Below are 164855 nucleotides of genomic sequence, written 5' to 3' on the forward strand. Positions count from 1 at the left end.
ATCCTCGGGCAGGCCGTCACCGTCAAGCTCTTCCGTGACTTCCCCGACCTCGACGAAGGCGACCTGGCCAAGCGCCGGGCCAGTCTGGTGTCGACGGTCGCCCTCGCGGAGATCGCCCGTCTGAACGGACTCGGCGCCTGGCTCCGGCTCGGCAAGGGTGAAGAGCAGACCGGCGGCCGCGACAAGTCCTCGATCCTCGCGGACACCGTCGAGGCCATCATCGGCGCGACGTACCTCTCGGCCGGACCGGACCCCGCGACCGCGCTGGTGCTGCGACTCGTCGACCCGCTGCTCATCGACCCGGACCGCTTCGGCGCCGCGATGGACCCGAAGACCAGCCTGCAGGAGCTCGCCGCGTCCCTGACGCTCGGCAACCCGGCGTACCGGGTCACCGAAGAGGGCCCCGACCACGACAAGACCTTCCACGCGACGGTCGTGCTGCAGGGCGAGGACGTCGCCACCGGTTCGGGCTCGAGCAAGAAGGCGGCCGAGATGTCCGCTGCCCTCGAAGCCTGGACGCGCCTGTCCGGCCGGGCCGACGAGACGGCCGACCCGACGTCGACGTCGACGACGAGCGCCCCCGGAGCCTGACCAGGTGCCGGAACTCCCCGAGGTCGAGGTCGTCCGCGCCGGCCTCGAACCCGCGGTCAGCGGTGCCCGGGTCCTCGCCGTCCACGTCCTCGACGAACGGGCACTCACCAGGCACGACGGCCCCGGCGAGGACTTCGCCCACCGGCTGACCGGACGGACCATCGCCGCAGCTGTCCGGCGTGGCAAGTTCCTCTGGATGCCGCTCGAACCAGCACCGAACCCCGAAGCCGCCAGCACCGAGCACACCGAGCACGCCGAGCACGCCGAGCACGCCGGGCACCCTGAGGCCCTCGTCGCCCACCTCGGCATGAGCGGCCAGATCCTCCTCGGCCGCGGTGACCGACCCGCGGCGAAGCACCGCCGCATCCTGCTCGAGGTCCAGCCCGCCGGCACCGACCGTGACGGCACGCAGGAACCCCCGGTCGAGCTCGAGTTTGTCGACCAGCGCACGTTCGGCTCGATGGCGATCGACACGATGGTCCCGACGATCGACGGCGCCGCGGCCGGGTTCGCCGGGCACGTCGACGACGAGCACCCGGACGCGTCCTGGCGCCGGAGCATCCCGAGCCAGGTGTCGCACATCGCCCGCGACCCGCTCGACCCCGCGTTCGACGACGACCGCTTCATCGCGATGGCCCGGAAGCGCGCCAGCGGCATCAAGCGCGTCCTGCTCGACCAGGGCGTCGTCAGCGGCATCGGGAACATCTACGCCGACGAGTCGCTGTGGGGCGCGAAGCTCCACTACGACCGCCCAGCGGAGCGCTTGACCCGGGCTGACCTGCGCCTGCTCCTCGCCGAGGTCCGCGCGGTCCTCGGCCGCGCGCTCGAGGACGGCGGCACGAGCTTCGACGCCCAGTACGTCAACATCAACGGGCAGTCCGGCTACTTCTCCCAGCGCCTCGCGGTCTACGGACAGCAGGGCAAGCCGTGCCCCCGCTGCGGCACCCCGATCGTGCGCGAGGCCTTCATGAACCGGTCCAGCCACCGTTGCCCCGTGTGCCAACCGCGTCCGCGGGCCACCAGGCGTTAGCCTTCCGGCAACGAGGGAGCCCGGAGACCGCATGTACTTGAAGAGCCTGACCATCAAGGGGTTCAAGTCCTTCGCGCAGCCGACGACGTTCGCGTTCGAGCCCGGCGTCACGTGCATCGTCGGGCCGAACGGCTCGGGCAAGTCCAACGTCGTCGACGCCCTCGCCTGGGTGATGGGGGAGCAGGGGGCGAAGACCCTCCGCGGCGGCACCATGGAGGACGTCATCTTCGCCGGCACCTCGAGCCGCGGACCGCTCGGCCGCGCGCAGGTGCTGCTCACCATCGACAACGCCGACGGTGTGCTGCCGATCGACTACACCGAGGTCACGATCGCCCGCACGCTGTTCCGCAACGGCGGCAGCGAGTACGCCATCAACGGCGAGAACTGCCGGCTCCTCGACGTCCAGGAGCTCCTCAGCGACACCGGCCTCGGCCGCGAGATGCACGTGATCGTCGGGCAGGGCCAGCTCGACAAGGTCCTGCGCGCCACCCCGGAGGACCGGCGCGGCTTCATCGAGGAGGCCGCCGGGATCCTCAAGCACCGTCGCCGCAAGGAGAAGACCCTCCGCAAGCTCGCCGCGATGCAGACGAACCTGACGCGCCTGTCCGACCTGGCGGGGGAGATCCGTCGCCAGCTGAAGCCCCTGGGCCGCCAGGCGGAGGTCGCCCGCAAGGCCCAGTCCGTCGCCGCCGTCGCCCGGGACGCCAAGGCCCGCATCCTCGCGGACGACGTCGTGCGGCTGCGCCGTGAGCTGCACGAGCACCAGGAGGTCGAGGCCGGCCGGAAGTCCGAGCGGATCGTCCTGTCCGAACGCCTCGACCAGACCCGCACGCGCCAGCAGCAGGTCGAGCAGAGCATGGTCGGCGACGACGTGGACCGCGCCCGCACGGTCGTGCACCGGCTGGAGAGCGTGCAGGAGCGACTCCGCGGCCTGTCGAGCCTGGCGAACCAGCGCCTGATGCTCCTCGCGCAGCAGGCGGACACGCCGCAGCAGGGCCCGACGATCACGCCGGAACAGGTCGACGGGGTCCGCGCCGAGGCCACCCGGCTCGACGCCCAGGCAGCGGAGATGGCCGGCGGGATGGTCGCGACCGCCGAGACCGTCCGTGCCGCCAGGTCCACCCTCGACGCCCTCGACGAGCGGATCGCCGCGCAGGCGGCCCTCGTCACCCAGCACGACCTCGCCGCGCAGCGCCTCACGAGCGCCGTCGACGTCGCGCGGTCGAAGCGCGGGTCCGTCGTCGCCGACCGCGAGCGCCGTGAGCGTGCCCTCGCCGAGGCCGCCGAGCGCGCCCGCACCGCCGAGGCCGCGTTGGCCGAGGTCGGCACGGACCCGTCGGCCGACGCCGACCCCGACGCCCTCCAGACCGCGCTCGAGACCGCCAGGGCCGGTCTCGAGCAGGCGCAGACCGAGCGCGATGTCCTCCGTGACCGCCTGCACGGCCTCGAACGTGAACGCGACGCGCTCGACGCACGCGTCGTCGCCCTCGCCATGTCGATCGACGTCCGCGACGGCTCGCAGGCCCTCATCGACGCCGGTCGCGCCGGCATCGTCGGCCGCCTGGCCGACCGCCTCCACGTCACACCCGGCCACGAGGGCGCGATCGCTGCCGCCCTCGACGGCCTCGCCGACGCGGTCCTCGCGGAGGACCGCTCCGCCGCGCTCGACGCCGTCACCCACGCCAGGTCCGAGGACATCGGCCGCATCGACGTCGTCGTCGCCGACGCAGCCGGCACACGCTCCGCCGGCCCGGTCCCCGACGGCGTCCGTCCGGCCCTCGACCTCGTCACCGGCCCGCCCGCCCTCGCCGCGATCCTGGCCGACACGTTGGTCGTGGTGTCCGACGACGTCGACCTGGAGGCCGTGCTCACCGCCGCCCCGCAGGCCACGGTCGTGACACGGTCGGGTGACCTGGTCCGCGCGGTCCGTGTCACGGGTGGCGGTGCCCGCACCACGTCCCGCATCGAGCTCGCGGCCGAACGCGACGACGCCGTGGTCCGACGTGACGCGGTCGCGACCGACGCCGAGGACGCGGCCACGAGCCTCCAGGCCGCGCGCAGCGCCGTCGACGACGCGCGCCGCCAGCTGGACGACGCGGACCGGGCGAGCCGTGCGCACGCCGCCGCGGTGGCCGAGTACGACCGCACCAGTGCGTCGGTCCGGGCACGCGCGGAGAACGCCGCTGCCGAGGTCGAGCGCCTCCGGGCGGCTCTGGGGGAGACGGACGGGGCGGTGGCGGCAGCGGAGCAGGCCCTCGCCTACGCCGACCGCGCGCAGCAGGAGCACGCTGCGCAGCCGCGACCGCGCGTCGACGCCTCGGGGCGGCAGGGGCTGCTCGACGCGCTCGAGGCCGCTCGTGCGGCGGAGATCGAACAGCGCATCCAGGTCGAGACCGTGCGCGAGCGCGCCCGTTCCGAGCGGACGCGCGCCGACCAGCTCGACCGGCAGCTCGCGTCCGAGCGGGCCGCCGCCGCCGAGGCCGCACGGCTCGCCGTGATCCGGCGCGGGCAGATGGCCACCGCCGAGCGCGTGCTCGCCGACCTGCCCGAGGTGCTCGGCGCCGTGGACCGCTCGCTCGCCGAGGCCCGGGTGCGCCTGGCGACCGAGGAGTCGGAGCGGGCGAAGCGGAACACCGAGCTGCAGACGATCCGCACCGAGGAACGCGAGCTCCGCGACCGGCTGCAGCGGATCACCGACGGGGTGCACTCGCTCGAGATGGAGATCTACGAGAAGAAGCTGCACGTCTCGGGCGTGGTGGACCGGGCGCTCAGCGAACTCGGTCTGGTGGAGTCCGTCCTCGTGGCTGAGTACGGGCCGCACGTGCCGGTGCCCGTCGACGTGCTCATCGACCCCCGGGTGCTCGCGCGACGGCACCGGGACGCCGAACGGGCGGCAGCGGCTGCGGCCGGCGACGGCGACGTGGCGGACAGCGACGACGCGGACAGCACCGACACGGCCGGTACCGACGCGGACAGCACCGACACGCAGACCGACGAAGACACCGACGGGCTCCTGTCCGCCGAGTCCACGCTCCCCGGTGGCCCGGCGCTGCCCGAGTTCGACGCCTCGGACGAGGTCGACCCCGCCGACGTCGAGACGGTGCCCTACGTCCGCGCGGAGCAGGAGCGTCGACTCGCGGCAGCCGAACGCGACCTCGGGCAGCTCGGCCGGGTGAACCCCCTGGCGCTCGAGGAGTTCCAGGCGCTCGAGCAGCGGCACGCGTTCCTGACCGACCAGCTCGAGGACCTGCAGAAGACCCGCACGGACCTGATGACGATCATCGAGGAGCTCGACGCGAAGATGCAGACGATCTTCGAGTCGGCGTTCAACGACACGAAGGACGCCTTCGACGTCGTGTTCCCGATCCTGTTCCCCGGCGGCTCGGGGTCGATCACGCTGACGGACCCCACGGACATGCTCGCGACGGGCATCGAGGTGCAGGTGAAGCCCGCCGGCAAGAAGATCGACCGGTTGACCCTGCTGTCCGGCGGTGAGCGGTCCCTGGCGGCGGTGGCGCTCCTCGTGGCGATCTTCACCGCCCGGCCGTCGCCGTTCTACATCATGGACGAGGTCGAGGCGGCGCTCGACGACGCGAACCTCGGCCGGCTGCTCACCGTGTTCGAGCGGCTCCGCGACACCTCGCAGCTCATCGTGATCACGCACCAGAAGCGCACGATGGAGATCGCCGACGCGCTGTACGGGGTGTCGATGCGGCAGGACGGCGTCTCCGCCGTGGTGGGGCAGCGCGTGCAGCGCCGCGAGGCCGAGCCGGCCGACGCGGTCGCGGTCGCGTAGCCGCGGCCGCCGGTCGGCCGCCCGGCGGCCGCGCCGAGACTCGCTCCCGCGGACAGGTCCGCGCCGGAACCGGCCGCAGGGTGTCCGCATGGCCGAGACTCGGCGCCTGGCCGCCTGGCCGCCAGGGCGGGCGGGCGGACTCGCCCGGCCACAGACGAGCGGGAGGCGCGGTGCCAGCTGGCACCGCGCCTCCCGTCAGCTGGTCGCGTTACTTCGCGTCGGTCGTCTCGACGGTGCGCTGCGAGCCGGTCGGGGTGAGCCCGCGCTCCTGGCGCTTCTTCGAGACCACCAGGGAGGCAGCGGTGGCGACCGCGATCGTCAGCATGATGAACCCGAGCGAGAACCAGATCGGGATCTCCGGCGCCCACTCGATGTGCTCGCCGCCGTTGATGAAGGGCAGCTCGTTGACGTGCATGGCGTGGAAGACGAGCTTCACGCCGATGAAGCCGAGGATGACCGCGAGGCCCTGGCCCAGGTAGATGAGGCGCTCGAGCAGCCCGGCGATGAGGAAGTACAGCTGGCGGAGCCCGAGGAGCGAGAACGCGTTCGCGGTGAACACGATGAAGGCGTCCTGCGTCAGCCCGAAGATCGCGGGGATGGAGTCGAGCGCGAACAGCACGTCGGTCAGGCCGATCGCGACCATGACGAGCAGCATCGGGGTGAAGAGGCGCTTGCCGTCGACGCGGGTGGTCAGGCGGTCGCCGTCGTAGTGGTCCGCGGTCGGGATGACGCGCTTGAGGATGCGGATCAGGCGGGAGTCACCCTCGTCGGCGCCGTGGTCGTTGCCGCTGCGGGCCTGCGACCAGGCGAGCCAGAACAGCAGCGCGCCGAAGAGGTAGAACACCCACGAGAAGTTGTCGATGATCGTGACGCCGAGGGCGATGAACACACCGCGGGCAGCGAGGGCGATGGCGACACCGACCAGCAGGACCTTCTGCTGGAACTCCTTCGGCACCGCGAAGGAGGACATGATGATGAGGAACACGAAGAGGTTGTCGACCGACAGGGCCTTCTCGGTGAGCCACCCGGCGAAGTACTCACCGCCGGCCTGCCCGCCGCCGAAGACCAGGATGCCGATGCCGAACACGATCGCCAGCGCGATGTAGACGGCCGACCAGATCGCGGACTCGCGGATGTGTGGCACGTGCGGCGTGCGCACGTGCGAGTAGAAGTCGAAGACCAGCAGCGCCAGGATGCCGGCGATGGTGATGAGCCAGACTGAGGTGGGGACGTCCACGGATGGATCCTTCAGGTGCGTGGGCGAGTGGGTACGCCGAGGCCTGAAGGTCTCTTCCGCCGATGTCGCCCGAGTGGGCGTCACGCGACCGGCGCCCCGGGACCGGATCGTTCCGGCCCGTACTGACGGGGACACCGAGAGGGAATACTCCCCTTCGTGATGCCCATGGTAGCGGGGCACGGCCACATCCGCGGCGCTCTAAGCTGGGAGCATGGCGAGTACTTGGTCACTGTCCTCCCGTCTCCGGGGCCTCTTCCAGCGGAAGACCATCGACGACACGACGTGGGACGACCTCGAGACCGCCCTCATCGGCGCCGACTTCGGTCCCGACATCTCCGAGGAGATCATCGAGGACCTCCGCGCACGCGTGGAGCGGTACGCCACGACGGACCCCGCCGACCTGAACCGCATGCTCCGCGAGGTCCTCGAGGAACGGCTGTCGAAGCTCGACACCACGCTGAAGCTCAGCGCCCGGCCGGCCGTCGTGCTCGTCGTCGGGGTGAACGGCGTCGGCAAGACCACCACCATCGGCAAGTTCGCCAAGTTCCTGAAGACGTACGACCGCACCGTGGTCGTCGGCGCGGCCGACACCTTCCGCGCCGCAGCGGTCGAGCAGGTCGCGACGTGGGCCGCACGCGCCGGGGTCGAGGTCGTCCGGCCGTCGCAGCCCGGGCAGGACCCGGCCTCGGTCGCGTACCAGACCGTCGAGAAGGCCATGCGCGACGGCACTGAGATCGTCGTCATCGACACCGCGGGCCGGCTGCACACCAAGGCCGGCCTGATGGACGAGCTCGGCAAGATCAAGCGCGTCATCGAGAAGCAGACCGAGATCTCCGAGGTGCTGCTCGTCCTCGATGCCACCACCGGGCAGAACGGGCTCGCACAGGCCCAGGCCTTCATCGAGGGCGCCGGGGTCACCGGGCTCGTCATCACGAAGCTCGACGGCTCGGCCAAGGCGGGCTTCGTGCTGAGCGTGCAGGAGAAGACCGGCATCCCGATCAAGCTCATCGGGCAGGGCGAGGGCATCAACGACCTCACGGGCTTCACCCCGCACGTGTTCGTGCAGAACCTCGTGGGCTGAGCGCGGGTACCGTCTCGGCAGTACACGGATCGTCCAGGTACGTCGGAAGGGGTCCCCACATGCCCGCACTGCTCATCATCGCCATCATCATCGGCATCGTCCTGCTCGTGACCGGGATCGTCAGCGCCGCGCTGAAGTTCCTGCTGTTCATCGGCCTCGTGCTCATCGTCCTGGCCGTCATCGGCTGGATCGTGCGCCGCGTCCGCGGCGGCGCCTCGCGCGTCTGACGACTCGGCACCACGACCAACCGGAGGCTCCCCACCAGCTGGTGGGGAGCCTCCCGTTCGTCTTGGGCCCGGCCGACGTGCGGCGACGCCGCGGCTCGGCGGCGGGCCGCTTGCGCATGCTCTGACGGTCAGAGTATCTTCGTCACATGAGCACCACGGAGATGCGGGAACCGACCCTGCTCGTGCTGACGTCACTCGCCGGAGGGCGGAAGCACGGCTACGGCCTGATCGGGGACGCCGCCGACCTGTCCGACGGACGTGTCCGACTCAAGGTGGGCACGCTCTACGCGGTGCTCGACCGGCTCCTGGACCAGGGGCTCGTCGCCCCGGCCGGCGAGGAGGTCGTCGACGGACGACTCCGGCGGTACTTCGAGCTGACGGACGCTGGTGCCGGCGCGCTCGACGCCGAGGTCCGCCGCATCGAGGCGAACGCTGCCGCGGCACGGACGCGGCTCGCCGCATGGCGACCGGGAACCGCCACACGCAGCATCCACATCCGACTGGGGGGAGTGTCGTGACGAACACGAGGCTGGGACAGGGCACGCGGCTGGAACGCGAGTACGGGCGAGCCCTCGGGTGGTACCCGGCTCGCTGGCGGCGGACGCACGGGCCCGCGATGCTGGGCACGCTGCTCGACGTGGCGGAGGGGGAAGGCCGGACCCGACCGGTCATCGGCGAGTTGGCCGACCTCCGGTGGCAGGGCATCCGAGAGCGGGTGAACTCCGTCGTGCCGACCGACGTCCGGGCGCTCGCCGCCTCGATCGGGACCGGTTCGGCAGCCGGCTTCGCGCTCGTCTACCTCGTGTGGGTGTCGTGGGCTCCGTGGGACCCCAGGCCGCTGTCGGTCCCGGACGGTGTGGACACCTTCGGGCCGTTCTGGAACGCCGGCATGCTGTTCTGCATCCCGCTCCTGCTCAGTGCCCTCGCGGCCCTGACCGGGGCGCGGTGGCTCGCGCACCTCTTCGTCGTGGTGGGGCTCGTCGCGCTGCCCGTCACCGCCGTGTTCGTCCGTGCGACGGAGGCGTGGAACGGGCCGCGTTCCACCACGCTGGGCCTCGCAGCGCTCCTCTGCCTGGTCACGCTCGTCGGCGATCCGCGGCGACGGCGGGCGCTCGGGTGGAGCGCCGGTGTCGTCGGGGGCGCGCTGTCCCTCTTCGCCGTGTTCCAGCCAGGTGCCGGGCACGGCTTCGTGGTCCGGACGGTCGACGACGGCGGGTTCTGGCAGTTCGTGGCCTCGGCGTGGATGCTCGCGGCCGCGGCGTTCCTGGTGGTCGTGGTCGTAGTGGTCCTCGTCTCGCGGGGCCACGCCGTCGTCGGCGCGGCGGTGGCGCTGGCCTGGTTGCCGTGGGGCGGCGCCGGTACGGTCGCGCTGTGGTGGTTCGCGGGTGAGGAGGCGGACGCCGTCGTGATGGCGGCGGGCACCGGGGCGCTCGTGGTGCTCGCACTCACCGCTACCCGCTGGCAGGCTCAGCGCTCCCGGCGCGAGCAGGCATGACCGGCACCGCTCCGAGGGAGCAGGAACCGTCGAGTGCCGTCCGCGGGCCCGACGATTCCTGCTCCCTCGACGACCGCGGCCGCGCGGCCCTGTAGAATTCTCGGACTATGGCGCAATTCGGATCGCTTTCTGATCGGCTCACCGAGACCTTCCGCAACCTGCGGACCAAGGGACGGCTCACCCCGTCGGACGTGGACGGCACGGTCCGCGAGATCCGCCGGGCCCTGCTCGACGCGGACGTCGCCCTCGAGGTCGTCAAGGCCTTCACGGCGGCGGTGCGCGAGCGTGCCCTCTCCGACGAGGTCAACCGGGCGCTGAACCCCGCGCAGCAGGTCGTCCAGATCGTCAACGAGGAGCTCGTCAGCATCCTCGGCGGACAGCAGCGCCGGCTCGAGTTCGCCAAGCGTCCGCCGACGGTCATCATGCTCGCGGGCCTGCAGGGTGCCGGCAAGACGACCCTCGCGGGCAAGCTCGGCAAGTGGCTCAAGAAGGACGGCCACACCCCGATGCTCGTCGCGGCGGACCTCCAGCGTCCGAACGCCGTGCAGCAGCTCCAGGTCGTCGGCGAGCAGGCCGGTGTGCACGTCTTCGCCCCCGAGCCCGGCAACGGCGTCGGCGACCCGGTCAAGGTCGCCAAGAACGCGATCAAGGCCGCGGTCGACCAGCAGTACGACACCGTCATCGTGGACACCGCCGGTCGTCTCGGTGTGGACGCCGAGCTGATGAAGCAGGCCGCCAACATCCGCAAGGCCGTCGACCCGGACGAGGTCCTCTTCGTCATCGACGCGATGATCGGTCAGGACGCCGTCACGACGGCCCGTGCCTTCCAGGAGGGCGTCGACTTCACCGGTGTCGTCCTGTCGAAGCTCGACGGCGACGCCCGCGGTGGTGCGGCTCTGTCGGTCGCCAGCGTGACCGGCCGTCCGATCATGTTCGCGTCCACGGGCGAGGGACTCGACGACTTCGAGCCGTTCCACCCGGACCGCATGGCGAGCCGCATCCTCGACCTCGGCGACATCCTCTCCCTCATCGAGCAGGCCCAGGGCGCCTTCGACGAGGAACAGGCGATGAAGGTCGCCGAGAAGATCGCGTCCGACACCTTCACCCTGAACGACTTCCTCGAGCAGATGCAGCAGCTCCGCAAGGCGGGGTCCATCAAGGGCATGCTCGGGATGCTCCCCGGTGCGAAGGGCATGCGTGAGGCCCTCGACAACTTCGACGAGCGCGAGATCATCCGCACCGAGGCCATCATCCAGTCGATGACGCCGCAGGAGCGCGAGCTGCCCAAGCTCCTCAACGGCTCCCGTCGTCTCCGCATCGCGCGGGGTGCCGGGTCCACCGTGACCGAGGTCAACCAGCTCGTGAACCGCTTCGAGCAGGCGGCGAAGATGATGAAGACCGTCGCCCGCGGCGGCGTGCCGCAGATGCCGGGCATGGGTCCGATCCCGGGCATGCACGGCGGCAAGAAGGCCCAGCAGCAGGGCAGCAAGAAGAAGAAGGTCGGCAACCCGGCCAAGCGTGCGGCCCTCGCCGCCGGCACCGCTGCGCCGCAGCCGCAGGCGCCGAAGGGCTCCGGCCTCGGGCTCGGCGGCGGCAAGAACGGCAAAGCACCGACCGAGGAAGAGCTCGCGAGCCTCCAGAAGTTCCTGGGTCGCTGACGCGACCACCTGCACAGACGGGAGGCCCGTGGCGGATCCGCCACGGGCCTCCCGTCTGTCCGCGGTGCGGTCAGAGCGAGTCGCTCAGCTCCGCGACCAGGTGTCGGACGACCGCGCGCAGGTCGCCGCCGTGCTCCTGCGCCACCTTCAGCTGGCGCTGGTAGGACGCGCCCCGCTCGATCATCGTGTCGAGGTGGTGCAGTTCCTGCTGGCAGCCGAGGCGCTCCGCGACCGGGTCGAGCCGCGTGACGAGGTCGTGGACCTCGTCGGTGACCAGGCGCTCGTCGCCGGCGACGTTCGTGATGATCTCGGCGTCCATGCCGTAGCGGGCGGCACGCCACTTGTTCTCGCGCACGAACCAGGGCTGCATGGTCGGCAGGGTCTCGCCGGCGTCGAGCCGGTCTGAGGACGCGGTCACCAGGCACTGCACGAGCGCGGTGACGGCGCCCACCTCCTGCAGGGTCGAGATGCCGTCGGAGACCCGGTTCTCCAGCGTGCCCCACCCCGGCGAGGGGCGGATGTCCCAGCGGAGGTCCTTGACGCCCTCGATCACCCCGGTGTGGGTGAGGTCACCGACGACCTCCTCGAAGTTCGCCCACGCGCCGAGCTGCGGCGGGAGCCCGCCCGTGGGGAGCTGCTGGAACATCAGGGCACGGTTCGACGCGTACCCGGTGTCGGTGCCGGCCCAGAACGGGCTCGACGCGGTGAAGGCCTGCAGGTGCGGCACGTAGGCGAGCATGGCGTTCATGATCGGGACGGCCTTGTCGCGGTCGTCGATCCCGACGTGCACGTGCACGCCCCAGATGAGCATCTGGCGGCCCCACCAGCGCGTGCGGTCGATGAGCTCCGTGTAGTGCTCGCTGTCCGGCGTGATCTCCTGCTGGTCCCACACGGCGAACGGGTGCGTGCCGGAGCACATGACCTGGGCGCCGAGCGGTTCGGCGGCGTCGATGACCTCGCCGATCGTGGCCGACAGCTCCGACGTGGCCCCGTGGACCGTCTCGTGCACACCGGTGACGACCTCGACCGTGTTGGTCAGCAGCTCCTCGGTGACCTTGTCGTGGTCGCCGAGGCGCTCGTGCACGGCGGCGATGACGGCGGGGGCGCGGGGAGTCAGGTCGCCGGTTTCGCGATCGACCAGCGGGAGTTCCCACTCGACGCCGATGGTCGACGGGCGGGACTCGGTGAAGCGGATGTCCATGCTGTACATCCTGCCGGGGAGGTTGTCGGACACGCACAAGGAACCGTTGTCCTGATCGTGCTGATCAGTTTCCCAGGTGCTTCACACCAGGACTACCGTAGAAGCGCCGAACAGGGAAGAGGTACGCATGCAGCTGGTCGTCCGCGGTTCGTCCGCACCGCTCGTCGGAGAACTCGACATCCCGGTCTCGAAGTACCACGCGCACCGCGCCCTGGTGCTCGCCTCCCTGGCGAAGGGGACGAGCATCGTCTCCGGGATCAGCGCCACCCGCCAGGTCGAGTGGACCGTCGGAACGCTCCGTGCCCTCGGCGTCGACGTCAAGCGCCGCGGCAACGAGTACCACGTCACCGGGCTCGGCGGCCGGTACGAGGCCACCGACGTCGTCGACCACGGCTCCCGCGGGGCCGACGGCCTGCTGAACATGGGGTCCTCCGGCACCACGCTCTACTTCATGACCGGCCTGGCGTCCCTGGCCGACAAGCCGATGACGCTCTCCGGGATGAAGTACTTCCAGCGTCGTCCGATCAAGGCCCTGCTCACCTCGCTGACCCAGATGGGCATCCAGCTCGAGGCCACGCACGACTGCCCGCCCGTCACCGTGCAGCCGGGTCGCCCCCGCGGCGGCGACGTCTCGATCGCCGGCACCCTGTCGCAGTGGGTGTCCGGGCTGCTGCTCGTGGCGCCCTTCGCCGAACAGGAGACCCGCATCCACATCACCGGCGGGCGGCTCAACGAGCAGCCCTACGTCGAGCTGACGGTCCGGATGATGCGACAGTTCGGTCTCCGCGTCGAGGTCTCCGACGACTGGCTCGAGTACCGGATCCCGGCGAACCAGCAAGCCACCCCGCACGACTACGTCATCCCGCCGGACATCGGCTCCGCCGCGTTCGGCATCGCCGCCGCCGGCATCCGCGAGTCGAACGTGCTCCTGCGCGGCATGACCGCGTTCACCACGGCGGAGACCGACCACCCGGAGAGCGAGTTCCTCGACCTCGCCACCGCGATGGGCGTCCCGATGCGCATCGACGAGGAGACCGGCTTCGTGCGCATCGAGCACGACGGCTCCCCGCTGCGCCCCCTCGACATCGACTGCCAGCCGATCCCGGACCTGCTGCCGGTGCTGTCGACGATGGCGACCTTCGCCGAGGGCACGACCCGGCTCTGGAACGTGGCGCACATCCGCCTGAAGGAGTCCGACCGCGTCGCCGCGATGCTCCAGCTGAACCGCATGGGTGGCCGCGCCGAGCAGGGCGCCGACGAGCTCCGCGTCACCGGTGTCGGTGCCGGCACGCTGCAGGGCGCGTCGATGTCCTCGTTCAACGACCACCGCGTGCTGATGTCCCTGGCCGTCGCCGCGACCCGGGCCGAGGGCGTCTCCGCACTCACCTATCCCCGGGCCTACCGGATCTCCTACCCGACCTTCCTCGAGGCGATGAACTCCGTCGGCCTGGACATGCAGGTCGGCGACGCCGAGGCCGCGATGGCCGCGGCCGACGTCCGCGCCGACCGGGCCGAGGTCGTCGACCAGCGCACGGACCTCGGCGAGGACACCGCCGCCGTCGCCCGTGCCGAGGACCTGCCGGCGCTCGCCGGGGTCGACGCCGAACCCCTCGTCCTCAGCGAGAAGGTGCGCTCGCTCGCCGAGACGGACCCCGACGGCCTCGCGGTCATCGAGGTCGGCGGTCCGGAGCCGGTGAACACGACCTGGCGGGAACTGCAGGACGAGGCCGACCAGGTGTCCGCCCTGCTCCTCGAGCTCGGGGTGCGCCGCGGCGAGTCGGTCGCCATGCAGCTGCCGAACTGGCGCGAGTTCGTCTCGATCACCCTCGGGGCGATCCAGATCGGCGCCGTTGCCACGCCGATCATGCCGGTGTTCGGTCCACGCGAGACCACCATGACGCTCGCCCGGTCCCGCGCCCGCGTGGTCTTCCTGCCGAACGTCTTCCGCAAGCGCCGCCCGGCCCTGGAGCTCCTCGACGTCATCGACGAGGCCGCCGCCCAGAAGCGCCGGCTCGCCGTCGAGCACGTCATCGTCCTGCGCTCCGAGGCCCGCGGCCCGGGGGAGACCCCGACGAACCAGCCGCCGCTGCCGGCCGACGCGTCCGCGCGGGTCGCCGCGAGCGAGTGGAACTGGCGCTACTGGGACACCGCGCTCGGCTCCGTGCAGGTCGACGTCGAGCAGATCCGCTCGCACGCCCCGACCCCGGACGACGTCTGCCAGCTGCTCTTCACCTCCGGCACCACCGGCGAGCCGAAGGGCGTGCAGCACCCGCACCGCACCCTCGGCCTGGCCACCGCGATGCACGTCGCCCAGTCCGGGCTGACGAGCGAGGACCGGATCTACATCCCGTCGCCGCTCGCGCACCAGACCGGGTTCCTGTACGGCATGTTGCTGGCGTTCCGGCTCGGTGCACCGCAGGTGATCCAGCCGGTGTGGGACGGCCGCGCCGCACTCGAGCAGGCCTTCGGCGCAGCCGGTGCGACGTTCGTGCAGTGCGCGACGCCGTTCCTCACCGACCTCGTCGACCTGGTGGAGGCCGGTGCCCCCGCGCCCGAGAGCCTGCGCATCTTCGTGCCGACCGGCGCCGCGGTGCCCCGCGCGCTCGCGCAGCGCGCCGCCACGGTGCTCGGGACGGCGATCCTCGGCGCGTTCGGCACCAGCGAGACGTGCCTCGGCGCGCTCTCCAGCCCCAGCGACGACCCCGCCGCCGCGTACGGTCACGACGGCCGGGCGCTCCCCGGCATCAGCATCCGCATCGTCGACGACGAGGGCACCGAGCTGCCGGCGGACACCGAGGGCAACTTCGAGCTGTCCTCGCCGACGATGTTCGACGGCTACCTCGACCGCCCTGACCTGACCGACGACGTCTTCACCCCGGACGGCTGGTACCGCACCGGTGACCTGGCGAAGGTGGACGCCAACGGCTTCCTCTCGATCACCGGTCGTGTCAAGGACGTCATCAACCGCGGCGGTGAGAAGATCCCCGTCGTGGAGATCGAGAACCTGCTCTACCAGCACCCGCTCGTGACGGACGTCGCGATCGTGGCCATGCCCGACGAGCGCCTCGGTGAGCGGGCCTGCGCGTACGTGGTGTCGGCGCGCGCGGACGAGCCGCTCGACTTCGACGGCATGCAGCAGTACCTGGAGAACGCCGGCGTCAGCAAGTACTACTGGCCCGAGCGGCTCGAGTACATCGACGAACTGCCGCGCAACGCGGTCGGCAAGGTCCAGAAGAACGTCCTGCGCGAGCAGGTCGCCGCGCTCGTGAGCACGAAGGAGAACTGAGACGATGACGATGGTCATGGAACCCGCGACCGAGCAGGACCTCCAGGAGCTCAAGGCCGAGGTCACCGAGTGGGTCCGCACCCGCGGCGAGGACTGGGCGAACGAGATCGAGCGCACCGGCCAGGTCGCCCCCGAGCTGTTCCAGGAGCTCAAGGACCGCGGCTGGCTGAGCCTCGCGGCACCCGTCGAGCTCGGCGGCCGGGACATCCCGTTCTCCCGCTACCTCGAGGTGATGGAGATCGTCTCGCGCTCCCACGCGTCGATCCGGATGCTCGTGCACGTCATCAACGGCACCTGGCGGGCCATGGCCCCGTACGCCTCCCCGGAGCAGATCGAACAGGTCGTCAAGCCCTCGGTCGCCGGTGAGAAGCTCGTCGCCTTCACCCTGACCGAGGCCACGGCCGGCACCGGCGCGGACATCCGCACGACGGTGCGCCGCGAGGGCGACACGTACGTGATGAACGGCGAGAAGCACCTCATCACGTTCGGCGTGAAGTGCGACTACTGGCTCATCGCCGCCCGACTCGAGGGCACCACGGGCCAGGACGGCACCGTCGCGTTCCTCATGCCGAACACCGGGCTGCCCGGTGCCGAGGTGATCGACGACTCCGACACCATGGGCATCCGCGGCACCGACCACGCGATCCTCCGCTTCACCGACACCCCGATCCCGGCCAGCGCTCGTCTCGGCGAGGAGGGCCAGGGCCTCGAGGTCGCCCTCGGCGGCTTCCTGCTCCCGAGTCGCATCTCGGTCGCGATGAGCGCCGTCGGCCTGGCCGAACGGGCCAACGAGCTCGCGGTCGAGTACGCGAACGAGCGCGAGACCTTCGGCAAGAAGCTCTCCACGCGCCAGGCCATCCAGTTCTACCTCGCCGAGAACTACGCCGACATCGCCGCTGCCCGGGCCCTCGTGCTCGAGGCCGCGCGCGCCTACGAGGAGGGCCGTCCCGACGCCGGCACGCTCTCCAGCGCCTCGAAGATGATCGCGGTCGACATGCTCGCCCGCGTGACCGACAAGGCCCTGCAGGTGCACGGCGGGCAGGGCTACTGGAAGCGCAACGCGATCGAGCGGGTCTACCGCGATGCCCGCGCGCAGCGCTTCGAGGAGGGCACCAACGAGATCCAGAAGCTCATCGTCGGCCGTGCCGTCGTGACCGGCCAGGCCGGGTTCTGAGACACCACCGACAACCGGCCGGGAGGCCCGTGGCGGGCCCGCCACGAGCCTCCCGTCCGCCCCTGCACACGCAACAAGAGGACTGACGTGACCGACCCCACCACCGCACCCATCGCCCTGATCACCGGCGCGTCGCGCGGCATCGGCCGCCTGCTCGCGCAGAAGCTCGGCGCGCGCGGCGTGACCGTGGTCATCAACTACAAGAAGAACGCCGACCTGGCCGAGGAGTCGCTCGCCGACGTCCGGGCCGCGGGTGGCGACGGCATCACGGTGCAGGCCGACATCGAGGACCCGGCGTCGCTCGACGCCATGTTCGACCTGGTGCGGGACACCTACGGCCGCCTCGACATGTTCGTCGCGAACGCCGCGGCCAGCGCCTTCAAGCCCGTCGCGGACCTGAAGCTGCACCACCTGGACCGCAGCTACGCCACGAACGCCCGGTCGTTCGTGCTCGGCGCCCAGCGTGCCGCGGAGCTGATGGACCGCGGCGGCCGCATCGTCGTCGTCACCTCGTACGGGTCGCTGCGCGCGTTCCCGACGTACGCCGCCCTCGGTGCCGCCAAGGCGATGACCGAGTCGTACATGCAGTACATGGCGGTGGAGTTCGGTCCGCGACAGATCACCGTGAACGCGGTCAACGGCGGGCTCATCGACACCGACTCGCTCGACTACTTCTACAACGCGGTGCCGGGCATGGCGCCGATGGAGTCCGTGCTGTCGAAGGTGCCGCTGCAGCGCCCGGGCACCGCGGACGACATGGCCGACGCGGTCGACTTCCTGCTCTCCGACAAGGCGTCGTACATCACGGGGCAGATCCTGTCCGTCGACGGGGGCATCACCGTCGTCGCGCCGCCGTTCTGGTCGGACACGACCTCGCCGCTGCGGGACGCCGTCCTGCCCGGTGACGACGCTGACGGCGCCGACGGTCCCAAGGGCCCGTCCGTCATGGGCGACGTCGGGGAGTAGTCGTGACCCTCGCCGCTCCCGACACCGCCGTCGCCACGGTCGCGTCCGCCTGGACGCTCGGCCCCCTGCACCTGGGGAACCGGGTGGTCATGGGGTCGATGCACACCGGGCTCGAGGTCCACGACGACGGCGGTGTCGGCATGGCGGCGTTCTACCGTGAACGTGCCGCCGGGGGAGCGGCCTGCATCATCACCGGCGGCATCGCGGTCAGCGACGAAGCCCGCGGTGGCCCCGACTTCGCCGTGTTCGGCGTGGACGGTGCCGACGAGCGCTTCCGGGTCGCGGTCGACGCCGTGCACCAGGAGGGCGGCACGATCCTCGCGCAGCTCTTCCACGCCGGGCGGTACGCGCTCGTGGGCGGCATGGTCGACCGACACGGTGCCCCCCAGCGCGCGGTCGCGCCGTCCGGTCTACCCTGGGCGGCGGCACGCGGCGTGGTGCCGACCGAGCTCACCGCGGAGGAGATCGAGCGGACGATCGAGGACTTCGCCGCCGCGGCGCGGTCCGCCCGTGACATCGGCTTCGACGGCGTCGAGATCATGGCGTCCGAGGGCTACCTGATCAACCAGTTCCACTCGCCGCTGACGAACCTCCGTGACGACGCCTGGGGTGGCTCACCCGAGCGGCGTCGGCGGTTCCCGGTCGCCGTCGTCCGGGCCGTGCGTGCCGCTGTGCCCGACCTCGCCGTCACGATCCGGTTGTCCGGCGCGGACCTCATGCCCGGGTCCTCGACCCCGGAGGACGTGGACGCCCTGGTGCACGACCTGTTGCCGCTCGGCCTCGACGGCATCTCGGTCGGCATCGGCTGGCACGAGTCCCGCACCCCCACCGTCCAGGCCGCCGTGCCGCACGGAGCGTGGCTGGCCTACGCGCGGCGCATCGCCCGGGTGGTCCGCGACTCGTCGTACCCGGACGTCCGGGTCATCGCCTCGAACCGGATGACGGACCTGCGCGACGGCGAGGCCGTGCTCGCCGACGGACTCATCGACGCCGTGGCCCTGGCGCGCCCGTTCCTCGCCGACCCCGCCATCGTGTCCCGCTCGCTCGCGGGCCGCTTCGCCCTGGTCAACACCTGCATCGGCTGCAACCAGGCCTGCCTCGACCGCTCCATCGTCGGTCAGCCCGTCTCCTGCCTGGTCAACCCCCGCGCCGCACGCGAGGTCGCGTTCCCGCTCCGTCCGACGACCGAGCCGAAGCGCGTCGACGTCGTCGGTGGGGGACCGGCGGGACTCGCTGCCGCCGTGGACGCCGCCCGTCGTGGCCACCGGGTGACCCTGTGGGAGGCCGCCGACCAGCTCGGCGGCCAGTTCGGGCTCGCCGCCGTCATCCCGGGCAAGGAGGACTACGCCGGACCGGTCCGGGCCGCCCGCGCCGAGCTCGACGAGCGCGGTGCGACCGTGCACCTCGGCCGTCGGGCCACCGCCGCGGACCTCCTCGACAGCAACGCCGTCGTGCTCGCCCCCGGGGTCCTGCCCCGCGTGGTCGACGTCCCGGGCGCCGACCTGCCGCACGTCGTGTCCTACGAGCGGGCGCTCACCGAGGGTGTCCCCGCCGGCACGGTCGCCGTCATCGGTGGTGGCGGCATCGGCGTCGACACCGCCGCCTTCCTCACCGAGTCGCCGGACGAGGCCGTCCGTGCGGGGGAGTTCGCCGCCCGCTGGGACCTCTCCGTGGCGCGGGACGTCGTCGGGGACCTGCCGCAGCGAGAGCCCGCCGCCGCGCGCACCACCCGTCCCGGTCACCAGGTCACGGTGCTCCGACGCACGGGCAAGTTCGGTCAGGGCGTCGGCCTGACGTCCCGGTGGGTCGCACTCGGTCGTCTCCGCGACGCCGGCGTGCGCATGGTCGGCGGCGTCCAGGAGTACCTGCGCATCGAGCCGGGCACGCTGTGGATCCGTGACGAGGACGGCGAGGAACGGGCGATCCCGGCGGACCACGTCGTGATCTGCGCCGGGCAGGAGAGCGCGACCGGCGCGGACGGTGACGACCCCACCGGACTGGTGTCGGGCCTCCAGGACGCCGGCGTGCCGTTCGCCGTCGTCGGCGGCGCACGTGACGCCCGGAGCGTCGACGCCGTCCGTGCGACGACCGAGGCGCTGGAGGCCGTGCGGTCCCTCGCGCCGTGACGGCGCGCCCTGGCTCGCTTCTCGCTCGGAAACCTGCAAGAATGAACGGTCGAAACGTGTCCGCTCGACCCTCTATCCAGCGGATCACGTATCTCTCGAGCTTCCACCGTGTGTGCCCCCACGCCCGCGGTTCCGGTTCAACCACAACAACACGCAACAGGAGCATTTGTGGCTGTCAAGATCCGTCTCAAGCGTCTCGGTAAGATCCGGGCGCCGTACTACCGTGTCGTCGTCGCCGACTCGCGCACCAAGCGCGACGGCCGCGTCATCGAGGAGATCGGTCAGTACCACCCGACCGAGGAGCCCTCGGTCATCAAGATCGAGTCGGAGCGCGCGCTCTACTGGCTCGGCGTCGGCGCGCAGCCGACCGAGCAGGTCGCCGCACTCCTCAAGCTCACCGGTGACTGGGCCAAGTTCAAGGGCGAGGCCGACACCACCTCCAAGGTGAAGGTCGCCGAGCCGAAGCAGCCCTTCACGGTCGACTCGACCAAGAAGGCCGTCCTCAAGCCGAAGGCGGAGAAGAAGGCCCCGGCCGCTCCTGCCGAGTCGGCCGACGACGCCGAGACGACCGAGGCGTAACGACCTTGCTCGAATCTGCGCTGACGCACCTCGTCAAGGGGATCGTCGATCACCCTGACGACGTGCGCGTCGCCAGTTCCACCTCCGCGCGGGGCGAGGTCCTCGAGGTGCACGTGCACCCCGAGGACCTCGGCCGCGTGATCGGACGCGCCGGTCGGACCGCCAAGGCGCTCCGCACCCTCGTCACGGCTCTGGCCGATGGCAAGCGGGTGCGGGTCGACGTGGTCGACTCCGATTCCTGACGAGGCGACCCAGGTCCGGGTGGGTCGCATCACCAAGGCGCACGGGCTCAAGGGCGGTCTCAAGCTCGAGCTCTACACCGACGACCCGGATCGTCGGTTCACCCACGGAGCGGTCTTCACGCTCCAGGTCCCCGAGGACTCTCCCTGGTCGGGCAAGACGCTCGCCATCGACGAACTCCGCTGGTACAACGGCCACCCGGTCGCCTTCTTCGAGGGCATCACGGACCGGTCCGGCGCCGAGACCCTCGCACGGGCCATCCTCTGGGTCGACCAGGACCCCGACGAGGAGACGGGTGAGGACGACGCCTGGTACGACCACCAGCTGGTCGGCCTCCGTGTCCTCCGCGACAACGTGCAGGTCGGCACGGTCGCCCGCGTCGACCACATGCCGGCGCAGGACCTGCTCGCCGTCGACACCGCTGACCGCGGCGAGGTCCTCGTGCCCTTCGTCTCCGCGATCGTCCCGGCGGTCGACATCGCCGCCGGCACCGTCACGGTGACCCCGCCGACCGGGCTCTTCGAGGACCCGGTCGCCGAGATGGCGACGCCCGAGCCGCCGTCCGCCGTCGCGTCGAGTCCCGCTCCCGACGACGAGTCGTAGCGCCGTGCGCATCGACATCGTCACGATCTTCCCGGAGTTCTTCGGCGTCCTCGACGTCTCGCTGCTCGGGAAGGCACGGCAGGGCGGGCTCCTCGACCTGCACGTGCACGACCTCCGCAGCTGGACCACCGACCGGCACCGCACCGTCGACGACACCCCGTACGGCGGCGGTGCCGGCATGGTGATGAAGCCCGAGCCGTGGGCCCAGGCGCTGTCGTCGATCCTGCGGTCGGACGGGTCATCGACGCTGGTCGTCCCGACCCCGGCCGGCACGCCGTTCCGGCAGTCGATCGCCCGGTCCCTCGCGGACCACGAGCACCTCGTCTTCGCCTGCGGGCGGTACGAGGGCATCGACGCCCGCGTGTTCGAGTGGGCAGCGTCGCGCTGCTCGGTCGTCGAGCTGTCCCTCGGTGACTACGTGCTGAACGGCGGCGAGGTCGCGGCGATGGCCATGATCGAGGCCGTCGCACGCCTGGTCCCCGGCGTGGTCGGCAACCCCGAGTCACTCGTCGAGGAGTCCCACGAGGACGGCCTGCTCGAGTATCCCTCGTACACGAAGCCCGCTGCCTGGCGTGAGCACGACGTGCCCGAGGTCCTGCTCTCCGGGCACCACGGGCGCATCGCCGCGTGGCGGCACGAGCAGCAGGTGGAGCGGACGCGGCGCGTCCGCCCGGACCTGCTGCCCGACGCGTAGGGCGCGCCCTACCCTTTCGCTGTCCCCTTTCGCGTTCCCCGCGGCGGGTCGAATCGCGCGTGGGCGGTCGAATCGCGCGTAGGGGGTCGGATCTTCCGACCACCTACGCGCGTTCTCGTTTGCCATCGCAGGTGATGTGGGCGGAACCGTGCGCGGACTGGAGGCTCGGTGCCAGGCCGCGCCGAGCCTCCAGTCCGTCAGGTGCGCGCGTCCGCGCGCAGGGTGAGGACCTCGGGGCCGGTCTCGGTGACCGCGACCGTGTGCTCGACGTGGGCGGCGCGGGAACCGTCGACGCTCCTGAGCGTCCAGCCGTCGGCGTCCTGCACGAGCTCGTCCGTGCCCTGCATCAGCCACGGCTCGATCGCGACGACCAGGCCAGGGCGGAGCTTCAGGCCGCGCCCGGGCCGGCCGTCGTTCGGGACGTGCGGCTCCCCGTGCATCGTGCGTCCGACACCGTGACCACCGAACTGCAGGTTGACGTCGTAGCCCGCCCGGCGCTCGACGGCCCCGATCGCGGACGAGACGTCGCCGAGCTTGTTGCCCGGGCGCGCCTGCGCGATTCCCGCGGCGAGGGCACGTTCGACCGTGTCGATGAGGCGCTGGTCCCCCTCGCGGGGCGTGCCGACCTGCACCGTCACGGCGGAGTCGGCCACCCAGCCGTCGACGCTCGCGGCGAAGTCGAGGCTCACGAGGTCGCCGTCCGCCAGCACGCGGTCGTGGGGGAGCCCGTGGAGTGCGGCGTCGTTGACGCTCGTGCACAGGTTGCGGCCGAACGGCGAGTTGCCGAACGACGGGTGGTATTCGACGTAGCAGCTGACGGCACCACGGTCGGCGATCATCTGCGCGGCCACCCGGTCGAGGTCGAGCAGGTTCACGCCGACGTCGACCGTGCGGAGCAGCTCGTCGAGGACGTCGGCGACGAAGCGACCGGCCACGCGGAGTCCGTCGAGTTCGGTCGGGGTGCGGAGTTCGATCATGGGACCATCCTCCCCGGTCCGCCCGTTGTGCGGCCGACCGGAGCTGTGGCAGTATGGACAGCTGTGCCCTGGCTGGACTCTGCCACGGGGGAGTCGCCGACACCGGGCACACCACTTCGTTCCCACCACCGATCCGCGGCGACCCGTGCGCGTCCGCAGAGAGTGAACTGACTCATGAGCCAACTCCTCGACAACGTCGACGCAGCATCGCTGCGCACCGACGTCCCGGACTTCCGTGCGGGTGACACCGTCAAGGTCCACGTCAACATCATCGAAGGCACGCGCTCGCGTGTCCAGGTGTTCCAGGGCGTCGTCATCGGCCGCCAGGGCCACGGCATCGGCGAGACCTTCAAGGTCCGCAAGGTCAGCTTCCAGGTCGGCGTCGAGCGCTGGTTCCCGGTGCACTCGCCGATCATCGACCACATCGAGATCGTGACCCGCGGTGACGTCCGTCGCGCCAAGCTGTACTACCTGCGCGAACTGCGCGGCAAGGCGGCTCGTCGCAAGATCAAGGAGAAGCGCGACAACTGATCGCCTTCACAGTGAGCGTCGCGAGCCGACGCCACTGACGGCCCCTCGTCCATGTACGGTTGTGCATCGGACGGGGGGCTCTCCCGTTCCCCGGTGCTGTTCCCAGAGCGGTTCCGGACGCTGGTTCCTGACGACGAGGGTGGCATGACCGACACGACCGAGAACGACGGGCGTCGGCCTCGTGCCAGCAAGCAGCGGAACGGTGTGCTCACCTTCCTCCGTGACCTGCTCATCATCTTCGTCGCGGCACTCCTGGTCTCGTTCCTGGTCAAGACCTTCCTGATCCGCTCGTTCTACATCCCGTCCGCGTCGATGCAGAACACGCTGCAGATCGATGACCGTGTCATCGTGAACGAGCTCGTCCCCAAGACCGTTTCGCTCAAGCACGGCGACATCGTCGTGTTCAAGGACCCGGGCGGGTGGCTGACCGGGGCCGAGGTGCCGAGCGTCACGCCCACCTCGCAGCCCGCACGCTCGATCGACTGGCTGCTGACCCAGGTCGGCCTCGGCACCGGCGACAGCGACGACCACCTCATCAAGCGCGTCATCGGCCTGCCGGGCGACAAGGTCGCCTGCTGCAACGACCTCGGGCAGATGACGGTCAACGGGGTGCCGCTCAAGGAGCCGTACCTGAAGCTCCCCGCGGGGGAGACCCGCGCCTCCGGTACCGACTTCTCGGTGACCGTGCCCAAGGGCACCATCTGGGTGATGGGCGACAACCGCTACGACTCCAAGGACTCCCGCTACAACGGCGACACCCCGTCCAAGGGCTTCGTACCGCTCTCCGACGTGACCGGCCGGGCCTTCGTGATCTCCTGGCCGACCAGCCGGTGGACGTGGCTCGACGACTACCCGAACGTCTTCGCCGGCGTGGAGGAGAAGCGCCAGTGAGCCCGGTCCGTCCGTCCCTGCGCGTGGAGAAGTCGCTCTTCGCCGCCGGGAGCGTGACGGTCATCGGCGTCGACGAGGTCGGCCGCGGCGCCATCGCCGGTCCGGTCGCGGTCGGCGCCGCAGCGATCACGGTCGACGTCCGTCGCGTGCCGCAGGGGCTGGCGGACTCGAAGCTGCTCTCCGCTGCCCGACGGACCGAACTCGTGCCGGTGGTGACGAAGTGGGCCCGTACCGCCGTCGGGATGGCGTCGGCCGACTACGTCGACGAGCAGGGCATCGTGCCGGCGCTCGGACTGGCCGGGGCGCGGGCGCTCTCGGCGCTGCAGGACTCCGGTGTGTCGTTCGAGGGCGCCGTGGTCGTGCTGGACGGCTCCTTCGACTGGTTGTCCCGCGCGCTGCCGCCGACGCTGGTCGAGTCCTCGCCGCTCGAGGTCACGGTGCGGGTCAAGGCCGACCGGGACTGCGCCTCGGTGGCCGCGGCGTCCGTGGTGGCGAAGGTCGAGCGCGACATGCTCATGGTCGCCGCCCACGACGACGCTCCGCACTACGCATGGGCGTCGAACAAGGGCTACGGGTCGACGGCGCACTACGACGCCATCCGCGCGGTCGGACCGCACGCGCTGCACCGCACGAGCTGGTTGCACGCGGTGTCGAGCGTGGCGCTGGACGGCTTCGACGAGCTGGCCGCACCGGTCGCGTGATCCGTCGACGGGCATGGTTCGCTGTGCGCGTCGTCGCGGTGGCGTCTGCGCCGTAGACTGTGGGCGCAATGGATGATGACGAATTCGACGACTACGACCGCGAGGTCGAGCTCGCTCTCTACCGTGAGTACCGCGACGTCGTGTCGCAGTTCCGCTACGTGGTCGAGACCGAGCGCCGGTTCTACCTCGCCAACGAGGTGGAGCTCGCGCGCCGGGACACCGAGCACGACTTCTACTTCGAACTGACCATGACCGACGTGTGGGTCTGGGACGTCTACCGTTCCGATCGATTCGTGAAGTCGGTCCGCGTGCTGACGTTCAAGGACGTCAACGTCGAGGAACTCACCACGCGTGAACTCGAACTGCCGAAGGAACTCGCGCTCGACGAGTAGACGCATTCCAACGTGGTCATCGTGAACCGCCGGGTGAATTGTGCGCATTTCCGGTCCGCCGGATACTGTGGAGGGGATTTCCACCCCCACGCAAGGAGCACGCAATGGCACAGAAGGTCACCGTCCAGCTCGTCGACGACCTCGATGACTCGCCCATCACCGCAGGCGATGGCCGCACCGTCGAATTCGCATTCGACGGCTCCACGTACGAGATCGACCTGTCCAACGACAATGTCGACAAGTTCCGCGACGCGATCTCCGACTACATCGCCGCGGCGCGGAAGGTGAGCGGCCGTCGCACCACTGGTGGGACCGCCGCTCCGAAGTCGGCGCCGAAGCGCGGCAACTCCGAGGAACTCGCAAAGGTCCGGGAATGGGCCAAGGAGAACGGGTACGAGGTCTCCAGCCGTGGTCGCATCTCCACGCAGGTGCAGGAAGCGTACGCCGCAGCGCACTGATCCTCACGTTCTTGGAGAACCCGGTCGACCGAATGGTCGGCCGGGTTTCTTCGTTCCACCACAGGAACGAAATCGTTGTCGTTCTCCACAGATGACCATGGATTGCAGATCCGCGGTCGACGTTTCCCGAGCATCAACGGATGCGAACAGTCACTTTGGGAGCCCGCGGCGAAGCGATCGCCGCTGATTGGCTCGAACGGCACGGGTACGTGATCGTCGACCGGAACTGGCGATGTGCTCGGGGGGAGCTGGACATCGTCGCGCGCTGCGCCGACGACCTGGTCTTCGTCGAGGTCAAGACCCGGGCAGGGGCCTCGACCGGGCATCCGCTCGAAGCCGTCACGCCGCAGAAGCTCACGCGCCTCCGCCGACTCGTGCCGGCGTGGTTCGCCGCACACCCGGACCACTCAGCGCGCGGGATCCGCATCGACGCCATCGCCGTGCACGTGATGGGCGACCGATCGGTGGTCGAGCACGTGGAGGCGGTCGCATGACGGACATCGGACGTGCGTCGGCCGTCGCGCTCCTCGGGGTCAGCGGCCGGCTGGTGGAGGTCGAGGCCCACCTCACCAGCCAGCTGCCCGCCTTCAGCATCATCGGGCTACCGGACACGTCGCTCGGCGAAGCGCGCGAACGTGTGCGGTCAGCGGCGGCGAACGCGGGGTGCCCGCTGCCCACCCGACGGATCACGGTGAACCTGACGCCCGCTGCCATCCCCAAGCGCGGGTCGGGCTTCGACCTCGCGATCGCGATGGCGGTCCTCGCCGCTGCCGGCAGTGCGCCTCGTGCCTCTGCGCGGGTCGCCTACGTCGGCGAGCTCGGTCTCGACGGGCGGGTCCGTCCGGTGCCGGGGGTGATCCCGATGACGGTCGCCGCGCGCGATGCCGGCATCGAGCGGGTGGTCGTCCCCGTCGGCAACCTGGAGGAGGCCCGGGCGGTGCCCGGCGTCTCGGTGCAGGGTGTCGACTCGCTCCGTGGTGCCGCCATCGACGCCGGCGCCCTCCTGCCACCGGTCGACGTGCAGCCGGTGCTCACGGACCTGCCGGCCGAGCGGCCTCAGCGTGCGGTCGACCTCGCCGAGGTCGTGGGGAACGAGGTCGGGGTCCACGCGATGATCGTCGCGGCAGCCGGTGGGCACCACGCGCTGCTGCTCGGGCCGCCCGGCGCCGGCAAGACGATGCTCGCCGAACGGCTTCCCGGGCTGCTGCCGGACCTCGACTCCGAGGCCGCGCTCGAGGTCGCCGCGGTCCGGTCGGTCGCCGGACTCGGTGCCCGGTCGTGGACACCGCGGCCGCCGTGGGAGGCCCCGCACCACTCCGCGTCGGCGGTCGCCCTGATCGGCGGCGGCTCCGGGACGATCCGACCGGGCGCCGTGTCCCGCGCCACCCGCGGGGTGCTCTTCCTCGACGAGGCGCCGGAGTTCCCCCGGGCCGTGCTCGACGCACTGCGGCAGCCGCTCGAGTCCGGGCGCATCACGGTGCACCGCGCCGCCGGTGCTGCCGAGTTCCCGGCGCGGTGCCAGGTCGTCGTGCCTTTTGTCGCACCTGACGTGTGAGGGGCTACTATCGCGTCGTGCGAGCCTGGCCGACGTGGGAGCGATATCGAGTCGTGGATGGAAGAGGCAGTGGTGCGTGGCCCGTCCCCTTCCAGCAGCCGGCGGACGGTCGCTCTCTGTACGAGCGCGCGGATGTGCCGTTCGTGCTGGATCCGTGCGGTGCGTTTGACCCTGACCTCAACGCGTTCTGGACGTCAGGTTCGACCCTGCTTGCATCCTCAACGTTGAGGTTGTACGCACACCATCTCGCGCGGTTCCTCGACTTCGTGTGGCACGCACGATCGTTCCCACACGATCGGCGCAACTGGCGAGCAGTCCGACACGAAGATCGACTGGCGTACAACTATTGGCGCAACGAAGACCCCGATGGTCCGCGGATCGCGGCGAGCACCTGGAACAACGAAGTGACCGCCGTCGCGCAGTTCTACGCGTTCCAACATTCGGTCGGGAACCTTGCTGAGACGCCCATACGCATGATCCCACCAGCAAAGCGCCCTCGCATCGGTCAGCGTCTGCGTACCGCGGATCGGCCCGCGGAACTCCGCAGGACCAAACTTCCGACGGCACCATGGCTGACGCCCGCGGAGTATCGATCGTGGCGGGACGTCGGCGTAAGAGGCTACGGATCGAACGGCCACCGTGACCCCTCGTCGCGCAGCCAGCAGACCGCTCGAAACGCCGCCTTCACGGACCTCATGTTTGGTGTTGGGTTTCGGCTCACTGAACAGGCGTCCCTTCTCCTGTCGGAGATTCCCCGTCCGGACGCCTCCAGCATGTACTCGCGACTCGCGGTCCCGACGTCGGTAGCGAAGAACCGCTCCGGGCGCGAAGTTCTCATTGCGGAGCGTGCGCTGCGGGTCGTGGACCTGTACGTCCGAAGCGATCGATCGGACGCCGTGCAGTCGGCGCAAGAGACGTCTTCGTACAACACCGTTCGGGACAAGCTCATCTTGGATGGGGACGGAACCTTCCGCAGCGCTGCCGGTCGGCGAGTTCGCTCAACGGACGCGAGTCCTGACGAGCGATTGCGGCTGTACCGAGTCACTCCGCGTGGCCTCGAACCCGCAGCGCTCTGGTTGCGTGCCGACGGGTTGCCGATGCGCCCGCGAACCTGGCAAGGCGTCTTCATCGCCGCGAATACGCGGGTGAAACGGCTCGGCCTCGACATCGAGTGCAACCCCCACAAGCTCCGGCACTCATGGGCGACGATTACCCTCGCTCAGCTCCAGCGGCGTTACAACAGCTTGCGGGGCGAAGGTGCTCCTTCGGCCATGATCGGGGACCCCCTGAACTGGGTGAGCAGAAGACTGGGGCATCGAAGGATTGAAACCACCATGGTGTACATCCACAACCTTGCTGAGCTTGAAGCCGAGACGATACTGCGGCTGATCCCCGACACCGAGGACCTCGTCGCGACGCCACCCGGACGGGAGATCAGCTTTGACAGCATCGGGACCCGACTTGGATAGGCCGGAACAGGTGGGCGCATCGACCTTGTACGAGCTGCCGGCGAGAATCACCGCGGACGATGGCGGACTACGCGCGCGACTGGACGGTGGCGATGGCAGGACCGGTTGGCTGACGACCCGCGGTTGGGCGGCGCCGAACCTCCATCTACCCTTCCTTCGGGCGTTCGTCGCCACGACGGGTCTTGGAACGCGCCGGCGCTCAAGCCTCGTCGCACGCCAGTGCCAGCTGTCCTACCGAGGTTTCCTCCAATTCTTCTCGACCGAGCTCGGGGACGATGTCTCGCTCGGCGGGATTGGCCCCGAGCACATCAGGGCCTACAGAGAGCATCTCAAGGACTCGCCTACCCTGGCCATGCGGATGACCGACCTCCGCGTTCTCACCAAAGCGTTGCACGATCTCGGTCTGTGTGACCGTGACCTCTTTGAGGCTGCGAGCGACGCGATCCCGGCGCGACGGCACTCGCCGCAGCCGGGCTACGACCCCGAAACGTTTGCCTCGATCACCGCGGCTGCCACGCGCGATGTCGAAGCTATAACCCGGCGAATCGCCGATGGAGAGGAGCTGCTCCGACGGTTCAGGGACCGGAGTCAAGGCCTCTCGGAACACGAGCGCATCGTCGGACGGATGCTTGAGGAGATGGCAGACACCGGGCGTCCACCGCGCCTTCGAACGGCTCACATGAGGGCAGTCGTTCCGATGATCGATCTCGCGCGAATGCTCTTCCTCACCGTCCGCGACCTCGAGCCACTTCTGGTGCTGCTCGCTATACGAACGGGGCGGAACGTCGAGACTTTGAAGGAGCTGACGGGTGAACACCGCATACGGGAATCGAGTGTTCTCGAAACTCAGACGATCAAACGGCGACGCGGCTACGAGTCCGAAACGGTGCTCTGGGACATCGGGAGCGCAAAAAGACAGCTGAAGACCGCTGGCGGCATGTACCTGCTCCTCCACAGACTCGGCCGCCGAAGCCGCGACCTTGCGCGCTCCGACAAGTTGCTTTGCATCTTCCTGCAGCGCAACGGAGGCAGCCACCGATTCGTCTGGGAGAACCGCCTGAACAACGTTGCAGGTCCGGATTTAGGCGCTTGGGCGCGATCACACAACCTGACCGAGGGTGGCGCGGCGCTTCGCCTGACCTTCAACAGAATCAAGACGACCGTCGATCGGGAACGAGCTCAGGCGAACAACTTCCAGCTCGATCGCGCGGCCGTCACCAACACGCCTGAGGTCCTCTACCGGTCCTACATCGCCCCGGACCCGACAGCTCGCCGCGCATTGGAGTCGATTACGAACGGCGCTCTCCTCGACCTCGACGCCCGCCTCACCGCGGAGCGCAGCCCGGAAAAGACGGCGCCCATTTCCCAACGACCGGAGGCGCCCGACGTACCAGACGCGATCACTACAGCCTTCATGCGCTGCCGCGACGTCCTCGGCAACCCAGAGCAACCTGGAGTCGAATGCAATGCCGACATGCTTGCCTGCTTCGGATGCCCGTGTGCGGTCGTTGGGGACGAACACATTCCAACTATCCTCCGCCTATCCGCCGAGCTGATCGAGCACTTCGAACGGCTGCCGCTCGAGCAATGGATCGCACGGTTCGGTCAAGCATGGCTCGCCATACACAACGACATCCTTCCCTCCCGGACAACCGAGGAGATCGCACACTTTGCGACTCTGATGCCGACTCACACCGCTCTCAAGATTCTCGAGAAACCGGAGATGTTTTGACCAACTTGCCTGCGGAGGCGGTATCTCACCGTCGGACATGGAGCCCGCGCCGACACGTCCTGGCCGCGCGTGTCGCTCCAGAGCACCTGACAGGAACGTCGCGATTCGAGGATGACGCGTGGGTGCTCTCTCCAGCGGAACGCCTCGGCCACGCCCATGTCTACTCACTCAATTTCTTGCGCGTGCCGGCACCGTTTCGTCCGGCCGCAAAGGAGCTCTTCGCGCAGTTGCTCGACGACGACCTGATGCCGCGCGGCAAACCGTACGCGACGTCATCAATTCGCGTGCACTTCACTGGCGTCCTCGTGTTCCTTCAGTTCTTGACCTCGAAGCGGCTGACCCGGCTCTCGGAAGTCACTCCCCGACACTACGGCGAGTACGTCGGTTACCTCGGTGCCCTCGGCAAGCTCCGCGATTCCCATCTTCGAAGTGCGCGCCTTTTCTGGACATATCGTGACCGGTTGACGGACCCGCTCCCAGCCGATCCTGAGGCCATGGTGTTCTGGCGTGCCGCGCCGGAGGCGCAGCGTGGAGAGAACAAGACCCAGCGGATACCTGAAGAGATACTCAACCCTTTGATCTGGTGGAGCTCCCGCCTCGTCGACGAGCTGTCCGGCGACATCCTGAGCTTCGCGGAAGAACACCGCAACTTGCTCACGGCGCAAGCCAGTCGGCCGAGCATCTCGCGCGGCCGGGGTGACGCAAGCAGCAGAGTGACTGCCCTCCTGACCCGCTACCGCGCCAGCGGCGAACCATTGCCGGGCCACTACGAGAAGGCATGGCAGGGGCGACCGAACTACCGGGCACTCGATCGAGAAGCCGGCGTGCCAACAGGTCTGACTATCCGCATCGCCGATTACCAGGTGCGTGCCCTCGCGGAGGACAACGGTGTCGACTCCGACACCTTCCTCCGGTCGCGTCCTTCCGCGACGCTCCTCGACGTCCCTTGGTCGGGTCGAATTACCTACCGAGAGGTACCCGGCCTCTGCCGGACGCTGCAGACCGCAGCGTATGTGTTGATCGCGTTCTTCAGCGGAATGCGCGACAGCGAGGTGAAGCACATCAAGCGCGGATGCATCCGCACGGACAGCGATTCGACCGGTCGTCTCCAGGTGCACCGCCTACACGGCACGACGTTCAAGGGCAACGACGACCCGCACGGCAAAGCCGCGCACTGGATCGTGTCGCCCATTGTCAAACGGGCCGTCGAGGTTCTGGAACGATTGGCCGACCCGGGCGAGGAGTACCTGTTCCGTCCCTTACGCTTCGGCACATCACACAACCGGTCAGATACCAAGTCGCTCGTGTCCGGCTCGGAAACCAACACGAACCTGAACAAACTCGTCGACTGGGCGAACGGTCGCGCTGTCGGAATACCTGGAAGCCCGAAGATCGCGCGAGCGGACGGAACGCGATGGCAGCTGTCGACTCGGCAGTTCAGACGCACGCTCGCGTGGTTCATTGCGCGGCGACCCGGCGGTGTCGCAGCTGGCGCGCTGCAATACAAGCACCTGTCCCTGCAGATGTTCCGGGGCTATGCGGGGGAGTCCCGATCTGGCTTTGCCGATGAGGTGGCTGGAGAACAGGCCCTCGCCCGCGGCGAATGGCTCGGGGAGTTCGCGCAAGACGCGCACAGCGTCGTCGGTCGGGCCAAAGACGAGGTTGTTCGCCGACTCGACAGCATGGGGTCTGCGCTGGGGTTCGCCGGGCAGCTACCGGAGAGTCCTGCCCAGCTAACCCGTTTCCTCAAGCGCCACGACCCCTACATCTATCGAGGTGCGGCCGTGACCTGCGTCTTCGACCGAACCAAGGCACTCTGCATGCGGAAAGAGCCCAGCGCACCCGACCTACTGTCCTGCGAACCGCTTCGCTGCGCCAACGCAGTTTTCACTCCCGAGGACATCGCTGCATGGCGAGACCGCGCGAGTGGGCTCGCCGAAGTCGCCGCCGATGAGTCCCGAGCTCCCCGAGTTCGCGCCAGCGCTGCGGACCACTCTGCCCGGCTCATCGCCTTCTTTGATGCCCTCCAAGGATCGGCATGAGTGTTGAGCGATCGGAGGAAGCGACTCAGGCCGCACTAGATGCCCTGTTCGCGTCCGCTGCGCAAGAGGGGCGAACGCTAACCGCCACGGAGGTGATGCGCACTATAGGACTCAAGCGGACGAGCATCAACGTCACCTACCCACACATCAACGAGCGAAGAAAGGCACACAACCTCGCACTGAAGGAGCGGCCCGGTCCCGAGGCGCCACAGCGCCGCGTGATCGAGGAACAGGTCCGCGAGTTGCAGCAGACGATATCGGAGTTGAGAACCCAGCTTCGTGGTGAGTCGGAACGCTCCGAGCAGTACGCGCAAGTGATTCGTCAGCTCGCGCTCGATAACCACGAGTTCCGGCTCCTCCACCCAAATATCAGCGACGCCCGCGGTCGATTCAATCGCTCCGAGACTGCCGACGAGCGCTGACGGCTGGCGCGGCGGGGATCGTTCGGCCCATCACAGCGCCCTGTGTGGAGCCGAACCGACTACCTGGCCCCCTCTCCGCGGACGTGAATAGACGAACTCGGGCTTCGAAGCCAGCGCCGTCACCGTTAGGTTGCTGCGACGTGTCGTCGCACGGAATGTCCTCGGTGTCCCCGTCGGCACTCTACTGTTAATCCGTGAGCAGGAGTCCCCGCAAAACGCCGCGTGAACTCGCACCCGAACCCTGGCCGGAGGTGAAGTCGCCCGATCCGGTTGCTGAAGCGGCACGCGTGTTTGCTGCAACACTTCGAGCACAGGTCGGAGAGCGGAGCACCCGCTCAGTGGCCGCTGCGGCGGGAATCCACCACGTCACACTGCTCCGAGTCCTCGCCGGCGACTCCTGGCCAGACATCGCGACCCTCGCGCGACTCGAGATCGCGCTCGACGCGAACCTGTGGCATGGGCCGCGCCGCGACGAGACTCAGTAGCCAAGCAGTCTTTCGTAGGGATACCACGCGCCACCAGTGAGCCGCGCAAGCGGCCTAAGCGCACCTTCGCGCCCGAGTCGCGCTCCTGATGCTCGATCCACATGCCGGAGCCGACTGCCGAGGAGGCGAAGCAAGAGTTCTGCTGACGGGTCTCCAACGCCGAGCGGTTCGCTCGCCACGAACTCGCCCGAAATCAGATCGCACACAGCCGCGATGTCGTTCCCCCCGTGCGTCACGACGAAGTCACCACGAGACCCGACATCACGGTAGTCCACTCGAGCTGCCTGGGGCAGCCTCACTCGGTCGAGCCATCCAACGTTCAGTTCCCCAGCCGACTCCGCCTCGATAGTCACACGAGCCCGAACTGGCGTGTCCTCCGCATCAGATCGACCCATGTGGTGATTATAATCACCATGGCGAGGCGAGTGAGTTACAGAGAGGCGGGACCGTGTTGGATGATGTGGCTGGCGCGGCCCCGCCTTTACACCAGGGCCCCGATGCGCGGCAGCGCGCCACCGCCGCGCTCGAGGAATCGATCCAAGGTCTTGGCCTAGACGTCACGGTCATGATCGGACTGATGGCTGAAGCGTTGGCCGAGCTCGTCCCCGATGAATCACGACGAGCGGCCCAGCGGATGCTCGCGCTCGAATGGATCGGCGCAGTGGGCGACGAATGTACGTGGGAAGCGACCCTGTCCGATCGCCATCTGCGGTCTGTCCTCGCTCGGCGCGTCGCCATGGAACAGGTACGGCTCCTTCCTGCGCACGATGTGGCAGCGAGGACTGGAAACTCCGTCGACACGATTGTTGAACTCGTGCAGGAGCGAGCGCTCTACGGCTTCCATCTCCGAGGAGCATTTTTCCTCCCCAGCTGGCAGTTCGTTGATCCGCGTGCGGAAAGTCTCGTCGTGCTGTCCGAGTTCCTACCGACGGTGCTCATGTCCATCCCGATAGACGCGCTGCCGTCGATGGTGTCACGTGTCATGACGAGCGAGGACCCAAACCTCAGCCGTGGCGCAATGAGGTACTCACCCCGTGATTATCTCATCGCCGGGGGAGGCCCATGGCCCGTCGTGCGGACCCTCTTACTCGTTCTAGAGGGATCCGCGCAGGGGCTTGGCGACCTTCTTCTAGGCGGTCGAGCTTGATCCGCCGTTCTGTAGAAACGGGTACGTCGTGAGACGAGCGGAAAGCAGGCAAATCCCGAGTGTCAAGGTCATCTCACTCCTAGCCTTTGACAGGGCAGCTGCACCTTCAACCCTGCTTCAGAGCAGCATCTGACCGGACAGTGGATGTCAACGCATGAGCGACATCGTTCTGGACTTCTCTTCCCTCGATGGCGTAGTTGCTCACGGCTCCGACTATGGACCATCCGACCACCTGTCGTGGTTGGTGGCAGCCTTCGGTGATGCCTTGCACAGTGCATCGATCCTCGGCTTCATGACCACGCCGCACTCCGACACGCTCATCAGCGTCCAGCCGGAGACGCCCGTCGAATGGCTCACCGCGCGCCGGGATGTGCAGCCGCTGCTCGACCTGCTCGAGACACGGCGTTGGGAGTGACGGGCGTGCCATCGGACAGCCCATCAAACCCTGAGGCGTGGGACGGCGAAGTTGCTCGTCAGGTAGGGGTGCAGGTCACCGATCCGGTGTTGGTCGCCCTGATGGATGCGATCGCGTCCCAGTCGCTGCGTCCATCCGAAGCGATGGCGCTGACCCGGGACCACCTCGATAGCAGCCGCCCGAACAGAGCCGATGACGCATCTGCCATCCGGGCGATGGCGTTGGCGGACGCTGCTCACGGCGCTGAGGGAATCGCCGTCATTGACCCGTATGCCCGTGAACTCGCCCGCTGGGTCGCCGAGGGGCGAATGAGCGGTGACGAAGCGGTTGCCTTCATCACCGCCCTCACCGATGCCGGTGCAAACCTCGTGGATCCGGATAGGCCGCCGGATCAGGGCTACGAGGTCACGACCGTGCAACCGGGCGTCGATCCGTTGGGAGCGATCAAGCGCGGCGACGTGCGGAAGCCTGCGCCCTCAGCTCGCTCTTCCGAGGATCTCCAGTCGGTGGCCGGGAACCAAACGGACCCCATCGCTGGGGCACCCGGCGACCCGGGCGCCCCGCGGGTCCCCTCCGACTCCCGCACATACACGCTCTCTGACCGGATTGGGCCGTTTTATGACGCCGCCGGCTTGCGCGAATGGTTTCAGATCAGCAGCGAGGCAGTCAACGCGCATGTTCGAAGGGGAGAACTGCTCGCCGTTGTGACTGCGGACGGCTTCCGCCTCTTTCCCGCGTTTCAGTTCGAAACAGCCGGCCAACCCCTACTTCGACTGCGCGAGGTACTCGCGGAACTCGATCCGGCACAGGTCGACCCGTGGGGCGACGCCGTATGGCTGAACGCTCCAAGCGACGGCCTCGACGGCCTCACCCCCGCAGCGGCGCTCCGAACTGAGCGAGCTGACGACGTGGTTCGTCTCGCTCGTCAAGCGGGAGCGTTCCGATTTGGCTGACGCACGCCGGGCGGCGGTGTGCTCTTGCACTTCGTCGTCGCCCTGCCCGCCGGGATCTGGGTGCGGCGCGACGCGTTCCTCGTCGAGGGCGACCCTGTCGACCGCACACACGCCCTGGCTTCGACACTGCGATGTCGAAGATTCAGCGGACGACCTGTTGTGGCCTCCACCGCATGTGTGACGCCCGAGTGTCCAATGGTTGACCGGCACTGGCTTGTTGATGAGCGCATCGGGGTGCTTGGTGATCCCCACGCAGACTTGCAGTGGATGAAGCTCGCGATCCGGAACCTTCATCGTGCCGGCGTCCGGCAGGTTCACGTGCTTGGCGACTTCGGCTTCCTCTCAACTGGCAACCGGCACGAACGCGACCGGCTCCGGTTGCTCACGATGCAGCTCGAGTCCCGGGACATGTTCTTGTACGTCACTGGCGGGAACCACGAGGGGTACCCAGCACTGCACCGCTTGTTCCCGGTCGACGAATGGGGGTACCGGAGGCTCTCACGGCGGATCATCTGGCTCCCACGCGGATGGCGCGGAACAACCGCTGCCGGCGCAGCCGTCGCAAGCCTCGGCGGCGCCAACAGCATCAACCGCGGCCGCCGCGACCCGTCCGTTTCTGGTCATGTTGCAGCGTGGCATCCGGAGGAGCAGATCACCGAGGAGGACCTCAAAGCACTCGGCCCAGACCCGGTCGACGTGCTCCTCGGCCACGACGCACCAATCAGCAGAGCCCTCCAACGACATGTAGCACGGCAACGGCGGTTCTGGACGCCCGACGACATCGCGTACGCCTCGGCCGGCCAGGCGATGTTCCACCGCGGCGTCCTCCAGGTCCGGCCGAAGCTTGTCCTGTCCGGGCACTACCACCACTACCTCGACACGACTCTGCGCCTTCAACCTCGCGAGCAGGAGACAGCCACTGTCCGAAGCGTGATTCTCGATGGGAACCGCACCGCCCATAGCGTCGCCATCCTTCATGTCGACGCGATCCAGGTCGACGCGCACCCAAAGTTATCGCCCGGGCTCCGGCGCCAGCGCAACTAGACCGATACGCCAATTAGCTTGCCGGCGCCTCCGCGACGCCGTCCTACTCCTGGGTCCCGCCGCCCAAAGACCCGTCAGTCGTCGTAGACAAACGAGGTCGCAGCGGCCACGAGGTCGTCCCTCACCAGCGCAGGCCGATTTTCACGGAGCAACAGGGCTGGCGCCTCGTCACCCAGAATCGGATCTTTGCCGCGGAACCACGTTTGAACTGTGGGAGGCGAGTAGCGCTCGTTGAGCATTGCCGCGATCCTGTACGACAGCCTCAGCCGATCGATCTGTGTCGCCGGAGGCAGCGCAGAACCGTCAGCCCATTTAGACACGACGCTCGTAGCTTTCGCAGATGCGATGAAGGCCACAAGCTGCGCTCCGAGCAGCCCGCGAAGCCCCTCGACGAGTTCAGCAACGCCCAGCGTGAGGGAGTGCTCGTATGCGCCAAGACCTGGCCGCTGCGTGCCGCGCGTTCCCTTAGTCTCAGCCATGCCTCATCGTATGCCGCCGATGAGGTCAGGGAAGGGAAACAGTTGCCGGAACTACCGACGAACGGCCATGGCAGCGCCCTTCGCACGCACCTCCCGAAACGCCTACTTAAACGCGCGACCGGAACCAGTTAGGGGAGCCGAACCCGTCGGTACGTTGAGCGACCGCCTGGAGCATCCTCAGCTCTGTCGCTGCTCAGTGCCTCATGGGTTGGCTGCCGACCACGTCGAGCCGGACGCGATGGCTGTCGTGATCCGTGCTCTCGCCTCCAGCGACGCCAGTCATTTCAAGGCTTGGGTTCGATGCATCTGGGGAGCAGGCTGCACTCCGTGTCAGTGCTACTGATGCCTGTGACTCCGGCTCACAACCTTCGAATTTCGGTCTGATGTGTTCCGACGAGCAGCGCAATGCCGCCGATCGCCGCCACAGTCGCGCACAGCAGTGCGGTGATCGCGCCGTTGGTCGCCTGGAGGAGGGCGGCGCCGACTGCTGGTGCGATCGCGGTGGCGATGGTCACCGGGGCGGCGAAGATCCCGGTGAGGTGTCCAGTGTTCGCTGTGCCCCACCGGTCGACGACGACTGAGGCCTGGATCAGGGTGAGGGAGCCGCGGGCTGCACCAGCGAGGATCGCCAGGCCGATGGCCGACGGCAGAACACCGGCCCCTGCTGCGAAGCCGGCCAGGGCGATCACCGCGACTGTCGCGACCGCAGTGACCGCCGGAAGGGTCGTTGTGCCGCGTCCGAACGCGAAGAACGCGCGGCCGGCGACCTGTCCGACGCCGACGAGGCCGAAGGCGGTCGCGGCGGCCGCGGCGGCAAGTCCTGCGCTGGTCAGGAGGGGCACGAGGTTGATGGTGAGGGCGTACAGCGCGAGCGCGAGGCCGGTGACGCCGATCTGCAGGAGTAGGAACGGTCGCGATCGTGCGATCCGGCGGACTCTGAAGAAATTAGCGCGCGGACCTACCTCAGGTACGCCGTCGATGCGTGGCCACCGACGTGGAAGGAGGGTGGCGTGGATCGGGCCCACGGTGACGAGCAGGATTCCCGCGAGGATCAGGAAGCTTCCGCGCCATCCGAGGCCGTGTGTGAGGGCGACGGCGATGGGCGCGAAGATCGTCGAGGCGAGCCCGGCAGCGAGAGTCACAACGGTCAGAGCAGTGCCACGGCGGGCGCCGAACGTGGTGTTGATGACCGTGAACGCCGCCTGGTACAGGGTCGCGGACTGGCCGAGACCGACGACGCACCATGCTGCGATGAACAGTGGGAACGAGGGTGCGACGGCGACCGCCACGAGGCCGACTGCGCCGACGACTGTCCCGACCGTCATCGCCAGGCGCGGTCCGGCCCGATCGAGGAGCCGCCCGACTGGGACCCCGGCGGCGGCGGAGAGGATCAACCCGGCCGAGAACGCCGTGGTGATGAGAACCACGGACCATCCGGTGTCTCCGGCGATCGCGGTACTCGTGGCGGGGAGGGCGTAGTACAACGTTCCCCAGGAGATGACCTGCGACACGGACAAGCCGATCAGCAGGAGCGGGTGCCGGGGCTGGTCAGCCACGGTGTGCGCGGTGTGGTCCAGCTCCCGCCCGTACCGAGATCACTGCTGGAGGAGCTCGTGCTGGATGCGGTCCGCGACGGCGTCGCGCAGAGGGCGGACGTCCTCGGGTGACCGGGAGGTCGGGTCGGGGAAGGACCATTCCAGGACCGTGCCGCGCGGCGTGGCTTGTAGCTCCAGGCCGGGCTTCATCAGCACGACGATGTCGGCTGCCTCGAGGAGTTCCGCGGTGACCTTTCGGGGTGTCCGGTCGGTGATGTCGAGGCCGAGTTCACCGACGGTCGCGGCGATCGAGGGGTTCACTTCGTCGGCGGGGCTGATGCCGGCGGAGGTGGCTGTGTATCGGTCGGAGGCTGCGATTTCGAGGAGGGCGGCGCCGAGTTGTGAGCGTCCGGCGTTGTGCTTGCAGATGAACAGGACGGTCGGCTTGGTCGTCATGAGGGTTCCCGTCAGTTGGCGCAGCACGAGCTGCTGTCAGTGGTCGACGTGGGCTCGGGGGCTGCGCAGCACGACGCCGGCTCCGGAGCTGTCACGTCCACGCTCGGGGCAGCGGTGGTCGCGCTCTCGGCGCTGCTCGGGGTGGTGCAGCAGGAGGATCCACCGAGATCCGTGGAGCAGACACCGGTCTCGGGGAGGACGAGTTCGACCAGGCGCGCGGCGGCGTGGTCGCCGGCGAGCTCAGCGGCGATGGAGCGGACCTGCTCGTACCCGGTGAGGAGCAGGAACGTGGGTGCACGGCCGTAGGACTTCATCCCGGCGATGAAGAAGTTCGGCTCCGGGTGCGCCAACTCTGCGACTCCGTGCGGGGGCACGGACCCGCAGGAGTGCAGGTTCGGGTCGATCAGCGGTGCGAGGGCCCGGGGTGCCTCGACAATGTCGTCGAGGCCGAGCCGGATCTCGCGGAGCATGCCGAGGTCGGGCCGGAAACCGGTCGCGTTCACGATCACATCGACGGTCACCGCAAAGGGCTCTCCGGCGCGGCGGCCGGTGACGGTGACCTGGTCGCCGTCGGGTCGGACGTCGTCGATCTCGTACGAGGCGATCTGCTGCACCTGACCGGACTCGACGAGCCCGTGGACGGTGGAGCCGAGCTGGCCGCGGGCAGCGAGCCCGTCGGCGGCGTCCGCTCCGAGCCGGGCGGTGCCCGGGTTACGAATCGCCCAGAGCACGTCGGTGCCGGGTGTGTCCTTCGCAAGCGCGGCGAGCTTGATGAGCGTGTTTGCCGCGGAGTGGCCGGCGCCGACGACGAGGACCCGACGACCGGCGAACCGGGCCCGGTCTGCGCCGAGGACGTCGGGAAGTGCGTGGACGACCCGGTCGCCGAGATCCGCGGCAGGTGCGAGCCCGGCGGCAGTGAGGGGGTTCGGTGACGTGTAGGTGCCGGAGGTGTCGACGACCGCACGCGCGGTCACGTCCGTGACGCCGTCGGCGGTGTGGAGGCGGAGCAGGAACGGGGTGTCGGCGCGGCCGGTGGAGCGGGTGCGGTCCATGCCCTGCCGTGACACCGCCTCCACGCGGGTGCCGTACTGGATCACCGGTGCGAGCTGCGGTGTAGCAGCCAGGGGCGCCAGATAGGTGTCGATGAGGTCCTGGCCGGTGGGCAGCGACGACGCACGGGGTGCTTCCCAGCCGGTGGCTTCCAGGAGCCGCTGGGCGGCGGGGTCGATGACGTACTGCCACGGGGAGAACAGGCGCGTGTGCCCCCACGCGCGGACGCTGGTCCCAACGGTCGGGCCCGCTTCGTAGACCACGACGTCGAGACCCTGCTCGAGGAGGTGTGCGGCGGCAGCGAGTCCGACGGGGCCGGCACCGATGATCGCGACGGGCAGTCCGGTGAGGCGGTCCGCGTCAGTCCGGGGTGGGACGGTGAGGGTGAGCGTCATGATCCTGGTCCTGTCGGTTAGGCGGTTGCTTCGGCGGGGAGCAGCTCGGCGAGGAGCGTCTGGACGCGGTGCTTGATGTCGTCGCGGATGGGGCGAACGTCCTCGATGCCGCGCCCGGCGGGGTCGGTGAGGTCCCAGTCCTCGTACCGCTTGCCGGGGAAGATCGGGCACGCGTCGCCGCAGCCCATGGTGATGACGGCGTCGGATTCGCGGACGGCGTCGGTGGTGAGGATCTTCGGCTGGTTGCCGGCGATGTCGATGCCGTCTTCGGCCATCGCCTGGATCGCGATTGGGTTGATCTGGTCCTTCGGCTCTGAACCGGCGGAGAGGACCTCGACGCGGTCGCCGCCGAGGGCCTGGGCGTAGCCGGCGGCCATCTGGGAGCGTCCGGCGTTGTGGACGCAGACGAACAGGATCGTGGGCTTGTCACTCATGGGTGTGTGTCTTTCCGGGTTCAGTGGATGAGGGTGAGCCAGCCAGCGAGGGCGGCGAGGGTGACGGCGAGGACGGGGATGGTGAGGACGATGCCGGTGCGGAAGTACTGCCCCCACCCGATGTGGATGCCCTTCTTCTCCAGCACGTGCAGCCACAGCAGCGTTGCGAGGGAGCCGATGGGGGTGATCTTCGGGCCGAGGTCGGAGCCGATGACGTTGGCGTAGACCATCACCTCGTGCGTGAGCCCGGTCGCGCCGGCGCCGCCGATGGCGAGGGCGGCGATGAGGACGGTGGGCATGTTGTTCATCAGGGACGCGAGGATCGCGATGGTGAACCCGACGCCGAGCGCGGTGACGAGGACCCCGTGGTCACCGAACACGTCGAACAGCGTCGCGAGGTGGTCAGTGAGGCCCTGGTTCTGGAGGCCGTAGACGACGAGGTACATGCCGATCGAGAACAGGACAATCTGCCACGGCGCCTCCCGGATCGTCTTCCATACCGGTATCACCCGCCCCGACGGCGCACCCGACCCGCCGCCCCCAGCGTTGACGGTGGCTGTGCCCCCGGTGGTGACGAGGACCGGCGCGGCCTCGGCACGGGCGAAGAGGAACGCGGGCTGCCGGGCGGCGACGAGGACGATGACGACGGCTCCGACGCCGGCGACGGCTGCGAGGGGCACGCCGAGTGGGTCGGCGGCGAAGTAGCCGACGAGCAGTAGCGCGAGGACGACCCAGCCGGCGCGGAACGTCGCCCGGTCCTTCACGGCTGCGGCGGGGCTGGTGAGGGCGAGGACGTCGTACCGCTTCGGGATGCTCTTGCCGAAGTAGGCCAGCAGCATGCCGAGGGAGGCGAGGACGGAGACGATGCCGACGGGGATCATGACGGCGGCGTACTCGGCGAAGCCGAGGTGGAAGTAGTCGGCCGAGACAATGTTGACCAGGTTCGACACCACCAGCGGCAGGCTGCCGGTGTCGGCGATGAACCCGGTGGCGAGGATGAACCCCAGCGCCGCCTTCTGCGGCATGTTCAGTGCTCGGAGCATCCCGACGACGATCGGGGTGAGGATCAGCGCGGCACCGTCGTTGGCGAACACCGCGGCGATGACGGCGCCGAGACCGACGATGAGGACGAACAGCAGCCGGCCGTTGCCGCGGCCCCAGCGGGCAACGTGGAGGGCTGCCCACTCGAAGAACCCGGCCTCGTCGAGGATCAACGAGATCAGCACCACCGCGACGAACGTCAGCGTCGCGTTCCACACGATCCCGACCACGGTCGGGATGTCGGAAAGGCCGACGACGGTGGTGGCGAGGGCGATGACGGCGCCGATGAGCGCGGTGTAGCCGATCGGGAAGCCCTTGGGCTGCCAGATCACCACCACGAGCGTCGCGACGAAGATCGCCGCAGCGACCACAGCCAGCACCATCAGGCGCTCACCCCTCCCTGGTTCGTTGCGGCGGCGGCGCGTTCCCAGCCCTGCGCGGCGACCTGCACGGCGTCCCACGGGGACCCGAGCGGCGGCGTGTAGCTGAGGTCGAGATCGATCACGTCATCCACCGTGAGTTCCGCGTGGAGGGCAGTGGCGAACGTGTCGATGCGCTTGCTGATCTCCGCGGTCCGCTGCCCGACGATCTGCGCACCGAGGAGCCGACCGGTGGCCTGGTCGCCGGTGACGCTGATCGTCAGCGGGACGGCGCCCGGGTAGTACCGCTTGTGGTCATCCGCCACCGTCACCCGAGTCAACGGCGACACGTCGAGTGACTCGGTTTCGTGGTGGCGGAGGCCGGTGCGGGCGGCGACGAGGTCGAACACCTTCACCACCTGCGTCCCCACCGAACCGGCGAACGTCTTCGAGCCGCCGAGCATGTTCTCCCCGGCGACACGGCCCTGCTTGTGCGCGGTCGTCCCGAGCGGCAGCCAGGTGGTGCCGAGAAGCCGGTGGTGCGTCACGACGCAGTCGCCGGCGGCCCACACGTGCGGTACCCCGGTCCGCATGGACGCGTCGACGACGATCGCGCCGGCCTGCCCGAGCTGTGCTCCGGCGGCGACGGCGAGGTCCGTGACCGGGCGGACGCCGACGCAGACCACGACGAGCGCGAACGTGCCCTCCGCGTCACCGGACGTGGAGCTGGTGGCGACCCGCCACTGCCCACCGCCTGCCGGGGTGATCCCCGTGACGGTGGAACCGGTCAGGACGGTTGCGCCGTGGCGGCGGACCTCGGCGGTGACGAGGGAACCGAGTTCCGAGTCGAGGGTGGAGAGCACTTCCGGGCCGCGCTGGATCAGCGTCGTGTCGAACCCGCGGGCGACGAGGCCCTCGGTCATCTCCAGGCCGATGTACCCGGCACCGACGACCGCGACCCGGCTCCCCGCCGGCAGGAGCTCGAGGGCTGCGACGACCTGCTCGGCGTCGGTCATGGAGTGCAGCAGGTGGATGCCCGGCTCGCCGAACGGGACCCCGGCCGGGCGAACCGGCTCGGCGCCGGTGCCGATCAGCAGCTCGTCGTAGGCGACTTCCTCATCGCCGGCGGGGCCGGTGACGGTGAGCCGGCGCCGGTCGACGTCGACGGCGGAGGCCCACGTCGAAGAACGCACAGTCATGCCGGCGGCTTCGAGGTCGGCGCGGGTGCGGTGCGCGAGGGACGCTTCCGTGGCGACGTCGCCGGAGACCCAGTACGGGATGCCGCAGATGGAGAAGTTCGGGAACTCGTCCGCGAGCACTACCGTCACATCCGTCGACGGGTCGAGTTCACGGGCGCGGAGCGCTGCGGCGATGCCGGCGTCGCTGCCACCGACGGCGAGGAGGTGAGTCATCAGGCTGGTCCTTCACGGATCGAGCGGGAGCCGAGAGCCGGCGCGTACATCGAAGCACGTCGATATCGATGAATGCAAATATAGACGCGTGTCGAAGTCCGTGGGAGGATGAGCCCATGACGATCGAGCTGCTCCCCATTCAGGACGTCACCGCGTGCTGCTCACCCGTCACGACCGAGGCGATGGACCAGGCATCCGCGGAGGTCCTCGCGAAGTCACTCAAAGCGATCGCCGACCCGGCACGGCTCCGGCTCATCTCGATGGTCGCCGCGCACGACGGCGCCGAGGCGTGCGTCTGTGACCTGCAGGAACCGCTCGGCCTGTCCCAGCCGACCGTGTCGCACCACCTCAAGGTCCTCGTCGACGCCGGGATCCTGCACCGTGAGAAGCGCGGCACGTGGGCGTACTTCTCCCTCGTCTCTGGGGCCCTCGACACCCTCGCCGGCCTCATCACCGCACCGACGAAGTAGGCAATCAAGCCGTTCCGGTCGAGCATCGATCAGAGGTGGAGCCCTTTGAACTCGGGCAACTCTTCACCGAAATGGGGCGCCACGCTCAAAGACCGCCAGCAGGCGGGTACGTCAACGGGCCAGAGCAAGCCGAGGTTGGAGGGTTTGTAAACGGTCGGCGCACGTTGTCCGCTCTTGAAGCTCCGACTGCAGTGCCACGATGACATCGCGATCGTTGTGACCACCATCAGTGCCGCTCCGACCGCGCCGGCTCCGGTCGATTGGGCCGGCGCAGAGTAATGGGTCTGACTGTCTCGTTAGCGGATCTGTATCGGAAACGTCGGGCACTGCGCTCCGCGTCGCTCGGCGATGTTCGTTCTAGTCGTCATCGTCGTGTTCCACGAGTTCGCCTTCCCATGCTTCGCGTCCTTCGTGGATGGCGAAGAGAGCGATGACGAACCCTGCGACGGGATCGAGCCAGGCTGCGCCGGTGAGGGCGTAGAGGATGAGTCCGATGAGGGTCGAGACGCTGAGGAGGACGCAGATTCGGGTTTCTGCCGCGTCGGCGAGGATGAGCGGGTCGCCGAGCTTCTTTCCGACTCGGGTCTTGAGTGCGGCAAGGACCGGCATGACGATGATCGAGAGGATGAGAAGCACGACGCTGACCGGGGAGGTCTCGGGGGCTTCGTGGGTGATCAGGCTGCGGATGCCATCGATCACGACGTAGGCGGCGAGGAGGAAGAACGTCACGGCGACGAACTTCAACGTGCGTCGCTCCTTGGTCTCATCCGCTTTGCCGTGACGGAGCCGCGCGGCGAGGCGGATGCCCACCAGCACGGCAACGATTGATTCGATTCCGGAATCGATACCGAACCCGATGACGGACACGAGTCCCGCGGCGATCCCCGCGGTGATGGCAACGATTCCTTCGAGGACGTTGTACGCGACGGTGAACTGCGCAAGGCGGAGCCCTCGTCGGGTGAGCTGCTCCCTTTCAGTTTCGGTGAGCGTGCTCATTCGCCAGCCCTCGCGTCCGAGCCGTAGGTGCCGCAGAGATCGACCTGGTAGCCGGTGGCCTGCAGCAGTGCCTCCGCGGACTCGAGGAGGTCCATCAACTCGGGACGGGAGAGGCTGTAGAACACTTGCCGGCCCTGCGCCCGCCCCTCCACGAGCGCGCAGTCGCGCAGGCATGCGACGTGCTCGGAGAGGGTCGATTGAGCAAGACCGAGCTCCGCGACGAGGTCGCTCACGCGAGCTTCCCCTTGGCGGAGTCGGCGCAGGATGCGCAGACGGGTCGGGTCTGCGAGAGAGTGGAACAGCGATACCGCGGCAAGATCGCCCCGCGCTTCTACGATCGGCATATGCCGATGATATCGGCGTAGCGCGGTTCGTGCGTTCAAGGTGGGCTACCGGTTCTGGTCGGTGCTTGCTCGATCGTGCTCATGGGGATGCCACCGACGACCATGCGTTGTAGCGGGCTGCACGTGGGCGTTAGAGGAGCGTGACGTACTGGCCGATGTGTGCGCCGACCGTGTACATCAGCGATGACCACAGTCCGGTGACCATGAGGACACCGATGAGGATCAGCGTGCCACCACCGATCAGGTTCACGGTCCGTAGGTGCCGTTTGACGCGGCTGATCGCGGTGGTGGCCCAGGTGGTACCGAGGGCGAGGAGGAGGAAGGGGATGCCGAGTCCGAGGCAGTAGGCGACGCCGAGCAGGACGCCGTTCCAGGTGCTCGCGGCTTGCAGGCTCAGCAAATTGATCGCGGTGAGGGTCGGGCCAAGGCAGGGGGTCCATCCGAGCCCGAACACGATCCCGAGCAGGGGTGCGCCGGCGATGCCGGTGGCCGGTTTCCATCGTGGTTTGAGGGTGCGCTGCAGGATCCCGAAGCGGCCGATGAACACGAGTCCCATGATGATGACGAAGCCGCCGAGGATCTGCGTGAGCAGGTCGCGCCAGCGGATCAGCCAGAAGCCGGCGGCGCCGAATGCGGCGGCGTAGGCGACGAAGATGACGGTGAAGCCGAGGATGAACAGGAGCACGCCCAGGGTGAGCGTGCTGCGGCGGCGTTGTTCTGCGACACCGCCGATGAAGCCGAGGTACCCGGGGACGAGTGGGAGGACGCATGGTGAGAGGAAGGACACCAGCCCGGCCAGGAGTGCGACCGGCACGGCGATCAGGAGCTGTCCGCTGAGGATCGCTTCCGCGAAGGGGTTCCCGGTCACGCTGATCGCTCCGTGGGCGCGGGCTCGTCCTTGTGCCTGCCCGGCATCAGGAAGCGGATCGCGAATCCGGCGATCCCCAGGGTGGCGAAGATGTCGGCGACGTTGAAGATGGCGAACCAGTCGATGTTGATGAAGTCGACGACTTCGCCAGTGAGCGGTCCGGACTCGGCGCGGGTGATGCGGTCCCAGAGGTTGCCTGCGGCCCCGCCGACGGCGACGCTCATCAGCCCAGTGGCGAGCATGTCGGCGCCGCGCACGGCGCGCACGACTGCCCACGTTGCCAGGCACAACGTCAGGGCGATGATGCCGAGTGCGAGCGGCGGCCCCATCTCGTTGCCGAGGCTGAAAGCGACGCCGGGGTTGAACACGAGCTGGAGGGTCGCACCCGGAGCCAGCTCAATTGTGCGCGACGGGCCGAGGTCGGACAGTGCCCACGCTTTCGTGAGCTGGTCGATGGTGAGCGCGGCCCCGGCGATCAGCAGCACCACGACCACTCGGATACCCGCTCTCACGAGAGCACGTCGATGAGGCGCATGATCACACCGGACTCGATCAGGATGTAGAGGCCCAGGCCCGTGAACACGGCGGGCACGAGCCAGTGCTCGATCTTCTCGAGGGCTTCCGTGACGGTCTTGTTCGTCCCCACGAAGCGAGCCACGAGGCACCACACCGCGACGAGCACAAGGAACACCGCAATCGTGACCACGGTGTCCGGGATCGGGGTCGTCCGGAACACCGGCGTGTAGAGGGAGATGTTGTCGGCGCCGTTGGCGATGGTGATCCCCGCGACCCCGAGGACCCCACCCGCGCGCACCGCCGAGTCGTCGTCGTCGTCATCACCGCGTCGTCGCAGAGCACGGACCAACCCCACCAGACCAATACCCAGGGGGATGAGCCCCAGCAGTCCCACCCACTTGTCCGGAACGATGGTGAGTCCCGCGGCAGCGAGGACACTGATCGCGACGAGGGCAATGAAGCCGGCGTACTGACCGACGACGACCTTCCACCCCGGCAACGTTCCACGCGTCGATGCGAGGAACAGGACCGTCAGGACCACGACGTCATCGATGTTGGTGGCAGCAAAGAGCCCCACCGCCGCCGCAATCGTGCCGATCATCGGTTCGGCTCAGCAAGGGGCGGCCGCCGCGCAGCTGCCATCACCCAACAGGTAATCGCCATACGCCGATCATATCGCCTTGGACCGATGAAGGGCGACGTGCAACTGCCGTGCCTCCACCTCACTGCAGGACGCAAGCGATAGCCCGCCGCGAAAACGACGACACCGAGCCCTCGGTCTATATCGCCGGTTTCGCTGCGACGTTTGTGGTGATCGCTCTTCGCTAACCGCCGGCCCGGAGGCGATCGCCGGCGCGCGATTAGATTGTCGCCGCGGAGCGGGCTCGGTGGGCACCGCTCAAAGAGTGCGTCCGGCATTAGTGGTGAGCCAGGCGATGGGGTCGATCGGGGTGGTGCCGCCGAGCATGACCTGCAGGTGCAGGTGCGCGCCGGTGCTGGCGCCGGTGTTGCCGACGAGGCCGACGAGCTGCCCGACGGCGACGCTTTGCCCGGCGCGCAGCGGTGAGGAGCCGAAGATCATGTGCGCGTAGAGGGTGGAGATGGTCTGCCCGTCGATCTGGTGGTCGATGATGACGTACTGGCCGTACTCCGGGTGGGTGCCCGAGATCCGGACGGCGCCTGCGGCGACGGCGCCGATGGGGGTGCCAGCGCCGGGGGTGATGTCGGCGCCCTGGTGGATCGACGAGCACGCGCCGCACGGGGCGAGGCGGGGGCCGAATGGGGAGCTGACCCGGATGCTGCCGGCGATGGGCCAGCGGATATCGCCGGCGCCGGTGTTCACGATCGTCCCGGTCGCCGCGACCGCGGCCGTGCTGCCCGCTGCCGTGGCGCTGTTCGTGGTGGTCTTGGTGATCACCGGCTTCACGACGGGTTTGGTGACGGTGTAGCCGTCCCGGTCGACCGTCACGGTCAGCCCGGTCGCGGTGAAGCTCTGCCCGGCAGCGGCGGGGGCGCCGCCGGGCACGGTGACGGCGGGGCCGGTGGATGCTTGTGCGGGAAGCGCTGCGGCGGTGAACAGCGCCATCGCTGCCGCAGCTCCGGTCAGGGGGATTGCCGCCAGCGCCCGGGAACGGAGCGTCCGCGTCGGTGCCGGCGCGGTCACCGTCACGGCGGCCAACGGCGGCCGACTCACGGCTGGGCTGCGGCGGGTACGGAACGGTAGCGGGGCGGCGGGTACGGCGCGCTCGGCGGCGAGGGCTTCGCGGCGCGTCAGCGGCGTGACAGTGGGGGTGTGGGGGTGCTGCTGGGGCACAGGCAGGCTCCAAGAACGGCGGACGGGATCATCCCGCAAGAAGAAACAGGGCCGCTCGACGGGGTGCTCGAGCGGGAGAGGAGGAAGGCCGGTCGGGGGCCGCGGCAGGGAAGGGGGACTCCGCCGCGACCCGCGGCCGGGGTCACATCGACGCGAGCATGTCCTTCATCTGGTTGATCTGCTCGGTCTGGCTCGACACGATCGACTTCGCCATCGCGACCGCGTCAGTGTTCTTGCCCTTGTCGACTTCGGTCCCCGCCATGTCGACTGCGCTGGTGTGGTGCTCGACCATCTGCTGCAGGAACAGCTTCCCGGCGTCCGCCGGGGAGGCGCTGTCGAGGGCGTCCATGTCGGAGTCGGACATCATCCCCGACATCGAGGAGTGGTCCATCCCCGACATGCTGGAGGCTTCGGTGGGCTCACCCCACTGCTTCAGCCAGCTAGTCAGGGACGTGATCTCCGGGCCCTGCTCCGCCTTGATCTGCTGGGCGAGAGTGACGACGTCAGCGTCCACGTCGGAGCCCTTGGCCAGGAGCATGTCGCTCATCTCAACGGCCTGCTTGTGGTGCGGCAGCATCTGCTGCGCGAACATGACGTCCTGGTCGTTGTGCGCCGACGCCGCCGACGCCGCCGACGAGGAGGAGCTGTCCGAGGAGCCGGCGTTGTTGGTGGAGCAGCCGGCGAGGGTGAGGCCGATGGTGAGGGCGGCGGCGGCCGCGAGAGTGCGCGTGATGGTGGTGTTCATGGATCCGTTCCCGTGAATGCGTCAGGTGTTCCGGGCAGGCGAATACCTGCCCGTGTTCTGGGCATGCGGGAGTTTCCGAAGGGAGCGCTCCCGCCGGGGATGGATCAGATACGGATGATCTGCAGCGCCATCAGTGATGGCGGCTTTGGTGCCGCGACGCGGCGTGCGACACGGTCCCCGAGGGCGAGGAGGCGTGCGAGGACGTAGAGGACCCCGCCGTTCCGAGCGCGCAGCAGCGCCCACGCGAACAGGGCGATGGTCAGCGCGCACGCCATCCCCATCAGGGAGCACATCAGCGCGCACAGGCCGCCATCGCAGCCGGCATCACTGAGCACGCTCATCACCGCACCAGCCGGCGCGGCCGCATGACCATCGTGTCCGGTTGCGTCGCTGTGCGTGTGTTCGGCCGTCATGCTCGATGTGGCGGTCATGGCGTGCTCGCCGGTGGTCGCGTGGCCGAGCATGCTGTGCATCAGGACCGTGAACCCGACCAGCAGCAGCAACGCCAGCACCGCCGTGGCCTGCAGCAGCAGGCGGCGGCGCGTGGTGTTCGCGGTGGTGATCATGCGGATCCGTACTGATGGCTGGTCGGGGTGCGGTTTTCTATGGTGCAGGACGAGCGCTGAGAGGACAACCGCCCCGTCTGGTGGGCGGAGAGCTGGTTAGGCGCGCACGAGGCGGGCGATCGCGTCGGAGGCTTCCTTGAGCTTCACCGCGGCAGCGTCGCCGCCTTCGGCGACGGCGTCGGTGACGCAGTGCGCGAGGTGGTCATTCAGCAGGCCGAGCGCGACGGATTGCAGCGCCTTCGTCATCGCGGACACCTGGGTGAGGATGTCGATGCAGTACTGCTCCTCATCGACCATCCGCTGCAGGCCGCGGGCTTGCCCCTCGATGCGGCGCAACCGTTTGAGGTAGTCCTCCTTCGCGGTGATGTACCCGTGGTGGTGCTCTGCTGCGGGCGCGGTGGTGTCGGTCATGGACGCTCCTCGGGGTTCACCGTTTACGCTAGCGGCGCTCATGACGCCGTCGACCAATCGAACGGGGTCGGCGCGATCGGCGTACCGGACCCACGGGTGATGACGATGGCGATGTCCTGCTGGTCCTGCAGTTCCAGATCCGGCAGCGGCGTGGTGGTGCGGGTGCCGTTGACGAACACGGCGACGTGCCGGTCGTTCTTCCCGTCGACGTACCCGCCGACCTGCCCGTCTCGCAAGGTCACGTCCCACTCGGTGAAGAGCTGTCCGAGGGTGAACGGCTGCACCTTCGCGGATTCGACGTGCACGATGCCGGAGGTGTCGTGGGTGTGCAGTGCGGACATACCGCCCCGCTGCACGTCGACGCCGATGTTCGCCGGCACCGCCACCGGCTCCCCGTCCACCGATACGGACAGATGCTGATGGGTGTGCAGCGCCGCACCTTCCATCCCCGCCACCTCGAGCCCGGCAGCCTTCGCCCGCGCCGCCGGATCCGCGGGGGCCGGCCACGGCGGGGCCGCCGTCACCCCGGACGCTGTCGGTGCCGTGTCGTCGCCACGGGTGAGGGCGGCGACTGTGATCGTGGTGACCGCGGCGAGGACGACGACCACGGCGGCGCCCAGCAGCCACCACCGGCGGGTGCGACTGCGCTGCTGTTCCGCTCTGCGGTCAGCGGCTTTTCGCCGCGCCTCTTCGCGCCGATCAGTTCTGGTCACCATCACGTCCTCTTCCCGGGTGCCGGTTCGGCGGATTGGGAACACATCCGCTCATCCGGCGTTACACTCGCTACGGTACCCCCCTAGGGTACCTTATGAACGTGAACGACGAAGGGATCACCACGATGAGCGAGCAGCTGACGAACACCTACGGCATCACGGGCATGACGTGCGGGCACTGCGTGATGAGTGTCAACGAGGAACTCGTCGCCGTGCCGGGCGTCACGGACGTGACGATCGACCTCAACGTCGGCGGTGTCTCCACCGCTCGGGTGACCAGCACCCGCGACCTGCCGCAGGAGGAAGTCTCCGCCGCTGTGGAGGAGGCCGGCTACACGTTGGTCGCATCATGACCACGACCAGCACCCCGCCGGTTGAGCTGACGATCGAGGGGATGACCTGCGCGTCGTGCGCGAACCGGATCGAGCGGAAGCTGAACAAGCTGCCCGGCGTGACCGCGAGCGTGAACTACGCCACGGAAAGCGCCTCCGTCACGCTCCCCGCGGACCTCGCTGTCGACGACGCGATCCGGACCATTGAAGCGGCCGGGTACGGCGCGCGCCTGCCCGAACCGCCCGGTGCGGACACCGACGAGCTCGCGCCGCTCCGGCGGCGCCTGATCGTGTCCACGGTGCTCGCCGTCCCGGTGGTGGCGCTGTCGATGGTCCCGGTCCTGCAGTTCCCGGGATGGCAGTGGGCCGTTCTGGTGCTGGCGCTGCCGGTCGCTGTGTGGGGTGCGTGGCCGTTCCATCGTGCTGCCGCGATCAACGCCCGGCATGGGGCCGCGACGATGGACACCCTCGTCAGCGTCGGCGTCGCCGCCGCGACCGTGTGGTCCGTCTGGGCGCTCGTGTTCGGCGGCGCCGGGCACATCGGGATGCAGATGGCGTTCTCCTGGTTCCCGCACCCGGGCGCGGCTCCGGAGCCGTACTTCGAAGTCGCCGCCGCGGTGACGGTGTTCCTCCTCGCCGGCCGGTACTTCGAGGCCCGCGCGAAGGACCGCTCCGGCGCCGCCCTGCAGGCGCTCCTCGCCTTGGGTGCACCGACGGCGCGGGTGCTCCGAGACGGTGTCGAAACCGAGGTGCCGACCGCAGCACTGCAGGTCGGGGACCGGTTCGTGGTCCGTCCCGGTGAACGCATCGCCACCGACGGAACCATCACCGATGGCACGAGCGCGATCGACACCAGCGTGATGACCGGTGAAGCGGTCCCCGTCGAGGTTGGCACCGGCGACACTGTCACCGGTGCGACCGTGAACGTCGGCGGCCGACTCATCGTCGAAGCCACCCGCGTCGGCCAGGACACGGAGCTTGCCCGCATCGGCCGGCTCGTCGTGTCCGCGCAGACCGGCAAGGCCGAGGTGCAGCGCCTCGCCGACCGGGTCTCCGCCGTGTTCGTCCCAATCGTCATGGCCCTGGCGGTGCTGACCCTCATCGGGTGGCTGCTGCTCACCGGCGACGTGCAAGCCGCGTTCACCGCTGCCGTCGCGACCCTGGTGATCGCCTGCCCCTGCGCCCTGGGGCTGGCAACTCCCACCGCGCTGCTCGTCGGCACCGGACGTGGCTCCCAGCTCGGGATCCTCATCCGCGGACCCCAGGTCCTCGAGGCCACCCGCCGGATCGACACCGTCGTGCTCGACAAGACCGGCACCGTCACCACCGGCAAGATGAGCGTCCACCAGGTCACCGCCGTCGCCGAGGAAACCGACACCCGGGTGCTCGCCCTCGCCGCCGCCGCGGAAGCAGGATCAGAACACCCGATCGCCCGCGCCATCACCGCAGCCGCCACCGACCACCCCACCGCGGACACGTTCCAGTCCACCGCCGGGCTCGGCGTCCAAGCCGTCGTCGACGGCACCCTCGTGCTCGTCGGCCGACCCGCGTGGTTGACCGACCAGTGGGCCATCACCATCCCCGAAGCGGTCACGGACGCGGTCCGGACCGCGGAACAGGGCGGCGCGACCGCGGTCGTTGTCGCATGGAACGGCGCAGCCCGCGGCGTCATCAGCGTCGCGGATACCATCGCGCCGACCAGCCCGGACGCGATCCGTCGCCTGCACGACATGGGGCTGCGCACGATCATGCTCACCGGCGACGCCGAAGACGTAGCCCGGACCGTCGCCGCCGAGGTCGGCATCGACGACGTCGAAGCCGAGGTGCGCCCCGAAGACAAGTACCAGACCGTCACCCGGCTGCAGCAGCAGGGCCGATCCGTGGCGATGATCGGCGACGGCGTCAACGACGCCGCCGCTCTCGCCGCCGCGGACCTCGGGATCGCGATGGGTAGCGGCACCGACGCGGCCATGGAAGCCGCCGACATCACCCTCATCCGAGCGGACCTGAGCGCCGCCGCGGACGCGATCGCGCTCGCCCGCCGCACCCTCGGCACGATCAAGGTGAACCTGTTCTGGGCCTTCGCCTACAACGTCGCCGCGATCCCGCTCGCGATGGCCGGCCTGCTGAACCCGATGATCGCCGGCGCCGCGATGGCCCTGTCCTCGGTGTTCGTTGTCAGCAACAGCCTGCGCCTGCGCACGTTCCAGCCTCGCTGACCGGCGGACACCGGGCCCGCCGCCCGCCTACACTCACCCGCATTACCCCTCCGGGGTATAGCAGCTCGGGAAGGAGATCGAATGTCCGGGTACATCACCATCGGCATCGTGCTCGGCGTCGCACTGCTCGGCATCGCCGCCCTGATGCTGCTGTCTCGAGCGACAGCGGTCGCTCCGATTCGCAAAGACGTGCTGCCGTTCGGGTCCGGGTGGGATCTCCAGGAACACGCGCTCTCGCGCTTCCACACCCGCTGGTACCCAATGACGCTGGTGTTCCTCGCGTTCGACGTGGAAATGCTCTTCATGTACCCGTGGGCTGTCGTTGTCGCGCAGATGGGTGCAGAGGCGGTCATCGAGATGTTCGTCTTCCTCGGGGTTCTCCTGGCGGGTGTCGTCTGGGCCTGGCGGGAAGGAGCGTTCCGATGGGTGTGACCACGGATCGCCGCCGACCGCTGCATGTGCTCCTCGTCGAGGTGCCCGGCAACGGTGCAGCCCGGATTGCACTGGAAGCAGCGGCTGCGTCCGCCGGTCATGTCCTGGCCACCCACCCGGCCGAAAGCGACGTCCTGCTCGTGTGCGGAACCCCCGGACCAGAGATGCGGACGGTCATCGACCGCGTGTGGGATCAGATGCCCTACCCGAAGCACCGGGCGGCACTGACCAGCCCCGACGAAATCGGCACCGTCTTCACGACCGCGCAGGACTCACTCACGGACCGACGTGCACAGCGCTCCGCCGCTCGCGAGGATGGGATCGATGGCCGGCACCTCGCCGAGGACGGCCCCGACCACGAACATCCCAACGACGAGCACCCGGACGACACCGACGAATCGATGCATGAACACGACATGCCCATGGGCGGTCACGACCACATGTCGATGGATCACATGTCGATGAGCGGTCCGGGCGGCTACCCACTCGCCGACGGGGCGGATGATCGGGACGGGCTGGAGATGGACGTGCTGCACCGGCGACTCGGTCCGATCCTGCCGGTCTGGCCAGCTGGCGTGATCCTGGACGTGACGCTCACCGGCGACACCATCACCGACGCCTCCGCCTCGGTGATCGATGTCGACGACCACAAGCGGGGGGAGCCACAGAGCGGCGCGGCCTCCGCGCTCGACCAGGCCGCCCAGATACTCGCCGTCGCCGGATGGGATGCCGTGGCAGCCCGGACGCTCCGCGTACGGGATCTTGCCGTGACCGGCCGCCGGGACCAGGCGCGGGAACGCATTCGGCCGCTGCGCCGCCGGATCGAGCGGTCCGTGATGCTCCGCTGGTCCCTGCGCGGCCTCCAGGTTCGACCCGACATCGACGTCCGCACGGTCCTCCTCACTCGACTCGAGCGCGCAGACGCCGCACTCAACGGACGTCAGTTCGAGCCGGAACCGGCGACGCCGGTAGATGAGATCCCATCCCTGGTCAAAGGACGCGACATCGGCAGCGCCCGCCTCATCATTGCTGCGCTCACCGTGTTTCCCATGCCTCGCGCGGACTCGGCCGATGAGGTCGGCACGACGAGACGGCATCAGCATGGTTGATGTCGGAAACGCCCTCTGGGCACTCGTCCTGCCCGGCGTCGTCCTCGTCCTCGCCATCCTGGCCGCCAGCGGCAACGCCGCCCTGGCAGCACGAGACCGCGGGATACCGGTGCATGTTGGGGTCCTCTCGCCGTTCCGGGAAACCGGCCGGCTCCTCCGCCAACAACGTCGATCCGTGCTCGGCGCGGACTCCCTTCTGTGGCGGATCGGCGGGTCCGGGCTAGCCGTCGCCGCGTTCCTCGCCGCTCTCGCCATTCCCGTCGGAGCTCTGGTACCACTGGACATTCCGGTCGGCGTGGTGTGGTTCAACGCCGTCGACGTCTCCCTCTGGGCCTTGTGGTGGCTGCTCGGGTGGGGCGGCAACAGCGTGCACCCGCTGATCGGCGGGTACCGATTCCTGGCGCAGGCCCTGGCGTACGAGATCCCGCTGATGTTCGCCCTGACCGCCCCCGCCATCGGTGCGCAGAGCCTTCGGCTGACCGACGTGGTCGCCGCGCAGCAACCGATCTGGTTCGCCCTGACAATGCCAGTCGCGTTCATCGTCTACTGCGCCTCCGTCACCGCGTTCTCCGCCTGGGGTCCGTTCGCGCTTCCCGCCGGCACAGACATCGCCGGCGGTATCCTCGGGGAACTCTCCGGCGTCGACCGACTGCTCGTTCTCGCCGGCAGATGGTGTCTGCTCGTCGCGGGCGCCGCATTCGCGGTGCCGATGTTCCTCGGCGGCGGTGCCGGTCCGTTGCTTCCGCCGGCGCTATGGGTGCTGTTGAAGACGTGTGCGCTGCTCGCCGTGTTCCTCCTGCTCGGACACGCGATGCCCGCGATCCGGCCGCAGCGACTTGCGGAGCTGGGCTGGGTCCTCGTGCTGCCGCTGGTCCTGCTGCAACTGCTGATCACGTCGGTGCTCACCGTGATGGGGAAAGGATGACCGGGATGGCAACGATCGTGTTCTGGGTCGCGGCGGTCGTCGCGGTGCTCGCTGCCGCCGCGGTGTTCCGGGTGGACTCGATGGCGCGCGCGACGTACGCGCTGGCGGTGTCGTTCATCGCCGTCGGCGTCACCGTGCTGGTGCTGCACCTGGACTTCATCGGGGTCATCACGATCCTGATGATGGTGATGGAGATGGCCGTGATGGCGGTGTTCATGGTCTCCTATATGGGCATGAACCCGGCGCTGATGCCAATGGATATGACCCACAGCAAACGCCCCGCGGCAGTGATCGCGGCCGCCGTGTTCGTCGGCCTCGCCGCAGCCGCGCTCTTCATCCCGTGGCCAGCCCGTGCCGGGACCGCGGCGGCGGACACCACCCGTGCCCTTGGCGAGGCGATCATGAGCTCGAAAATGCTGGTGATGCTGACGATCAGCCCGATCCTGTTCGCCACGATCATCGCCGCCCTCGTCCTGGCGAACCCTCGTGGCCGGTACGACCGGCTCGGAGACGACCTCCAGGGCGACCCTGTGGACCCGGAACGGGGAGGTGTCGGACGATGACCCTGCAACTCGTTCTGCTCGTCGTGGCCGCGCTGTTCGCCATCGGACTGTACGGCGCGATCTCGCAGCAGGTGGTGGTGATGGTGATGATGGGCATCGAGGTGATGATCAACGCCGTCATCCTCGCCGCCGCCGCGTTCTGGTGGTACCTCGCACCGACCGTCGACGGGCAGGTGCTGCTGCTGGTGATCATCGCGGCGATGACGATCGAGATGGCGATGGGCTTCGCCGTCGCCACGATCCTGCACCGTTCCCGGAACTCCGACATGACCGATTCCGCGACGGACCTCAGCCAGTGAGCACCGCGCTGATCACCGCCATCATCCTGCCCGCCCTCGTCGGGGCAACACTGGCGACTGCTGGACGCTTCGCCGAACGGTTCGCCGTTCCCGTCAGCCTCGCCACGGCAGCGGTCATGGCGATTGCAGCGACCATCGCGGCCATCACGGGTGCGGAAGTGACCGGCGGAATGCCGACGATGCTTGGGGCCTCCGGCTCGGATCTCCGCGTCGACGCGCTGGCCGCTGTCGTCCTGCCGACCGTGGCATGGATCGGATTCCTCGTCCTCGTGTTCGCGACTGCGGACCGGACCCGACCGGCGGCGCGGTTCCACGGGCTGATGCTGCTCTTCCTCGCCGCCGTCGTCGTCACCGTGACCGCAACCGGCCTGCCACTACTCCTCGCCGCATGGGAGGTGATGGGCGCCACCTCCTACGCGCTCATCGGATTCCGCTGGCAAGACCGGAACCGCGTCGCCGGTGGATTCACCGCGTTCACCGTCACCCGCGCCGGGGACCTCGGCATCTACCTCGCCGCTGGCGCCGTCGTCGCCGGCGGCGGCGCCTGGTCACTCACCGCACTGCAGTCGCTGCCAGGCCCCTGGGTGCACGTCGCTGCCGCAGGATTGCTCGCTGCCGGCTTCGGGAAGGCAGCGCAGCTGCCGTTCTCCTTCTGGATCTCCCGCGCCATGGAGGGCCCGAGCGCGGTGAGTGCGCTGCTGCACTCCGCAGCGATGGTCGCCATGGGCGGGTACCTGCTCCTCCGCGTCGAACCGCTCCTGAACGTGACCGGCTGGGCAGGTCCGACGGCGGCGTGGGTGGGCGTCACGACCGCGATCGTCCTCGGCGTCATCGCACTGTCGCAGCGGGACCTGAAGCAGGTGCTCGCCGCGTCGACGGCATCCCAGCTGGGATTCGTCGTCCTCGCCGCTGGCGTCGGCTCGGTCAGCGGCGGCACCGCGCAGCTCGTCGCACACGCTGCCACCAAAGCACTGCTGTTCCTCACCGCGGGCGCATGGCTGACGGCTACCGGGACAAAACAGTTCACCGGTCTCCGTGGCATCGCCGCCCGCTGGCCCGCGGTCGGCGTCCTCGCCACGGTCGGTGCGCTGTCGCTGGCCGGCCTGCCGCCGCTGTCGCTCTGGTACGCCAAGGACGTCGTCCTCGCCGCAGCCCTGGAGGAACAACCCTGGTTGTACGCGGCGGGCCTGGCCGGAGCGGCACTTGCAGCGGCCTACTCCGCCCGGATCATCGCGCTGCTGTGGCGGCGTGCCGGCACACCGGAAGCGTCCTGGGACGACGAGGAACGGGGCACCCGGCGGGTGCCACGCCTCGCGGTCGTCCCGATGGTGGTGCTCGCTGTCGCGGCAGCCGGACTTGCGCTTCTCGGCACACCGCTGCTGCATCCGATGATCGCTCCGCTTTCCGGGACGGCGGTGTCGTGGCCGGAGCTCGCGGCGTCTGCGGCAATCGCGGTGGTCGTGGTCCTTTTGACCCTGTGGCGCACACCCACAGTCCGCATTGGGATGCACTGGTTCGGGCTGGAGCGGGCAGCCGTTGCAGTCATCGCCACGCCGACACTGCGACTCGCCGCCGTCCTCGCGCGTCTCGACGACCGCTACGGCGCGGCCGTCGATCGGTCGGGACGTGCGCTCGAGCAGACCGCCCGAGCCGTGCGCGCTCTTGATGAGCGTGGCCCCGCCGCCGTGACGGGGTGGATCGGTTCCGCCATCGCGGTCCTCGGTCGACTGGCTCGGCGACCGCAGACCGGCCAGGTGCACCACTACTACATCGGCGCGACCGTGACCGTCGCTGCCGCAGCTGTCCTGCTCTTGGTCGTGAGGTGATCGTGCTCAGTCTGATCGTGTTCCTTCCCGTTGTCGTCGCGGCGGTCCTCGCCCTGACGCGATCGATGTCCGGACGGGCAGCCGCGTGGGTGTGGCTGATGACGAGCATCGTGGAGCTCGTCCTCGGGATCCTCGTGTCCATTCCCGGATCCAACGCGTCGGGGCTGCGCTGGGAGGAGCGAATGGAGTGGATGCCGAGTGTCGGCACCAGCTACCACCTCGGCGTTGACGGTTTCTCCGCGCCGTTGCTGCTCCTGACCGACGTTGTGTTCCTCGTCTGCGCGCTTTGGGCCATGCGGGACACCGACCGGCCCCGCCCGCAGGCTGCACTCTTCCTGTTCCTTCAGACCACGTGTCTTGGGGTGTTCGCCGCGCAGGACCTGCTGGTGTTCTTCGTGTTCTTCGACCTGTCGATTGTCGGTATGTACTTCGTGATCGCCGGGTGGGGACATGGCGACCATCAGCGGTCCGCGCTGCGGTTCTTCCTCTACACGTTCCTCGGATCCCTGGCGCTGCTGCTCGGCTTCATCGGCCTCTACCTCGGCTCCTCACCGCACACGTTCGACATGGTCGAGCTCACCCGGAACGGCTTCACCGGCACACCCCTGGCCGCCGGCGCCGTTCTCGCCGCGCTCGTCGTGGGTTTCGCCGTCAAGACCCCCACGGTCCCGTTCCACTCCTGGCTGCCACCGGCACATACCGACGCGCCCGCGATTGGCTCTGTCGTCCTCGCGAGCGTCCTGCTGAAGATGGGCACGTACGGGTTCCTCCGCATCGCGATGCCGATGCTCCCGGACGCGTGGCGGTCCTGGTCTTGGGTGATTGTCATTGTCGGCCTCGTGTCCGTGCTGTACGGAGCGCTCGTCGCGCTCGCACAGACGAACGTGAAGCGGTTGATCGCGTACACCTCGGTCAACCACATGGGCTACGTCGTGCTCGCTGTCGGTGCCGCGGGTCTGACCGGGTCATCCTCTGCGCAGGCGCAGCAGTTGGCGATTACCGGCGCGACCGTGCAGATGGTGTCGCACGGGCTCATCACCGGGGCGCTGTTCCTCCTCGCCGGTGTGCTCCACGACCGGCGGGGCAGCTACGAGATCAGCGACTACAGCGGCCTCGCGAAGCCCGCCCCACGGTTCTCCGGACTCTTCGCCGTCGCCGCGTTCGCGTCCCTCGGCATCCCCGCCTTCAGCGGCTTCATCGCCGAATTCCAGATCTTCGCCGGCAGCATCGGTGCAACAGCAATCGCCGCGATCGCGCTGCCAGGGATCCTCATCACCGCAGCCCTGTTCCTCCGCACCGTGCAGAAACTGCTCACCGGACCCACGGAACGCCTCGCCGACGGATTCACCGACGTCACCGCTCGGGAGACCGTGACGGTCGGGGCGCTCCTACTGCTCTCCCTGGCGGTCGGTGTGGTGCCCGGACCGTTGCTGCAGCTCATCGCTCCCGCCGCCCGACAGCTCGCCGCGATGATCGGAGGTCCCGCGTGAACATGAACTACGGCGCGCTCCTGCCGGAGATCATCCTCATGGGCGGTGCCGTCGTCGCCCTCCTCAGCGGCAGCTTCTTGCCCCGACGCCGGCAGGCGCTCGTGACATGGTTCGCGATCGCCGTGGCGTGCGGCAGCGCCGTTACGGCCGCCGTGATCCAGGGACCACCGACCGTCTTCAGCGACAGCTACGCACTCGACAACGCGACAACGACGATCAGGATCCTCGTACCGTTGGCGACCGCGGTCGTGATGCTCATCGGACGCGAAGAATCCCGAGGCTCCGCTCGGGAGAGCGAAACCGCATCCCTACTGCTCCTCGCGGCACTCGGCACGATCGTCCTCGCCGGCGCCAACGACCTGCTCATCGTCGCCACCGGGTTCCTCCTAGCGACCGTGCCGCTCTACGCGTTGATCGGACTGTCCCGATCCCCGGCCGCAGCCGAGGCGACAATGAAGACGTACCTGCTGGGCGCGATCTTCGGCGTCGTGATGCTCTTCGGCATCGCCGTCCTCATCGGTGTCGCCGGCGGCAGCACCTACCCTGAGCTCCAACAGGCGCTGCCACACGTGCCGGCGGCAGCGATCGCGCTCGGATTCATCGGGGTCCTCGCTGGCCTGCTGTTCAAAGCCGGAGCGGTCCCAGGGCACTTCTGGGTTCCGGATGCAGCAGAGGGCGCCGGTCTCGGCATCGCCGCTTTCATCACCACCGTCCCGAAGCTCGGGGCACTGATCGCGCTGGCACGCCTCGTGGACGTCATACCCGGCACCGTGAACGCGTCGCTGCTGGTCGGTGTGCTCGCCGCCGCGAGCATGATCCTCGGCACCCTCGCGGCGTTCTGGCAGCGCAGCGCGCCGCGGCTGCTCGGCTGGTCCACGGTTGGCCAGGTTGGGTTCCTGCTGATGCCCGTCGCTGTGATCGGTGTCGAACCGTCGGCGCGCGCCGCCTTGCTGATGTACCTGGTGTTCTACGCCGTGACCAACCTGGCCCTGTTCGCCGCGATCGCCGCGGTACCAGACCGCAGGACAATTCCCTCATGGCGCGGAGCGGCACGGGAACATCCCGTCATAACCGGTGTCATCCTGGTCGGCCTGCTGAGCCTTGTCGGGACACCACCAACCGCCGTCTTCGTCGGCAAGCTCGCCGTGTTCACGGCCACCTGGCAGGGCGGCATGCCGTGGCTGGTGGTCATCGCCGCTGCCGTCTCAGTCGCGTCGCTGTTCTACACCCTCCGGTGGGTGTCAACGGCCTTCCATGCACCGGAAAAACCCCGGTCTCGCCCCGCCGCAGTTCCGCTGCAAGCGGTCACCGCCGTGACGCTCGGTGCGCTGATCATCGTCGCCGTCGCCAGCAGTCCAGCCCTCTTGCAGTTGTGACTTGGCCGGTTCATATGGGCATTGAGGCCTTCGACGCTGAGTCTCTCAGCACGGTGGCTGATGATGTTACTGCGGGATGATGTCGCAGACGCTGCGCTCCGTGCATGTGGTCGGATCTAAGGTCGAACTCGTTGTGATCATGGCGACGAGTTCCGTTTCGAGGCGAGCGAGTTCCTGTTGGCGGGCTCTGACCGCTCCGAGCCTGCTGGCGAGAAGCGAAAGCACGTGCGAGCACGGTGCCTGCCCTTCCTGTCGGAGGGCGAGAACGCCGGCGATGTCCGACAGTGTTAGCCCAGCTGCTTGAGCGGCACGGATGAACCCGACCCGTGTAGTGACCTCATCCTTGTAGACCCGGTATCCGTTGCTCCCTCGACTCGGCACCGGAAGCAGCCCCTCGCGTTCGTAGAAGCGGATGGTTTGCGTGCTTACGCCAGTGGCGGCAGCGAGGTCTCCGATGCGCATGCTTCCATCACACCACTTGACCTTGTACCTCGCTGCAACGTTTACGGTCGGCGTATGGAGATCACGTTGCAGTACTTCGATGGATGCCCGAATTGGGGAACGGTCGCGGAGCGCCTCGCCGCGATCACCGCGGAACGACCCGAGGTCACGGTAAAGCGGCACCGCATCGAAACGCAAGAGGAAGCGGAATCAGTCGACTTCCGCGGGTCTCCTACTCTTCTGGCTGACGGGGCAGCACTGTTCCCTGCGCCAGACGCTCCTCCTGGCCTGTCGTGCCGGGTGTATCTGACGCCCGAAGGCCTTGCCGGGTCCCCGACGACAGAGCAAATCCGGGATGCGATCGCGGACATCGAAGCAGGCACCCGATGAGCGACGTGTTCGACCTGCTGGTCATCGGCGCCGGAATGGCCGGCACGTCCGCAGCTAACAAGTGCGCGGCACAAGGGTGGCGGGTCGGCATCGTCGATGCTCTGCCCTACGGGGGCACGTGCGCTCTTCGCGGATGCGACCCGAAGAAGATCCTCCGCCGCGGAGCGGAAGTCATCGATGCCGCCCGATTGATGAACGGCACCGGTATTCAGGAAAACGGCCTCAGTGTCGACTGGGCAGCCTTGATGCAGAGAAAGCGCGGCTTCACGGATGGGGTACCGAAGGGCGTGGAAGACGAACTCACCGGCAACGGCGCCACCACCTTCCACGGCCATGCTGAGTTCACCGGTCCGAACACCCTGAGCATCGACGGCACGACCCATCAGGCGGAAAGGTTCCTCATCGCCTCCGGCGCCACACCAAAGCCGTTGACGTTCCCCGGGGCGGAGCACCTGATCGACAGCACGCAGTTCCTCGATCTGGAGGAACTGCCCAAGCGGATCGTGTTCATTGGCGGCGGGTTCATCTCGTTTGAGTTCGCCCACATCGCCGCCCGAGCTGGTGCGCAGTGCACGATCGTCGACCACGGTCCCCGGCCGCTGCGCGAATTCGATCCCGACTTGGTGGGGCTGTTGGTGTCACGGAGCGAGCAGGCGGGCATCCGCATCCTCCGCGGTACCCGCGTCTCCACGGTGGACGCCACTTCCACCGGACTGCAGATCGGCGTCGACAGTGACGGCATAGCAAAGCGCATCGATGCGGACCTCGTCGTCCACGGCGCCGGCCGCCTCCCGAATGTCGAGAGCCTGCGCCTGGACGCTGCCGGCATCGCCAGCGGTCCGCGTGGGGTCACGGTAGCTGGCCACCTGCAAAGCACCACCAACACCGCCGTGTACGCCGCCGGAGACGCCGCCGACACGGCCGGGCGCCCCCTGACCCCGGTGGCCGTGTTCGAAGGGAAAGTCGCCGCGTCGAACATGCTCAAGGGCACCACCACGGCACCTGACTACATCGGGGTCCCCACGACCATATTCACCATCCCGGAACTCAACCGCGTCGGCCTCCTCGAAGAAGAAGCGGCCCCGAGCCACGACATCGCCATCCGCTTCACCGACACCAGCGGCTGGTACTCCACCTACCGGGTGGCCGAAACCACCGCCGCGGCCAAGGTCATTATCGACATCCGCACCGACCAAATCCTCGGCGCACACCTCCTCGGCCCCGGCTACTCGGAACTGATCAACACTTTCGGCCTCGCCATCAAACTCGGGCTCACGACACGGCAACTCAGATCCGCCACCGCCACCTACCCCTCCCTCGGCTCCGACCTCGGGTCCCTGCTCTGAACTTGTCACATATACCTCCGATTCCGCTACAAATGAACTCGAGCACGCCGAATCATGGCTCAGAGCGGCATGTCTTGTCACGAAACTCAGTCCCAGAATCTACGTGCCGCTACTGTTCCTGTCGATCGAGTTTCGCTACATTCTGCTTATGGGCCACCTCCTCGGGTACGCGCGCGTGTCCACCACCGACCAGGACGCGTCATTGCAGATCGACGCACTCAACGCCGCGGGCTGCTACCGAGTGTTCGTCGACACCATGTCCGGCTCGCTCCAACACCGACCCGAGCTCGACAAGCTCCTCGACCAGCTCCGCCCCGGCGACACTCTCGTCGTCTGGCGACTCGACCGGCTCGGCCGGTCGATCCGGCACCTCATCGATCAGCTGCACGCCCTCGCTGAACGCGGCATCGGATTCCGGTCCTTGCAGGAGACCATCGACACCACCTCACCCGGTGGTCGCCTCGTATTCCACGTCTTCGCCGCACTGGCGGAGTTTGAACGGGACCTCATCAAGGAACGCACCAACGCCGGCCTCGCCGCCGCCCGAGCCCGCGGCCGAACCGGTGGCCGGCCCTCCCGGCTCTCCGCGGACCAGGTGCGCACCGCACGCCGGCTCTACGAACAGCAAGACATGACCGTCGCCCAGATCGGCAGCGTGCTCGGCGTGAGCCGCACCACCATCTACCGGGCCATCGCCCGCCAAGCTGAACCGGTCGCTGCCAGGCGGCCGAAGCCCTCACCGACGATGTAGCCAGTCATGGACGCGAGCGAGGGGTGAGGCATCCTTCGACTGCACGTCGAGGACGCCATCCCGCTCGCCACCCTGGCCCGCACCACGGGCGTCGCCGAGCGCACCCTGCAACGCTGGCTCACCCGCTACCGAACCGGCGGATACCCGGCTCTCGCCGACGGCACCCGGACTCGGATTCGCCCACCAGTACCGTCCCCTCGGCCACGACGAGCTGCTGTTCATCCTCGAACGCCAATGGCGCAAGCTCGGCAAGACATCCGACCCCGACGACTTCACAGACGCACAAGCCATCGCCGCCGTCGAACGAATTACCCGCGGTAACTTGCGCCTCCTCGAACGCCTGCTCCCTCAAATCCAACGCGTCCTGAAGATCAACAAGCTCGACGTCACCACCAACGACGTCGTCGAAGCCGCCCGCAGCGCCCTCGTCATCGGCACCATCTGACCCGACACCGATCACAGCGAAAACGACGACACAGAGCGAGGCTGCTCACAGCCGAGGGTCGCGACGGACCTGACCAGCAGCAGTTATCGGTCCCAATTGACGGAGTCATCGAACGCGCGGCTCGCTGCGTCTGTGAAGGCTGAAGCGCTGCCGCTGAGCCGCTCCTGAAGTGCTCGTTCCACGAATTCGCGGCGGAAATCCGCATGCAGGCCTTCGGACGCCCAGCCGAAGAACGGGTGCTGCTCAAACCCCGCATCGATACTGTCGACGCGCCTAAGCAGATTGGCGATTTGCTCCTCCGTCAACGAGGGGCGCAGGAGCATGTACTGATCCGTGAGCGCGTCCGTATCGATCGCAATCGACTCGTGGCCGGGCGCCCATTCCACCACCACGCCATCCTCGAAGCGGCCACCGCCGCCGTGGAGTAGCGGATTGCGGAACTCGCGCGCGAGGTCGCCCAGTTCCATCTTCAGCCGAGCAGTCCCCACGTCGTGAGGTTTCGGAAAAGCTATGTCGAACTGCTGAGCCCACTGCCCAGTCAGTAGATCTTCGAGGGAGAAACCCTCCTTCAGGACCGCAGGCGAGAACGACGAGAGAATTACGAGCAGGTGTTGTACCCAAGCGAAGTATCCCGCAATGAGCGCTGTTGCCCGATATGACTGATCCCGCTCCCGAAAGCTCGCGCCGAGCAGGCTCCCGAACAGCTGGGGGATGGCTTCCGAGATTTCAAGTTTTCCTGTAGCGAGACCTGACACGTGCAGCGGATTTGCGACTTTCGCGCGCTCGATCGTCTGGCGGTGAAAGTCGACCATCCCGCGGTAACGCGGTAACTGATTTAGGACGACGGCTCGACCGGCTCGGATGCTGGGGCTGAGTTGGGGCGTCACGATACGGCTGTAAAGCGATCTGGCGGCTTTCAACAGCCGCGTCGCGATGGCTGCGGCGTCCGCTGGCTCATCATGATCGTCTGATTGTGGACCAAACAAGTCGAGCCGTATGCCGGACTTCGTCCAGCGGAGTCGACAGCTTCTGCCGTTGAGACTGAACGAGTACAACCAACGGGTCTTGTCGAATGCTGGCTCCGAAAATGCACCCAGGCTCCGGAACAGCAAGTCGAACATCCCCTCATAGGCGACCGCTGCAATCGGTAGACGGTGGGTGTAGAAGGGGCCCGATTCATCGGGGGCGGCATCCGCCGGTTCGAACCCCCTTAGCTCCCGCTGTACGATGCCCACGACAGCGTCGGCGATATTCTGCGCAGTCTGATCTTCCACTCTATGAAGGTACCGCTCTTCGACAGCGCGTCCGCGGGGGTTCTGCTGCGTGACGACCGCCCTTTCGGCCGGATATTCGGGACCGTCGAGTCGCGCCACGCCGGATCTTGCGGGTGGGCTAGACCGTCCGGTGGATGGCAAGCGGACTAGTCTCCGCCGCTGTCCGGGAACTCGGCCGGATCGATGCCCTCGAGCAGGGCATCGTATGCACGCAGGTCAACCGCCATCGCAGTGCCAACAGACTGAAGCCTGCGGAACAGACGCAACGCGAAGAAGATCAGTTGAGTACCTGGTGAAGACACTTCTAGACCCGGCCGGAGGAGTTCCAAGTTCGCGCTGTCAAGAACGTGATCGAAAGCGTTGTGCTCTAGGGCGAGCCCCAGATCGAGATGAGCGTCGCCGTCGTGGCTGGCCAGTTGCGCTTTCGCCGCGGGCGAGTCAAACCCGTTCGTCCATCCGCTTCGGAGCCCGACGATGCCGCCAAGAATGGGTCGAGATTCAGGCGGAGGCCCATCATGCGTACCCGAGATGTCCACGATCGGTCCGGACCGGCGGACGAGGCGACGGACGCTCGCGACCTTCTCGGCCGCGTACCCTAGGGTCCCTGCCGCGACCTCGGGCTTCACCTCGAGGACCGCGTACACGCTCTCGACGGGCACGATGCGGCTGGATCCGGCCTCGAACCATAGTGGCGAGTACTGGCGGTCGTAGATTGCAAGATCGATCTGCTCGCTCTGATCGCCGTTCGAGTCCATGGCGAAGATAGGGCCGATCTCGTACCGCCCCGGAAGGAACGAGCGGAGCATTCGGCCCCAGTTCGCCTCCGACGCATCTCCAAGGGTGGTGGGGTGCTTGGTGAAGTCCAGCGGCAACTCGAGCTGAGCAGCCAAGAGGCGCTGTCGCTTGACGAACGCCTCTCTGATATCGACGCGATGTTGCTTGGCCATGCACCCCTCGTTTCGGTCCCGTGCTCACCCTATGCGCGGATGTCGGTGGTCGACGCTAGCGTGAGGATCACCCAAAACTTGGAATCTGTGGAGTGCCATGACCATCTTCGATTCGTTCGCGACCTTCCAGTCCGTCGTGAACGCGGACCCCGATCAGGTGGCCGAGGCCCGTCGCCGGAGGCGCTTGTTCGAGCGTGCGTTCAAGTCCGAACCCGACGTCGTCGAGGTCGTACCCTCCGGCTCATTGGCTCGAGGAACTCACAAAGATCCAATCCACGATGTCGACCTCATTGTTGTTTACGACGCCGATCAGCACGAGGCGTGGGGTGCGTCCGGTGCATCCGCCCACGAAGCCCTTGATCATGCGCGCGCCGCCGTCAACCGCCTTCTCGGGGTCGGGGCAGGCACGGTCGACCAGCTGGTTCGCCTCGCTCGACCTCGAAACCACGCGGTCAAGTGCTTCTTGGACGATCCCGAAGACGTGGATGCGTTCACCGTCGATGTCATGCCAGCGCTCAGGACCGATAGGGGCTTCCTGATCCCCGAAGCGCGTAGCGAACGATGGGTGGACGCGGATCCTGAGTACCTCATCGCGGAGGCTGCCCGAAAGCACTCAGAGTGGTCGCAGTACGCAGGCGCCGTCCGAATGCTGAAGTTCTGGGGCGCGGAGCAAGCTCCGCTCAAGGTCAAGTCGCTTGTGATGGAAGTGCTCGCACTCGAACACCTGTCCACTGACCTCAATCGACCTGCCGCGATTCGAAACTTCTTCACTGCGGCCGCGTTCCGGATCGACTCCGGGCTCGTCGTCGAAGACCCGGCAAACCTTTGTGGCCCAATCCAGAGCGATCTCGACATGGACGAGCTCGGCTCTCGACTCCGGACCGCGTCGAACATCGCCATCGACGCCGGCGCAGCGCAAGTCGCGCAAGATGACGCGCGTGCGAGCCGGCTGTGGCGAGAGATCTTCGGCGAACAGTTTCCGGAGATTCTCGCGGCCGCTGGCGCAGCCGTCGTGCCTGATGGGCCACGGACCGTGAAAGACAGTCCGCAAGGGTGACGGACGAAGCAGCCCTAACCCGGTGGTTCGACTGGGACCCGAGCCGGCTCCTCCGAGATGTCGATGAACTGGCTGTCATCGCGCCGGAACTGCTCCGTCGCACCCCGGACGGTGAGTTCCTCGCGAACGGTGGCTGGGTCGGCACACTGCCTCTATGGCCGTTTGATCGGCCCGCACCCCCGAACCTCGACGCGCTCCTTCCGAACCCGATGAGCGTCGTCATCACCTACCCCTCGGCGTACCCAATGCTGCCGCCTCGCGTCTACCCAACGGAGCCACAACCAGCGATCCTCGAGGTCTCGGACACTGTCTGGCATGTCTCGCCGGGAGGGTCGCTCTGCCTCTTTCAGTCCGACGGGATGTGGGACCCCTTGGCCAGCATCGGAGACATCGTCCTCAAAAGCGCCGGCTGGCGCATCGAATACGAGCTGATGCATCGAGGCGCGATTGATCGGATGACCGAACGGGGAATCGTCACCGACACGCACCTTGACGACCTCGTCATTGAGCAGGCGAAGCAGGCGGCCGAGGAATGACCAACTCTCCGTTCGTAATGGTGCCGCGCGATGCCCTTCGTCTGATGAATGCCTCGTCGCGTCGTCTCGGCAACCTCCGATTCAAGCTCTCTGAGGCAGACGGTCGCTTCGTCGTAGACGCTGTCGAGACGAGCGAGAACACATTCGTCGACGTGCGCCCCGATCGGGCGTTCGCATCGCTGACGTGGGGTGACCTGACTCGGTGGGGGCAATGGGCACGATCGGACAGCCCGGATCTCGCGGCAACCTACCTCTTGCTCACACGGCGACCAAACGGAGCCCTTCCCTTCGACGCCCTCCATCAAATGGTCCCCGGGACCGACGACCCCGGCGCCATCTCAGGACTGCTCATTGTGAGCCACGAAGACGTTCCTCCGGAACTGAGGGCAGCGGGCATGCCAGAATTCTCGGGATGGCTGATCGAACGAGACGGTGTCGTCCCATTCCCGGTTCATGCCGAGCCGGACGAATTTGGCGCTTCCCAACTCACTGGCGACTGGCCGCTCCGTCAACTGGCGCAAGAGTCGATAACCCTTGTCGGCACCGGTTCCATCGGCAGCGCGGCGGCTGACGCGCTCTCGCGAATTGGCGTGGGGGAACTTCACCTCGTGGATCCCGATCGGCTTCTGTGGCACAACCTAATCCGCCATCGTCTGGGGCCTGAATCGGTAGGTCGGTACAAAGTCGACGCCTTGGCTGCGTTGATAGCCGAGCGTGACGCGGAGACGAATCCGGCCACTCGGACAACGCTCATCCCACACCGACTGGACGTCGTCGAGCACGCCGAGCTCCTTCGTCCGATCATTCAGGCCTCGACAGTCGTGCTCTGTTGCGCAGATGGAATTGCCCCGCGACGCGTGGTCAATCATCTGGCCCGTCTCGCTCGGACGTCTGCGATCTTCGCATGCGTACTCAATGACGGGAGTATCGGCGAGATCTTCCGATCGCGCCCAGGCCGCGGCCGAGGATGTTTGCTCTGTCACCGCGCCTACCTGGAAGCCAACGGGTGGATCGACCCGGAAGCCGATCAGGAACTCGGGTACGGCACTGGAAGTTCGCACAAGCCAATGACGGCGATCCCGAGCGACCTGCAGTTGGTAGGGCAATTCGCGGCACAGGCGACTATCGCAACGCTCCTCGAGTCGCGACAGGGAATGCCGGGTTCGCGCCTTCCGAGCGATCACGCCGTCATCGGGCTACGGCCGGTGGCGGCGCTTGCGGGCCCGTTTGGCGTCTCGGCGCCGGGGGAGGTCCGGTGGTCGGAAGTGCCGCCGCCTCGAGCCGTGTGCGCGACATGTTCTCTGACGTAGCCCCGTCGACTCCCGGGCTCGTCAGGTTGAGTGCGGCAGCGCGCCGTGCCATCGAAACCGAGGTGGTCCGGACCGACGCCAATCTCGAAACGGGTGGAGTGCTCCTCGGACATGACCTTGAGGCCGAGATTTTGGTGAGCGTCGCGGGTGGGCCCGGACCTGGGGCAGTGCACCAGGCACGCAGGTTTGATCGAGACACGCACTATGCCTCCAAACTGGCGGACGAGGCGTGGGACCGAGATCGTTCTCAATGGATCGGTGAGTGGCACACACACCCCACTAGCTCCTTGATGCCAAGCCAAGTGGATCTGTCGACGTACCGAACTCATCTGCGCGAGGGCAACGTCGGCCCAGGCGCGTTCTTGTCGCTCCTTGTTCGGTCGCGAGGGCAGAACTGCACGATGGTCGGCTGGGCTGTGACGCAATCATCGTTGGAACGGATCATGATCCTGTCGTAGTCCAGAGTCGTCGTGCCTGCCAGAGGTGCCGCTCTGCGTCAGTTCAGATCGCATGCTGACCTGCGTCCCCGCAGAATACGTAGCCGGGCGCTCTTGGGACTAACAGATTGACGTGGGTTAGCCCCCTATAAAACCTCGCCGCGAACCCCTGCCCGTGCGGGAACGCCGGAGCCCGGCCCGGGTCCGGTGCGCCGCCCTGCGACTGCACGGCGATGACCCTCCGGCGGTACATGGGACGGCTGTCCGGGCCGTTGCTCGACCGGATCGACATCCGCGTGCAGGTCCAACGGGTCACCACCGGTGCGATCCGACGAGCCGCGGGCAGCACGCCGACGACCGCCGAGGCCCGGTCGCTCGTCACCGCGGCGCGGGCCCGGATGCACGCCCGGCTCGAGGGCACGGGATGGACCACGAACAGCGAGGTCGCGGGCAGCTGGTTGCGTGGAGCGGGGCGCGCGGAACCCGGGTCGACGAAGGACCTCGACCGGGCGCTCGACCTCGGCACACTCACCATGCGGGGCTGGGACCGGGTGATGCGGCTGGCGTGGACGTTGGCCGACCTCGGCGGGATCGACCTCCCCGGCGAGCCGCAGGTCCGCGCGGCCATCGGGCTCCGGAGCGCGCTGTGAGCGGCGTCGGCGGTGCGACGCGACCGGTGGACCTCGGTGCGGTGCACGAGGGCGCGCTCGACACCGAGGACGCCCTCGCCCGGATCGCGTGGGGCTCGCTCGTGGAACCGGGGGACTTCACCGCGGGCGTGCTCGTCGAGGCACTCGGGGCAGCCAGGGCGCTCGGTCTCGTGCTCGAGGCAGTCCAGCGCGACATGGCCGTGCTCGTGAGTGCGTGTCTGGACGCGGGCGTCGTCGGCCCCGGCGAGGGTGCGGCGTTCGAGACCGCGCTCGTGGCGGCGGTGGCCCGGTGGCGCCCGCGGACCCATGCCCTCGACGTCGCGGCGGTGGTGGCGTCCGCGCAGCGGGTCGGCGGTGCGTTGCTGCTGCCTGGGGACGCGGACTGGCCCGAGCGCCTGACCGACCTCGGTGCCCACGCCCCGCTCATGCTCTGGGGACGCGGACGCCTCCGTGGCCCGGCCGGAGCACTGCATCGCCCGTGCCTGTCGGTCGTCGGCAGCCGCGCGAACACGCTCGCCGGCGCTGAGGCCACGGCGGAGATCACGTCGGCGGCGGCCGATGCCGGGTGCACGGTGATCAGCGGCGGGGCGTACGGCATCGACGCCGTGGCACATCGGGTCGCGATCGCCGCCGGCACGCCCACGGTCGCGGTGCTCGCGGGCGGGATCGACCAGCTCTACCCCGCTGGACACGTCGAGCTCCTCCGGACCGTCGGGCACCAGGGGCTGCTGCTTGCGGAGTCACCACCCGGGACACGTCCCACGCGGTGGCGGTTCCTCGCCCGCAACCGCCTGATCGCGGCGCTCGGGCACGCGACGGTGGTGGTCGAGGCCGGGGCACGGTCCGGGGCGCTCAACACCGCGCACCACGCGGCGCAGCTGGGACGACCGGTGCTGGCCGTGCCTGGTGCGTTCTCCTCCCCGGCGTCCTTCGGGTGCCACCGGCTCGTCGCGCAGGGTCGGGCGCAGCTCGCGGTCCAGCCGGACGACCCGGTGCGCGCGGCGCTCGAGGCCGCCGGGGAACCGTCGGTGCAGCCGGAGGACGCCGTGCCGCTGCGGTCGGCGTCGGAGGACCCCGAGGTGGTCAGGGCCGTCGACGCCCTCGGGCGACGTCCCGCGCCGGTGACCGAGGTCGCTCGACGGTCCGGGCTCTCCGTCGCCGCGGCCACGGACGCCCTGGCGCTGGCCGAACTGCAGGGGCTCGTCGTCCGACGCCCGGACGGGTGGGCAGCGCGGTGATGCCCCGGTGCCTAGGGTTGGGGCATGGACGGTCGCGGCGGGTCACTCGGTGGCGCGGTCTCGGCGTTCCTCGGCGACGCGCTGCACGTGCGGGGGCTCAGCGAGCAGACGGTTCGCGCGTACCGGGGCGACCTCGAGGACCTCCTGCGGTTCACCGCGGCCCGCGGGTTCAGTGACGTGCAGGAGCTGTCACTCGAGGTGCTGCGGGACTGGCTCTGGGAGTCGAACGAGCGTGGCCTGGCGCGGTCGAGCATCGCGCGGCGGTCATCGTCGGTCCGGGCCTTCACGCGGTGGGGGAGCGAGAACGGCGTCCTGCCGAACGACCCCGGTGTGCGACTGCGGGCTCCGAAGGGCGCCTCGCACCTGCCGAGGGTGGTCTCGGCCGACCAGGTCCGGGAGCTGCTCGACGGGCTCGCTGGGCGCGCGAGCGGGGACGACCCCGTGGCGCTGCGCGACCTCGCGCTCGTCGAGCTCCTCTACGCCGCGGCGATCCGGGTCAGCGAACTGGTGGGCATCGACGTCGCCGCGCTGGATCGTGGACGCCTGACGGTGCGGGTGCTCGGGAAGGGCGGCAAGGAGCGGGTCGTGCCGTTCGGCGTGCCGGCACAGGACGCGATCGAGGCCTGGCTCGCGCGGGGTCGTCCCGTGCTCGCCGCCCGGGCAGCGGGGACGGCGTCGCCGGCGCTGTTCCTCGGCGACCGGGGTGGGCGCCTCGGGGTGCGCAGCGCCTACCGCGTGGTCGCGCGGCTGCTGCAGGACCTGCCGGGCGAGGGCCCGAGCGGCCCGCACACCTTCCGGCACACGGCAGCGACGCACCTGTTGGACGGGGGAGCGGACCTGCGGGCGGTGCAGGAGCTCCTCGGGCACGCGAGCCTCGGCACGACCCAGATCTACACGCACGTGTCCTCGGCGCGGCTCCGCGAGGTCTACCGAACGGCGCATCCTCGCGCCTGACGACGACTGCCCCGCGTCACCCGGGCCAGGCGGACTCGGGGAGCAAGACCGGCCACGCGGCCGCGGACAGGTACGGCATGGGATCGACGTAGCGGTCGTCGAGCCTGGCGCCGAGGTGGACGCACGGGTCGTCCGCGGGGCAGTGCCCGACGGCCACGAGTCCCACGGGGTCGCCCTGCTCGACGACGTCGCCCCGCGCGACCGAGGGCTGCACCGAGTCGAGCGTGCTCACCAGTCCGCCGCCGTGGTCGATCGTCACGAGGGGCCGGCCGCCGACGGCTCCGGCGAACGTCACGACGCCATCGTCGACCGCGACCGCCGTGGTGCCGAGCGGGGCAGCGACGTCGATGCCGCGATGCCCGGCCGCGTAGTCGTCCGCGGGCGGCTCCCACGGCCGCTCGACCACGCGTGACCCGGTCGGCCACACCCACGGGGGAGCTGCACCACCGGAAGCCGCACCACTGGGGCCCGCACCACCGAGATCAGTCCCGGCGGCGCCAGGAGCGCGTACCGGAGTCGGAGCGAGTGCCGGAGTCGGAGCGAGTGCCGTCGTGCAGACGAGCCCGAGCAGGGCGAGCACCAGGGTGAGGCGGTCCATGGGACCAGCGTGGCGGTCGTGCGGCGACCGGTGACGGGCGGTGGCGGATCTGTGGAGGGTGGGGCGAGCCTCCCGGCTGTGGTGGGACGGCGAAGGCGAGCCGAGCCCTTGCGCGACAAGATCGACGTCGTGCGACAGCGACAGTGTCGCTCCGAGTCAAGAACGGGACGGTCGCCCGCGCCACCCCCGGCCTGCCCGAGCTCGAACGACACCATCGACGTCGTACGACAGCGAGCGTGTCGTTCCGAGTCGAGAACCTCCGACACCCGCCCCACGAACCTGGTTATGACCACCAGCCGCTCGGGGAGTATCGTCGAGGCCGCTCCGGACCACGCAACGCCGCCCGGCCGGCGAACCAGTCGACCGCCGGGGCACCGTGCACGATCCCGCACGGCGGCAGAACCCAGGAGCATCGTGTCGAACACAGCAACCGGGCACGGAGAAGACCGTGCGTTCAAGGGGAAGGTGACCCTCTTCGCCATCGCGGCGGCCGTGGGTGGCTTCCTCTTCGGATTCGACTCGTCCGTCATCAACGGCGCCGTCGAGGCCATCAAGGGCGAGTTCGACCTGTCCGAGGGCGCCAGCGGCTTCGCGGTCGCCTCGGCCCTCATCGGGTGTGCGTTCGGCGCCTACTTCGCCGGCCGTCTCGCTGACCGCTGGGGTCGCACCCGGGTGATGTTCTGGGCAGCCGTGCTGTTCTTCGTCTCCTCGATCGGGTCCGGCTTCGCGTTCGCCACGTGGGACTTCGTCCTGTGGCGCCTCATCGGCGGTCTCGGCATCGGCACCGCGTCGGTCATCGCCCCCGCGTACATCTCCGAGGTCTCCCCGAAGGCGATCCGTGGGCGGCTGGCCTCGTTCCAGCAGCTCGCGATCACGCTCGGCATCTTCGCCGCCCTGCTCTCCGACCAGTTCTTCGCGGTCACGGCGGGCAGCGCCTCGGCCGAGGTCGCCGGGCTGCCGGCCTGGCGCTGGATGTTCCTGGTCGGCGTGATCCCGTCGATCGTCTACGGCATCCTGGCGATCACGCTGCCGGAGTCGCCGCGCTACCTGCTCACGAAGGGCCGGAAGGACGACGCCCGCGAGGTGATGACGAAGATCGTGCCCCGCGACACCGTCAACACCAGCCTGGAGGAGATCCAGGACGGCATCGAGAAGGAAGCCAACGAGAAGAAGGGCTCCATCCGCGGCAGCCGCTTCGGCCTGCAGCCCATCGTCTGGGTCGGCATCATCCTGGCCGTGCTGCAGCAGTTCGTCGGCATCAACGTGATCTTCTACTACTCGACCACCCTCTGGCAGGCCGTCGGGTTCAAGGAGAACGACTCGTTCCTCATCTCCACGATCACCTCGGTGGTCAACGTCGCGGTGACGTTCATCGCGATCTTCCTGGTGGACAAGGTCGGTCGGAAGCCGCTCCTGGTCGCCGGTTCCGCGGGCATGTTCGTCTCGCTCGCCATGGTCGCCATCGCGTTCTCGCAGTCCGTGATGGTCGACGGCGAGCCGAGCCTGCCGGGCGCGTGGGGCATCATCGCGCTGATCTTCGCGAACCTGTTCGTCGTGTCGTTCGGTGCCACCTGGGGTCCGCTCATGTGGGTGCTCCTCGGCGAGATGTTCCCGAACCGCATCCGTGCGACCGCGCTCGGCATCGGGTCGGCCGCCAACTGGGTCGCGAACTTCATCGTCACGATCTCGTTCCCGGTCCTGTCGGGCTTCAACCTCACCGTCACGTACGGCATCTATGCGCTGTTCGCCCTCATCTCGTTCTTCTTCGTCATCGCGAAGATCCCCGAGACCAAGGGCCGCTCGCTCGAGGAGATGGGCATCTCCGCCGAGGGGGAGACGAGCGCCGCCAAGGCCTAGTCACCACGGCCAGGAGGCACGGCGCGGGTCCGACCCGCACCGTGCCTCCTTTCTGTTAGCATTTCCCCAGCAGCGCGCCGTGGCGCGCTGACTTCGCGTGTCCACGCAACGCACCCGGTCATCGGTCCCCTCTCACGAGCGGGCGGTCGGGTGTCAGGGCACCAGGGACCTCGACCTCCGGTCGTGGTCGACACAACCGCACCAGGTGCACGGTCATGCCGTGCGCCGAGAACCAGAAGGAGGACGGCACATGGCCGTCGTCACCATCCGCCAGCTGCTCGACAGCGGCGTCCACTTCGGACACCAGACCCGTCGGTGGAACCCGAAGGTGAAGCGCTTCATCCTCGCCGAGCGCTCGGGCATCCACATCATCGACCTCCAGCAGTCGCTGGCGTTCATCGACCGCGCGTACGACTTCGTCAAGGAGACGGTCTCGCACGGTGGCACGATCCTCTTCGTGGGCACCAAGAAGCAGGCGCAGGGCTCCATCGCCGAGCAGGCGACCCGCGTCGGCCAGCCGTACGTCAACCAGCGTTGGCTCGGCGGTCTGCTCACGAACTTCCAGACGGTGTCCAAGCGCCTCGCGCGCATGAAGGAGCTCGAGGAGCTCGACTTCGACGACACGACGAAGGGCTTCACCAAGAAGGAGCTCCTCATCAAGAAGCGCGAGCTGGACAAGCTCCACAAGACCCTCGGCGGCATCCGCAACCTCACGCGGACCCCGAGCGCGCTCTGGATCGTCGACACCAAGAAGGAGCACCTCGCCGTCGACGAGGCGCAGAAGCTCGGGATCCCGGTCATCGGCATCCTCGACACCAACTGCGACCCCGACGAGATCACGTACCCGATCCCGGGCAACGACGACGCGATCCGCTCCGTCGGCCTGCTGACCCGCATCATCGCGGACGCCGCAGCCGAGGGCCTCAAGACCCGCCACAACGGTGGCGACGACGACGAGGCCACCGAGCCGCTCGCCGAGTGGGAGCAGGAGCTCCTCGGGGGCGACAGCGCGACGCCGGCCGCCGACGCCGCCCCCGAGGGCAGCACGGTCGAGGAGAACAACGCGGACGCGCAGGTCGCGGACAAGGAGATCGGCGAGCCGATCCCCGACGCGGCGAAGAACGCCGAGCCCACCGCCGAGGCCGCGGCCGCAGCGGAGACCACCCCCGCCGAGTGAGTGTCCGAGGGCGCCGGGCCACACGGCCCGGCGCCCTCGACTCCGCTCGATCCCCACACACGCACAGTCCAGAAAGGACGCCAGCCAATGGCAAACTTCACCGCACAGGACGTGAAGAAGCTCCGCGAGGACCTCGGGGCCGGCATGATGGACGCGAAGAACGCGCTCGTCGAGGCCGACGGCGACTACGACAAGGCCGTCGAGCTGCTCCGCATCAAGGGTGCCAAGGCCGTCGCCAAGCGCGATGACCGCGCCACCTCCGAGGGCGTCGTCGTCGCGACCGCCGACAACGGTGCCGCCACCGTCGTCGAGCTCGCCAGCGAGACCGACTTCGTCGCGAAGAACGAGAAGTTCACCACCCTCGCCGACAAGGTCCTCGCCGCGGTCGCCGCTGCGGGCGCCACCGACGTCGCGTCGGCCAACCAGGCCCCGCTCGACGGCAAGACCGTCCTCGACGTCGTCAACGAGAACGCTGCTGCGCTCGGCGAGAAGCTCGAGGTCCGCACGGTCCGCCGTGTCGAGGGCTCCTCCTTCGAGATCTACCTGCACAAGACGAGCCAGGACCTGCCCCCGCAGATCGCCGTCGTCGTCGCCTACGAGGGCGACAACGCCGCCGAGGCCCGTTCGATCGCGCAGCACGTCGCGTTCGCGAACCCGACGTACCTGACGCGCGACGAGGTCCCGGCTGACGAGATCGCCAAGGAGCGCGCCACCGTCGAGGCGATCACGCGCGAGGAGGGCAAGCCCGAGGCCGCCCTCCCGAAGATCGTCGAGGGTCGGGTGAACGCCTACATCAAGCAGGTGTCGCTCCTCGACCAGGACTACGCGAAGGACAACAAGATCTCCGTCGCGAAGGCCGCGTCCAACGCCGGCATCACGATCCAGGGCTTCGCCCGCGTCAAGGTCGGCGCGTAACGAACCCGTGACGGGGCCAGGAACCACATCGGTTCCTGGCCCCGTTTCTGCGCGCTGCGGCGCGTACCGGTCCGGAGGCTCGACGCGCCTCCGCCGGACCGGCTGCGGCCGGGTAGATTCCCACGAGACATTCGACGAAGGGTGCGACACATGACCGACGAGACGACCGGACGCCGACGGGTCCTGCTGAAGCTCTCCGGAGAGGCGTTCGGCGCCGGCTCCCTGGGGGTCAACCCCGACGTCATCGCCACCATCGCGAAGCAGATCGCCGACGCCGCGCGCGAGGTCGAGGTCGCGATCGTCGTGGGCGGTGGCAACTTCTTCCGCGGCGCCGAGCTCTCGCAGCGCGGCATGGACCGCGGACGTGCCGACTACATGGGCATGCTCGGGACGGTCATGAACGCCCTGGCGCTGCAGGACTTCCTGGAGCAGGCCGGTGCCGCCACCCGGGTGCAGTCCGCGATCAGCATGACCCAGGTCGCCGAGCCGTACATCCCGCGGCGTGCCGAGCGGCACCTCGAGAAGGGCCGGGTCGTCATCTTCGGCGCCGGCGCCGGGCTGCCCTACTTCTCCACCGACACGGTCGCCGCGCAGCGTGCGCTCGAGATCGGCGCGACCGAGGTCCTCGTCGCCAAGAACGGCGTCGACGGCGTGTACTCCGCCGACCCGAAGAAGGACCCGACCGCGGAGAAGCTGCACCACGTGACGTACCAGGACGCCCTGCTGCAGGGACTCAAGGTCGTGGACGCCACCGCGTTCTCCCTCTGCATGGACAACGGCATGCCGATGCACGTCTTCGGCATGGAGGGCGAGGGCAACGTCGCTGCCGCCATCCGGGGCGAGCGCATCGGCACCGTGGTCAGCAACTGACCCGAGCGCCTGACTAGACTCGACGACGTACCGAAGGAGAACCACCGTGATCAGTGATGTCATGACCGACGCGACCGCGAAGATGGCGAAGGCCGTCGAGGTCGCCAAGGACGACTTCGCCACCGTCCGAACCGGGCGCATCAACGCCGCGCTCTTCCAGAAGATCCCGGTCGACTACTACGGCTCGCCGACGCCGCTCGCGCAGCTGGCGTCCCTCCAGACGCCGGAGGCCCGCACGCTCATCGTGACGCCCTACGACAAGACGGCGCTGAAGGAGATCGAGCGGGCCATCGCGACCTTCCCGAACCTCGGTGCCAGCCCCACGAACGACGGCGAGATCGTCCGCGTGACGATCCCGGAGCTCACCCAGGACCGCCGCAAGGAGTTCGTGAAGCTCGTGCGCGGCAAGGGCGAGGACCACAAGGTCGTCATCCGCAACATCCGTCGCAAGGCCAAGGACGACCTCGAGGCCCTGAAGGGGGAGGTGTCGGACGACGACATCGCCCGCGGCGACAAGGACCTCGACGCCCTGACGAAGAAGCACGTCGACCTGATCGACGAGTCGCTGAAGAAGAAGGAAGCCGAACTCCTCGAGGTCTGATGCGGCGTCACGACGAGGGCGCCGACCGCCCGACAGCAGCAGATGACCCCCGCCCGTCGGCGAAGGGCTTCCGGCAGGACTTCGATGCCAGGGCACGCGCCGCACGGACGGACTTCGAGGCCCAGCTCCGGCAGCGGCGGGCGTCGTTCGATGCGCGCCGCGCCTCCTTCGACGCCCGCAACGAGGCCCTGACCGCGCGCACCGGGCGGAACCTGCCCGCGGCGATCGCGATCGCCCTGGCCTTCGCCGTCGTGATGCTCGGGTCGCTGCTGCTCTGGACGCCGTCCTTCATGGTCGTCGCCGCGTTCCTCCTCGGCTTCGGCGTGTGGGAACTCGCGGGGGCCATGCGCTTCGCCGGTCGCGACGTCCCGCGCATCCCGAGCGTCGCGACGGCGGTCGCGATGGTCCCGGCGGCGTTCCTCGGCGGGCAGGTCCAGGCCCTCTTCACGATCCTCGGCGGGATCGTCGTCATCTCCGTGTGGCGTCTGGTCGAGGTCGCGGTGGCACGGCCCCGCCCGTCCAGGGGCAACGTCGTCCGTGACCTGACCAACGGCCTGTTCGTCCAGGCCTACGTCACGCTCCTCGGCGCCTGCGTGGTGCTCCTGTCGACGCTCGAGCGCGGCAACTTCTGGGTGGTCGGCTTCATCCTCGTCGTCGTCGCGGTCGACACCGGCGCCTACGCGACCGGGCTCAACCTCGGCAAGCACCCGATGGCGCCGCGGATCAGCCCGAAGAAGACGTGGGAGGGCTTCGCCGGCTCCGTCGCCGCCAGCATCGTCATGGGCATCCTGGTGTCCTGGCTCATGCTCGACATGCCGTGGTGGTTCGGCATCATCCTCGGCGTCCTGATCTCCGGGTCGGCCACGCTCGGCGACCTGACCGAGTCGATGATCAAGCGCGACCTCGGCATCAAGGACATCTCGTCGTTCCTCCCCGGGCACGGCGGGCTGCTCGACCGGATCGACAGCATCCTGCCGTCCGCTGCCGTCGGCTACGTGCTGTACCTCATCGTCAACCACTGACCCCGCTCAGGCGACAGCGGCTCCCGAGTCCGCGCGTCCAGCCGGTCCCAGGGTGGTGTGCTGGCAGAATGTCGCCGTGCCCACGACGTTCCCGACAACTCCCCGCTCGGTCCTCGGCTACGACGTCGACGAGGTCGACCGTTTCCTCGAGGACGCCCGCCGCGCCTACACGGCGAACGACAGCGCCCCGGGGCTCGAGGCCGCCAAGATCCGCGCCACCGCTTTCTCGATGAAGAAGGGCGGGTACTCCACGCAGCACGTCGACGCCGCACTCGAGCGGCTCGAGGACGCCTTCGCCGCCCGGGAGCGCGAGCGCGAGATCGCCGACGTCGGGCAGAAGACCTGGTACGCCGACGCCCGCACGAAGGCGTCCGACGTGGTCGAGCGCCTCGACCGGCCCGACGGCCAGCGCTTCCACCGCGTGAACGTCCTGGCCACCGGGTACCACCCGAAGGACGTCGACGCGTTCGCCAAGCGCCTGGGCGGCTACTTCCGCGAGGGCAAGCCGCTGAGCCTGACCGAGGTCCGCTCGATCGTGTTCCGGCCCAAGCACGGCGGGTACCGCGAGGCCCAGGTCGACGCGCTCCTCGACGCCGTCGTCGAGGTCATGCTCGCCGTCCGCTGACCGTCGCGACGCGCTGGCCCCAGGTGCTTCGCTTTCCGTGATCGTTCCGTTATCCTGGTCAGACTCATGGGCAGGCACACGGCAGACCTCAGCTCCGACCGCGCATCCCGGCAGCACCTCGACGACCACGTCGTCAGCGAGCGCCGCGCGGCACTGAACCGAACCCGCACGGCGGAGACCCCGGTGCAGTCGGTGGACCCGACCGCAGCGACTCCAGCGCAGCAGGGCCAGGCAGCCGCGCCCGTCGCGCCGAAGTCGGTGGCGGCGAACCGGGTCAGCCCCGCGACGCCATCGGACCCGCGCGTCGTCAAGCAGCGCCGCGGTGCCGTGGCGCGCATCAGCCCGAAGAACCGCATCGCCTCGGCGGCGCGTCGTCCCGCGACGGACGCCACGCTCAACGGCTTCATGCGTCGCCGCTCGAACGTGCCGGCGCTCTCGTTCTTCGCCGTGGCACTGCTGGCATGTGGCTCCCTGTTCAACCCGCTGCAGGCCGACGTGGCCCAGGCCGCCGTCGACACCCCGGTGCTCACGAAGGCCCCCGCGGCGCCGCAGCAGTTCAGCGCGCACGGCACCTACGCCGCCTTCGACGTGACCCGCGACGGCTACGAGATCGTCAAGCCCGTGCCGAAGAAGGTCGTCAAGCCCGCGCCGGTCGTCACCGCCACGGACACCACGACGACCGACGCTGCGAAGCCGGCCGCCGCCGCTGCGGTCACCCCGTCGAACAGCATCGCCGCCGTCGCCGCCACGCCTGACCCGGGCAGCGCCCAGGCCATCGCGCTCGACCTCGTCACCGCACGCGGCTGGGGCACCGACCAGTACAGCTGCCTCGTCTCCCTGTGGAACAAGGAGTCGGGCTGGCGCGTCAACGCGTACAACCCGAGTGGCGCCTACGGCATCCCGCAGGCCCTCCCCGGCGCGAAGATGGCGACCGCCGGTGCCGACTGGCAGACGAACCCGGCCACGCAGATCACCTGGGGCCTGAACTACATCTCCGGCGTCTACGGCACCCCGTGCGGCGCGTGGGGTCACAGCCAGTCCTTCAACTGGTACTGATCGGCAGCCCCCACCAGTGCCGCGCAGCAACCGGCCGCGGCGACCGAAGGGTCGAACCGACGGCGCTCGGGTCGAGGACGTCGAAGAACCCTTCGGCCTCGACCGCCTCATGAGCGGCTGGAAGCGCACGGAGGTCCGTCGCGGTCGTGAGTACGCCGTCCAGCCGATCTCGGCAGCGTCCGCGCAGAAGGAGTACCTCTGCCCGGGCTGCGGTCTGACGATCGAGCCCGGCGTCGCGCACGTCGTCGTGTGGCGCGCTGACGGGGTCCTCGGCGATGCCGCCGACCTGGCGTCGCGCCGACACTGGCACAACCACTGCTGGAGGACGGCATGACCGACGTCGACCCGGCCACCGCGGACACCGAGATCCGGTCGGCGACGGTGTTGCCCGCCGTCCGCACCGACGTCGAGCTCGTCACCGACGACCACCTCACCCTGGTGGGGGAGCTCGCCGAACCGCAGGGCCGCCCCGCGCGCGGCACGATCGTGACCCTGCACCCGCTGCCCACCGCGCAGGGCTTCATGGACTCGCACGTCCTGAAGAAGGCGGCAGCTCGGCTGCCCGAGCTCGCCGACATCGCGGTGCTCCGCTTCAACTTCCGCTCGGTCACCTCACCGCGTGGCACCTCCGAGGGGACCTTCGGCGAGGGCGTTTCCGAGGGCTTCGACCTCCGCGCCGCCGTTGCCGACGTCACCGCACGCGGGCTCCCGACGCCGTGGCTGGTCGGGTGGTCCTTCGGGACCGAGGTGATCCTCAAGCACGCGCTCGAACACGTCGAGGCCGGCTCCGTCGCCGGGGTCGTCCTGCTCTCGCCGCCGCTGCACCGCACGAGCGACGCGGAACTCGCCCGCTGGGCCGCCGTCGACGTGCCCGTGGTCGCCCTGGTGCCCGAGCACGACGACTTCCTGCAGCCCGACGACGCCGCCCGGCGGTTCGCCGTCGCGCCGAACGTCCGCGTCGTGCCGGTGGCGGGTGCGAAGCACCTCTGGGTGGGGGAGCGGTACGTCCGCGTCGTCCTCGACGCCGTCGCGGACCTGGTCGTCCCGGGGTCCGCACCACTGCCGACCCACTGGCCGCGCTGAGCACCGCACCACGGTGCGGAGGTGCGCCGACCTGGAGGACCGGGTCGGGCCTCCAGGTCGGGTCGCCTCAGGAGTCGGTCGCGTCCACCCGCGTCGGGGCGTCCTCGACGACGCCGGCGGCGTGCGACAGGACGCCTCGCAGGTTCTCCAGGTAGCCGGCGACCGCTTCGCGCTCGGTCCGGATCGCGGCGAGCCGGTCTTCCGCGTCGGCGATCTGGCTGGCGGAGCGCTCCTCGGCCTCGGCGACGAGCTGGTGGGCGCGCTCCTGCGCGTCCGCCAGGAGCCGGCGGGCGTGCTCCTCGGCGTCGGAGGTGCTGGTGCGCTCGAGGTCGTTTGCCTCTTGTCGGAGCTGCTCGGCGCGTTCGCGGGCCTCGGTCGCCCGACGGGTGGCCTCGGCGAGCTGCAGGTTCGCCTCGTCGAGGTAGCGCTGGGTCTCCGTGACGGTCTCGTGGTGCTTCTGCAGGTAGTCCTGCTCGGCGTCGTCACGACGGGCGGCGAGCTCGGACTCCAGGGTCGTCCGGGCCTCGTCCCGCTCACGGGCGATCTCGGCGAGGGCTTCGTCGCGCTCCTTCGCCAGGCCGGCCCTCGCGGTGTCGATCTCCTGCCGCAGGGCGGTCCGCTCGGCTTCGAGCGTGCCGAGTTCGGCGCTGCGACGCTCGGCGATCTCGGAGTCGACCTCGGCGTGCTCGCGCTCGCGTCGGGCGGCCAGCTCGGCGTCGTGGTCCTGGGCGGCGCGTTGGGCGGCGGCGAGGGCCTCGGCGCGCTCGCGGTCGATGCGCTCGCGGTGCTCCTCGGTCTCGCGGGCGATCCGTGTCGCGGACTCCTGGAGCAGGCGGTCGTTCTCGGCGGCGGTCTGCTCCTGGTCGACCTGCAGCTGCGCGTGGACGGCATCGGCTTCCTGCGCGAGGGCGGCGCGCGCCGAGGCGAGCTCGCGCTCCCACCCGGCGCGGGCGGCGGCGAGGTCCTCGTCGTGCTCCCGGCGGCGGTCGGCCAGTTCGGCGGCGAGCTCGGCGCGCCGGGCCTCGACCTCGGAGGCCAGGTCGGCGCGCCCGGTCTCGAGCTCGAGTTCGAAGGCACGGCGGCGCTCCGTGTGCTCGTGCTCCCAGGCGGCGCGGCCGTCGGTGACCTCGCGCTCGAGGGCTTCGCGGCGGGTGCGCTCGTCGCGGTCGAGGTCCTCGACGCGGCGGGCATGGTCGGCCTCGAACACGCTGCGACGGTGCTCGGTCTCGCGGTCGAGGTCGGCTGCGGCGCCACGGGCGGCGGCCGCCTCGCGCTGGGCGAGTTCGCGCAGTTCGGCGACCTCGTGCTCGGCGCGGGCGCGCAGCGCGTTCGTCTCGCGGATGGCGACCGAGCGGGTCTCGGCGGCCTCGGTGACGGCGGCGCCGCGCATCGCGGCGGCCTCGTTGCGGGCGTCCTGGGTGAGCATGCCGGCTTCGGCGCGGGCACGCTCCACGGTGTCGCCGGACTCCGCGCGGGCGCGGGCGAGTTCGTTCGTGGCACGGGTCCTGGCGTCCTCGAGCGTCTCGCGCGCCTCTTCCTGGGCTTCGCGGACGGTGCGGTCGGCCTCGGAGCGGCTCGAGGCGCGGAGGCGCTGGGCATCGATGTCGGCCTGGGCGATGAGCCGCGTGGACTGCTCCTCGGCGACGCGGAGGGTCGACTCGAGGCGGGTGCCGAGCCCGCTGTACGTGGGGGTGCCGGCCTCGTCGAGCTCGCTCTGCATGTCCGAGACGCGGGACTGCAGGAGACGGATCTCCTTGGCGGCCTCGGCGCGGTCGGTGTTCGACTTGATGAGTCCACGACGGAGGTCGTTCAGCGCCCGGTCGACCTCGTCCTTGCGGTAGCCCCGCAGCTCGGTCCCGAACTCTGCCTCGTCGTTCGCCACGTGTCGCTCCCACTGGTCCACTCGGGCGGCCCGGTGCCGCCCGCGCCCCGATTGTAGTGGTGCCCCGATGAGCAGGGCTGTGCTCGCGGACAGCGTGACGGGATGCGCCTCCCAGTGGTTCTCGCGTACCCTGGGGCGTTGATTCGCGCCGATCCCCCCACCCCGGCGCGGAGGGAGAGAGTTCCGTGCGATTCGTCCTGGCGATCGTCAGTTTCGTGATCGGGCTGCTGCTCGTCGGCCTGGGGGTCGCCGAGCGGACGGTCTTCGCTCCGCCGTCCTCGATCGTCGCGCAGACGTCCTCGACCACCAAGGCCCCCGTGACCGTCATCCCCGGGTCCGTGCTCAACGCGAACCCCGGCTACCAGCGGATCACCGTGTCCGGCTCCGGCAAGGTCTTCGCCGCCTACGGCAAGACGTCCGACGTCGACGCCTGGGTGGGCGACGCCCGCCACCGGACCCTCCGCTACGACGCCGACCAGTCCCGACTGGTCGCCAGGACCGCCGGCAGCGACACCACCGTGCCGGACCCGAAGGGCAGCGACCTCTGGTACCAGGAGTACGAGGACGCCGGCCAGTTCACCGTCCGGCTGCCCGACGACGTCTCCGTGCTCATCGTCGGCGAGGGGTCGTCGGCAGCGCCGTCGGACGTCTCGGTCACCTGGCCGCGCGACACCTCCACCCCCTCCGTCGGACCGCTCATGACCGCCGGCGGCGTCTTCGTGCTCGGCGGCATCGTCCTGCTGGTCTGGGCGTTCCTGCACCAGCGCCGGTCCCGCGGGCCGCGCCGACGCAGTGGCGGGACGCGTCCTCCCCGCGTCCGTGCCTCGCGCCGCGCTGCCGCCGCCGGTGCCCAGGTGCCTGCCAGGTCCCGTCGGGGCCGTCGGTCGCTGATCGCGGTGCCGGTCGTCCTGGTCGGTGCGCTGTCGCTCGCCGGGTGCTCGTCGGAGTACTGGCCCCAGGGCGGCGTCGCGGCGACCCCGACCCCGAGTGCCTCGGCGACGGGAACGGCCGAGCAGGCCGAACCGACCGCCGCCACCCGGCAGCAGATCACCCGCGTCGTCCAGCGCGTGGCCGAGGTCGCGTCGAAGGCGGACACCGACAAGGACGCTGACCTCGCGGCCACCCGGTTCGTCGGGCCCGCGCTCGACCTCCGCAAGGCCAACTACACGATCCGCGACGCCGACCAGGACGTCCAGGCCCCGCCGACGATCTCGGCCGCCGACGTCTCGGTCGCGCTCCCGCAGCAGACCGACAGCTGGCCCCGCACGGTGTTCGTCGTGACGTCGGACCCCTCCGACCAGAAGACGGCGCCGCAGGCGCTCACCCTCGTGCAGGAGTCGGCACGCGACGACTACAAGGTCATGTACGACGTCTCGCTCGAGGCCGACGCCACCCTGCCCTCCGTCGCACCTGTGTCGATCGGCACCGCGCAGCTCAAGTCGGACTCCCCGCTCCTGACGATCGCCCCCGACCAGGTCGCCACGGCCTACGGGGACGTCCTGTCGAAGGACGCCGACAGCGAGTACGCCGACCTGTTCCAGAGCGACGGCGACGACCTGCGGCCCAAGATCGGCAAGGACTACAAGGACAAGAAGTCCGAGGCCCTGCCCGACACCGCCAAGATCGAGTACTCGTCCGAGTCGCCGGACGGCAGTGCGATCGCCCTGGCGACGAACGGCGCCGGCGCGCTGGTGTCGGTCAGCCTCGACGAGATCGAGAAGGTCACGCCGACGGCCTCCGGAGCGTCCGTCAACACCGAGGGTGCCGTGAAGGCCCTGTCCGGTGTCGACTCCAGCAAGAAGGGCGTGAGCGCCACCTACGGCGTCCAGCTGCTCTTCTCCGTCCCGGCCGTCGGGTCGGACGACAAGATGGTCCTGCTCGGGTTCACCCAGGGCCTGATCGCAGCGAGTGAGGTGCAATGACGAACGTCCCCCCGACCCCGTCCGGACTCCGCGGAGCCGTCGACCTGTCGTCCCTGGTCGAGCGTGCCCAGCGACCGGCAGGACAACCGACCGGTGCAGCAGGCCCCGGTGCCCCCGGTGCCGGTGCCCCCGGTGCCGGCGTCCCCGGTGCCGGCGTCCCCGGCAGTGAGACCGCCGGCGACCTGACCGTCCCGTCGCTGGTCATCGACGTCACCGACCAGAGCTTCCAGGACGTCCTGCAGCTCTCGACCGTCGTCCCCGTGATCGTGGACATCTGGGCCGAGTGGTGCGGGCCGTGCAAGCAGCTCTCGCCGATCCTCGAGCGGCTGACCGCGGAGTACGACGGCCGTGTCGTGCTCGCCAAGGTCGACGCCGACACGAACCCGCAGCTCGTGCAGGCCTTCCAGGCGCAGTCGATCCCGACCGTGGCCGCCGTCATCGCCGGACGCCCGCTGGGGCTGTTCGTCGGGGCGTTGCCCGAGGCCGAGGTCCGGGACGTCTTCGAGCAGGTGCTCCAGGCCGCCGAGCAGAACGGCGTGTCCGGGCGCGTGACCGTCGACGGCGCCGGTGTCGACCCCGAGGCCGTCGAGCAGGGCGAGCCCGAACCGGAGCCGCTGCCGCCGCACCACCAGGCCGCGTACGACGCCATCGAGCAGGGCGACTACGCCACCGCCGTCCAGGAGTACAAGACCGCCATCCTGCAGGACCCGCACGACCAGATGGCCGTCGCGGGACTGGCGCAGGTGTCGCTCCTCGACCGGCTCGCCGGCCGCACCGCCGACGACATCCGCGCTGCCGCGGGCGCCGGGCCGCACGACGTCCAGGCACAGCTCGCCGTCGCCGACCTCGACATCAGCGGCGGGCACGTCGAGGACGCCTTCGGGCGGCTGCTCGACCTGGTGCCGACGGTGTTCGGCGACGAGCGTGAGTCGCTCCGCGTCCGGCTCGTCGAGTACTTCGAGCTGATCGGTGCGGAGGACCCGCGTGTCGTGGCGGCTCGACGCCGCCTGGCGAGCGCGCTGTACTGACCCCGCGGGGGCGTCCAGCGGTGTGCGCCAGGGACGGACGGGAGGCTCGGTGCCAGCTGGCACCGAGCCTCCCGTCCGTTGCGGTGGACGGTTGGACCCACGACGCGTGCGATGGGATGTGAGAACGCGCGTCGGAGGTCAGGTGCCCGGGCTGCCCACGTGCGATCCGACTCGCCGCGCCTGAGACGACCTGCTGCGCTCGACCTCCGCAGGGCGCGCTGCGGCACACAGACGAACGCGCGGAGGGGGTCGGGGCACCGACCTCCTCCGCGCGTTCGCGGCTGCCCTGGTGGACTACTGGGCGAGCTTCAGCCAGACGGCACCGAGCGGGGGCACCACGAGGTTCGCCGAGGCCGGGCGACCGGCCCAGGGGACGTCCTCGGCGGTGACGACGCCGAGGTTGCCCACCCCGGACCCGCCGTACTCCGCCGCGTCGGTGTTGAGGACCTCGTGCCACTCGCCAGCGGTCGGCAGTCCGAACCGCCGTTCGACGGGCACGCCGGAGAAGTTCACGAACACCGCGAGGCGCTCGTCACCGGCCTTGCGCAGGAACCCGATCGTGGCGTGGGGAGCGTCGCCGCCCTCGAGCCACTCGAAGCCCTCGGCGGTGCTGTCGTGCGTCCACAGCGCCGGGGTGTCCTTGTACACGCTGTTGAGCTCGGCGACGAGGTCCTGCACGCCACGGTGGCCCGGGTCGTCGAGGTGCCACCAGTCGAGCCCGCGGGCTTCGGACCACTCGCCGATCTGGGCGAACTCCTGGCCCATGAACAGCAGCTGCTTGCCGGGGTGCGACCACATGAACGCGAGGTAGGCGCGCACGTTGGCGAGCTTCTGCCACTCGTCGCCGGGCATCTTGCCGTAGAGGGAGCCCTTGCCGTGCACGACCTCGTCGTGGCTGATCGGCAGCGTGAACTGCTCACTGAACGCGTACACGAACGAGAACGTCAGCTCGTCGTGGTGGTACGAGCGGTAGGCCGGGTCGCGCTGCACGTACTCGAGCGAGTCGTGCATCCAGCCCATGTTCCACTTCTGCCCGAAGCCGAGACCGCCGGCGCTGGTGGGCTGGGTGACGCCCGGCCACGAGGTGCTCTCCTCGGCGATCATGACGATGCCCGGGTAGCGCTTGTACGCGGTGGCGTTGGTCTCCTGCAGGAACGAGATCGCCTCGAGGTTCTCGCGTCCGCCGTGGATGTTCGGCAGCCACTCGGTGCGGGAGTAGTCGAGGTACAGGATCGAGGCGACGGCGTCCACCCGGAGGCCGTCGATGTGGAACTCCTCCATCCAGTACAGCGCGTTCGCGACCAGGAAGTTCTTCACCTGCGGCTGCCCGAAGTCGAACACGTAGGTGCCCCAGTCGAGCTGTTCACCGCGGCGGGGGTCCGGGTGCTCGAACAGCGCGTGGCCGTCGAACTTCGCCAGCGCCCACTCGTCCTTCGGGAAGTGCCCGGGGACCCAGTCCATGATCACGCCGATGCCGGCGGAGTGCAGCCGGTCGATCAGGTAGCGGAGGTCGTCGGGCGTGCCGTAGCGGGAGGTCGGGGCGTAGTACCCGGTGACCTGGTACCCCCACGACCCACCGAACGGGTGCTCGGACAGCGGCAGGAACTCGATGTGCGTGAAGCCGAGGTGCTGCACGTGCCCGATGAGCTCGTCGGCGACGTCGCGGTAGGACAGGCCCGGACGCCAGGAGCCGAGGTGGACCTCGTAGACGCTCATGGGCCGGTCGTGCGTGGTCGTGGCGGCGCGGTCGGCCATCCACTGCCGGTCGCCGTCGGACCAGGCGTAGGAGGAGCTCGTGATGACCGACGCGGTGAGCGGGGGGACCTCGGCGCGACGGGCGAAGGGGTCGGCGCGCTCGACCCAGCCGCCGTCGGTGAGGATCTGGAACTTGTACCGCTGCCCGTCGAGGGCACCCGGCCAGAACAGCTCCCAGACGCCGAGGTCGTTCAGGCGGCGCATCGCGGTGGTGCGGCCCTCCCAGCCCTCGAAGTCGCCGATCACACGGACGGCGGTGGCACGCGGTGCCCAGACGGCGAAGGCGACGCCGTCGACGCCGTCGACGGTCGTGACGTGGGCGCCGAGGTGGTTCCAGAGCTGCTCGTCGCGGCCCTCACCGAACAGGTGCAGGTCGAGTTCGCCGAGCGTGGGCGGGAACCGGTAGGCGTCGTCGCTGGTCCACGTGGTGTCGTCCGCGACGTACTCGGACTCCACGCGGTAGCAGCCGAGCTCGCCGGTCGTGGCGCCGGACCACAGGCCGTCGCCCTCGTGGGTCAGCTCGATGTCGTCCCCGTCGGGGCGCACGATGCGGACGGCTTCGGCGAGGTGACGGACGACGCGTACGCTGGTGCCGCCGTCGACCGGGTGCGGGCCGAGCACGTCGTGCGGCTGGGACCAGCGGCCCTCGGCGACCTGCTGGCGCAGCCACTCCTCGAGGGGAGCGGGTCGGGGCGCGACCGGCGCGGAGGCCGCATCGGTCGTGGTGCTGGTGCTGGTGGCGCCGGACGGGTCGGAGGCCGCCGCCGACTCCGCCACGTCCTGCGCGGTGGTCGCCGGGGTGGTGTCCTCGGCGTCAGCGTCGGCGTGGCGGGGGTGCGTCGTCTCCAGCCCACCGGCGAGCGTCGCCGACTCGGGGACGTCACGGTCGGGGGCCTCGCGACGCGGCAGACGTGCACCGGGGAGGTCCTCACCGGGGGCCGAGGTCCTCGGTTCGGTGCGCGGCGTCGCCTGGGGAGCACGTGACGGCACCGGCGCGGGGACCGGACGGCTCGGGACCGGGGACCCGGCGCTCAGGCCGGCCGCGTCCGCAGCGTCGACGGGGTCGAGCGCGTCGACGTCCGCAGCGGGGTCGACGTGTTTCGCCGGGTGCTGCTGGCGTGCTGGCGGGGGCGGCGGCTGGACCGGGGGCACGCTCGGCCCCTGGCCGCGGTCGCGGGGCTCGGGCAGCTCGGGGGTGTGGGGGTCGGTCATCGGTGGGGTCCTTCCACGACGAGCAGGTGCACGGGCTCCTGGAATGCGTCCAGGCGGACGTAGTTCGACGATCCCCAGACCCAGCGCGCACCCGTGACGACGTCGCGGACGTCGAACGACTGCTCGGGGTCGAGTCCGAGTGCAGCGAGGTCGAGGTGCACCGTGGTCTCACGGGCGGAGTGGGGGTCGACGTTCGCGACGACGATCACGGTGTCGGCGCGGCCCGAGCGGATGAACTGCCCGGGGAGGTGCTTCGAGTAGACGACGATCGCGTCGTCCTCGCTGTCGTGCACGTGCAGGTTCCGCAGCTGGCGGAGCGCGGGGTGCGCCTGCCGGAAGCGGTTCAGCATCGTGACGTACGGCGCCAGGCTCGCGCCCTCGGCCTCGGCGAGGGCGAAGTCGCGGGGCTTGTACTCGTACTTCTCGTTGTCGATGTTCTCCTCGGAGCCCGGGCGTGCGACGTCCTCGAAGAGCTCGTAGCCGGCGTACATGCCCCACGTCGGGGCGCCCGTCGCGGCGAGGGCAGCGCGGATCTTGTACCCGGCGCGGCCGCCGAACTGCAGGAACTCGGTGAGGATGTCCGGCGTGTTCACGAACAGGTTCGGACGGAGGTAGTCCGAGGTCTCGTGGGCGAGCTCGTCGAAGTAGTCGGCGATCTCGTCCTTCGTGTTGCGCCACGTGAAGTACGAGTACGACTGCTGGAAGCCGGCCTCGGCCAGGGCCCGCATCATCGCCGGGCGGGTGAAGGCCTCGGCGAGGAACACCGTGTCGGGGTGCTCGTCGCGGATCTCACGGATGACGCGCTCCCAGAACCAGAGCGGCTTGGTGTGCGGGTTGTCGACGCGGAAGATCCGGATGCCGAACGCGATCCAGTGACGCAGGACCCGCTCGACCTCGACGACCAGGCCCTCGGGGTCGGAGTCGAACTGGATCGGGTAGATGTCCTGGTAGCGCTTCGGCGGGTTCTCCGCAGTCGCGATGGACCCGTCGGCCCGGGTGGTGAACCACTCCGGGTGCTCGGTGACCCACGGGTGGTCGGGGGAGCACTGCAGCGCGAAGTCGAGCGCCACTTCCATCCCCGTGTTCTTCGCCGTCTCGACGAAGTCGCGGAAGTCGTCCTCGGTGCCGAGGTCCGGGTGGATGGCGTCGTGGCCACCCTCGGCCGACCCGATCGCCCAGGGGCTGCCGGGGTCGTTCGGACCGGCGTCGAGCGTGTTGTTCGGGCCCTTCCTGGCGGTGTGCCCGATCGGGTGGATCGGCGGCAGGTAGATCACGTCGAAGCCCATCCGGGCGACGGCGGGCAGGCGCCGGGCGGCGGTGCGGAAGTCGCCGCTCTTCCAGGAGCCGTCGGCGTTCCGCTTGGCGCCTTCGCTGCGGGGGAAGAACTCGTACCAGGCGCCGACACCGGCGCGGGTGCGCTCGACGTCGAGCAGCTGCACGGGGGAGTCGGTGCGGAGCGAGGTGACGGGCGACTCCTCGACCTCGGACAGGATGCGCGGGTCGTCGACCGCGGCGAGGCGTTCGGCTGCGTCGAGCTCGGTGTCGCGCATGCGGGCGGCGGCACGGGTGGCGGCGGGGGAGTCGGTCTCCTCTGCCAGCCGGTCGAGCAGCACGGCGCCGTCGAGCAGCGTGGCCTCGGTGTCGACGCCGGCGGCGATCTTCAGCCGGGCGCCGTGGAGCCAGGAGGCCCAGTCGTCGGAGTAGGCCTCGACGTGCCAGGTCCAGACGCCGACGTGGTCGACCTGGACGGTCGCCTCGTAGCGGTCGGTGCCGGCGGCGGCGAGACGCAGCGGGACGGTCCTCGTCCCGCCGTCGGGTCGTTCCAGGACGACGTCGGCGCCGATCACGCCGTGGCCTTCCCGGAAGACGGTCGCGCCGAACGTGATCACCTCGCCGTCGAAGGCCTTGCCGGGGAAGCCGTTGGGCGTCCTCGGGGTGAGTTCGGTGATCGGGATGCGCCCGATCTTCGGACGCCGGGGTCGGTCTGCGGTGGCCACGGAGCAGACGCTACCCGGCGCGGCCCTCCGTGTTCCCCGGAACGCGTGTCCCTGTGGACGGATCGGCGCGTCGGACACCCCGTGGAGGACCCGCCGACCGCGCCCGCCGACCGCGCCCGCCGACCGCGCCGACCGACCGCGCCCGCCGACCGCGCCGACCGACCGCGCCCGCCGACCGCGCCGACCGACCGCGCTCGCCGCCCGGCCCGACCCAGATCCCTCAGACGACCTCGAACACGTGGATGCCCGGCCCGTACGCCGTGAACACCGTGCCGGCGGGACGGTGCCGGTCGTGGTCGCGGTGCTTCTCGCTCGACCAGGCCAGCCGGTACGCCAGCACGTCCTCCCGCACGGGGAGCGTCAGGTCCCGGGTCCGCCCGCTGCCGTGCACCACGACGAGCACCCGGTCGTACGGCTCGTGCTCCGGCGTGGACTCGATGAAGGACTGCAGCGCGCGGTGGATCGGCTGGTCCCACCACTCGCCGGTCATCGGACCGCCGTCGGGCCCGTACCAGGTCATCCGCGACGCAGAGGGCGTCACCTGGCCCTCGACCCCGAAGCGCGACGGGCGCAGCGCCGGGTGCGCGGCACGCAGCCGGGTCAGCGCGGCCACGGCCTCGGTCATCGACTCGGCGTCCTCGTCGTCCGACCAGTCGACCGGGGTCAGGTCGCCGGAGACGACGTACGCGTTGTTGTTGCCGTGCTGGGTGCGGCTCCGCTCGTCGCCGGCGGTGAGCATCGGCACGCCGGCGGACAGGAACAGCGTGCCGAGCAGGTTGCGCATCGACCGCCCCCGGGCTGCCCGGACGCCGCGGTCCTCGGTCGCGCCCTCGTGGCCGTGGTTGAACGAGCGGTTGTCGTTCGAGCCGTCGCGGTTGTCCTCGCCGTTGGCCTCGTTGTGCTTGCCGTCGTACGACACCAGGTCGTGCAGCGTGAAGCCGTCGTGCGCGGTGACGAAGTTCACGCCGGCGAGCGGCCCGCGCGTGACGTCGAAGACGCTCCGCGACCCCGTCAGCGAGTTCGCGAGCGCGCCGATCCCGGCCCCCGGGACACCACTGCGACGCTCCTGCCCGACGTCGGCCAGCCAGAACTGCCGCACCGTGTTGCGGAAGCCGTCGTTCCACTCCAGCGTCCCCGCACCGAACGCCCCGGTACGCCAGCCGTCCGGGCCGACGTCCCACGGTTCGGCGATGACCAGGACGTCCTGCAGGTCCGGGTGCTGCCGGATGCGCTCGAGCAGCGGGTGTGCCGGGTCGAAGACGTGGTCGGCGTCGCGGGCGAGCGCGGCCATCAGGTCGAAGCGGAAGCCGTCGACCTGCATCTCGCGCGCCCAGTACCGCAGGCTGTCCACGACGAGGTCGGCGGTGGCCTCGACCGAGGTGTCGAGCGTGTTCCCGCAGCCCGTCGTGTCGTAGTAGGTGTCGTCCTCGGCGAAGCGGTACCGGTTCGCGCCGTCGATCCCGCGGAGCGAGGAGGTCGGACCCCCGAGCCCCTCTTCCGCCGTGTGGTTGTAGACGACGTCGAGCACGACCTGGATGCCGGCCTCGTGCAGCAGCCGCACCATGCCCTTGAACTCGCGGAGCACCCCGTCCGCTCCCGCTTCCCGCGCGGACGACGACGCGTACCCGGCGTGCGGGGCGAAGAACCCGAGCGTGTTGTAGCCCCAGGCGTTCTCCCGCTCGGCCTGCTGCAGCCAGTGCTCGGTGTCGAACGCGTGCACGGGCAGGAGCTCGAGCGTGGTCACGCCGATCCGCTGCAGGTGCGCGATGGTGCTCTCGTGTGCCACCCCGGCGAAGGTCCCGCGGAGGTGCTCCGGCACGGCGGGGTTCGCGCTCGTGAGGGTCCGGACGTTGGCCTCGTACAGGACGACCCGGTCGAGCGGCACCGTCGGCTTCGGCACGTCGCCCCAGTCGAAGGCGTCGTCGACCACCACGCTCGTCCACCGGGCAGCCGCGCCCTCGGGAGCGCGGACGACGCCGCGGGCGTACGGGTCGAGCAGGGGGCGCTCGCCGTCGAAGTCGTGTCGACCGTCGGCCGGGCCGTCGACGAGCAGGTGGTAGGTGTCACCGACGCGGACGTCCGCCACCTCGGCGTGCCACTGGTCGGAGTCCGGCTCGTGCGTGAGCGCGACCCGTCGCTCCGCCACCGAGCCGTCAGGGCGGGGGTCGAGCACCAGGGTGGCGGCCGTCGCCGTCGCCGAGCGCATCGCGAAACGCGCGACGTCCTCACCCAGGTGGAGGCCCTGGACGGTGTCGATCGCGATCTCCTGCACCCGACAAGGGTACGAGGACACGCAGGTATCCTGAAAACGCTCTCGAAGGGAGTCCTCCAGTGCCGGTCTACCTCGACCACGCAGCGACGACGCCGATCCTGCCCGAGGCGCTCGCCGCCTTCACCGACGCCCTCGCCACGGTCGGCAACCCGTCGTCGATCCACAGCGCCGGGCAGCGCGCCAAGATGCTGCTCGAGGACGGTCGCGCCCGCGTCGCCGCCTCGCTCGACGCCGAGCCCGTCGAGGTCGTGTTCACCTCCGGTGGCACGGAGAGCGTCAACCTCGCCGTGAAGGGCCTCTTCTGGGCACGACAGGTCGACCGCCCGCGGCCCCGCATCGTCGTCGCGGCCGGGGAGCACCACGCCACCGTCGACACGGTCGACTGGCTCGAACGCCACGACGGCGCGGTCGTCGACGTGGTCCCGCTGGACGCGCAGGGTCACCTCGACCTCGACGGCCTGGAGGCCCGGCTCGCCGCCGCCACGGACGTCGCCCTGGTCACGTTCCTGTGGGCGAACAACGAGGTCGGCACGATCCAGCCGGTCACCCGGATCGTCGAGCTCGCCCACGCGGCGGGCGTCCCGGTGCACGCCGACGCGGTCGCTGCCTACGGCCAGGTGCCGCTGTCGTTCCGTGCCTCGGGCCTCGACGCCATGAGCGTGTCCGCCCACAAGATCGGGGGACCGGTCGGCATCGGCGCGTTGGTCCTCGGTCGCCGCGCCACGGTCGAACCGCTCATCCACGGCGGCGGACAGCAGCGCCAGGTCCGCAGCGGCACGCAGGACGCCCCAGCGGCGATCGCGTTCGGCATCGCGGCTGCGACACCACACGCCGACGTCCGCGCCCTGCGCGACCGGCTGGTGGCCGGTGTCCTCGAGGCCGTGCCCACCGCCGTGCTCCGCGGCGACCCGGTCGACCGGCTGCCGGGCAACGCCCACTTCACCTTCCCGGGGTGCGAGGGCGACTCGCTCCTGTTCCTCCTCGACGCCGCCGGGGTCGCCGTCTCGACCGGCTCCGCGTGCCAGGCCGGCGTGCCCGAGGCCTCCCACGTGCTGCTCGCCATGGGCCTGTCCGAGGACGAGGCCCGCGGTGCCCTCCGGGTGACGCTCGGGCACACCTCGACCGACGCGGACGTCGACGCCTTCCTGGCGGCCCTGCCCGACGCCGTGGCGCGGGCGAGCGCGGCGGGGATGGCGTCCCGCGCGCCGCTGCTCGGTCGCTAGGCGTCTGCCCCCAGTTCGGGGCTGACCAGGGCTTCTCTGGCGTCCTGCCCGTCGCTGGCCGCGCGCTGGAGACCTGTCCCCAGTCCGGGGCTGACCTGTTCGAAACGCTGTCGGAGCGCACTTGAGCGCCCGTACAGTACCGATCGTTTCAGTCGGTCAGGGGCAGGGAATCACCACATGGACATGCAGACGAACACCGGTGCGGAGCGGGGACGAGCGGGCGTCGGGACGGTCATCGCCCGTGGGCGCCGACGCCGACGCCTCGCGGTCGTCGTCACCGTCGCGGCGGTCGTCGCCGCGACGCTCAGCGCGTCCCCGGTGCTGGCCGCGAGTGCGACGCCGACGGGCTCGATCGACGGCGTCGGCGCCGGCCTGGGCAAGGTCACGGTCCGCGGCTGGGCGCTCGACCGGGCGAAGTCGGCGACGTCGACGAGCGTCCGGGTCACCGTCGGCGGCAGCGTCGCCGGCACCGTGCCCGCCTCGGCGGCGCGCGCTGACGTGAACCGCCGTCTCGGCGTGCGCGGGAACCACGGGTACAGCAGCTCCCTCGTCACCACGAAGTACGGCAAGCAGTCGCTCTGCGTCACGGCCCGCAGCCTGACCCGCGGCAAGGACGTCTCGCTGGGGTGCCGGACGGTCACCATCGGGAACCCCTCCCCGGTCGGCGCGTTCGACAGCGTCACCGCGACGCCGGGCACGGTGACGGTCAGTGGGTGGGCGTTCGACCCCGACACGTCGTCCGCCTCCAGCGACGTCACCGTCACCGTCGGCGGCACCAGGATCGGGACCGTGCGCACCGACGTCACGCGGAGCGACGTGAACCGGGTCCACCGCGTCACCGGCGCCCACGGGTTCGCGACCTCGCTCGCGACGACGAAGACCGGCACGCAGTCGGTGTGTGTCGTCGCGGTGAACGTCAGGAACGGGGCCGACAAGCAGCTCGCGTGCCGGAAGGCGACCATCCCGGCAGCACTGCCGGCGCCCGCGCCGTCGACCGAGCCCACGACCGCACCGTCGACCGTGCCCACGACCGCACCCGTGCCCTCCCGCCCCACGACACCGGACAGCGGTGCCGGGTCCGACCAGCAGGACGGCGGTGCCATGCCGGCCGCCGCCTCGGGGTGGACGCGCACCTTCGGTGAGGACTTCACGACCCCGGCAGCCTCCGGTGCCTTCATGAAGACCTACGGGGACCGCTTCGTCGCCTACGACGGGTTCAACGACACGAGCGGTGCGGGCATGTACCGACAGTCCGCCATGTCGGTGGCCGACGGGACGCTCGACATGCACATGCACACCGACGCCGCGGGGCAGCCCACCGGCGCCGCGTTCATCCCGCTCGTCGACGGTCGGTGGGGCGGACAGACCAGCGGCCGGTACGACATCCGGCTCCGCGCCGACCCGGTCAAGGGGTACGGGCTCGCCGGGCTGCTCTGGTCCGACACGAACACGTGGGAGGACGGGGAGGTCGACTTCCCCGAGGGCGCCCTCGACGGCAACGTCACGCTCTCGAACCACTGCCCGGGCAACCCGGCCGCGAACTGCCTGCACCGGGACCTCGGCACGACGTTCTCCGCCTGGCACACCTACTCGATCGAGTGGACGCCCACGAAGCTCACCTTCCTCGTCGACGGCCTGGTCGTGAGCTCCACGACGCAGAACATCCCGAAGAAGCCGCTGCACCTCGTCCTGCAGGCGGCGACCGTGTCCCCGCAGAAGCCGCCGCGGGACGCTGCGGGTGACGTGCAGGTCGCCTGGGTGAGCATCTCGCGCGCCGGATGACGGTCCACCGCGGTGGGCCTGCCGGCCGCCCGCCGTCGTGACGTGCGAGGCGGAGCCGCGCCGGGCCTCCCGGTCGGCCGTGTCCTGGCCACGCCGGTAGGATCGGTGACCATGGTCGAACTGGACTACACCGAGCAGCTCTCCGCCCTCCGAGAGACCTTCGGCAACATCCGCTCGGTGGTCGACGTCGACCGCCTGCAGCGCGAGATCGCCGACCTCAGCGAGCAGGCCGGGGCCCAGGACCTCTGGGACGACGTCGACCACGCGCAGCAGGTGACGAGCGCGCTCTCGCACCGGCAGACGGCGCTGAAGAAGATCACCGACACCGAGCAGCGCATCGACGACCTCGAGGTCCTCGTCGAGATGGCGAACGAGGGCGACGACCAGGAGTCGGCCGACGAGGCCGCCTCCGAGCTCAAGGCGATCACGAAGACGATGGGCGAGCTCGAGGTCCAGACGCTCCTCGACGGCGAGTACGACGACCGCCCCGCGGTCATCACCATCCGCGCCGGGGCCGGTGGCGTCGACGCCGCGGACTTCGCCGAGATGCTCATGCGCATGTACCTGCGGTACGCCGAGCAGCACGGCTTCAAGGCCACCGTGATGGACACCTCCTACGCCGAGGAAGCGGGCATCAAGTCCGCGACGTTCGAGGTCGACGCCCCGCACGCGTTCGGCACCCTGTCGGTGGAGGCCGGCACGCACCGCCTGGTCCGGATGTCGCCGTTCGGTGCCGCGGGCAAGCGACAGACGTCCTTCGCCGCGGTGGAGGTCATCCCGCTGATGCCGGAGACCGCCGTCATCGACATCCCCGAGAACGACATCCGCGTCGACGTCTTCCGGTCGTCCGGCCCGGGCGGCCAGTCCGTCAACACGACGGACTCCGCGGTGCGCCTCACCCACATCCCCACCGGCACCGTGGTGTCGATGCAGAACGAGAAGTCGCAGATCCAGAACCGTGCGGCAGCCATGCGCGTGCTCCAGTCGCGACTCCTGCTCCTGAAGAAGGAAGAGGAGAACGCGAAGAAGAAGGAACTCGCCGGGAACATCACGGCGAGCTGGGGCGACCAGATCCGCTCCTACGTCCTGGCGCCGTACCAGATGGTCAAGGATCTCCGGACCGAGCACGAGGTGAACAACCCCTCAGCCGTGTTCGACGGCGACCTGGACGGGTTCATCAACGCCGGCATCCGCTGGCGCAAGCAGTCCGTCGAGTCCTGAGCCGCGCGCCTGGCAGCCATTCCGAGCCGGGCGACCTACCCTGATCCGGTCATGATCAAATTCGACCAGGTCACCAAGCTGTACTCGGGCAACCCGAGTCCCGCCCTCGACAACGTCACCCTCGAGATCCTCAAGGGCGAGTTCGTCTTCCTCGTCGGTGCGTCCGGCTCCGGGAAGTCGAGCTTCCTGCGCCTCGTGCTCAAGGAGGAGAAGCCCTCGCGCGGGCAGATCCACGTGCTCGGTCAGCGCCTCGGCGCGCTCTCCTCGAGGAAGGTCCCGTACTTCCGCCGGAACCTCGGCGTGGTCTTCCAGGACTTCCGCCTGCTGCCGAACAAGAACGTGTTCGACAACGTCGCGTTCTCGTTGCAGGTGATCGGCAAGAGCAAGGGCTTCATCAGCGAGGCCGTGACCGACGTGCTCAAGCTCGTCGGGCTCAACGGCAAGGCGAACCGCATGCCGCACGAGCTCTCCGGTGGTGAGCAGCAGCGCGTGGCGATCGCCCGTGCCGTGGTGAACAAGCCGTCGGTGCTCCTGGCGGACGAGCCCACCGGCAACCTCGACCCGACGACCTCGGCCGGGATCATGGCGCTCCTCGAACGCATCAACCAGGGAGGCACCACCGTGCTGATGGCGACCCACGACGCGAGCATCGTGAACCAGATGCAGCGACGGGTGATCGAGCTGTCCGGGGGCGTGGTCCTCCGCGACGAGCAGTCCGGCGGCTACCAGACCCAGGCGCTCCCGATCCAGCACCCGGCCGGCGTCTCGAACACCACCGGCATCCAGACCATCCCGGGGCTCATCCGATGAGGCTCGGACTCGTCATGGGCGAGGTCGGTTCCGGCCTCCGCCGCAACGCCTCGATGGTCGTCTCGGTCGTCCTGGTCACCTTCATCTCGCTGACCTTCGTCGGCACCGCGATCCTGCTGCAGATGCAGATCAACCAGATGAAGGGGTACTGGTACGACCGCGCCCAGGTCGCCGTCTACCTGTGCACCGACACCGACACCACCGGCAACTGCACCGGGGCGAAGGCCACCGATGACCAGCGCAAGCAGGTCGAGGAGCAGCTCAAGGGCCCGACGCTGGCGCCGTACATCGAGAAGACGTACTTCCAGGACCAGCAGCAGGCGTACGTCCGCTTCAAGCAGCAGTTCAAGGACGCGCCCACCACGGAGTTCGTCAAGCCCGAGTACCTCAACGAGACCTTCTGGGTGAACCTGAAGAACCCGTCGCAGGCGGACGTGCTGCAGGAGAGCCTGTCGAAGGTCGCCGGCGTCCAGAGCGTCATGGACCAACGCGGGTACCTCCAACCGATCTTCAACCTGTTGAACGCGTCGTCCTACACGGCCATCGGCATCGCGGCGCTCATGCTCATCGCCGCCGTGCTGCTCATCGCCACGACGATCCGCCTGTCCGCGTTCTCGCGGAGACGGGAGCTCGGGATCATGCGTCTGGTGGGGGCGTCGAACCGGTTCATCCAGACGCCGTTCGTGCTCGAGGGCGTCATCGCAGCGGCGATCGGTGCCGTGCTGGCCGGCGGTGCGATCACCGCGGTCGTGTGGTTCTTCGTCCGCAACTACCTGACCAAGCGGTTCAGCGGTGTGGCGTTCATCGGGATGAGCGACGCGGCCGTGGTCGTGCCGGCGGTGATCGTCATCGGGGTGGTCCTGGCGGCGGTGTCGGCGTCGATCGCCATCCGCCGCTACCTCAAGGTCTGATCGTCCGATAGACTGTGGGGCTGCGCACCCGCAGCGAAGGGTCGAGAGGAGACGCGCATGGCGAAGGAACGCGGCGAGAAGATCGTGGCGACGAACCGTCGAGCGCGCCACGACTACCTGATCGAGTCCACGTACGAGGCCGGCATGGTGCTCTCGGGCACCGAGGTCAAGTCCCTGCGGGAAGGCCGTGCGTCGCTCGTCGACGGCTACGCCTTCGTGGACGGGGGAGAAGCCTGGCTCGACGCCGTGCACATCCCCGAGTACACCGAGGGCACGTGGAACAACCACGCCCCGCGGCGCAAGCGCAAGCTGCTCCTGCACAAGCAGGAGATCGTGAAGATCTCGCACAAGACGGCACAGGGCGGCTACACGCTGGTGCCCCTGCAGATCTACTTCCACGACGGCCGCGCCAAGGTCGAGATCGCGGTGGCCAAGGGCAAGCGCGAGTTCGACAAGCGCCAGGCGATGCGCGAGAAGACCGACAAGCGCGAGGCCGAGCGGGCCATGCGGACGCGGAACCGCGTCGGCGAGTAGCGGTGTCAGCCGATCCTCGGTAGACTGAACAGCTGCCTGCGGAAACAGGCGCAACAACTCCACAGTGTGACAGCGGCTCGCTGCTCGGCCCGTACGGGGATGATCGGTTTCGACATTGCCTGTGTGCCGACGGGAAGCGGGCCGAGGATCCACGGTCATCTCGTCAACGATCCGTGGAAAACAACAAGTGCCAATTCCAAGCGCACTGACTTCGCTCTCGCTGCGTAAGCAGCCCAGCACATGAAGTCCGTCGGCCAGGTGATCGTCTTCTAACCTGAGTTCCGGCGTCATCCAGAGGACTTGCTGCACGGTTGCGCCTCAGGGCCGTGCGGGACTTGCACTGAGACTGGGCCCGTCGTCCTAGAAGCCGGTAGCAAAGGACGGGGCCGAGCAGAACGAATCATCCGGATACGCCCGTAGAAGACGTCGAATTGCAGCGATGGACGGGGGTTCGATTCCCCCCATCTCCACCATCGCCGAGCGGCGCAGCTGCTGTCACACGTGGCCTGAGCGATCAGGACCGAACGCCCCGTCGGTGTCGAAGGACACCGACGGGGCGTTCGCTGTTCGTGCACGCTCGAGGACTACGCTCCGGGGCAGGCGCGGGAAGACACCCGCACCCGAACCCGAGTGGAAGGTCCCGCTGTGCAGGAGATCGCGATCCGAGTCCGGCTGCGAGAGCAGGAACGAGTCGGCCTGGCCGAGTACGAGCGGATCGTGGCGTCGGTCGCCACCGTCGCCGCGCTGACGGCCTGGCTTCCCACCCCCGATGCCCGACTGGTCGTCCGCGGCCGTGGCGCCGAGCCCGTCCGCCTGGAGACCGTGTCGTACGGCTCCACGTTCGAGATGCTCGTCGTGCTCGACCAGCGCAGCGCCGCCGTCGAGCGCGCCGCAGCCACCGTCGCCGCACTCATCGAGTCCGTGCGACACGAGCACGTCGAGGACGACGTCGCCGGCGTCGCGGGCGAGATCGACCGGCTGGACCGCTCGGCACCCCGAGGCCGTTCGGCGGTCGAGCGGTCGCTCCGCACCTTCCTCGAGGGCGCTCGTGCCGACGTGCTGGCCCGCAAGAGCACCACGCGCCTCCGTGCCGCGCAGGCCCTCGTGCGCCTCGCCGAGGACGCCGCCGAGCTCACCGTGGAGCGGGTCGAGGACGCGCTCGCGTCCGAGCTGACCGAGCAGCCCGTGGACGTGCTCGAGGACACCGGGTCCGCGGTGGTCGTCGAGCCGGTCGACGGACTCGAGCCGAGCGAGCCCGTCGTGCCGACCGTCCCAGCCGTGCCGCCCGTGCCCGAGGCGCCCGAGGTGCGCGAGGCACCTGCGGACGAGGCCGGCACCACGACGAAGAAGTCGTCGAAGAAGCAGGACGACGAGGAGAAGTCGTCGAAGAAGAAGAAGTCCGCCAAGAAGGACGACGACAAGAAGAAGTCGTCGAAGAAGAAGACGGACGACAAGAAGAAGAAGAAGTCGTCGAAGAAGCAGGACGACGGCACGAAGAAGAAGTCCAAGAAGTAGTCTGAAGGGTTATACAGGACTGATGTTTCAGTCGTGTGAACAATCCTTCCGAAGTCGCCGCACGGTGCCAGAGTCGGTCACGACCCCCGAACGGGGTCGCGACCGACTCGACAGGAGCACCCCGTGGCAACGACGAGCGCACCGACGCTTCCGGATTCCGGACTCAAGCGGAACGTCGGCTTCATCGGACTGATCTGGGCCTCGACCGGCTCGATCATCGGGTCCGGGTGGCTGTTCGGGTCGCAGGAGGCCCTGAAGACCGCCGGACCCGCCGCGATCATCTCGTGGCTGATCGGCGGCGTCGCGATCCTCGTGCTCGCGCTGGTGCACGCCGAGCTCGGGGGCATGTTCCCCATCGCCGGCGGCACCGCCCGGTTCCCGCACATCGCGTTCGGTGGCGTCGCCGGGGCCTCGTTCGGGTGGTTCTCCTGGCTGCAGTCGGTCACGGTCGCCCCGATCGAGGTCGAGGCGATGATCAAGTACGCGCAGCACTGGCAGTTCGCCCACCCCTGGTTGCACACGACGACCGTGGACGGCGAGACCCAGCAGCTGCTCACCGGTGGGGGCATCGCGGTGGCGGTGCTGCTCATGGCGGTCGTCACGGTGATCAACCTGCTGAGCGTGAAGATCCTCGCGAACACGAACTCGGCGGCGACGTGGTGGAAGGTCGCCATCCCCCTGCTGGTCATCATCGTGCTGGCGTTCAGCGGCTTCCACGGCTCGAACTTCACCGCAGCCGACGGCTTCATGCCGCAGGGCGCGAAGGGCGTCCTCGCGGCGGTGTCCACGTCGGGCATCATCTTCGCGTTCCTCGGCTTCGAGCAGGCGGACCAGCTCGCCGGCGAGGCGAAGAACCCGAAGCGCGACATCCCCCGCGCCGTCATCGGTTCCGTCGTGATCGGCCTGGTCATCTACCTGCTGCTGCAGGTCGTGTTCCTCGGCGTCCTGCGCTCGGACGCGATCCAGGGCTCGTGGGCGACGGCGGACTTCACGAAGTACACGGGGCCGTTCGCCGACATCGCGATGGCGGCCGGTCTGACCTGGCTGGCGGTCGTCATCTTCATCGACGCGATCATCTCGCCGGCGGGCACCGGGCTGATCTACGTCACGGCGACGTCGCGCATCTCCTACGGCCTCAGCCGCAACGGGTACTTCCCGAAGGCGTTCGAGTGGACGACGAAGGCGGGCGTCCCGTGGGTCGGGCTCATCACGGCGTTCGTCGTCGGGTGCGCGTGCTTCGCCCCGTTCCCGTCGTGGCAGGGCCTCGTCAGCCTCATCACGAGTGCGTCGGTGCTCATGTACGCCGGTGCCCCGCTCGCCCTCGGCGCGTTCCGGAAGCGCATCCCCGAGGTGGAGCGCCCGTACCGGATGCCCGCGGCCGCGGTGCTCTCGCCGCTGGCGTTCGTCGTCGCGAACCTCATCATCCTGTGGACGGGGTGGGACACCGACTGGAAGCTCGGTGTCGCCATCCTGATCGGCGCCGTCGTGATCATCGCGAACAACGTGTTCCGCGGCCAGACCAGCGTCCGGCCGCGGTGGGACTGGAAGGCGGCGCAGTGGCTGCTGCCCTACCTGGTCGGCATGGGGCTCATCGTGTTCCTGAGCGACTTCGGGCCGCTCACGCACCCGGTGTTCCCGCTCTGGATCGACATCGTCGTGGTCGCCGTGTTCTCGGTCATCGTCTACTACTGGGCGATCAACTCGGCGTCCCCGCGGGAGGAGATCCTGCGCACGGCCGACGACGTCCGCGAGGTCGAGGAGTCCGCCGTCGTCGAACCCGTCCGTCACTGACGCGCCGACGCAGCAACACGCAGCCAGACGCGCAGCAAGTGGCCTAGCTGCAAGCGGCCTGGCTGCGAGCGGCCTAGAAGTCGAACAGGTTCGCCCGCAGCCCGCCCGAGCCGTACTCGCGCCGGAGCAGCCCCCGCTGCCGCAGCACCGGAACCAGGTCCCCGAACATCCGGTACACCTGCGCCGGGTGCAGGTCGCCCGAGAAGATGATCCCGTCGTTGTCCGCGTCCGCGCCGAGCTCCTCGATGAAGTCCGCGAACTCGCCAGCGGTGCCCACGAACCCGGAGCGTGAGGACACCCGCCCCTTCCTGGCCTTCCTCGTCAGGAGCTCCCGCAGCGGTGCGTCCGGCGTGTCCCCGAGCAAACCGCGGATCGTGCCCGCGGAGACGTGGTCCCCGAAGGTGCCGGCGGGGACGGGCGCGTCGAGGTCGAGCGCGAGTAGATCGGTCTCCGAGTCGCTCGACCACGCGATCACCGCGGTGCGGAGGTCGTCGTCGGAGGGGTGCCTCGATGCCGAGACGATCCGGTCCGCCTCGTCCGTCGAGACGGTGATCTCGGGCTTGAGGACGAACAGGATCCGCAGGTCGTCGGCCGTCCGACCGGCGTCGAGGGCGGCGGCGACGACACGAGCGCGGTAGTCCCGCACCGCCGCCGCCGACAGCGGTGCCAGTGCGAGCTGCACGTCCGAGTGCGTGCCGGCGAACCCCAGGCCACGTCCGGACCCGCCGGGGGAGACGACGACCGGGTCGGTCTCGAGCGGCAGCGCGTTCAGCGGGCCGTCCGCCGTGAAGTACGCGCCCTCGTGGTGGAACGCGTCGAGGGCGTCGCCGTCGGCGAAACTCCAGTCCTGGCTGTTGCCGATGTACGCGTCACCCCACGAGTGCCAGAGGCGCCGCAGCAGGGTGATCCACTCCTCGGCCCGGTCGTAGGCCTGGTCGTGGGGAAGCGGCGGCAGCCCCGCGTGCCTGGCGCTGCCGACGTCCGTCACGACGTTGATGCCGAAGCGCTCCGACGACAGGTGCGCGAGCGTGGCGAACTGCCGTGCGGCCAGGTACGGCGGGGTGATCCCCGCGTTCACGGTCGGTGCGATCCCGATGTGCGAGGTCGCGGCGAACAGGTACGGCGCGAGCAGGAGCGGGTCGTGCTTCGGACCGCCGTACGCCTGGCGGATCCGCAGGTCGAGGGTCGAGGGGTTGCCGAGGGAGATCGCGTCCTCGGCGATGACCAGGTCCATCCCCGCCTGCTCCAGCGCGCGCACGGACTGCTGGTACAGGTCCGGCTTGGTCCAGTCGTGACCCCAGTCCCAGTCGGACCGCCCCCACGCCTGCGGGCCGAACCCGCGTGAGAAGAAGTACCCGAAGTGCTGCAGGTCGGCCATCGTCAGATCTCCTCGGCGATCACGTGCTGTGCCGGGACGGTGTGTCCCAGGACGGCGAGCTCCGTGGCGGGCGCGGTCCGGGCCTCCTGGCCGTCCCTGCTGCCACCGCGCACCGCGGCGAGCCCGCGCTCCAGGTCGCGGAGCAGGTCCGCGACGTCCTCGATGCCGACGGACAGTCGGACCAGGCCGTCGCCGATGCCCTGTTCGGCACGCTCCTCGGGCGTCCGCCCGGCGTGTGTCGTCGTGGCCGGGTGCAGGATCAGCGACCGCACGTCACCCAGGTGGGTCATCCGGCTGAACAGCTGCACCGCGTCGATGAACGCGCGCGCGGCCGGCTCGCCGCCGGCGAGCGTGAAGGCGAACACGGAGCCGGCTCCCCGGGGCAGGTACCGCTCCGCAAGGTCGTGGTACGGACTGGAGGCCAGACCCGCGTGGTCGACGCTCGTCACCTCCGGCTGCTGGTCCAGCCACTCCGCGATCGCGAGCGCGTTCGCGCTGTGGCGCTCGATCCGCAGGCTCAGGGTCTCGATGCCCTGGCGGAGCAGGAAGGCGTTGAACGGCGAGGGCGTCGGGCCGATCCGGGAGCTGATGACGTCGCGCGCATAGACGACCCAGGCGCGGGTGCCGTACCGCTCGACGTAGCTCTGGCCGCCGAGGGACCGCTCCGGGCTCGTCAGGTGCGTCCAGCGTTCCGGGGAGGCGGACCAGTCGAACGTGCCGCCGTCGACGACCACGCCGCCGAGGCCCGAGCCGTGTCCGCTGAGGAACTTCGACGCCGAGTGCACGACGATGTCCGCGCCGTGCTCCACCGGACGCACGAGGTACGGCGTCGCCAGGGTGTTGTCGACGACGAGGGGGACGCCCGCCCGGTGCGCGGTGTCGGCGACCCCGGCGATGTCGAGCACGTCGTTCTTCGGGTTCGGGATGGTCTCCGCGAAGAACGCCTTCGTGTTCCGCCGGACGGCGGCGGCCCACGCGTCGAGGTCCCGGGCGTCGCCGACGAAGTCCACCTCGATGCCGAGCCGCCCGAGGTTCTGGGTCAGGAGCCCGCGGGTGCCCTCGTAGATGCTCCTGGCGCTGACCACGTGGTCGCCCGCCTGCAGCAGCCCGAGGAACGCCACGGTCGCCGCAGCCTGACCGCTGCTGACGAGGATCGCCTCCGCGCCGCGTTCGAGCAGGGCCACCCGGCGTTCGACGTCGGCGTTCGTGGGGTTGCCGAGGCGCGTGTACGTGTAGCCGTCGTCGGTGCCGGCGAAGCGGTCGCGGGCCTGGTCGAAGTCGTCGAAGAGGAAGCCCGAGGACATCTGGATCGCGGGAACCCGGGCGCCGTGGCCGGCGTCGGGCACGAACCCGCCGTGGACCTGCTCGGTCGCGAAACCGTGGTCGTCGTTGGACATGGGCACCTCCGGGACGTGGTGTCCGTACTCTCGCAGGCCGCGCTCCGTGGACAGCCCAATGCGGCGTCCGGTTACGTCACGCCGCCGTACGATTGCCCGCGTGATCCCGGACTCCGCGCTCGTCAGCAGGATCGAGTCGATGGCGCAGGACGCCGAGCGGCCTGTCGTTGTCGGGGTCTCCGGGTTCTGCGGGTCCGGCAAGTCGACGCTCGCCCGTGCCCTCGTCGACGCCGTCCCGGGGAGCGTCCGGATGCGCGGCGACGACTTCCTCGACCCGGCGCGGTCCCACCACCGGTCGTCCGACTGGGACGGCGTCGAGCGGGTCCGGCTCCGCGACACCGTCCTCCGGCCCTTCCGTTCCGGCACCGGTGGCATCTTCCAGCGGTTCGACTGGTCCACGCGGGCCCTCGGCGAACCGGAACCGGTGCCGGTGGGGCGCGTGCTGGTGGTCGACCTGATCGGGTTGTTCCACCCCGAGGTGCTCGACGACCTCGACCTGACGGTGTGGTGCGACGTCGACCTCGACACCGCCGTCGCCCGGGGACTGGCCCGCGACCGGGCGCTCGGGCGGTCCCACGAGCGGCTGTGGCACGACGTGTGGGTGCCGAACGAGCGGGACTTCGCCGAGCGGTTCGCGCCGCGGTCGATGGCGCAGGTGCTCGTGCAGAGCGGCGGTCAGCCCGCGGACTGATCGACGACGCCGGGGATGAGCGTCGTGCCCACGAAGTCGTCCCGCATCGTGTCGACGCCCCACTGCGGGCGGGCGGGCGTCGTCGACGAAGGCCTGACGGTCGCGGCGCTTGCCGTCGGTGTCGAGGTGCATCTGCGTGTCGCGGTCCTGCTTCATGGCCGACGCCGACACTGACGACGACGTCCGTTTCCGGCAATGACGGATCCGGTCGGGGATCCTCGGAGGTCGCGGACCGGATCCGTCACGTCCCGGGACGAAGCGGTGCTTCCGCCGGTCAGGACCTGGCCGTGTCAGGAAGGAAGGCAGGACGCGGCTTCAGATGCGAGCGCGGAACGCCACGAGGACACCGGCGAGGCGGTCGGCGAAGCCCGGGGGCAGCGACGCGGGCAGGGCGTCGACGGGGAACCAGCCGACGTCGTCGCTCTCGTCGCTCACGCTCGTGGCGACGTCGGGCCGGGCGATCGCGACGAAGCCGACGTCCCAGTGCGCGGCGCAGGCGAAGCCCCCGTGCAGGTCGTGTCGGTCGAGGTCGACGATCCGCGGCGTCGCCAGGTCGAGGTCGGGGACACCGGACTCCTCGCGGGCCTCGCGACGAGCGGCGTCGGCGAGCGACACGTCACCGTGCTCGAGGTGTCCGCCGAACTGCACCCAGAACCGGCCCTTGCGGTGCAGGCAGAGCAGGACGTGGGACAGGTCGGGCGACAGCACGAAGCAGGACGCGGTGAGGTGCTCGGAGCCACCCTCGCGCCACAGTGCGGCGTCGCCGTGGGACGTGACGAAGGCGGTGAACGCGTCGCGGTCGGCGCCGGGCGGAGCGGTGCGGAGTTCCGTGAGGGCGTCGGGCGCGTGCATGGGGTCCATCGTGGCAGGGTCTGCGCGCTGCTCGCGGACGCACGCCTGCGTCACACCAGGCTGCGGACGCCCGTCGCGACCGTGTCCCACACGGCGAGCAGCGGGTCGCGGGCGAGCCACACCGCGACGCCGTTGACGAGCACGAACAGGACGAACCACACCGCGGCGGGCAGCCGCATCTCGGCGGCGGCGATGTGGAAGTCCGTCTGCACGCGAGCCCCGGTCCCGAGCCACCGGGCGACCTGCACGACCGACCGCAGCCCGTCCACGACGAACAGGGCGCCGACGCCCGCGACGACGAGCACCGTGGCTTCCGACGGCCGGAGCGCCACCCAGAGCGCGAGCGCGTCGAAGCCGACGACGACGAGCAGCCCGAACCAGTTCCGGACGAAGACCAGGGCGACGAGGCCGATGACCCCGAGCACCACGACGGGGAGCCACCTGGACCCGTGCAGCACCCCGGTCACGAGCAGCGTGCCGGCCCAGAGCGGTGCGCTGTAGCCGGCGTACAGGTTGAGCACGCGGACGAGCCACCGGATGCTGCCGGGGACACCGCCGAGCTGGACCCAGGCCTCGCCGGAGCCGTCCGGGCGCAGGTCGATGCGGCGGATCCGTCCGCCGAAGGGCACCACGACGACGCAGTGGCCGACCTCGTGCGCGATCGTCGCGGCGATCCGTGCCACCCGCCCGACGACGGGGACGAACGGGAGCACGGCGCCGACGAGGATCGCGACGGGGACCAGGGAGGCGGAGGACATCGTCCGCCACCCTGGCAGATCGGCCTAGGAGTGCACCGAGGGGAGCAGCACGACGGCGAGCAGCGTCGCGGGGACGGCCACCGAGGTGAGGATGACGAGGAACATCGTCAAGCGGTTCATGCGGGTCTCCCTGGCTATTCGACCGTCACCGACTTGGCGAGGTTCCTCGGCTTGTCGACGTCGCAGCCGAGCTGCAACGCGAGTTCGCGGGCGAGCATCTGGAGGGGCACGACGGCCTCGAGCGGACCCCATGGCCCGGTCTCGCCGAGCGCGGGGATGTCCGAGCCAGGCCCTCCGATGGTGATGACGAAGCCGCCACGGGCACGGACCTCGGAGATCGCGGCCTGCAGGCGGTGCTCACCGTGGTCGATGACGACGACGGGGGTGCCCTCGTCGACCAGGGCCAGCGGTCCGTGCTTCAGCTCGCCGGAGGGGTACGCCTCGGCCCAGCGGTAGCTGAGCTCCTTGAGCTTGAGCGCGCCCTCGGCGGCGTAGGGCAGGCCCACACCCCGACCGAGGAACAGGAAGCCCGTGGCGTCCTTCACGCTCGACACGAGCAGCGGGATGCGGTCGGCGGCGACCTGTCCGGCCGTGGCGAGGCGTGCGGGGAGCTCGCGGAGCGAGGCCACGAGGGTGGCGGCGTGCATCGGCTCGATGCGGCCCGACGCGACGAGGGCGGAGATCATCGCGGCGACGCCGACGACGACCTGGGCGGTGAACGTCTTCGTCGCGGCCACCCCGATCTCCGGTCCGGCGTGGCAGTCCAGCACGGCGCTGGCACGACGGGCGAGCGAGGAGTGCACGTTGTTCGTCAGGGCGAGCACGGGGAAGCGGTCCTCGAACCGGTCGAGGGCCCGCAGCACGTCCGCGGTCTCGCCGGACTGGCTGATCGCGACGACGAGGGTGCCCGGGCTGAGGACGACCTGGTCCGCCTCGCTGGCGACGACGATGTCGGTGGGGACGCCGCCGATGCCGCGCAGCGCGGTGGCGATGACCTGTCCGGCGTTCAGCGAGGTGCCGCAGGCGACGATCGCGAGCCGGTGGAACCCGGGGAGCCCGAGGCCGACCCACATGCTGCCGTCGGCGGCGCGGGAAGCGATGCGCTCGACGATGCCTGCCACGACCTCCGGCTGCTCCTCGATCTCCTTCGCCATGTGGTCCGGGTGGTCGCCGAGGTCGAGCGCGGCGGCCGCGAACGGCGAGGGGGTCGGGAAGGGCACGGCGACCGAGACGCCGTCGGAGGACCAGGACCAGGACTCGCCGAGCTCGACGACGTCCCCGTCGCGGAGCGCCACGAAGGTCTCGCACCACTCGGCGATCGCGCCGATGTCGCTGGCGACGAAGTCCCCGCGGGGGGCGCGGGCGACGACGAGCGGGGAACGCTCGGCGGCGACGACCATGCGGCCGGTGCGGGAGTCGAGGACGACGATGGCCCACGACCCCTCGAGCTGCGCGGCGGCGATCTGCACGGCGAGCATCAGGTCGTGGTCGACCGCCAGGGCACGCTCGACGAGGTGGCTGATGACCTCGGAGTCGACCTCGGACCGGAAGACGTGGCCCTGGGCCTCGAGCATCGTGCGGAGGCGCTCGGCGTTCTCGATGATCCCGTTGTGCACGACGCTGATGCGGCCGGAGCAGTCCTGGTGCGGGTGGGCGTTCGCCTCGCACACGCCGCCGTGGGTGGCCCAGCGCGTGTGGCCGATGCCGGTGCCGGTCAGGGCGTCGCCGGAACGGGCGGCGACGAGCGTGCGGAGGTCACCGACGCGGGAGACGGACCGGATGGTCTCGGTCCCGCCGGAGGCCGTCCGCACCGCGATGCCGGCGGAGTCGTAGCCGCGGTACTCGAGTCGTTCGAGGCCGTCGAGCAGGTACGGGGTTGCGTCGTCGGAGACGCGGGCCGCGATGATGCCGCACATCGTGGATCCCTTCGGGTGGGAGGGGGTGGAGGGAGCGGGTCGGCACCGACCGCCGCTCGGGTCGGCCGCGCGATCGGGGTGTGTCGACCCGGACCGCCGCCCGTCCTCGGATCAGGCGAGGACGGACGACGGCGTCCATGGGTCGACGCTTCGGGTACCGATCGGGGTACCGTGGCCGGCCTCCTGGGGAGGCGCGGCGGTCGGTGCAGTGACAGCATCACCGGCGGGGGAGTCACCGGACAACGTTCGACCACGACTGTTGCGGTTCCCCGCGCGCCAGGTGCGAGAGTGCGGGTCCGGATGCGGAGTCACGCAACCGGTGGACCGAACGGTGCGTCCGCGACCAGCGGACAGACGGGAGGCCCGGTGCCAGCTGGCACCGGGCCTCCCGTGTGTGGACGGTCGGGATCAGGTCACGTGAGCAGCGCGACCAGGTGGGAGCGCGACCGCGCCCCGACCTTGCGGTAGATCTGCGTCAGACGCAGCTCGACCGTGCGCTGGGACATGTACAGCGACGAGGCGATCTCGCGGTTGCGGTACCCCTCCGTCACCTTCTGCACCACGGCACGCTCCTCCGCGGTCAGCGACGTGAGCACCGCCGACGCGTCCGGCGCGCTCCGCGGCGTCCCGGGCGTGCCCGGGGTGGTCGCGGAGAGGAGCACACCGGAGCGCACCGCACCGGAGAACGGACCGGAGCCGACGACGCCACCGAGGGTGGGCATCGCGACCGTCGGGGCCGGCGTCACGAGCGGACGTCGGAGACCCGCGGCCTCGTACGCAGCCGCAGCCGCAGCACCCAGGCGGGCGCGGTCGGCGGGGGTGCCGACCGCGGCGAGGGCCGCGAACGTGCGGGCACGCTCGAACTGCGAGTCCGCTGGCTGGAAGACCTCGAGGGCACGTCGCTTGGACGCGTCCTTGGTCCCCTCGTCGGCGATGAGCGCGACGCTCCGTGCCAGCACCAGGGCGCCCCAGCGGGACGGCCGGGCGTGGTGGTCGGCGGCGAGGCGCGCGGTGATGTTCCGCGCGTCGTCGATCCGGTCGAGCCGGGCGTAGGCCTCGACCAGGTCCCCGAGGTGCCGGAGCACCGCCGGGTTGCGCAGCGAGCGACCGATGGCGTCGGCGGCCTCGAGGGAGGACGCCGCCTCCTCGAGCCGGCCGTCGAGCAGCAGCACACGGCCGCGCAGGGCGTACAGCTTCGCCGTCGCACCCCACAGCCGGCTCGTCGTGCGCTGGCGCAGGCAGTGGTCGATGACGTCGAGCGCGTCGGCCGAGCGGCCCTCCGCGAAGTGCCGCCAGGCGATGGCGATCGCCCGGGACGGCTCGCGGAGTCGTTCGACGACCGCGGAGCCGGACTCCCACACGTCGATCGCGCGGAGCGCCTGCCGGAAGTTCCCGGAGCGCACCTCGTTCTCGGCGGACAGGTACCGCGCCGCCTCGAGCCACACCGGAGCGGTGTCGTTGGCACGGGCGAGCACGAGGGCGAACACGCGTCGGGCGCTGCGGTAGCGCTCGGCGAGGCTCAGTGCGTGCGAGAGCAGCAGCAGTGCCGGGTCGGACATCGCGAGCAGCTTCTGGGCCGCGAGGCCCTCGTGCAGCTCGGCGTCCGGCGGCAGGGTGCCGTCGACGGCGGCCACGAGCTGTCGCGCCGTGGCGAGGATCTCCGCGGTGTGCTGGGAGGCACGGTCCTCGAAGAGCTCGGCACGGTGCAGCAGGTCCCGGGCCTGGTCGAGCTCCCACGCCTCGGCGCGGAAGGACGCGACCATCGCCAGCAGGCCGGCGAGGGCGTCGGACTCCTCGGCGTCGTCCGAGCGGACGGGCACCATCAGCTCGTCCGCATGGACCGCGTCGCCGCTGAGGTACTGCACCGAGTACTGCAGGCGGAGACGGCGGACCTCGTCGCGGAGTTCCGCGAACGGCTTGATCGCCGCGAGGTACCGCGCCGCGTAGCTGAGCAGCCGGTGTCCGAGGAGGACCTCGGTGACGGACAGCAGTGCGGCGTGCTCGACCTCCGAGCCCGTCCCGACGTGCAGGGCACGTTCGGTCAGGGCGACGGCGGCGTGCGAGTCGCTCTCGGCCGCGTACGACTTCGCGGCGGTCAGCAGTGCGACGGCGTCGGGCGTGTGCTCGACGAAGCTGCTGTGCCAAACGGCCGACCGGTCGTCGTGCGCCGCGGCGTCCGCTGCCAGCTCGGTGTGCGCCTCGCGGCGGTCCTTCGCGGGCATGCTCCAGTACAGCGCGGAGCGGACGAGCGGGTCACGGACGGCGATGGACTGCCCGCGGAGCGTGGCCAGGCCGGCGCCGACGAGGTCGTCGACGGCGTCCCGGTCCCAGCCGGCGAGCCGAGCCGTGGGCACGAGTGCCAACCGCGCCAGGACGTCCAGATCGCGTCCTGCAGCGGCTTCGAGCACGAGTGCCGCGGCTGCGGCGGTCGTCGGGGTGGGGCGGAGCGGGAGCACGAGCGGCTCGGTGCCGACGAGCTGTTCACGGCGGAGTGCGCCGATCTGCTCGCGGAGGGCGCCGGGGTTGCCGCCGGTCTCGTGGGCGAGGACGGCGAGGACGCCGTCGTTCGCTTCTTCCGGGGCCATCTCACGGGCCAGCACCAGTGCCTCGTCCTGCGCCAGCGGTTCGAGCCGCAGCGTGGGGAGGGACGTGAGCGGACCGTTCGACGGCACACGGCGGACGGTCGCCACGAGGCGGAGTGCCGTGCCGGCGAGCCGTCCCGCGAGGAACGCGATGAGCTCCTGGCTCTCGGCGTCCATGCGGTCCAGGTCGTCGATGAGCACGAGCGTCGGCGGGAGCGTCAGCGCGTGCACGGCATCCAGGAAGTCGTGTGCTGCGGCCAGGCCCTCGTCGACGTTCCGGACCAGGCGCGCGATGTGCGCCGAGGCTCTGGGGTCGTCGAGGGCGGTGAACAGGGAGGTCACTCCCGACATGGGCCAACGGGCTTCGCTTCCGTTGACGCCCAGTCGGACGACGGGGATGGAGACACGGTGCGAGACCGCGTCGAGGACGCTGCTGCGTCCGGAGCCAGGGTCGCCGACCACGACCATCGCAGACTCCCGGGGGAGGACTGCGAGGGCTGCGATCCGGTCGACCTCAGTACGTCGACCGGTGAGTTCCATCAGGACTCACCGGCCTCCGGTACCAGAGGCGGACCAGCGGTCAGAGCGCACGGAGGCGGACCGAGCCAGGACGGGGGTGGTGACCCCGACGGAGCTCAGACGTGTGGCGGCCATCAGGGTGGCGCCGGGCAGATCGTGGTTGGCATGCGGTCGAGTGAGGGTGCACTCGATCTCGCTCGGGAACGATGAATTCATCGTCTTCTCACCCTTCGGGTTGGGTATCTGACGAACACGACGGGCTGCTGTCTGCTCCGGGACTAGGGATCCCGAGGCGTCGAACTGCCTGCCGTCTGTCCACGAACCTATCTCAGTCATCCGACGTGACAGCCGATGCGCGCAGTCCGATGTGACGAACGATCACCCCAGTACGGGGGGTGCGGCCCCCCTCGTGGGGGGCACGTGGAGCGTTCCAGGGGTCAGAACGGGGGACAGGTCTGTCCCCCTGGCGGCGGACCAGTTCGGCTCAGCGGCGGATGATCTCGACCACGGCGTCGTGCACCAGGCCGTTCGTGGCGAGCGCGCTGCCGTGCCAGGGGCCGGGATCGCCGTCGAGCGAGGTGAACCGCCCGCCCGCCTCTTCGACGATGGGCACGAGCGCCGCCATGTCCCACGGCTTGAGGTCCGGTTCGCCGGCGACGTCGAGGATGCCCTCGGCGACCATCATGTACGACCACATGTCGCCGTAGGCCCGTGTCCGCCACACCGCGCGGGACAGGGTGACGAGGGACTCGAGGCGGTCGTCCTCGTCCCACTGCTGGATGCTGTTGTAGCTGAGGCTGGCGTCTGCGAGGTCTGCGACGCCCGAGACGTGCAGGGGGCCGTCGAACGCGTGCGCACCGAGCCCCTCGGCTGCCCACCAGCGCTTGCCGAGGGCCGGGGCGCTGACCACGCCGAGGACCGGTCGGCCGTCGACGGCGAGCGCGATGAGGGTGGCCCAGACCGGGACGCCGCGGAGGTAGTTCGCTGTGCCGTCGATCGGGTCGACCACCCACTGGCGGTGTCCCTCGCTGAGGGCGTCGGCACCGGTGTCCGCGGTGGTCTCCTCGCCGAGGAAGGCGTCGTCGGGGCGCTCGGCGGCGATCCGCTCGCGCAGTGCCCGTTCGACCGCCTGGTCGGCGTCGGTGACGTGGGTGCTGTCGGCCTTCTTCGACACGTGCAGGTCGGCGGCCTGGAAGCGCTCGAGGCTGATCGCGTCCGCGGTGTCCGCGAGGGAACGGGCGAAGTCGAGGTCGGCGCTGAGGTCCACGGGACGAGCGTAGTGGGGCTAGGCCGCGACGACCTCTTCCTCCTCGAGCCGGCTGACCTCGCGCTCGCGGGCGATGCGGCTGCGTCGGGCGACGAGACCGTGCACGACGACGCAGAGCAGCACGGCCGCGGCGAGCCAGAGCGCCAGCACCAGGCTGCTCCGACCGAGGGACGCACCGGGGAAGTACTGCAGGTCCTGCGCGGCCTGCAACCAGGCGGCGCCGCTCCAGAACGTGTTGAGCGCGGCGAAGAACCCGGGCTGGAACGCCGGCTGGAAGATCCCGCCGGAGGACGTGAAGTTGAGCATCACGAACAACATCGTCAGCACCGGGGTCGTCCACCGCCCGAGCAGCGGGTGCAGCCCGATCCCCAGGCCGATGATGACCGCGTCGTACATCCACGCGAACAGGAACACCTGCCACGTGTGGGTCGTGACGACGCCGTAGACCGGACCGGCGACGACGGTGCCGATGCCCGCGACCACCCCGGCGGTGGCGAGCCCGACCACCGCCGTCCACACTGCACCGAGCCGCGTGGCGAAGGCCGCGACCGCGATGGCCGAGGCGTACCCGCCGACGCTCAGCGCCACGAGCAGGAAGAACAGGCCCTGCCCGGTGGTGTCCTGGTCACCGGTCGGCACGACGTCGACCACGCGGAGGGGGAGGTGCTGGTCGTACGCGATCGGCAGGAACACCTTCTGCGCCGCGGTGGCGGTCGTCTCGGACGCGGCGGTGCTCACGTACAGGGTGGCACCCGTCGTGGTCGCGGCGTACACGGCCGCGAGGTCGCGGTCGCGCACCTGGCGCTCGGCGCTCGTCGTCGTGGGCACGACGTGGGCCACGAGGGCGCCGTCCGACTGGTCGGTGACCGTCTGCGCGAACACCTGCGTGGTGGGACCCTGCCCGACGATGCCGACGGGGAGGTCTCGCGGTGACGGGGCGTGGAAGGCCCCCAGGTAGGCCAGGCCCATGCCCGCTGCGAGGAACAGCGGCACCAGGATGTGCGTCGCGAAGGTCAGCAGCGTCCGGGCGAGGCCGGCGGGGCGCAGCACCCCCGGCGCGCGGTGGGGAGGCCGGGGTGCGGCATGGAGGCTCTTCGCGTAGTTGTACTTTGCAACTTCAGACACGTGTGCCGATGCTACGCCCGCTGCGGCCCGTTGTCGACGGGGGCAGTGCCCTGCGCCGGGGCAGCGTCGCGCTGAGCGGTCACGACACCCCGCCGGCGCGACGCCGAGTGGCCACGAGTCGTCGGCGCCGGCACGGCCGGACGACGGTTCGTGGCCGCTCGGCGGACGTGAGCGTGGTGTCGTGACCGGTCACGGGGGAGCGAGGCGCACGGTCAGCCTCGGCGCCCGGCGCCCGCTAGTCGGAACCGGGGTCGTGCGCGCCCATGCCCGTCAGCAGCGCACGGAAGGAGTCGAGCCGCTCGATCCCCGTCGGCCCGAGCTCCCCGGCGGCGACCCGGTCGACGATCTCCCAGTCGTGGGCCTGCGGCAGCGGGATGTCGTCCCGCGGGGGCAGCACCGGGATCGCGTGGGAGGCGAAGGCCCGGAAGACGTTCTCGGGCTGCACGTGCCCGAGGCCGAACGACCGCACACCCGGCGTGTCGATGATCCAGCCGCCGTCGTGCACGCGCAGCGCGACCGAGGAGGACGACGTGTGCCGCCCGCGCCCGGTGACGGAGTTCACGACGCCGATCGCCCGCGTGGACCCGGTCAGGGCGTTCACGAGCGTGGACTTGCCGACGCCGGAGTGCCCCACGGTCACGGTGACCTTGCCGTCGAGCAGCTCGTGCAGGTCCTCGAGCGGGAAGTCGTCGGCACGGCTCGTCACGATCCGCAGGTCCAGGCACGCGAAGTGCGCCAGGAACGCCGTCGGGTCGGCGAGGTCGGTCTTCGTGATGCACAGGATCGGGTCGAGGCCCGCGTCGAACGCCGCCACGAGGTACCGGTCGATGAGCCGGGTGCGGGGCTCGGGGTCCGCCGCCGCGACGACGATGAGCATCTGGTCGGCGTTCGCCACGATGACGCGCTCGACCTCGTCCGAGTCGTCGGCACTGCGGCGCAGCAGCGTCGTCCGCTCGGCGACCCGCACGATGCGTGCCAGGGAGCCCTCGTCGCCGGAGACGTCCCCGGTGAGCGACACGTGGTCACCGGTGACGACGGACTTGCGCCCGAGTTCGCGGGCCTTCGTCGCCGTGATGACGTGTTCGCCGTCCTCGTCGGTCACGAGCACCCCGAACCGTCCGCGGTCGACGTTCGTCACCCAGCCGCTCGGCGCGTCCTCGTACGCGGGCCGCGTCTTCGTTCTCGGCCGGTTGCCCTTCGGGTTCGGGCGCACCCGCACGCTCGACTCGTCGTACTGGCCGTACGGCTCGTCCTCGTCGCCGTCCGACCCGGCGTCGTCCCACCAGCTCATCGGGACACCTCCGGCGACGACGACGACGGCGACGATGACGACGGCGACGACGGCGACGCCGACGCCGACGCCGACGCCGACGCCGACGCCACCAGTTCAGCCCACAGCTCCGGGAACTGCGGCAGCGTCTTCGCCGTCGTCCCGATGTCGTCCACCGCGATGCCCGGCGTCACCAGCCCGACGATCGCGCCGGCGGTCGCCATCCGGTGGTCCTCGTACGCGGCCCAGCCACCGCCGTGGAGCCGCGCCGGTTCGATCCGCAGGCCGTCGTCGAGTTCGTGCACGGAGCCTCCCGTCCGGTTCACGTCCGCAGCCAGCGCCGCCAGGCGGTCCGTCTCGTGCCCCCGCAGGTGGCCGATCCCGGTGATGGTCGTCGGTCCGGCGGCCAGCGCCGCCAGCGCGACGAGTGCCGGTGCCAGCTCGCCGCCGCGGCTCAGGTCCAGGTCGAGACCCGGGACGGAGGCTCCTCCGCGAATCCCGACGCCGCCACCGAACACCAGGTCGTCACCGTCACGGTCCACGGTCGCGCCCCACAGGGGCAGGAGCGTCTCGAGGTCCGCGCCGACCTGCGTCGTCGCGGTGGGCCAGGTGCGGATGCGGACGGTCCCGCCCGCGACCAGTGCGGCCACGGCGAAGGGCGCGGCGTTCGACAGGTCGGGTTCGATGGTGACGTCGACCGCGGCGATCGGCCCCGGGTGCACGACCCATTCACCCACCGCCGGTTCGTCGACGCGGACCCCGCGGGCACGGAGCGCGGCGACGGTCATCTCGATGTGGGGGAGGCTCGGCAGGCGCTCGCCGTCGTGGCGGAGGTGCAGGCCCTCGTCGAAGCGGGGCGCCGAGAGCAGCAGGCCGGAGACGAACTGGGACGAGGCCGAGGCGTCGATCGACAGCGGACCGCCGCGCACCGACCCGGTGCCGGTGAACGCGAAGGGCAGCGAGCCGTCGCCGTCGTCGGTGACGTCCACGCCGAGCTGCACCAGGGCGTCGATGACGGGGCGCATCGGGCGGCGGCGGGCGGCCTCGTCACCGTCGAAGACGACCGGGCCGACGGCGAGGGCGGCGACCGGGGGCAGGAAGCGCATCACGGTGCCGGCGAGCCCGCAGTCGACGCGGACGTCCCCGGTCATCGGCGCCGGCGTGACCCGGAGGTCGGGGCCGTAGGGGTTCGTGCCCGGCAGTTCCTCGATCCCCACGCCGAGCGCGCGGAGCCCCTCGACCATCAGGGCGGAGTCGCGCGAGTGCAGCGGCAGGTGGATCGTGGACGGGCCGTCGGCCAGGGCCGCGAGGACGAGCTCACGGTTCGTCAGCGACTTCGACCCGGGCAGCGAGACGTCACCGTGCAGGGGTCCGCTCGCGACGGGCGCGACCCACGGGGCCTGACCCGCTCCGCTGGGGGTCTGGCTCTGGGAATGCGTCGTGTCTGCCATCGGTTCACAAGACTACTGAAACGATGTGGAGGACCCGTGGCGACAGCACTCGCACCCACGCGGACGCGCCTGCCCGACGTGTCGACGACGCTCGCCCTAGACTGGCGGGCGATGACGACCGACGAGCCGCAGGCGACACCGAACGACCTGGTCGAGGAGACCGAGGCCCAGCTCGACGCTGTGGAGGACGAAGCCGAGGTCGTCGACGCGAAGACCGTGTCGAGCCCCGAACTGCGTCGCCTCTTCGAGGACCAGGCGCTCCCGTTCATGGACCAGCTGTACGGCGCTGCGATGCGCATGACCCGGAACCCGGCCGACGCGTCGGACCTGGTGCAGGAGACCTTCGTCAAGGCGTTCGCCGCGTTCCGCCAGTTCAAGCAGGGCACGAACCTGAAGGCCTGGCTCTACCGGATACTGACGAACACGTTCATCAACACATACCGCAAGAACCAGCGGAACCCGTACCAGGGCACCATCGACGAGCTCGAGGACTGGCAGCTCGGCGGCGCGGAGAGCGTCACCCAGTCGGTCTCCGCCCGGTCCGCCGAGGCAGACGCGATCGACCACCTGCCGTCCTCCGCGGTGAAGGACGCCCTGCAGGCCATCCCCGAGGACTTCCGGATGGCCGTCTACTTCGCTGACGTCGAGGGCTTCTCCTACCAGGAGATCGCCGACATCATGAAGACCCCCGTGGGGACGGTCATGAGCCGCCTCCACCGTGGACGCCGACTCCTCCGGGGGCTGCTGGCGGACCATGCCCGTGAGACCGGTGTCGTTCCGGATGCAGCGTCGACGGCGACGATGCGCGGACGAGGCCGAGGAACTGCTGCGGCGTCGAGCCGCACGAACCGAGAGGGTGAGCGATGAGCGGCTGCGACTGCTCCAAGGCCAAGGCGGAGCTCGAGGAGTTCCTGCACGACGAGCTGCGGCACGAGGACGCCGCGGACATCCGCGAGCACATGGACGACTGCGTGGACTGCCAGACCGAGCACCGTGTCGGCGTGGTCCTGATGGAGACCGTCAAGCGTGCTTGCCGGGAGACCGCGCCGGAGCAGCTCCGGTCCGAGATCCTGACGCGCATCCGTGAGGAGCAGTCGACGCACTGACGTCCAGCGGGTTCGCTCAGCGGCCGGCTGCGTACTCGGCGGCCACCGTCGCCGGGTCGAGCACCCGGTCGTGGACACGGACGGTGTCGACGTCTCCGAGGAACGCCCAGGCACCGCTCCCAGCCCACCCGCTGAGCGACTGGCGCCCGACGCGCCAGAACCCGTCGTACTGGCGCAGGCTCCTGGCGTCTGTGCGGCTGCCCTGACGCTCGCCGTCGAGGTACAGCACCATCGACCCCGGCGTGAAGGTCGCGACGGCGTGGTGCCACTGCCCGTCGTCCACCCGGGTCGGTGTGGCGACCATGAACTTGAACTGCGACCCCGACTCCTCGGTCCCGAAGCGCAGTCGTCCGTCGGTGTCGACGAACAGGTGTCGGTCCCGGTAGGTCGAGGACGGGTTCTGGTCGGACCCGAACCCGAACACCCGCCCCCCGGCGACGTCGGTGCGGAACCAGGCCGAGATCGTGAACACGTTCGGGGCGGCGATCGCCGTGTCCGTGACCACGTAGCCCTCGGCGCCGTCGGCCGTGAGGTGGACGGACGGGTTCGCCGCGCAGTCCCCGTCGATCCGCGACGCACCGGGGTTGGCGAAGAAGCCGCCCGCACCGTGACCGCTGACGTCGGCGACCCGCGTGCCGTTCTTCTCCGCGAAGTCCCACGCGAGGACCGCGTCGGCCGGGTCGTGGTGGAAGCACCCGAACTCGCTCGAGCCGAGCGCGGCCCTGGTCGACGTGACGCCCGAGAACGTCGCGCCGGAGAACGCCGTGCTGAGGCCGATCAGCACCACCAGGGTGCCCGCGACGAGGGGGACCGCCGCGGAACCGGTCGTGGCTCCCACTGCACCGGGACGCAGGTGCGGCGTGTGGAGGTCCCAGCGCGGGGCACCGCACCGCCGGCAGGGGTCACCCGCGAGGACCGGCCGGTCGAGCCGCGCGAGCAGCAGCAGGGCCGCCGTCGCCGACGCGGCTGCGAGCAGGTGCGTCCAGGCGCCCTCCTGCACCCAGACGCGCGGCAGTCCGACGCCCGGGAACCGCAGGACACCGATGCCGAGCACCGCGTCGGGTGCCACCGCCGTCCGGTCGACGGCCGGGTTGGCGTCGCCGCGGAGTCGGAGCGACCCGTCCGGTTCGACGCGGCGCAGTCGGTGCAGCCGGAGCCGGTCGTCGTGGTCGGGGTCCTCGACGAGCAGGACACGGCCCGGTGTGACGGCGTCCGGACCGGTGGGCATCGCCGCGACGACGTCACCCGTCCGGATCGCCGGGGCCATCGAGCCCGAGACCACCGTCGTCACGTGCCAGCCGAGGAAGGCGGGCAGCGTCGACCAGAGCGCGAGGAGGAGGGCCGACCACAGCACGGTCCTCGCCGCGATCGCGAGGAGCAGCCGCGGGACGTCACCGACGCACCGGCGGTGCCAGGTGGTGATGGTGGTCGGCATCGGCTGCTCCTCGTGCTCGGTGTCGGTCGTGGACGGGTCGGTCGTGGACGTGCCGGCGGGTCAGGAGGCCGTCTGGGCTTCCCACACGAACGTCGTGCCGGCGTCGGAGGACTGCGCGGTGTTCGGGGTGTCCGCGTCGAGGTCGTAGACGAACCGGTACGTGGTGCTCGCGGTGCCGACGGCCGGTGCCCAGTCGTCGAGTCCCTCGCCGAAGGAGTCGAGCGCCATCAGCCCGGCGAGGGTGCCGTCGTGCACCGTGGACGCCGCGGTGAACGAGCCGCAGTCCCCGGGGGTGCCGAGTGACCCGCGCTCCACCGTCATGTTCAGATACTCCGCGAGGGTGTCCTCGTCCGCCTGGGCAGCGGTGTAGAGCTTCACGGTCGTCGGGTTCGTGGTGTTCGCGGTCACCGTGATGCAGTTGGAGCCGCTGGAACCGGGGACGAGGTCCGCGACGTCGAACAGGGCCGAGTCCTGGTCGTCGTCGGTCAGGGTGACGGCGCCCGTCCGCCAGCTGTTGCCGGCGTTCTCGGTGTCGGCGGAGAACGCGGCGTACGACGCGGTGGCGATGAGTGCGCCGCTGGCGACGACGGCGAGGGGGAGCGCGATCCAGGCGGCGGTGCGGCCGTGGCGGGAGGTGATGTGCATGGCTGTCCTGTCGGTCGGGTCATCCGGTCGGTGACATACCAGCAGCGTATATGAATATCAGTTGCGATGGAACCCGTGGCGCAACACGATCAGCGGCCCGGGTAGGGTCACGGACATGAGCCTCTCCGTCGAGTCGATCGCCAGCTGGTCCGACCCGGACGTCGACGACGTCACCACCCTCGTCCGCCTCCTCGGGCACGACGCCGACCCCGTGGGCATGCGGGAGCGCCTCGAGCGGCTCACGCCCGAGGCCGGCCACCGGACGTGGATCGTCCGGGACGACGCCGGCCGGGCCGTCGCCGTCGCGGGAGCGCAGGTCACGTGGGCGTACGCCTCGGACGAGCCGACGGCGCAGCTGCTCCTGCTGGTGGTCGACCCGTCAGCCAGGAGGCTCGGCACGGGTTCGCTGCTCATCGGCACGTTCGAGACGTGGGCCGCCGAGCAGGGTGCTCGACGGCTGTCCGCCGTCAGCGCCGCCGCCACCGACAGCGCGCACCGGTTCTACCAGAAGCGCGGGTACCACGACTCCGGGGTGCGGTACACGCGCATCGTCTGACGCGGATACGCTTCGCGCCCGCGCCCCGCGCCCCGCGCCCCGCGCCCCGCGCTTTGCGCTTCGCGCCCCGGAACGGACAACGCGCCCCGACACATCGGGGCGCGTTGTCCGTTGCGGGGCGCGGTCGGCTAGCCGAGCGCCTTCGTGATGACGTCGGAGGCCTCTTGCGACGAACGCTTCGACGACCCCGTGGCCGGTGCGGCACTGGCCGGACGGGACGCGACCGACAGCGGGCGGCCGTCGAGGTGCGGCGAGAGGTTCATGCACACGAACGGCCAGGCACCCTGGTTCTCGGGCTCTTCCTGTGCCCACACGACCTCGGCGTCCGTGTAGCCCGCCAGCACCTCGAGCAGACGCTCGAGGGGGAGCGGCGCGAGCTGCTCGACCCGGACGAGGGCGACGTCGGTGATGCCACGCTTCTCGGCTTCGGCACGGAGGTCGTGGTGCACCTTGCCCGAGTGCAGCACGACGCGGCGCACGGCACCACGGTCGGTGATCGTGGCGTCGTCGATGACCTCCTCGAAGGTGCCGCTCGTGAACGCGTCCACCGGGCTCGTCGCCTGACGGAGTCGGAGCATCGCCTTCGGGCTGAACACCACGAGCGGCTTCTGCGGGCGCTCCCACGCCTGACGACGCAGCAGGTGGAAGTACGACGCCGGGGTCGACGGGCGTGCCACCACCATGTTGTCCTGGGCGCACAGCTGCAGGTAGCGCTCGATGCGGGCCGACGAGTGGTCGGGTCCCTGGCCCTCGTAGCCGTGCGGCAGCAGGAGCACCAGACCGGAGCGCTGGCCCCACTTCTGCTCAGCCGAGGAGATGAACTCGTCGATGACCGTCTGGGCGCCGTTGGCGAAGTCGCCGAACTGCGCTTCCCAGAGCACGAGGGCGTCCGGTCGTTCCACCGAGTAGCCGTACTCGAACGCCATTGCCGCGTACTCGCTGAGCAGCGTGTCGTAGATGTAGAAGCGGGCCTGGTCCTCGGTCAGGTTCGACAGCGGCAGCCACTCCTGGCCGTTGGCGCGGTCGTGGAACACCGCCTGCCGCTGCACGAAGGTGCCGCGTCGGGCGTCCTGCCCGGCGAGCCGGACGGGCTTGCCCTCGGTCAGCAGCGAGCCGATCGCCATCAGCTCGGCCATCGCCCAGTCGACACCGCCCTTGCGGGTCATCTCGGTGCGCTTCGTGAGCAGGGCCTGCAGCTTCGGGTGGACCTGGAACCCGGCGGGCGGGTTGCCGTGCGCGTCGCCGATGAGCTCGACGAGCTCCTGGGAGATCGCGGTGTCGCGGGCCTCGTGCTCGGAGTCGTCGCGCTGCGCTGCCGGTCGTTCGAGTCCCTGCACGGCGCCGTCGTCGTCGACCTCGATCACGGGGATCGTGCCGGTCTGGGCTTCGTGCGTCTCCGCGAAGGCCCGCTCGAGGCGGTCCTGGAAGTCGCGGTGGGCCTCGTCGTACTCCTCTTGCGTGATGTCGCCGCGACCGACGAGGGCCTCGGTGAACAGCGTGCGGACCGAGCGCTTGGCCTCGATGAGGTTGTACATGAGCGGCTGCGTCATCGAGGGGTCGTCGCCCTCGTTGTGGCCGCGGCGGCGGTAGCAGACGAGGTCGATGACGACGTCGCGGTGGAACTCCTCGCGGTACGCGAACGCCAGGTCGGCGACGCGCGCGACGGACTCGGGGTCGTCGCCGTTCACGTGGAAGATCGGCGCCTGGATCGTCTTGGCGACGTCGGTGGAGTACACCGAGGTGCGCGCCTGGTCCGGCGGCGTGGTGAAGCCGACCTGGTTGTTGATCACCAGGTGCACGGTGCCGCCGGTGCGGTAGCCGCGGAGCTGGGACATCTGCAGGGTCTCGACGACCACGCCCTGGCCCGCCATCGCCGCGTCGCCGTGGACGAGCACGGGGAGCACGCCGTAGACCCCGGCGGGGCCGCGGTCCTGCTTGGCGCGGACGATGCCCTCGAGCACGCCGTCGACGGCCTCGAGGTGGGACGGGTTCGCCGCGATCGTGACGGGGATGGTGGTGCCGTCCGACGCTCGGAAGACGCCCTCGGTGCCGACGTGGTACTTCACGTCACCGGAGCCCTGGCCCTGCACGGAGCCCGGGAGCGTGGTGCCCTCGAACTCACGGAAGATCTGGCCGTAGGTCTTGCCCGCGATGTTCGTCAGGACGTTCAGGCGACCGCGGTGGGCCATGCCGATCGCGACCTCGTCGAGCCCGGCGACCGCCGCGTGCTGGATGAGGGTGTCGAGGAAGGCGATCGTGGACTCGCCGCCCTCGAGCGAGAAGCGCTTCTGGCCGACGTACTTGGTCTGCAGGAAGGTCTCGAAGGCCTCGGCCTCGTTGAGCTTGCCGAGGACGCGGAGCTGCTCCTCCTTCGAGGGCTTGCTGTACGGGACCTCGATGCGGGCCTGGATCCAGCGGCGCTGCTCCGGGTCCTGGATGTGCATGTACTCGATGCCGACCGTGCGGCAGTAGGCGTCCCGGAGCACGCCGAGCACGTCGCGGAGCGGCGCGTTCGTGGTGCCGGCGAGCCCACCGGTGACGAACTCGCGGTCGAGGTCCCAGAACGTCAGCCCGTGGCTCTCGATCTCGAGGTCGGGGTGCGTGCGCTGCCGGTACTCGAGCGGGTCGATGTCGGCCATCAGGTGACCGCGGACCCGGAAGCTGTTGATGAGCTCCTGCACGCGGGCCGTCTTGTTGACGCGGTGCGCCAGGTCGACGTTGATGTCGTTCGCCCACTGGATCGGCTTGTACGGGATCCGGAGCGCGGAGAAGATGCCCTCGTAGAAGCCGTGCTCGCCGATGAGCCGCTCGTGCACCCGCTTGAGGTACTCGCCCGACCCGGCACCCTGGATGACGCGGTGGTCGTAGGTGCTGGTCAGCGTGATGGTCTTGCCGATGCCGAGCTCGACGAGGGTCTTGGCGGCCGAGCCCTGGAACTGCGCCGGGTACTCGAGCGCGCCCGCGCCGATGATCGACCCCTGGCCCTTCGTCAGGCGGGGGACCGAGTGCACGGTGCCGATGCCGCCCGGGTTCGTCAGGGAGATCGTCGTGCCCTGGAAGTCCGCCGGCGTGAGCTTGTTGTCGCGGGCGCGCTTCACCAGGTCCTCGTACGCGGAGAGGAACTGGCCGAACGTCAGCGACTCGGCGCGCTTGATGCTCGGGACGAGGAGGGAGCGGGTGCCGTCCTTCTTCGGGACGTCGATCGCGATGCCGAGGCCCACGTGCGCGGGCTGCACCACGAAGGGCTTGCCGTCGCGGTCCTCGTAGAACACGTTCTGGCTCGGGGTGTCCTTGAGCGCCTGCACCATGGCCCAGCCGATGAGGTGCGTGAACGAGATCTTGCCGCCGCGGGCACGGCGGAGGTGGTTGTTGATGACGATGCGGTTGTCGATCATCAGCTTCGCCGGGATCGTCCGCACGCTGGTCGCGGTGGGGACGGTCAGCGAGGCGTCCATGTTCGACGCCAGGGTCTTCGCCATCCCCCGGAGCGGCGTGGCCACGTCCTCGTGGGTCTCGTCGTGGTCGTCGGTCTGGTCGTTCGCCTCGGCCGGGATCGGCTGCGGGGACGGCTGCTTCGACGTGGTGCGGGCCTGGATCTGCCCGCCCTTGCCCTCGGCGGGGGCCGGCGCGGCAGGAGCCGGCGGTGCCGCTGCGGTCGCCGGCTGCGCTGCGGCAGCGCCGGCGGCGTCACCGGCGGGAGCGGCGGCGCTGCCCTTCCCGCTCTGGTGGTAGCTCTCGAGGACCGGCCACCACGACTTGTCGACCGAGTCCTTGTCGGCGAGGAACTGCTCGTAGAGCTCGTCCACGAGCCACTCGTTCGCGCCGAATTCGCCCGCGGTCTCGTCAGTTCCGGTCAGATGGCTCGACACAGCCGATCGCCCACTCTCCGTCGATTGATGCTCGTGTGTGTCGTGCGACGCAACCCTGCCCCGCACGACGTCCAGCGTAGCCGTTCCCGCTTGACCGTCCGGTGTCAGGTCGAGGCATGTCGTCGGCGCAGTACGGTGGTCGGCATGAGGTTCTACGAGACCCGGCCGACGCACGACCTGACCTACTCCGACGTCTTCCTCGTGCCCAGTCGATCGGGTGTCACGAGCCGGTTCGACGTCGACCTCGCGTCGAACGACGGCACCGGCACCACGATCCCGATCGTCAGCGCGAACATGAACTCGGTCACGGGTCCACGTCTCGCCGCCACCCTCGCCCGACGCGGCGGGCTCGGGGTCCTGCCGCAGGACATGCACCTGCAGGACCTCGACGCCGCGATCCGCTGGGTCAAGGACCAGCCCGTCGACTTCGACACCGCGATCGACATGGGCGCCGACACCACGGTCGCCGAGACCCTCGAACAGCTGCTGCCGGTCGCCGGCCGCGGGGTCGTGGTGCGGGACGGCTCGGGGGAGTACCTCGGCTGCGTCCCCGCCACCCGCCTCGGCACCGCCGGCCCCGACGCCACGCTCCGCGACCTGCTGCACGGCGCCTCGACGGCCGTCGACGCCGACGACGCCGGCTCCTCGCGCCACGTGTACGACGTCCTCACCGCCGCCGACGTCGACTTCGCCCCGGTCATGCGGCACGGGCACGTCGTCGGAACCACCAGCCCGACGAGCGCCATCCGCTCGGACATCTACCGTCCCGCCGTCGACGCCTCCGGCCGGCTCCGGGTCGCCGCCGCGATCGGCATCAACGGCGACGTCGCCGCGAAGGCGAAGGCCCTCGCGAGCGCCGGCGTCGACGTCCTGGTGCTGGACACCGCGCACGGCCACCAGGAGGGCATGCTCCGCGCGCTCCGTGCCGTGTCCGAGCTCCGCCTGGGCATCCCGCTCGTGGCGGGCAACGTCGTCACGGCCGACGCCGTCGCGCACCTCGTCGCCGCGGGCGCCGACATCGTCAAGGTCGGCGTCGGCCCCGGCGCCATGTGCACCACGCGCATGATGACCGCGGTCGGCCGTCCGCAGTTCTCCGCCGTGCTCGAGACCGCCGCTGCCGCCAGGTCCCTCGGCGCCCACGTCTGGGCCGACGGTGGCGTCCGCTACCCGCGCGACGTCGCACTCGCCCTCGCCGCGGGTGCCAGCTCGGTGATGATCGGCTCGTGGTTCGCCGGCACGCTCGAGGCCCCGGGCGTCCTGCGCCGCGATGCGAAGGGCGCCGCGTACAAGGAGAGCTGGGGGATGGCGTCCGCCAAGGCCGTCCGCGAGCGCTTCGAGCGGCTCGACCCGTACGAGCGGGCACGCAAGGCGCTGTTCGCCGAGGGGATCTCGTCCTCGACGATCTACCTCGACCCCGAGCGCCCGAGCGTCGAGGACCTGCTCGACATGATCACGACCGGCGTGCGCAGCTCCGCGACCTACGCGGGTGCGACGAGCCTGGCCGAGTTCTCGGAACGCGCGCTCGTCGGCATCCAGTCCGCCGCCGGCTACGAAGAGGGCAAGCCGCTCCCCGTGAGCTGGTAGCCCCGGCGACGCCGAGACTCGGTCTGGCGGACAGCATGCGCCGTTCGGAAGGCGCGTTCTGTCCGCATGGCCGAGTCTCGGGGTCCGGCCGCGCGGATCGCGACCATCGGACGGACGGGAGGCTCGGTGCCAGCTGGCACCGAGCCTCCCGGCCGTCGTCCTGGTGCGTCTACCGGCGTCGGGTGGCGTCCTCGACGGTGCCCACGAGCTCCTCGAGGATGTCCTCCAGGAACAGCACGCCCGTCGTGCGGCCCTCCGCGTCGAACGCGCGGGCCACGTGGCGGCCGGCGGCGCGCATGGTGGCCAGGGCGTCCTCCAGGTCCATCTCCGTGTACAGCGAGATGAGCTGGCGGATGCGCTTCGGTGGCACCGGGTCGTCGAACTCGTCCGGCCGCAGGTCGATGACGTCCTTGACGTGGACGTAGCCGGTGGGCTCGCCCTCGTCGCCGACGAGCACGTAGCGGGAGAAGCCGCGCTGCGCGACCGCGCGCTCCACGTCACCGGGGGTGGCGACGTCGGGCAGGGTCACGAGCTCGGACATCGGCACCGCGATGTCCTTGACCTTCTTCTCGGTGAACTCGAACGCCATCCGGAGCGTGCCACCGTCGTCGGACAGGGTGCCCTCGCGACGGGACTGCTCGACGATCGTCTGGACCTCCTCCACCGTGTAGGCGCTCACGGCCTCGTCCTTGGGCTCGACCTTGAAGAGCCGGAGCACGGCGTTCGCGACCTCGTTCAGGCCGACGACGACCCAGTGCAGGCCGTGGCCGATGTACCAGAGCGTCGGCACGAGCAGCAGTGCGGCGCGGTCGGGCATCGAGAACGAGATGTTCTTCGGCACCATCTCGCCGAACACCACGTGCAGGAACGACACGAGCAGCAGCGTGAAGACGAACGCCACGATGCCGATGACCTCGACGCTCCACCCGGTCAGGTGCAGCGGGCCCTCGAGCAGGTGGTGGATCGCCGGTTCGGAGACGTTGAGGATGAGCAGCGAGCACACGGTGATTCCGAGCTGCGTGGTCGCGAGCATCCGGGTGGCGTGCTCCATCGCCCACAGGGTCATCTGTGCGGCGCGGGAGCCCTCCTCCGCCCGGGGCTCGATCTGCGAGCGGCGTGCGGAGATCACGGCGAACTCGGCCGCGACGAAGAACGCGTTGCCGCCGAGCAGGACGAACAGCCAGAAGATCCCCCACCAGTCGGAGCTCATCGGGTGGCCTCCTTCTTCGTCTTGGTCGTGCCCTTGCCGGTCGTGGGGACGGTCACGCCGTCCGGCGGGGTGTCCACCGGGGTCGGGGTCCAGCGGATGCGGTCCACCCGGCGGCCGTCCAGGCGTTCGACGCGGAATACGCCGTCCGGCAGCGGGACCTCGTCGCCGACGACGGGCAGACGGCCGAGCGTCGACATGATGAAGCCGCCGACGGTCTCGTAGGGGCCGTCCTCGGGCACCTTGACGCCGGCGCGGTCCTCGAGCTCGTCCGGGCGGAGGAGCCCGGGGAACGTCAGCCAGTTGCGGGACCGGACGACGTCGATGCGGGCGCGGTCGTGTTCGTCGGAGACCTCGCCGACGAGTTCCTCGATCAGGTCCTCGAGCGTGACGACCCCGGCGGTCCCGCCGTACTCGTCGACGACGATGACCATCTGGTAGCCGCGACCGCGGACCTCGGTCAGCAGGGTGTCGCCGGGCATCGTCTCGGGGACCCGCTCGGCGTCGGTCATCAGCGCGCCGACCGGCACCTCGGGGCGTTTCTCCCGGGGGACCGCGACGGCCTGCTTGACGTGCACGAGGCCGACGACGTCGTCCGCGTCCTCCTCGATCACGGGGAAGCGGCTGAAGCCGGTACGGCGGGCGAGGGCGATGACGTCCTCGGCCGACTCGGACACGCGGATCGTGGAGAGCCGCGGGCGCGGGGTCATCACGTCGCTGGCGTCGAGCTCGGAGAAGGACAGCGTGCGCTGCAGGAGCGTCGCGGTGTCCTGTTCGAGCGACCCCTCGGACGCGGACCGCCGGAGCAGCGAGGTGAGCTCCTCGGCGCTGCGCGCACCGGACAGCTCTTCCTGCGGCTCGATGCCCATCGCGCGCAGCACCGCGTTCGCCGTGCCGTTCAGCACGGCGACGGCCGGCTTGAACACGGTGGTGAACGCGATCTGCAGCGGCACGACCAGGCGCGCCGTCTGCAGGGGGAGCGCGAGCGCGAAGTTCTTCGGCACGAGCTCGCCGAGGATCATCGAGAGCAGCGTCGCGATGACGAGCGCCACGATCGACCCCACCGTCTCGACGACGCCCTCGGGGAGGTCCATCGCCAGGAACGGGGCCTCGAGGAGCTTCGCGATCGAGGGCTCGAGCAGGTAGCCGGTGAGCAGCGTGGTCAGCGTGATGCCGAGCTGCGCGCTGGACAGGTGCGTCGAGGTGACCTTGAGCGCGCCGATGACCGGCGCCAGGCCGGCCTCGCCGCGGTCCCGTCGGGCCTCGACGTCGGCGCGGTCGAGGTTCACGAGGGAGAACTCGGACGCCACGAACACACCGGTGCCGAGGGTCAGCAGGATGCCGCCGACCAGCATCAGGACGTCGACGAGGCTCATCGTCGCCACCCCCGGTCGTCACGACGGACGGCGCGTCGGGCGCGCGATGAGTCAGGGCAGCTCACCGAGTGAGCGCCGGATGAGTGATGGGGCGAAGAAGGATTCGGAGGATCGTCCACAGTGAGTGTCATCGTACTGGGCGCTCAGTCGGCGGATGCCGAGAATGCGCTCACTTCGTGACGGATGCTCGGTGGTACTGCTGCGGCTCGTAGTCGATCTGCACGGTGAGCTCGCGAGCGGCCCGCAGCGCGAAGGACGGGTCGCGGAGGAACTCGCGCCCGACCATCACGACGTCGGCCTGCCCGGTCGCCACGATCTGCTCGGCCTGGAACGCCTCGGAGATCATGCCGACCGCGATCGTGCCGATGCCGGCGCCCTGCTTGATGCCGGCGGCGAAGGGCACCTGGTAGCCCGGGCCGACCGGGATCGGGGCCGAGGCCACGTTCCCGCCGGTCGAGACGTCGGCCAGGTCGGCACCGTGCTCGGCGGCCCAGCGTGCGACCTGGACGGTCTCCTCGAGCGTGACGCCGCCCTCGGTCCAGTCGGTGGCGGAGAAGCGGACGACGACCGGGAAGCCCTCACCGACCTCGTTGCGCACGGCGTCGACCACGTCGAGCAGCGCGCGGGCGCGGTTCTCGAGCGACCCTCCGAACTCGTCGGTGCGGTGGTTGCTCAGCGGCGAGAGGAACTGGTGCAGCAGGTACCCGTGGGCGGCGTGCAGCTCGACGAGGTCGAACCCGGCCTCGACCGACCGGCGCGCGGCGGCGGCGAACCCGAGGGCCACGAGGCGGATGTCCTCGGTGGTGAGCTCGCGCGGGACGTCGTAGCCGTCGAACGCGACGGCCGACGGGGCCACCGTGGTCCAGCCGCCCTCGGACGCGGGGACCGTGCCGTGGGTGGTGTCCCAGGGGCGGTACGTCGAGGCCTTGCGGCCGGCGTGCGCGAGCTGGATGCCCGCAGCGGCGCCCTGCGAGTGGATGAAGTCGACGATCGGACGGTACGCGTCACGCTGCTCGTCGTTCCAGAGGCCGAGGTCCTGCGGGGTGATGCGGCCCTCCGGCACGACACCGGTGGCCTCGAGCACGACCGCGCCCGCGCCGCCCTTGGCGAACCCGCCGAGGTGCACGAGGTGCCACGGCGTCGGGACGCCGTCCTGCTGGTCCACCGAGTACTGGCACATCGGCGAGACCCAGATGCGGTTGCGGACCGTCAGGTCGCGGATGGTGATCGGCTCGAACAGGGCGTGCGTCACGCGGTGGCTCCTTCGTCAGGTGCGTCGGCGAGCTGTTGCAGGAAGGTGCGCAGTGCTGCCGGCGAGGTGTAGTGGTGGCCGACCGCCCCGATCGCTTCCGCGCCGGTGGCGTTCTCGGCCCTGTTGTCCACGAACACCATCTGCGCCGGGTCGATTCCCAGTCGGGCACAGGTGTCGCGGTAGATGGACGCGTCGGGCTTCAGCACGTGCTCCTCGGCGCTCACCACGACGGTCTCGAACAGGGAGCCCATCGGGGACCGGCGGTAGGGGTCGCCGAAGTCGAACCCGGCGTTCGACAGCAGTGCCAGGCGCGTGCCGGCGTCGTGCAGCTCCTCGACCAGGTCGAGCACCTCGGGGTCGACCTCGAACCACCCGGTGTAGTCGAGTGCCCAGAGTCGGTGTACCTCGCTGACGGACCACGTGCAGCCCGTGCGCTCGCCGATCGCGCGCCAGTAGTCGAGCACCGAGAGGTCACCGCGGTCCAGGTCGTGCCGGAGCTCCTGGTAGACGGGGAACAGCTCGTCGGCGGTCAGGCCCGTCGCCGCGAGCAGGGCCTGGCGTGCCGCGTGCGGTGTCCGGCTGATCACCTCGCCGTAGTCGAAGACGACGACACGACCAGGCAGGGACAGGCTCATGCGCCCCACCGTAACGTGGGCACGATGAACGACTTCGTGCCCTTCTCCGTGTCCGATGCCGCCGCCTGGGTCACCGCGCCGAGCGGGGAGTCGACGAAGTACCGCCGCGGTGTGCTCGGCGTCGCGACGGGCTCGGACCGCTACCCGGGCGCCGCGGTCATGGGCGTCGACGCGGCCGTGCACACCGGCGTCGGCATGGTCCGGTACGTCGGACCGGACCGCGCCACCGACTTCGTGCTCGCTCGTCGCCCCGAGGTCGTCGCCGGCGTGGGCCGCGTGCAGGCCTGGCTCGTCGGCTCGGGGATCTCCGCACCCTCGCTCGGTTCGCTCGACCCGGCGACCGCGGCTGCGTTCGAGCACGCGTCCGACGACGGCGTCCCGGTGGTCGTCGACGCCGGGGCCATCCCGCTCGTCGACCTCGGGCCGCTCGCGGTGCTGACGCCGCACGCGGGGGAGCTGGCCGCCCTGCTCGACGTCTCCCGCGAGTCCGTCGAGGCCGACCCGCGGGGCTCGGCGCTCCGGGCCGCCGAACGGACCGGGAGCGTCGTGCTCCTCAAGGGCGCGGACACGCATGTGGTCACGCCCGACGGGTCCGTCCGGCTCGTGGCGTCGTCCGCCACGCCGTGGCTCGCGGCCGCCGGCGCCGGGGACGTCCTCGGCGGGGTGCTCGGCGCGCTCGTTGCCAGCCGCGCGGGGAGCAGCGAGGTCGGCCCGTCGGACCTCGCGCACCTGGCCGCAGCCGCCGCGGTGGTGCACGGCACGGCCGCCCGGCGGGCGTCCGGCGGCGGCCCGTTCACGATGACCACGCTCATCGAGGCACTGCCCGGCGTCGTGCGCGACCTCGTCGTGGACGGCGACGCGCGGGCCTGACGCGGTCCGCTCGCTCGTCGAGTGCGTGCGTCCGCACGTCACTGACGGGAGGCTCGGTGGCGGACCGGTGGGCAGCCTCCCGTCCGGTGGGGTGCGCGCCGTGCTCGCCGTCACCGGCGTTGCCAGCCTGGGCGGGACCCGGTAGCGTCCTGGCCATGCAGTGCCGCTGAACCGTCTCCGATCCCACCCACGCGCCCTCCTGCGGCGCCATCGAGAGGTTCACCATGTCCGCATCCCTGCCCCTGCACGGCCAGACCGCCCTCGTCACCGGCGTCTCACGACGCCGCGGCATCGGGTACGCCGTCGCCACGAAGCTCGCGTCACTCGGCGCCGACGTCGTCATCCACCACCACCGGCCGCACGACCTCGACCTGCCGTGGGGCGGGGACGACCTCGACGCCGTCCGGGCCGGCGTGCGGGAGCACCTGACCGACGGTGCCCGGTTCGCCGACGTCGGCGCCGACCTGTCCGATGCGGCGAGCATCCCCGACGTCATCGCCGCGGCGGTCGGGCTCACCGGGCGGCTCGACGTCCTGGTGTGCAACCACGCGAAGAGCGGCGACGACGGCAGCATCCTCGACATGACGCCCGAGCGGCTCGACGCCTTCTGGGACGTCAACGCCCGCTCCACGCTGCTGCTGACGGCCGAGTTCGCGCGGCTCCGAGCACCGCACCGCGACGAGCCGAGCCGGCCGGGCGACCGGATCGTCGGCAACGGGCCGTACGCCGAGGCGCAGGGGCACGTGTTCTGGATGACCTCCGGGCAGATCCACGGCGCCATGCGGGGCGAGGTGGCCTACGCCACGAGCAAGGCCGCACTCGCCGGGGTCACGCCGACCGTCGCCGCGGAGCTGCTCGAGCTCGGGATCGTGCTCAACACGGTCAACCCCGGGCCGGTGAACACGGGCTACATGGACCCGGAGTCGACGGACCGGTCGCTCGAGGACCTCGACGCCTACGTCGCGAGCACGCCGTTCGGTCGCGTCGGTGCGCCGCAGGACCCGGCCGAGCTCATCGGGTGGCTGTCGACCTCGGCCGGGAGCTGGGTCGTCGGGCAGGTCCTCACGACGGACGGCGGGTTCGGGTTGTGAGGTCGTCGAGTCGAGCGGGCGGGGTGCTCGACCCGGAACGACAGCGTCGAGGTCGTACGACGGCGACCTTGTCGCGGCGCGGTCCCTCGTGGCCGCGCGCGACAACGAGGAGGTCGTACGACAGCGAGGGTGTCGCGGTGAGCCGCGGTCCGACCAGCAGGATCAGCCGGTGACGACGACGGCTGCGCAGACGGTGTCCGCCGTCACGCTGGTCCTGGGCGCGGCTTCGGCGCTCGCGGGATCGGTCCTCCAGCAGCGCCGCGCGCTCGAGCGCCGACGGACGGGCGTGACCGATCGCCTGCGGTCGACGCTGCTCGAGGGGGTGCTCGTCGCGCTCGGTGGCGTCCTGATCGTCGGAGCGCTCGCCGCGGCCCACGTCGCCTATCCTTGACGTCTGTTCAGCGAGTCCCACCAGCAGCAAGGACCACCACGCAATGCCCGAACTCCCCGTCGTGTTCGAAGTCGGCTCGATCGTCGCGCTCGTCGTGATCCTGCTCGCGGACCTGCTCATCGTGGCGCGGCGTCCGCACGTGCCGACGCTCAAGGAGTCGGCGGTGTGGGTCGGCGTCTACGTGGGGCTCGCGCTCGTGTTCGCCGTCGCGATGCTCGTCTTCGCGGGCGGTGAGCCGGCGGGGCAGTTCCTGGCCGGGTGGCTGACCGAGTACAGCCTGAGCATCGACAACCTGTTCGTGTTCGTCATCATCATGGCGCGGTTCTCGGTGCCGAAGAAGATCCAGCAAGAGGTGCTCATGCTGGGCATCATCATCGCGCTCGTCCTGCGCGGGATCTTCATCCTGGTCGGCGCGCAGCTCATCGAGAACTTCTCGTGGATCTTCTACATCTTCGGCGCCTGGCTCGTCTGGACCGCGATCCAGCAGCTGCGCGGCGAGGACGAGGACGAGGAGCAGAAGGACGGCTTCATCGTCCGCCTGCTGCGCGGTCGCGTGCGCCTGACGGACACGTTCGACGGGATGAAGTTCCGCACGCACAAGGACGGCGTCCGACACTTCACGCCCCTGCTCGTCGTGCTCATCGCGATCGGCACCACCGACCTGCTCTTCGCCCTCGACTCGATCCCGGCGATCTTCGGCATCACCGAGAGCCCGTTCATCGTCTTCACCGCGAACGTCTTCGCCCTGATGGGCCTGCGGCAGCTGTACTTCCTGCTCGGCGGACTGCTGGAGCGGCTGGTCTACCTCAAGTACGGGATCGCCTTCATCCTCGCGTTCATCGGCGTGAAGCTCGTCCTGCACGCACTGCACGGCAACGAGCTGCCGTTCCTGAACGGCGGCGACCACATCGCGTGGGCGCCGGAGATCCCGACGTGGGTCTCGCTCGTGGTCATCCTCGCGGCGATGGGCGTCTCCACGATCGCCAGCGTCGTGCGCATCCGGCACGAGGAGTCGAAGACGCCGGACGACGTCGAACCGGCTCGCGCGGCCGACTGACCGTCCGCACCGCCGCCGTCAGGCCAGCAGCTGCTCCGTGACCGCCCAGAGCCGCCGAGCATCCGCCTCGTCGAGCATCGCGGAGTTCGCGTCCGACGGGATGCTCGACGCGGTCAACGGCCGCACGGTGTCGTCGAGCACGGCGACGTCGCTGTCCTTGAGGTAGACGCCGCCGACGCCGGCGAGCACCGGGCTCACCGCGCCGAACACCAGGGTCGCCGCACCCTGCTCGATGGTCTTCTTGCCGACGGCGGGGTCGATGACCGTCGCGCCGTCCGCGTCGACGAGGCCCTGTTCCCGGTACGACGCCAGGCGCGACGGGTCGTGCGGGCCGGGGCCGATGACGACGCCCGGGTGCGCGGCGAACGCACGGATGCCCTCGTCGGCCAGGCGTCGGTCGAGCTCCACGGTGAACAGGACGTTCGCCCGCTTGGACTGCCCGTAGGCGGCACCGGCGTCGTACCCGCGGGCGAAGGCGAGGTCGTCCCAGCGGATCTGCCCGAACCGTGCGGCGCCGGAGGTGACGGTGAGCACGCGGGCGCCGTCCGCGGCACGGAGCGCCGGCAGGAGTGCCCGCGTGAGCTGGAAGTGCCCGAGGTGCGTCGTCGAGAAGGACAGTTCGTTGCCGCGGTCGTCGAGTCGCCGCTCGGGGGAGAAGAGCATCGCGGCGTTGTTGACGAGCGCGTGCAGCGGGCGGCCGGTCGCCCGCCAGCGCTCGGCGAACGCGTCGATCGAGACCGGGTCGGTGAGGTCGAGCTGTTCCACCGTGACGCCGGGCAGGTCGGCGACGGCGGCGCTTGCCCGTTCGGTGTCCCGGGCGGCGACGGTGACCGAGGCCCCAGCGGCTGCGAGGGCCCGGGAGACCTCCCGTCCGAGCCGGCTGTGGCCGCCCGTGACGACCACCTGCCGTCCGGTGAGGTCGAGGCCGGCGAGGACGTCGGTCGTGGTGGACGCTGCGGTGAACCCGGAATCGGTCGGGTGTTGGTCGGTGATCACGGTGGCGGTGCCTCTCGTCGGACGGTCTGGCACCCGAAACGGAATGCCATTCCGTCAATATACGGAACGCTGTTCCGTTTCGCAAGGAATGCCGTCCGAAGGTCGTCAGTCCCGGCTCACCGACCCACCGAGTGCTCGCGCGACCACGGCCTCCGGAGGCTCCGTGCCGTTCCGTGCCCACCACGTCAGCGCGGCCGTCGCCTCGGCGGCGCGAGCTGCGGCCCGGACCGTGACTCCGAGGTCCTCGTGGTCCGTGCCGTCGCGGTCGGCGATGCCCTCGCGCAGCACCTGGGTCAGTGCGCTGTGCTGCGCCGCGCCCTCGCTCGCCAGGGACGGGTTCCGGTCGATCACCAGGAGTCGCCGTCGCGTGACGTCCTGGTCGTCGGACGGGAACGCCGACGCCTCCACCAGTGCCGCGCACACGGCGGTGTCCCCGTCGACGTCGGCGGGGAGGACGCGCAGGGCAGTGCCGACCCGGTCGATGAACTCGTCGAAGCCGCCCCACACCAGGGACCCCTTCGTCGGGAAGAGCCGGAACACCGATCGACGGCTCACCCCGGCGGCCGTGGCGACGTCGTCCATCGACACCGCGTCGAAGTCCCGGGCGGTGAACAGCTCGAGGGCGACGGCGGCGATGCGGTGCGGCGCGATCGTCCGTGGCCGACCGATGGGGGTGTCGGACATCAGGTTCCCTTTCAGCACTGAGTGCTACAACTGGTCACACGTGTTCGTGACTCACTGAGGAGAACCATGACAGACACCACCGCCGGCCGCTTCGCCGGCAAGACCATCGTCGTGACGGGCGCCGGCTCCGGCATCGGCCGTGCGACCGCGATCCGCCTCGCCGGCGAGGGCGGCCGCGTCATCGCGACCGACGTCGTCGCCGAGCGCCTCGACGCCCTGCGCGCCGACCTGCCCGACGCCGACCTGGAGACCGTCGTCGGCGACGTGTCGCAGGCCGAGACCATCCAGCAGATCGTCGTGGCGGCGGGTGACCGCATCGACTCGCTCGCGAACGTCGCGGGGATCATGGACCGCTTCCTGCCGCCGTCCGAGGTCGACGACGCGACGTGGGAACGGGTCTTCAGCGTGAACGTCACCGCACCGATGCGCCTGACGCGCGCCGTGCTCCCGCTGATGATCGCCGCCGGTTCCGGCACGATCGTGAACGTCGCGTCCGAGGCCGCGCTCCGTGGCTCCACCGCCGGAGCGGCCTACACGTCGTCGAAGCACGCCATCGCCGGCTTCACGAAGAGCATCGCGTTCTTCCACGGACCGCAGGGCATCCGCGCCAACGCGGTCGCGCCGGGAGCGGTCGAGACGAACATCGAGGCCCCGATGGGCAGCGAGTACGCCGCGAGCCGCATCGGGCCCGTCGTCCAGGCGATCGTGCCGGCAGCCGCGCAGCCGGACCAGCTCGCCGCCGCCATCACCTGGCTGCTCAGCGACGACTCGTCGAACGTCAACGGCGTCGTGCTGCCGAGCGACGGCGGCTGGTCTGCCGTCTAGACCCGGCCACAGACGGACAGGAGGCTCGGTGCCGGTCCGGCACCGAGCCTCCTGTCCGGTGGGGTGTGTGCCTACTGCTGCGGCGTCGCGTGGACGAGGAACTCGACGGCTCCCGCGTCGTCGACCTTCACGAAGCCGAGGTTCGGCGCCTGCACGTCGAAGTCCGCGAAGGTGACCGGGATCGTGCCGGAGATGTCGACCCCGTCGCCGCTCAGACCGACCTCGAGCGCCGCGGTCACGGGCTTCGTCACGCCGTGCAGGGTGAGGTCACCGGTGGCCTCGACCTTCTTCGTGGCGGTGCCGGTCGGGACGGCGTCCTCGATCGGCTTCGTGAGGGTGAAGGTGGCCGTCGGGAACGCCGACGTGTCGAGCGCGGAGTCGCGGAAGTACGAGTCGCGCTGCTCGGAGTCGGTCGTGATGTCGCCGACCTGCACCTGGATCGTCGCGGCGGCGATCGCGGTGCCGTCGACCTTCGCGCTGCCGGACACGCTCTTCGTGCGGCCCGTGACCGTGACGTCGGAGCCGTTGAGCACCTCGTGCAGGCGGTAGCCGGCCTCGGAGTCACCACCGACGGCCCAGTCCCCGGAGAGGGTCTGCGTCTCGAGCGTGGAGGGCTCCCGGGTCGCGGCGACGGTCGGCGTGGCCGAGGCCTTCGCGTTCTCGGTGTCCGAGTACACCGAGGTGCCGATGACGGTGCCCACGACGGCGAGCACGGCGACGCCGACGACGACGGAGATCCAGATGACGGCCTTGCGCCGGGGTGCGTTCCCGCGCGGGGATGAGGAGGTCACACGTCGAACGCTGACACGTCACCCTCGGGAACTCCTGGGGACCTGGCCGCTACGCTCGTCCGGTGCAGCAGTCCAGGTGGTTCGAACGTGCGGGCTTCGGAGCCGCGTTCGCGGGCGTGCACCTCGTGCTCTGGTGGCTGACGACGGTCACCGCGAACCTGCCGCTCGGGGACGTGACGATCACCTACCGACGGTGGATCGAGACCGGGCTGAGCTCCCACTTCTGGGTCGGGATGGACTCGGACTGGGTGTACCCGATCCTGGCGATCGTGCCGATGGCCGCGGCGGCGATCGGCGGCGTGGCCTCGATCGGCACCGGCTGGCTCGTGCTGATGGTCGTGCTCGACGCGGTGGCCTGCGCGTTCCTCTGGCGGTTCCGGGCACGCGGCGTGCGGGTCGTCTGGTGGTGGCTCGTGTTCCTGCTCGCGCTCGGCCCGATCGGGCTCGGGCGGATCGACACCGTCGCGACCGCCGTGGCCCTGGTCGGGGTCTGCTTCGTGGCGTCGCGGCCGGCCGTGGCGTCGGCGGTGTTCACCGTCGCCGCCTGGGTCAAGGTGTGGCCGGCGGCGCTCGTCGGGGTGCTCCTGGTCCTCCGGCGCGGACACCGGGCCGGCGTGCTGACCGGGGCACTGACGGTGACCGTGCTCGTCGTGCTCGTCGACGTGCTCTTCGGCGGAGCGGCGCACCTGCTCTCGTTCATCGGCCAGCAGAGCGGCCGGGCGCTGCAGATCGAGGCACCGCTCGCGACGCCCTTCATGTGGGCCGCTGCCGCACACGTGCCCGGCGCGGCCGTCTTCTACGACACCGAGATCCTGACGTTCGAGGTCTCCGGCACCGGCACGCACCTGGCGGCAGCCGTGTCGACGCCGCTGATGGCGCTCGTCGTCGTCGCGGGCGTCGTCCTCGCCGCGTGGGCCGTCGGCCGGGGTGCCCGCCGGGCCGAGGTGGCGCCGGTGCTCGCGCTGCTGCTCGTCGCGGCCCTCGTCGCGACGAACAAGGTGGGGTCGCCGCAGTACATCGGGTGGTTCGCCGTGCCCATCGTCTGGGGCCTGGTGGCAGGACGGGGGAGCGCCAGGCGGTTCCTGCCCGTGGCGGTTGCCGCACTGCCGATGGCCCTGCTGACGCAGCTCGTCTACCCGGGGTGGTACGACCAGGTGCTCACCGTGCAGCCGTGGATCCTCGTGGTGCTGACCGTGCGGAACGCGCTCGAGGTCGCGATCCTGGTGTGGGCCGTCGTGGCCGTGGTGCGGCTCGGATTGCGCGGGGTGCGTCCGGTCACACAGCCAGGAGGCTCGGCTCACCTCCCCGGGTCTGGTCCGGACCGCGCGTCCCGGGGCAGGATGGGCGCATGATCGTCGCGTTCTCCGTCGCCCCGTCCGGTGGTCCCTCCGAGCAGCCGGACGGGTCCGTGCACGACGCCGTCGCGGCCGCCGTGCGGGTCGTCCGCGAGTCCGGACTGCCGAACCACACGTCCTCGATGTTCACCGAGGTCGAGGGGGAGTGGGACGAGGTGATGGCCGTCGTCAAGGCCGCGACCGAGGCCGTCGGCGCCTTCGGCACGCGGGTGTCGCTCGTGCTCAAGGCCGACATCCGACCCGGGTACACGGGCGAGCTCGAGGGCAAGATCGCACGCCTGGAGACCGCGCTCGAGGGCGGTTCCTGAGTCCTCCACGACACGCCGCCCGGGTCCCGATGATGTCGGTGGTCGGGTGTGTCATGGCCTGCAGACGGACACACCGGGTGTCCTGTCTCGGACCCACGAGGAGACCGTGATGATGCACGACGGCTGGTGCCCCGACTGTGACCTGCGAACGGTCGTCATCGACTCGGACGAGTCCGGCTCCGGCAACGCCTGGGCGTCCTGCACCGAGTGTGGTGTCGGGTGGGTGCACCGCGATGAGCACCCGTCGGAGTCGTCGCGCCGAGCCGCTCGGCAGCCATCCGAGGAGCGTCGCGCGGCCTGACCGTGCGGGGTCGGCCGACCGGGGGCTCGAATCGATTCGGCCGAGGGCTTCCGGCGGCGCTTTGGAGCGGTCTACACTGAACCGACCGGGTCGCACTGCTGACCTGGTCGCTTCCGTTCACCGCCGAACGGGCCGGCCCAGACGCCGGTCGTGACGATGCGGTCCGGACGCCGGACCTCGGACGACCCCGTCGACGCCGCTCCACCAGCCGTGTGCCCGACCAGGGCTGCCGCCGGTCCTGCCCGCACCTCGTTCGAAGACCAGGCACCATGTCCCAGCTCACGCCGGCGCGACGCGCGCTCGCGATCACCGCCCTCGCCCTCGGTGGGTTCGCCATCGGGTCGACCGAGTTCGTCGCGATGGGGCTGTTGCCGAACATCGCCGCCGCACTCCTGCCGACCCAGTACTCGGCCGACCCGGACGCCGGGATCGCGCACGCCGGATGGCTCGTCAGCGCCTACGCGCTCGGCGTCGTCGTCGGTGCCCCGACCATCGCCGCGATGAGCGCCCGGTTCCCCCGCAAGGGGCTGCTCATGGTGCTGCTCGTCGGGTTCGTGGTCGCGACGGTGGCCAGCGCGGTGCTGCCCTCGTTCGGGCTCGTCCTGGTCGCACGCTTCGTCGCCGGGCTCCCGCACGGTGCGTACTTCGGCATCGCCTCGATCGTCGCCGGCGACATCATGGGTCCGGGCAAGCGCGGCAAGGGCATCGCGATGGTCCTGCTCGGCCTGTCCGTCGCGAACGTCGTCGGTGTGCCGGCGATCACCTGGATCGGGCAGACCTCCGGGTGGCGCGTGGCCTACGGCGTCGTCGCCGTCCTGTTCGCCGCGACGTTCCTCGCCGTGTCCGCCTTCGTCCCACGGTCGGCCCGTGACGAGTCCGCGTCGATCCGTCGGGAGCTCAGTGCCTTCCGCGTGCCGCAGGTCTGGCTCGTGATGGGGCTCGGCGCCGTCGGCTTCGGCGGGTTCTTCGCCGTCTACTCGTACATCTCGCCGCTCGTCACGAACGTCACCGGGCTGCCCGAGGCCGCCGTGCCGCTGGTGCTCGTGGTGGTCGGACTCGGCATGGTCGTCGGCGGCGTGCTCGGCGGCCACCTGGCGGACCGCAGTGTCAAGCGCACGATCTACGTCGGGATGTTCGCGCTCATCGCCTCGCTGCTGTTCATGGTGCTCACGGCGCAGTGGACCGTCGGCGTCTTCGTCGGGGCGTTCCTGCTCGGAGCGACCTCGTCCGCGATCCCGCCGGCGGTGCAGTCCCGCCTGATGGACATGGCCGGTGACGCCAGGACCATCGCGGCGGCGCTCAACCACTCGGCGTTCAACATCGGCAACTCGCTCGGTGCGGCCCTCGGTGGTGCGGTCATCGCGGCCGGCTTCGGGTTCGTCGCGCCGGGGTGGCTCGGCATCGGGCTCGCGCTGCTCGGTGTCGGCATGACGGCGATCAGCTACGGGGTCGAGCGTCGTACGAACCGCCGCGCTGCTGCCGCCGCCGAGCGCACCTCGACGGGCCCGATCGAGGCGCCGGTCCCCGTCGGCTGACCCCGACTCGGAGCGCGCGTTCCGTGACTCGGACGTGTGCTCGGTGAGATCGCACTTCGCGTCGGGTCCGGCGGGACCGAGGCGACACGGAGCGCGATCTCACCAGGCCAGGACGGGGCATGCCGAACGGTCACGACACCCCGTCGGTGCGCCGTCGAGCGGTCACATCTCGTTGTGCGCGGCGTCGGGGAGCGACGAACCAAGGCCGCTCGGCGGACGTGAGCGGGGTGTCGTGACCGCTCGCGCGCGGGCGGGACCGGCGAGACGCAGCCTGCGACAGTGAGATCGCACTCCGTGTCGGGTCCGGCGGGACCGAGGCGACACGAAGTGCGATCTCAGCGGAACGGGTTCAGCGGAACGGGTTCAGCGGCGCGGGAACGGCTGAACGGGCTCAGCGGAACTAGTTCAGCGGAGCGGGCTACAGGCCGTGCGGGCTGCCGTCCTGCACGATGATGCCGTCGGTGATCGCCCGCTTCCGGAGCGCCACCTTCGTGCCCACGTCGAAGCCGGCCACGCGGTACTTCTCGCGGATGCGCTTGAGGTAGCTCTTGGCGGTCTCCTCGGAGATGCCGAGCTGGTACGCCACGCTCTTGACGGGTTCGCCACCGCCGTAGAGCGCCATGACGCGGCGCTCCTGGGCGCTGAGCTTCGGCACGCCACCGACGTCACCGGAGTTGATCGCGAGGTCGAGCTCCGCGGACACGTACTGCTCGCCGCGCTGGGCGGAGCGGATGGCCTCGACGATCATGTCGGCGTCCTCGCTCTTCACGAGGTAGCCGAGGGCGCCGGACCCGAGGGCCTCGCGCACGACGTTCGGCTCCGAGTACGTGCTCATCACGACGGTCTTCACGCCGGCGGTCTTCAGCGTCGAGATCTTCAGCGAGACCGGGATGGAGTCCTTGAGGTCGAGGTCGAGGAGCACCACGTCCACCGGGAACGCCGGGCTCGTCAGGAGCTCCGGCCAGGTCGTGACCGCTGCGACGAGCGTGATGTCGTCGGCGGCGCCCCGGATCCACTCGGTCAGCGCGCCGAGGAGCATCCTGTGGTCGTCGACGAGTGCGAGTCGGATCGGTTCCTCTGGAGTCGCCATGTCGGCGTCCTTTCTCGTGGTCTGCGTGGCCGAGCCTAGAGGTCGGCTGCACGCTGGAGGCGCAGGTGGTCAGGGTGTCCGGCAGGTCACATGTTGGGGTGACGACTGACGACGCAGTGGGCGACGATGTGCAGGACGCCCTCGCGGACGTTCTCGGTGTACGGCCCGATGCGCTGCAGGCCGCTCCACGCTGGCGGCCCGAGTCGCCGACGCGGGACACCGCGGGACTCGATGACGATCGGGACGTCCATGGTCTCGTCGGAGACCGGGTGTCCCGCCGTGCCGACGGGCCCGAGCGTGACGGAGACCACCGGGACGCCGGGCTGGTGTCCGCGGCCGTCGCCGACCATCTGCCACAGCGCCTGCAGCAGTCCGTCACGCTGCGGGGGCGTGAGGTGGCCGGCGAGGGAGCTCGGATCGGCGACGCTCACGGCGCGGCCGAGGTGGTCGGACTCCGTGATCGCGTGGTACAGCCAGGTCTCGCGGCGGCCCTCGATGAGGTGCAGGCGGAGTTCGGTGGCGAGGGAGGCGGCGACCGAGGACGACGCGTCGGACAACGGCAGCGGGTCGGTGCCGTTCGCCACGGCGTCGAGGAGCTTCTCGGCGGCGAGGTCCAGGCGGGCGAGCTCGTCCGAGGCCAGCATCCCGACGGCGAACTGCGGCGCGCCGACGTTCGACTGCACGAGCACCCGGTCGAGCTCGCGCTGCACGAGCTGCCGGAACCGGTGCGTCACGAAGATGGCGACCGACGGCGGGACGATCACGAGCGCCAGCAGGGAGAACAGCCCGGGGATCGTGTCGGTCGTGATCGGGGTCGACGCGAGTGACATCCCGACGAAGGCCAGCCCGAGGACGGCGATCGCGGCGGCGACCTCGCGTGCCGGTCGGAGCGTGGCGACGGGCAGCAGCGCGAACCCGGCGGCGACCGAGGCGCTGGCCGTGTGGGCGAGGTCGTGCTCGGGCCAGATGCCGATGAAGTCGAGCGTGACGACGCACCCCAGCACGACGCAGATGAGGGCGAACGCGACGCCGGTGAGTCGTTCGCCGTACGTCATGACGCTGAGGCCGACGCCGACCGCGGCGATGACGAACAGGATCCAGGCGGCGGCGGGGAGCCAGGGGTCCTGGTACTCGGACCAGCGCGACAGGAAGAACACGATGCCGGAGACCGCTTCGAGTGCCGTGAGCACTGCCGCGCCGAGGCCGAGGTGTCCGGCGCCGAGCGACGCTCCCGGCTTGGCGGCCTGCCGCAGCGAGCGCGCACCGGTGGAGGTGGAAGGGAGGCCGCGTGCCTGTCGACGTTCGGTGCCCCGGTACCGCTCACGAGCCTCCCGGCGGGTCCGCGGAGCGGGCTGTCGCGTCTCGCCTGGCAGACTGCGACCGATCGTGTCCTCGGGGGTGCGGGTCATCGGGGCGCCTCCAGGACGACGGTGGTGCCGGAGCCCGGCGCGGAGAACAGGCGGGCGTCGCCGCCGACCTCGCGGAGGCGGTTCACGACGCTCTCCTTGAAGCCGAGGCGTTCCTCGTCGATGGCGCCGAGTTCGAACCCGACGCCGGAGTCGGTGACCATCGCGCGGACCATGTCGTTGTCGTGGACGATCGTGACGTGGGCCTCGGCGACGCCGGCGTGGCGACGGACGTTCTCCAGGCACTCGGCGAGGGCGAGCAGGAAGGCGTCGAGCACCTGCGTCGGCAGGAGGACCTGCCCGGTGCCGTGCCAGCTGACCTCGAGGCCCATGCGACCGAAGCGCTGCTTGACCGACTCGAGGGTCTGCCCGAGCGGCGACTCCTCCGCCCGGGTGAGCGAGTAGTCGCCGGACTGCTGCGGCTGCGGGGTGGCACCGAGGCGCAGGTGGCGGAGCAGTCGGGCGTCCTCAGCGGCCTGCTCGCGCATGGCCTGCTCGGACACACCGACGCCGGAGTGGGCCAGGAGCGTCAGGGTGGCGAGGACGGTGTCGTGGAGCAGGCGGGCGCCCTGGCGGCGCTGAGCCTCGGTCTCGCTGGCCTGGCGTTCGGCGCGGTGCGCGGTGCCGATGCTGTAGATGCGGCGGGCGACGCGGGGGATGCTGCGCGAGATCCAGTAGGCGACGACCGCGGTGAGGACCCAGCCGAGGGCGGTGCCGCCGACGGGTGAGGAGAGCACCGAGCCGGTCGCGGTGGTCATGATGACGAGCGATGCCCCGCCGCCGAGGATCGTCAGTCCGAGGCCGACCAGGTGGCCGCGCTGGGCCATCAGCATCGAGGACAGCCCCCCGGCGGCGAGGGGGACCAGCGCGCTGGCGACGACCTGGCGCAGGTCGGGCTGGGCGTTCGCGAGCAGGACGACGAGCGCGGCGAGCCCGGAGACCTGCGTCAGCGCGGTCCACCACACGGCACCGTTCCAGCCGAAGGCGACGAGCGCGCCGAGCATCACGACGATGCACGCCACACCGATGGCGAGGGGACCGGCCGGCACGGCGAAGGCGCAGAGCACCCCGACCAGGCTGACCAGGGTGCACACGATGCCGACGACACGGGTCGTCGACCGGAGCAACCGGTCGCGTTCCTGAGCCAAGGGTTCCATCGGGGTCCTGAAGCGTCTGTCCTCGTCGGTGGAGCGAGGGTCGTACGGGAAGGCATCCGAAGTGGACGCTCAGTCATCATTCCACGAGCGGCACTCGTTGGGGGGTGTTCGGCACACCCGGTTGTTCGGTTTGGCAACGATGTCGTCACGACGGACGTGGACAGACCGTGCGCAACGGGTGTCGTGGGCGGATCCGGGACAGTGGAGCCGCAGGTCGGACCGCCGGGCGCGGCGCGGCGGGAACGCGGTGCGTGGACAACGCGGACGTGTCGCCGCGGCACGAGGGCGCGCGACGTGCGCGGTCACCGCCCACGACTCAGCCCAGCAGCCGCGCCAGGTGCGCGCTGACCGCCTCGTGCTCGATGAGGAAGCCGTCGTGCCCGAACTCGCTCTCGATCACCGCGCCCCGGTCGCCGTCGAGGGTGTCCGGCACGCCAGCGGCGATGCGGTGCTGGTCCTCGACCGGGAACAGCCGGTCGCTGGAGATCCCGACGACGAGCGTGCGTGCCGTGATCCGCCCGAGCGCCGCCTGCACGCCCCCACGCCCGGCACCGAGGTCGTGCGAGTCCATCGCGTGCGTCAGGGTGACGTAGGTGGAGGCGTCGAAGCGCCGCGTGAACTTGTTGCCGTGGAAGTCGAGGTAGCTCTCCACCGAGAAGCGGCCGTCCTCGCCGAGCGGTGACACGTCGGACTGCCACGACCGGTCGAACCGCCCGTTCAGCTCATCGGACGCCCGGTAGGTCATCATCGCCATCCGCCGCGCGAGCGACAGCCCCCGTGATGGCCCCTCGCCGGGTTCGGCGTCGTGGTAGTCCCCGCCCGCGAAGCCCGGGTCCATCTGGATCGCGGCCCGCTGCAGGGAGTTCGCCGCGATCTGGTCGGCCGTCGTCTGCGCGGTGGTGCTGAGGACGGCGAGCCGCTCCACCCGCGACGGGTGCGTGGCCGCGAACTCGAGCGCGTGCATCCCGCCCATGGACCCGCCGACGACGGCGGCGAAACGCTCGATGCCGAGCGAGTCGGCGAGCCGTACCTGCGCGGCGACCTGGTCGCGCACGGTCACGAAGGGGAACCGTGAGCCCCACTCTCGTCCGTCGGGGGAGACGGAGGACGGCCCGGTCGACCCCTGGCACCCGCCGAGCATGTTCGGCGCGACGACGAACCAGCGGTCGGTGTCGATCGCCCGGCCCGGCCCGACGACGTCGCCCCACCAGCCGGCGGTCCGGTGCCCGGGCCCGGCGTCGCCGGTGACGTGGGAGTCCCCGGTGAGGGCGTGGAACACCATGACGGCGTTGTCCCGGGCAGCGTTGAGGGTGCCCCAGGTCTCGTGGGCGATGCGCACGCTCGGCAGTCGGCCGCCGCGCACCCACTGCTCGCCGAGGGACACGAAGTGCCGCGATCCGACCGGGTCGCCGGGGCGCCAGGCGCCGGTGACGGGCGGCTTGCCGAGGGTGCCGAGAGCGGTGCCGGGCACCAGGGTGGACGGCACGGAGTCCTCGGGCGTCGTCTGCCAGTCCATGGTCCGTCCATTCTCGCGGACCCCGGTGCGCGCCGCCGCCGTGTTACGGCGCATGCCGACCCGGACGGGAGGCTCGGGTCGGCTCCGGCGGGCGTGCGCCGGTCGTCCGCCGCTCGCCTGGGTGGTACCGGCGCAACCCGCCGGCCCGCGCGACAACGTCGATGTCGTACGACATCGACGTTGTCGTCTCCATGGGGATGCGTGGGCGGTCGGCGGCTCGGACGACAAGACCGAGGTCGTACGACACCGACGTTGTCGTTCCGAGTCGGGAGGGGGCGGAGAGGCGGGCGCGGAAGGGGCGCGGGAGGGGCGGGCGTGGGCAGGGCTCTACGCGCGGAGCCCCGCCTGCGCCACGGACCGCGCCGCGGCGAGCCCGGCCTCGAGGTCGGCCTTGAGGTCCTCGACGTTCTCGATCCCGACCGACAGCCGCACGAGCCCCGGCGTGACCCCGGTGGTCAGCTGCTGCTCGGGCGTGAGCTGCGAGTGCGTGGTCGACGCCGGGTGGATCACGAGCGACCGGACGTCGCCGATGTTCGCCAGGTGCGAGAACAGCCGCAGGGTGTCCACGAGCGCCCGGCCCGCGTCCACGCCGCCCTTGAGCTCGAACGACAGCACCGCGCCGACGCCCTTCGGCGCGTACCGGTTGGCCGCGCCGTACCAGGGCGAGGTCGGCAGCCCGGCGTAGGCGACGGTGGCGACGTCGGGGTGCGAATCGAGGAACTCCGCGATCTCCTGCGCGTTCGACACGTGCCGCTCCATCCGGAGCGAGAGCGTCTCGATGCCCTGCAGCAGCGCGAAGGCGGTGTCGGGGGAGTTCGACGCACCGAGGTCACGGAGCAGCTGCACGCGGGCCTTGACGATGTAGGCGAGCGCGTTGCCCACGGCCTGCGCGAACACGACGCCGTGGTACGAGGGGTCGGGGGCGTTGAACTCGGGGAACTTCTCCGGGTGCTCGGACCACGGGAAGGTGCCGCCGTCGACGAGCAGCCCGCCGATCACGGTGCCGTGGCCGCCGAGGAACTTCGTCGCCGAGTGCACGACGATGTCGGCTCCGTGCTCCAGCGGACGGATCAGGTACGGCGTCGCGATCGTGTTGTCGACGATGAGCGGCACGCCGGCGGTGTGCGCGACGTCGGCCACGGCCCGGATGTCGAGGACGTTGATCCGCGGGTTGCCGATCGTCTCCGCGAAGAACAGCTTGGTGTTCGGGCGGACCGCGCGGCGCCACTCCTCGGCGTCGTCCTGGTCCTCGACGAAGGTGGTCTCGATGCCGAGCCGCGCGAGCGTGTACTTGAACAGGTTGTACGTGCCGCCGTAGATCGAGGACGAGGACACGATGTGGTCCCCGGCCTGCGCGATGTTCAGCACCGCGTACGTCTCCGCCGCCTGGCCGCTGGACACCAGGAGGGCGCCGGTCCCGCCCTCGAGCGCCGCGATGCGCTGTTCGAGGACGTCGTTCGTCGGGTTCATGATCCGCGAGTAGATGTTGCCCGGCTTGGCCAGGGCGAACAGGTCACGCGCCTCGTCCGAGTTCGCGAACACGTAGGAGGTCGTCTTGTAGATCGGCGTCGCACGGGCACCCGTGGTCGGGTCCGGCTGTGCGCCGGCGTGGACCTGCGTGGTCTCGAACCGCCACTGCGCGGCGTCGTTCTCGGTCATCTCGTGCTCCTGTCCGTGCAGCTGGTCGTCGTTGGGCGGTGCGGTCGGGAGGCTCGGTGCGCCGTCGCGACGCTGGTCACGGTACGGACGTGGCCGCGCCCGCACCAGCGCACCCGTCTCCTGACGTAACGCGTGGGCGGTTCTGGGCGCCCGGCTGCCGGCGGTGACCACGGGGGATCGGTCGCGGCCTGCCGCGACGTCGCGCGCTGCCGACTGAGCGCAGCGAAGACGACCGCCTGCGCGGGGATGTCACTGGGGGTCCTTCCGGAACAGCCAGCCGACGTTCGGTTCGAGCAGCCACCGCATGCCGCGGCGGACGAACGGCTGCGCCAGGAACAGGCTCACGACGCAGGCGATGCCGACCATGAGGAGCACGTACGGCCAGGCCGAGTGCTCCCCGGCGAGGATGCCGGACTCCCGGATCGGGTAGAGCAGGAACGTGTGCAGCAGGTACACGTACATCGTCGCCGCGCCGAACTGCGTCAGCCAGACCGTCCGCCGCGGGACCAGCAGCAGGAACGACGCCGTCAACAGCGTCGCGAGCAGCATCAGCCCGAACCGCACGGCACCCGCCCACCAGGCGTCCTCGCCGAGGCCCGAGTACGAGTCGTCGTAGAAGAACCAGTGGTGGAGGTCGAACTCCTTGAACTGCGGGATCCACAGCGCGCAGGACACCGCCCACGCCAGGAACACCACCCCGGCAGCGATGCGCACCCGGACGACCGTCCGCCGCGACGCCTCGTACCAGCGGTCGAACACGCGCCACTGCTTCACCTGCCAGCCGAGCAGGAAGAACGGCAGCAGGCTGATCGCCCGGGACAGGGAGAGCGTCGAGTCGACGTTGTCGAAGTACCCGACGCCGATGCTGAACACCACGGCCCAGAACAGCGGCCACCGCAGCTGCGCCAGGTACGGCAGGATCAGCCGGAAGATCCCGAGCGCCAACAGGAACCACAGCGTCCAGGTCGGCTGCGTCGGGTTGAACTTCTTGCCGCCCTCCACCAGGGCCTGCACCACGGTCCAGATCGTCTGCATGATGATGTACGGCACGACGATGTCGGTGATCGTCCGTCGCATGCGCTTGCCCGTCGGGGTGTCCGCGGAGGAGAAGTACCCGCTGATCACGCCGAACGCCGGCATGTGGAACGCGTAGATGAACGTGTACAGGGCCAGGGCGTGCTCGCTCGCCGGCGTCTGCCGCTGGATCGCGTGGCCGATCACCACGAGGGTGACGGCGAGGAACCGCGCGGTGTCCCACATCGGGATGCGCCGCGGTGTCCGCCCCGGCTCGAGGTTCGTGGCCGGGGCTTCGGGGGCCGGCGGCGCTGCGTCCGTGGTCATCGGTGGTCACGGTACCGGAACGGGACCGCGCCGGGTCGGTACGGTGGTCGGGACCGCTGGACCGCGCCACCACCGGCACGGTCGGCACCACCTGGAGGAACCCACATGGCACGTCGCGTCGTCGTCACCGGAGCGAGCTCGGGGATCGGGGCAGCCACCGTCCGGCTGTTCCGCCAGCGTGGATGGGACGTCGTGGCCGTCGCCCGTCGAGCGGACCGACTGGCGGCGCTCGCCGAGGAGACCGGCGCCGACACCGTCGTGGCCGACGTCACCTCCGCCGACGCCGTGGCCGCGCTCGCTGCCCGGGTCGAGGAGCTCGGCGGCGCCGACGTGCTGGTCAACAACGCCGGTGGCGCGTTCGGGTCCGCCACGGTCGAGGACTCGGACGTCGAGGACTGGCGGGCGATGTTCGAGGTGAACGTCATCGGCACCAAGCGGGTGACCGCTGCGCTCCTGCCGTCCCTGCGTCGTCGAGCGGCGGCGACCGGCGGCGCGGACGTCGTCACCGTGACGAGCACCGCCGGGTTCGTGTCGTACGAGAACGGCGGCGGCTACAACGCCGCGAAGGCCGGTCAGCACGCGCTGCTCGGTGCGCTCCGCCTCGAGCTCAACGGCGAACCGATCCGCGTGGTCGAGATCGCGCCGGGCATGGTGAAGACCGACGAGTTCGCCCTGGTCCGCTTCGGCGGGGACACGTCGAAGGCCGCAGCGGTCTACGACGGCGTCGAGGACCCGCTGTCGGCGGACGACGTGGCCGAGGCGATCGTGCACGCGGTCGAACTGCCGGCACACGTCAACCTCGACCTGGTGACGATCCGGCCGGTGGCGCAGTCGGCGCAGCACAAGCTGGCACGCGGGCCGCTCTCACCCAAGGCCTAGCACGCGCCCGGGCTGCGACTGCGGGTCGCGGCGGCGGGGTCCCTGCCGGTAGCGTGGACGGATGCCGATCAGCAGCGAGCCCGCCGAACCCTCCTCGTCGGGTGTCGTGACCGTGACGAGTGGTCCAGAGGTCCTCGGGTGGCTGGAGTTCGGTGACGCGGCGCGGCTGCTCGCCAAGGACGTCCTGTCCGGGGGCTTCGAGCCCGAAGTCGTCGTGGCCGTCGCCCGCGGTGGCCTCATCGTCGCCGGTGCCGTCGCCTACGCGCTCGGCACGAAGGAGTGCGGCTCGATCAACGTCGAGTTCTACACCGACGTCGAGCAGCGGCTGGAGGAGCCCGTCGTGCTCGCCCCCGCACTCGACGCCCCGAGCCTGGCCGGCAAGCGCGTCCTGGTCGTCGACGACGTGTCCGACTCCGGCCGCACGCTGGCCCTCGTCGTGGACATCATCGCCTCGGCGGGTGCCGACGTCCGGAGCGCCTGCCTGTACTCCAAGCCCGGCACCGTGCTCGAGCCGGACCACGTGTGGCGTCGGGTCGACGGCTGGATCACGTTCCCGTGGAGCGCCCTCGCACCCGTGACGGCCGAGTCATGAGCATCCACCTGGTCGGGGGCGGGCTCCTCGCCGCGTCGGACGCCGCCGCGTCCTTCCTCGCCGAGGCCACGGCCCGCTCCGCTGCGGTCGGTCGGAGTGCCCCGCGCATCGGACTGCTCTCGGTCGCCGACGAGTCGGGGGCGTCGCCGTCCTCGACCGCCGACATCGCGTCCGTCCTCGGTGACGCCGCCGAGGTCCTGGTGACCGAGGTCCAGCCGGGGCAGCCGCTCGACACCTCCGTGCTCAGCGACATCGACGCCCTCGTGGTCGGCGGCGGCCGCACGCCGGACTACCTCGACGCCGTGCTCCCGCTCGTCGACCAGATCCGTCTGCTCGTCTCCGATGGCCTGCCCTACCTCGGCTACTCGGCCGGCGCGATGATCGCGGCCGACCGTGCCCTGGTCGGCGGCTGGCGCGTCGGCGGCGTGGAGGTCTGCCGACAGGACGCGTCGGAGGGCCTCGACGAGGTCGAGCTCCGCGAGGGGCTCGGGCTCGTCGACCTGACCATCGACGTGCACGCGGTGCAGGCCGGCACGATCAGCCGGCTCATCGCCAGCGCCGAGGCCGAGTTCGTCACCGCGGGGCTCGCCATCGACGAGGACACCGTGCTCGTCGTCGGCGAGGGCGCCCTCGAGGTCCGCGGGGCCGGCAGCGTCTGGCGTGTGGTCAGCGGCGACGACTCCGTCTCCGTCGCCACCATGGGCGCGTAGCCACCCGTGCAGCCACGACCGCTCGCCGACCTCGTCGACCCCGGGTGGGCCGAGGCGCTCGCCCCGGTGGAGGACGACGTCCACCGGATCGGGGAGTGGCTCCGTGAGGAGAGCGCAGCCGGGCGCCCGTACCTGCCCGCGGGCGCAGCCGTCCTCCGGGCCTTCGAGGACCCGTTCGACGCCGTCAAGGTGCTCGTCATCGGGCAGGACCCCTACCCGACGCCCGGACACCCGATCGGGCTGTCGTTCGCGGTCGACCCCGGCGTGCGTCCGGTGCCGAGGAGCCTGGCGAACATCTACCGCGAGCTCCACGACGACCTCGGCGTGACGCCCCCGCAGCACGGGGACCTGCGCCCGTGGTCCGAGCGCGGCGTGCTGCTGCTCAACCGTGTCCTCACGGTCGCCCCGGGTGACGCCGGCAGTCACCGCGGCAAGGGCTGGGAGCGGGTCACCGAGCAGGCCGTCCGGGCGCTCGTGGCACGGGACCGGCCCCTCGTCGCCGTGCTCTGGGGTGCGCAGGCGGGGTCCGTGAAGCCCTTCCTCGGGGACACCCCGGTGGTCGCGTCGGCACACCCCAGTCCGCTGAGTGCCTCGCGCGGGTTCTTCGGCAGCCGTCCCTTCTCGCAGGTGAACGCGATGCTCGCCGACCAGGGCGCCGACCCCGTCGACTGGACGCTGCCCGCCCAGTCCTGACGAGCCTCCCGGCCGTCCCCGTGACCGCCTGCCGGGGGTGACCCCTAGGCTCTGGGGCGTGCTCGAGGAGGAATACCGCCAGCGGCGGGTGCTGCCGCGCCATCTCCGTGCGCCCGCGCCGACGGAGACCGCGTTCGCGTGGTCGATCCGGGCGGCGGAGCCCACGGACCTGCCGGACATCCGCGAGGTCCATGCGCACTACGTGCGGAACTCCTCGGTGACCTTCGACGGCGCCGTGCTCTCGTTCGCGGCGTGGAAGCAGCGCTACGACCAGATCCGTCGGCGCGGGTTGCCGTTCCTGGTGGCCGTGAACCCGTCCGGGCAGCTGCTCGGCTACGCGCTGGTCGACCCGTGGAACCCGCGAGACCGGTCGGACCGCGTCGTGGAGAACTCGATCTACCTCGGGCCGGCCTCCGGCGGCAAGGGGCTCGGGCGCGCGCTCATGGAGGCCCTGCTCGACGAGTGCCGTGCCGCGGGCGTCCGGGAGGTCGTGGCCGTGATCGCGGACCGGTCCGCCGACGCGTCGATCCGGCTGCACCAGCGGCTCGGGTTCCAGGAGGTCGGCCGGATGGGCAAGGTGGGCTACAAGTACGACCGGTGGCTCGGCACGGTGACGATGAGCCTGCGGCTGCGTGGGCCGCGGACGCGCCGGGGCGCGACGCGGGGGTAGGGTCGTTCGGTCGACGACGGATCGGGACCGCGGAGCAGCGGTCCGAGGAAGGGGCACCGATGTCGCATCTGATGGACACGAGCGGGCACGGTGGGGGCAGCGTCCTCGCCGCCGGCACGCCGACGATCGACCCCGCGGGTCCCGTCCCGCAGCTGGTCATCGCGGCCCTGGTCGGCGTGGTCGTCATCATCGCGCTGATCACCTGGCTGAAGGTGCACCCGTTCATCGCGCTGACGATCGGCGCGCTCGGGGTCGGCATCGGTGCGGGACTCGCCCCCGACAAGGCGGTCACGAGCTTCGGCACCGGGTTCGGCGACACCATGACGAGCGTCGGCATCCTGGTCGGGCTCGGGTCGATGTTCGGCAAGCTGCTCGTCGACTCCGGCGCTGCCGACCGGGTCGTCGACACCCTGGTCCGGCGGTCGTCGAAGGCGGCGCTGCCGTGGACGATGGCGCTCATCGGGGCGTTGATCGGCCTGCCGATGTTCTTCGAGGTCGGACTCGTGCTCCTGATCCCGATCATCGTGCTCGTCGCCAAGCGGAGCGACGTGCCGGTGATGCGCATCGCCGTGCCGGCCCTCGCGGGGCTGTCGACCATGCACGCGTTCGTGCCGCCGCACCCGGGGCCGCTCGTGGCGATCTCGACGGTCGGGGCGAACCTCGGGACGACGCTGGCGTTCGGCATCGTGCTCGCGATCCCCGTGGTGATCCTGGCCGGGCCGCTGTTCGCCGGGTTCGCCGCGCGGTGGGTGGACGTGCCGGCGCCGGACCTGTTCGGCGCGCGGGGCGGTGCCGGTACCGGTGCTGGTGGCGGTTCGGACCCGGCGCACGAGGGGCGTCAGGCCCGCCGTGGCCGCGCGACCCAGGACACCGCGTCGCTGCCGAACGGCAAGAGCGACTTCACGCGGGTCATCAGCGAGCCGCGCAGCCCGTCGTTCGCCGTGGCGCTGGTCGGCATCCTGCTGCCCGTGGTGCTCATGCTCGCGCAGGCGGTCCGCGAGGCCACCTCGCCCGACGCCGCCGGCACCTGGGTCGGCGTGCTCGACTTCCTCGGGACGCCGATGATCGCGATCGGCATCGCCGCCGTGTACGCGATGGTGTTCTTCGCGATCGGCGGGGGCATGGACCGCTCAGCCGTGTCGAAGTCGCTCGAGAGCGCCCTGCCGCCGGTCGCCGGCGTGCTGCTCATCGTCGGCGCCGGTGGTGGGTTCAAGCAGGTGCTCATCGACACGGGCATCGGTGGCGTGATCGCCGACGCCGTCAAGGACTCGGGCATCTCGGTGCTGCTGGTCGCGTGGGTCGTGTCGGCGCTGGTCCGTGTGGCGACGGGCTCGGCCACGGTCGCCACGGTCACGGCTGCCGGGATCATGGCGCCGATCGCGCAGGACCTGTCCTCGCCGGTGGTGTCGCTCCTGGTGCTCGCGATCGGTGCCGGGTCGGTGTTCCTGTCGCACGTCAACGACGCCGGGTTCTGGCTGGTGAAGAGCTACTTCAACACCACCGTGGGGCAGACCTTCAAGACCTGGACCGTGCTCGAGTGCCTGATCTCCGTGTCCGGGCTGCTCGGGGTGCTGCTGGCCGGGGTGTTCATCCACTGACGTCTGCTGGCGCTGGTGCTTGTGCTGGCGTTGGCGTTGGCGTTGGCGTTGGCGCTGGCGCTGGCGCTGGCGCTGGCGTCGGCGTCAGCTGAAGCGGATCGGCGTGCCGACGGGCAACGCCGACAGCGTCCGCGTCATCGCCGCCGAGATCCGCACGCACCCGTGGGAGCTGCCGGTGGGGTCGGGGTAGTAGTGCAGCGCGGTGAGGGCCGCATTGCCGCCGTAGTCGGCGATGCGTGACGAGTGCGCGCCCGTGAGGATGATCGGGTTCCCCTGCGTGTACGTCACCCGCGGGTCGACGTAGGCGGCCTCGACGTACGTGGCGGTCGCCGTGGGGGTCGGGTCGTCCGGGGTCCCCAGGCGCGCGGCCTCGGTCGCCGCGACGGAGCCGTCCTTGGTCACGACCGAGACGGTGCCGGCAGCGACGTCGACGCTGATCATCCGGTCGGTGTCGACCACCGAGAAGTCGGACGCCCGGGCCCACGCGAACGTGGAGCTCGGCGCGTCCTGCTGCCCGCCGTCGCCGGGCGTGCGGTTCCGGGCCGGGGTCGACACGAGCAGCATCCCGCCGTCCTGGCCCGCTGAGCGACCCCAGACCGCGGTCGCTGCCGGAGTCTCGATGGTCGACACCGTGGCCGAGAGCGTCGCGACCGGGCGGGCATCGGCCGAGGGAGCGGCGTACAGCGCCACGAGCTGCGCGGTCGGGGTGGCGATCTGCCAGGAGTCCTCGGGGTGGGCGCTCGAACCGTCGAGGAGCTCGGGCACCACCGCGTCGTGGAAGGCCAGGGGCAGGGCTGCGAGCTCGGCGGCCGGAGGTGCTGCCGGGACCGCGGCGAGCGTCGGCGTGGGCGTCGGCGTCGGGGTGGGTCGGGAGGGTGTCGCGCTCGGAGTCGCAGCCGCGCGCGGGGTGTCAGGCGTGTTCACGACGCTCACCGTGATGCCGATGCCGATCACGGCTGCGGCGGCGATGCCCACCACGAGCCAGGTCCTCCGACGCATGTCGACCCCCTCAGTCCGGTCCAGTCCACCAGAGGACGGTGAAGGTGCGCTGCGCGCCACCGGACGGGAGGCTTCGCGCACCACCGGCACCGAGCCTCCTGTCCGGCGGGTCAGCGCTCCGTGACGTGCCCCGCCTCGACCCGCCACTGGCGGTCGAGCTGCACGGTGTCGAGCATGCGGCGGTCGTGGGTGACGAGGAGCAGGGTGCCGTTGTAGGAGTCGAGGGCCTGCTCGAGCTGCTCGATGGCAGCGAGGTCGAGGTGGTTCGTCGGCTCGTCGAGCACCAGCACGTTGACGCCGCGCGCCTGCAGGAGCGCCAGGCCCGCACGGGTCCGCTCGCCGGGCGAGAGCTCGCCGGCGGCACGGGCGACGTGGTCGGCCTTCAGCCCGAACTTCGCGAGCAGGGTGCGGACCTCGGCCGTGGCCATCTCGGGGACGAGCTGTTCGAACACCTCGGCGAGCGCCGTCGTCCCGGTGAAGACGGCGCGGGCCTGGTCGACCTCGCCCACGGCGACGTTCGTGCCGAGCGAGGCCGTGCCGGTCGTGGGGGACTGCTTGCCGAGGAGGGCGCGGAGGAGCGTTGACTTGCCGGCGCCGTTCGGTCCGGTGATGCCGATGCGGTCGCCGCCGTCGATCTGCAGGGACACCGGGCCGAGCGTGAAGTCGCCCTGGGTGAAGGTGGCGTCGGACAGGGTGGCGACGACGGCGGAGGACCGCGGTGCCCTGCCGATGGTGAACTCGAGCTGCCACTCCTTGCGGGGCTCGTCGACCTCGTCCAACCGGGCGATGCGCGACTCCATCTGGCGGACCTTCTGCGCCTGCTTCTCGCTCGACTCGGAGGCGGCCTTGCGGCGGATCTTGTCGTTGTCGGGCGCCTTCTTCATGGCGTTCCGGACACCCTGGCTGGACCACTCGCGCTGCGTCCGGGCGCGGGAGACCAGGTCGGCCTTGGTCGAGGCGAACTCGTCGTAGGCGTCGCGCTTGTGCTGCCGGGCGATGGCGCGCTCCTCGAGGAAGGAGTCGTACCCGCCGCCGAACAGCCGGTTGGAGGACTGCGCCAGGTCGAGCTCGAGGACGCTCGTGACCGCTCGTGCCAGGAACTCGCGGTCGTGGCTGACGAGCACGACGCCGCCGCGGAGGCCGCGCACGAAGTCCTCCAGTCGGGCGAGGCCGTCGAGGTCGAGGTCGTTCGTCGGCTCGTCCAGCAGGACGATGTCGAACCGGGAGAGCAGCAGTGCGGCGAGCCCGACGCGGGCGGCCTGCCCACCGGAGAGCGAGGTCATCAGCGAGTCCGTGTCGACGGTCAGCCCGAGGTCGGCGAGGACGGCGGGCACCCGCTCGTCGAGGTCGGCCGCTCCCGACGCGAGCCACCGGTCGAGCGCCACGGAGTAGCGGTCGCCGGCGTCGGCACCGGCGTCGGGGTCCCCGAGCGCGGCGGCGGTGGCGTCCATCTCCGTGGTGGCGGCGGTGCACCCGGTGCGGCGGGCGAGGTACTGGGCGACGGTCTCGCCCTCGAGGCGTTCGTGTTCCTGCGGCAGCCAGCCGACGAAGGCGTCGGTGGGGGCCAGCGAGACGGTACCCGCGAGCGGCTCGTCGACGCCGGCGAGCAGGCGGAGGAGCGTGGACTTGCCGGCGCCGTTCACGCCGACGACGCCGATGACGTCCCCGGGGGCGACCGTCAGGTCGAGGGAGTCGAACAGCGTGCGGGCGGCGTACCCACCGGCGAGGCCCTTGGCGACGAGCGTGGCGGTCATGCCCCCATCGTCCCATCCCGGCGGGAGTCGGCAGGACGGCCGGCATGACGCCGGTCACAGGGCGAGCGCCGCCGCGGGCCTGGGAAGCCCGGACCCACGGCAGCGGTCAGTGCCTAGTGCTCGTCGTAGTGGTCGTCGTGGAGCGCGTGCTTGTGGCCGTCGTGGACGTAGTCCACGTGGTCGCCGTGCTGGACGGCCTCGTGGTCGTCGTCCTGCTGGCCGTGCTCGTGCTCGTGCACGCCGTGCTCCGCGATGCGGTGCTCGTCGTCTCCGGTGGGGGTTGCGCTGGTGTCGGTCATGGGCATCCTTTCTGAGATCGGTTCTCACGAATGCTACGACCGGCGGGGCGATCGCGTCACCCCTGGTTCGATTGCGGGCGGACTCAGGGCGCGGGGACGTCCACGACCGTCTCGGCGCCGACGACGGGGACGAGGGCGCCGGCGGACGCGGCGGCGAGGTCAGCGCGGAGGGCGTCCAGGTCCCCGGCGGACACGGCGAGCGCGAAGGTCGCCGACTGGCCGTAGCTCGTCGTGCCGAGGGTGGCGTCGTGGTGGCGGACCCAGTCACGCAGGACGTTGTCGACGCGGCCGGCATCGGCGTGCTCGACGTCGATCGTGACCTCGGTGAGGGCTGCGCGTCGGACGATCGTCGCCCGGTCGAGGGCTTCGGACGCCGAGGTCGAGTACGCCCGCACCAGTCCGCCGGCGCCGAGCTTCACACCGCCGAACCAGCGCGAGACCACGACCACGACGTCGGTGAGGTCGCGGCGGCGCAGGACCTCGAGCATCGGGACCCCGGCGGTGCCCGACGGTTCGCCGTCGTCGGAGGACCTGGCCTGGTCGCCCAGCACGCCGGTGACCATCGCGACGCAGTGGTGGCGGGCGTCCCAGGCCTCGCGGCGGATGCCGGCGATCACGCGCTCGGCGTCTGCGGGGCCGGTGACCGGGACGGCGTGGGCGACGAAGCGGGACTTCGTGATGACGATCTCGTGCTCGACCCCGCTGGCGATCGTGGACGGGTACCGGCGGGTCACTCCACGAGCGTAGTCGCGCTGGGGTCCGCGGCTGAGGCTCGGGGGGGGGGGGGCAGCGCTGGTCGCGCGCCGCCCCGGCGGCTGAGGCTCGGGGCAGCGCTGGTCGCGCGCCGCCCCGGCGGCTTAGGCTCGGGGACCGTGTTCGAACTCCACCACCTCTCCGCGCAGGACCTCTGGGACTGGATCCGTCGCGGCGACACGACGGCCCGCGAAGCGACCGAGCACTACCTCGCCCGGATCGAGCGGTTGGACCCGGGTCTCGGGGCCTTCGTGACGGTCACGGCGGACGCCGCTCGTGAGCGGGCCGACCGTCTCGGACACCTGGTGCCGACGTCGAGACCGCTGTGGGGCCTCCCGTCCGCGGACAAGGACCTGTACGACCGTGCCGGGGTCCCCACGCGCTCCGGCACCACCTCGTTGCCGGAGCGGCCGGCGGCGGCGGACCACCCCGTCGTCGCGGCCCTGGACGCAGCGGGAGCAGTGAGCCTCGGCAAGACCACGACGCCGGAGTTCGGGATGTCGTCGTCGTCCGAGACGCGGTTCGGCATGACGCGGAACCCCTACGGGACGGACCTGGCGCCGGGAGGGTCGTCGAGCGGGGCCGCGGTCGCAGTGGCCGCCGGACTCCTGCCAGCTGCCGTCGGGTCGGACGGCGGGGGATCGGTGCGGATCCCGGCTGCGGCGACCGGGCTCGTCGGCCTGAAGCCGAGCCGGGGTCGGGTGCCGTCGATGCCCGGGCGGTCGGGTGTCGGCGGACTGTCCGTCGCCGGGCCCCTGACCCGGTCGGTGGCGGACGCCGGGATGTTGCTCGACGCGCTCGTGGCACCGACCGGGCTCGACGAACCGGTGCCGTACGCGCTCGTCACGCCCGACGTCGGCCAGGGGCCCTTCACCGCGGCGGCCGTGCGGGGCGAGGGGCGCTTCGTGCTCGGCGTGCTCGAGGGATCGCCGTGGGACGACACGATCGACGTCGTCGTGGACCCGGCAGCGCGGGCGGCGGTCGCGACGGCGATCCGGGAGTTCGACGCGCTCGGGCACGGGGTCGAGGACGTCCGGATGCCCTCGGTGCCGTACGGCGCGGCGTTCCGGGTGGCGTGGGAGACCTCGGCGGCGCGGCTGCCCGCGGTGCCCGGGATCGACCTGTCCGCGCTGACGCCGCTGGTGTCGTGGCTCGTCGCACGGGGGCAGGCGTTGACCGGGACGCAGGTGCTCGACGCGATGACGGCGCTCGACCTGTTCTCCGCCACGCTCATCCGGGCGTTCGACCGGTTCGACGCGGTGCTCTCCCCGACGCTGGCACTGACGCCGCGGCCGCTCGGGTGGTACGGCGACGACCCCGAGGAGGACTTCCGTCGCCAGTGCGCGTACTCGCCGTGGACCTCGATGGCGAACGTGGCCGGGCTGCCCGCGATCACGCTGCCGGTCGGGGTCACTCCCGCGGACCACCCCGACGGTGCCGGGCTGCCGATGGGCGTGCAGCTCATCGGGCGGCCGGGTGGGGAGCGCACGCTGCTCGCGCTGGGGGCGCAGCTCGAGCGCCGGGTGCGGTGGCAGCGGAGGCACCCGCCCGGCTGGTGAGGGCTGGCGGCGTGCTGGTGCGGGTGCGGGTGCGGGGCGGGGCGGTCGACGCGGAACGACATCGTCGGTGTCGTACGACCTCGACAGTGTCGCGTGGGTGGCCTGCGGACGCCCGGACTCGGGTGTGCACGACTCGGAACGACACCGTCGGTGTCGTACGACACCGACGGTGTCGCGAACACGCGAACGCAGGGACGCGCGGCATACGTCCGCATCGAGCGACATCGCGCGCGTCGAACGACTCGTGCGGTGTCGGCACCTGCGGACGCATCGAGCGACATCGCGGGCGTCGAACGACTCGTGCGGTGTCGGAACCTGCGGACGCATGGGATGCATGCGCATGGAGCGACATCGCGGGCGTCGAACGACTCGTGCGGTGTCGGTACCTGCGGACGCAGGGACGCGCGGCATACGTCCGCATCGAGCGACATCGCGGGCGTCGAACGACTCGTGCGGTGTCGGAACACACGGACGCACGAGATGCACGCGCATGAAGCGACATCGCGGGCGTCGAACGACCCGTGCGGTGTCGGAACATGCGGACGCACGGGATGCACGCGTATGGAGCGACATCGCGGGCGTCGAACGACTCGTGCGGTGTCGGAACCTCCGCACGCACGACCTGGCCCGTACGACGACATCGCTGTCGTACGACCTCGACGGTGTCGCGCGAGTGGCCTGCGGACGACCGGGCTCGGGCGCACCTGACTCGGAACGACGACATCGCTGTCGTACGACCTCGGCGGTGTCGCATTGAGTCGGAGCGGCGCCACGACAGCGCCCACGCCAGCGCCGGCGCCCACGCCAGCGCCCGCGCCCTACGGCAGCGTCGGCGCCGCCTCGACCAGCGCCCGCGTGACGGGGTGCGTCGGCGCGTCGAGCAGGGACACCGGCCCGTGCTCGACGATGCGCCCGGCCGACATCACCGCGACGGTGTCGCACAGCCGCTGCACCACCCCGATGTCGTGCGACACGAGCACGATCGTCAGCCCGAGCTCCGCCGCCAGCGACTGGAACAACTCGATCACCCGTGCGCGGACGACCACGTCGAGGGCGCTCATCGGCTCGTCCCCGAACAGGATCCGCGGGCCGTGGACGATCGCCCGCGCGATCGCGATGCGCTGTCGCTGCCCGCCGGAGAACTCGTGCGGGTACCGGTCCACCGCGTCCGAGGGCAGGTCGACGCGCTCGAGCGCCGACGCGACCATCCCCGCGTGCGACGAACCAGAACCAGAACCAGAACCAGAACCAGAACCAGAACCAGAACCAGAACCAGAACCAGAACCAGAACCAGAACC

General features: G+C 70.2%; 152 protein-coding genes, 1 other RNA gene and 3 pseudogenes (1 of these 156 running past the window's edge). 97 read left to right on the forward strand and 59 right to left on the reverse strand.

Annotation, left to right across the window (positions count from 1 at the left end):
• The 3 genes in view from rnc to ITJ68_RS04975 are tightly spaced (at most 31 nt apart) and all read left to right on the forward strand, a layout consistent with a single transcriptional unit that may run on beyond the window.
• Nucleotides 1-591, forward strand: the 3' portion of a protein-coding gene (rnc, locus tag ITJ68_RS04965) for a ribonuclease III (RefSeq protein ID WP_194660239.1). The gene continues 183 nt to the left of window position 1, outside the view; the window shows 591 of its 774 coding nt (coding positions 184-774); the start codon falls outside the window, past its left edge; the stop codon is at nt 589-591.
• 4 nt (nt 592-595) lie between these two features.
• Nucleotides 596-1621, forward strand: a complete 1026-nt coding sequence (mutM, locus tag ITJ68_RS04970; protein WP_194660240.1) for a bifunctional DNA-formamidopyrimidine glycosylase/DNA-(apurinic or apyrimidinic site) lyase — start codon at nt 596-598, stop codon at nt 1619-1621.
• A gap of 31 nt (nt 1622-1652) precedes the next feature.
• Nucleotides 1653-5417, forward strand: coding sequence for a chromosome segregation SMC family protein (locus ITJ68_RS04975; RefSeq protein ID WP_194660241.1), 3765 nt, complete (start codon nt 1653-1655; stop codon nt 5415-5417).
• A 208-nt stretch (nt 5418-5625) separates the two neighbouring features.
• Here the strand turns inward: ITJ68_RS04975 and ITJ68_RS04980 are convergent, their stop codons facing one another.
• Nucleotides 5626-6654: a TerC family protein gene (locus ITJ68_RS04980; protein ID WP_194660242.1), complete on the reverse strand. Its 1029-nt coding sequence runs from the start codon at nt 6652-6654 to the stop codon at nt 5626-5628.
• A 211-nt stretch (nt 6655-6865) separates the two neighbouring features.
• On the opposite strand from ITJ68_RS04980, the gene ftsY reads away from it, so the two are divergent.
• The 5 genes from ftsY (at nt 6866) to ffh (ending at nt 11115) form a co-directional block, all read left to right on the forward strand.
• Nucleotides 6866-7735: a signal recognition particle-docking protein FtsY gene (ftsY, locus tag ITJ68_RS04985; protein WP_194660243.1), complete on the forward strand. Its 870-nt coding sequence runs from the start codon at nt 6866-6868 to the stop codon at nt 7733-7735.
• 59 nt (nt 7736-7794) lie between these two features.
• Nucleotides 7795-7962, forward strand: a complete 168-nt coding sequence (locus ITJ68_RS04990; protein ID WP_194660244.1) for a hypothetical protein — start codon at nt 7795-7797, stop codon at nt 7960-7962.
• 146 nt (nt 7963-8108) lie between these two features.
• Nucleotides 8109-8480, forward strand: a complete 372-nt coding sequence (locus ITJ68_RS04995; RefSeq protein WP_194660245.1) for a PadR family transcriptional regulator — start codon at nt 8109-8111, stop codon at nt 8478-8480.
• Nucleotides 8477-9457 carry a hypothetical protein gene (locus ITJ68_RS05000; protein ID WP_194660246.1) on the forward strand — a complete coding sequence of 327 codons (981 nt, stop codon included), beginning with the start codon at nt 8477-8479 and terminating at the stop codon, nt 9455-9457. Before ITJ68_RS04995 ends, ITJ68_RS05000 begins: the two co-directional genes overlap by 4 nt.
• Nucleotides 9458-9564: 107 nt before the next feature.
• Complete coding sequence (ffh, locus tag ITJ68_RS05005) at nt 9565-11115, forward strand: signal recognition particle protein (protein WP_194660247.1); 1551 nt, start codon at nt 9565-9567, stop codon at nt 11113-11115.
• Nucleotides 11116-11185: 70 nt separating this feature from the next.
• Here the strand turns inward: ffh and ITJ68_RS05010 are convergent, their stop codons facing one another.
• Entirely contained in the window at nt 11186-12325 is a 1140-nt protein-coding gene (locus ITJ68_RS05010) for a glutamate--cysteine ligase (protein ID WP_228504893.1), read from the reverse strand.
• Nucleotides 12326-12443: 118 nt separating this feature from the next.
• Between ITJ68_RS05010 and aroA (ITJ68_RS05015) the strand changes: the two genes are divergently transcribed.
• The 8 genes from aroA (ITJ68_RS05015) (at nt 12444) to trmD (ending at nt 21984) form a co-directional block, all read left to right on the forward strand.
• Nucleotides 12444-15602, forward strand: coding sequence for a 3-phosphoshikimate 1-carboxyvinyltransferase (aroA, locus tag ITJ68_RS05015; protein ID WP_194660249.1), 3159 nt, complete (start codon nt 12444-12446; stop codon nt 15600-15602).
• A gap of 4 nt (nt 15603-15606) precedes the next feature.
• Nucleotides 15607-16776, forward strand: a complete 1170-nt coding sequence (locus ITJ68_RS05020) for an acyl-CoA dehydrogenase family protein (RefSeq protein WP_228504800.1) — start codon at nt 15607-15609, stop codon at nt 16774-16776.
• 87 nt (nt 16777-16863) lie between these two features.
• On the forward strand, nt 16864-17742 hold the full coding sequence (locus tag ITJ68_RS05025; RefSeq protein WP_194660250.1) for an SDR family oxidoreductase: 879 nt from the start codon (nt 16864-16866) through the stop codon (nt 17740-17742).
• Nucleotides 17743-17744: 2 nt separating this feature from the next.
• Nucleotides 17745-19868: an FAD-dependent oxidoreductase gene (locus tag ITJ68_RS05030; RefSeq protein ID WP_323743223.1), complete on the forward strand. Its 2124-nt coding sequence runs from the start codon at nt 17745-17747 to the stop codon at nt 19866-19868.
• A 168-nt stretch (nt 19869-20036) separates the two neighbouring features.
• On the forward strand, nt 20037-20447 hold the full coding sequence (gene rpsP, locus ITJ68_RS05035) for a 30S ribosomal protein S16 (RefSeq protein WP_194625389.1): 411 nt from the start codon (nt 20037-20039) through the stop codon (nt 20445-20447).
• A gap of 5 nt (nt 20448-20452) precedes the next feature.
• Nucleotides 20453-20689, forward strand: coding sequence for an RNA-binding protein (locus ITJ68_RS05040; RefSeq protein WP_071271248.1), 237 nt, complete (start codon nt 20453-20455; stop codon nt 20687-20689).
• A gap of 19 nt (nt 20690-20708) precedes the next feature.
• Nucleotides 20709-21290, forward strand: a complete 582-nt coding sequence (gene rimM, locus ITJ68_RS05045) for a ribosome maturation factor RimM (RefSeq protein ID WP_323743224.1) — start codon at nt 20709-20711, stop codon at nt 21288-21290.
• Between the two features lie 4 nt (nt 21291-21294).
• Nucleotides 21295-21984, forward strand: coding sequence for a tRNA (guanosine(37)-N1)-methyltransferase TrmD (gene trmD, locus ITJ68_RS05050; RefSeq protein ID WP_194660252.1), 690 nt, complete (start codon nt 21295-21297; stop codon nt 21982-21984).
• Nucleotides 21985-22181: 197 nt separating this feature from the next.
• Here the strand turns inward: trmD and map are convergent, their stop codons facing one another.
• Nucleotides 22182-22961, reverse strand: a complete 780-nt coding sequence (map, locus tag ITJ68_RS05055; protein ID WP_194660253.1) for a type I methionyl aminopeptidase — start codon at nt 22959-22961, stop codon at nt 22182-22184.
• A 174-nt stretch (nt 22962-23135) separates the two neighbouring features.
• Between map and rplS the strand changes: the two genes are divergently transcribed.
• From rplS to ITJ68_RS05130, 15 genes are all read left to right on the forward strand, one after another.
• Complete coding sequence (gene rplS, locus ITJ68_RS05060) at nt 23136-23492, forward strand: 50S ribosomal protein L19 (RefSeq protein WP_071271237.1); 357 nt, start codon at nt 23136-23138, stop codon at nt 23490-23492.
• Between the two features lie 144 nt (nt 23493-23636).
• Nucleotides 23637-24383: a signal peptidase I gene (gene lepB, locus ITJ68_RS05065; protein ID WP_194660254.1), complete on the forward strand. Its 747-nt coding sequence runs from the start codon at nt 23637-23639 to the stop codon at nt 24381-24383.
• Nucleotides 24380-25084 (forward strand): ribonuclease HII, encoded by a 705-nt coding sequence (locus ITJ68_RS05070; RefSeq protein WP_194660255.1) that lies wholly within the window; start codon nt 24380-24382, stop codon nt 25082-25084. Before lepB ends, ITJ68_RS05070 begins: the two co-directional genes overlap by 4 nt.
• Before the next feature lie 68 nt (nt 25085-25152).
• A complete protein-coding gene (locus tag ITJ68_RS05075) occupies nt 25153-25476 on the forward strand; it encodes a DUF2469 family protein (protein WP_194625395.1) in 324 nt (107 codons plus the stop codon).
• 104 nt (nt 25477-25580) lie between these two features.
• Nucleotides 25581-25934 (forward strand): histone-like nucleoid-structuring protein Lsr2, encoded by a 354-nt coding sequence (locus ITJ68_RS05080; protein WP_071271225.1) that lies wholly within the window; start codon nt 25581-25583, stop codon nt 25932-25934.
• Nucleotides 25935-26074: 140 nt separating this feature from the next.
• Nucleotides 26075-26428, forward strand: coding sequence for a YraN family protein (locus ITJ68_RS05085; protein WP_194660256.1), 354 nt, complete (start codon nt 26075-26077; stop codon nt 26426-26428).
• Nucleotides 26425-27489, forward strand: coding sequence for a YifB family Mg chelatase-like AAA ATPase (locus ITJ68_RS05090; protein ID WP_323743225.1), 1065 nt, complete (start codon nt 26425-26427; stop codon nt 27487-27489). The genes ITJ68_RS05085 and ITJ68_RS05090 overlap by 4 nt, the downstream gene beginning before the upstream one ends.
• A 134-nt stretch (nt 27490-27623) precedes the next feature.
• On the forward strand, nt 27624-28958 hold the full coding sequence (locus ITJ68_RS05095; RefSeq protein ID WP_194660257.1) for a tyrosine-type recombinase/integrase: 1335 nt from the start codon (nt 27624-27626) through the stop codon (nt 28956-28958).
• 358 nt (nt 28959-29316) lie between these two features.
• Nucleotides 29317-30690 carry a hypothetical protein gene (locus ITJ68_RS05100; protein ID WP_194660258.1) on the forward strand — a complete coding sequence of 458 codons (1374 nt, stop codon included), beginning with the start codon at nt 29317-29319 and terminating at the stop codon, nt 30688-30690.
• 122 nt (nt 30691-30812) lie between these two features.
• Complete coding sequence (locus ITJ68_RS05105; RefSeq protein ID WP_194660259.1) at nt 30813-32732, forward strand: hypothetical protein; 1920 nt, start codon at nt 30813-30815, stop codon at nt 32730-32732.
• Complete coding sequence (locus ITJ68_RS05110; RefSeq protein WP_194660260.1) at nt 32729-33154, forward strand: hypothetical protein; 426 nt, start codon at nt 32729-32731, stop codon at nt 33152-33154. Before ITJ68_RS05105 ends, ITJ68_RS05110 begins: the two co-directional genes overlap by 4 nt.
• A 1062-nt stretch (nt 33155-34216) precedes the next feature.
• Nucleotides 34217-34786 (forward strand): hypothetical protein, encoded by a 570-nt coding sequence (locus ITJ68_RS05115; RefSeq protein ID WP_194660261.1) that lies wholly within the window; start codon nt 34217-34219, stop codon nt 34784-34786.
• Between the two features lie 154 nt (nt 34787-34940).
• A complete protein-coding gene (locus tag ITJ68_RS05120) occupies nt 34941-35201 on the forward strand; it encodes a hypothetical protein (RefSeq protein ID WP_194660262.1) in 261 nt (86 codons plus the stop codon).
• Nucleotides 35202-35269: 68 nt separating this feature from the next.
• Nucleotides 35270-36154 (forward strand): hypothetical protein, encoded by an 885-nt coding sequence (locus ITJ68_RS05125; protein ID WP_194660263.1) that lies wholly within the window; start codon nt 35270-35272, stop codon nt 36152-36154.
• A gap of 195 nt (nt 36155-36349) precedes the next feature.
• A complete protein-coding gene (locus ITJ68_RS05130; protein WP_194660264.1) occupies nt 36350-37198 on the forward strand; it encodes a metallophosphoesterase in 849 nt (282 codons plus the stop codon).
• Between the two features lie 74 nt (nt 37199-37272).
• On the opposite strand, the gene ITJ68_RS05135 is transcribed toward ITJ68_RS05130, so the two are convergent.
• From ITJ68_RS05135 to ITJ68_RS05165, 7 genes are all read right to left on the reverse strand, one after another.
• Entirely contained in the window at nt 37273-37677 is a 405-nt protein-coding gene (locus ITJ68_RS05135) for a hypothetical protein (protein ID WP_194660265.1), read from the reverse strand.
• Between the two features lie 359 nt (nt 37678-38036).
• The gene (locus tag ITJ68_RS05140; protein WP_194660266.1) at nt 38037-39233 is read right to left on the reverse strand and encodes an MFS transporter; all 1197 of its coding nucleotides are present in this window, start codon (nt 39231-39233) and stop codon (nt 38037-38039) included.
• A gap of 39 nt (nt 39234-39272) precedes the next feature.
• Nucleotides 39273-39668: a low molecular weight phosphatase family protein gene (locus ITJ68_RS05145; RefSeq protein WP_194660267.1), complete on the reverse strand. Its 396-nt coding sequence runs from the start codon at nt 39666-39668 to the stop codon at nt 39273-39275.
• An 11-nt stretch (nt 39669-39679) separates the two neighbouring features.
• Entirely contained in the window at nt 39680-41113 is a 1434-nt protein-coding gene (locus tag ITJ68_RS05150; protein ID WP_194660268.1) for an FAD-dependent oxidoreductase, read from the reverse strand.
• 17 nt (nt 41114-41130) lie between these two features.
• Nucleotides 41131-41547, reverse strand: coding sequence for an arsenate reductase ArsC (locus ITJ68_RS05155; protein ID WP_194660269.1), 417 nt, complete (start codon nt 41545-41547; stop codon nt 41131-41133).
• 20 nt (nt 41548-41567) lie between these two features.
• Entirely contained in the window at nt 41568-42971 is a 1404-nt protein-coding gene (locus ITJ68_RS05160; protein ID WP_194660270.1) for an arsenic transporter, read from the reverse strand.
• Nucleotides 42971-44359 (reverse strand): FAD-dependent oxidoreductase, encoded by a 1389-nt coding sequence (locus ITJ68_RS05165; protein WP_194660271.1) that lies wholly within the window; start codon nt 44357-44359, stop codon nt 42971-42973. The genes ITJ68_RS05160 and ITJ68_RS05165 overlap by 1 nt, the downstream gene beginning before the upstream one ends.
• Before the next feature lie 116 nt (nt 44360-44475).
• Between ITJ68_RS05165 and ITJ68_RS05170 the strand changes: the two genes are divergently transcribed.
• A complete protein-coding gene (locus ITJ68_RS05170; RefSeq protein WP_092091712.1) occupies nt 44476-44829 on the forward strand; it encodes an ArsR/SmtB family transcription factor in 354 nt (117 codons plus the stop codon).
• A 357-nt stretch (nt 44830-45186) separates the two neighbouring features.
• On the opposite strand, the gene ITJ68_RS05175 is transcribed toward ITJ68_RS05170, so the two are convergent.
• The 10 genes from ITJ68_RS05175 to ITJ68_RS05220 all read right to left on the reverse strand — a co-directional run bounded on the left by ITJ68_RS05175 (nt 45187) and on the right by ITJ68_RS05220 (nt 51612).
• Nucleotides 45187-45825, reverse strand: coding sequence for a cation diffusion facilitator family transporter (locus ITJ68_RS05175; protein WP_194660272.1), 639 nt, complete (start codon nt 45823-45825; stop codon nt 45187-45189).
• Nucleotides 45822-46169, reverse strand: coding sequence for an ArsR/SmtB family transcription factor (locus tag ITJ68_RS05180; protein ID WP_194660273.1), 348 nt, complete (start codon nt 46167-46169; stop codon nt 45822-45824). The genes ITJ68_RS05175 and ITJ68_RS05180 overlap by 4 nt, the downstream gene beginning before the upstream one ends.
• Nucleotides 46170-46299: 130 nt before the next feature.
• Entirely contained in the window at nt 46300-47037 is a 738-nt protein-coding gene (locus ITJ68_RS05185) for a cytochrome c biogenesis CcdA family protein (protein ID WP_092091718.1), read from the reverse strand.
• The gene (locus ITJ68_RS05190) at nt 47034-47525 is read right to left on the reverse strand and encodes a signal peptidase II (RefSeq protein WP_175529455.1); all 492 of its coding nucleotides are present in this window, start codon (nt 47523-47525) and stop codon (nt 47034-47036) included. Before ITJ68_RS05190 ends, ITJ68_RS05185 begins: the two co-directional genes overlap by 4 nt.
• A gap of 20 nt (nt 47526-47545) precedes the next feature.
• Nucleotides 47546-48154, reverse strand: coding sequence for a cadmium resistance transporter (locus ITJ68_RS05195; protein ID WP_194660274.1), 609 nt, complete (start codon nt 48152-48154; stop codon nt 47546-47548).
• Between the two features lie 297 nt (nt 48155-48451).
• On the reverse strand, nt 48452-49138 hold the full coding sequence (locus ITJ68_RS05200; protein WP_194660275.1) for a M23 family metallopeptidase: 687 nt from the start codon (nt 49136-49138) through the stop codon (nt 48452-48454).
• Nucleotides 49139-49508: 370 nt separating this feature from the next.
• A complete protein-coding gene (locus ITJ68_RS05205; protein WP_194660276.1) occupies nt 49509-50111 on the reverse strand; it encodes a DUF305 domain-containing protein in 603 nt (200 codons plus the stop codon).
• A 104-nt stretch (nt 50112-50215) separates the two neighbouring features.
• Nucleotides 50216-50677: a hypothetical protein gene (locus ITJ68_RS05210; RefSeq protein ID WP_194660277.1), complete on the reverse strand. Its 462-nt coding sequence runs from the start codon at nt 50675-50677 to the stop codon at nt 50216-50218.
• A 96-nt stretch (nt 50678-50773) separates the two neighbouring features.
• Nucleotides 50774-51088 carry a metal-sensitive transcriptional regulator gene (locus ITJ68_RS05215; protein ID WP_194660278.1) on the reverse strand — a complete coding sequence of 105 codons (315 nt, stop codon included), beginning with the start codon at nt 51086-51088 and terminating at the stop codon, nt 50774-50776.
• Nucleotides 51089-51126: 38 nt separating this feature from the next.
• Nucleotides 51127-51612, reverse strand: a complete 486-nt coding sequence (locus tag ITJ68_RS05220; RefSeq protein ID WP_194660279.1) for a hypothetical protein — start codon at nt 51610-51612, stop codon at nt 51127-51129.
• Between the two features lie 314 nt (nt 51613-51926).
• On the opposite strand from ITJ68_RS05220, the gene ITJ68_RS05225 reads away from it, so the two are divergent.
• From ITJ68_RS05225 to ITJ68_RS05270, 10 genes are all read left to right on the forward strand, one after another.
• A complete protein-coding gene (locus tag ITJ68_RS05225) occupies nt 51927-52154 on the forward strand; it encodes a heavy-metal-associated domain-containing protein (RefSeq protein WP_111058318.1) in 228 nt (75 codons plus the stop codon).
• Entirely contained in the window at nt 52151-54352 is a 2202-nt protein-coding gene (locus ITJ68_RS05230) for a heavy metal translocating P-type ATPase (protein ID WP_194660280.1), read from the forward strand. Before ITJ68_RS05225 ends, ITJ68_RS05230 begins: the two co-directional genes overlap by 4 nt.
• An 81-nt stretch (nt 54353-54433) precedes the next feature.
• Nucleotides 54434-54784, forward strand: a complete 351-nt coding sequence (locus tag ITJ68_RS05235; RefSeq protein ID WP_096897501.1) for an NADH-quinone oxidoreductase subunit A — start codon at nt 54434-54436, stop codon at nt 54782-54784.
• Nucleotides 54775-55893: a hypothetical protein gene (locus ITJ68_RS05240; protein ID WP_146248019.1), complete on the forward strand. Its 1119-nt coding sequence runs from the start codon at nt 54775-54777 to the stop codon at nt 55891-55893. Before ITJ68_RS05235 ends, ITJ68_RS05240 begins: the two co-directional genes overlap by 10 nt.
• The gene (locus ITJ68_RS05245) at nt 55856-56818 is read left to right on the forward strand and encodes an NADH-quinone oxidoreductase subunit H (RefSeq protein WP_228504803.1); all 963 of its coding nucleotides are present in this window, start codon (nt 55856-55858) and stop codon (nt 56816-56818) included. Before ITJ68_RS05240 ends, ITJ68_RS05245 begins: the two co-directional genes overlap by 38 nt.
• Nucleotides 56819-56823: 5 nt before the next feature.
• Nucleotides 56824-57381 carry an NADH-quinone oxidoreductase subunit J gene (locus tag ITJ68_RS05250; RefSeq protein ID WP_228504805.1) on the forward strand — a complete coding sequence of 186 codons (558 nt, stop codon included), beginning with the start codon at nt 56824-56826 and terminating at the stop codon, nt 57379-57381.
• Entirely contained in the window at nt 57378-57680 is a 303-nt protein-coding gene (gene nuoK, locus ITJ68_RS05255; RefSeq protein WP_092091742.1) for an NADH-quinone oxidoreductase subunit NuoK, read from the forward strand. The genes ITJ68_RS05250 and nuoK overlap by 4 nt, the downstream gene beginning before the upstream one ends.
• Complete coding sequence (locus ITJ68_RS05260) at nt 57677-59506, forward strand: proton-conducting transporter membrane subunit (protein ID WP_194660282.1); 1830 nt, start codon at nt 57677-57679, stop codon at nt 59504-59506. The genes nuoK and ITJ68_RS05260 overlap by 4 nt, the downstream gene beginning before the upstream one ends.
• 17 nt (nt 59507-59523) lie before the next feature.
• Entirely contained in the window at nt 59524-60996 is a 1473-nt protein-coding gene (locus tag ITJ68_RS05265) for an NADH-quinone oxidoreductase subunit M (RefSeq protein WP_323743226.1), read from the forward strand.
• 38 nt (nt 60997-61034) lie between these two features.
• Nucleotides 61035-62372: an NADH-quinone oxidoreductase subunit N gene (locus ITJ68_RS05270; RefSeq protein ID WP_228504807.1), complete on the forward strand. Its 1338-nt coding sequence runs from the start codon at nt 61035-61037 to the stop codon at nt 62370-62372.
• A gap of 66 nt (nt 62373-62438) precedes the next feature.
• On the opposite strand, the gene ITJ68_RS05275 is transcribed toward ITJ68_RS05270, so the two are convergent.
• Complete coding sequence (locus tag ITJ68_RS05275) at nt 62439-62834, reverse strand: heavy metal-responsive transcriptional regulator (RefSeq protein WP_096897495.1); 396 nt, start codon at nt 62832-62834, stop codon at nt 62439-62441.
• Between the two features lie 54 nt (nt 62835-62888).
• On the opposite strand from ITJ68_RS05275, the gene ITJ68_RS05280 reads away from it, so the two are divergent.
• From ITJ68_RS05280 to ITJ68_RS19345, 5 genes and pseudogenes are all read left to right on the forward strand, one after another.
• Nucleotides 62889-63203 carry a thioredoxin family protein gene (locus ITJ68_RS05280; RefSeq protein WP_096897494.1) on the forward strand — a complete coding sequence of 105 codons (315 nt, stop codon included), beginning with the start codon at nt 62889-62891 and terminating at the stop codon, nt 63201-63203.
• Complete coding sequence (locus tag ITJ68_RS05285; protein ID WP_096897493.1) at nt 63200-64549, forward strand: dihydrolipoyl dehydrogenase family protein; 1350 nt, start codon at nt 63200-63202, stop codon at nt 64547-64549. The genes ITJ68_RS05280 and ITJ68_RS05285 overlap by 4 nt, the downstream gene beginning before the upstream one ends.
• A 148-nt stretch (nt 64550-64697) precedes the next feature.
• On the forward strand, nt 64698-65300 hold the full coding sequence (locus ITJ68_RS05290; protein ID WP_194660284.1) for a recombinase family protein: 603 nt from the start codon (nt 64698-64700) through the stop codon (nt 65298-65300).
• Between the two features lie 39 nt (nt 65301-65339).
• Nucleotides 65340-65441: pseudogene (locus ITJ68_RS19340) on the forward strand (helix-turn-helix domain-containing protein); the annotation flags it as partial.
• Between the two features lie 28 nt (nt 65442-65469).
• Nucleotides 65470-65745 (forward strand): annotated as a pseudogene (locus ITJ68_RS19345) (ATP-binding protein); the annotation flags it as partial.
• An 83-nt stretch (nt 65746-65828) separates the two neighbouring features.
• On the opposite strand, the gene ITJ68_RS05305 reads toward ITJ68_RS19345, so the two are convergent.
• On the reverse strand, nt 65829-67118 hold the full coding sequence (locus ITJ68_RS05305) for a hypothetical protein (protein ID WP_194660285.1): 1290 nt from the start codon (nt 67116-67118) through the stop codon (nt 65829-65831).
• Between the two features lie 47 nt (nt 67119-67165).
• Nucleotides 67166-67966 (reverse strand): DUF6602 domain-containing protein, encoded by an 801-nt coding sequence (locus ITJ68_RS05310; RefSeq protein WP_194660286.1) that lies wholly within the window; start codon nt 67964-67966, stop codon nt 67166-67168.
• A 97-nt stretch (nt 67967-68063) separates the two neighbouring features.
• On the opposite strand from ITJ68_RS05310, the gene ITJ68_RS05315 reads away from it, so the two are divergent.
• From ITJ68_RS05315 to ITJ68_RS05345, 8 genes and pseudogenes are all read left to right on the forward strand, one after another.
• Complete coding sequence (locus tag ITJ68_RS05315) at nt 68064-69023, forward strand: nucleotidyltransferase domain-containing protein (protein ID WP_194660287.1); 960 nt, start codon at nt 68064-68066, stop codon at nt 69021-69023.
• A complete protein-coding gene (locus tag ITJ68_RS05320) occupies nt 69020-69559 on the forward strand; it encodes a hypothetical protein (RefSeq protein WP_323743227.1) in 540 nt (179 codons plus the stop codon). Before ITJ68_RS05315 ends, ITJ68_RS05320 begins: the two co-directional genes overlap by 4 nt.
• Nucleotides 69556-70869, forward strand: coding sequence for a HesA/MoeB/ThiF family protein (locus ITJ68_RS05325; protein WP_228504809.1), 1314 nt, complete (start codon nt 69556-69558; stop codon nt 70867-70869). The genes ITJ68_RS05320 and ITJ68_RS05325 overlap by 4 nt, the downstream gene beginning before the upstream one ends.
• On the forward strand, nt 70854-71327 hold the full coding sequence (locus ITJ68_RS19710) for a Mov34/MPN/PAD-1 family protein (protein ID WP_214521173.1): 474 nt from the start codon (nt 70854-70856) through the stop codon (nt 71325-71327). Before ITJ68_RS05325 ends, ITJ68_RS19710 begins: the two co-directional genes overlap by 16 nt.
• 149 nt (nt 71328-71476) lie before the next feature.
• Nucleotides 71477-71614: pseudogene (locus ITJ68_RS19500) on the forward strand (ATP-binding protein); the annotation flags it as partial.
• On the forward strand, nt 71603-71956 hold the full coding sequence (locus tag ITJ68_RS05335) for a hypothetical protein (RefSeq protein ID WP_323743257.1): 354 nt from the start codon (nt 71603-71605) through the stop codon (nt 71954-71956). The pseudogene ITJ68_RS19500 and the gene ITJ68_RS05335, both read left to right, overlap by 12 nt.
• Nucleotides 71953-73194 carry a DNA-processing protein DprA gene (gene dprA / locus ITJ68_RS05340; protein ID WP_323743228.1) on the forward strand — a complete coding sequence of 414 codons (1242 nt, stop codon included), beginning with the start codon at nt 71953-71955 and terminating at the stop codon, nt 73192-73194. Before ITJ68_RS05335 ends, dprA begins: the two co-directional genes overlap by 4 nt.
• A 24-nt stretch (nt 73195-73218) precedes the next feature.
• Nucleotides 73219-74148 (forward strand): tyrosine recombinase XerC, encoded by a 930-nt coding sequence (locus ITJ68_RS05345; RefSeq protein WP_194660289.1) that lies wholly within the window; start codon nt 73219-73221, stop codon nt 74146-74148.
• A gap of 16 nt (nt 74149-74164) precedes the next feature.
• On the opposite strand, the gene ITJ68_RS05350 is transcribed toward ITJ68_RS05345, so the two are convergent.
• On the reverse strand, nt 74165-74746 hold the full coding sequence (locus ITJ68_RS05350) for a M23 family metallopeptidase (RefSeq protein ID WP_194660290.1): 582 nt from the start codon (nt 74744-74746) through the stop codon (nt 74165-74167).
• A 414-nt stretch (nt 74747-75160) separates the two neighbouring features.
• Here ITJ68_RS05350 and ITJ68_RS05355 point away from each other — a divergent pair, with 414 nt between their 5' ends.
• The 10 genes from ITJ68_RS05355 (at nt 75161) to ITJ68_RS05400 (ending at nt 83952) form a co-directional block, all read left to right on the forward strand.
• A complete protein-coding gene (locus ITJ68_RS05355) occupies nt 75161-76603 on the forward strand; it encodes a sugar porter family MFS transporter (protein WP_268097528.1) in 1443 nt (480 codons plus the stop codon).
• 250 nt (nt 76604-76853) lie between these two features.
• On the forward strand, nt 76854-77780 hold the full coding sequence (rpsB, locus tag ITJ68_RS05360; RefSeq protein ID WP_071271210.1) for a 30S ribosomal protein S2: 927 nt from the start codon (nt 76854-76856) through the stop codon (nt 77778-77780).
• 87 nt (nt 77781-77867) lie between these two features.
• Entirely contained in the window at nt 77868-78695 is an 828-nt protein-coding gene (gene tsf, locus ITJ68_RS05365; RefSeq protein WP_194660291.1) for a translation elongation factor Ts, read from the forward strand.
• A gap of 150 nt (nt 78696-78845) precedes the next feature.
• Nucleotides 78846-79565: a UMP kinase gene (gene pyrH / locus ITJ68_RS05370; protein WP_194660292.1), complete on the forward strand. Its 720-nt coding sequence runs from the start codon at nt 78846-78848 to the stop codon at nt 79563-79565.
• A 46-nt stretch (nt 79566-79611) separates the two neighbouring features.
• On the forward strand, nt 79612-80166 hold the full coding sequence (gene frr / locus ITJ68_RS05375) for a ribosome recycling factor (protein ID WP_194660293.1): 555 nt from the start codon (nt 79612-79614) through the stop codon (nt 80164-80166).
• A complete protein-coding gene (locus ITJ68_RS05380; protein WP_194660294.1) occupies nt 80166-81188 on the forward strand; it encodes a phosphatidate cytidylyltransferase in 1023 nt (340 codons plus the stop codon). Before frr ends, ITJ68_RS05380 begins: the two co-directional genes overlap by 1 nt.
• A gap of 76 nt (nt 81189-81264) precedes the next feature.
• Nucleotides 81265-81813, forward strand: coding sequence for a DivIVA domain-containing protein (locus ITJ68_RS05385; RefSeq protein ID WP_194660295.1), 549 nt, complete (start codon nt 81265-81267; stop codon nt 81811-81813).
• 66 nt (nt 81814-81879) lie between these two features.
• Nucleotides 81880-82869: a lytic transglycosylase domain-containing protein gene (locus tag ITJ68_RS05390; RefSeq protein ID WP_228504811.1), complete on the forward strand. Its 990-nt coding sequence runs from the start codon at nt 81880-81882 to the stop codon at nt 82867-82869.
• Nucleotides 82870-82885: 16 nt separating this feature from the next.
• Nucleotides 82886-83203, forward strand: a complete 318-nt coding sequence (locus ITJ68_RS05395; RefSeq protein ID WP_194660296.1) for a hypothetical protein — start codon at nt 82886-82888, stop codon at nt 83201-83203.
• On the forward strand, nt 83200-83952 hold the full coding sequence (locus ITJ68_RS05400) for an alpha/beta hydrolase (RefSeq protein ID WP_194660297.1): 753 nt from the start codon (nt 83200-83202) through the stop codon (nt 83950-83952). Before ITJ68_RS05395 ends, ITJ68_RS05400 begins: the two co-directional genes overlap by 4 nt.
• 67 nt (nt 83953-84019) lie before the next feature.
• On the opposite strand, the gene ITJ68_RS05405 is transcribed toward ITJ68_RS05400, so the two are convergent.
• Nucleotides 84020-85834, reverse strand: coding sequence for a hypothetical protein (locus tag ITJ68_RS05405; protein WP_194660298.1), 1815 nt, complete (start codon nt 85832-85834; stop codon nt 84020-84022).
• 185 nt (nt 85835-86019) lie between these two features.
• Between ITJ68_RS05405 and ITJ68_RS05410 the strand changes: the two genes are divergently transcribed.
• Both ITJ68_RS05410 and ITJ68_RS05415 read left to right on the forward strand, forming a co-directional pair.
• Complete coding sequence (locus ITJ68_RS05410) at nt 86020-87756, forward strand: hypothetical protein (protein WP_194660299.1); 1737 nt, start codon at nt 86020-86022, stop codon at nt 87754-87756.
• On the forward strand, nt 87753-88784 hold the full coding sequence (locus tag ITJ68_RS05415) for a tetratricopeptide repeat protein (protein ID WP_194660300.1): 1032 nt from the start codon (nt 87753-87755) through the stop codon (nt 88782-88784). Before ITJ68_RS05410 ends, ITJ68_RS05415 begins: the two co-directional genes overlap by 4 nt.
• Nucleotides 88785-89078: 294 nt before the next feature.
• On the opposite strand, the gene glgB is transcribed toward ITJ68_RS05415, so the two are convergent.
• The 3 genes from glgB to ITJ68_RS05430 all read right to left on the reverse strand — a co-directional run bounded on the left by glgB (nt 89079) and on the right by ITJ68_RS05430 (nt 96020).
• Nucleotides 89079-91751 carry a 1,4-alpha-glucan branching protein GlgB gene (gene glgB, locus ITJ68_RS05420; RefSeq protein ID WP_228504815.1) on the reverse strand — a complete coding sequence of 891 codons (2673 nt, stop codon included), beginning with the start codon at nt 91749-91751 and terminating at the stop codon, nt 89079-89081.
• Nucleotides 91748-93748 carry an alpha-1,4-glucan--maltose-1-phosphate maltosyltransferase gene (locus ITJ68_RS05425; RefSeq protein WP_268097520.1) on the reverse strand — a complete coding sequence of 667 codons (2001 nt, stop codon included), beginning with the start codon at nt 93746-93748 and terminating at the stop codon, nt 91748-91750. The genes glgB and ITJ68_RS05425 overlap by 4 nt, the downstream gene beginning before the upstream one ends.
• Before the next feature lie 220 nt (nt 93749-93968).
• Nucleotides 93969-96020 carry a glycogen debranching protein gene (locus tag ITJ68_RS05430; RefSeq protein WP_194660301.1) on the reverse strand — a complete coding sequence of 684 codons (2052 nt, stop codon included), beginning with the start codon at nt 96018-96020 and terminating at the stop codon, nt 93969-93971.
• A 59-nt stretch (nt 96021-96079) separates the two neighbouring features.
• On the opposite strand from ITJ68_RS05430, the gene ITJ68_RS05435 reads away from it, so the two are divergent.
• The 9 genes from ITJ68_RS05435 (at nt 96080) to ITJ68_RS05475 (ending at nt 105807) form a co-directional block, all read left to right on the forward strand.
• Entirely contained in the window at nt 96080-97243 is a 1164-nt protein-coding gene (locus ITJ68_RS05435; protein ID WP_194660302.1) for a cysteine desulfurase family protein, read from the forward strand.
• Between the two features lie 177 nt (nt 97244-97420).
• Nucleotides 97421-99025: a glycoside hydrolase family 16 protein gene (locus ITJ68_RS05440; protein WP_194660303.1), complete on the forward strand. Its 1605-nt coding sequence runs from the start codon at nt 97421-97423 to the stop codon at nt 99023-99025.
• Nucleotides 99026-99136: 111 nt separating this feature from the next.
• Nucleotides 99137-100246 carry a peptide chain release factor 2 gene (gene prfB, locus ITJ68_RS05445; protein WP_194660304.1) on the forward strand — a complete coding sequence of 370 codons (1110 nt, stop codon included), beginning with the start codon at nt 99137-99139 and terminating at the stop codon, nt 100244-100246.
• 51 nt (nt 100247-100297) lie between these two features.
• On the forward strand, nt 100298-101056 hold the full coding sequence (gene ftsE / locus ITJ68_RS05450) for a cell division ATP-binding protein FtsE (RefSeq protein ID WP_194660305.1): 759 nt from the start codon (nt 100298-100300) through the stop codon (nt 101054-101056).
• Nucleotides 101053-101967 carry a permease-like cell division protein FtsX gene (gene ftsX, locus ITJ68_RS05455; RefSeq protein ID WP_194660306.1) on the forward strand — a complete coding sequence of 305 codons (915 nt, stop codon included), beginning with the start codon at nt 101053-101055 and terminating at the stop codon, nt 101965-101967. Before ftsE ends, ftsX begins: the two co-directional genes overlap by 4 nt.
• Nucleotides 101968-102024: 57 nt before the next feature.
• Nucleotides 102025-102501, forward strand: coding sequence for an SsrA-binding protein SmpB (smpB, locus tag ITJ68_RS05460; protein WP_071271162.1), 477 nt, complete (start codon nt 102025-102027; stop codon nt 102499-102501).
• 95 nt (nt 102502-102596) lie between these two features.
• Nucleotides 102597-102974: a transfer-messenger RNA gene (ssrA, locus tag ITJ68_RS05465) on the forward strand.
• Nucleotides 102975-103146: 172 nt separating this feature from the next.
• A complete protein-coding gene (locus ITJ68_RS05470) occupies nt 103147-104016 on the forward strand; it encodes a hypothetical protein (protein WP_194660307.1) in 870 nt (289 codons plus the stop codon).
• Nucleotides 104017-104139: 123 nt separating this feature from the next.
• Nucleotides 104140-105807: an APC family permease gene (locus ITJ68_RS05475; protein WP_323743229.1), complete on the forward strand. Its 1668-nt coding sequence runs from the start codon at nt 104140-104142 to the stop codon at nt 105805-105807.
• Between the two features lie 73 nt (nt 105808-105880).
• Here the strand turns inward: ITJ68_RS05475 and ITJ68_RS05480 are convergent, their stop codons facing one another.
• Both ITJ68_RS05480 and ITJ68_RS05485 read right to left on the reverse strand, forming a co-directional pair.
• On the reverse strand, nt 105881-107185 hold the full coding sequence (locus ITJ68_RS05480) for an LLM class flavin-dependent oxidoreductase (RefSeq protein WP_194660308.1): 1305 nt from the start codon (nt 107183-107185) through the stop codon (nt 105881-105883).
• Nucleotides 107186-107187: 2 nt separating this feature from the next.
• On the reverse strand, nt 107188-108582 hold the full coding sequence (locus ITJ68_RS05485) for an O-acetylhomoserine aminocarboxypropyltransferase/cysteine synthase family protein (protein ID WP_228504817.1): 1395 nt from the start codon (nt 108580-108582) through the stop codon (nt 107188-107190).
• Between the two features lie 100 nt (nt 108583-108682).
• Here ITJ68_RS05485 and ITJ68_RS05490 point away from each other — a divergent pair, with 100 nt between their 5' ends.
• Nucleotides 108683-109273, forward strand: a complete 591-nt coding sequence (locus tag ITJ68_RS05490; protein WP_323743230.1) for a phosphoglycerate transporter — start codon at nt 108683-108685, stop codon at nt 109271-109273.
• A 15-nt stretch (nt 109274-109288) separates the two neighbouring features.
• Complete coding sequence (locus tag ITJ68_RS05495; RefSeq protein WP_194660309.1) at nt 109289-109447, forward strand: hypothetical protein; 159 nt, start codon at nt 109289-109291, stop codon at nt 109445-109447.
• A gap of 141 nt (nt 109448-109588) precedes the next feature.
• Here the strand turns inward: ITJ68_RS05495 and ITJ68_RS05500 are convergent, their stop codons facing one another.
• From ITJ68_RS05500 to aroA (ITJ68_RS05535), 8 genes are all read right to left on the reverse strand, one after another.
• On the reverse strand, nt 109589-110134 hold the full coding sequence (locus tag ITJ68_RS05500) for an NUDIX hydrolase (protein ID WP_228504819.1): 546 nt from the start codon (nt 110132-110134) through the stop codon (nt 109589-109591).
• 41 nt (nt 110135-110175) lie between these two features.
• Nucleotides 110176-110883 (reverse strand): M50 family metallopeptidase, encoded by a 708-nt coding sequence (locus ITJ68_RS05505; RefSeq protein ID WP_194660310.1) that lies wholly within the window; start codon nt 110881-110883, stop codon nt 110176-110178.
• Between the two features lie 134 nt (nt 110884-111017).
• A complete protein-coding gene (glmS, locus tag ITJ68_RS05510; RefSeq protein ID WP_194660311.1) occupies nt 111018-112799 on the reverse strand; it encodes a glutamine--fructose-6-phosphate transaminase (isomerizing) in 1782 nt (593 codons plus the stop codon).
• 413 nt (nt 112800-113212) lie between these two features.
• A complete protein-coding gene (locus tag ITJ68_RS05515) occupies nt 113213-115921 on the reverse strand; it encodes a helix-turn-helix transcriptional regulator (RefSeq protein ID WP_194660312.1) in 2709 nt (902 codons plus the stop codon).
• A 463-nt stretch (nt 115922-116384) separates the two neighbouring features.
• The gene (locus ITJ68_RS05520; protein WP_194660313.1) at nt 116385-117167 is read right to left on the reverse strand and encodes an inositol monophosphatase family protein; all 783 of its coding nucleotides are present in this window, start codon (nt 117165-117167) and stop codon (nt 116385-116387) included.
• Between the two features lie 18 nt (nt 117168-117185).
• The gene (locus ITJ68_RS05525) at nt 117186-118292 is read right to left on the reverse strand and encodes a hypothetical protein (RefSeq protein ID WP_194660314.1); all 1107 of its coding nucleotides are present in this window, start codon (nt 118290-118292) and stop codon (nt 117186-117188) included.
• Nucleotides 118293-118527: 235 nt separating this feature from the next.
• Nucleotides 118528-119583 carry a ribosome small subunit-dependent GTPase A gene (gene rsgA, locus ITJ68_RS05530; protein ID WP_194660315.1) on the reverse strand — a complete coding sequence of 352 codons (1056 nt, stop codon included), beginning with the start codon at nt 119581-119583 and terminating at the stop codon, nt 118528-118530.
• Nucleotides 119580-121013, reverse strand: a complete 1434-nt coding sequence (aroA, locus tag ITJ68_RS05535; RefSeq protein ID WP_194660316.1) for a 3-phosphoshikimate 1-carboxyvinyltransferase — start codon at nt 121011-121013, stop codon at nt 119580-119582. The genes rsgA and aroA (ITJ68_RS05535) overlap by 4 nt, the downstream gene beginning before the upstream one ends.
• 111 nt (nt 121014-121124) lie before the next feature.
• On the opposite strand from aroA (ITJ68_RS05535), the gene ITJ68_RS05540 reads away from it, so the two are divergent.
• Both ITJ68_RS05540 and ITJ68_RS05545 read left to right on the forward strand, forming a co-directional pair.
• A complete protein-coding gene (locus tag ITJ68_RS05540; protein WP_194660317.1) occupies nt 121125-121880 on the forward strand; it encodes a sigma-70 family RNA polymerase sigma factor in 756 nt (251 codons plus the stop codon).
• Complete coding sequence (locus tag ITJ68_RS05545; RefSeq protein WP_194660318.1) at nt 121877-122119, forward strand: alpha-ketoglutarate decarboxylase; 243 nt, start codon at nt 121877-121879, stop codon at nt 122117-122119. Before ITJ68_RS05540 ends, ITJ68_RS05545 begins: the two co-directional genes overlap by 4 nt.
• 16 nt (nt 122120-122135) lie before the next feature.
• Here the strand turns inward: ITJ68_RS05545 and ITJ68_RS05550 are convergent, their stop codons facing one another.
• Together ITJ68_RS05550 and ITJ68_RS05555 are read right to left on the reverse strand one after the other, a co-directional pair.
• Nucleotides 122136-123554, reverse strand: coding sequence for a LamG-like jellyroll fold domain-containing protein (locus ITJ68_RS05550; RefSeq protein WP_194660319.1), 1419 nt, complete (start codon nt 123552-123554; stop codon nt 122136-122138).
• A 60-nt stretch (nt 123555-123614) separates the two neighbouring features.
• Entirely contained in the window at nt 123615-124199 is a 585-nt protein-coding gene (locus ITJ68_RS05555) for a hypothetical protein (protein ID WP_194660320.1), read from the reverse strand.
• 115 nt (nt 124200-124314) lie between these two features.
• Here ITJ68_RS05555 and ITJ68_RS05560 point away from each other — a divergent pair, with 115 nt between their 5' ends.
• A complete protein-coding gene (locus ITJ68_RS05560; RefSeq protein ID WP_194660321.1) occupies nt 124315-124755 on the forward strand; it encodes a GNAT family N-acetyltransferase in 441 nt (146 codons plus the stop codon).
• Between the two features lie 128 nt (nt 124756-124883).
• On the opposite strand, the gene ITJ68_RS05565 is transcribed toward ITJ68_RS05560, so the two are convergent.
• Nucleotides 124884-128624, reverse strand: a complete 3741-nt coding sequence (locus ITJ68_RS05565) for a multifunctional oxoglutarate decarboxylase/oxoglutarate dehydrogenase thiamine pyrophosphate-binding subunit/dihydrolipoyllysine-residue succinyltransferase subunit (protein WP_194660322.1) — start codon at nt 128622-128624, stop codon at nt 124884-124886.
• 144 nt (nt 128625-128768) lie between these two features.
• Between ITJ68_RS05565 and ITJ68_RS05570 the strand changes: the two genes are divergently transcribed.
• The gene (locus ITJ68_RS05570; protein ID WP_194660323.1) at nt 128769-130208 is read left to right on the forward strand and encodes a GuaB1 family IMP dehydrogenase-related protein; all 1440 of its coding nucleotides are present in this window, start codon (nt 128769-128771) and stop codon (nt 130206-130208) included.
• Nucleotides 130209-130377: 169 nt separating this feature from the next.
• Here the strand turns inward: ITJ68_RS05570 and ITJ68_RS05575 are convergent, their stop codons facing one another.
• From ITJ68_RS05575 to ITJ68_RS05590, 4 genes are all read right to left on the reverse strand, one after another.
• Nucleotides 130378-131418, reverse strand: a complete 1041-nt coding sequence (locus ITJ68_RS05575; protein ID WP_194660324.1) for a hemolysin family protein — start codon at nt 131416-131418, stop codon at nt 130378-130380.
• On the reverse strand, nt 131415-132791 hold the full coding sequence (locus ITJ68_RS05580; RefSeq protein WP_228504821.1) for a hemolysin family protein: 1377 nt from the start codon (nt 132789-132791) through the stop codon (nt 131415-131417). The genes ITJ68_RS05575 and ITJ68_RS05580 overlap by 4 nt, the downstream gene beginning before the upstream one ends.
• A 169-nt stretch (nt 132792-132960) precedes the next feature.
• Nucleotides 132961-134043, reverse strand: a complete 1083-nt coding sequence (locus tag ITJ68_RS05585) for an NADH:flavin oxidoreductase/NADH oxidase (RefSeq protein WP_194660325.1) — start codon at nt 134041-134043, stop codon at nt 132961-132963.
• Complete coding sequence (locus tag ITJ68_RS05590) at nt 134040-134678, reverse strand: HAD family hydrolase (RefSeq protein WP_194660326.1); 639 nt, start codon at nt 134676-134678, stop codon at nt 134040-134042. The genes ITJ68_RS05585 and ITJ68_RS05590 overlap by 4 nt, the downstream gene beginning before the upstream one ends.
• Nucleotides 134679-134702: 24 nt before the next feature.
• Between ITJ68_RS05590 and ITJ68_RS05595 the strand changes: the two genes are divergently transcribed.
• The 4 genes from ITJ68_RS05595 (at nt 134703) to ITJ68_RS05610 (ending at nt 138087) form a co-directional block, all read left to right on the forward strand.
• On the forward strand, nt 134703-135548 hold the full coding sequence (locus ITJ68_RS05595; protein ID WP_194660327.1) for an ADP-dependent NAD(P)H-hydrate dehydratase: 846 nt from the start codon (nt 134703-134705) through the stop codon (nt 135546-135548).
• Between the two features lie 224 nt (nt 135549-135772).
• A complete protein-coding gene (locus ITJ68_RS05600; protein WP_194660328.1) occupies nt 135773-136639 on the forward strand; it encodes an SDR family oxidoreductase in 867 nt (288 codons plus the stop codon).
• A 169-nt stretch (nt 136640-136808) separates the two neighbouring features.
• Complete coding sequence (locus ITJ68_RS05605; protein ID WP_194660329.1) at nt 136809-137030, forward strand: hypothetical protein; 222 nt, start codon at nt 136809-136811, stop codon at nt 137028-137030.
• 43 nt (nt 137031-137073) lie between these two features.
• Complete coding sequence (locus ITJ68_RS05610) at nt 137074-138087, forward strand: TerC family protein (RefSeq protein ID WP_194660330.1); 1014 nt, start codon at nt 137074-137076, stop codon at nt 138085-138087.
• Nucleotides 138088-138105: 18 nt separating this feature from the next.
• Here the strand turns inward: ITJ68_RS05610 and ITJ68_RS05615 are convergent, their stop codons facing one another.
• Together ITJ68_RS05615 and ITJ68_RS05620 are read right to left on the reverse strand one after the other, a co-directional pair.
• Nucleotides 138106-139083: an SDR family NAD(P)-dependent oxidoreductase gene (locus ITJ68_RS05615; RefSeq protein ID WP_194660331.1), complete on the reverse strand. Its 978-nt coding sequence runs from the start codon at nt 139081-139083 to the stop codon at nt 138106-138108.
• A gap of 105 nt (nt 139084-139188) precedes the next feature.
• Nucleotides 139189-139767, reverse strand: coding sequence for a TetR/AcrR family transcriptional regulator (locus ITJ68_RS05620; RefSeq protein WP_194660332.1), 579 nt, complete (start codon nt 139765-139767; stop codon nt 139189-139191).
• 66 nt (nt 139768-139833) lie between these two features.
• On the opposite strand from ITJ68_RS05620, the gene ITJ68_RS05625 reads away from it, so the two are divergent.
• Nucleotides 139834-140592 carry an SDR family NAD(P)-dependent oxidoreductase gene (locus ITJ68_RS05625; protein WP_194660333.1) on the forward strand — a complete coding sequence of 253 codons (759 nt, stop codon included), beginning with the start codon at nt 139834-139836 and terminating at the stop codon, nt 140590-140592.
• A 71-nt stretch (nt 140593-140663) separates the two neighbouring features.
• Here the strand turns inward: ITJ68_RS05625 and ITJ68_RS05630 are convergent, their stop codons facing one another.
• The gene (locus tag ITJ68_RS05630; RefSeq protein ID WP_194660334.1) at nt 140664-141383 is read right to left on the reverse strand and encodes a YceI family protein; all 720 of its coding nucleotides are present in this window, start codon (nt 141381-141383) and stop codon (nt 140664-140666) included.
• 62 nt (nt 141384-141445) lie between these two features.
• Here ITJ68_RS05630 and ITJ68_RS05635 point away from each other — a divergent pair, with 62 nt between their 5' ends.
• From ITJ68_RS05635 to ITJ68_RS05645, 3 genes are all read left to right on the forward strand, one after another.
• Nucleotides 141446-142735, forward strand: coding sequence for a glycosyltransferase 87 family protein (locus tag ITJ68_RS05635; RefSeq protein ID WP_194660335.1), 1290 nt, complete (start codon nt 141446-141448; stop codon nt 142733-142735).
• The gene (locus ITJ68_RS05640) at nt 142732-143046 is read left to right on the forward strand and encodes a thiamine-binding protein (RefSeq protein WP_194660336.1); all 315 of its coding nucleotides are present in this window, start codon (nt 142732-142734) and stop codon (nt 143044-143046) included. The genes ITJ68_RS05635 and ITJ68_RS05640 overlap by 4 nt, the downstream gene beginning before the upstream one ends.
• A gap of 570 nt (nt 143047-143616) precedes the next feature.
• The gene (locus ITJ68_RS05645; RefSeq protein WP_194660337.1) at nt 143617-144882 is read left to right on the forward strand and encodes an MFS transporter; all 1266 of its coding nucleotides are present in this window, start codon (nt 143617-143619) and stop codon (nt 144880-144882) included.
• 418 nt (nt 144883-145300) lie between these two features.
• On the opposite strand, the gene ITJ68_RS05650 is transcribed toward ITJ68_RS05645, so the two are convergent.
• The 6 genes from ITJ68_RS05650 to ITJ68_RS05675 form a co-directional block, all read right to left on the reverse strand.
• Nucleotides 145301-145972: a response regulator transcription factor gene (locus ITJ68_RS05650; protein ID WP_071271083.1), complete on the reverse strand. Its 672-nt coding sequence runs from the start codon at nt 145970-145972 to the stop codon at nt 145301-145303.
• Nucleotides 145973-146058: 86 nt separating this feature from the next.
• Nucleotides 146059-147381, reverse strand: a complete 1323-nt coding sequence (locus ITJ68_RS05655; RefSeq protein ID WP_194660338.1) for a hypothetical protein — start codon at nt 147379-147381, stop codon at nt 146059-146061.
• Nucleotides 147378-148535, reverse strand: a complete 1158-nt coding sequence (locus ITJ68_RS05660) for a sensor histidine kinase (protein WP_194660339.1) — start codon at nt 148533-148535, stop codon at nt 147378-147380. The genes ITJ68_RS05655 and ITJ68_RS05660 overlap by 4 nt, the downstream gene beginning before the upstream one ends.
• Nucleotides 148536-148851: 316 nt before the next feature.
• Nucleotides 148852-150051 carry a homoserine O-acetyltransferase MetX gene (metX, locus tag ITJ68_RS05665; protein WP_194660340.1) on the reverse strand — a complete coding sequence of 400 codons (1200 nt, stop codon included), beginning with the start codon at nt 150049-150051 and terminating at the stop codon, nt 148852-148854.
• Nucleotides 150052-150378: 327 nt separating this feature from the next.
• On the reverse strand, nt 150379-151710 hold the full coding sequence (locus ITJ68_RS05670; RefSeq protein ID WP_194660341.1) for a bifunctional o-acetylhomoserine/o-acetylserine sulfhydrylase: 1332 nt from the start codon (nt 151708-151710) through the stop codon (nt 150379-150381).
• 249 nt (nt 151711-151959) lie between these two features.
• On the reverse strand, nt 151960-153051 hold the full coding sequence (locus ITJ68_RS05675) for an acyltransferase family protein (RefSeq protein WP_194660342.1): 1092 nt from the start codon (nt 153049-153051) through the stop codon (nt 151960-151962).
• 105 nt (nt 153052-153156) lie between these two features.
• On the opposite strand from ITJ68_RS05675, the gene ITJ68_RS05680 reads away from it, so the two are divergent.
• From ITJ68_RS05680 to ITJ68_RS05705, 6 genes are all read left to right on the forward strand, one after another.
• Nucleotides 153157-153930 (forward strand): SDR family oxidoreductase, encoded by a 774-nt coding sequence (locus tag ITJ68_RS05680; RefSeq protein WP_194660343.1) that lies wholly within the window; start codon nt 153157-153159, stop codon nt 153928-153930.
• Nucleotides 153931-153991: 61 nt separating this feature from the next.
• Complete coding sequence (locus ITJ68_RS05685; protein WP_194660344.1) at nt 153992-154522, forward strand: phosphoribosyltransferase; 531 nt, start codon at nt 153992-153994, stop codon at nt 154520-154522.
• Nucleotides 154519-155232 carry a Type 1 glutamine amidotransferase-like domain-containing protein gene (locus ITJ68_RS05690; RefSeq protein ID WP_194660345.1) on the forward strand — a complete coding sequence of 238 codons (714 nt, stop codon included), beginning with the start codon at nt 154519-154521 and terminating at the stop codon, nt 155230-155232. The genes ITJ68_RS05685 and ITJ68_RS05690 overlap by 4 nt, the downstream gene beginning before the upstream one ends.
• A gap of 6 nt (nt 155233-155238) precedes the next feature.
• The gene (locus tag ITJ68_RS05695; protein ID WP_194660346.1) at nt 155239-155925 is read left to right on the forward strand and encodes a uracil-DNA glycosylase; all 687 of its coding nucleotides are present in this window, start codon (nt 155239-155241) and stop codon (nt 155923-155925) included.
• Nucleotides 155926-155983: 58 nt separating this feature from the next.
• Nucleotides 155984-156595, forward strand: coding sequence for a GNAT family N-acetyltransferase (locus ITJ68_RS05700; RefSeq protein ID WP_194660347.1), 612 nt, complete (start codon nt 155984-155986; stop codon nt 156593-156595).
• Between the two features lie 59 nt (nt 156596-156654).
• Nucleotides 156655-158193, forward strand: a complete 1539-nt coding sequence (locus tag ITJ68_RS05705; protein ID WP_228504823.1) for a GntP family permease — start codon at nt 156655-156657, stop codon at nt 158191-158193.
• A gap of 84 nt (nt 158194-158277) precedes the next feature.
• Here the strand turns inward: ITJ68_RS05705 and ITJ68_RS05710 are convergent, their stop codons facing one another.
• The 4 genes from ITJ68_RS05710 to ITJ68_RS05725 all read right to left on the reverse strand — a co-directional run bounded on the left by ITJ68_RS05710 (nt 158278) and on the right by ITJ68_RS05725 (nt 161979).
• Complete coding sequence (locus ITJ68_RS05710) at nt 158278-159192, reverse strand: L,D-transpeptidase (RefSeq protein ID WP_194660348.1); 915 nt, start codon at nt 159190-159192, stop codon at nt 158278-158280.
• 110 nt (nt 159193-159302) lie between these two features.
• Entirely contained in the window at nt 159303-160946 is a 1644-nt protein-coding gene (locus ITJ68_RS05715) for an ABC-F family ATP-binding cassette domain-containing protein (protein ID WP_194660349.1), read from the reverse strand.
• A gap of 113 nt (nt 160947-161059) precedes the next feature.
• The gene (locus ITJ68_RS05720) at nt 161060-161245 is read right to left on the reverse strand and encodes a zinc transporter permease (RefSeq protein ID WP_194660350.1); all 186 of its coding nucleotides are present in this window, start codon (nt 161243-161245) and stop codon (nt 161060-161062) included.
• A gap of 83 nt (nt 161246-161328) precedes the next feature.
• The gene (locus ITJ68_RS05725) at nt 161329-161979 is read right to left on the reverse strand and encodes an IMPACT family protein (RefSeq protein WP_194660351.1); all 651 of its coding nucleotides are present in this window, start codon (nt 161977-161979) and stop codon (nt 161329-161331) included.
• Nucleotides 161980-162117: 138 nt separating this feature from the next.
• On the opposite strand from ITJ68_RS05725, the gene ITJ68_RS05730 reads away from it, so the two are divergent.
• Complete coding sequence (locus ITJ68_RS05730) at nt 162118-163557, forward strand: amidase (RefSeq protein ID WP_194660352.1); 1440 nt, start codon at nt 162118-162120, stop codon at nt 163555-163557.
• An 818-nt stretch (nt 163558-164375) separates the two neighbouring features.
• On the opposite strand, the gene ITJ68_RS05735 is transcribed toward ITJ68_RS05730, so the two are convergent.
• On the reverse strand, nt 164376-164855 hold a 480-nt coding region (locus ITJ68_RS05735), incomplete at its 5' end, for an ABC transporter ATP-binding protein (protein WP_194660353.1).

The sequence above is a fragment of the Curtobacterium sp. VKM Ac-1395 genome (genome assembly GCF_015350975.1).
Classification (GTDB): Bacteria; Actinomycetota; Actinomycetes; order Actinomycetales; family Microbacteriaceae; genus Curtobacterium.

What these genes read in the sequence shown, in the direction of transcription:
- ITJ68_RS04975 (WP_194660241.1), top strand. Translation starts at nt 1,653, where the DNA reads ATGTACTTGAAGAGCCTGACCATCAAGGGGTTCAAGTCCTTCGCGCAG.
- ftsY (WP_194660243.1), top strand. Translation starts at nt 6,866, where the DNA reads ATGGCGAGTACTTGGTCACTGTCCTCCCGTCTCCGGGGCCTCTTCCAG.
- ITJ68_RS04990 (WP_194660244.1), top strand. Translation starts at nt 7,795, where the DNA reads ATGCCCGCACTGCTCATCATCGCCATCATCATCGGCATCGTCCTGCTC.
- ITJ68_RS04995 (WP_194660245.1), top strand. Translation starts at nt 8,109, where the DNA reads ATGAGCACCACGGAGATGCGGGAACCGACCCTGCTCGTGCTGACGTCA.
- ffh (WP_194660247.1), top strand. Translation starts at nt 9,565, where the DNA reads ATGGCGCAATTCGGATCGCTTTCTGATCGGCTCACCGAGACCTTCCGC.
- ITJ68_RS05010 (WP_228504893.1), bottom strand. Translation starts at nt 12,325, where the DNA reads ATGTACAGCATGGACATCCGCTTCACCGAGTCCCGCCCGTCGACCATC.
- aroA (WP_194660249.1), top strand. Translation starts at nt 12,444, where the DNA reads ATGCAGCTGGTCGTCCGCGGTTCGTCCGCACCGCTCGTCGGAGAACTC.
- ITJ68_RS05020 (WP_228504800.1), top strand. Translation starts at nt 15,607, where the DNA reads ATGACGATGGTCATGGAACCCGCGACCGAGCAGGACCTCCAGGAGCTC.
- map (WP_194660253.1), bottom strand. Translation starts at nt 22,961, where the DNA reads ATGATCGAACTCCGCACCCCGACCGAACTCGACGGACTCCGCGTGGCC.
- rplS (WP_071271237.1), top strand. Translation starts at nt 23,136, where the DNA reads ATGAGCCAACTCCTCGACAACGTCGACGCAGCATCGCTGCGCACCGAC.
- lepB (WP_194660254.1), top strand. Translation starts at nt 23,637, where the DNA reads ATGACCGACACGACCGAGAACGACGGGCGTCGGCCTCGTGCCAGCAAG.
- ITJ68_RS05075 (WP_194625395.1), top strand. Translation starts at nt 25,153, where the DNA reads ATGGATGATGACGAATTCGACGACTACGACCGCGAGGTCGAGCTCGCT.
- ITJ68_RS05080 (WP_071271225.1), top strand. Translation starts at nt 25,581, where the DNA reads ATGGCACAGAAGGTCACCGTCCAGCTCGTCGACGACCTCGATGACTCG.
- ITJ68_RS05085 (WP_194660256.1), top strand. Translation starts at nt 26,075, where the DNA reads ATGCGAACAGTCACTTTGGGAGCCCGCGGCGAAGCGATCGCCGCTGAT.
- ITJ68_RS05090 (WP_323743225.1), top strand. Translation starts at nt 26,425, where the DNA reads ATGACGGACATCGGACGTGCGTCGGCCGTCGCGCTCCTCGGGGTCAGC.
- ITJ68_RS05100 (WP_194660258.1), top strand. Translation starts at nt 29,317, where the DNA reads ATGACCGACCTCCGCGTTCTCACCAAAGCGTTGCACGATCTCGGTCTG.
- ITJ68_RS05110 (WP_194660260.1), top strand. Translation starts at nt 32,729, where the DNA reads ATGAGTGTTGAGCGATCGGAGGAAGCGACTCAGGCCGCACTAGATGCC.
- ITJ68_RS05115 (WP_194660261.1), top strand. Translation starts at nt 34,217, where the DNA reads ATGGCTGAAGCGTTGGCCGAGCTCGTCCCCGATGAATCACGACGAGCG.
- ITJ68_RS05120 (WP_194660262.1), top strand. Translation starts at nt 34,941, where the DNA reads ATGAGCGACATCGTTCTGGACTTCTCTTCCCTCGATGGCGTAGTTGCT.
- ITJ68_RS05130 (WP_194660264.1), top strand. Translation starts at nt 36,350, where the DNA reads ATGGTTGACCGGCACTGGCTTGTTGATGAGCGCATCGGGGTGCTTGGT.
- ITJ68_RS05135 (WP_194660265.1), bottom strand. Translation starts at nt 37,677, where the DNA reads ATGGCTGAGACTAAGGGAACGCGCGGCACGCAGCGGCCAGGTCTTGGC.
- ITJ68_RS05145 (WP_194660267.1), bottom strand. Translation starts at nt 39,668, where the DNA reads ATGACGACCAAGCCGACCGTCCTGTTCATCTGCAAGCACAACGCCGGA.
- ITJ68_RS05150 (WP_194660268.1), bottom strand. Translation starts at nt 41,113, where the DNA reads ATGACGCTCACCCTCACCGTCCCACCCCGGACTGACGCGGACCGCCTC.
- ITJ68_RS05155 (WP_194660269.1), bottom strand. Translation starts at nt 41,547, where the DNA reads ATGAGTGACAAGCCCACGATCCTGTTCGTCTGCGTCCACAACGCCGGA.
- ITJ68_RS05160 (WP_194660270.1), bottom strand. Translation starts at nt 42,971, where the DNA reads ATGGTGCTGGCTGTGGTCGCTGCGGCGATCTTCGTCGCGACGCTCGTG.
- ITJ68_RS05165 (WP_194660271.1), bottom strand. Translation starts at nt 44,359, where the DNA reads ATGACTCACCTCCTCGCCGTCGGTGGCAGCGACGCCGGCATCGCCGCA.
- ITJ68_RS05170 (WP_092091712.1), top strand. Translation starts at nt 44,476, where the DNA reads ATGACGATCGAGCTGCTCCCCATTCAGGACGTCACCGCGTGCTGCTCA.
- ITJ68_RS05175 (WP_194660272.1), bottom strand. Translation starts at nt 45,825, where the DNA reads ATGAGCACGCTCACCGAAACTGAAAGGGAGCAGCTCACCCGACGAGGG.
- ITJ68_RS05180 (WP_194660273.1), bottom strand. Translation starts at nt 46,169, where the DNA reads ATGCCGATCGTAGAAGCGCGGGGCGATCTTGCCGCGGTATCGCTGTTC.
- ITJ68_RS05195 (WP_194660274.1), bottom strand. Translation starts at nt 48,154, where the DNA reads ATGATCGGCACGATTGCGGCGGCGGTGGGGCTCTTTGCTGCCACCAAC.
- ITJ68_RS05200 (WP_194660275.1), bottom strand. Translation starts at nt 49,138, where the DNA reads ATGGCGCTGTTCACCGCCGCAGCGCTTCCCGCACAAGCATCCACCGGC.
- ITJ68_RS05205 (WP_194660276.1), bottom strand. Translation starts at nt 50,111, where the DNA reads ATGAACACCACCATCACGCGCACTCTCGCGGCCGCCGCCGCCCTCACC.
- ITJ68_RS05210 (WP_194660277.1), bottom strand. Translation starts at nt 50,677, where the DNA reads ATGATCACCACCGCGAACACCACGCGCCGCCGCCTGCTGCTGCAGGCC.
- ITJ68_RS05215 (WP_194660278.1), bottom strand. Translation starts at nt 51,088, where the DNA reads ATGACCGACACCACCGCGCCCGCAGCAGAGCACCACCACGGGTACATC.
- ITJ68_RS05225 (WP_111058318.1), top strand. Translation starts at nt 51,927, where the DNA reads ATGAGCGAGCAGCTGACGAACACCTACGGCATCACGGGCATGACGTGC.
- ITJ68_RS05230 (WP_194660280.1), top strand. Translation starts at nt 52,151, where the DNA reads ATGACCACGACCAGCACCCCGCCGGTTGAGCTGACGATCGAGGGGATG.
- ITJ68_RS05235 (WP_096897501.1), top strand. Translation starts at nt 54,434, where the DNA reads ATGTCCGGGTACATCACCATCGGCATCGTGCTCGGCGTCGCACTGCTC.
- ITJ68_RS05240 (WP_146248019.1), top strand. Translation starts at nt 54,775, where the DNA reads ATGGGTGTGACCACGGATCGCCGCCGACCGCTGCATGTGCTCCTCGTC.
- ITJ68_RS05245 (WP_228504803.1), top strand. Translation starts at nt 55,856, where the DNA reads ATGAGGTCGGCACGACGAGACGGCATCAGCATGGTTGATGTCGGAAAC.
- ITJ68_RS05250 (WP_228504805.1), top strand. Translation starts at nt 56,824, where the DNA reads ATGGCAACGATCGTGTTCTGGGTCGCGGCGGTCGTCGCGGTGCTCGCT.
- nuoK (WP_092091742.1), top strand. Translation starts at nt 57,378, where the DNA reads ATGACCCTGCAACTCGTTCTGCTCGTCGTGGCCGCGCTGTTCGCCATC.
- ITJ68_RS05270 (WP_228504807.1), top strand. Translation starts at nt 61,035, where the DNA reads ATGGGCGGTGCCGTCGTCGCCCTCCTCAGCGGCAGCTTCTTGCCCCGA.
- ITJ68_RS05275 (WP_096897495.1), bottom strand. Translation starts at nt 62,834, where the DNA reads ATGCGCATCGGAGACCTCGCTGCCGCCACTGGCGTAAGCACGCAAACC.
- ITJ68_RS05280 (WP_096897494.1), top strand. Translation starts at nt 62,889, where the DNA reads ATGGAGATCACGTTGCAGTACTTCGATGGATGCCCGAATTGGGGAACG.
- ITJ68_RS05285 (WP_096897493.1), top strand. Translation starts at nt 63,200, where the DNA reads ATGAGCGACGTGTTCGACCTGCTGGTCATCGGCGCCGGAATGGCCGGC.
- ITJ68_RS05290 (WP_194660284.1), top strand. Translation starts at nt 64,698, where the DNA reads ATGGGCCACCTCCTCGGGTACGCGCGCGTGTCCACCACCGACCAGGAC.
- ITJ68_RS05310 (WP_194660286.1), bottom strand. Translation starts at nt 67,966, where the DNA reads ATGGCCAAGCAACATCGCGTCGATATCAGAGAGGCGTTCGTCAAGCGA.
- ITJ68_RS05315 (WP_194660287.1), top strand. Translation starts at nt 68,064, where the DNA reads ATGACCATCTTCGATTCGTTCGCGACCTTCCAGTCCGTCGTGAACGCG.
- ITJ68_RS05325 (WP_228504809.1), top strand. Translation starts at nt 69,556, where the DNA reads ATGACCAACTCTCCGTTCGTAATGGTGCCGCGCGATGCCCTTCGTCTG.
- ITJ68_RS19710 (WP_214521173.1), top strand. Translation starts at nt 70,854, where the DNA reads ATGTTCTCTGACGTAGCCCCGTCGACTCCCGGGCTCGTCAGGTTGAGT.
- ITJ68_RS05345 (WP_194660289.1), top strand. Translation starts at nt 73,219, where the DNA reads ATGGACGGTCGCGGCGGGTCACTCGGTGGCGCGGTCTCGGCGTTCCTC.
- ITJ68_RS05350 (WP_194660290.1), bottom strand. Translation starts at nt 74,746, where the DNA reads ATGGACCGCCTCACCCTGGTGCTCGCCCTGCTCGGGCTCGTCTGCACG.
- rpsB (WP_071271210.1), top strand. Translation starts at nt 76,854, where the DNA reads ATGGCCGTCGTCACCATCCGCCAGCTGCTCGACAGCGGCGTCCACTTC.
- tsf (WP_194660291.1), top strand. Translation starts at nt 77,868, where the DNA reads ATGGCAAACTTCACCGCACAGGACGTGAAGAAGCTCCGCGAGGACCTC.
- pyrH (WP_194660292.1), top strand. Translation starts at nt 78,846, where the DNA reads ATGACCGACGAGACGACCGGACGCCGACGGGTCCTGCTGAAGCTCTCC.
- ITJ68_RS05380 (WP_194660294.1), top strand. Translation starts at nt 80,166, where the DNA reads ATGCGGCGTCACGACGAGGGCGCCGACCGCCCGACAGCAGCAGATGAC.
- ITJ68_RS05390 (WP_228504811.1), top strand. Translation starts at nt 81,880, where the DNA reads ATGGGCAGGCACACGGCAGACCTCAGCTCCGACCGCGCATCCCGGCAG.
- ITJ68_RS05400 (WP_194660297.1), top strand. Translation starts at nt 83,200, where the DNA reads ATGACCGACGTCGACCCGGCCACCGCGGACACCGAGATCCGGTCGGCG.
- ITJ68_RS05415 (WP_194660300.1), top strand. Translation starts at nt 87,753, where the DNA reads ATGACGAACGTCCCCCCGACCCCGTCCGGACTCCGCGGAGCCGTCGAC.
- glgB (WP_228504815.1), bottom strand. Translation starts at nt 91,751, where the DNA reads ATGACCGACCCCCACACCCCCGAGCTGCCCGAGCCCCGCGACCGCGGC.
- ITJ68_RS05440 (WP_194660303.1), top strand. Translation starts at nt 97,421, where the DNA reads ATGGACATGCAGACGAACACCGGTGCGGAGCGGGGACGAGCGGGCGTC.
- prfB (WP_194660304.1), top strand. Translation starts at nt 99,137, where the DNA reads ATGGTCGAACTGGACTACACCGAGCAGCTCTCCGCCCTCCGAGAGACC.
- ftsE (WP_194660305.1), top strand. Translation starts at nt 100,298, where the DNA reads ATGATCAAATTCGACCAGGTCACCAAGCTGTACTCGGGCAACCCGAGT.
- ftsX (WP_194660306.1), top strand. Translation starts at nt 101,053, where the DNA reads ATGAGGCTCGGACTCGTCATGGGCGAGGTCGGTTCCGGCCTCCGCCGC.
- smpB (WP_071271162.1), top strand. Translation starts at nt 102,025, where the DNA reads ATGGCGAAGGAACGCGGCGAGAAGATCGTGGCGACGAACCGTCGAGCG.
- ITJ68_RS05480 (WP_194660308.1), bottom strand. Translation starts at nt 107,185, where the DNA reads ATGGCCGACCTGCAGCACTTCGGGTACTTCTTCTCACGCGGGTTCGGC.
- ITJ68_RS05485 (WP_228504817.1), bottom strand. Translation starts at nt 108,582, where the DNA reads ATGTCCAACGACGACCACGGTTTCGCGACCGAGCAGGTCCACGGCGGG.
- ITJ68_RS05495 (WP_194660309.1), top strand. Translation starts at nt 109,289, where the DNA reads ATGAGCGTCGTGCCCACGAAGTCGTCCCGCATCGTGTCGACGCCCCAC.
- ITJ68_RS05500 (WP_228504819.1), bottom strand. Translation starts at nt 110,134, where the DNA reads ATGGACCCCATGCACGCGCCCGACGCCCTCACGGAACTCCGCACCGCT.
- ITJ68_RS05505 (WP_194660310.1), bottom strand. Translation starts at nt 110,883, where the DNA reads ATGTCCTCCGCCTCCCTGGTCCCCGTCGCGATCCTCGTCGGCGCCGTG.
- glmS (WP_194660311.1), bottom strand. Translation starts at nt 112,799, where the DNA reads ATGTGCGGCATCATCGCGGCCCGCGTCTCCGACGACGCAACCCCGTAC.
- ITJ68_RS05515 (WP_194660312.1), bottom strand. Translation starts at nt 115,921, where the DNA reads ATGGAACTCACCGGTCGACGTACTGAGGTCGACCGGATCGCAGCCCTC.
- rsgA (WP_194660315.1), bottom strand. Translation starts at nt 119,583, where the DNA reads ATGAGCTGGTGGGACGACGCCGGGTCGGACGGCGACGAGGACGAGCCG.
- aroA (WP_194660316.1), bottom strand. Translation starts at nt 121,013, where the DNA reads ATGGCAGACACGACGCATTCCCAGAGCCAGACCCCCAGCGGAGCGGGT.
- ITJ68_RS05540 (WP_194660317.1), top strand. Translation starts at nt 121,125, where the DNA reads ATGACGACCGACGAGCCGCAGGCGACACCGAACGACCTGGTCGAGGAG.
- ITJ68_RS05545 (WP_194660318.1), top strand. Translation starts at nt 121,877, where the DNA reads ATGAGCGGCTGCGACTGCTCCAAGGCCAAGGCGGAGCTCGAGGAGTTC.
- ITJ68_RS05550 (WP_194660319.1), bottom strand. Translation starts at nt 123,554, where the DNA reads ATGCCGACCACCATCACCACCTGGCACCGCCGGTGCGTCGGTGACGTC.
- ITJ68_RS05555 (WP_194660320.1), bottom strand. Translation starts at nt 124,199, where the DNA reads ATGCACATCACCTCCCGCCACGGCCGCACCGCCGCCTGGATCGCGCTC.
- ITJ68_RS05560 (WP_194660321.1), top strand. Translation starts at nt 124,315, where the DNA reads ATGAGCCTCTCCGTCGAGTCGATCGCCAGCTGGTCCGACCCGGACGTC.
- ITJ68_RS05570 (WP_194660323.1), top strand. Translation starts at nt 128,769, where the DNA reads ATGAGGTTCTACGAGACCCGGCCGACGCACGACCTGACCTACTCCGAC.
- ITJ68_RS05575 (WP_194660324.1), bottom strand. Translation starts at nt 131,418, where the DNA reads ATGAGCTCCGACTGGTGGGGGATCTTCTGGCTGTTCGTCCTGCTCGGC.
- ITJ68_RS05580 (WP_228504821.1), bottom strand. Translation starts at nt 132,791, where the DNA reads ATGAGCCTCGTCGACGTCCTGATGCTGGTCGGCGGCATCCTGCTGACC.
- ITJ68_RS05590 (WP_194660326.1), bottom strand. Translation starts at nt 134,678, where the DNA reads ATGAGCCTGTCCCTGCCTGGTCGTGTCGTCGTCTTCGACTACGGCGAG.
- ITJ68_RS05595 (WP_194660327.1), top strand. Translation starts at nt 134,703, where the DNA reads ATGAACGACTTCGTGCCCTTCTCCGTGTCCGATGCCGCCGCCTGGGTC.
- ITJ68_RS05600 (WP_194660328.1), top strand. Translation starts at nt 135,773, where the DNA reads ATGTCCGCATCCCTGCCCCTGCACGGCCAGACCGCCCTCGTCACCGGC.
- ITJ68_RS05610 (WP_194660330.1), top strand. Translation starts at nt 137,074, where the DNA reads ATGCCCGAACTCCCCGTCGTGTTCGAAGTCGGCTCGATCGTCGCGCTC.
- ITJ68_RS05620 (WP_194660332.1), bottom strand. Translation starts at nt 139,767, where the DNA reads ATGTCCGACACCCCCATCGGTCGGCCACGGACGATCGCGCCGCACCGC.
- ITJ68_RS05625 (WP_194660333.1), top strand. Translation starts at nt 139,834, where the DNA reads ATGACAGACACCACCGCCGGCCGCTTCGCCGGCAAGACCATCGTCGTG.
- ITJ68_RS05640 (WP_194660336.1), top strand. Translation starts at nt 142,732, where the DNA reads ATGATCGTCGCGTTCTCCGTCGCCCCGTCCGGTGGTCCCTCCGAGCAG.
- ITJ68_RS05645 (WP_194660337.1), top strand. Translation starts at nt 143,617, where the DNA reads ATGTCCCAGCTCACGCCGGCGCGACGCGCGCTCGCGATCACCGCCCTC.
- ITJ68_RS05650 (WP_071271083.1), bottom strand. Translation starts at nt 145,972, where the DNA reads ATGGCGACTCCAGAGGAACCGATCCGACTCGCACTCGTCGACGACCAC.
- ITJ68_RS05655 (WP_194660338.1), bottom strand. Translation starts at nt 147,381, where the DNA reads ATGACCCGCACCCCCGAGGACACGATCGGTCGCAGTCTGCCAGGCGAG.
- ITJ68_RS05660 (WP_194660339.1), bottom strand. Translation starts at nt 148,535, where the DNA reads ATGGAACCCTTGGCTCAGGAACGCGACCGGTTGCTCCGGTCGACGACC.
- metX (WP_194660340.1), bottom strand. Translation starts at nt 150,051, where the DNA reads ATGGACTGGCAGACGACGCCCGAGGACTCCGTGCCGTCCACCCTGGTG.
- ITJ68_RS05670 (WP_194660341.1), bottom strand. Translation starts at nt 151,710, where the DNA reads ATGACCGAGAACGACGCCGCGCAGTGGCGGTTCGAGACCACGCAGGTC.
- ITJ68_RS05675 (WP_194660342.1), bottom strand. Translation starts at nt 153,051, where the DNA reads ATGACCACGGACGCAGCGCCGCCGGCCCCCGAAGCCCCGGCCACGAAC.
- ITJ68_RS05680 (WP_194660343.1), top strand. Translation starts at nt 153,157, where the DNA reads ATGGCACGTCGCGTCGTCGTCACCGGAGCGAGCTCGGGGATCGGGGCA.
- ITJ68_RS05685 (WP_194660344.1), top strand. Translation starts at nt 153,992, where the DNA reads ATGCCGATCAGCAGCGAGCCCGCCGAACCCTCCTCGTCGGGTGTCGTG.
- ITJ68_RS05690 (WP_194660345.1), top strand. Translation starts at nt 154,519, where the DNA reads ATGAGCATCCACCTGGTCGGGGGCGGGCTCCTCGCCGCGTCGGACGCC.
- ITJ68_RS05705 (WP_228504823.1), top strand. Translation starts at nt 156,655, where the DNA reads ATGTCGCATCTGATGGACACGAGCGGGCACGGTGGGGGCAGCGTCCTC.
- ITJ68_RS05710 (WP_194660348.1), bottom strand. Translation starts at nt 159,192, where the DNA reads ATGCGTCGGAGGACCTGGCTCGTGGTGGGCATCGCCGCCGCAGCCGTG.
- ITJ68_RS05715 (WP_194660349.1), bottom strand. Translation starts at nt 160,946, where the DNA reads ATGACCGCCACGCTCGTCGCCAAGGGCCTCGCCGGTGGGTACGCCGCC.
- ITJ68_RS05720 (WP_194660350.1), bottom strand. Translation starts at nt 161,245, where the DNA reads ATGACCGACACCAGCGCAACCCCCACCGGAGACGACGAGCACCGCATC.